The organism is Pseudomonas khavaziana, from assembly GCF_019145205.1.
Classification (GTDB): Bacteria; Pseudomonadota; Gammaproteobacteria; order Pseudomonadales; family Pseudomonadaceae; genus Aquipseudomonas; species Aquipseudomonas khavaziana.
Genome location: NZ_JAHSTT010000002.1, coordinates 284,594 through 508,002, shown reverse-complemented (window position 1 = coordinate 508,002; position 223,409 = coordinate 284,594). Strand labels below are relative to the sequence as shown.

The following is a 223,409-nucleotide window of genomic DNA, read 5'->3' as shown; positions in this document are numbered from 1 at the left end:
GAAGGCCGCCGCGAGGCAGAACAAAGTGGCTTGATGCAGGTCGAACCGTCACGCCTGGCGGCAACCGACCGCGGGCAACTCTTTCTCAATGACCTGTTGCAGAAGTTTTTGAGCTGATAGCTCTTTAAGGAAATCGAATGGATCTGGTACTCGACCTGCTCGCCACCGTATCCCGCTGGAGCCGTAGCAACCTGTCGGAAATCTCCCTGGCCCTTGTGGGCTGCTTGCTGGTGCTGTTCGGCGCCGATATCAAGGGCTGGGTCGAAGCGCGCCTGGGCAGCATCGCTGGCGCCTTGCGCGTGCCCTTGATGGCCCTGCTGTGCATGATCGGCAGCGGTGCGGCATTGATCTACGCAACGCCGTGGATTGTGCGGGGATTGAGCCAGTTCAATAACTACAGCCTGGCGCCGGTGTTGGTGGTGGTGCTGGTGTTGATTGGGGTGGTGGCAGACCGCCGCTGATCCGATACACACTGCAAAAACAAATGTGGGAGGGGGCTTGCCCCCGATAGCGGTGGATCAGTCAGCTTATCTGTAGCTGACCCACTGCAATCGGGAGCAAGCCCCCTCCCACATTTGGTTGCATTTCAAGTCAGGGGGCGAGTTATGCCAACTTCTCAAACTTCAAATCCCACACCCCATGCCCCAACCGCTCACCACGGCGTTCGAACTTGGTGATCGGCCGCTCGGCCGGGCGCGGCACGCACTTGCCATCTTCCGCCAGGTTGCGGTAGCCAGGGGCGACGTTCATCACTTCCAGCATGTATTCCGCGTACGGTTCCCAGTCGGTGGCCATGTGCAGGATGCCGCCCACCTTGAGCTTGCTGCGCACCAGCTCTGCGAAAGACGCCTGGACGATACGACGCTTGTGGTGACGGGCTTTGTGCCACGGGTCCGGGAAGAACAGCATCAGGCGATCGAGACTGTTGTCGGCGATGCAGCGGTTGAGCACTTCAATCGCGTCGCAGTCGTAAACTCGCAGGTTGGTCAGGCCCTGGGTGAGCACGCCGTTAAGTAACGCGCCAACGCCTGGACGGTGCACTTCCACACCGATGAAATCCTGCTCCGGTGCGGCCGCGGCCATTTCCAGCAGGGAGTGGCCCATGCCGAAACCGATTTCCAGCGAGCGTGGGGCCGAACGGCCAAACACTTGGTCGTAATCAACCGGCGCATCGGCCAGGGGCAAAACGAACAGCGGCGTACCTTGTTCCAGGCCCTTTTGCTGGCCTTCGGTCATACGGCCGGCGCGCATCACAAAACTCTTGATGCGGCGGTGCTTGGACTCGTCGCCTGCTTCCACGGTGTTCGGCGTTTCGTTTGATTCAGTCATCAATAGCTCTTACTTGATCAGACCATCCAGCGGCGAAGAAGCGCTGGCATAGAGTTTTTTCGGCATGCGCCCGGCGAGGTAGGCCAGGCGGCCCGCGACGATCGCGTGTTTCATGGCTTCGGCCATCATGATCGGTTGCTGGGCGTGGGCGATGGCCGAGTTCATCAGCACCGCGTCGCAGCCCAGTTCCATGGCGATGGTTGCGTCGGAGGCAGTGCCCACGCCCGCATCCACCAGCACCGGGATCTTGGCTTCTTCAAGGATGATCTGCAGGTTGTACGGGTTGCAGATGCCCAGGCCGGAACCGATCAAACCAGCCAGCGGCATCACGGCGATACAGCCGATTTCTGCCAACTGACGGGCGATGATCGGGTCATCGCTGGTGTAGACCATCACGTCGAAGCCTTCCTTGACCAGGGTTTCAGCGGCCTTGAGGGTTTCGATCACGTTGGGGAACAGGGTTTTCTGATCAGCCAGCACTTCCAGCTTCACCAGGTTGTGGCCGTCGAGCAGCTCACGGGCCAGGCGACAGGTGCGCACGGCTTCGATGGCGTCATAACAGCCAGCGGTGTTCGGCAAGAAGGTGTAGCGATCCGGCGACAGCACTTCGAGCAGGTTCGGTTCGCCTTCGATCTGGCCAAGGTTGGTGCGGCGCACGGCGAAGGTGACGATCTCGGCACCCGAGGCTTCGATGGCCAGGCGGGTTTCTTCCATGTCGCGGTACTTGCCGGTGCCGACCAGCAGGCGGGACTGGTAGGTACGACCGGCCAGGACGAAAGGCTTGTCGCTACGAACGATGCTCATGGGAAATCCTCTGTTTGGATGAGGTTCTGCAGAATGCGTTGCGGCCGTGGCAGGTTAGCCGCCACCGATGGCGTGGACCACTTCGACCTGGTCGTTTTCTTTCAGCGAGGTCTCGGCGTGCTGGCTGCGCGGGACGATATCCAGATTGAGCTCCACTGCGACCCGACGCCCGGTCAAGTCCAGGCGGGTCAGCAGGGCCGCGACGGTTTCACCGTCGGGCAGTTCAAAGGGTTCACCGTTCAACTGAATGCGCATGCCACGGGCCGCCATCATTTTTAGGGGCCAGCATTCTAGCGCGATTGGGACGTGCGGGTCAGCTCCAAGCGTCAAGCGGTCAAAGCTGCAAGCGCCACGCCGCCAGGCCAAGGAAGAACCAGCCAAGCAGGAACGCCAGCCCGCCAAACGGCGTGATGATCCCCAGTTTGCTGATGCCGGTCATCGTCAACACGTACAGGCTACCCGAGAACAGCAGAATACCGACGGTAAACGAGATACCCGCCCAATTGACCAACCGCCCAGGAATATGTGCCGCCAGCAAGGCCACGCCGAACAGCGCCAGGGTATGCACCAACTGGTAGGTCACGCCGGTATGGAAGATCGCCAGGTACTCGGCGCTCAGGCGGTTTTTCAGGCCGTGGGCGGCGAACGCCCCCAGGGCGACACCGGTAAAGCCGAAAAAGGCAGCCAGCATCAGAAAGCTACGCAGCATTGGGAACTCCAGTCAGACTCATCGGGCAGGGTCTGTATAATGGCCCGCTCAACGGGTTCGGCCAAGCCATCTCTATGCTGCGTGTCCTCTTCAAACGCTTTCTCAATGTCGTGAAATGGTTTGCCATCGGCAGTGTGTTGCTGGTGCTGCTGTTCAGGGTCGTTCCGCCACCGTTCACTGCATTGATGGTGGAGCGCAAGGTCGAATCCTGGATCGACGGCGAGCCCATTGACCTGCAACGCACCTGGGTGCCGTGGGATGAGATTTCCGACGACCTGAAAGTGGCGGTGATGGCCGGTGAAGACCAGCGCTTCCCGCAGCACTGGGGCTTTGATTTTGGCGCGATCCAGGCGGCGATTCTGCACAACGAGCGCGGCGGTTCGATTCGCGGCGCCAGCACGTTGAGCCAGCAGGTGTCGAAGAACCTGTTCCTGTGGGCCGGCCGCAGTTATCTGCGCAAGGGCCTGGAGGCGTGGTTTACCGGCTTGATCGAGGTGTTGTGGCCCAAGGAGCGGATTCTTGAGGTGTACCTCAACAGCGTGGAGTGGGATGACGGTGTGTTTGGCGCAGAGGCGGCGGCGCGGCACCATTTTGGCGTCAGCGCCAAGGGCCTTTCACGGCAGCAGGCCAGTTACCTGGCGGCGGTGTTGCCCAATCCGCGGGTGTGGAGTGCCAGCCACCCGACAGCTTATGTGGCGCGGCGGGCGGCGTGGATTCGTCAGCAGATGAGTCAGTTGGGTGGCGCTGGATACCTGGTGGAACTGAATACCCCTCGCAAAGCGCCCTGGTCCAACTGACACAACTTAAAACAACTGTGGGAGGGGGCTTGCCCCCGATAGCGGAAGGTCAGCCACTTTGATGACGACTGACACTCTGCTATCGGGAGCAAGCCCCCTCCCACATTTGGACCACATAGCCAGTTAAGCGGCGATCGACAGCTTCAACTTGTTCATCGCGCTTTTCTCAAGCTGACGAATCCGCTCGGCCGACACGTTGTACTTCTGCGCCAGGTCGTGCAGCGTGGCTTTCTCTTCCGCCAGCCAGCGCTGGTAGAGGATGTCACGGCTGCGGTCGTCCAGCACTTCCAGCGCTTCGTGCAGGTTGTGGTTGGAGTTGTCGCTCCAGTCGGCGTCTTCCAGTTGACGCGCCGGGTCGTACCGGTGGTCTTCCAGGTAGTTGGCCGGCGATTGGAAAGCACTGTCGTCATCCGCTTCGGCGGCTGGGTCGAAGGCCATGTCATGGCCGGTCAGGCGGCTTTCCATCTCGCGTACTTCACGAGGCTCCACGCCCAGGCTTTCGGCCACGCGGTGGACTTCCTCGTTGTTCAGCCACGCCAGGCGTTTTTTCTGGCTGCGCAGGTTGAAGAACAGCTTGCGCTGGGCCTTGGTGGTCGCCACTTTCACGATGCGCCAGTTGCGCAGGATGAACTCGTGGATTTCCGCCTTGATCCAGTGCACGGCAAACGACACCAGGCGCACGCCCATTTCAGGGTTGAAGCGCTTTACAGCCTTCATCAGGCCGACGTTGCCTTCCTGGATCAGGTCAGCCTGGGCCAGGCCGTAGCCGCTATAGCTACGGGCGATATGTACGACAAAACGCAGGTGGGCGAGCACCATCTGCCGAGCCGCCCCCAAATCCTGCTCATAGTAGAGACTCTCGGCCAGTTCACGCTCCTGCTCAGGCGTCAGCAATGGAATGCTGTTGACCGTGTGCACATAAGCCTCCAGGTTCGCACCCGGGACCAAGGCATAAGCAGGTTGCAAAGAAGTGGTCATACGAAAAAACCTCCGACTCACATAACTCGTGCAGTTCAGCACTGCGAAAATTGACCGGGAACCGTAGGACAAGTTCCCTATACCACTGATACGGTCAATACAAACGAAACCACATTACCCTGGCATTAACTACTTCGGCGCCAGTTCACGTAAATGCCGTGCTACCGCAATCCAGGCACCGATATACCCCAACAGGACGGCGCCAAGCAAGAGACTCAGACCATCGGCAACCGGCACCCCAGCCAGGGCAAAATCACTGCCATACAAACCGGCCAGCCCAACAACCGCGTCGTTCAGCCAATCAAGGCCAAACGCCAGTACGCCCCAGGACAAAACCCCTGCACCCAAGCCATAAAGCGCGCCCATGTACAGAAAAGGACGACGTACATAGCTGTCCGTGCCGCCGACCAGTTTAATCACTTCTATCTCGGTGCGGCGGTTTTCAATATGAAGACGAATGGTATTACCTATCACCAAAAGTAATGCAGACACCAACAACACCGTCAAACCGAACACAAAGCGGTCGCCCAGCTTGAGGATCGCGGCCAGGCGCTCTACCCAGACTAGATCAAGTTGCGCCTGTTGCACCTTCGGCATCTCTGCGAGTTTTTGTCGCAGGGCCTCCAGGGCCGGCTTATCGACTTCGTTCGGCGTCACCAGCACCACGCCAGGCAATGGGTTCTGCGGCAGCTCCTTGAGCGCCTCGCCCAGGCCGGATTGCTGTTGGAACTCTTCAAGGGCCTGGTCGCGGCTGATGTACTCGGCCTCGGCAACCCCCGGGATGTTCTTGATCTCGTCGCGCAGCGCTTCGCCGTCCTTGCTGCTGGCGTCCAGGTTCAGGTACAGCGAAATCTGCGCCGCACGCTGCCAGGACCCGCCCAGGCGCTCGACATTATTAAGCAGCAGCGACAAACCCATCGGCAGGCTCAACGCCACGGCCATCACCAGACAGGTGAAAAAGCTGCCGATCGGCTGCTTGCCCAGACGGCGCAGGCTGTCGACCAGGCTGGCCCGATGGCTTTCGATCCAGGCATGCAGCAAGGTAGCGAAGTCCGGGCCGTCGTCTTCGTCGCGCTTTTTCTTCGGTGGTTGCGGGTCGGCCGGTTTCGGCGCCACGCGTTCGGACACTTTAGGGCTGCGAGTGGCACTCATACGCCGGCCTCCCCGTCACCAATCAGGCGACCGCGTTGCAGGGTCAGCATGCGATGGCGCATGCGGGCAATCAGGGCCAGGTCGTGGCTGGCGATCAGTACGCTGGTGCCCAGGCGGTTGATGTCTTCAAATACCCCCATGATCTCGGCCGCCAGGCGCGGGTCGAGGTTACCGGTGGGTTCGTCCGCCAGCAGCAAGGCCGGGCGATGGACGATGGCGCGAGCAATACCGACGCGTTGTTGCTGGCCGGTGGACAGGTCGCCAGGGAAGAGATCGGTCTTGTCCGACAACGCCACGCGCTCCAGGGCTGAATCCACGCGCTTGACGATCTCGGCCTTGGACAGCCCGAGGATCTGCAACGGCAGGGCCACGTTGTTGAACACCGTGCGGTCGAACAGCAACTGGTGGTTCTGGAATACCACGCCGATCTGGCGGCGCAGGAACGGAATCTGTGCATTGCTGATGGTCGCCAGGTCCTGGCCTGCCAGCAGCAACTTACCGGTGGTCGGGCGTTCCATGGCCAGCAACAGGCGCAACAGCGTACTTTTGCCAGCGCCGGAATGGCCGGTGACAAACAGAAATTCGCCGCGACGCACGCGAAAGCTCAGCTCATGCAAGCCCACATGCCCGTTGGCATAGCGTTTACCGACCTGCTCGAATCGAATCATGAACGCTCCCGCTCGGCAAACAGTGCCTGTACAAAGGGTTCGGCTTCAAAGGTGCGCAGGTCGTCAATGCCTTCACCGACACCGATATAACGAATCGGCAACCCGAACTGTTTAGCCAGGGCGAAAATCACACCGCCCTTGGCCGTGCCGTCGAGCTTAGTCAATGCCAGGCCGGTCAGTTGCACCGTCTGGTTGAATTGCTTGGCCTGGCTGATGGCGTTCTGGCCAGTGCCGGCGTCGAGCACCAGCAAGACTTCGTGGGGCGCATCGGCATCGAGTTTGCTGATCACACGGCGGACTTTCTTCAGCTCTTCCATCAGGTTGTCTTTGGTGTGCAGGCGCCCTGCGGTATCGGCGATCAACACGTCGATGTTACGGGCCTTGGCGGCTTGCACGGCATCGAAGATCACCGAAGCGGAATCGGCACCGGTGTGCTGGGCGATCACCGGGATCTTGTTGCGCTCGCCCCATACCTGCAACTGCTCGACGGCGGCGGCACGGAAGGTGTCACCGGCGGCTAGCATGACTTTCTTGCCCTCGCCCTGCAGCTTCTTGGCCAGCTTGCCGATGGTGGTGGTCTTGCCGGCGCCATTGACGCCGACCACCAGGATCACGAACGGCTTGTTCGGCGTGATCACCAGCGGCGCTTCCACCGGCTTGAGCATCGCCGCCAGTTCGGCCTGCAAGGATTTGTACAGGGCATCGGCGTCGGTCAACTGCTTGCGCGCGACCTTCTGGGTCAGGCTCTGGATGATCACGGCGGTGGCTTCGACACCCACGTCGGCGGTGAGCAGACGGGTCTCGATGTCCTCCAACAACTCATCATCAATGACCTTCTTGCCCAGGAACAGGCTCGCCATGCCCTCGCCGATGCTGGCGCTGGTCTTGCTCAAGCCCTGCTTGAGGCGGGCGAAGAACCCGGTCTTGCTGGTTTCGGCAGGGACGGTTGGCTCTTCGATCACAGCGGGAGCGGCAATCTGCACGGGCGCCGGCTCGACCGGTGCATCGACAATCACCGGCTGCGGCTCGATAACCACCGGGATCGGCGGAGCCACATGTTCGGCCTGCACATCTTCAACCAGTGCCACAGGCTCTTCGGCTACCGGCAGTTCCGGCCACGGTTTGTGCTCGGGTTCAGGCTCTGCCTCGACCACCGGCTGCAATACCGGCTCGGCCATCGGCAACACCAACGGCTCCGGAGTATCGGCAACCGGTTCGGCTTCTACTAAAGGCTCAGGAATGGGCTCGGGTTGAACCTGCGGCTGTTCGACGACGGTTTCCTGCGGCTTTTTGCGCAGCCATCCGAACAGGCCTTTTTTCTCGCCAGCCGCAGCTGGGCTCTTCTTGTCGTCGTTGGAACCAAACATGGAGGACGGCTATCTCAAAGTAGCGATGCGCCAGGGCGCCTCGGTAAATAAATTCGATGCAGAACAGACTGCTTTAACGCCCGCTTGTTCATGCGCAACATTTTGTAAGGCGTAAATAAAGGCCTTGGCAAATCGTTTCAATATAGGATTGAAGCGATAAAATCGGCGAAAAGTTGAAGATCGTCGGGGAAAAACACCCTCTATTCCAACATTCCTACGACTGGATCCGGGACAAGATGACGACCGCAGTGGCCGTCCCTAAATCGGATCAGTATCCTAGCACCTCCTCGCCCGCCGACGCTAAGACCAAGCGGGCAGCCCAACAGGTTAAAAAACGAATGAATGCTCTAGCCCGCCGCGCCGCAGGCCTGCTGCTCAGCACAGTTTGTCTGCCCCTTTCAGCCTTCGCTGCCGACCCACAACCCACCCATGAATTTACCCTGGATAACGGCCTGAAAGTGGTCGTGCGCGAAGACCATCGCGCACCAGTGGTGGTTTCCCAGGTCTGGTACAAGGTTGGTTCAAGCTATGAAACCCCGGGCCAGACCGGTTTGTCCCACGCCCTGGAACACATGATGTTCAAGGGCAGCGCCAAGGTTGGCCCCGGCGAGGCCTCGCTGATCCTGCGTGACCTGGGCGCCGAAGAAAACGCGTTCACCAGCGATGACTACACCGCCTATTACCAGGTGCTGGCTCGCGACCGCCTGGGCGTGGCCTTCGAACTGGAGGCCGACCGCATGGCCAGCCTGCGCCTGCCTGCCGACGAGTTCAGCCGCGAAATCGAGGTCATCAAGGAAGAACGCCGCCTGCGCACCGACGACAACCCCATGTCCAAGGCCTACGAGCGTTTCAAGGCCATGGCCTTCCCCGCCAGCGGCTACCACACGCCGACCATCGGCTGGATGGCTGACCTGGACCGCATGAAGGTCGAGGAGCTGCGCCACTGGTACCAATCCTGGTATGTACCGAACAACGCCACCCTGGTGGTGGTCGGCGACGTAACCCCGGACGAGGTGAAAAACCTGGCCCAGCGTTACTTCGGCCCGATCCCCAAGCGTGATGTGCCACCGGCGAAGATCCCAATGGAGCTGCCCGAGCCTGGCGAGCGCCTGCTGACCCTGCACGTGCAGACCCAACTGCCGAGTGTGTTCCTGGGCTTCAACGTCCCTGGCCTTGCCACTGCCGAAGACAAACGCTCGGTGCAAGCCCTGCGCCTGATCTCGGCCCTGCTGGACGGCGGCTACAGCGCACGTATCTCTGAACAACTGGAACGTGGCGAGGAGCTGGTGTCTGCCGCTTCCACCAACTACGACGCCTATACCCGTGGCGATACGCTGTTCATGCTGTCGGCCACCCCCAACCAGCAGAAGAAAAAGACCGTTGCCCAAGCCGAAGCCGGACTGTGGCGCCTGCTGGATGAGTTGAAAGCCAAGCCGCCGACTGCCGAAGAACTGGAACGGATCCGTGCCCAGGTGATTGCCGGCCTGGTGTACCAGCGCGACTCCATTACCAGCCAGGCCACGGCCATCGGCTCCCTGGAAACCGTCGGCCTGTCCTGGAAGCTGATGGACAGCGAATTGGCCGAACTGCAAAGCGTCACGCCGGAAGATATCCAGAAAGCTGCCCGCACCTATTTCACCCGCGAACGTCTGAGCGTCGCCCATGTTTTGCCTGAGGAGACCGCTCATGAGTAATCGTAAAAGCAGCCGCCTGATCCTGCCCGGGCTGATCGCCGTCACCTTGATGGCGGCCAGTGCCGTGTACTTCCTGCGCCCGAGCGAGTCGGTTGCCAGCCAGGCCCTGGACAAGGCCCAATCGGCCAGCACCCTGCAATCCCTGGCAGAACTGGACGGCAAGGCGCCGACCAACCGCAAGCTCGATGTGCAGACCTGGACCACCGCCGAAGGCGCCAAGGTGCTGTTCGTCGAAGCCCATGAACTGCCGATGTTCGACATGCGCATTCTGTTCGCCGCCGGCAGCAGCCAGGATGGCGACACGCCGGGCCTGGCGCTGATGACCAACGCCATGCTCAACGAAGGCGTGCCGGGCAAGAATGTCAGCCAGATCGCCAGTGGTTTCGAGGGCCTGGGCGCCGACTTTGGCAATGGCGCCTATCGCGACATGGCACTGGTCTCCCTGCGCAGCCTGAGCGACAGCGATAAGCGCGAAGCAGCCCTGACATTGTTTGACCAAGTGATCGGCCAGCCGACGTTCCCGGCGGACTCCCTGGCACGGATCAAGAACCAGATCCTGGCCGGTTTCGAGTACCAGAAGCAGAACCCCGGCAAGCTGGCGAGCATTGAGTTGTTCAAACGCCTGTACGGCGACCACCCTTATGCGCACCCAAGCGAAGGCACCTCCGAGAGCGTGCCGAAGATTACCTTGGCGCAGTTGCAGGCGTTTCACGCCAAAGCCTATGCCGCCGGTAATGCAGTGATTGCGGTGGTGGGCGATCTGACCCGCGCCGAAGCCGAGGCCATGACGGCCAAGGTCTCTGCCTCACTGCCCAAAGGCCCGGCCATGGCCAAGATTGCCCAGCCGACCGAGCCAAAACCCGGCCTGAGCCGCATCGAGTTCCCATCCAAGCAGACCCACCTGCTGTTCGCGCAACTGGGGATCGACCGCGCCGACCCGGACTACGCTGCTTTATCCCTGGGCAACCAGATCCTCGGCGGCGGCGGCTTCGGCACCCGCTTGATGAGTGAAGTGCGTGAGAAGCGCGGCCTGACCTACGGTGTGTACTCCGGTTTCTCACCGATGCAGGTGCGTGGCCCGTTCATGATCAACCTGCAGACCCGCGCCGAAATGAGCGGTGGCACCCTGCGCCTGGTTGAAGACGTTCTGGCTGACTACCTCAAGACCGGTCCGACGCAAAAAGAACTGGATGACGCCAAGCGCGAACTGGCTGGCAGCTTCCCGCTGTCCACCGCGAGCAACGCCGATATCGTCGGGCAGTTGGGCGCCATGGGTTTCTACAACCTGCCGCTGAACTATCTGGAAGATTTCATGAAACAATCCCAGGCCCTGACCGTAGAGCAGGTCAAGGCAGCCATGAACAAACACTTGAGCGCCGACAAGATGGTCATCGTGACCGCCGGCCCGACAATTGCGCAAAAGCCACTACCGCCCCCCACTGATAAACCTGCCGAGCAGCCGCTCGGGGTTCCGGAGCATTAATGGCCAGTTCATCTCGCCCGAAAAAACCTGTCCACAACGTACATAACGGCGTGGGCCAACTGCGCATCATTGGCGGTGAATGGGGCAGCCGCAAGCTGAGCTTCCCTGACGTCGTCGGCCTGCGCCCGACGCCGGACCGCGTGCGTGAAACCCTGTTCAACTGGCTCGCGCCGTATATCGGCGGGGCCAAGGTGCTTGATCCGTTCGCCGGCAGTGGCGCGTTGTTCCTGGAGGCGCTGTCCCGTGGCGCCGCCCAGGGTCAGGCGCTGGATGCCAGTAATGTGGCAGTGTCCAGCCTCAAGGAGCACCTGGGCACGCTGCGCTGCACTACCGGCCAGGTGCAGACGGCTGACGCGCTGCGCTATCTGGAAACCCAGGCGGCCACGGAATATGACGTGGTGTTTCTCGACCCGCCGTTCAACCAGAACCTGCTGCCGACCGTGTGCGCATTGCTGGAAGAGCGCCAGTGGTTGGCGCCGGATGCCTGGGTCTACACTGAAAGCGAGACCGCGCCTTCCACACTCGGCCTGCCGGGCAGCTGGCGCCTGCACCGGGAGCAGAAATCCGGGCGGGTGTATTACGCGCTGTGGCACCGCTCTCTGTAGGAGCGAGCTTGCTCGCGAAGGTCGAACAGGCGACACGGGCTGTCTGATAGCGCTGCGTTATCGTTAACGTTTTTCGCGAGCAAGCTCGCTCCTACAGGGCGGCAGCGAGTAATTCATGATTCCATCTACAGACCGCTTCAAACCCGCCTTCGGCCTCGGCAACCCCCACCTGCAAACATTGTGGGGGCCGCTGTGGCGCCCGACGACCCACATCGAGCGCCAGCGCGAGCGCCTGTGGCTGGAAGACGGCGACTTCCTCGACCTCGACTGGCACGGCCCCCACGATGCACAGGTACCGTTGGTGCTGGTGTTGCATGGGCTCACCGGTTCGTCCAACTCACCCTACGTGGCCGGCCTGCAAAAAGCCCTTGCCGCCCAAGGCTGGGCCAGTGTCGCACTGAACTGGCGGGGCTGCTCCGGCGAGCCGAACCTGCTTGCCCGCAGCTATCACTCCGGCGCCAGCGAAGACCTGGCGGCGGCGATTGCCCATCTGCGTGCCAAGCGGCCGCTGGCACCCTTGTATGCCGTAGGGTATTCACTGGGCGGCAATGTATTGCTCAAGCACCTGGGGGAAACCGGCATGGCTTCGCAGCTGCAAGGCGCGGCGGCGGTGTCGGTGCCATTTCGCCTGGATCAGTGCGCTGACCGCATCGGGCTGGGGTTTTCGCGGATCTATCAGAAACATTTCATGCGCGAGATGCTGGCGTATATCCGCGTCAAGCAGCGCCAGTTTTTGCAGGATGGCCGCGAGGAAGGGCTCAAAACCCTGGAGGCATTGGGCTCCCTGGAAAAGATGCGCACGTTCTGGGACTTCGATGGGCGGGTGACGGCGCCGTTGCATGGTTTTCTGAGTGCTGAGGATTATTATCGCCGCGCCTCCAGTCGCTACTACCTGGGCGATATCCGCACACCAACGCTGATCATCCAGGCGGCCGATGATCCGTTTGTATTTGCTCATAGCCTCCCCGAGGCGAGTGAGCTGTCGGAGTGCACCGAGTTTGAGCTGCTGGCCAAGGGTGGGCATGTGGGGTTTGTTGAGGGCTCTCTGAAACGCCCCGGCTACTATCTGGAACGCCGCATCCCACAATGGCTACTGGCACAACATGGATAAAAATGTGGGAGGGGGCTTGCTCCCGATTGCAGTGGGTCAGCTAAAGATAAGCTGACTGTTACACCGCTATCGGGAGCAAGCCCCCTCCCACATTTTGATTGGGTTTACAGGCCAATTGCTCAGTCGCCTGTTGCAATTTCCCGCGCCGGATCGGTAATCCACTCACTCCACGACCCCGCATACAACTTGCCCAACGGATATCCCGCCAAAGCGAGCGCAAACAGGTTATGGCACGCCGTCACCCCCGAACCGCAGTACGCCACCAACTCCTCCGGCGGGCGCCCCTGCAACTGCGCAGCAAAGCGTTGCTTGAGCTGCTCGGTCGGCAGGAAGCGCCCGTCACTGCCCAGGTTTTCCGTGAATGCCGCGCACTGCGCGCCAGGGATGTGCCCGGCAATCGGATCGATGGGCTCAACCTCTCCACGAAAGCGCGGCTGGGCGCGGGCGTCGATCAGGGTCAAGCCAGGTCGGCCCAGGCGTTTGTGCAAGTGTTCGGCATCCAGTACCAGCCGAGGATCCGGTGTTCCGGCAAAGGTACCCGTCTCGATCACCGGTGCATCCAAGCTCAGGGGGAGACCGGCGCTGTGCCAGGCCTTGAGACCACCGTCGAGAATAAACACGCCCTCCCGCTTGCCCAGCCAGGCCAAAAGCCACCAGGCACGGGCCGCATAGGCGCCCGGGCCATCGTCATACAGCACCACATCGGTGTCGGCGCTGATACCCCAGGCCCGTAGCTGCTTGGCGAACGTGTCTGCTGCTGGCAAAGGATGACGTCCGGTCACGCCCTTGGTTACCGGGCCACTGAGGTGACGCTCCAGGTCGGCATATTGCGCCCCCTCGATATGCCCTTCGGCGTAACTGCACAGTCCGTAGTCCGGGTCTTCCAGGGCAAAGCGGCAATCCAGGATCACCAGTCCGGCTGACTTCTGGCGCTCGGCCAATTGCTGGGGGCTGATCAGTTGGGCAAGCGGCATGACGGACTCCTGTGAATACAAAGGGGAAAGGTCCTACTTCACTTCTTCAAGTGCCTGGTTCAACGGCACGTAAAACTCTTTGAACAAGGCGTCCACCGCCTCTTTGGCCTGGGGCGTGACAAACCCCGCCTCCAGCACCAGCACCTGGTACACCCCGCGCTTGATCGCCTCGGCGCTCAGGTGGGTGGATTTCTCATTGGTGGTGCACAGGAATCGCACCCACGAGGTCAGGATGATCCAGGCGTTCAGGGTCAGCGCCTCGGTTTGCACCGGGTCCATATTGAGAATGCCTGCATCGACAAACCCCTGGTAGATGGCACCTCCCTGGATCAGGCAACGCTGGGAAAACCGCCGGTAGCCGGTGGCCAGTTCCGGATCGCTTTCGAGCAAATGTTCAAGGTCGCGGTGCAGGAAACGATAACGCCACATGCCCGCCAGCACGGCCTGCAGATAAAAGCGCTTGTCTTCCACCACCATCGTGCGCCCCTGGGGCGGGCGCAGGAAACTGTCCACCAACGCTTCATATTCGCGAAACAGCACGGCGATGATCGCCTGCTTGTTGGGGAAGTGGTAGTACAGGTTGCCCGGGGAAATCTCCATGTGGGCGGCAATGTGGTTGGTGCTGACGCTGCGCTCGCCCTGCTGGTTAAAAAGCTCCAGGCTGGTTTGCACAATACGCTCGCTGGTCTTTACTCGTGGTGCCATAGGGGATCAGCTTCTATACACGTGATTGCGCATCTTACGGCCTATGCCGGCCAGGATAAATCCGGATGTTACTGCAATGTCATTTGACAATTTAGAGTAATGACTCTAAAAATCCAGGCGGACCAATAACAACCGGAACCGCGCCATGTCTGCCAACGCTGCTTACCTGCAAGATTCCCAGGCGCTGGATCACCTCCAGGACCTGTTCGACGCCCAACGTCGCGCCTACGCCGCCAATCCAATGCCACCGGCGGCGCAACGCCAGCAATGGCTCAAGGCCTTGCGGGACATGCTCAGCGATGAACGCCAGGCGCTGATCACGGCGATCAGCCAGGACTTCAGTCATCGCAGCGCGGACGAAACCCTGTTCGCCGAACTGATGCCCAGCCTGCACGGCATTCACTATGCCAGCAAGCACCTCAAGGGCTGGATGAAACCCTCCCGCCGCGCTGTAGGCATTGCCTTCCAGCCCGCCTCGGCCAAGGTCATTTACCAACCCTTGGGCGTGGTTGGCGTCATCGTGCCGTGGAACTACCCGTTGTACCTGGCCATTGGTCCGCTGGTCGGAGCGTTGGCAGCCGGCAACCGAGTGATGCTCAAGCTCAGCGAATCCACACCGGCCACCGGCGAACTGCTCAAGGCGTTGCTGGCCAAGATCTTCCCCGAAGACCTGGTGGGCGTGGTGCTGGGCGAAGCAGAAGTGGGCATGGCGTTCTCCAAATTGCGCTTCGATCACTTGTTGTTCACCGGTGCCACCAGCATTGGCAAGCACGTGATGCGCGCAGCCGCCGAGCACCTCACGCCGGTCACCCTGGAGCTGGGCGGTAAGTCGCCAGCCATTGTTTCGGCCGATGTACCCCTCAAGGACGCCGCCGAGCGTATTGCCTTCGGCAAAGCCCTGAACGCCGGGCAAACCTGCGTGGCGCCGGACTATGTGTTGGTTCCGGAAGATCGCGTGGAGGGGTTTGTCGAGGCTTACTCCAAGGCCATTCGCGGGTTCTATCCGACCCTGACCGACAACCCGGACTACACCGCCATTATCAACGAGCGGCAACTGGCCCGGCTCAATGCCTACGCCAAGGACGCCACCGACAAGGGCGCCACCCTGATCCCTCTGTACGAGCAAGGCCAGGCGCGGCGGATGGCCCACAGCCTGCTATTGAATGTCAGCGACGACATGACCGTGATGCAGGACGAAATCTTCGGCCCGCTTTTGCCCATCGTGCCTTATCGCGGCCTTGACCAAGCCTTTGCCTACATCAACCAGCGTCCACGCCCACTGGCGCTTTATTACTTCGGCTACAACAAGGGCGAGCAGGAGCGCGTGCTCCACGAAACCCACTCCGGGGGCGTATGCCTGAACGACACCTTGCTGCACGTCGCCCAGGATGACATGCCCTTCGGTGGCATCGGCCCGTCGGGCATGGGCCATTACCACGGCCATGAGGGTTTCCTGACGTTCAGCAAGGCCAAGGGTGTACTGGTCAAGCAACGCCTGAACGCGGCGAAGTTGATCTACCCACCTTATGGCAAATCGATCCAGAAATTGATCCAGAAGCTGTTTATCCGCTGATAACCGCCACCTTCGGGACGATAAAAATAATGAACCCCAGCCTGACTGAATCACCCGCGCTGTCGCGGCGCGGCGTCTTGAAAATCGGCCTGTGCGCCAGCGCGTTTCTCGCCACTGCCGGTCTTGGCGCCAGCCTCAGCGGCTGCTCCAGTAGTACGCCGGCCAGTGGCTTTGCGATGCTGCGCGCCAGTGACCTGCCGTTTTTGCGTGCGGTGATCCCGGTGCTGCTGGAAGGCGCGGCCAGCGCCGAGGCGGTAGTCGCTGGCATTGACGACACCCTGAAAAAGCTCGACTACAGCCTGCAGCACTTGTCGCCAGAAATGTTCAAGCTCACCCAGCAGTTATTTGACGTGCTGAGCATGGGTATTACCCGCGGCCCGTTGACCGGTATCTGGGGCAGTTGGGAAAACACCAGCAGCGAACAGATCCGCAACTTCCTGCATCGCTGGGAGAACAGCTACCTGAACCTGCTGCGCATGGGCCAGGGCTCGCTGCTCAAGCTGGTGATCATGGCCTGGTACTTCCGGCCCGCGTCCTGGGCCCATTGCGGCTACCCCGGCCCGCCGAAGATCTGATTCGCATCCCCCACAATAAAAACCAGAGACGAACCTGATGCCCGTACCCGATCTGTTCCGCGACGGCCTGGCCCGAGGCTGGAAAACCCACAACGGCGCCTCCCTCGACAGCGACCTGACCCTGGAAGCCGATGTAGCCATTATCGGCAGCGGTGCCGGAGGCGGCACCACCGCCGAAATCCTCAGCGCCGCCGGCTACAAAGTGTTGTTGATCGAAGAAGGCCCGCTCAAGACCAGCAACGACTTCAAGCTGCTGGAGGACGAAGCCTATGCCAGCCTTTACCAGGAGGGCATCGGGCGCATGAGCAAGGACGGCGCCATCACTATCCTGCAAGGCCGGGCGGTGGGCGGCACCACCTTGATCAACTGGACCTCCAGCTTTCGCACACCCGACGCCACCCTCGCCCACTGGGCCAGCGAATACGCAGTGAAGGGTCACAGCAGCGCGGAAATGGCGCCCTGGTTCGAAAAAATGGAGCAGCGCCTGGGCATCGCGCCGTGGGCGCTGCCGCCGAATGCCAACAACGACGTGATCCGCAAAGGCTGCGAAAAACTCGGCTACAGCTGGCATGTGATCCCACGCAACGTGCGCGGCTGCTTCAACCTGGGTTATTGCGGCATGGGCTGCCCGGTCAACGCCAAGCAATCGATGCTGGTGACGACTATCCCCTCCACCCTGGAAAACGGCGGCGAGCTGCTGTACCTGGCCCGCGCCGAACAGCTCAAATACAGCGGCGACACTATCAGCAGCCTGGAGTGCGTGGCCATGGACGAACGCTGCGTGGCACCCACCGGACGCAAGATCAGCGTGAAGGCCAGGCACTACGTGTTGTCGGGCGGCGGCATCAACAGCCCGGCCCTGCTGATGCGCTCGGACGCGCCCGACCCGCATTCGCGGCTGGGCAAACGCACCTTTCTGCATCTGGTCAACTTCTCCGCCGGGTTGTTCGATGAAGTGATCAACCCGTTCTACGGTGCGCCGCAGTCGATCTATTCCGACCATTTCCAATGGCAGGACGGCACCACTGGCAAAATGTCCTACAAGCTTGAAGCGCCGCCCTTACATCCTGGATTGGCCAGCACCTTGTTCGGGGGCTATGGCACGCAGAACGCACTGGACATGAATCGACTGCCCCACACCCACGCCATGCTCGCACTGCTGCGCGACGGTTTTCACCCCGACAGCCTGGGCGGCACTGTGGAACTGCGTGGTGACGGCACGCCAGTGCTCGACTATCAAGTCTCACCCTACGCCTGGGATGGCCTGCGCCGGGCCTTCCACAGCATGGCCGAGATCCAGTTCGCCGCGGGGGCCAAATCGGTCAAGCCCTTGCATCACGACGCACGGTTCGTGAACACCTTGGCCGAAGCACGCAGCGTGATTGACGGCTTGAGTCTGGAATTGCACCGCACAACCCTGGGCAGCGCCCATGTGATGGGCGGTTGTGCCATGGGCGAAGACCCGAAAAACGCCGTGGCCGACAGCCTTGGCCGCCATCATCAGTTGCGCAACTTGTCGATCCACGATGGCTCGTTGTTCCCCACCAGCATTGGCGCCAACCCGCAATTGTCGGTGTACGGATTGACCGCGCAACTGGCGACAGCATTGGCCGAACGTCTGAAAACGGCATGAAAAAGCCTGGGATTAACGACCTCTATCTACATAAGTCGACTTGGCCGACCGGGATGGCTGCGATACCATCCGGTTCCCCAACGGACTCCGCCAGGACGACGCGATGAACCGAGTGTTGTACCCAGGTACCTTCGACCCGATTACCAAAGGCCATGGCGATCTGGTCGAACGCGCCTCTCGCCTGTTCGACCATGTGATCATCGCGGTCGCGGCCAGCCCCAAGAAAAACCCGCTGTTTCCCCTGGAACAGCGCGTGGAGCTGGCGCGCGAGGTCACCAAGCACCTGCCTAACGTGGAAGTAGTGGGCTTTTCGACGCTGCTGGCGCATTTCGCCAAGGAGCAGAACGCCAATGTGTTCCTGCGTGGCCTGCGCGCGGTATCGGACTTCGAATACGAATTCCAGCTGGCCAACATGAACCGCCAACTGGCGCCGGATGTGGAAAGCCTGTTCCTTACGCCGTCGGAACGTTATTCGTTCATTTCCTCGACGTTAGTCCGTGAAATCGCGGCGTTGGGCGGAGATATCACCAAGTTCGTCCATCCTGCGGTGGCAGATGCACTGACCCTGCGCTTCAAGAAGTAAGACCGCTCAAGCGGCGCCTGCTCGCACTGCGGGCGCCAATGCGGCACAATTGCGCGCATTAGTTTTCAGATGCCTTGGCCGTGCGCCCTGGCAGGAGTTTCCATGTCCCTGATCATCACCGACGATTGCATCAACTGCGACGTCTGCGAACCCGAGTGCCCGAACGCTGCGATCTCCCAAGGCGAAGAGATCTATGTGATCGACCCTAACCTGTGCACCCAGTGCGTTGGCCATTACGACGAACCCCAGTGCCAGCAGGTTTGCCCGGTGGATTGCATTCCGCTGGATGAGGCACATCCTGAGACTGAAGAGCAGTTGATGGAGAAGTACCGGAAGATTACCGGTAAGGCTTGAGCTTCTTTAGTGCCTGTGAGGCCCCATCGGGGGCAAGCCCCCCCCACACTTGGAACGCATTTCAATGTGGGAGGGGGCTTGCCCCCGATGGCGATATCAGCCATCACACAGCACTCAGCTCTGACACCTAGGGCAAAACACACTCGCCCGCTGCCCCAGCACCACATTGCGCAACTCGGTCCCGCAGACCTTGCACGCCTCGCCGCCACGGCCATACACGTACAGTTCCTGCTGGAAATACCCCGGCTGCCCGTCGCCGCCGATAAAGTCCCGCAGCGTAGTACCGCCCCGCTCGATAGCAGCGGCCAGCACCCGCTTGATCTCAATCGCCAGCTTCAAATAGCGCCCGCGTGAAATGCCACCGGCCGCACGCCGCGGGTCAATACCCGCCGCAAACAGCGCTTCCGTCGCATAGATATTGCCCACCCCCACCACGACCGCGTTGTCCATGATGAACGGCTTCACAGCCATCGACTTGCCGCGCGACAGCTGGAACAAACGTTCGCCGTCAAACAGCTCGGTCAAGGGCTCCGGCCCCAGGCGAATCAGCAGTTCGTGGTTGTGCGGGTCCTGGCTCCAGAGCATTGCACCGAAACGTCGAGGGTCGGTGTAGCGCAGGGCCAGGCCGGATTCGAGTTCGATGTCGACATGCTCATGCTTGAGTGCAGGCATGCCCACCTCTACCAGGCGTAGGTTGCCCGACATGCCCAAGTGACTGATCAAGGTGCCTACTTCGGCATTGATCAACAGGTACTTGGCCCGCCGTTCCACCAGCACGATGCGCTGCCCGGACAGGCGCACATCCAGATCTTCCGGGATCGGCCAGCGCAGGCGCCGTTCACGCACCACCACACGGCTGACGCGCTGGCCTTCCAGGTGCGGGGCAATCCCGCGCCGGGTCGTTTCGACTTCTGGTAACTCGGGCATGTGTACCTCTTGAATAACGGTTCAGTGCGCGCCCAGTTCGCGAATCGACAACTTCAGGCTCTCGAAGTCGTAGTCCGACAGGCCTACGTAATCCAGCACCAGATGGCCAATCGCGTTCCACTCATGGTCCACAGCCTGGTTGCCCAGCACGCGACAGGACGAACAGATATGCTCGGCCATCTTCAAAATCGCCAGCAGGTTTTTAAGCTGCGGATTGCGCGACGTCTCATCGCTGAAAATCGCCAGGGCGTTGTGGTGATTGGCGATCGCGTCGGTGACATGTTCCGGCAGGCGCCAGGACTTGGCGGTGTAGTACCCGACCACTGCATGGTTGGTGTTGAACGCGTTGTTTTCGGTATCGACCACGCGGCAATCCGAGCTGGCGTTGGCGTAAGCCTGTTCCAGCACCGCCATGTAGTTGGGGAAACGCTTGAGCATAAGCGGCACACCACAATCGTGGAACAGGCCCAAGGCATACGCTTCATCGACAGTCTGGGAGCCGGTGCGCTTGGCCAGGGTGAGGCAGGTCATGGCTACATCCTGGGCGGTGTCCCAGAAGCGGTTGAGGGTGACGATGGTGTCGTCGCTCATCTCGCCCTTGATCGACAGGGCATTGATCAGGTTGATCACCGAGCGGCTGCCCAGCAGGTTAACCGCACGCTGGATCGAGGCAATCTTGTTGCTCAAGCCGTAATACGACGAGTTGACGATCTTGAGCAACGCGCCAGACAAGCCTGGGTCCTGGGCGATCAGCCGTGCGATCACTTCCAGGTCCGGGTCGGGCATGTACTGCTCCATCTGCAAATCCACCATGATCTGCGGTTGGGGCGGCACGCTGATGCCTTGCAGGACCTGTTGGATCTGCTCGGCGGAAAGCTCTTGGGACATAAGTACACACTCTGGGCTAGGCGCGAATTCTAACCCTTATGAAGACCCGGCCGACACCCAAATGCCCGATTGAAACCGGACTAAATGTGGGAGGGGCGGTGCGACGATTCGACTTGCTCCCGATAGCGGTGAATCAGCCACTTGGATATCAGCTTATGCACTGCTATCGGGAGCAAGCCCCCTCCCACATGTCCGGCGGTGTCTCCAAGTAATGCACAACACGCTATACTCCCGCTCTTTTTTCCGGAGCGACGTCATGTCCCTGCCAAGCCTGCGTCTCAAAGCCAACGCCGATCGTCGTTTGCGCAACGGCCACCTGTGGGTCTACAGCAACGAAATCGACGTGGCCGCCACACCACTCCATGGCTTCCAGGCAGGCGACCAGGCGATCCTGGAAGCGGCCGGCGGCAAGACTCTCGGCATCGTGGCCATGAGCCCGAACAACCTGATCTGTGCCCGCCTGCTGTCGCGCGACATCAAGTTGCCGTTGGACAAGTCGCTGCTGGTGCACCGCCTGAACGTCGCCCTGTCCCTGCGTGACCGCCTGTTCGACAAGCCGTTCTATCGCCTGGTCTACGGTGATTCCGACCTGCTGCCGGGCCTGGTGGTCGACCGTTTCGGCGACATCCTGGTGGTACAGATCGCCTCGGCGACCATGGAAGCCCATAAAGAAGACGTGATCGCCGCGCTGACCCAAGTGCTCAAGCCGAGCGGCATCCTGTTCAAGAACGACTCCGCCGCGCGTGACGCCGAAGGCCTCAACCGCTACGTCGAAACCGTGTTCGGCCTGGTGCCGGAGTGGGTTGCGCTGGAAGAAAACGGCGTGAAATTCGAAGCCCCGGTGATCCAAGGCCAGAAAACCGGCTGGTTCTACGACCACCGCATGAATCGCGCCCGCCTGGCCCCGTATGCCAAGGGCAAGCGTGTGCTCGACCTGTACAGCTACATCGGCGGCTGGGGCGTGCAAGCCGCCGCCTTTGGCGCCAGTGAAGTGTTCTGCGTCGATGCGTCGGCCTTCGCCCTCGACGGCGTCGAGCGCAACGCCGCGCTGAACGGTGTTGCCGAGAAGATGACCTGCATCGAAGGCGACGTATTCGAAGCCCTCAAGGAACTGAAAGCCAGCGAAGAGCGCTTCGACGTGATCGTCGCCGACCCACCGGCCTTCATCAAGCGCAAGAAAGACATGAAGAACGGCGAAGGCGCCTACCGCCGCCTCAACGAGCAAGCCATGCGCCTGCTCAGCAAGGACGGCATCCTCGTCAGCGCCTCGTGCTCCATGCACCTGCCGGAAGATGATCTGCAGAACATCCTGCTGACCAGTGCCCGCCACCTGGACCGCAATATCCAGATGCTCGAACGTGGCGGTCAGGGCCCGGACCATCCGGTGCATCCGGCGATTGTCGAGACACGGTATATCAAGAGCATTACGTGCCGGTTGCTACCCAATAGCTAATTGAAACCGAGTCATCTGTAGGAGCGAGCTTGCTCGCGAAGAACGAATAGACGCCACGGGCTACCTGATAGCGCTGCGTTATCGTTAACGTTCTTCGCGAGCAAGCTCGCTCCTACAATGATGGCGCACATCAATACGGGAAGGTTCTTACAGCGGTATTGATTGAATTCCATTTTTCGCAGACTAGTATCGGTTTCTGGTTTTACTCCGGAAAACAAAAACAATGTCTGGGCACACCCTCTCCCGCTTTATGCTTATCACCTGCATTTCCCTGATCAGCTTTTTCCCGATCAATATCCTGCTCCCTTCATTTCCCGCGCTGTCCAACCAGTTCCACACGCCCAGCGCAGACATCGCGCTGTCCATCAGCCTGTTCACCCTAGTGTTTTCGATCTCACAACTGGTCGCCGGCCCGCTGTCGGATAAATGGGGGCGCAAGGAAGTGCTGCTTGGCTGCATCACGCTATCAATCATTGGCGCAATAGGCTGCGCGATGGCGTCGGACTACCTGACCTTCCTACTGTTTCGCACGGCACAGGCCATGGGCTGCGGGTTCTTCGTGTTGGGCCATGCGCTGGTGGAAGACCTTTTCGAGGAACAGGACCGCGCCCGCGTGCGCCTCTATTACATGACCTTGAGCGGTTCGTTTGTCGCGCTGTCGCCGCTGATCGGCTCCTGGCTGCAAACTACGTTCGACTGGCAAGGCAGCTTCTATGGTTTTGCGTTGATGGCGCTGGGCATGTTGATCCATGCGTTCTGTATCCTGCCGTCGAAGTCCTCCGGCCCACACCGCGAGCCGGTATCCATCATCGGCACACTCAAGGCTGTGGCACGCAATCGCGATTTCCTGCGCTACTGGTGGATCGCCGCCCTGGTGTTCGCCTGCTACTTCGCCTTGATCAGCGTGACACCGTTGATTTTCATGGACTCGCTGAAACTCACCGAGTACCAGTACGCGCTGGTGCTGATGGTGTACGGCCTGGCCTATCTGCTCGGCGGTGTGGTGGCCTCTTATCTGCAAAAACACATCTCGCTGTCCCGACAAATCAATATCGGCCTTGGATTGTTGCTCCTCGCCGGTGTATCGCTGGCGCTGATCGTCAGCCTTGAGGTGATCACCACCGCAACCCTGCTGATCCCTATGCTGGTCAGCGCGCTGGCCGTCACCCTGGTGCGCCCGGCCGCCATTTCTGCAGCGATGTTGCTGTTCTCAAGCAGCGCGGGCACGGCGGCGTCAGCGGGTAACAGCATCATGTTCTTCACCGCTGCAATCAGCAGCGCAGCACTTGCGCAAACCGGAACCCATTTGCTGATGACCATTGCCGTCAGCTTCATTGCTTTCAGCCTGTGGGGTTGGCTGACGAATGCCAGGATCAATCGCTGACGCCTCCCCCTGTAGGAGCGAGCTTGCTCGCGAAGAACGAATAGACGCCACGGGCTATCTGATAGCGCTGCGTTATCGTTAACGTTCTTCGCGAGCAAGCTCGCTCCTACAGGTAACGGTGCGTCATAGCCAGATGGCATCCCATAGTGGGTATTGGCCAATGTGCTCGACCAAACCCGCACGCAATGGGTTCGCGACGATGTAGCGAGCCATTGCCTTCAAGTCCTCCTCACGGCGCAGCGCCCGGTCGAAATAGCCTTTTTGCCAAAGCACTCCGAAGGACTGTCTTGCCTTATTGATTGCACGGGCACTTCGCGATTTGGTTCGCTGCATGAGCCTGGGCAAATCGCCGTTGTGCAACTCGACCAGCCAGTGGAAATGGTCAGGCATGACCACCCATGCCAGTGACGTTGCATCTGCATCTTCCTGAGCCTTTCTGAATTCGCGAACCAGCAAGCGACCTATATACCAGTCTTGAAAAATGCGTTGCCGTTGATGGGTGACAGCCGTTAGCAAGTAGATACAGCCCGATTCTGAGTAACGCCCTTTACGCAGCCGATGAGCATTTTGCTGGGTGGACATTCCTTCGTCCTCTTCTGTGATTGGAAGATGAACGGTAGGAGCCAACGGGCCAGCGAGCCGTTAAACAGTGGTTCTGGATATGTCTTGCCATTGTAGGAGCGAGCTTGCTCGCGAAGAACGAATAGACGCCACGGGCTATCTGATAGCGCTGCGTTGTCGTTGACGATTTTCGCGAGCAAGCTCGCTCCTACAGGTAGACGGCCATTCCCTCCAGCCGCCAGCGGTGTAGAATCGGCCCTATTCATCGCCAGTCATCCCCCGGCGGGTTTATGAGCTCGAGGCCCAAGCACGCGGCGATCCCGCGACGCGAGTGGCAACTTCCGGACACACGGCCATTTTTCGGGTGTTCCAGTCGTCAATTAGAAGCTCACTCCCCTTTAGTACTTGATTAGCCGCCCGGAGTGCTCCAATGCCTGATTACCGCTCGAAAACATCCACCCACGGCCGCAACATGGCCGGCGCGCGCGCACTGTGGCGTGCCACGGGGATGAAAGATGACGACTTCAAGAAGCCGATTATCGCGATTGCCAACTCCTTCACCCAGTTCGTACCCGGTCACGTCCACCTCAAGGACCTGGGCCAACTGGTCGCCCGTGAAATCGAACGCGCCGGCGGTGTAGCGAAAGAATTCAACACCATCGCCGTGGATGACGGCATCGCCATGGGCCATGACGGCATGCTGTACTCGCTGCCGAGCCGCGAGATCATCGCCGACTCCGTGGAGTACATGGTCAACGCCCACTGCGCCGACGCCATCGTGTGCATCTCCAACTGCGACAAGATCACCCCCGGTATGTTGATGGCTGCCTTGCGCCTGAACATCCCGGTGATCTTCGTTTCCGGCGGGCCAATGGAAGCCGGCAAGACCAAGCTCGCTTCCCACGGCCTCGACCTGGTAGACGCCATGGTGATCGCCGCCGATTCCAGCGCTTCTGACGAGAAGGTCGCGGAATACGAGCGCAGCGCCTGTCCAACCTGCGGTTCGTGCTCCGGCATGTTCACCGCCAACTCGATGAACTGCCTGGTCGAAGCCTTAGGTCTCGCGTTGCCGGGCAACGGTTCTACCCTCGCCACCCACAGCGATCGCGAACAGCTGTTCCTGCAGGCCGGCCGCACCATCGTCGAGCTGTGCAAGCGTTACTACACCGAGAACGATGAGTCGGTATTGCCACGCAATATCGCCAACTTCAAGGCGTTCGAAAACGCCATGACCCTGGACATCGCCATGGGCGGTTCCACCAACACCATCCTGCACCTGCTGGCCGCCGCCCAGGAAGCCGAGATCGATTTCGACCTGCGCGACATCGACCGCCTGTCCCGTCACGTGCCACAGCTGTGCAAGGTCGCGCCGAACATCCAGAAGTACCACATGGAAGACGTGCACCGCGCCGGCGGAATCTTCTCGATCCTCGGCTCCCTGGCCCGTGGCGGCCTGCTGCACACCGACCTGCCGACCGTGCACAGCAAGTCCATTGCCGAAGGCATCGCCAAGTGGGACATCACCCAGACCGACGACGAAGCCGTGCACACCTTCTTCAAGGCCGGCCCGGCGGGCATCCCGACCCAGACCGCGTTCAGTCAGTCGACCCGTTGGGACAGCCTGGACACCGACCGTGAAAACGGCTGCATCCGCAGTGTCGAGCACGCCTACTCCCAAGAAGGCGGCCTGGCCGTGCTGTACGGCAACATCGCCCTCGACGGCTGCGTAGTGAAAACCGCGGGTGTGGATGAATCCATCCACGTCTTCGAAGGCCGCGCCAAGATCTACGAAAGCCAGGACAGCTCGGTTCGCGGCATCCTCGCCGACGAGGTCAAGGAAGGCGACATCGTGATCATCCGCTACGAAGGCCCCAAAGGCGGCCCGGGTATGCAGGAGATGCTCTACCCCACCTCGTACCTGAAATCCAAGGGCCTGGGCAAAGCCTGTGCGCTGCTGACCGACGGGCGTTTCTCCGGCGGCACCTCGGGCTTGTCCATCGGCCACGCTTCGCCGGAAGCCGCTGCTGGTGGCGCCATCGGCCTGGTGCAGGATGGCGACAAGGTGCTGATCGACATTCCGAACCGCTCGATCAACCTGTTGATCAGCGACGAAGAACTGGCTGCCCGCCGGATCGAGCAGGACAAGAAGGGCTGGAAGCCGGTGGAAAAGCGTCCGCGTAAAGTTACTACCGCGTTGAAGGCCTACGCGTTGCTGGCCACCAGTGCCGACAAGGGTGCTGTTCGCAACAAAGCCATGCTCGACGGCCTGTAAGCCCCGCGCATGAAAATGCCCCGCCAGGTGCGGGGCATTTTTTTGCCTGGAGATAACCCAAAGCACAATGATGATCAACATGTGGGAGGGGGCTTGCTCCCGATAGCGGTGGGTCAGCCAATATCAATGTTTGCTGGACCGACGTCTTCGCGGGCAAGCCCCCCTTCCACAGAAGTGATGCTTCAGGTTTTAGAACTGTGGGGTGTAAGTCATGGTGAACATTACATTGCGTGGGTCGCCGTAGTAGTTGCTGCCCCAGTTCGCGTTGTAGGCCGGGATGTAATACTTCTTGTCGAACATATTGTTCAGGTTCGCCGCCACGCTGAATTCCTGATTGATTTTGTAAGCCACTCGCGAATCCCACAGTGCATTGCCCGGCACGCTGAATGTGCGGTCATAGGCTTCGGTGCTGCTTTGCGCAGTCACGCCGGCACCCACGCTGAACTTTTGCCAGTCGCCCGGCAACTGGTAATCACCCCAGACCTTAAGTTGATGCTTGGGTGTCCAAGTGCTGAATATCTTGCCCTCGTAGGTGTCGTCCTTGAGGAATTTGGTGGTGTTGTAGGTATAACTGGAAACCAGCTGCAACCCCGGCAACACCTCGCCGCTCAAGGTGGCTTCGAAGCCTTGGCTACGCACCTTGCCCGAGGCAACCGAGCAGTACCAGCCATTGCAGTTCATCGGCCCTTGCAGGTCCTGGACGCCACGGTTTTGCTGGTCATAGCGAAAGATCGCAAACGAGGTGTTGAGCCGACCGTCCGCCAGTTCGCCCTTGATACCCAACTCGTAGTTCTTGCCCTCGATGGGCTTGAGCAAAGAGCCCGAGGTGGTCAGGTTGGTTTGCGGCTCAAAGGCATCGGCGTAGCTCGCGTAGGCCGACCATTGTTCGTTCAGGGCGTAGACCAGGCCGGCATAGGGCGTGACCTTGCCGGAGGTCTGCGTGGCGCTTTCTTCCGGCGCCTGATACACACCGCGCATACCATTCTGGCCCAAGTAGGAGTACTCATACCAACTGGTGCGAGCGCCCAGAATCAGCGTCAGCGGGTCCAGCACCTTCACACGCCAGGTGCCGTAAATGCCCTTCTGGCGAATGTCATACCAACTCTTGGATGCATTGCCTGCCTGGAACAATTGGTTTTTGTCGCGCTGAGGGCGGTTGTGATCAATATTGAAGATATCAGCGCCCGCCGTCGCCGCGCGCGCCCATTGGTCATCGGTGGTGAGTTTGGAGTAGTTGGCACCCAGCACCACCTCCTGCTGTAATCCCAGGCCTTCGAACTTGCCGTTTACATACGCGTCAGCGCCACGGCTCTTGGTATTGAAGTCGGTCACCCAGTCCACATAGCGAACGTTGCCCACATCGCCGGGGTTGGGAATTGTGTCCCAGGTGGCTTGGTAGGTCGCGTCATTGTGTTCATCCATGGCGACCAGTGCCGCCTTAAATTTCCAGTCATCGTTGAAGCGATGTTCCAAGTCGGCGAACACTTGGGTCTGGTTGTTGACGGCACGGTTCCAGCTGGCACCGACAAAGGTCGAGCGCGGCAGACCGATGTCATTGCCGTTGGCATACCGCGGCAGCGACATGAAGTTGGGGCGCGAATGGCCTTTCTGGTTACTGATACCCACGCCGACGGTGGTTTCGGGGGTGAAGTCATAATCGACGGCGGCGTAGACCGTCTGGTTCCAGCCGCCGGCATAGTCGACGAAGGAATCAGTGGTGTCATAGTCCGCCACGAAACGGCCACGCAACGTGCCTTCGGCGTTGAGTGGGCCACCCGCGTCGACCTGGGTGCCGTAGTGGTCCCACGAACCGGCCTTGGCGGTGATGGTCACGGTCGGGTCCTGTTGGCCGCGCTTGCGTACCAGGTTCATGGTGCCACCGGGGCTATTGGCGCCTTGCAGCAATGCAGCCGGGCCTCGCAGGGTTTCGACGCGGTCGTAGATCGCCATGTTTTCGGTGAGGTAACTGCCCAGTGTGTAGGTGTTACGCGCAATCGGCACCCCGTCGTATTCCAGGGTGCCCACTTCAAAGCCACGGGAATAGATGAACATGCCGGGGCCTGGGGATTTGGTCGCGGTCAGGCCGGGCGTGCGCTTGACCACTTCGGAGAGCTTGGTGGTGTTCTGGTCATCCATCTGCTTGCGGGTCATGACGCTGACCGATTGTGGGATGTCCTTGAGCTTTTGTTCACCTTTGCCAAGGGTCACGGCGCCCGTGGTGTAGGAGCCGCTGCCTTCAGTGGTAGCGCCCAGGCGTTCGGCGCTGATGGTGGTGGCACCGACCTCGATGGCAGAGCCTGTGGCTACACGTTTTTCCAGGGTGACGGTGTCGGCATTGATAAATGCCGCGCTCAGCCCCGTCCCACCGAGCAATTGCCCCAATGCCTGGCGCTGATCAAGCGTGCCGCGTACACCCGGCGAAACTACACCTTGGGTCAATTCCCCCGAGACCAGTACCTGCACCCGCGTCACCGCCGAAAACGCCGCCAACGCACCATCGAGGCTTTGTCCTGCAATATCGAAACGGTAGGCCTGGGCCTGGGTAGTCTCGGTGGCCTGCACATACAGCGGCGCGGCGCCGCTGGCGATGGAAATGGCCAGTGCAAGCAAGGGCCGTGCAGCGAATCGGTGTGCCATGGATAGTGCTCCCCAGTGCAAAAAGTCTGTGATCGGCGCCGCACTACTTGAGAGTGCTTACTATTTGCGCCTCAGTGATCAAGGACGAACGCTTGACGGGAAACCCTGAAAGTTTTTTGAGAAAGTTGTTATTACGACGCCTTGCCTTCACGCAATACCAATAAATACGGGGTGTAGTACTCGGCGCGCAGATTGAGTGTGTATTCCAGCGCCTTGATCACAGCGTCATGCTTGTCGATTTCGAACACCCCGGATACCACCCGATTACGCAACGCATCGCCCAGTACCAAAGTCTGTCCCGGCCAGTACCGGTTCAGCTCGCTGACCACTTCTGACAGGGGTTGCTGGCGGAACACAAGTTGCCGCTGGCGCCAGGCAAACCCGCGGACCGGGTCGAAGCCATGCACCTCGGCCAGGTGCCGGTCCTGGTATTCCACCGCCCGTCCTGGCTCCAGATAAACCGGCTCACCACCACCCGAACTGACCTGCACCTTGCCCTGCGCCACTTGCACGCGAGTTTGAGCATCACGTCTCATCACGCTGAATTGAGTACCAACCACCTTCACCCAACCGCCACCGGACTGCACCACGAACGGCCGCACCGGGTCCTTGGTCACTTCGAAAAAACCTTCGCCACGCAGCAGGCGGATCTGACGTTCGCCCGCGCTCATGCGCACCTGCACCGCGCTGTCGGTATTGAGTTGCAGGTGAGAGCCGTCGGCCAGTTCGATACGAAGCGACTCCCCGGTGCCGGTGGCGTAGTCGGCGCGCAGGCGGTCGAGCCAGGGCGTGTTGTGCACCGTAAGCCCCACTGCCAGCAAAACGGCAGCGGCATAGGCCCAGCGGCGCGCCGGTTTGCGCCAGGCGGCTTGTTCGGCACGGCGTACCACGCGCGCCGGTTCACGCAGGCCACCGAGCAGCACCTGGACTTCCTGCCAGGCCCGATCCTGGGCATCGCCCTGCCCGAGCCAGGCGGCGAAGCTGTCCAGTTCGGCGGGCGTAACGTCGTCGGCCTGCAGGCGAAAATACCAGCCGCTGGCTTCGTCGAACATTTCATCGGCAGTGGATAGGTCGGTCATGACCGGCGTCCTTGTTCATCGCAAGCCAGCTGCGTCTTGATATAGCCACGGCATTCAATCAAGGCGCGACGCAATTGATATTCCACACTGCGCGGGCTGATCGACAAGCGCTCGCCGATCTCGCGATAGGAAAGTTCGTCGACATGATAAAGCAGGAAGATCTGCCGAGTCGCTTCGGGCAACGCCAGGATGGCAGCCTGCATTAACTGTTCCTGCTGGTAGGCCGCCAATTGCTCATCGGCACCTGGGTTGCTGCACGGCAGTTCATCGCTGGGCTCCCCGGCATCCAGGCGCTCGCGGCGGATGGCCTGGCGCTGATGATCGCGCACCAGGTTGCTGGCGATGGTGAAAAGGAAGGCAGGAAGGTTATCGATTTTGTCGCCGGAATCCAGCCGCGCCAGGCGCAGGAAAGACTCCTGGGTCAGGTCGGCGGCCACTTGGGCGCTGCCGGTGCGCCGAGTGACGAAGGCTTCGAGGGCTTTCTTCTGCTCCGCGAACAGGCGCGCGATCTGCGAATTCCAGGAGGACACAGCACTACCTTGAAAAAGAACGGACGGTTCAGGGAGTGCGCACGCTAGCAGAAGATGAGATTTGTTCGCAATTGATATCTATTTATTGCCCTGGGCTTCAGATAGCCATCGGGGGCAAGCCCCCTCCCACATTTTGATTTGTGAACACTTTCAAATGTGGGAGCCGGCTTGCCTGCGATAAGGGCGACTCGGTTTTACTGGATGTCCTCCGGCTTGACGATCACCCAGTTCTTGTCCGCCGTCACTGGCAGTCCTTCCTTGGCTTGCGCCGCGGCGTGCTTGGCGATCATGCCGTTAAGCTGGGTCATGTATTTGTCCTTGCGGTTGATCCACAGGTGGATGCCACCCTTGGCCACGTCCACATCGTGGAACAGCATGTAGCCGTCGCTGGTCGGCGTATCGCCGCCGACGATCACCGGTTTTTTCCATTCGTCGATGTAGGTGAGGATCGCCGCGTGCTTGCCGGCCATCCAGGTTGCCGGGGTCCACAGGTAAGGGGTCAGCTCCAGGCCAAGGTTGGCTTCCTGGTCATATTTGCCGGCGGCTATCTGCTTGCGGGCGGTGGTCAGCTCGCCGGTCTTGCGATCCTTGAGCAGCGTGCTGACGCCAATGACGTTCTCGGGCTTGACGTTGTAGCCGTACTTCGGATCGGCGGCGACCATGCGCACCAGCTCCTCGGAAGCAGCGGTCATCACATACACCTCGATGCCGTTTTCCATCAGCTTGTTATATAGCTCAGCCTGGCCGGTAAAGACTTTCGGCGGCTGCACTTCGGACTGCTTCACCGCATCGCCGTCGAAGTAACTGACCGGCACCGGCTTGCCGGACGCCATCAGCTCGTCGACCTGGACCTTGAGTTCCTTGAGGGTGAAGCCGGAGAACACCTGGGCGACCCACGGGTAGCAAACCATGTCGTCGACTTCACAAAGGCGATAGTAGTAGCTGAACAGGCTTTCCTTATGCTCGGCGGTATCTTTGAACGGCATCAGCTTGAGCGAAGGATCGAGGCTGTCGCGGGTGATCAGGCCCTTGTTTTCCATGTACGGCAGCAGCGACTCTTCGAGGTCGTAGCGGTAGCTGGTGTTGTCCATGTCGAACACCGCATAGTTACCCTTGTTGGCGTTGGCGGCGATCATTGCGTTCAACTGTTTGGCGGCAGGCGCCGGCCAGTGTTTCAACTCGGTGGCGGCGAACGCCTGGCTGGCGAGTCCGAGGCAGAAGGCGGCGGATATCAGTAGTTTCGGCGCGAGCTTCATAGGCGTTGTCTCCCTCAAGTGAAAGACATCGACGCTAACAAATCCGTATGACAGTTATCGCCCGGGCGCGACCGCTTGCGTCTTGATCACGCCAAGGCCATACGCATGCGCGCCAGCGCCTTATTCCAAAAACGACAGTTACCATTCCATATCGGTATTAAATCATTATATTTCATGCTGTTAGGCTTCCCGGTTCGCAATCGCAGGCTCACGCGATTGGCTGCCTTCTCAACGGAGCTTCAATGAATCTGCCCCTGATTCTCAATTTATTGGTGTTCGTGGCCCTTTTGCTGGGCCTGGCACAAACCCGTCGTACGAACTGGAGCCTGGCCAAGAAGGTGCTCTTCGCCTTGGTCCTGGGCGTGCTGTTCGGTGCGGCCTTGCACACGATCTACGGCGACGGCAACCCGGTGCTCAAAGCCTCCATCGGCTGGTTTGACCTGGTCGGCAACGGCTATGTGCAACTGCTGCAAATGATCGTGATCCCACTGGTGTTCGCCTCGATCCTCAGTGCCGTGGCGCGTCTGCATAACGCTTCGTCATTGGGCAAGATCAGCTTCCTGACCATCGGCACGCTGCTGTTCACCACCGCCATCGCGGCGCTGATCGGCATCGGCCTGACCAACCTGTTTGGCCTCACCGCCGAAGGCTTGGTGGCCGGCACCCAGGAAATGGCGCGCCTGCAAGTGATCCAGAGTGATTACGCCGGTAAGGTTGCCGACCTGAATATCCCGCAATTGCTGCTGTCGTTCGTGCCGGCCAACCCGTTCGCCGACCTGGCCCGGGCCAAGCCGACGTCGATCATCAGCGTGGTGATTTTCGCCGCCTTCCTGGGGGTCGCCGCACTGCAACTGCTCAAGGATGACGTGGAGAAAGGCCAGAAGGTCGTCAACGCCATCGACACCCTGCAAGCCTGGGTGATGCGCCTGGTGCGCCTGGTGATGAAGCTGACCCCGTACGGCGTATTGGCGCTGATGACCAAGGTGGTCGCCGGCTCCAACCTGCAAGACATCATCAAGCTCGGCAGTTTCGTGGTGGTGTCGTACCTGGCCCTGGGCCTGATGTTCGTGGTGCACGGCCTGCTGCTGTCCCTGGCCGGGATCAACCCGCTGCGCTTCTTCCGAAAGGTCTGGCCGGTGCTGACCTTTGCCTTTACCAGCCGCTCCAGCGCAGCGAGCATCCCGCTGAGCATCGAGGCACAGACCCGTCGCCTGGGCATCCCGCAATCCATCGCCGGCTTCGCCGCCTCGTTTGGCGCGACCATCGGCCAGAACGGTTGCGCCGGTCTTTACCCGGCGATGTTGGCGGTGATGGTCGCGCCGACCGTGGGCATCAACCCCCTGGACCCGCTGTGGATCGCGACCCTGGTAGCGATTGTGACCTTGAGTTCGGCGGGCGTTGCCGGCGTAGGCGGTGGTGCGACCTTTGCCGCGCTGATCGTACTGCCGGCCATGGGCTTGCCGGTGTCACTGGTGGCGCTGCTGATTTCCGTGGAGCCGCTGATCGACATGGGCCGTACGGCGTTGAACGTCAATGGTTCGATGACGGCGGGGGCGATTACCAGCCAGATCATGGGGCAGACGGATAAAAAGCTGTTGAATGCCGATGAACATGCCGAACTGGCGCAGGCATAAAGGCTTATAACCTGTAGGAGCGAGCTTGCTCGCGAAGAACCTGAGGGCGCCGCGTTCATTCAGAATGCCCGCGTCATCGTTGACGATCTTCGCGAGCAAGCTCGCTCCTACACTAGTTGCGCTCCCACACTTCAAAGTTGTACGCCGGCTTATCGCCTTCAGCTGGATTCTCCAGATTCGACACCAGCTTCCACTGGTTCGTATCAAACTCTGGAAACCACGCATCCCCTTCCGGGCTCAACGCCACCCGCGTCAGATACAAGCGATCGGCCTGCTCCAGCCCCTGCGCATACAACTGCGCGCCGCCGATCAGCATCAGCTCGTCCACGCCTTGGGCCTTGGCCCATTCCTCAGCGCGTTCTACCGCCGCTTCAAGTGACGGAAAAACTTGCGCACCTTCAAGCGCCAGATCGGTCTGACGACTGACCACCAGGTTCAAGCGCCCCGGCAACGGTCGGCCCAGGGAATCCCAGGTCTTGCGCCCCATGATGATTGGCTTGCCGAGCGTGGTGGCCTTGAAATATTTGAAATCCCCCGGCAAATGCCAGGGCATGCTGTTGTCGACGCCGATCACGCGGTTTTCACCGAGGGCTGCGATCAGGCTTAAAGGGAGAGTTTTTTTCATGGCGACGAGAATACCAGAGGCGCGAGCCAGCGGTTATGCTCCAACCTCACTGAAACAACAGGATGGCGCGTGACTGCACTGACCCCCCTGCACAACCTCTGGCTGACAGAAACCGTGCGCCTGCGTGAAGAACACGCCGGCCCCCTGGAAGATTTGGAAGCCAACCGCCTGGCCCGCACGGCCGGGGGCGACCTGCCGACGCGGATCACCCAGCGCGCCTTGCACTTGGCCGAGCGCGATGGCCTGACCGGCGCCCTCACGCGCTGGCTGCAAGGCGCGCGCCTGGCGCTGGTGTTGCTGGTGGTGGTGGCCGTGATCAGCGGCGCCGGCTTGGCGTTTGCCGCACTGGGTAACGGTTTGGCCCCAGTCAACGTGTTCTGGGCCCTGGGCAGCCTGCTCGGTTTGAACCTGATCTTGCTGATCAGCTGGGCCCTGGGCCTGCTGTTTGCTGGCGAGCACAGCGCCAGTCTCGGGCGACTGTGGTTGTGGCTCAGCGAAAAACTCGCGCGTGACGCCAAGGCCGCGCAATTGGCCCCGGCATTGTTGCTGTTGCTGCAACGGCAAAAACTCAATCGCTGGGCGGTGGGTGTGCTGGTCAACAGCCTGTGGCTGCTGGCATTGCTCAGTGCCCTGGTGATTTTGCTGACGCTATTGGCCACACGGCGCTACGGCTTTGTATGGGAAACCACCATTCTCGGTGCCGACACTTTTGTCGCCGTAACCCAAGCCCTCGGCACCCTGCCCGCGCTGCTGGGCTTCAACGTGCCGAGCGTCGACATGATCCGCGCCAGCGGCGATTCCGCGCTGAATATCGAAAGCGCCCGCCAAGCCTGGGCTGCCTGGCTGGTGGGCGTATTGCTGGTCTACGGCCTGCTGCCCCGACTGATTCTCGCCCTGCTCTGCCTGTGGCGCTGGAAGGTCGGGCGTGCCGCCTTGCGCCTGGACCTCAACCTGCCCGGCTACAGCCAGTTGCGCGACCGCCTGATGCCCAGCAGCGAACGCCTGGGGATCAACGATGTGGCGCCCGAGCAACTGCACCACGTCAGCGGTGGCGTCAGCGATATGGACAGCGACGGCGCCTTGCTGGTCGCCATCGAGCTGGACGATCAACACCCTTGGCCACCCAAGCTGCCGGCCAGCATAAAAAACGCCGGTATCCTCGACAGCCGCGAATCACGTCACAAACTGCTGGAGCAACTCAGCCGTTTCCCGCCCGCTCGCCTGGCTATCGCCTGCGACCCGCGGCGCTCACCCGACCGAGGCAGCCTGGCGCTGATCGCCGAACTGGCACGCAGCGCCGCCGCCACCCGTGTGTGGCTGCTGCAAGCACCATCGGGCCAGGCTCTGGATGCCGAACGTCTGGGTGATTGGCACACCGCGCTGCAACAGCTTGATCTAACGTTTGCCGATTGCGCGCCGCTGAACTGGCTGGAGACTGGTCATGACTAAACCGCTGAAACTCGCCGTGGTCGGCCACACCAACGTCGGCAAGACCTCACTGCTGCGCACTCTCACCCGCGATGTGGGCTTCGGCGAAGTCTCCCATCGCCCCAGCACCACGCGGCATGTCGAAGGTGCACGCTTGTCGGTGGATGGTGAAGCCTTGCTGGAACTGTACGACACGCCCGGACTGGAAGACGCCATCGCCTTGCTCGACTATCTGGAGCGCTTGGATCGCCCCGGCGAACGCCTGGACGGCCCGGCCCGCCTGGCGCGCTTCCTGGAAGGCAGCGAAGCCCGCCAGCGTTTCGAACAGGAAGCCAAGGTATTGCGCCAACTGCTGGCCTCGGACGCCGGCCTGTATGTAATCGACGCCCGCGAGCCGGTACTGGCCAAGTACCGTGACGAACTGCAGGTGCTGGCCAGTTGCGGCAAGCCATTGCTGCCGGTGCTCAACTTCGTCAGCAGCAGCGAGCATCGCGAGCCGGACTGGCGCGAAGCCCTGGCCCGCCTCGGCCTGCATGCGTTGGTGCGTTTCGACAGCGTGGCACCGCCGGAAGACGGCGAGCGCCGGCTGTATGAAAGCCTGGCCCTGCTGTTGGAAACCTCACGGCCACAGTTGCAGCGCCTGATCCTAGACCAGGAGGCCCAACGCTTGGCCCGCCAGCAAAGCGCTGCGCGGTTGATCGCCGAGCTGCTGATCGACTGCGCCGCCTGCCGTCGCAGCGTGGTCACCGAGAATGAACAGCAAGCCATCGGCGATCTGCGTAAAGCCGTGCGCCAACGCGAACAGAAGTGCGTCGAAGCCCTGCTCAAATTGTTCGGCTTCCGCCCGCAGGATGCCGCCGCCAGTGACCTGCCGCTACTCGACGGGCGCTGGGGCGATGACTTGTTCAATCCCGAAACCCTCAAGCAGCTTGGCGTGCGGGTCGGTGGTGGAATCGCCGCCGGCGCTGCGGCCGGTGCGGGTGTGGATCTATTGGTCGGCGGCCTGACACTCGGCGCTGCAGCCCTGGCCGGTGCCATCGCCGGTGGCGCGCTGCAAACGGCGCGCAGCTACGGCAGCCGCCTGCTCGGCAAAATCAAGGGCCAGCGCGAGCTGACCGTCGACGACAGCGTGCTGCGCCTGCTTGCCCTGCGCCAACGCCAACTGCTCAAGGCTCTCAACCTGCGCGGCCATGCGGCGGTGCACAGCATCAAGGTCGACACGCCCCAGGATAAAACCTGGCGCGAGGGCAAGCTGCCCGACGCCTTGGGTAAGGCCCGCGCCCATCCGCAATGGTCGAGCCTCAACGCCCACGCCAAACTGAGCCAGGCTGAGCGCCAGGAGCAGATCCTGGCCCTGGCGCAGCAACTCATTGCGAATTGACGACTAGTGCCAGTTGAACTTCAAGTAAAGTTCAGCCAGTTGCTGGACCAGATGCTTGTCCACCTCATCGATAACACCATCCCGATTGATATCGGAATGAATGTTCCACTCAAGTTCGCCATTGTTATCAAAATCATAGGCAGCGCTCCAAGAGATTTGAGTATCCGAACTGAGCAGATCTGGCCCTTTATGCAAATGCAGGCGCACGGTGTCGGGTGTGCCGTCCCTGTAAAAGTCTTCGGAAAAAATCTTCATGTAGCGTTTTGCAGCGGACCCGCGATTAACCCAATTGATCTTCAAATAAGCATTGGCAAACCTGTCCAGCAGTACCCTATCCAGGCTGTTTTCCTGACCGTTATTGGTAACGTCTCCCCGGCTGTAGTCTATTTTCCCATCTGAGGTGAAATCATAGGCCACGACCTCATTGACCAAGCGGCTCTGATCGCATTGGGTATGTTGGTAGAATTGGAGCCGCACGGTATTTGCCCGTCCACCCCCCGTCTGGTCCTGTGCAATAACCTTTAAATAACGCACTTGTTTACTCCTTGTGTGCATACCACTTGAACTCTAGAAAGAGCTTGCACAACACTCTGATCAACGCCTTATCCAGCTCATCCACCTTGCCATTTCGATTGACATCGGTGTTGGTAAACGAGTCCATCACGGCATCCCCATCACCGTCATAAGCGCTGGCTTTATAAATAAGGGTTTCCTGCTCACCCGCGCGCTCAAGAAAATTCAATTCAATCGCATTGGGCTTACCGTTGGCGCTGTAATGCTTCACGTGCATGGTTAAACAATGTGAATGGCCGGCGCAAAAATCAAACCAACCGAGCAACATAAATGCATTCACAAATGAATGGAAAATACGTTGATCAAGGAAGTTCTCCTTGCCATCTCCGTTAATATCCCCACTGAGATGCAAATCATAAAGACCATGATCATATTCCCCCTCGCGGTCCAGGTTGAAGGCAACTTCCTCATGCATTAACCGATCAGCGCCGCATTTATCCTTCTTATAAAACCTGGCAACAACTTTATCCGCGTGATCGCGCCCGCCACGCCCCTGAGCAAAAACTTTCAAATAATGCATCACTCAATACCTATGAAAACTGAATGATTACGCTATCAGCCTCTTCAAAATTCAAACTAGCCGTCAAAACAATTTTTCCTGCGGGAGCAGACTTCAAGGTACGTAGGACGAGCTCGCCAACAGCGAGAAAGGCTTGCACTTCAACGCCTCTGTATCAGCACCATAAGAGGCATCTGCCTGGCCTGTCGGTCTCAGTTGCGCATCTCGAACGCGAGGGCTCGATGCCCATCAACATGCCGCTGACAACGGGTCTGTGTACCATTTAAATGCAAGAAAATTGCTGCACAGGGAACGGATCAGTTCCTTATCAACCTCATCCACCACTCCGTTCTTGTCCACGTCGGTATTGGTAAACCATTCCAATACACCATTACCGTAACCGTCATAAGCGGCAGCCTGAAAAGCCAGCGTAGGTTTACGCACCGTGCTGCGCCGCTCCAGAAAATGGAGTTTCACACCATTGGGCGGGCGTTTTTCGTATTCATGGGCGGCGACAACCACCAAGGTGCGCTTCCAGCTTTCGCCACCGTTAAACCAGTTCAACTTAAGAAAGGTGTTGGCGAATAACGTAAGCAAGTGGCTGTCGATGGACATGCTTTTGCCTTCAACGTCGATGTCTACAACAGTTTGAAGGTCCACATTTTTATCACCGTTCATATCAACAGCGAATGCCTCATGAATCAACTCATCGAATCCGCCGGCACCGCGTTCGTAAAAATGCAGAAAGACGGTATCGGCCTTTCCATTACCGCTTCGGTCCTGGGCAGTGGCTTTTAAGTAGCGCATCGAATGCTCTCATTCGTGGTTGATGGAGGCGTGAGCGTACCGACGTGCGCCATCGCATCTATAGCCGCCCGTTCCGCGTTGGACGTATGAATTCACGCTGCGGGCCCAGGGTTCATCGCGCCCCTCCCCACAGTGAGCTGATATTTCGCTCGGCCAGCGCCGGCCCCACGCTCATGCCCACGCCGCTATGCATCAACGCGGCGCTGACACCGGGTGCCGCCCGCACAAACGAAAACGGCCCCGGTCCGCGAGCTCCGTAGACGCCTTGCCAGCGCTCGACCACCTGGATCTTGCACCCCAGGGTGTGCTCGGCCAACTCGATCATCCAGTCATCCACCTGCTCAGCGTTGAAGGGCGACGGATCGCTGTCGTAGTGGTGGGAGTCACCGATGATCAGTTCGCCATGGGGCGTGGGGCTGATCAGCAAGTGGATACCCTGCTCATGCAGGTGCGGTGTTTCGCGCAGGATCTGTGCCTGCACCGCGGCGGCCTCCGGCAAGTCGGCGAAGGCACCGTAGTGCACGCAACTCAAGCCGGTGAGCAGGGCGTGTTGCAGGTTCAGGTTGAGCGTCGGCCGGGCGCGCAGCATTTGCAGGCGGCAGGTCTGCGGGTTGAGTTGGGCCATGGATTCGGCCAACAGGGTTTGATAGTCGTGGCCTGAGCAGACGATGATCTGCTCACCGCGAAAGCTGCCGGCCGTGCTGTGCACTTGGCCAGGCTCAACGTCGCGTACCAGGGTAGAGAAGTGAAACTTGACGTTCATTTCCTGGCTTAGGTACTGGACCAGCGCCGGGATCGCCTCGCGGGAATACAGTTGCTGGTCGTCCTTGCCGTGCAGCGCAGCGCGGTGATGGCGGAACTGGCCGGCGTAGAGATCTTTCATGGCTGCGCCTTGCAGCAGTTCGACGTTGTAGCCATGCTCTTGCGCACGATCACTGCAGAAGGCTTGCAACAGATGCTCTTCGGCTTCGGTGCGGGCGAACAGGTATGAACCGTTGCGCTTGAGCTGCAGACCAGCAACTTGCGCCCACTGTGCCCAGATATCACGGCTTTCCCGAGCCAGGTCGAGCATCTGGCCCGGCGGCTGGCCGGTGACCAGGGCTTGGCCGAAGTTGCGTACCGAGGCGCCCAGGGGCGTGGCATTGCGCTCGAACACCTTGACCTTGAGGCCGCGCTTGGCGGCGGCGTAGGCGTGGGAGAGGCCGAGGATGCCGGCGCCGACAATTAACAGGTCGCTATGGTGTGTCATTAAGTGATGTCCTGTTTTCAGGACCGCCATCGGGGGCAAGTCGAATCGTCGCACCGCCCCTCCCACATTTGATCTGTGAATATATTCAAAGGTGGGAGGGGCGGTGCGACGATTCGACTTGCCCCCGATGAGGCCATCAGCCCAAACCGAAAAATTACTGACCCGCCACCTTCTCCGACTTACCGTCATAACGCTTGCGCCATTCAGCCAGGATGCTGTCGCGGTTCTTCGACGCCCAGGCAAAGTCGTTCTTGATCAGGCGCTGCTCGTAATCGGCTGGCAACTCGGTCTGCGGCTTGGCAATACCCGGTTGGGCAAGGATGGCGAAGTTGGCCTTGTACAACTCCATCGCCGCTGGGCTGGCGGAGAAGTCAGCGAGTTTTTTCGCGGCGTCGCCGTGGGCGCTGCCTTTGATCACCGCGGTGGCTTCAATCTCCCAACCCAGGCCCTCTTTCGGCAGGATGATGTCCAACGGGGCCCCCTGGCGTTTGAGCTGAACCGCCGGGTACTCGAAGGAAATCCCAATCGGGAACTCACCGGACGCCGCCAGTTTGCATGGCTTGGAGCCGGAGTGAACGTACTGGCCGATGTTCTGGTGCAGATCGTCCATGTATTGCCAGCCTTGTTTCTCGCCGAAGGTCTGCAACCAGGCGCTGACATCCAGGAAGCCGGTGCCGGAGGACGCCGGGTTAGGCATGACAATCTTGCCCTTGTACTCAGGCTTGGTCAGGTCCTGCCAGCTCACCGGCTTGGTCAGGCCCTGCTTTTGGGCTTCGATGGTGTTGAAGCAGATGGTCGCGGCCCATACGTCCATGCCGACCCACGCTGGCGGGTTGGTGGCGTCACGGTAGTGTTCGCCGATCTTGTCCAGGTCCTTGGGTGCGTAGTTGTCGAGCATGCCTTGCTGGTCGAGAATCGCCAGGCTGGAAGCGGCCAGGCCCCACACTACGTCAGCCTGGGGGCGGTCTTTCTCGGCCAGCAGTTTGGCGGTGATGATGCCGGTGGAGTCGCGCACCCACTTGATCTCGATGTCGGGGTTGGCCTGCTCGAAAGCTATTTTGTAGGTCTTCAATTGCTCGGCTTCGAGGGCTGTGTATACGGTCAGCTCGGTCTTGGCGAAGGCATTCAGGCTGAATGCCGTGAGGACTGCAGCGACCAGCGCCAGGGGCTTGAACATGGGGCACCTCCTTCAGGTTGTTTTATTGGCCGGGCGCGGTCTGGCGCCAGGCTTGGGAGCGACGCAGCGCGCCACGTGAGGCCCACGCCAGCAGCAGCGAGACGCTGCCTGAGGTGAACAGGATCAGGGTCGACATCGCCGCGGCACCGCCCACATTGCCGGCGTCGTCCATGTTCAACACGGCGACGGCGGCGAGGATGGTGTCGGGGCTGTAGAGGAAGATCGCGGCGGACACGGTGGTCATCGCCGACACAAACAGGTAGCGCAGGATATCCAGCAGCGCCGGCAGGCAAATCGGTACCGTGACACGCAGGTAGTGGCGATACAGCGGCGCCTTGAGCGACAACGCCGCGGCTTCGAACTCGGCGTCCAACTGGCGCAGGGCGGTGGTGGCGGTCATCTGCGCGGTGGTCAGGTAATGCGCAATGGTGCACACCACCAGCAACGCCATGCTGCCGTAGAACACATGCAGCGGGTTGCCGTTGAGGTTGAAAAAGAACACGTAACCCAGGCCCAGCACCAGACCTGGTACGGCCATCGGCACGAAACTGAGCATGCGCAGCGCCAGGTTCAGGCCTTTCTGGCCCTTGGTCTTTTCCATCAGGTAGGCGCCGGTGAAGATCAGCACGCTGCCGATCAACGCCGTGCACAGCGCCATGGTCAGGCTGTTGCGATAGGCCAGCCAGCCGCCGCCGGCAGTGTCTTCAAACTGGTAGTGGTTGAGCGACAGCGACAGGTTGTACGGCCAGAACTTCACCAGCGAGGAGTACACCGCCATGCCGAACACCAGCAGCAACAGCGCACAGATGAGCAGCACAATGGCCAGGTAGCAGCCATCGCGCAGCCGCGATGGCGCGGGCACAAACACCTGGGCGCGACCGCTCATGGCGTCGCCATGCCGACGGCGCAACCAGGCATCCACACCGAAGCTGAACAGCGCCGGCAGCAACAACACCATACCGATCAACGCGCCACGCCCAAACTGTTGCTGGCCGACCACCGCCTTGTAGGCTTCCAGCGCCAGCACCTGGTAATCACCACCTACCACCACTGGTACACCGAAGTCGGTGATGGTCAGGGTGAACACCAGGCAGAACGCGGCGAACACCGCCTGGCGCGTGGCCGGCCAGGTAATGCTGCGAAACGCCCGGGCCGGGCTGGCGCCCATGCTCGAAGCGGCATCGAACAAACGCGCATCTGCCAGGGACAAAGCCGACAGCAGGATCATCAACGCATGGGGAAAGGTGTAGATCACTTCACCGAGCACAATGCCCCAGAAGCCGTAGATATTCTCCGAGAGCAAGCCGCGCAGCAGGCCCTGGTTGCCGAACAGGTAGACCAGCGCGATCCCCGGCAGCATCGATGGCGCCATCAACGGCAGCAACGACAGGCCGCGCCAGACAGCTTTGCCGGGAATCAGCGTGCGTTGCAGGGCGTAGGCAAACAGATAGGCCAGCGGTACGACGATGGCCGCCACGCTAAGGGACACTTTCAGGCTATTGCCCAGCAACCAGTGGAAGTTGGCGCTGGTCAGCAGTTCCCGCGCAGCCACCAGGCCGCCGCCCTGCCCGGCTTCGCTGCTGAAGCCGCGCCAGAAAATTGCCAGCAGCGGCAGCAGGACCGCCAACCCCAGCAGGCCGAGCCAGAGCCATTTGCCGCCGACCACAAAGAGACGGTCACCCCACTCGGCGCGGGACACCTGACGCGGTACCGGCAGTGTCATGACAGCGGCCATCTCAGGCAAACACCTGCAGGCTGCGCGGCGGCAAGGCCACCCAGATATCCTGCGCGCCCAGGCGCGGCATGGCTTCGGGCGCAAGCTCGGCTAACAATGGATGGCCCGGCAACTGTTCCAGTTCAAAGCTCATGCGGCAACGGTTGCCGAGAAAAGTGATCTCGCGGACCTTGGCCGGGAACAGGTTTTCCTCATGCACCGGCGGGTTGACGCTGATGGCTTCCGGGCGGCAGAACAGGCGGCCAGATTGGGCGATACCTGCATCGTCGGCCAGGCGCATCTTCATGCCGCCAACCTGGGCGTGGCTGGCACTGTTACGGCTGAACGGCAACCAATTGCCCTGGCCCACAAACTCAGCCACAAAGGGCGTGGCCGGGCGATCGTAGATTTCCTGGGGCGTGGCGTACTGCTCGACCTTACCGTTGTTCATCACGGCAATGCGGTCGGCCATCAACATGGCTTCATCCTGATTATGGGTCACCATCAAGGTGGTGATGCCCAGGCGCCGTTGCAGTTGGCGCAGCTCAGTGCACAGATGCTCGCGCACACGGGCATCGAGGGCCGACATCGGTTCATCCAGCAGCAACAGCGACGGGGCCGGCGCCAGTGCACGGGCCAGGGCCACCCGCTGTTGTTGGCCGCCGGAGAGTTGGCCGGGGTATTTCTTTTCGCTGCCGAGCAGGCCGACCAGCTCAAGCATCTGCCCGACGCGCTTGCGTACTTCATCACGGCCGCTGCCGGTGAGGCCATAGCCGATGTTCGCTTCCACGCTGAGATTGGGGAACAACGCGTAGGACTGGAACAGGATGCCGTAATCCCGTGCCTGGGGTGGCAACAGGGAAACGTCACGCTCGCCCAGGTAAAGCTCGCCGCTGTCCTGGCGTTCCAGGCCGGCGATGCAGCGCAGCAGGGTGGTTTTGCCGCAGCCGGAGGGGCCGAGCAGGCACACCAGCTCGCCGGCGGCGACGTCCAAAGACACCCTATCCAGCGCGGTGAAGGCGCCAAAGCGTTTCTGGATCCCGCGTACCTTCATGGGCGCGCCGGGTTGGGTCAGGGCTGTGTTCATGCAAGGCACCTCATCAAACGGATGAAGGCCATGCTAGGCGGGCAATGCGTAGTTGGTATGGCAGAAAGGCAAAATGGGGTGATAGTGGTATTGGTGGATTTGTGTAGGACTCACAGAGATGAGTTGCCTGTCCTACCGCTATCGGGAGCAAGCCCCCTCCCACAGTTGACCGGGTTCCAACATGAGAATGCGGTCAAAATGTGGGAGGGGGCTTGCTCCCGATTGGCCCTCAAGCCAGCCACAGAACTTAAATTGGCGACATTTCCTGAGCCAGGCCAAGGAACGCCGCCGGCAGCCGAGCGCCCTTGCGCTCCTTGAGGCAATACAGATACTCCGGAATCTGCGGTGCATTCTCGATAGTCAGCACCCGCAATTGCGGGTCATGGGGCACTTCCTGGCGGGCAATGATGCTGATGCCGATATTGCGCAGCACCGCCTCACGGATCGACTCACGGCTGCCAATCTCCAGTAAAGGCCCATAACCCACGCCAGAGCCCTGCAACATCTCTTCGGTCAGCCGACGGGTGGTGGAGCCCGCCTCGCGCATCAGCAGCGTATGCCCAGCCAGCGCACTCAACGACACATGATCGAGCTTGGCCAGCGGGTGATTGCGATGCACCGCCAGCACCAGCGGGTCGGTGCCCAGCACGCGGCGGATCAGGCGCGGGTCTTCCAGCAACTGCGAAGACGCGGCGACATCGACGCGGTAATCATCCAACGCTTCGAGCACCTGCTGGGAGTTGCCGATTTCCACCGATACCTCCACTTGCGGCAAGCGCTCGCGAAAGGCTTTGACCAGATCGAGGATGTAATACGGTGCCGTCGCGGCAATCCGCAGTGCGCCTTGGACCTGGCCGTTGTTGCGTAGGAAAAACTCGATATTCGCTTCCTGCTGCAACAGCGTCTTGACCATCGGCAGCAGCCGCGCACCTTCGTCACTGACGGTGAGGCGACGGCCGCCGCGATAGAACAGCTCAACGCCGTACTGGCTTTCCAGGTTACGAATCTGGGTGGTCACGGTGGGCTGGCTCAGGCCGAGCTTTTTCGCCGCCTGGGTGATGCTGCCCAGGCGGGCGACCATGAAAAACGCCTTTAACTCAGCACTCAGCACACCACCCTCGCATCCTCTATTTGCGCAACAGGCGCAGGCCGTTGAACACCACCAGCAGGCTCACGCCCATGTCGGCGAAGACCGCCATCCACATGGTCGCCATGCCCATGAATGTCACCGCCAGGTAGATCGCCTTGATCACCAGTGCCAGGGCGATGTTCTGCTTGAGGATACTCGAGGTTTGCCGCGACAACCGAATGAAAGCCGGAATCTTGCGCAAATCGTCATCCATCAGCGCCACGTCAGCGGTCTCGATGGCCGTGTCAGTGCCCGCCGCGGCCATGGCAAAGCCGATTTCGGCCCGCGCCAGGGCCGGGGCATCGTTGATACCGTCGCCGACCATGCCCACCCGATGGCCTTGGCCGTAGAGGGTTTCGATGGCTTGCAGCTTGTCGGTGGGCAACAAATCGCCCTGGGCCTGATCGATGCCGACCTGGGTGGCGATCGCCTGGGCGGTGTGAGTGTTGTCACCGGTGAGCATCAGGGTCTTGATGCCCAGGTCGTGCAATTGCTCAATAGCTTCGCGGCTGCTTTCCTTGACGGTGTCGGCCACGGCAAACAGCGCCAGCGGGCCGGATTTGTCCAGCAGCAGCACCACGGACTTGCCTTGTTTTTCCAGGGCGAAGAGCTTTTCTTCCAGGGCTGGGGAGCACAGGCCGAGGTCTTCCACCAAACGGTGGTTACCCAGGTGATAGGTCTGGCCGTTGATATCGCCGCGCACACCGCGCCCGGCCAGGGCCTCGAAGTTATCCACAGCATGAATCGTCAGGTTTTTATCCAACGCAGCATTGGCAATCGCCAGGGACACCGGGTGGTCGGAACGTCCGGCCAAACTGGCGGCCAGGGCCGGAGCGCTGTTTTCGAGATTGGGGAACAGCGGCAGGTAATCGGTTTGCACCGGTTTGCCGTGGGTAATGGTGCCGGTCTTGTCGAGGGCCAGGTAGTCGAGCTTGTAGCCCCCTTCCAGATACACGCCGCCCTTGATCAGGATGCCCTTGCGCGCCGCCGCGGCCAGGCCGCTGACGATGGTCACCGGCGTGGAGATCACCAATGCGCAGGGACATGCCACCACCAGCAGCACAAGGGCGCGATAGATCCAGTCAAACCACACGCCAGCCATGAACAATGGCGGAATCACTGCCACGCCCAGGGCAAACAGGAAAACTGCCGGGGTGTAGACCTTGGAAAAACTGTCAACAAACCGCTGGGTCGGCGCCCGTGCGCCTTGAGCCTGCTCCACGGCGTGGATGATCCGCGCCAGGGTCGAGTTGTTGGCCGCCGCAGTGACTTTGTACTCCAGGGAACCGGCCTGGTTGATGGTGCCGGCGAAGACTTTATCGCCGATGGCTTTTTCAATCGGCAGGCTTTCCCCGGTAATCGGCGCCTGATCGATGGTGGATTGACCGGCAGTGACCTCACCGTCCAGGCCGATACGCTCGCCGGGCTTTACCCGAACGATCGCACCCAGCTCAATACTTTTAACCTCTTGTTCCATCCACGAGCCGTCGGCCTGTTGTACCGTGGCCTGTTCCGGTGTCATCTGCATCAGGCCGCTGATGGCATTGCGCGCCCGGTCCAGGGACTTGGCCTCGATCAACTCTGCCACGGTGAACAGGAACATCACCATCGCCGCTTCCGGCCACTGACCAATGAGGATGGCGCCGGTCACGGCGATGCTCATCAGCGCGTTGATGTTCAGGTTGAGGTTTTTCAGGGCAATCCAGCCCTTTTTGTAAGTGGTGAGGCCGCCGCTGAGGATCGACACCAGCGCCACCATTGCGATCACCCAGGTCGGGGCTACGCCGGTGAAATGCAGCACTTCGGCGCCCAAGGCACCCACGCCGGATACCGCCAATGGCCACCAATGCTTCTTGGCTGGCGGCGCAGCGGCGGGGCTGCCTTCTTCGATAGGGTCGGCCTGCATGCCGATGGACTTGATCGCATCGATGATCGGCGCGGTGCTCGGCAGGTCATGGGTGACGCCGAGGATGCGGTTGATCAGGTTGAATTCCAGCTGCTGCACACCGGCGAGCTTGCCCAGTTTGTTCTGGATCAGCGTCTGTTCGGTGGGGCAGTCCATGGCTTCGATGCGGAAGGTGCTCAGCCGCGAGCCAGCGGTGGGCGCTTCGCTCAGGGTCACCACGGCAGGCCCGGCAGCGCCGGAGCAGCAGGAGCCCGCGTGGCCGTGGTTATCCACAGGCGTGAGTTTTGCGGGGCCATGATCATGGCTGTGATCGTGACCGTGGTCATGCTTATGGTCATGAGCATGGTCGTGCTTGTGGTCGTGCTTGTGCGGGGTGTGAATGGAGTGGCTCATCAGGTCGCGTCCGTAAAGGTGCCTGTTGCCAAGTAAAGACCCTGTAGCCACTATAGGGTCAAGCACCCATTTGGAGATTGCTGCGATGAAGATCGGCGAACTGGCCAAACTCACCGATTGCCCGGTGGAAACCATCCGTTATTACGAGAAGGAAAACCTGCTGCCGCCCCCGGCACGCACCGACGGCAATTACCGCGTGTACACCCAGGCACATACCGAGCGGCTGACCTTTATCCGCAATTGCCGCAGCCTGGACATGACCCTCGAGGAAATCCGCAGCCTGCTGGGGTTGCGTGACAGCCCCCAGGACCAGTGCGAAAGCGTGAATGCGTTGATCGACGAGCATATCCACCACGTGAAAGCGCGGATCGATGGGTTGCTGGCCTTGCAGGAGCAATTGCTGGACCTGCGCCAACGCTGCGGCGGTGGGGAACAGTGCGGGATTTTGCAGCAGCTGGAGGTCAGCGGAGGGATTGCGGCCAGTGAGGCTGAGCCTTCACATGTAGGCCGAAGCCACGGCCATTAACTCAACTAGTAACCGGATGAAAATGTGTGAGGGGCATCAGTTAAGCGTCATCGCCGTCTGTAGGAGCGAGCTTGCTCGCGAAAAACGTCAACGATAACGCGTGTCTCCTGACAAAACGCAGCGCCTATAGGTTTTTCGCGAGCAAGCTCGCTCCTACAGGCATTAGGGCGAGCCCCCTCCCACAGTTCTGACCGAGGCAGGCTTTAGATAGCCACGTCGGCCTTGATGCTTGGGTCCGCGTCGTAGCCCACGATCTCGAAGTCTTCGAACGTGTAGTCGTAGATCGAAGCTGGCTTGCGCTTGATCACCAGTTCCGGCAGTTTTTTCGGCGTGCGCGCCAACTGGGTCTGGATCTGTTCCATATGGTTGCTGTAGGCGTGGGTGTCGCCGGTGGTGACGATGATCTCGTGGGGGATCAGGTCGCACTGCTGAGCCAGCATGTGGGTCAGCAACGCCAGCGCGGCGGTGTTGTACGGCAGGCCCAGGAACACGTCGGAGCTGCGGATATACAGCTGCATCGACAGATGACCGTCATGCACGAACGCCTGGTACAGCAGGTGGCACGGCGGCAGGGCTTGCTTGCCGTTGCGCGCGTTTTCCTGGGGGCTCTTGGTTTCGTCCGGCAGGTATTCGACGTTCCAGCCGTGGAACAGGATGCGGCGGCTGTTGGGGTTGGTCTTGAGCGTGTGCACCATGTAGTCGATCTGGTTGATCGTGCCGCCATCCTTGGTCGGCCAGGCGGTCCACTGCTCGCCATACACCGGGCCCAGGTCACCGTCTTCGGTGGCCCACTCGTCCCAGATTTTCACACCGTTTTCATTGAGCCACTTGATGTTGGTGTTGCCGCTCAACATCCAGATCAGTTCATTGGCGATGCTTTTGAAGTGCAGCTTCTTGGTGGTCAGCAGCGGGAAGCCGTCGGCCAGGTTATGCCGATACTGACGGGCAAACACGGCCTTGGTACCGGTGCCGGTGCGGTCGCCCTTGGTCAGGCCATTGGTCACGACGTCGTGCAGCAGTTCGAGATATTGCTTCATGTAGTTACCCGTATCGTTGAAGCCGCAGCCCGTCAAGCAAGGGCCGCGGCATTCGAATTTAAAGCGCGGCGTTCTTCAGCGGCTGCGGGCGATTGTACGCCCACCAGAGCATGCCCAGGCCCGCGAGGATCATCGGCAGGCTGAGGACCTGCCCCATGGTCAGCCAGCCCCACGCCAGGTAGCCCAGCTGTGCATCCGGCACCCGTACGAATTCGACGATAAAGCGGAAAATCCCGTAGAACAGCGCGAACATGCCCGAAACAGCCATGGTCGGGCGTGGCTTGCGCGAGAAGATGTAGAGGATAAGGAACAGGGCCACACCTTCCAACGCGAACTGGTAGAGCTGCGACGGGTGGCGCGGCAGTTGCGCCGGGTCGCTGAACGGCGGGAACACCATGGCCCATGGCACGTCGGTCGGCTTGCCCCACAACTCGGCGTTGATGAAGTTACCGATGCGCCCGGCGCCCAGTCCGATCGGCACAAAGGGTGCGACGAAGTCCATCAGTTGGAAGAACGACTTGCCATTACGGCGGCCAAACCACCAGGCGGCGATCATCACGCCGATAAACCCGCCATGGAAGGCCATGCCACCTTTCCACACTTCGAAGATCAGCGTCGGATTGGCGATGTAGGCCGACAAGTCGTAGAACAGCACATACCCCAGGCGTCCGCCGACGATCACCCCCATCGACATCCAGAACACCATGTCGGAGAGCTTCTCCTTGGTCCAGGTCGGGTCGAACCGGTTCAGGCGCCGGGAAGCCAGCAGCCAGGCACCGCCGATGCCGATCAGGTACATCAGCCCGTACCAGTGGATTTTCAGCGGACCGATGGCCAGGGCCACCGGGTCGATCTGCGGGTAAGGCAGCATTGCGACTCCTCGTTAAAACATTTAGTCATGACGCACCGGACCATGCCGAGGTGCGATTAAGCCTGCGTTACAGCGCCGATATCAAATTAAGAAGTTCACATACACACCAAACAGCCCGGCATGTTAACGGATGGAAGGTGCGCGGCCCAACTTCGTTGCGATGGAACGCTCGCGAATCTGTGGGTAGAGTTGGGAAAAACACACAAGGGATCTCCCAATGTGCCTGATTGTTTTCGCCTGGCGACCGGGCCATGCCCAACCGCTGATCGTCGCGGCCAACCGCGATGAGTTCTACGCCCGACCCAGCCTGCCGCTGGCCCAGTGGCCGGATGCGCCCCAGGTGTACGCCGGCCGCGACCAGGAAGCCGGTGGGACCTGGCTGGGCGTCAGCGCCGAGGGGCGTTTTGCTGCCCTGACCAATATCCGCGACCCGCACCAGCCACCGGCGCGCAAGTCCCGTGGTGAATTGGTTGCGCGGTTTCTCAGCGGTTCGCTGCCGATTGACGATTATTTAGCTGACGTTAACGGACGCTCGATTGAATATGCTGGTTTTAACCTGCTGGTTGGCACGCGGGATGAGCTGTGGCATTACAACGCCAATGACACCCAGCCCACATTGCTCGCGCCGGGGGTCTATGGGCTGTCCAATGCAGGGCTGGATACGCCGTGGCCGAAGCTGGTCAAGGCCAAGGCGGCGTTCAGCGCGTTATTGGTAGACCCACAGCCGGAAGCCTTACTGCGGATTTTGAGCGATCCGCAAACGGCGCCGTTTGCCGAGTTGCCGGACACCGGCGTGGGCTTGGCGACCGAAAGCCTGCTGTCGAGTGTGTTCATCTCCAGCCCCAGCTATGGGACACGGGCGAGTACGGCGCTGATTGTGAATGCCGATGGAAAGCGAAAGATGGTGGAACGAAGTTTTGGGCCGCATGGCGGACGGCTCGGCGAAGTCGAACTCAATTTTTAACCACCCCCCAAAACCAATGTGGGAGGGGGCTTGCTCCCGATAGCGGTGGGTCAGTACCAGATATCCTGGCTGACACCCTGCAATCGGGAGCGAGCCCCCTCCCACATTTTGATCGGCGCCAGACGCTAGAGGGTTTTGGCAGAAGCCGGGTTGATCATGCGGGTCAGCCCCAGGTTCTTCAGCGCCAATTGCAACGAGCTGTGGATAACTTGCGGGTTGTCGATGGTCATCAACTGGGCGAGCAGATCCTTGGCCATGCCCAGTTCAACCTGGCGCAGCATCCACTTCACTTTCGGCAAGTTGGTGGCGTTCATCGACAGGCTGTCAAAGCCCATTGCCATCAACAGCACCGCCGCCGCCGGGTCGCCAGCCATTTCGCCGCAGATGCTCACCGGCTTGCCCTCGGCATGGGCATCGCGCACCACGTGTTGCAGGGCTTGCAGCACGGCCGGGTGCAGGTAGTCGTAGAGGTCGGCCACCCGTGGGTTGTTACGGTCCACGGCCAGCAGGTACTGGGTCAGGTCGTTGGAGCCTACCGAGAGGAAGTCCACCTGCCGCGCCAGCTCCTTGGCCTGGTACACCGCCGCAGGGATTTCGATCATCACGCCAATCGGCGGCATCGGCACGTCGGCACCTTCATCGCGCACTTCGCCCCAGGCCCGGTGGATCAGGTGCAGGGCCTCTTCCAACTCATGAGTGCCGGAGATCATCGGCAGCAGGATACGCAGGTTGTTCAAACCCTCGCTGGCCTTGAGCATGGCGCGGGTCTGGACGAGGAAAATTTCGGGATGGTCGAGGGTAACGCGGATGCCACGCCAGCCAAGGAAGGGGTTGTCTTCCTTGATCGGGAAATAGGACAGTGACTTGTCGCCGCCAATATCCAGGCTGCGCATCGTCACCGGTAGCGGGTGGAAGGCCTGAAGTTGCTCGCGATAAATCGCCAGCTGCTCCTTCTCACTCGGAAAACGCTGGTTGATCATGAACGGCACTTCGGTGCGATACAGCCCTACTCCTTCGGCGCCACGTTGCTGGGCACGTGCTACATCCGCCAGCAGGCCGGTGTTGACCAGCAGCGGTACACGGTGGCCGTCGAGGGTGACGCACGGCAGCTCGCGCAACGAGTCGAGGCCCTGTGCCAGTTGCTTCTCTTCTTCCACCACTTCGGCGTATTGCTTGCGCAGCACGTCGCTGGGGTTGGTAAACACCTCACCGCGATGCCCGTCGACGATCATATCGATGCCGTCGACTTTGGAATACGGCAGGTCCACCAGGCCCATCACCGTCGGGATCCCCATGGCCCGGGCCAGGATCGCGACGTGGGAGTTACCCGAGCCCAGTACCGAGACCAGGCCCACCAGCTTGCCCTCAGGCACTTCACCGAGCTGGGTGGCCGTCAATTCTTCACTGACCAGTATGGTGTTGTCGGGGAAGACCATGTTGGTGCTGCGGTCTTCCTGCAGGTACGCCAGCAAGCGGCGGCCGAGGTCGCGCACATCCGAGGCCCGCTCGCGCAGGTAGGCGTCGTCCATCATTTCGAAGCGGTTGACGTGATCGGTGACTACCTGGCGCAACGCGCCTTGGGCCCACTGGCCGGTCTTGATCACGGTCTTGACTTCGTTACCCAGGGACGCATCATCGAGCATCATCTGGTACACGTCGAACAGCGCACGCTCTTCGGGGCGCAGCTGGGTGGCCAGCTTGTTCGACAGGTTGCGCATGTCGGCGCGCACGCCTTCGAGGGCGGTCTTGAACAGTTTGATTTCAGCGTCGATGTCGTGGACGGTCTTGTCCGGCACCACATCGAGGTCGGCCGGCGGCAGCATGACCACCGCCGTACCCACCGCAGCACCCGGGGAACCGGGGACGCCGACGAACTTGGCTTCCTGGATGCCCTTGCCCTGGCGCCCCAGGCCGCGAATCGAACCGGTGGCCTCGGCATGGGCGATAACCCCGGCGAGCTGCGCGCTCATGGTCACGAGGAAGGCTTCTTCACCTTCGTCGAACTGGCGGCGTTCTTTTTGCTGGATGACCAACACGCCGACGACGCGGCGGTGGTGGATGATCGGCGCGCCGAGGAACGAGGCGTAGCGCTCTTCGCCGGTTTCGGCAAAGTAGCGATAACGCGGATGGTCGGCCGCATGTTCGAGGTTCAGGGGTTCTTCACGCGTCCCCACCAGGCCCACCAGACCTTCATTGGGCGCCATGCTGACCTTGCCGATGGAGCGCTTGTTCAAGCCCTCCGTGGCCATCAGCACAAAACGGTTGGTCTCTGGGTCCAGCAGGTAAACCGAGCAGACCTGGCTGCCCATGGCTTCCTTGACGCGCAACACAATAATCCCCAACGCCGCCTTGAGATCCTTGGCGGAGTTAACTTCCTGGACGATCTTGCGCAGCGTATTGAGCATGGCTCGGGGTCGAACTCCGTCGTCAGTCGCGCGCTAAAAGGCGCGGGGCAAGCTCTTTGAGAGCGCGACGATAAACCTCGCGCTTGAATGTCACCACCTGGCCCAACGGGTACCAATAGCTGACCCAGCGCCAGCCATCGAACTCCGGTTTACCGGTCAAATCCATCCGCACCCGCTGCTCATTGGAGATCAGGCGCAAAAGAAACCATTTCTGCTTCTGGCCGATGCACAGCGGTTGGCTGTGGGTACGCACCAGGCGTTGCGGCAAACGATAACGCAACCAGCCACGGGTACAGGCCAGAATCTGCACATCTTCACGCTCAAGGCCGACTTCTTCGTTCAACTCACGGTACAAGGCGTCTTCAGGGGTTTCGTCGGGGTTGATTCCACCTTGAGGAAACTGCCAGGCATCTTGGTTGATTCGGCGAGCCCATAGCACCTGTCCGGCATCATTCGTAAGAATAATCCCGACATTAGGACGGAAACCATCGGGGTCGATCACGGCAACAACCTCGCAAACGCATGTCGCCGCATTGTTCCACAAAGGTTGTTCCAGCGGCAACGAGGCTTCTTACCTTATGTGCACTCTTGTGAAAAGACCGTATTCTGGACGCCTTTTTACAGACTTTTCAGCGAGTAATTGCAATGCGACTGGCCTTATTCGACTTGGACAACACGCTCCTGGGTGGTGACAGCGATCACGCCTGGGGCGATTACCTGTGTGAGCGCGGGTTTCTCGACCCAATCGCCTACAAGGCCCGCAACGATGGGTTCTACCAGGACTACCTGGCCGGCACGCTGGATAATGCTGCCTACCTCAATTTCTGCCTGGAAATCCTCGGCCGCACCGAAATGGCCCAGCTGGACGAGTGGCACAACGACTATATGCGCGACTGCATCGAGCCGATCATGCTGCCCAAGGCGGTGGAGTTGCTGGCCAAGCACCGCGCCGCGGGCGACAAGCTGGTGATCATCACCGCCACCAACCGTTTCGTCACTGCGCCAATTGCCGCACGGCTGGGCGTCGAGACCCTGATCGCCACCGAGTGCGAAATGCTGGACGGCCGCTACACCGGGCGCAGCACCGATGTGCCGTGCTTTCGCGAAGGCAAGGTGACGCGCTTGAATCGCTGGCTGGAAGAAACCGGGCATAGCCTGGAGGACAGCTACTTCTATAGCGACTCGATGAATGACTTGCCATTGCTGGAGCAGGTGACGCATCCGGTGGCGGTGGATCCGGATCCCAGTCTTCGCGCTGAGGCTGTACGGCGCGGTTGGCCGGTGATTACGCTGCGTAGCTGAGGGCCCTATCGGGGGCAAGCCCCCTCCCACATTTGCCCGCGTACATCCCTTGGAATGCGGTCTAGTGTGGGAGGGGCTTGCCCCCGATGCAGTCGACGCGACCTAAAGCCCTAAACCGGCTTGGCGCCCATGAGCCCCGCAATCGCCACAAACCCCACCAGGCTGACTACCGCCAGCACCAGGGTAAAATTCAGGCTGCCGCCCTCGCCTTTGCGCAGACGATTGAGCCGCGCCACCAGCCAGAACCACGCCAGCGCCGCCACGGTGTAGAGGATGCTGGAACCCAGGATCCAGGTTTGCCCCAATGGCCAGCCGAGCAGGTGCACCAGCCACCAGCCGGTGAACGGCATGCTGACCAGGCAAATGCCCATGAGCAACCAGACAAACGCCCATGGGCGTTGCACAGTCACCGCCGGGCCAGCGCTGCGTTTACGCCAGGCCAATACGGCCAGGCCGAGGCCACTGAGCAGCAGCAACACGGTGGCGGTGATGTGGATAACCTTGAGAGTGGTCAGCGTTTCCATGGTCTCGATTCCTTTAAAGGCCGCTCATTCAGCGTAGTCGCTCAACCGAGGAACAACTGGTAGGCCGGGTTTTCGCTTTCATCCCAGTACGGATAACCGATTTCAGCCAGGGCCGCCGGCACCAGGTGGCGCTCATCCGTTGGCACTTGCAGCCCGGCAACCACACGACCGTCGGCCGCGCCGTGGTTGCGGTAATGGAACATCGAGATGTTCCAGCGCCCGCCCAACTTGTTAAGAAAGTTGAACAATGCCCCCGGCCGCTCAGGGAATTCGAAGCGAAACACCAGCTCATCGCTGACTTTCGCCGCGTGCCCGCCAACCATATGGCGAATGTGCAACTTGGCCAGTTCGTTTTCGGTCAGGTCCAGCACCGGGAAACCCTGGCTGGTCAGGCTGGCGATCAGCGCACTGCGTGGATCGTTTTCCGGGTGGGTCTGCACGCCGACGAAGATGTGCGCCTCGCTGCCGGTGTGGTAGCGGTAGTTGAATTCGGTAATCTGGCGCTTGCCCACGGCCTCGCAGAACGCCTTGAAGCTGCCCGGCTGCTCGGGGATGGTCACGGCGATAATCGCTTCGCGGCCTTCGCCCAGCTCCGCACGCTCGGCCACATGGCGCAGGCGGTCGAAGTTGACGTTGGCGCCAGAGTCGATGGCAACAAAGGTCTGGCCGCTGACGCCACGGGTCTCGACGTACTTTTTGATCCCGGCCACGCCCAACGCGCCTGCCGGCTCAGTGATAGAGCGAGTGTCGTCGTAGATATCCTTGATCGCCGCGCAGATTTCATCGGTGCTGACGGTGATCACTTCATCGACATAGTCCTTGCAGATGTCGAAGGTGTACTGGCCGATCTGCGCCACCGCGACGCCATCGGCGAAGATCCCGACGGTGGGCAACACCACGCGCTCGCCGGCGGCCATGGCGGCTTGCAGGCAGTTGGAGTCGTCCGGCTCGACGCCGATGATCTTGATTTCCGGGCGCAGGTACTTCACGTATGCGGCGATGCCGGCAATCAGCCCGCCGCCGCCCACCGGTACGAAAATCGCGTCCAGCGGACCCGGGTGCTGGCGCAGGATTTCCATCGCCACGGTGCCCTGCCCGGCAATGGTATGCGGATCATCGTAGGGGTGAATGTAGACGTAGCCCTTTTCATCGACCAGCTTGAGCGAATAGGCCAGCGCTTCCGGGAAGGAATCGCCGTGCAACACCACTTTGCCGCCACGGGAACGCACGCCTTCGACCTTGATCTCCGGAGTGGTCTTGGGCATCACGATGGTGGCCTTGACGCCCAGCACCTTGGCCGCCAGGGCCAGGCCCTGGGCATGGTTGCCCGCCGAAGCCGTGACAACGCCGCGGGCACGTTCTTCGCTGCTCAATTGGGTCAGTTTGTTATAAGCGCCGCGAATCTTGAACGAGAACACCGGCTGCAAGTCTTCGCGCTTGAGCCAAATCTTGTTGCCCAGCCGCTCGGAGAGCTGGCGGGCAGTCTGCAAGGGGGTTTCCACGGCAATGTCATAAACGCGCGTGGTGAGGATCTTTTTGACGTAGTGTTCAAGCATCGGCAGGCATCTACTTCACGGGTTGGGCAGGACCAGTGAGTCTAACCCGGCTTTTGGCCGGTCGACCACACGAATCCCGAGGTTTTGTTGGGTTATACTCGCCGCCCTCGATAATTCCCCGCCGTTCCGGAGCCCGCATGACCCAGGATCAACTCAAACAGGCAGTGGCCCAGGCCGCCGTCGATTTAATCCTTCCTAAACTCGACGACAAGAGCATCGTCGGTGTCGGCACCGGTTCCACCGCCAACTGCTTTATTGACGCACTGGCCCAGCACAAGGGCGCGTTCGATGGCGCAGTCGCCAGCTCCGAAGCCACCGCCGCCCGCCTCAAAGGCCATGGCATTCCGGTGTACGAGCTCAACACCGTGAGCGACCTGGAGTTCTACGTCGATGGCGCCGATGAAAGCGACGAACACCTGAACCTGATCAAGGGCGGCGGCGCAGCCCTGACCCGCGAGAAAATCGTCGCGGCCGTGGCCAAGACCTTCATCTGCATCGCCGACGCCAGCAAGCTGGTGCCGGTGCTCGGCGCATTCCCGCTGCCGGTGGAAGTCATCCCCATGGCCCGCAGCCACGTGGCCCGCGAGCTGGTGAAACTGGGCGGCGACCCGGTGTACCGCGAAGGGGTGTTGACCGACAACGGCAACATCATCATCGATGTGTTCAATATGCAGATCACCAACCCCGTGGAGCTGGAGACGCAGATCAACGCTATCGTTGGCGTGGTCACCAACGGCCTGTTCGCAGCGCGCCCGGCGGATGTGTTGCTGCTGGGCACCCCGGAAGGCGTGAAAACCCTCAAGGCTTAACAACACCACAACTCCAATGTGGGAGGGGGCTTGCTCCCGATAGCAGTGTGTCAGTCAGAATATCTGGTACTGATACACCCAATCGGGAGCAAGCCCCCTCCCACATTTGCAGCACTCCTATCCAAAACCGTGCGCTCTGTCACGGCATCCCCTGCCCCGCCTGGTATCCAATCCGTTACAAATTACAGCCACGCGACCCACGCGTTTAACAATGCGCCAATTTGCAGCCGCCCACGGAATGAGGCGCGCATTGTGCAAAGGGTCTGGGCTTTGAACATTCCCATCACCTCAAGGAAGACCTTGTGATAAAGCCCCTAGCCCTCGCCATCAGCGTTGCCGGTGCCCTGCTGTCCGCGCAAGCCCAAGCCTACGATTACGGCCAGCACGCCAACACCACTCTGGAAAAACTGATCAATGACTACCCCGGTCGTTATCGCGGTACGGCCAATTTCGCCGGCGCTGCGGATTGGATGCAGAGCCAGATGGGCACGGCCTATTCCATCAGCCGCCAGGACTTCACTTGGAACAACGGCAGCCGCGCTTCGCAAAACGTGGTGGCCTACGCCGCCGGCACCAAGGCGCAGTACGTGGTGATTGGCGCACATTTCGACACCTATTTTGGCCGCCCGACCCTGCAAGGCCTGGACGACAATGGCTCCGGTGCCAGCGTATTGACCGAGGTCGCCAGGAACCTCGGCGGCCTGCAATTGGAAAATGGCCTGCAAATAGTCGGCTTCGGCGCCGAAGAAGAGGGCCTACGCGGCTCCCGCGCCTTTGTCGACTCGCTCAGCGCCAGCCAGCGCGCCAATATGCTGGCGATGATCAACCTCGACAGCTTGATCACCGGCGACATGATGTACGCCCACGCCGGTCAGAACAGCACCGCCAACCCGGCCTTGGCGTCATTGCGTGAGCATACGTTCCAGATCGCCAAGGAGTTGAACATCCCGCTGTTCACCAATCCCGGCCTGGACCCGCAATACCCCCAGGGCACTGGCTGTTGCAGCGATGGCGAGGCGTTTGAACCGCTGAACATCCCGATCCTTTATGTCGAGGCCACTAACTGGGAACTGGGCGATCTGGACGGCTACACCCAGACCGACAACCCGAAAATTCCCGGAGGCTCGACCTGGCACGACCCGAACGAAGACAACAAGGCCGTGCTCACCGATGCCTTCGGCCAGGCGCGCATCGACCAGCGCCTGCGTGACTATTCACGCCTGCTCAGCCGCCTGGTGCTGGAGTTGACCAACGCCGACCTGATGGCCTCAACGGCGTCCGGCGGTGCAGTCGCACGCAATATGCAAGACCACCTGCAGCGTCAGCATCAGGCCATGGTGCGCCTGCATGATCGCCGCTGGCTGACCCTGCAGGCCGCCAGCCGTGAGGTCGGCAGCTTCGATGGCGAAATCGGCGTGGACGGCGAATACAATCCGGACAGTGGCTTCGACAGCGCCCCCAACCCCGAAGCCCGGCGCCTGGGCCTGCATGCCCTGGGCGACTATCAACTGACCTCGAACCTGAATATCGGCGCCAGCCTGAGCTACCTCAATGGCCGCGACAAACTCGAGCATCGCGGCAAACTGGACAGTGACACCTGGCAGGCAGCCGCCTATGCACTGCTCAACGATGGCGGACCAAGCTGGCTGGCCGGCGACCTGAGCGTCGGCCACACGCGCTTCGAATCCAAGCGCAACCTGGTGATCCAGGCCAATGGCGGGCCGATCCTGCTCGATCAGCAACTGAGCGGCGAGACCAACGCTCTGGCATTGGGCGCACGGGTCCTGGGCGGCTATGACTTTGACTTCGGTGCCTTAAAGAGCGGGCCGTTCGCCGGCCTGGACTACAGCCATTACCGCATCGACAAACTCCACGAAAAACAGAACCTGCGCACCGCCCTGGAGTACGAAGAACAATCTTTCGACTCCCTGGAAGCCAGCCTCGGCTGGCGCGTGCGTGGCGCGGTCGCCCTGCCCTATGGCTTGAGTCTGCTGCCGTATGGCGACATTGCCTGGGTCAAGGAGTTGGCCGACGGTCGCCTCGACGACCTGCAACTGAGCGCTCGCGCCGATGGCCAGGCGCGCACCGCCAGGCTCGGTTCAGTGGACAAGAGCTTCGGCCGCGCGCAGATCGGCAGCCAATTGGCGATCACCCCGCAATTGGGCGTGTTTGCCGAGGTCAATAGCCGACTGGGGCATGCCGAAGGCAGCCAGACCGGCTATTCACTGGGCGTGCAATGGATGTTCTGATCAGGGTTTCTTGAACACGTAGAACAGGTTCGGCTCGCTGACCATGTACAAGGTGCCGTCGTCGTCCATGGCGATCCCTTCGGCCTGGGGCACGCGCTTGCTCAGGCCATGGCGCCCTTTAAGCAGCGACAGACTGCTTAATGGGCGACCGTCGATATCCAGCTCCAACACCAGGAATGATTCATCCGACAGCGCCAGCAGATGCCCGCTGCGCTCGTCGTATTGCAGGCTCGACAGGTCGCGCACAAACAACCCGGCATCGCGCTTGGGATTGTTGATCACGTGCACCGAGTAGGTTTTTTCCGGCTTGAAATGGGGAAATCCGTGGACCTCGTAGATCAGCATCGGGTCGCGCTCCTTGGCCACGAACAGGCGCTTGCCTACCGAGTCGTAGGCCAATCCTTCAAAACCCTTGTTGCCGCCAATGTGTACGCCGAGGGTCATTTGCTCGGCGTCGGCGGCATCGAGAAATTGCGTGTCATCGTCCACGTGCACCTTGATCAGCCGCTGCTGGCGCTCATCGCTGATGACGTAGATGTTGTCGCTGATAAATTCCACTGCCTCGGCATCGCCAAAGCCCACCAGGGGAATGCGCCGCAGGATCTTGCCGTCCAGGGACAGCTCCACCAGCTCGGCGTTTTTATTGGTGACGGTAAACAGGCTTTTGCGCACCGGGTCGTAGGTCAGGGCTGAGACGTCGTCGTCGAGCCCTTCGATCACCTGGCCTTCGACGATGACGCGATAGTCCGCCAGGCCAATCGCGCGCTCATCGGCGGGCTGGCGCCACACCTGCCAGTTGAACCAGGCACGCTCGAACAGGCGGAACTGCTGCGCCACGACCCCGGCGGCGACCAGGGCAAGCAACAGCAGGATGAAGAAAGCAGGTTTGGGACGGGCAAGTCGACGCATTGGGCAAGCTCAGAAGAAAAACTGGCGAATAGATATCAAGGTCGCCTGAATTTAAACTTAAACGCACCGGACTGTCTGGCGAATGCCGTTTATAAAGAAAAGTCTGACGTAATTCGTCAGTTATTTCTGCTTTTCAAAACGATAGAACAGGTTTGGCTCACTGACCATGTACAGGTTGCCGCTCTCGTCCATGGTTACCCCTTCGGCGCGTGGGATGGTGTCTTTCAGGCCATTGAAGCCACCGAGCAAGGTCATGAAGCTGACTTGCTCGCCCTTCTCGTCCAATTCCAGCAACAGATGAGAGTCGGCTGACAGCGCCAATAAGTGCCCTGTACGGGGATCGATCTCCAGCGCCGAGAGGTTGCGCATGTCCAGTTCGCTACTGGCCAGCTTGGCCTTGCTGCCAGCCAGGCGCTGGCTGCCATCGCTTTTCCAGGTGAACAGCGCCGGCGGGCGCTCTTCGCCCAGTATGAGTTGCTGGTTGCGCTTATCCCAGGTAATGGCTTCAAAGGCTTTGTTCTGGTCAGCGGACGGGCCGAGGTCATAACTGGGGAAGTCCGCCTTGTTCAACGCGGTGGTAGCGGCGTCGACCGTGACAATGGTCAGGCTGTGCTGACGCTCATCGACCACCGCCATCAGGCCGTTTTCCATCACTGTCAGGCCTTCCGGATTGTTCCAGCCATTGAGCGGCATCTTGCGCAACACATCGCCTTGCAGGCTCAGTTCGACGAGGAACGGGTTCTTGCCCATGACGGAGAATAGGGTTTTGGTCTGGGGGTTGTAGGACAGGTCCGAAGCCTCATCCTTCTCCATGCCGGGCAGCAACTTGGCATCGATGACCGCGTGATAATCCGGGAGCCACACACTCTCCTGGCGTTCGGCCGGGCTCTCGAAGCGCTCCAGCACCCACAACACACCGCGATCGTCCCAATGCATGGCCCAGGCAACCCCATACAGAATCGCACCGGCCAAAAACACCCAGGAATACCAGCGCATGGACAAGCGGGAGCGAAGCGAAGGTTTCGAATTGGGCAGAGGCACGGCCATTGAGCGCTTTCCGGAAAGTCAGCTGTAGGGGATAGCACAGGATTCAAAGGCCCGCGCGAGAAGTTCGGGATTATCCGGGTGGTGTGTGAAAAAAATGCAAAAGCCCCTGATTTTTGCAGATGTACACAATCAAATGTGGGAGGGGCGGTGCGACGATTCGACTTGCTCCCGATAGCAGTGTGTCAGTCAGAATATCTGCTACTGATACACCGCAATCGGGAGCAAGTCGAATCGTCGCACCGCCCCTCCCACATTTTTTACCGCATTTCTACAGTGAGTCAGCGCACAGTACTTTCGAAACGGTTCACACCCGCCAGTTCCAATACCAGTTCATCGCCCACATTCAGCGGCCCGACGCCAGCCGGGGTGCCGGTCAGGATCACGTCACCCGCCTGCAGGGAGAAGCACCCAGCCATATGCTGGATCATCGGAACGATAGGGTTGAGCATCTGCGCGCTGTTGCCGTCCTGGCGTACTTCGCCGTTGATGCTCAGGCGAATGCCGATATCGGTCATATCCTCAAAGGTGCTGCTGACCACGAAAGGTGCAATCACCGCCGCGCCATCAAAGGACTTGGCGATTTCCCACGGCAGGCCCTTGGCTTTGAGCTCAGCCTGCTTGTCGCGCAAGGTCAGGTCCAGGGCCGGGGCGAAGCCGGAGATGGCGTCCAGTACTTCTTCACGGCTCGGTTTGGTCGACAGGGGTTTGCCAATCAATACAGCAATTTCCGCTTCGTAGTGCACCGAACCGCGCTCGGTTGGAATGCTGAAACCGCCTTCCAGCGGCACCACGCAACTGCCCGGTTTGATGAACAGCAAGGGCTCGGTCGGCACCGGGTTGTCCAGTTCCTTGGCGTGTTCGGCGTAATTGCGTCCAATGCAGACCACTTTACCCACAGGGAAGTGGATATTGGTGCCGTCGACATACTTGTGCTGGTAGCTCATGGAACGACTCCTCAAGGTGCGATTAAACAGCGAAGATCTTGCCGGGGTTCATGATCCCGTTCGGGTCGAACACGGCTTTCACCGCCTTCATGTATTCGATTTCAACCGGCGAGCGGCTGTAGGTCAGGTAATCGCGCTTGGTCATGCCCACCCCGTGCTCGGCGGAGATCGAGCCGTTGTACTTCTCGACGGTTTCGAACACCCACTTGTTCACAGTGGCGCACTTGGCGAAGAACTCATCCTTGCTCAGGTTTTCCGGCTTGAGGATGTTCAAGTGCAGGTTGCCGTCGCCGATATGGCCGAACCAGACGATTTCGAAGTCCGGGTAGTGTTCACCGACTATCGCGTCAATTTCACTCAGGAACGCTGGCACTTTGGAGACAGTAACCGAGATATCATTCTTGTACGGCGTCCAGTGGGAAATGGTCTCGGAGATGTACTCGCGCAGCTTCCACAGGTTGTGCAGTTGGGTTTCGCTCTGGCTCATCACGCCGTCCAGTACCCAGCCCTGCTCGACGCAATGCTCAAAGGTTTCCAGGGCGTGGTTGGCGACTTCTTCGGTGGTGGCTTCGAATTCCAGCAGCGCGTAGAACGGGCACTCGGTTTCGAACGGCGCCGGCACATCGCCACGGCCGAGGACTTTAGCCAGGGCCTTGTCGGAAAAGAACTCGAAGGCAGTCAGGTCCAGCTTGCTCTGGAACGCATGCAGCACCGGCATGATCGAGTCGAAGTCGGTAGTGCCGAGCACCATGGCGGTGAGGTTTTTCGGTGCGCGATCCAGGCGCATGGTGGCCTCGACCACAAAGCCCAGGGTGCCTTCGGCGCCGATGAACAGCTGGCGCATGTCATAGCCGGTGGCGTTCTTGATCAGGTCTCGGTTCAGCTCCAGCACATCGCCCTTGCCGGTGACCACCTTCATGCCGGCCACCCAGTTGCGGGTCATGCCGTAGCGAATCACCTTGATCCCACCGGCATTGGTACCGATATTGCCGCCAATCTGGCTGGAACCGGACGAAGCAAAGTCCACCGGGTAGTACAGGCCGTTTTCTTCGGCGACGTTCTGCAGTTGCTTGGTGACCACCCCCGGTTGGCACACCGCAGTGCGGTCGGTGAGGTTCACATTGAGGATATGGTTCATGTAGTCGAACGACACCACCACTTCGCCATTGGCCGCCACCGCCGCTGCCGACAGGCCGGTACGCCCGCCGGACGGCACCAGCGCTACCTTGTGCGTATTGGCCCAACGCACGATGGCCTGCACCTGCTCGGTGGTCTTGGGGAACACGATGGCGCTGGGCGCGGGTGCGAAGTGCTTGGTCCAATCCTTGCCGTAAGCCTCCAGGGAGTCTGCATCGGTCAGCACTTTGCCGGGCTCAACCAGGGTCTTTAGCTCATCAATCAGGGCAGGATGGGTCATCGACAGAACTCTCGAACAATTCATGGTCATCCTGAGAACGCTTCACGTCGCAGGAATAGGTGTTTAGCGGGGTGCGTATGCTAGCATACCGCCCCCGCAGGACAGACCCAAAGGGCGTTTCTGCGGTGACGGCTTTCCTGCCGTCCGGGTCAGCTTGTGCCGTGATTCGCCAATACGTTTTTGTTTGACGAGTGGCTGTTGTCGTCAGGCAAGGCGCCGCGACGACTCATAGCTGGCTATGGGGAGGAGCGGCAACGCAGCATGACGGCAACAGACGCCGTCAAGCAGAAACAGTATTGGGGAATCACGGCACATCCAGCTGCTCGACTCCCTGCCAATTTTCTCCGGGATACAGGTTTACGCAGATGAGCAAGACTTCTCTCGATAAGAGCAAGATCAAGTTCCTTCTTCTGGAAGGCGTCCACCCATCGGCTGTCGACGTTCTGAAAGCCGCCGGGTACACCAGCATTGAGTACATCACCAGTTCTCTGCCGGAAGCCCAGCTCAAGGAAAAGATCGCCGACGCGCACTTTATCGGCATTCGCTCCCGCACTCAGCTGACCGAAGAGATCTTCGACCACGCCAAGAAACTCGTGGCTGTCGGCTGTTTCTGCATCGGCACCAACCAGGTTGACCTCAACGCAGCGCGCGAGCGCGGCATCGCGGTGTTCAACGCACCGTACTCCAACACCCGTTCCGTGGCGGAGCTGGTGTTGGCCGAGGCTATCCTGTTGCTGCGCGGTATCCCCGAGAAGAACGCTTCCTGCCACCGTGGCGGCTGGATCAAGAGCGCGGCCAACTCCTTCGAAATCCGCGGCAAGAAGCTGGGGATCGTCGGTTACGGCTCGATCGGCACGCAACTGTCGGTCCTGGCCGAAGGCTTGGGGATGCAGGTGTTCTTCTACGACACCCTCACCAAGCTGCCATTGGGCAACGCCACCCAGGTGTCGAGCCTGACCGAGCTGTTGGGCATGTCCGACATCGTCACCCTGCACGTCCCGGAAACCGCTGAGACCCAGTGGATGATCGGCGAGAAGGAAATCCGCGCGATCAAGAAAGGCGGCATCCTGATCAACGCTGCACGTGGCACCGTGGTCGAGCTGGACGCCCTGGCCGAGGCGATCAAGGACAAGCACCTGATCGGCGCCGCCATCGACGTGTTCCCGGTGGAGCCGCGCTCCAACGACGACATCTTCGAAAGCCCGCTGCGTGGCCTGGATAACGTGATCCTGACCCCGCACATCGGCGGCTCCACCGCTGAAGCCCAGGCCAACATCGGTCTGGAAGTCTCGGAAAAGCTGGTCAAGTACAGCGACAACGGTACCTCGGTATCGTCGGTCAACTTCCCTGAAGTGGCCCTGCCGGCTCACCCGGGCAAGCACCGCCTGCTGCACATCCACCAGAACATTCCGGGCGTGATGATGGAGATCAACAAGGTCTTCGCGGAAAACGGCATCAACATCTCCGGCCAGTTCCTGCAGACCAACGAGAAGGTCGGCTACGTGGTGATCGACGTCGACGCCGAGTACTCGGACCTGGCGCAAGAGAAATTGCAGCACATCAACGGCACTATCCGTAGCCGCGTGTTGTTCTAAGGCTTCAATCGCACCACGAAAAAGGGAGCCCCCGAGGGGCTCCCTTTTTTGCATCTGAACAAATCTTACTTCACGTTAACCGTGATCACTTTAGAGGCTACAGTGGGGTTGAACTGCATGTGCAGTTTGTCGCCAGCCACCAGTTGCAAGGTGTGCTTGCCTGGGGTGAGGGTCACTTCAGTCTCGGTCTGGGCCTTGCCGTAGTGGATCACAGTGTCGGTGGCCGGGATCGGCAGCTTCGCATCCGGCAGTTCTTTCTGGTCGATCAGCAGATGGTGGTGGCCGGTGCCTGGCGCCTGGTCGGTGGCTGGGGCCAGTTTCAGGCCTTCCATGCCGAATTTCACGGTGAAGGTTTTATCGACGGTGGCGCCATCTTTCGGCGAGACGATAAACACCTTGGCACCTTCCGGTGCAGCACTGCGCGGGATACCGTCGGCGGCTGTGGCCAACATCGAAGCACCCAGCAACAGGCTGGCCAGGGTGGCGCGGGATAAAAGGGCTTTCATTCGCTTCTCCAGTTTTTCGGTGAAATCTGTGGGGTTATGACAACTTCGCGACAAATTGCTGTCCAAGGCACTCGACACCATAGCAAAGCGATGCTGAACGGCGTCTCGCCCGTACGAATTCTTTAGGAGTGACCATGCGCTTTTCGCCTGGCCTGTTACTTTTGCTTCCCCTGCTGAGCCCCTTGGCTCACGCCGAATTGATCGACGACGTCAATGATCGCGGTGAACTGCGCATCGCCCTGGAAGCCAACACCGCGCCCTACAACTTCAAGGACGGCGACAAGCTCACCGGCTTTGAAGTGGAGCTGGGTGAGCAACTGGCCAAGGAAATGGACGTACGCCCGTCTTTTATCACCACCGACGACAACGACCTATTGCCAGGTGTGGAAACCGGCAAGTACGACGTGGCTATAAACCATATCGCTATGACTGCCGAACTCAAGGATCGGTTCGATTTCAGCACGGCTTATCGCGAGAAGCCGGACCTTGTGATCCCATTCCAGAAAGGTAACCCAGCGTTCAAGAGCAGCCTGGACATGGCCCTGGAACGGGTGAAGGCGGATGGCAGATTGAAGGCGATGGCGCAGAAGTGGTTTGAAAGCAGTGCACCGATAGTCAAGACACAGTAGGTCAAATGTGGGAGGGGGCTTGCCCCCTCCCACATTTTGTTCAAGGCAAGACGTCAGAATCCTTTGCCGGCTTAAAACGGCTCATTACCCCGCCGGCGAAACCAACCGGTCAAGGACAGGCGTTCGCGCGAGGCAGGCAGTACCTCGTGGGGCACTTCGCCCGACAAAAACACCACCAGGCAACCACCGGTCGGCACCACGTCGTATTCAACGCCGCCCTTGAGGTACATGCGTAACTGGCCGCCATGCTCGGGCAGCCAGGCGTCGTTCAAGTAGATCACCGCCGAGACCATGCGCCGGTCATCATCGCGAAACCGGTCCACATGCTTAAGGTAAAAAGCCCCGGGCGGGTACATCGCGAAGTGGCTTTCGAAATCTTCCAGACCCAGGAACAGGCTGCGGTTCATCGCCAGGCGCAGGCCGTCCATCACCGCCATATAGGTGTCGCAGACTGCCGCGTCACCTTCCTCCAGCCACTGGATATGGTCACCGCGAATGCCCTCGCGAATCTCCTGGGCCGGCCCGCGCCCGACCGCTGCCGGTGCCAGTTCACCTTCAGCCGCACGTTTATGGCACTCAGCAGCGAGTTCCAGGGTCAGAGCCTGGGGCAGGAAGCCATTCTGCTGCGACCAGCCTTTTTCGGCCAGGTCGTCGACAATGCGTTGCAGCAGCGGGTGATCGAGGGGTATTTGCATGGCGCGCATAGTATCCATACGCCTGTGAATCCGACAGAGCCGCTGAGCGTCTGAATACACTTTAGTCAGGTGACTGATAGGACTTCTCGACAAATCCTACGCCCGACACGGACAATAGTGGCCGACTGACAGGAGTCCATATGCGTCGTTTGTTATTTTCCGTGTTGATGCTCTGCGTTTTGCCCGCCTGGGCAGACGGCTACGACCAGTTATATAAGGTCGCCGGCTGGGCCGAACAACGTGCGCATTTCAATGACGCCCTCAGTGCCGCCCAGCAACGCTATCGCAATAGCCTGCCACCAGCGGTGTACCAGGCGCTGGTGGACAACAGCAATAAACGCTTTGGCGCCCAGGCCATGGACCAGCGTGCCGAGGCGCAATTGCGCCAGCACCTGCCAGACCCGCAACCGGCCCTGGCGTTTTTCCAATCGCCCCTGGGGCGCAAGATTGTCGCCGCCGAATTGCTGGCCACCCGACGCGACCAATTGGCGAAGAACGCCCAGGGCCTGCCGAAAATCCAGGCCGAAGCCACCCGCAACCTGATCATCGGCCACCTGGCCCAGGCGCTGCCTGCTCGTGAAGCCGGGGCGGAAGTCAGCCTGGCGATTGCCGGCGTGGCGGCCGACAGCTTGAGCCAGATGATCCCCGGCCTGCTTGGCGGAGGCCAGGCCCAAGGCATGTTGAATGGACAGCGGGAACGGCTGATGCAGCAGATTGATAAGGATCTGAATAACACATTGCTGTATGTCTACCGGGATTTGTCCGACCCGGAGCTGGAAGAATTCGCCACGTTTGCCGAGTCGCCCCAGGGTAAGGCGTATTACCAGGCCGCCCTGGCAGCCATTCGCGCAGGGCTGGCAGTCGGCCAAAGCACCTCAAGCCTGGCGCAGTAACAAAATGTGGGAGGGGGCTTGCTCCCGATAGCAGTGTGTCAGTCAACTTATGTGTAGCTGACCCAGCGCTATCGGGAGCAAGCCCCCTCCCACATTTGGACCGTATCAGTTCAGATGGTCCGTCAAATACCGGAAGTATTCTTCGCGAATCGCTGGAATCTCATTGGCCAGGTGATGCCGGCCCCGCTTGAGCATCAACACCTCGGGCTGGTCGAACTTCCCCCGCAGCACGCGCAAGTTGTGCTGCCAATCCACCGTCATATCTTCCTCACCCTGCACGATCACCGGCCGCCTGGCGCTGCGTGGCGCGGCTTCGATGCGCTTGATCCAGCGCGCCAGCGCCCCCACCCAGGCGGTGGGTAATTGGCGGGGCTGGAGCGGGTCGGCTTCAAGGAACGGCTTGAAGTCAGGATCGTTGGAGTTATCGCTGAAACGCCGGGCAATGCCTTTGACGAACGGGCGCAGCAGGTAATAGCTGACCTGGGACCAACCCCAGGCCCGCGGCCGTACCAAGGGCGATAGCAAAAAGGTCTTGCCTTGGGCGGGGCTGTCGGCACCGTGGTTGAGCAGGTGATCCACCACAATGGCGCCGCCGGTGCTTTGCCCGAACAGGTGCCAGGGTTGGGGCAATTGCAAGGCCTTGGCCTCGGCGAACAGCCCCTGCACCACCCGCTGATATACCGCAAATTCATCGATGCTGGCGCGGGGGCCGCTGGACAAACCGTGGCCCGGCAGGTCGCAGGCAATCACCACGAAGCCCTGGTCCAATGCCCAGTCCACCACGTGGCGATACAGTCCCATGTGATCGTAGAAGCCGTGGAACATGAACATCGTCGCCACCGGCTCAGGCGGCCACCACACCTGGGCCACTACTTCGAACCCGTCCACCTCGAAACGCCCCAGGCGACTCACGGCCGGCGCCTTGCGGGCGGCCAGGTCGAGCCCATAGAAACGTTGGTAGACCCGCGCTTCGGCGCTGAGCGGTTGCGCGTCCACCAACGGCCGCAAGCTTTCGCGCAGATGATCAGGGTCAAAGGTAACGGGCATAAAGGCTTCCAGACTGGCGGTGAAGATGAATATCGAGCTGCGATATTCATCTGTCAGGACAAGCATGGCAAGCTACGCGACCTGCGAGGATACCTCTGAATGCGACCGCCCTACCGTAATGCCCTGTTCGCCAGTCTGATCCTGGTTATCTGCGCCGGCGTGCTGTGGGCTGCGTATGACTGGTTCCAGGGCCGCTACCTGCGCGCCTTCAGCGAACACACGGCAGTGTTCTCCGGCGATGCGCTGCAACTGCCTGCCGCCCTCAGTGGCCCTGGCCCGATTCGCCTGGTGCACTTCTGGGACCCGGCCTGCCCGTGCAATGTTGGTAACCAGCAACACCTGGGCGAGCTGATCGAGCAGTACGGGCCCCAAGGAGTGGAGTTCTATGCCCTGCAAAAACCCGGCAGCCACGGCCAGCTACCCGACAACCTGCGCCACATGAAAGTCATCGACGCCCTGCCCGGCGCCGACCGGATACCCGCCAGCCCTGCAGTGGGCATTTGGGACCGCACAGGCAAGCTGGCCTATTTCGGCCCCTACAGCGAGGGGCTGACGTGCAATGCCAGCAACAGTTTTATCGAGCCGATCCTCAAGGCCCTTGGAACCGGACGCGAAGTGAATGCCACTCACACCCTCGCGGTAGGCTGCTATTGTTCGTGGCCTAAGGATCTGTAGCCCGTCCACTTTGGTAAGGAATGTTCATGAAGCGCGTCTTGCAGGTTTTCGCGGTGCTGATTGTGCTGGTCGCCCTGGGCGCCGGTTGGTACCTCTACAGCAAGCAGCCCACGCGCCAGGGCACGGTGACCCTGGCCCACCTGCAAGGCTCGGTCACGGTGCGCTACGACGACCGTGGCGTGCCGCATATCCGCGCCGAGAACGAGGCCGACCTGTACCGCGCCCTGGGCTATGTGCATGCCCAGGACCGATTGTTCCAGATGGAGATCATACGGCGCCTGGCCCGGGGCGAGCTGGCCGAAGTGCTGGGGCCGAAGCTGCTCGAGACCGATAAGCTGTTCCGCAGCCTGCGTATTCGCGAGCGCGCCTCAAGCTACGCCGAGCACATGGACCCGGACTCAGCCTCCTCGAAAGCCCTGCAGGCCTATCTGGACGGAATCAACCAATATCAGGCCAGCCACGCCAGCCCCATGGAGTTCGATGTGCTGGGTATCCCCAAGCGCCCATTCACCGCCGAAGACAGCATCAGCGTCGCCGGGTACATGGCCTACAGCTTTGCCGCGGCCTTTCGTACCGAGCCGGTGCTGACCTACGTGCGCGACCGGTTGGGCAGCGATTACTTGAAAGTCTTCGACCTCGACTGGCAACCCAAGGGCGCCCTCAACCTGGCGAACGGCGACTGGAACACCCTCGGCGCTATCGCCGCCCTGAGCGAACAGGCCCTGGCCGACAACGGCCTGCCGCAGTTCGAGGGCAGCAATGCCTGGGCCGTCAGTGGCAGCCACACCCGTAGCGGCAAACCCCTGCTGGCGGGTGACCCCCATATCCGTTTCTCGGTGCCGTCGGTGTGGTACGAAGCGCACCTGTCAGCGCCCGGTTTTGAGTTGTATGGCTATCACAACGCGCTGGTGCCAGTGGCGTTCCTGGGGCACAACATGGATTTCGGCTGGAGCCTGACCATGTTCCAGAACGACGACATCGACCTGGTCGCCGAGAAGGTCAATCCGGACAACCCCAACCAGGTCTGGTATCACGGCCAATGGGTCGACATGACCAGCAGCGAGCAGCAGATCCAGATCAAGGGCCAGGCGCCGGTGAACCTCATCCTGCGCCGCTCGCCCCACGGCCCGATCATCAATGACGTGCTCGGCGAGAACGCCGGCAGCACGCCGATTGCCATGTGGTGGGCGTTCCTCGACAGCGAAAACCCGATCCTCGAAGGTTTCTACCAGCTCAACCGCGCCGATACCTTGGCCAAGGCGCGGGCCGCTGCGGCCAAGGTATCGGCACCGGGCCTCAACATCATATGGGCCAATGCCAAGGGTGATATCGGCTGGTGGGCGGCGGCACAGTTGCCGATGCGCCCGGCCGGGGTCAACCCGGCGTTCATCCTCGATGGCAGTACCGCCCAGGCCGACAAGCTGGGCTTCTACCCCTTCAGTGCCAACCCCCAGGAAGAAAACCCGTCGCGTGGCTATGTGGTGTCGGCCAACGCGCAGCCGGCCTCCCCTACAGGCATGGAAATTCCCGGCTATTACAACCTGGCCGACCGTGGCCAGCAGTTGAACGCGCAGTTGAGCGACAAGAGCGTGAAGTGGGATGTGACCAACAGCCAGGCCCTTCAACTGGGTACCACCACCGCCTATGGCCCGCGCCTGCTGGCGCCGCTGTTGCCGGTGCTGCGCGAAGTGGTCAAGGACCCGGCAGAGTTGAAGCTGGTGGAACAACTATCCAACTGGAAAGGCGACTACCCGCTGGACTCCACCAGCGCCACGCTGTTCAACCAGTTGCAGTTCAACCTCGCCGAAGCGACCTTCCACCCGAAACTGGGCGATGCACTGTTCAAGACCCTGATCAGCACCCGCGTGATCGACGCCGCGCTGCCACGCCTGGCCGCCTCGGCGGACTCACCCTGGTGGAATGGCAAGCGGGCCGACACCGTCAAGCTCGCCTGGGACAATAGCCTCGCGCACCTCAAGGTTACGTTCGGCGATGACCCGGCGCAGTGGCAGTGGGGCAAGGCGCACACCCTGACCCACGGCCACCCGCTGGGCATGCAAAAGCCATTGGATAAGCTCTTCAACGTCGGCCCGTTCCCGGCACCGGGCAGCCACGAAGTGCCGAACAACCAGACCGCCCCGATCGGCCCGGCACCGTGGCCTGTGACCTACGGCCCGTCGACACGGCGCCTGATCGACTTCGCCGACCCGACCCACGCCCTCACCATCAATCCGGTGGGGCAAAGCGGTGTGCCCTTTGATACGCACTATGGCGACCAGGCGCAGAGCTATATCGAGGGCAGGTATGAGCAGGCGCACTTCAGTGACGAGGAAGTGACGGCCAATACCCGCGGCACCTTGAAACTGCTGCCAGCCCGATGATCGTTCCCACGCTCTGCGTGGGACGATCATCGGGTGTGCGCCCGCATACGCCCTGGCGCTTGGCCGTAGGTGTCCTTGAATTTCTTGCTGAACGCCGCCTGGGACTGATAACCCACCTGGGCGGCGATATCGATCAGGCTAAGGCGTGACTGATGCAGCAGGTTGAACGCCATCTCCATGCGCAATTGGGTGAGCAACACCCAGGGCGATACACCTGCCACTTTGACGAACGCACGCATAAAGGTCGCACGGGACATGCTGGCCGCCGACGCCAGGCCATCGATGGTCCATTCATGCCCAGGTTCGGCCAGCATGGCTTGCCAGGCCTTGCTCAAGCGCTTGTCGGCGAGCAAGGCGAAGGCACCCTCCCCTGGCGCCTGATCGCTCAGCCAACTGCGCAGGATCAAGGTGAACAGGGCTGACGACAGCGCATTGATAAACGAACGGGCGCCCACTTGCTGCCCGTCCGCTTCACTGCGCAGCAACGCAATCAGCGCCGCCAACTGTCCATCGCCTTGCCACTGGCGACTGGACACCACCAGGTATTCCGGCAATGCATCGAATAGTAGCGACTGGCGGTTGTAGTGAAAGCTGCCACACAGCATATCCACATCCGGCTGTTCGCCGCCCAAACGGTGCACGGTCAACGCACCCCCTTCGATAACACGAGGCTGCATCGGGCGGATCCGCGCGCCCTGGCTGCGCAGCAGGTGGGTACCGCCCCCAGGCATCAGCAGGATATCGCCCTCCTCCAACGTTACATATTGCCCGCCAGACAACTCGGCGCGGCAGGTGCCGCTGAGCACGATGTGATAAGGCGCCACGCCGAGGCTTTCCGGCGCATGGTCCAACGCCCAGTCCCCTTGGAACTGGCAACGCAAATCCAGGCTGCCGCGCAGGTTGGCCAGCGCGATAAGGGTGTCGATGGCATTCATTTGCGAGCATCGGTCAAAAAGATGAGCGGATTGAACAATAGCCGCAGCCTTCAACGCTACAGACTGGCTTCACACCCAACCTGTTCAGGAGTTACTGCAATGTTCAATAACTGGTCCGACTTGCTGCCTGCCGTGAAGAAAGCTTTTGGTTCACTGGGCAAGAGCAACCCGAAGATGGTCAAAGCCTACATGGCGCTGGGGGAAGCTGCCGAGGAAAACAATGTACTCGACGCCAAGACCCGTGAACTGATTTCCATCGCGGTGGCGATCACCACCCGCTGCGACGGTTGCATCGGCGTGCATGCCGATGCCGCCATCAAGGCCGGGGCAACCCGCGAAGAAGTGGCGGCCACGCTGGCCACCGCGATCTCGCTGAATGCAGGCGCGGCCTACATCTACTCGTTGCGCGCCCTGGAAGCCTACGACACGCTCAAACCGGCGCCGCAAAGTTAAGCCTGAACTGTTGCGGCGTGACGCCCAGCCGGCGGTTGAACACACTGCGCATGTGCTGGGCGTCGCGAAAGCCACATTGATAGGCCACGGTTTTAAGCGGTGCGTGGCTACTTTCAAGCATCACCCGCGCCGCATCCACGCGCGCCCTCTCGACAAATTCCGCCGGCGTAATCCGCGCTTCCCGGGCAAACACCCGGGAAAAATTGCGCGCACTCATATTGGCCGCCTTGGCCAGGTCGGCAATGGTCAAGTCTCCCGTCAGGTTGGCCAGCACGTACAGCTGCACCAGCGCCACCGCCGAGGTAGTTTCGGCATGGGGCGTGAGGAACGGACTGAACTGCGATTGCCCGCCCGAGCGCTGGGTGAACACCACCAGGCGCTTGGCCACGCTCAACGCGACTTCCGGGCCGTGGTCCTGGGCCAGCAGGTACAGTGACAAGTCGATACCCGCCGTGACCCCGGCCGAGGTGTAGAGGTTGCCGTCCTGCACGTAGAGGCGGTCGGCTTCGACCCGGGCCGAGGGGCACACACGCGCCAGGTCCGCGGCATCGCCCCAATGGGTGGTAACGGTTTTACCCTCCAGCAGGCCGGCGCGGGCCAGCATGAAGGCACCGTTGCAGATCGAGCCGAAGCGTCGTGCCTTGGCAGTGGCAGCGCGCAGCCAGTCATCAAACTGGGGGCCGAAGTTTTCGAAGGGCAGTTGCGGGCCGCCGGCGACCAGCAGCAGGTCGTAGGGCTGCCGGGCTTCGCTGTAGTGTTTGTGGGCCTGCAAGGACAGGCCGTTGGAAGCCGCCATAGGGCCGTGGCTGAAACCGATGACTTCCAGGTGATAGTGGTCTTCGGGCGCCAGGAAGCGGTTGGCCTCGCAGAACACGTCCATCGGGCCGGTCACGTCCAGTGACTGGACGCCGGGGAAAATCAGGATGGCGACGGTTTTGCTCATGAAGTCATACCTTTTCTAACTTGAAAAACACTAATCCCCTGTGGGAGGGGGCCATCCCCCTCCCACATTTGATCCTCACAGGGTTTGGATCCACCGATCACCTGCCACACCTTAGCCGACTTTGTCTTTGGCGCGATGTGCCAGCACATTGGCCGAGATTGCGCCCTTATCGCGATAGCTGCGTCACGCACGCGCGACCAGACTAGGTGCTTTCCAGAGGAGAACCACCATGAGCACCACCATCGCCGGCATCCACATCCCTGACAGCGCCTTGGCCAGGGCCACCACCGAATACATTCGCGACGTCGAATCAGACCTGCTCTACCACCATTCGCGCCGCGTCTTCCTGTTCGGCGCGTTGAGCGGTGAGCGCAAGCAATTGGCCTACAACCCGGAGTTGCTCTACGTCGGCGCGATGTTCCATGACCTGGGCCTGGTGGAAGGCCACCGCAGTGACGACGAGCGTTTCGAAGTGGACGGCGCCAACGCCGCCGCTGCGTTCCTCAAACCTTATGGGTTGAGCGATGACGATATCGAACAAGTGTGGTTGTCCATCGCCCTGCACACCACGCCGGGCGTGCCGAAACACCTGCGCCCCACCGTAGCGCTGGTGACCGCCGGTGTGGAGATGGACGTGCTGGGCATGGACTACGCCGCGTTCAGCAGCGCGCAGCGCGAAGCGGTGGTGCATGCGCATCCACGGGGTGAAGGGTTCAAGGAGTGCATCATCTGCGCGTTCGCCGACGGCTTGCGCCACCGCCCGCAGACTACGTTTGGCAACGTGAAGACCGATGTGCTGGTGGATCAGGAGCCGGGGTTCAAGCCGATGAATTTTGTCGAGGTGATTCGTAAGTCGCCGTGGGCGATGTAATTAACCTGAAATGCAATAAAATGTGGGAGGGGCGGTGCGACGATTCGACTTGCTCCCGATAGCGGTGGGTCAGTCAACAGATGCAGTGACTGACACTCAGCAATCGGGAGCAAGTCGAATCGTCGCACCGCCCCTCCCACATTTGGACCTCACCCAGCTTTAGACCGGTGCTGGAGCGCGGCGCTTGTCCGGTTGCTGCCAACCGTCGGCCGCGGCTTCTTCGATGGCTTGCTGGATGGCTTTCTTGCGATGCTCTTCGGCCCGGCGGCTGAAGAACCACACCAGGAAGGTCACCAGCGATACCGCCAACAGAATCAGGCTCGCCACGGCGTTGATCTCAGGCTTGACCCCTAGGCGCACCGCCGAGAACACTTCCATCGGCAACGTGGTCGAGCCCGGGCCCGACACGAAGCTGGCCAGTACCAGGTCATCCAGGGACAGCGCAAAGGACATCATGCCGCCCGCCGCCAGCGACGGCGCGATCATCGGGATGGTGATCAGGAAGAACACCTTCCACGGCCGTGCGCCCAGGTCCATAGCCGCCTCTTCGATCGACAGGTCCAGCTCACGCAGGCGCGCCGACACGACCACCGCCACATACGCCGCACAGAACGTCGTGTGCGCGATCCAGATGGTGACGATGCCACGCTCCTGGGGCCAGCCGATCATCTGCGCCATGGCCACGAACAGCAGCAACAGCGACAGGCCGGTGATCACTTCCGGCATCACCAGCGGTGCCGTCACCAGGCCGCCGAACAGCGTGCGGCCCTTGAACTGGCTGATGCGCGTCAGCACAAAGGCCGCCAAGGTGCCCAGCGCCACTGCGGCCACCGCCGTGTAGCAGGCGATTTCCAGGGAGCGTGCCACCGAGCCCATCAACTGGGTGTTGTCCAGCAGGCCCACGTACCACTTGATCGACCAACCGCCCCACACCGTCACCAGCTTGGATTCGTTGAACGAATAGATCACCAGGATCAACATCGGCAGGTAGATAAACAACAAGCCTGCGACCAGCATGAAGCTGGAGAAACGAAAGCGCTTCATATCTTGCCCTCCAGCTCTTTGGCCTGGCTGCGGTTAAACAGGATGATCGGCACGATCAGGATCGCCAGCATCACCACGGCCAAGGCAGAAGCCACCGGCCAGTCACGGTTGTTGAAGAACTCTTGCCACAGCACTTTACCGATCATCAGGGTTTCCGGGCCGCCGAGCAGTTCAGGAATCACGAACTCGCCCACCACCGGGATAAACACCAGCATGCAGCCGGCGATGATGCCGTTCTTGGACAGCGGCACAGTGATTTTCCAGAAGCTGTTGAAGGTGCTCGAACCGAGGTCAGAGGCGGCTTCCAGCAGGCTTTGGTCGTGTTTGACCAGGTTGGCGTAAAGCGGCAGGATCATGAACGGCAGGTATGAGTAAACCACGCCGATATACACCGCGATGTTGGTGTTGAGGATCTGCAACGGTTCGCTGATCAGCCCCATGGATATCAGGAAGCCATTGAGCAAGCCGTTGTTGCTGAGGATGCCCATCCACGCATACACGCGAATCAGGATCGCGGTCCAGGTCGGCATCATGATCAGCAGCACCAGCACGGTCTGCATCTCTTTGCGTGCGGTAGCGATGGCGTAGGCCATCGGGTAGCCGATCAGCAGGCACAGCAGCGTGCTGAAAAACGCCATCTTCAGCGAGCCCAGGTACGCGGCGATGTAGAGCTCGTCGCCCGCCAAGAGGCTGTAGTTGGCCAGGTTCAGCACCACTTGCAGCTTTTGCTCAACGTAGGTGTAGATCTCGGTGTAGGGCGGGATCGCCACGTCGGCTTCGGCAAAGCTGATTTTCAGTACGATGAAAAACGGCAGTGCGAAAAACAGAAACAGCCAGAGGAAGGGAATCCCGATGACCACCTGCTTGCCATTGGGCACGATGCGATCCAAGCGCCGCTTGAATTTCTTCATGTTCATGAGCGAAGTACCACGCCGCTGTCGTCTTCCCACCATACGTACACCTGGTCACCCCAGGTCGGACGCTGGCCACGGCGTTCGGCGTTGGCGACGAAGGACTGCACCAGCTTGCCGCTCGGCAGTTCCACGTAGAACACCGAGTGCCCGCCCAGGTAGGCGATGTCGTGCACCTTGCCGCTGGACCAGTTGTGCTCGCAGGTCGGCATTTCGGTGGTGACCAGCAGTTTTTCCGGGCGGATGGCGTAGGTCACCGACTTGTCTTCCACCGCGGTGGCGATGCCGTAGCCCACGTAGATATCGCGGTCCAGATCAGCGCACTTGAGCACCGCGTGGCCTTCGGCATCATCCACCACCTGGGTGTCGAAGATGTTGACGTTGCCGATGAACTCGCACACCAGGCGGCTGGTGGGGGTTTCGTAGATGTCGATGGGGCTGCCGATCTGGGCGATCCAGCCCAGGTGCATGATCGCGATACGCTCGGCCATGGTCATGGCCTCTTCCTGGTCGTGGGTCACCATCACGCAGGTTACGCCGACGCGCTCGATGATTTCCACCAGCTCCAGTTGCATCTGCGAACGCAGCTTCTTGTCCAATGCGCCCATGGGCTCATCGAGCAGCAGCAGTTTCGGGCGCTTGGCCAGGGAACGGGCCAATGCCACACGCTGGCGTTGGCCGCCGGACAACTGGTGCGGCTTGCGCTTGGCATACTGGCTCATCTGCACCAGCTTGAGCATCTCGGCCACGCGGGCGTCGACTTCAGCCTTGGGGATCTTGTCCTGCTGCAGGCCGAACGCGATGTTCTGCGCCACGGTCATGTGCGGGAACAAGGCGTAGGACTGGAACATCATGTTGATCGGCCGCTCGTAGGGCGGCATGTCGGTGATGTCCACACCGTCGAGGTAGATGCGGCCTTCGGTCGGACGCTCGAAACCTGCGAGCATCCGCAGCAAGGTGGACTTGCCCGAACCCGAACCGCCGAGCAAGGCGAAGATCTCGCCTTTCTTGATTTCCAGGGACACATCGTCCACGGCAATCGTCTCGTCGAACTTCTTCGTGACCCGGTCGATTTTGACCAGCACCTTTTTCGGTGTTTGGTCGCCCTCGAGGGCTTTCTTATAGGCGCCGGAGGCAACTGCCATTTACGAAACTCCCAAAAAAAACGGTGCGGTTCGCCTTAGGCGGGCGAACCCAGGATAGTTTGAGCCTTACTTGCCCGTCTTGACCTTGGTCCAGCTACGGGTCATTAAACGCTGCACTTTCGGGGGTAGCTCGAAGTTGACGAAAGTCCGCTCGAGAACCGCCTGCGGTGGGTAGACCGCTGCGTCAGTGCGTATCGATTGCTCCATCAGCTTGTCCGCCCCTGGGTTAGGGTTGGCATAACCGACCTGATCACTGACCTGAGCGATCACCTCAGGCTGCAGCAAATAGTTGATGAAGGCGTGGGCCTCCTTGACGTTGCTGGCATCCTTGGGGATCGCCAGCACGTCAAACCACAGGTTGCCGCCTTCTTTCGGGATCGCGTAGGCGATATTCACGCCTTTGCCTGCCTCAGCCGCACGGGCTTTGGCCTGGAACACATCGCCGGAGAAGCCGGCCGCCACGCAGATATTGCCGTTGGCCAAGTCCGAGATGTATTTGGAGGAGTGGAAGTAGGTCACGTAGGGCCGCACTTTCAGCAGTTTTTCCTCGGCTTTCTTGTAGTCGGCCGGGTTGGTGCTGTTAGGGTCCAGGCCCATGTAGTTGAGCACCGCAGGCAGCATTTCGTCTGCCGAATCCATGAAAGACACGCCGCAAGTCGCGAGTTTCTTCATGTTTTCCGGCTCGAACAACACGGCCCAGGAGTCGATATGGTCAACGCCCAGCACTTCCTTCACCTTGTCGACGTTGTAACCAATGCCATTGGTGCCCCACAGGTATGGCACCGCGTACTGGTTGCCAGGGTCATTCTTTTCCAGGCGCTTGAGCAGGACCGGGTCGAGGTTGGCGTAGTTCGTCAGCAGTGACTTGTCGAGCTTCTGGAACGCCCCGGCCTTGATCTGCTTGCCGAGAAAATGGTTGGACGGCACCACCACATCGTAGCCGGTACGCCCGGCGAGCAACTTGCCTTCCAGGGTTTCGTTGGAGTCAAACACGTCATACACGGGCTTGATGCCGCTGGCCTTTTCGAAGTTGGCCAGGGTGTCGGGGCCGATGTAGTCCGACCAGTTATAAATATGCACCGTCGGTGCGGCCTGCACGCTGGCAGCCAGCGTGATACCTGCACCCACCAGCATGGCTTTGCGAAATAAAGAAATTGGCAAGTGGAGGTCCTCTTAAATAGTTGGGCCTTAGAGTTGTTGCCCGGCAACAAAACCGGCGCGCAACTTACCCTCGATAAACCGATCCGGCAAAACTTTCTGTCATTTATTTTCTGTACGGTTGCCGCTGTTTGTAGGAGCGAGCTTGCTCGCGAAGAACTCACAGGCAACGCGGGCTATCAGAGGTCCCGCGTTATCGTTGACGATTTTCGCGAGCGAGCTCGCTCCTACAGGTTCCTAGCCTTATTTACCCGACTTGATCTTGGTCCAGCTGCGTGTCATTTCACGCTGGGTTGCAGCCGGCAGGTCGGCAATCGCGTAGAGCTTGGCCTGCACGTCCGCCGACGGGTAGATGCCCGGGTCGCTGGTGATGTCTTTGTCCACCAATGCGGTGGCCTTCTCGTTACCGTTCGGGAAGCGCACGCTGTTGGTGATCGACGCCATGACTTCGGGCTTGAGCAGGTAGTTCATGAAGGTGTAAGCCGCTTCGACGTTTTCGGCATCCTTGGGGATGGCAACCATGTCGAAGAAGCTGCCAGCGCCTTCTTTCGGAATGTCGTACGCCACTTTCACTTTGCCACCGGCTTCAGCCGCACGGGACTTGGCCTGCTGAATGTCACCCGAGTAACCCACGGCCACGCAGATGTTGCCGTTGGCAAGGTCGGAAATGTACTTGGACGAGTGGAAATAGCCGATCGAAGGACGGATCTTCAAGAACAGGTCTTCGGCCTGCTTGAGATCGGCTTTCTTCTGGCTGTCGGTCGGCAGGCCCAGGTAATGCAGCGCAATCGGCAGCATTTCGGTTGGCGAGTCGAGGAAGCTTACGCCGCAGCTTTTCAGCTTGGCGATGTTTTCCGGCTTCATCAGCACATCCCATGAATCGATCTTGTCCACGCCCAGCGCAGCCTTGACCTTCTCCGGGTTGTAGCCGATGCCGATCGAGCCCCACATATACGGGAACGCGTGCTTGTTATCCGGGTCGCTGACCGACACGGCCTTGAGCAGGGATTTGTTCAGGTTGCTGTAGTTAGGCAGCTTGGACGTATCCAGTTCCTGATACACACCGGCCTTGATCTGCTTGGCCAGGAAGTTGTTGGACGGCACGACAATGTCGTAGCCGGACTTGCCTGCCAGCAACTTGGCCTCCAGGGTCTCGTTGCTGTCGAACACGTCGTACACCACCTTGATGCCCGACTCTTTTTCAAAGTTGGCGATGGTGTCCGGTGCAATATAGTCGGACCAGTTATAGACGTGCAGCACTTTACTGTCTGCCTGGGCCGCGCCCGCCATTGCGCCCATCAGCGACAAGGCGAGGAGGGTCTTGCCAGCGTTTTTCAAACCTAATGCCTTCATTGGGTGATGCTCCGATTTTTTCTTTTTGGGCCACAAGCTTTATATGTTTTACGGCCCAGCCAAAGGGCAACAAAACAGGGCGACAGTCTGGCAAGTTCCGAGGCCGGCTTTCAACCAAAGCCTCACATATAACTGCCCGGTGCGCAGCGCCCGAACGCCGCTGCGCACTGAGCCTAGCACTTAGCCCTGCAATGCCGCCAAGGTCAGGTCCAGGCACTGGCGAGCCTTGCTGACCAGCTCGTCAATTTCAGCCTTGCTGATCACCAATGGCGGCGAAATGATCATGGTGTCGCCCACGGCACGCATGATCAGGCCATTCTCGAAGCAGAAGGTTCGGCAGATCATGCCGACGCCCTTGCCTTCATAACGCTTGCGCGTAGCCTTGTCCTGAACCAGCTCAATCGCACCGAGCATGCCCACGCCGCGCACTTCGCCCACCAGTGGGTGATCTGCCAGTTCCCGCAGACGTTTCTGCAAATACGGTGCCGTTTCATCCTGAACACGGTTAACGATTTTTTCGTCGCGCATGATGCGGATGTTTTCCAGGGCCACCGCCGCCGCTACCGGGTGACCGGAATAGGTGAAACCGTGGTTGAAATCGCCGCCTTCATTCAGCACCTCGACCACTTCGTCGCGCACGATCAAGCCACCCATGGGGATGTAGCCCGAGGTCAGGCCCTTGGCGATGGTCATCATGTGCGGCTTGAGATCGTAGAAATCGCTACCAAACCACTCACCGGTACGGCCAAAACCGCAGATCACTTCGTCGGCAACAAACAGGATGTCGTACTTGGCGAGGATTTCCTTGATGCGCGGCCAGTAGGTGGCTGGCGGCACGATCACGCCGCCGGCGCCCTGGATTGGCTCGGCAATAAAGGCACCGACGTTGTCCACGCCCAGTTCCAGGATCTTCTCTTCCAACTGGTTGGCCGCCCACACACCGAACTCATCGGGGCTCATGTCGCCGCCTTCGCCAAACCAATATGGCTGGGCGATATGGGTGATGCCCGGGATCGGCAAGTCGCCCTGTTCATGCATATAGGTCATGCCGCCCAGGCTGGCGCCGGCCACGGTGGAGCCGTGGTAGCCATTCTTGCGGGCAATGATGGTCTTCTTGTTCGGCTGGCCCTTGATCGCCCAGTAGTGGCGGACCATGCGCAACATGGTGTCGTTGCCTTCGGAGCCGGAGCCGGTGAAGAACACGTGGTTCATGCCAGCCGGTGCGATGTCGGAAATCGCCTTGGCCAGCTCCAGCACCGGCGGGTGCGCGGTCTGGAAGAACAGGTTGTAGTAAGGCAGCTCTTTCATCTGCTTGGCGGCGGCATCGGCCAGTTCATCGCGACCGTAACCGATCGCCACGCACCACAGGCCGGCCATGCCGTCGAGGATCTTGTTGCCTTCGCTGTCCCACAGGTAAACGCCGTGGGCTTTGGTGATGATCCGTGGGCCTTTCTCTTTCAATTGCTTGAAGTCGCTGAACGGCGCCAGGTGGTGATCATTGCTCAAGGCTTGCCATTCACGGGTTTGCGGGTTGTTGCTGGACATACCAATCTCCTAGACTTTTCAGGTGAAGGCGCGTCTTTCCTACGACGCGCCCGGCGCATCAGACGGCGAAGAGCAGGAATTCCCGCTCCCACGAACTGATCACGCGCTTGAAGTTTTCATGCTCGGCCCGCTTGACCGCGACGTAGCCTGTGATGAATTTCTGCCCCAAGTATTTCTCGATGGTCTTGCTGTTTTCCATACGCTCCAGGGCGTCTTCGATGGTCAACGGCAAGCGCAGATTGCGCCGCTCATAACCACGGCCCACTACAGGCGCGCTCGGGTTGTGGCCTTCGACCATGCCGATGTAGCCGCACAGCAGGCTGGCGGCAATCGCCAGGTAGGGGTTGGCATCGGCGCCCGGCAGGCGGTTCTCCACGCGGCGGTTCTGCGGGCCGGCATCCGGTACGCGCAGGCCGACGGTGCGGTTTTCTTCGCCCCACTCCACGTTTACCGGCGCCGAGGTATCGGGCAGGAAGCGGCGGAATGAGTTCACGTTGGGAGCAAACAACGGCAGCAACTCGGGGATGAATTTCTGCAGGCCGCCAATGTGGTTGAGGAACAGCTGGCTCATGGTCCCGTCTTCATTGGAGAACACGTTCTTGCCGGTGGCGATGTCGATGATGCTCTGGTGCAGGTGCATCGCGCTGCCGGGCTCGCCGGTCATCGGCTTGGCCATGAAGGTGGCGGCCACATCGTGCTTGAGCGCGGCTTCACGCATGGTGCGCTTGAACACCAGGATCTGGTCGGCCAGGGACAAGGCATCGCCATGACGGAAGTTGATTTCCATCTGCGCCGTGCCGTCCTCGTGGATCAGGGTGTCAAGGTCCAGTTCCTGCAGTTCGCACCAGTCGTAGACGTCTTCGAACAATGGGTCGAATTCGTTGGCGGCTTCTATAGAGAAGGACTGGCGACCGGTTTCCGGGCGGCCGGAACGGCCAATCGGCGGCTGCAGCGGGAAGTCCGGGTCTTCGCAGCGCTTGGTCAGGTAGAACTCCATCTCCGGCGCCACGATGGGCTGCCAGCCGCGGTCGGAGTAGAGCTTGAGGACTTTCTTGAGTACGTTGCGAGGCGACAGCTCGATCGGGTTGCCTTGCTTGTCGTAGGTGTCGTGGATCACCTGGGCGGTCGGCTCGATGGCCCATGGCACCAGGAATACCGCGTTCTGGTCGGGGCGGCAGATCATGTCGATATCGGCCGGGTCGAGCAATTCGTAATAGATGTCATCTTCGACATAGTCGCCGGTCACGGTCTGCAACAGAACGCTCTCGGGCAGGCGCATGCCTTTTTCGGCGATGAACTTGTTGGTCGGCGAGATCTTGCCCCGGGTGATGCCGGTGAGGTCGCCAATCATGCATTCGACTTCTGTGATCTTGTGGTCTTTCAACCAATCGGTGAGCTGGTCGAGGTTGTTACTCATAAATGCCTCTGGGCTGGGTTTCCTGGCATCCATTAAAAGGCCAGGCGTTGGTTGACGCAGCATCCGCGTCGTTTTTACATTCAGGGTAGGAGCTTACCTGCCATTTGCTGCAGCGTTGCATTCCTCACGCCAAACTTGTGCAGAATCATGAGCAACCCCGCAGGCGCAAGCCATTGAGAGGCAAATTCGAGGGCATTGAAGGAGCAAAGAAGAGATCGGCCCGGGCGTCAAGAATATTGACCGGGGCGCAGGCGTTTACGCAGGACACGTGAACGGGTGAAAAAGCCCGACTGGAGCAGGCCAAGACGCCAAGTGGCGGCAGGAGAAACATGAAGCACCCCGGTATTATTGCTGTTATGGGTTTGAATCGAGCTTAGCCTTGTTCATTTTTTTACACAACACCCCCGTAAAAAATACAACACGGCCCGCTCAAGCTTGCGAGTCCCAAGCACATCAAACCCGGAAAACCGCCCCAAAACCCCGCAAAAAAGCCCTCACGGCGCTTTTTTAGGGCAAAAAAGCCCTCGCTTGACTTCGGCATGCCGTTCGGGTTGACTGAAACCAGAAAAGATCAATGATTGATATTTTTAACAACAAAGGTGTTGCATCATGTCGGTACCCCCGCGTGCCGTTCAGCTTAACGAAGCGAACGCGTTCCTTAAGGATCATCCTGAGGTTCTGTACGTAGACCTTCTAATTGCGGATATGAATGGTGTGGTGCGCGGTAAGCGCATCGAACGCACCAGCCTCCACAAGGTTTACGAGAAGGGCATTAACCTGCCTGCCTCTTTATTTGCCCTGGATATCAACGGCTCGACGGTGGAAAGCACCGGCCTGGGCCTGGACATCGGTGATGCTGACCGAATCTGTTATCCAATCCCCGACACCCTGTGCAATGAACCCTGGCAAAAGCGCCCTACCGCGCAGCTGCTGATGACCATGCACGAACTTGAAGGTGAACCTTTCTTCGCCGATCCGCGCGAAGTGCTCCGCCAAGTTGTAAGCAAGTTTGACGACCTCGGCCTGACCATCTGCGCCGCCTTCGAGCTTGAGTTCTACCTGATCGACCAGGAGAACGTGAACGGCCGCCCACAACCGCCCCGCTCGCCTATTTCCGGCAAACGCCCGCACTCGACACAGGTCTACCTGATCGACGACCTCGACGAATACGTCGACTGCCTCCAGGACATCCTGGAAGGTGCCAAGGAGCAAGGCATTCCGGCCGACGCCATCGTCAAGGAAAGCGCCCCGGCGCAGTTCGAAGTGAACCTGCACCACGTCGCCGATCCGATCAAGGCTTGCGACTACGCGGTACTGCTCAAGCGCCTGATCAAGAACATCGCCTACGACCATGAGATGGACACCACCTTCATGGCCAAGCCTTACCCAGGCCAGGCAGGCAACGGCTTGCACGTGCATATCTCCATTCTGGACAAGGACGGCAAGAACATCTTTGCCAGCGAGGATCCCGAGCAGAACGCCGCATTGCGTCACGCAATCGGCGGTGTGCTGGAGACCCTGCCCGCCCAGATGGCGTTCCTGTGCCCCAACGTCAACTCCTACCGTCGTTTCGGCGCACAGTTCTACGTGCCCAATTCGCCGTGCTGGGGCCTGGACAACCGCACCGTAGCGATTCGCGTACCCACCGGCTCTTCCGATGCCGTGCGTATCGAACACCGCGTGGCCGGTGCCGATGCCAACCCTTACCTGCTGATGGCTTCGGTGCTGGCGGGCGTGCACCACGGCCTGACCAACAAGATCGAGCCAGGCGCACCGGTGGAAGGCAACAGCTACGAGCAGAACGAGCAAAGCCTGCCGAACAACTTGCGCGATGCCCTGCGTGAGTTGGACGACAGCGAGGTGATGGCCAAGTACATCGATCCTAAATACATCGATATCTTTGTAGCCTGTAAGGAAAGTGAGCTGGAGGAGTTTGAACACTCCATCTCCGACCTCGAGTACAACTGGTACCTGCATACCGTGTAAGCGGTTGCGGCATTGAAGAAGCGCCACAGGCTTAGGGTCTGTGGCGCTTTTTTATGGGCTTATTCCGGGAGGCCGAATTGGCCTCATCGGGAGCAAGTCGAATCGTCGCACCGCCCCTCCCACATTTAGATCTGTGAATACATTCAAAGTGTGGGAGGGGCTTGCTCCCGATGGCGGCCTGGCAGACAACACACCTCCCTGCTCATACAATGCCCGCTGCCTTGTAGGAGACTTCCATGCCCACCCGCCCCGCCCCACCTCGCAAACCCCGCGCCCGCAGCCAGGCCCGGATCGACGCGATCCTCGATGCCGCCCGCACCTTGCTGGCCACCGAAGGTGTGGCGAGTTTGTCGATCTACAGCGTGGCCGAACGGGCGCAGATTCCGCCTTCGTCGGTGTATCACTTCTTCGCCAGCGTGCCGGCGTTGCTGGAGGCACTGACCGCGGACGTTCACGCCGCTTTCCGTGCTGCCATCCAGGCGCCCATCGAGCATGCGTCACTCAAGCACTGGCGCGACCTGTCCTGCATCGTCGAACAACGCATGCTTACCATCTACGATCAGGACGCCGCTGCACGCCAGTTGATCCTGGCCCAGCACGGGCTGACCGAAGTCACCCAGGCCGATCGTCAGCATGACCTGGAGCTGGGGGACTTGATGCTGGAGGTGTTCAACCGCCACTTCGAAGTGCCAAGCTTGCCCAAGGACGTGGATGTATTTGCCCTGGCGCTGGAGCTGAGCGACCGCGTGTATGCGCGCTCGGTGCATCAGCATGGGCTGATCACGCCGCGTATGGCAGAGGAAGGGATGCGCGTGTTTGATGCTTATGTGGGGCTTTATTTGCCGGCGTATCTGCCCAAGCGGTGAGCCTTGTGTTGGCTGGGCCGGCCCCATCGGGAGCAAGTCGAATCGTCGCACCGCCCCTCCCACACTTTGAATGTATTCACAGATCTAAATGTGGGAGGGGCTTGCTCCCGATAAGGGCCTCAAGAGCAACACACATCACAACTTGGCAATCGACACCTCAGTGGATTTCACGAAGGCAATCACTTCACTGCCAATCACCAGCTCCAGCTCTTTCACCGAACGCGTAGTGATCACCGAAGTAACAATGCCGGACGCAGTCTGCACATCGATCTCCGACAGCACGTCGCCGACCACGATTTCCTTGATGGTGCCTTTGAACTGGTTACGCACGTTAATGGCTTTGATAGTCATGGTGTTGTTCCTTCTAAGGGCAAGTGAGTTATTGCGCCCAACGCAATTGCGTCGGCAGCGGTGAAACGGGTTCGGGTTCCGGCGGTGAACCAGGCAGCGACAGCACGCGGTTGAGCACTTCGGCTTCCAGTGCGGCCAGGCGATGTGAACCTCGGGCCCGTGGGCGTGACAGGTCGACATTCAGGTCGAGGCCGATTTCGCCGTTTTCAATCAGAATCACCCGGTCGGCAATTGCCACGGCCTCGCTGACATCATGGGTCACCAGCAACACGGTAAAGCCATGCTTCTGCCAGAGGTTTTCGATCAATTGCTGCATCTCGATGCGGGTCAGGGCATCCAACGCCCCCAGCGGCTCGTCGAGCAGCAACAGGCGCGGTTGGTGGATCAGCGCACGGGCCAATGCCACACGCTGCTTCTGGCCACCAGACAAGGCCGCCGGCCATTCATTAGCGCGCTCGGCCAGGCCCACCGCTTCCAAGGCTTGCAGCGCTCGAGGGCGCCAGTTGCCTGTGAGGCCAAGGCCGACGTTGTCGATGATCTTTTTCCACGGCAGCAAACGCGCTTCCTGGAACATCAACCGCGTGTCTTCAATGGCCTCGTGCAGCGGTGCGGAGCCGGCCAGCAGCTCGCCGCCACTGGCTTTGTCCAGGCCCGCCAACAGGCGCAGCAAGGTACTTTTGCCGCAGCCACTGCGACCGACCACGGCCACGAACTGCCCCGCCGGAATATGCAGATCAATTTCTTTGAGCACTTGCCGCGCACCAAAGGCCTTGCGCAACTTGCGCACCGCCAGCGGGATGCCTTTCAACAGGCGTGGAGGTTGTTGAGCGGTCATGCCGCACCTCCTTTATTTACTTGATAAGCCGGGTGCCAGCGCAGCCACACACGTTCCAGGCCACGGGCGGCCAGGTCGGCGAGTTTGCCGAGGATGGCGTACATGACGATGGCCAGCACCACCACGTCGGTTTGCAGGAATTCACGGGCGTTCATCGCCAGGTAGCCGATACCGGAGCTGGCCGAAATGGTTTCCGCCACGATCAGCGTCAGCCACATAAAGCCCAGGGCAAAACGCACGCCCACCAGGATCGACGGCAGCGCGCCCGGCAGGATCACTTGCCAGAACAGGCTGAACCCGGACAAGCCGTAGCTGCGCGACATTTCCACCAGCGCCGGGTCGACGTTGCGGATGCCGTGGTAGGTGTTCAGGTAGATCGGGAACAACGTGCCCAGAGCCACCAGGAAAATCTTCGCGGTTTCGTCAATACCGAACCACAGGATCACCAGCGGAATCAGCGCCAGGTGCGGTACGTTACGGATCATCTGCACAGAGCTGTCCAGCAAGCGCTCGCCCCACTTTGACAACCCGGTGATAAAGCCCAGGGCCAAACCGATGCTGCCGCCGATCACAAAGCCCAGGCCGGCACGCCAGCCACTGATAGCCAGGTGGGTCCAGATTTCGCCGCTGACCACCAGGTTGACTCCGGCTTCGATCACCGCACTCGGCGCTGGCAGGATGCGCGTCGACAGCCAACCCGCCGAAACTGACAACTGCCACACCGCCAACAACAAGATCGGCAGCACCCAGGGCGCCACGCGATGGCTGAATTTTTCAAAGTCCATGGCGGCGCCTCAACTCTGTGACGCAGCTTTGGGAAGGATATCGTTGGCGACCATCTCGCCGAACGGGCTGACGTAGCCAGCACTTTTCGGGAGCTCGGGACGCTCGATATCCAGGTGCGGGAACAACAGCTCGGCGACCCGATAAGACTCCTCCAGGTGCGGATAACCGGAGAAGATAAAGGTATCGATGCCCAGGTCCGCGTATTCCTTGACCCGCGCTGCAACCGTCGGACCATCGCCGACCAGCGCGGTCCCGGCACCGCCCCGCACCAGGCCGACGCCTGCCCACAGGTTGGGGCTGACTTCCAGGTTGTCACGGCTGCCGCCATGCAAGGCCGCCATGCGTTGCTGGCCGACCGAGTCAAAACGCGCCAGGGACGCCTGGGCGCGGGCGATGGTGTCGTCATCCAGATGGGAGATGAGTTTGTCGGCGGCTTTCCAGGCCTCTTCGTTGGTTTCGCGCACAATCACATGCAGGCGAATGCCGAAGCGCAGAGTACGTCCGAGTTTTTCGGCTTTGGCGCGAACCTGGGCGATTTTTTCCGCAACCGCAGCCGGGGGTTCGCCCCAGGTCAGCACCATTTCCACCTGTTCGGCTGCCAGGTCCTGGGCGGCTTCGGAGGAGCCACCGAAGTACAGCGGCGGGCGCGGCTGCTGGATCGGCGGGTAAAGCAGCTTGGCGCCTTTGACGCTGATGTGCTCGCCGTCGTAGTCCACAGTTTCGCCCTCCAGCACTCGGCGCCAGATGCGGGTGAATTCCACCGAGGCCTGGTAGCGCTCTTCGTGGCTGAGGAACAAGCCGTCGCCGGCCAGCTCTTCGGGGTCACCGCCGGTGACCAGGTTGAACAACGCGCGACCACCGGACAAGCGGTCCAGGGTTGCGGCCTGGCGTGCGGCCACCGTCGGGGAAATGATCCCGGGGCGCAGGGCGACCAGGAATTTCAAGCGCTGGGTCACTGGAATCAGCGAGGCCGCCACCAGCCACGAGTCTTCGCAGGAACGACCGGTGGGGATCAACACCCCACCGAAACCCAGGCGGTCAGCGGCCTGGGCCACTTGTTGCAGGTAACCGTGGTCGACGGCACGAGCGCCTTCGGCGGTGCCAAGGTAATGGCCGTCGCCATGGGTAGGCAGGAACCAGAAAATATTGAGGCTCATGGAGTTGTCTCCTGAAGAAATCGGATTACGGCGCTTTGGCAACCGTGGCGGATGGCGTCCAGATCACGTCCTTGATGCTCAAGGGCTTGGGGATCAATTTGAGTTGGTAGAAGGTGTCGGCGATTTTTTGCTGGGCGGCGACTACTTCGGGCGTCAGGAGCAGCGCGCCGTAGCCCTGGCGTTTCACCGAGGTCAGGGTGATTTCGGCTGGCAGGCCCAGCAGTGGTGCGACTTGTTCGGTGACCTGCTCAGGGTTGGCCTTGGACCACTCGCCCACTGCGCGCACTTCTTCCACCAATGCCTTGATCACTTCAGGGTGTTGCTCGGCATAGGGCTTGGTGGCCAGGTAGAACTGATGGTTGTCGGCGATGCCGGTGCCGTCACGCAGGGTGCGGGCCTGCAGTTGATTCTCGGCGGCAGCCTGGTACGGGTCCCAAATCACCCAGGCGTCTACGCTGCCGCGCTCGAATGCGGCGCGGGCATCAGCGGGCGGCAGGAATACTGTCTTCACGTCGGTGTAGTTGAGGCCGGCATCTGCCAGGGCACGCACCAGCAGGTAGTGCACGTTGGAGCCTTTGTTGAGCACGACCTTTTTGCCCTTCAACTCGGCCACCGATTTGATCGGCGAGTCCTTGGGCACCAGGATCGCTTCGCTGGTGGGCGCTGGTGGTTCGTAGGCAACATAGAGCAGATCAGCGCCGGCAGCCTGGGCAAAGACCGGTGGGGTTTCACCGGTGACGCCGAAGTCGATGGCGCCGACGTTCAGGCCCTCGAGCAACTGCGGTCCGCCGGGGAACTCGGTCCACTGCACCTGCACGCCTTGGGCGGCGAGGCGTTTTTCCAGGGAACCCTTGGCCTTGAGCAGCACCAGGGTGCCGTACTTCTGATAACCGATCCGCAGGGTCTCGGCGGCTTGGGCTTGAACAATGGCGCCGAAGGACACAGCCGCAGCAAACAGTGCGACCAGACCACGACGCAAGATGACAGTGCGCATGGCGCTCTCTCCACAGTTGCGATTAAGGTTTTGGCTGCACCTGCTTGGCCGTTGGCGGCTGAGTAAGGTGAGTGTTTCTCGATATTGGGTAAGGCTCAGATGCTCCAGCGAGCGCTCAACAAACGTTCATTCAATACATCGGGGTCCAGTGGTTTCGGGCGCCGGGCCATGGCGCTGTAGAGCTGTTCCAGGGCCTCGTGCAAACGCTGCTCGAGCACTGGCACCAGTTGCGCCTGGACGCTGCCTTCGCCATAGGCGATCTGGCTGTCCTCGGCAAAAATACCGTGGAGCAATTCCTGGGCTTTGAGGGCCGACAACACCGGCTTCAACGCGTAGTCCACCGCCAGCATGTGGGCGATGCTGCCCCCGGTGGCTATCGGCAACACCACCTTATGAGCCAGGGCGCGTTCAGGCAGCAGGTCCAACACGGTTTTCAACGCGCCGGAAAACGACGCCTTGTACACCGGCGTGGCAATCACCAGGCCGTCGGCATTGGCCACCTGTTGCAGCAGATCGATGACCTTGGGGCTGTCGAAGCGCGCATGCAGCAAGTCCTCGGCCGGGAAGTCCCGTATCTGGTAACTCACCACCTCCACGCCCTGGCGTTGCAGCCATTGACGGGTTTTATCCAGCAGCACCCCGGAGCGGGAACGCTGGCTGGGACTGCCTCCAAGTGTTACGACCAGCATGTAGGGAATTCCTTAAGCAAGTGTCAGCGGTTCGCGATGTGATGGTGCCAAGATGGAACAGACCTTAGCAGCAGATTTATATATCTATAAATCTTATTTATTCATTTGTTTATTCCATAAATACATAAGCCGTTGATCAATCGCCAGACGAAAAAAAGGCCGTTAAAACGGCCTGAAAACCCCTGCTATGTAAGTACCAGTTGTAGGAGCGAGCTTGCTCGCGAAAAACTCATAGGCGCCGCGCTCATCTAGAACTACGCGTTACCGTTAACGTTTTTCGCGAGCAAGCTCGCTCCTACAGAGGGCTTGTGCGTAACGCCTTAACGGTTGGGTTGTGGGGTGAGGCGCAGGTACGGCTTCACGGCGCGGTAGCCCTTTGGAAAGCGTTTCTTGATCTCTTCCTCATCCTTGAGCGACGGCACTATCACCACCTCATCCCCATCCTGCCAGTTGGCCGGGGTGGCGACCTTGTGGTTGTCGGTCAGTTGCAGTGAGTCGATCACCCGCAGGATTTCATGGAAGTTACGCCCGGTGCTGGCCGGGTAGGTGATGGTCAGGCGGATCTTCTTGTTCGGGTCGATCACGAACAAGGAGCGCACGGTGAGCGTGTCACTGGCGTTCGGATGGATCAGGTCGTAGAGGTCCGAGACCTTGCGATCCGCATCGGCCAGGATCGGGAAGTTGACGATGGTGTTCTGGGTTTCGTTGATGTCTTCGATCCACTTGTGGTGCGAGTCCACCGGGTCTACCGACAGGGCGATAGCCTTGACGCCACGTTTGGCAAATTCGTCCTTGAGCTTGGCAGTGAAGCCCAGCTCGGTAGTGCACACCGGAGTGAAGTCCGCCGGATGGGAAAACAGCACACCCCAGCTGTCTCCCAGCCATTCGTGGAAACGAATCTTGCCGGCGCTGGAATCCTGTTCGAAGTCGGGGGCGATGTCGCCCAGTCGTAGGCTCATGGTGTAGCTCCTGATGAGTGCTTATGGAGCCCACTGTGCATGGATCTGGGATTATTTAAAAAGAATAAATATTGATTTATCTAGACGATAAAGGAATATTAAAAATGTGTTCACTGGACTTGGGTACAAACGGGGACCAACATTGTTTTCAAGGTTCGAGAAGGCCTTGAGACGCTGTAAAAAGAGGGTTCAGGAAGGGCTTGCGGGGGTTGAGCCCGACTTGAAAAAAAGCAAAACACCTTGCCCGGCATTGCGCCGGGCAAGGTTTTACAGGCTTACAACAGCGGGATCGAGTAGCTGACGATCAGGCGGTTTTCGTCCTGGTTACGTGTGCTGGCGATATCGCTGCGCCACATAGCGTTTTTCCACGCCACGCCAACGTTCTTCAGCGGACCTTCCGGTACGACGTAGGCAACAGTGATGTCACGTTCCCACTCGGACTGGCCGGTGAACTCGGTACGGTTGCTGGAGACGGTGTCGATATGATCACCTTTCAGGTAAACCACACCAGCGGTCAGACCAGGTACACCAACCTTGGCGAAGTCGTAGGAGTAGCGAGCTTGCCAGGTACGCTCGCCGGCACGGGCGAACTTCTGGATCTGCATGTCGGTGGTGATGTAGGCCGACGAGCCGTCACCCTGATTCAGCCAAGGGAAGTCGCTGCTGCCGTTGCTGACCTGGTAACCGCCACCGAAGGTGTGACCGGCAACCGAGTACAGGAACAGACCGCTGTACAGGTTGTTATCCACCTTGCCACGACCGTTGTTGACGCCACCGTAGTTACCTGTGGAGAAGTAGGCGGACTGGTTGCCATTGTTACCGTCGTCGGAGCTGTTGAAGTAACGCAGGTCGGACTTCAGCACGCCAGGGCCGATAGCCCAGTTATGGGTCAGACCCAGGAAGTGTTGCTTGTAGAAATCTTCCAGGTTGCCGTAGTAGTACTGGGCGGTCAGGTCCTTGGTGATCTTGTAGTCACCACCGGCGTAGTAGAACTTGTTGCTCGAACGCCAGTTCGCACCACGGCTGTTGGCGCCGGAGATGGACAGGCTTTCATTGTTGCTGGAGTTACGGCCCTTGGCTTTTTCGATCTGGCCGGCGACCAGGGTCAGGTCCTTGATGTCGCTGGAGGTGATCTGGCCACCCTGGAAGGTCTGCGGCAGCATACGACCATCGTTGGTGACGATGACCGGCAGCTTAGGCTGCAAGGTACCCAGCTTCAGTTCGGTCTGGGAGATCTTGGCTTTGGCAGTCAGGCCCAGGCTGGAGTAGTTATCAACGGCTTCGCCATTGGACTTGCTCGGAAAGATGGTGCCGCCGTAGGAGCTGGCAGTCGCGCCGTTAGTGCCGCCGCCGGAATCCAGGCGAACACCCAGCAGGCCGATAGCGTCAAGACCGAAGCCGACGGTGCCTTGGGTGTAACCGGAGATGAAACGCAGATCGAAGCCTTGGCCCCACTCTTCGTTCTTGTTCGCACCAGCGCCTTCGCGGTTATCGGTGTTGATGTAGAAGTTACGCAGGCCCAGTGTGGCCTTGCTGTCTTCGATGAAACCGGCGGCGCCTGCTTGCTGGGCGATTGCGCCCAATGCTACAGCCACAGCCAAGGTGGACTTCTTCATGTACCGCTCCTCTCGTTTCTAATTTTTGTATTTCTTTGGTCCCGGGTCTGACGCCCTGGATCCACAGATGCGCGATTAGCGCCAGATAGTGACTACCAAGTCAATCGTAACCTTGTGTGTCTACTACCTTGGTCTAATCGCAGTTGATTTGGTCCCTGCAGGGTAATGAGTTTTTCATACACCCAAAAAGAATTATTTCATTCTTTTTCATACGATTCGGAAATAAGCGGATGCGTGAAGCGGGTGCGTCGATTGACACGAACCGCTCCATAAGCTAATTCCTAAAGGGTATTTACCAGTGCTTTTTTAGATCGATTAGTGTGACCGTACGGTTGCATACGTCACTCACGATCAAAAAGGCGACGCCATCATGGCCAAACGCACATCCTCCCGTCAATTTGTTACAGTTTTTGTATCGCTAATACTTTCTTTTAGTGTCAGTGCCGCCGATTTAACCGTCGGCTATCAAACCGGCATCGACCCCAGCAAAGTCCCCCAGGCCGACGGCCTCTACGAAAAAACCATTGGTGAGAAAATCGCCTGGCGCCGGTTCAACAGTGGCCCAGAGGTGGTCACGGCCATTGCCTCGGGTGATGTACAAATCGGCAACCTCGGCTCCAGCCCCCTCGCCGCAGCCGCTTCGCGCAATCTACCCATCGTCGCGTTTATCGTATCGGCACAGATCAACGCTTCTGAAGCCCTGGTAGTGCGTAATGGCAGTGGCATCGACAAACCCGAAGACCTGATCGGCAAAACCATCGCCACACCCTTCGTCTCAACCTCCCATTACAGCCTGCTCGGCGCCCTGAAGCATTGGGGGCTGGACACTAAGCAAGTCAAAGTGGTGAACCTGCAACCGGCCGAAATCGCCGCCGCCTGGAAGCGCGGCGATATCGACGGCGCATTCGTGTGGTCACCGGCCCTGGGAGAAATCCGCAAGACCGGCAAAACCCTGACCGATGCGGCGCAGGTGGGCCAATGGGGCGCACCGACGTTTGAGGTGTGGGTAGCACGCAAGGATTTCGCCGAAAAACATCCTGAGGTAGTGGCCAGGTTTGCCAAGGTCACCCTCGATTCATTCGCTGACTATGCCGCGCATAAAGACAGTTGGACGGTGGATTCGGAACCGGTGCAGAAGATCGCCAAATTGACAGGCTCCAATGCCGACGATATTCCAGAGTTGCTGGCGGGCACGACGTTTCCCGATGCGCAGGCACAACAGACCGACGCGCTGCTCAAGGGCAGCACGGCGAAGGCGATTGGGGAGACTGCGAAGTTCTTGAAGGAGCAAGGCAAGGTGGAGACGGTGTTGCCGGATTATTCGGCGTATGTGACCGACAAGTTCGTTACAGAATAAACGCGGTCCAATGTGGGAGGAAGCTTGCTCCCGATTGCGGTCTGTCAGTGATCTATCTGTTAACTGACCCACCGCTATCGGGAGCAAGTCGAATCGTCGCACCGCCCCTCCTACATTTACAAGGCCTTCTCGAAGATCTTGGAATTGCGCTGATAGTTGTAAAGAGACGCCCGCGCCGACGGCAGGCGGTCCACGCTGCTCGGCACAAACCCGCGCTCTCGGAACCAGTGGGCCGTACGAGTAGTGAGCACGAACAACGTCTTCAACCCCTGGGCCCGGGCCCGGGTCTCAATGCGTTCCAGCAATTCATCGCCGCGCCCACCGTGGCGATATTCAGGGTTGACTGCCAGGCAAGCCAACTCCCCCGCATCCGAATCCGCAATCTGGTAGAGCGCTGCGCAGGCGATGATCATGCCTTCGCGCTCGACCACGCTGAACTGTTCGATCTCACGCTCCAGCACTTCCCGCGAGCGGCGTACCAGGATGCCCTGCTCTTCCAATGGGCTGATCAGATCGAGCAAGCCGCCGACGTCTTCAATCGCCGCTTCGCGCACCAGCTCGAATTGTTCCTGGGCCACCAGCGTACCGCCACCGTCCCGGGTGAACAGCTCGGTGAGCAAGGCGCCGTCTTCGGCATAGCTGACGATATGGCTGCGCCCCACTCCACCCCGGCAGGCTTGCGCGGCGGCGTCGAGCAGCTCGGCTTGATAGTTGCTGCCCAGGCGTTGCAGGTGCGCTGGCACTTGCTGTGGGCGCAGCTCACGCACCAGACGACCGTTTTCATCGATCAGGCCCAGGTCGGCACCAAACAACAGCAGCTTGTCGGCGCCTAAATCGATGGCAGCGCGGGTGGCGACGTCTTCGCAGGCCAGGTTGAAGATCTCTCCGGTGGGGGAATAACCCAACGGCGACAGCAGCACGATGGAGCGCTCGTCCAGCAGGCGATTAATGCCCTTGCGGTCGACCCGGCGCACTTCGCCGGTGTGGTGGTAGTCGACGCCTTCAAGCACACCAATCGGCCGCGCGGTCACCAGGTTGCCGCTGGCCACCCGCAGGCGCGAGCCCTGCATCGGCGACGAGGCCATATCCATGGACAGGCGCGCTTCAATGGCGATACGCAAATGGCCTACTGCGTCGATCACGCACTCCAGCGTCGACGCATCGGTGATGCGCAGGCCTTCGTGGTAAGCCGGGGTCAGGCCGCGGGCCTGCAGGCGGGTTTCGATTTGTGGGCGCGAACCGTGCACCAACACCAGCCGCACACCCAGGCTGTGGAGCAGCACCAGGTCGTGGACGATATTGCCGAAATTGGGGTGGTCCACACCATCGCCGGGCAGCATGACCACAAAGGTGCAGTCGCGGTGGGCGTTGATGTAGGGCGAAGCGTGGCGAAGCCAATTGACGTATTCGGGCATGGAACCTGGGCCTGTAATAAAAAGCAGCCGAAAAAGGATGAGTCGCAAAAACGCACAGCGGGCTGATGGTTATCGTCGGAACAGGCTTGGCGACACGCTCGCTCTCCTTATGTACGAATGGGCAAAGGTTAATTTATGCAGGTTTCAGGCAGTAATGTTCGATCAGTTCCCGCAATAGACGCACTGTAGGCGTCAAGCGTGACATTTCGAGGTACTCGCCCGGCTGGTGGGCACAGGCGATGTCGCCGGGGCCAAGCACCAGGGTTTCACAACCAAGGCGCTGAAGATAAGGCGCTTCGGTGCCGAACGCTACTGCTTCGGCACGATGACCGGTCAAACGTTCCGCCACCCGCACCAACTCGGCGTCTTCGGGCTGCTCGAAAGGCGGCACTTCGGGAAACAACGGCGCGTAATCGATCTTGACCTTGTGGCGCTCGGCCAGGGGTTCGAGCTTCTGCCGGATCGCCGCACGCAGCACCTCGGGGTCCATGCCCGGCAAAGGGCGCAGGTCGAATTCCAGGGAACACTGGCCGCAAATGCGGTTGGGGTTGTCGCCGCCGTGGATGCAGCCGAAGTTCAGGGTCGGTTGCGGCACGCTGAATTGCGCATTGCGATACTCGCGCTGCCAGGCCAGGCGCAGGCCGCGCAATTCGCCAACGGCATCGTGCATGGCTTCGAGGGCGCTGTGGCCCAGGCTTGGGTCCGACGAGTGGCCGCTGCGGCCGAGAATGTCGATGCGCTCCATCATCACGCCCTTGTGCAGGCGGATCGGCTTGAGGCCCGTCGGCTCGCCAATCACCGCCGCCCGTCCCAGCGGCCGCCCCGCCTCGGCCAGGGCGCGTGCACCGGACATGGAGCTTTCCTCGTCACAGGTGGCGAGGATCAGCAGCGGCTGCTTGAATGGCTGGTCCAGCAACGGCAACACCGCTTCAATGGCCAGGGCAAAAAATCCCTTCATGTCGCAACTGCCCAGTCCTACCCAACGGCCATCGACTTCCGTCAGCTTGAGCGGATCGGTCTTCCACAGCGCCGCATCATAAGGAACCGTATCGCTATGGCCCGCCAGCACTAAGCCACCGGGGCCGCTGCCGAAACTGGCGAGCAGGTTGAATTTACCAGGGCTGACTTGCTGGATATCGATAGCAAAGCCCAAGTCGCCCAGCCACGCGGCGAGCAGATCGATCACCGGGCGGTTGGTCTGGTCGAGCGACGCTTGGGTGCAGCTCACCGACGGCGCGGCGATCAAAGCGGCGAACTGCTCTTTCATGGACGGTAACGGCATGCGCGGTCTCCCAACTTCCCGGATGAAGCTCACTATAGAGGCATCTGCACCACACAATAAACCGTTGCGGCACGTTGCCGGGCTCAGTCCTGTACACTGCACGACCTTGGCAGCCACACTTTTCTCCGGCTGCGCTCCCGATCCTGGATTTTCCGGCCATGCAGAAAGAAACCGAAATCAAGCTCCGTGTCAGCCGCGAAACACTCGCCGCGCTGCGTGAGCACCCGCTACTGAAAAAACGCAACAAAAGTGGCTGGGAACGCCGTGAGTTGATGAACCAGTACTTCGACACTCCCGAGCGCGACCTGGCCCAGGCCAAGGTTGCCCTGCGCCTGCGCAAGGACGGTGACGACATCATCCAGACCCTCAAGACCCGTGGCCAAAGCGTCGCCGGCTTGTCGGAACGCAACGAGTACAACTGGGACCTGCCCAAAGCCAAGCTCGACGTGAAGAAACTCGACGGCGAATGCTGGCCCGAGCAACTGGCCGAACTGGACAAAAAGACCCTCAAGCCGATCTTCACCACCGACTTCGTCCGCGAACGTGCCGAAATCGCCTGGGGCCGCGGCAAAGCCAAGGTGGTGATCGAAGCCGCCCTGGACCTGGGCCATGTGGTGGTCGGCAAGCAGAAGGAAGAAATCTGCGAGCTGGAACTGGAACTGCGCGAAGGCGAACCCGCTGCCCTGCTGGAACTGGCCGCCGAACTGGCCGTAACCCTGGCGCTGATGCCCTGTGACATCAGCAAGGCCGAGCGCGGCTATCGCCTGTACGACGCCAGCAGCTACTCCCTGAGCCTGCCGGCGCCGCAGATCCACGCCGAAATGCCGCTGGACGATGCTTTCGCCGCAATCATGTGGCACCTGCTGGGCAGCAGCCAGCGCCTGGCCGAGCAATACCGTTTCAACGGCCACTGGCGCCTGCTGCAGGACTGGGTCGAAAACCTCGGCGAATTGCGTGCCCTGATCGGCAGCCTCGGCCAGGCCGCCCCGCGTCAATCCACCAGCGAGCTGCGCAGCGCCCTGGATGCACTGCTGGAAGACTGGCGCCCGCTGGTGCAGGCCGGTGATGACGATGAAGACATTCGCAAAGCCGCGCCGGAGCAGTTCGTCGAAGAATTGACCGACGTGCGCTGGGGCCTGTTCTCACTGAACACCTCGCGCTGGCTGCTGGCCCGCACCTGGACCGCCGAGCGTAACGTACGCGGTAACCGCCAGGGCGCTGCGCAAATCACCAACTGGCTGCCACGCCTGTTGGCCGACGACGCCGTCGCCCTGCAACTGCCACGCTACCAGCAACAGCCGGAAGACCTGGCCGAGCAACTGCCGCGCATCGAACGCATCCAGGCCTGGCTGCACCATGCACGCCACGTGGTGGACATTCCTGAACTGGACCGCTTGTACGGCGAACTGAACAAGCTGGCGCACCTGGCCAACGGGCCGATTACCGATGAATCCCTGGATGCGCGTATGCACCAGGCGATTGCGGTGTATCAGAATCGTGCCTGGAAGACCCTTTTGCGCCTGTAAGTCCCTCTACCTGTAGGAGCGAGCTTGCTCGCGAAAAACCCGAGAGCGATGTGGGGAGCCAGGCTTCCCGCGTTATCGTTAACGATCTTCGCGAGCAAGCTCGCTCCTACAAGCGCAATACTGGCAGGCTGGTCGTGGACTTGATCTCCGACAACGCCACAATCGAATTGACCTCCTGGATCCCCGGCACCATCGACAACTTGTCAAAGAAAAACCGTTCGTACGCCTCGATGTCCGACGCGACGATACGCAGCAGAAAATCCACCGCGCCCATCAGCACATAGCACTCCAGCACCTCCGGAAACCCACGGATCGCCTCGGTGAACTCAGTGAAGTTGGAGCGGCCGTGGGCATTGAGTTTGACCTCGGCAAAAATTTGCGTGTTAAGCCCGATTTTCTTGCGATCCAGCAAGGTGACCTGGCCGCGGATCACCCCCTCTTCCTTGAGCCGCTGAATGCGCCGCCAACAGGGAGACTGCGACAGGCCGACCTGCTCGGCGATCTGTGCGCTGGAGAGCGAGGCATCCTCTTGCAGCAGGGCCAGAATGCGGCGGTCATAGACGTCCAACTCACTGTGCATAGAAATACCTGCAAATAAGCTTATTTTGAATTGTTCTATTTGATTAATCACAAAAGAAGCTCATCTTAGATAAGAATTCTCCCGACGCGAATGTAAAAATTTCTCCAGTCGAATCTGGAGAGTCAGCATGCATGCCGTCGAAACCAACCACCCTGCCACCCGCGTCGATGCCTGGGCTGTCAACAGCGCACATTGCCAGGCGCACTATCGCATCGTCGCCGAAGCGGAACCGGACGTGCTGTGCCGGGTGCTGAATTATTTTGCGCTGCAGTTCCTGACCCCAGCCCAGGTCAGTGTGAGCCGGGCAGCCGACCTGCTGAACATCGATATCGTGATGGACGGCCTGAGTTGGCACCGCGCTCAAGTGATCGGTGAAAAGATTCGAAACCTGATCAGCGTATGCGCCTTGGAGCTGTGGCCGGTTGATTCCGAGCGGCCTCAAGCGCTGGCGGCAAGTGCCGGGTAACAGCCTGCAAAACACCCAGGGAGGCGGAATTCCAGAGGCTGGCTAGCCTTGGATTTACATCCCAAGCCTCCCAGGAAAAACCTGCATGTCCGTTGCCTCCCGCGATTACCCCTTGGAACTGCATCAATTGTTGCCGGCATTGATCGAGCAAGGGCTGATCACGGCGCAGGCGGCGCAAAACGTTTCGGCAACGCCCTGCAGCCTGCATCCTCTGGAATGCATCGCGGCCGAAGGCCCTTGCCTGGAGAGCCTGACCCAATGGCTGGCTGGGCATGTGGGCCAGCCTTACCTGCGCATCGACCCGTTGCAGATCGACGTAGCGGCGGTGGTGCCCCTGATGTCCCATGCCTTCGCCCAACGCCACGGCATTCTTGCAGTGGCCGTGGATGCGCAGAGCGTCACGATCGCCAGCGCCCAGCCCCATGTCAGCGCCTGGGAAGCCGGGCTCGCCCAGGTGCTCAAGCGTTCGATCAAGCGCGTAGTTGCCAACCCCCGGGATATCCAGCGCTGCATCAACGAGTTTTACCGCCTGGCCAAGTCAGTCAGTGGCGCCGATCAAAAGATGGCGACGCCCGGCAACGGCGAACTGCTCAGCCTCGGCGCCAGCGACAAGGAGCCGGAGGCCAATGACGCCCATATCGTCAACATCGTCGACTGGCTGTTGCAGTACGCCTTTGCCCAACGGGCCAGCGATATCCACATCGAGCCCTGCCGCGAGCAGGGCCGGGTACGCTTTCGCATTGATGGGCTGTTGCACGACGTCTATCAATTTCCGCCCCAGGTCACCAAGGCGGTGGTCAGCCGCTTGAAAAGCCTCGGGCGAATGAATGTGGCCGAGAAACGCAAGCCCCAGGATGGCCGCGTCAAGACCAGGAACCCGGCGGGCGTCGAGGTGGAGCTGCGCCTGTCGACCCTGCCGACGGCGTTTGGCGAAAAGCTGGTGATGCGGATTTTTGACCCCCAGGTATTGCTCAAGGATTTCGACCAGTTGGGCTTGTCGAGCGCTGACCAGCAGCGCTGGCACGCCATGACCCGGCAAGCCAATGGCATCATTCTGGTCACAGGCCCGACCGGCTCGGGCAAGACCAGCACCCTCTACACCACCCTCAAGCAACTGGCGACCCGGGAGATCAACCTGTGCACGGTGGAGGACCCGATCGAAATGGTCGAGCCGGCCTTCAACCAGATGCAGGTGCAGCACAACATCGACCTGAATTTCGCCAGCGGCATCCGCGCCCTGCTGCGCCAGGACCCGGACATCATCATGATTGGCGAAATCCGCGACCAGGAAACCGCAGAGATGGCGATCCAGGCCGCGTTGACCGGGCACTTGGTGCTCTCGACCCTGCACACCAACGATGCACCCAGCGCCATCAGTCGCCTACAAGAGCTGGGGATTGCTCATTATTTGATCAAGGCTACGCTGATAGGCGTTATGGCGCAGCGCCTGGTTCGCGTGTTGTGCACCCACTGCAAGCGCCCGGCAAAACTGGAAGACGTTGGCGGCTACGAGGCCGTCGGCTGTGTGGAGTGCCGTGATAGTGGTTATCGGGGCCGAGCCGGGCTCTACGAAGTCATGCCCATGGGCCCGGCGCTCAAGGGTTTGGTCACACCCGGCGCGGACATACAGGCACTGCGCCGTGGAGCATTGGCACAAGGCATGAGCAGCCTGCGCATGGCCGGCATCGATAAAGTGAAGGCCGGCCTGACCACGATGACAGAGGTATTACGGGTCACGCCTGGGGATTCAGAAACAAATCCTTTTTGTCGGGCCGTAAAACCGTCTTTATCCGTGACCAGACCGTTACAATCGGCCTAATGTCGTTCACTGACACCTTCAGATAGGGAATCGTTATGCAGATCGGAACCGTACTGCTTCTTTTCGTGGGATTGGCCATCGCCATCCTGTTCATGGGTTTCAAAGTGGTGCCCCAAGGCTACCAGTGGACCGTCGAACGTTTCGGTCGCTACACCAACACCCTCAAGCCCGGCCTGAACATCATCATCCCGGTCATGGACCGCATCGGTCGCAAGATCAACGTGATGGAAAGCGTGCTGGATATCCCGCCCCAGGAAGTCATCACGGCCGACAATGCCACCGTGCAGATCGATGCCGTGTGCTTCTTCCAGGTGGTCAACACCGCCCAGGCCGCCTACGAGGTCAACAACCTCGAACATGCCATCCGCAACCTGCTGCAAACCAATATCCGTACCGTACTCGGCTCCATGGAGCTGGATGCCATGCTGAGCCAGCGCGACGGTATCAACGAAAAACTGCTGCGCACCGTGGATGAAGCCACCGCGCCGTGGGGCATCAAGATCACCCGTATCGAGATCAAGGACATCAGCCCGCCCGCCGACCTGATGGCGGCCATGTCCGGCCAGATGAAAGCCGAGCGGATCAAGCGTGCACAGATCCTCGAAGCCGAGGGCCTTCGGGCGTCGGCGATCCTGACGGCCGAAGGCAAGAAGCAGGCGCAGATCCTCGAAGCCGAAGGCAGCCGCCAGGCGGCGTTCCTGGAATCCGAAGCCCGTGAACGCCAGGCCGAAGCCGAAGCCCGGGCGACACAAGTGGTGTCGGAGGCGATCGCGTCGGGTAACGTGCAGGCGGTGAACTACTTCGTTGCGCAAAAGTACATCGATGCCCTGGGCAAGCTGGCATCGGCCAACAACAGCAAAGTCATCCTTATGCCACTGGAAGCCAGCCAGGTGATTGGCGCAGTGGGTGGTATCGGCGAGATCGTCAAGGCGACTTTCGGCAACCAGAAAGTCTGAGGCGATCACTATGTGGGAGTTCCTGCTGCATTTGTCGTTCTGGGATTGGTTGGCGCTTGGCACCGTGCTGTTGATTCTTGAGGTGTTCGGTGCCGGAGGTTACCTGCTGTGGATGGGTATCGCCGCCGCCGCTGTGGGCGTGATCAAGTTCCTGGTGCCGCCGCTCGGGCTGGAATGGCAACTGCTGCTGTTTGCCGTGTTGTCGATATTGACCGCGGTGTACTGGTGGAAACGCCAGCGCAGCAGTGCCAAGGCCAGCGATCAACCGGGGCTGAATGAGCGTGGTACCGAGTTGATTGGGCGCACCTTCGTGGTGCACCAGGCAATTGTGGATGGCCGTGGCAAGGTCAAGGTCGGCGATGGGGTATGGATGGTCACTGGCGCCGACACGCCTGCAGGCGCTCAAGTACGCGTGGTCGGCCTGGAAGGGGTGATTTTAAAGGTTGAAACTGTTTAGTCAGTGATGGAACTCGATTGGCTTAACTACAATCAAAACGTACAGATAACCCACCGGAGTCACCCATCATGCGTCTCAAATATGCTGTCGCCACCCTCGCTGTGCTTTCCCTTCCTGTCGGCTCAGCCATGGCCGATAGCTTCTGGCGTAATGTCATCTCGTCGGGCGCCACCACCGGCTCGACGTACCTGACCTTCAAGGACCACAAGCTGGTCGTTGCCGCCCAGGATGATGCAGGCAGCTTCGTTGCCAGCGACGGCGGCATTCGCGGCCCGTACCTGGAAGCGGCCATGCAGAAAGTCCGCGCCGACAACCCTGGCCTCAAGGCCACGGACATGGAGCTGGCCAACGCCATTCTCGCGAAGAACGCCGTAGCCGAGTAACCATGCCCGATAAAAAATGCCGCTTTTACAAGCGGCATTTTTTTGCCTGCACGCTGACGAATCGTTCACGAGCGACAGGCTATATTCAGTCGCGCCATGCAACCATGTGCTACTGAGCCCCCTATTACTCATCGCCTACCGAACGGATGCCCTCTTCGACATGAGCCAACTGCCCTTCCTGCCGTTTTCCAAACCTACCATTGATGAAGCCACCATTTCGGCGGTGGGCGATGTCCTGCGTTCCGGCTGGATCACCAGCGGGCCGAAGGTGCAGGCGTTCGAAGCGCAGTTGTCGGAGTACTTTGGCGGGCGCCCGGTGCGCACCTTCAACTCGGGCACCTGCACCATGGAAATCGCCTTGCGCATCGCCGGCATCGGGCCTGGGGATGAGGTCATCACCACGCCAATTTCCTGGGTTGCCACGGCCAACGTCATCCTCGAGGTGGGTGCCACGCCCGTATTTGCCGATATTGACCCGGTAACCCGCAACATTGACCTGGCCCAGGTCGAAGCGGCTATCACCCCGCGTACCAAGGCGATCATCCCGGTCTACCTGGCCGGTTTGCCCCTGGATATGCCGATGCTTTACGCAATGGCGAACAAGTACAACCTGCGTATCGTCGAAGATGCAGCCCAGGCCCTGGGCTCCAGTTGGGATGGAGAGCGAATTGGCGCCACCGGCGACTTCGTATCGTTCAGCTTCCAGGCGAACAAGAACATCACCTCGTCCGAGGGTGGCTGCCTGGTGTTGAACAACGCCGAGGAAGCCCGCCTGGCAGAGAAATATCGTCTGCAGGGCGTGACCCGCAGCGGTTTCGACGGCCTGGATGTAGATGTATTGGGCGGCAAGTTCAATATGACCGACATTGCCGCAGCCATCGGCCTGGGGCAGTTTGCGCATATCGAGAAGATCACCGCCCACCGCCAGAACCTGGCGCGCCATTACTTCAAGTGCTTTGGCAGTGATTTTGAAGAGAGATACGGCGCGCAACTACCGCCGCCGGACTTCGAAAACAGCAACTGGCACCTGTTCCAACTGGTGCTGCCGGAGCGTCACGATGGCCTGCCGGCACGTGCGACGTTCATGGAGCAGATGCAGGCCCAGGGCGTCGGCATTGGCTATCACTACCCACCCATCCACCTGCTGAGCCTGTATCGGGCGCAGGGTTTCAAGGAAGGCATGTTCCCGGTGGCAGAGCGTGTCGGGCGTTTGATCGTATCGTTGCCAATGTTTACGGCGATGACGGAGGCGGATGTAGAGCGGGCTGTGGCGGCGGTTAAAGCAGTGTTGAAAGCCGGCTGAGCACTTATTAAATGTGGGAGGGGGCTTGCTCCCGACTGCGGTGTGTCAGCTACAAGTGAGCTGACTGGCACACTGCTATCGGGGGCAAGCCCCCTCCCCCATGGGTCTTGTTTTTACTCGCTGATAGCGGCTGCGTAACCGGCAGCGTCAAGCAGCTTGTCCAGCTCGGCCGGGTTGCTTGGCTTGAGCTTGAAGATCCACGCATCGTAGGGGGCAGAGTTCAACAGCTCCGGACTACCACCCAACTCTTCGTTGACCGCAATCACTTCGCCAGCAACCGGCGAGTAGATATCCGACGCGGCCTTCACCGACTCAACCACACCCGCCTGGCCTTGGGCTTCAAAAGTAGCGCCGACCTCAGCCAGCTCAACAAACACCACATCACCCAAGGCTTCCTGTGCATGGTCAGAGATCCCGACGGTCACGGTGCCGTCGGCTTCCAGACGGGCCCATTCGTGACTTTCGGCAAAACGCAGGTCGGCAGGGATATTGCTCATAGTCTGTGTCCTCAAGAAGAAATGTCAGCGGCCTTCGGCCTGCCGGAAATAGTTAGATCAAGGTTTTGCCATGGCGCACGAAGGTCGGCTTGACCACTCGCACCGGGTACCACTTACCGCGGATTTCCACTTCGGCCCGGTCGGCAGTCGCCGTCGGCACACGCGCCAGGGCAATGGATTTGCTTAGCGTAGGCGAGAAACTACCACTGGTGATCTCTCCTTCGCCAACATTGGCGATACGAACCACCTGATGAGCCCGTAAAACCCCGCGCTCCTCCAGTACCAGCCCCACCAGCTTGAACTGAACACCGGCGGCTTTTTCCGCTTCCAGGGCGGCGCGGCCGATGAAGTTACGCCCGACGGGCTCCCAGGCAATGCTCCAGGCCATGTTGGCCGCCAGGGGCGAAACAGCCTGGTGGATATCCTGGCCGTACAGGTTCATGCCGGCTTCCAGGCGCAAGGTATCGCGCGCGCCAAGACCGATAGGAGAAATGCCGGCGCCCACCAGATCGTTGAAAAAACCCGGGGCCTGGTCGGCAGGCAGGACAATTTCCAGGCCATCCTCACCGGTGTAGCCAGTGCGAGCGATAAACCAGTCACCATCTGCCTGGCCTTCGAACGGCTTGAGCTGATGGATCAGGGTGCCACGGGACTGGGTTACCAGTTCAGCGATTTTCTGCCGGGCGTGGGGGCCCTGTATGGCGAGCATGGCCAACTCGGAGCGCTCATGCAGTTGCACTTGGTAACTGCCCAATTGCCCTTGCATCCAGGCCATGTCCTGATCGCGGGTGGCGGCGTTGACCACCAATCGGTACCCGCTTTCGGTGCGGTAGACGATCATGTCGTCCACCACCCCGCCCTGCTCGTTGAGCATGGCGCTGTACAACGCACGGCCACAGCCGTGCAATCGATCGACGTCATTGGCCAGCAGGTGCTGGAGCCATTCCTTGGCCTGGAGGCCGCTGACATCGATTACGGTCATATGAGATACATCGAAAACCCCGCAGTCGCGTCGCACCTGATGGTGCTCTTCAACTTGCGAGCCGTAATGCAAAGGCATATCCCAACCGCCAAAATCGACCATTTTCGCGCCGAGGGCGAGATGCAGGTCATACAGAGGCGTACGCTGTCCCATGGGTTTCTCCTTCCGGGCTTGGCGAAGGTGCGCAGAGCTGCCACCTGCGCCGAACACCTTGAATTACAAGGCCCACAGGCACATACAGCAGGTCGACCCGAAAGACGGAGCGCACCGAATGCCGCGCATTGTAGCCTCAAGCTGTAGGACTGGCACCTAACCGATTTGTCGGGCAGAGCGACGGATCAGCCCGATGACCGGCAACAACCCGACCAGCACCAGGGTCAGGGCCGGTAAGGAAGCGCGCGCCCATTCGCCTTCACTGGTCATCTCAAAGATGCGCACCGCCAGCGTGTCCCAGCCGAACGGGCGCATCAGCAGGGTTGCAGGCATTTCCTTGAGCACGTCGACGAATACCAGCAGCGCCGCGCTCAAGGTGCCCGGCAGCAATAACGGCAGATACACTTTGCAAAACAGTCGTGGGCCGCTCACCCCAAGGCTGCGTGCAGCTTCGGGCAGCGACGGGCGAATGCGCGCCAAGCTGTTTTCCAGCGGCCCGTACGCTACCGCCAGAAACCGCACCAGGTACGCCAACACCAGTGCAGACAGGCTGCCCAGCAGCAAGGGCTTGCCCGAACCGCCCAGCCAGCCGGAGAACGGCACCACCAGCTCACGGTCAAGGTAGCTGAACGCCAGCATGATCGACACCGCCAGCACCGAACCCGGCAAGGCATAGCCGACATTGGCCAGGCTGATGCCGGAGCGAATCGCCCGGGTCGGCGCCAGGCGGTTGGCAAAGGCCAGTACCAGCGCCACGCTGACGGTGATCAGCGCCGCAATACCGCCCAGGTAGAGGGTATGGACGATCAGGCCGGTATAACGCTCATCCAGGTCGAAGCGCCCGCGCTGCCAGAACCAGGCCACCAGTTGCAGCATCGGGATCACAAATGCGCAGGCGAAGACCAGGCCACACCAAGCACTGGCCGCAGCCGCCTTGAGCCCGCGCAGGTGGTACAACGCCTCGCCTCGTGGTCGCTCATTACTCGGTCGGCTCGCCCCACGCGCGCGCCGTTCGCCATACAGCACCAGCATCACCACCAGCAGCAACAGGCTGGCCAGTTGCGCGGCACTGGAAAGGCTGAAAAAACCATACCAGGTCTTGTAGATGGCGGTGGTGAAGGTGTCGAAGTTGAATACCGAGACGGCGCCGAAATCCGCCAGGGTCTCCATCAAGGCCAAGGCCACGCCAGCACCAATCGCCGGGCGCGCCATCGGCAAGGCCACGCGCCAGAACGCTTGCCAGGGCGACTGCCCCAGCACCCGCGCCGCTTCCATCAAACCCTTGCCCTGGGCCAGGAACGCCGTGCGCGCCAGCAGGTAGACGTAAGGGTAGAACACCAGCACCAACACGATGATCACGCCGCTGGTGGAGCGCACGCGTGGCAAACGCAGCCCGGCACCGAACCATTCGCGCAGCAGGGTTTGCACGGGCCCTGCGAAATCCAGCAGGCCTACGAACACGAAGGCCAGCACATAAGCCGGGATCGCAAAGGGCAGCATCAGCGCCCAGTCGAGCCAGCGCCGCCCGGGGAATTCGCAGAGACTGGTCAGCCAGGCCAGGCTGACGCCCAACAGTGTCACGCCAAGACCGACGCCGAGCACCAGAGTCAAAGTGTTGCCCAGTAATCGAGGCATCTGGGTATCCCAGAGATGGGACCAGATCTGGTGGTCGATGCTTTGCCAGGACAGTAACAGCACGCTCAGCGGCAGCAGCACCAGGGCGGCGACGGTGAAGACCGGCAGGTACCAGCGGCGTTGGGCGGGGTGGGCCAAGGAGAGCTCTCTATGAACAGACTATTCGAAGACAAACACAAAACAACGTGGGAGGGGGCTTGCTCCCGATAGCGGAGTGCCAGTCAATGATGATTAGACTGATACCCCGCTATCGGGAGCAAGCCCCCTCCCACATTTAGATCTGTGGCAATTTACACATTCAGTTCCAGCCGGCGCGATCCATCAGGCGAATGGCCTCGGCCTGACGCTTGCCCGCCACTTCCACCGGCAAGGTATCGGCCACGAACTTGCCCCAGCTCGCCACTTCCGCCGATGGCGGCACCGCCGGGTTGGCGGGGAACTCCTGGTTCACGTCGGCAAAGATTTTCTGCGCCTCAGGTGTAGTCATCCACTCCACCAGTGCCTTGGCCGCTTCCGGGTGCGGCGCGTGCTTGGTCAGACCGATGCCCGACAGGTTCACATGCACGCCACGATCGCCCTGGTTCGGCCAGAACAGTTTCACCGCCAGGTCCGGCTTCTGCTTGTGCAGGCGGCCGTAGTAATAGGTGTTGACGATACCTACGTCGCACTGCCCGGCGTTGATGGCTTCCAGCACGGCAATGTCATCGGAGAACACGTCGGTGGACAGGTTGTTGACCCAGCCCTTGACGATCTCTTCGGTCTTGGTCGCGCCATGGGTTTCGATCAACGTGGCGGTCAGCGACTGGTTGTAGACTTTTTTCGCGGTACGCAGGCACAGGCGCCCTTCCCACTGCTTGTCGGCCAGGGCTTCGTAGGTGGTCAGTTCGCCCGGTTTTACCCGGTCGGTGGAATAGGCAATCGTCCGCGCGCGCAGGCTCAAACCGGTCCAGGCGTGGGCCGATGAGCGATATTGCAGTGGAATATTCTTGTCGATGACGGCGGAGGTGAAGGGTTGCAGGATGCCCATCTGTTCAGCCTGCCACAGGTTGCCGGCGTCGACGGTGAGCAGCAGGTCGGCGGTGGCGTTCTCGCCTTCGGCCTTGATGCGCTGCATCAGCGGCGCTTCCTTGTCGGTGATGAACTTGACCTGCACGCCGGTCTTCTGGGTGTAGGCATCGAAAACCGGCTTGATCAGTTCGTCGATACGCGAGGAGTAGACCACCACTTCGTCGGCCGCCTGCACGGTGGTGCTGCCGATCAGGGTGAGTGCCAAGGCAGTCAGGAGGCGCTTGGGTGCCAACATGGGTGCGGTCTCTCTCATTTGCAAATTGAGAGCAAATGATAAGGACTCACATTTGGTAACGCTCGGCGGAGGCGTTACCAGATGTTGCACAGCCCGAATATGCGCGAGAGTTGAGGGCCTCATCGGCGGCAAGCCCCCTCCCACAGCGGACTGTATTTCAATTCAGGGTTTAGCGAGCTCTGGTAGATCGCCAGTCAAACCTAGCGCCTGGCGCACAAACACCGCCTTGGCTTCTGGCATCTGGTCGACGATTTTCAAGCCGGCGTTACGCAACCAGCGCAGCGGCAGTTGATCAGCCTGGAACAGCCGCTCAAAGCCTTCCATCGCCGCCATCAACGCCAGGTTGTGCGGCATGCGCCGCCGCTCGTAACGGCTCAGCACCTTCACGTCCGCCAGGCGCTCGCCGCGCTCGGTAGCCGCCAGCAACACTTCGGCCAGCACCGCCGCGTCGAGGAAGCCCAGGTTGACGCCCTGTCCTGCCAACGGGTGGATCACATGGGCCGCGTCGCCGATCAACGCCAGGCCCTCGGCCACATAGCGTTTGGCATGGCGCTGGCGCAACGGCACGCAGACGCGCGGGTCGGCGCTGACCACAGTGCCAAGGCGCCCCTCAAAGGCACGCTCCAGCTCCCGGCAGAAGCGCTCATCATCCAAGGCCATCAAGCGCTCGGATTCAGCCGGCGTGGTCGACCAGACAATCGAGCACCAATCTTCCTGCCCATCCCTTACCAGCGGCAGAAACGCCAGCGGCCCGGTATCGGTAAAGCGTTGCCAGGCCGTGCGCTGGTGCGGCTGGCTGCTGCGCACACTGGTGACGATTGCGTTATGCAGGTAATCCCACTCACGGGTCGGGGTGCCGGTCAGGCGGCGTACGGCGGAGTTGGCGCCATCGGCGGCCACCACCAGCGGCGCACGCAACTTGCGGCCGTCGGCCAGGGTCAGCAGCCAGTCATCGCCGGAGCGGCGCATCTGCTCAAGACGCGCATTGGCCAGCAGGCCGAGGTCGCAGTCGTGCAGGCGTTCCAGCAAGGCATCCTGCACCACACGGTTTTCGACGATATGCCCAAGCACATCGGCATGCACGCTGGCCGCCGAGAAGTGGATCTGCCCGGTGCCGCTGCCGTCCCACACCTGCATCTCGCCGTAGGGGCTGGCGCGACGTGCGACGATGCCGTCCCACACGCCCAGACGCTCAAGGATGCGCTGGCTGGCAGCGGATAACGCGCTCACCCGCGGTTCAAACGCCACATCCGGCTCGAACGGTTTGACACTCAACGGGCTGCCGTCGAGCAGCAGCACCTGCAGGCCACTGCCCTGCAACGCCAGCGCCAAGGCGCTCCCGACCATTCCGGCCCCGACAATCAGCACATCTGCGTGCATGTCCATGCTTTAAGCCTTGTCTCGTGTGCGGCACAGGCCGCCGATAAAGTAGTGGGCCGGTTCAAACATCGGCGCGCGTGCCCAAGCCCATGGCCTGGCGGGCGAACCAGCGTTTGGCCGGCGGCAACAGGTCCAGGCCCAGCAGGCCCAGGTTGCGACCCAGCGCCATCAACGGCTGGCCGCTGCCAAACAGGCGCGTGACCTGGTCGGAGAAACCCACGGTGAGTTGCTGGTCCAGGCGCTGGCGCTCGCGATAGCCTTGCAGGGTCGCCAGGTCGCCCGGCACTGCCGGGCCGGCCAGCAAGGCCTCGGCCAAGGCATTGGCATCGCGCAGGGACAGGTTGAAGCCCTGCCCGGCAATCGGGTGCAGGCTGTGCGCCGCATTGCCAAGCACCGCCAGGTGCGAGCGCACTTGCTCTTCGGCTTCTACCAGGGTCAGCGGATACAGGTGACGGGCACCCACCTGCTTGAGGGTGCCCAGGCGGTACCCGAACACACCCTGCAATTCGCTCAGGAAGCTGCGCTCGTCAAGGCTGGCCAGGCGCTGGGCGTCCATGCCGATGCGGGTCCAGACCAACGCGCAACGGTTGTCCGGCAGCGGCAGCAAGGCCATCGGCCCTTCATCGGTAAAGCGCTCGAACGCTTCGCCATTGTGGGCTTCGCTCGGGGTGATGTTGGCGATCAGCGCGCTCTGGTTGTAGGGCCGGGTCTTCACGCCAATGCCCAGTTGCTCACGCAAGCCGGAACGGCCGCCATCGGCCAGTACCGCCAGGTCGCACTCCAGCACGGTTTCATCGTTGAGGGTCAGGCGATAGCCATCGGGCAGCGGCTCCATGCGTGTGACTTCAGCCGGGCAGCGCCAGCTCACCACGTCCTTGTCCAGGCCTTGCCACAGGCATTGACCGAGCCAGGCATTTTCCACCACATAGCCCAGGGCCGGCACGCCCTCTTCGATGGCGGACAAACGTGCCGTGGAGAAGCGCCCACGGTCCGACACATGGATTTGCTTGATCGGCTCGGCGCGCCGAGAGATGGCCTGCCAAAGGCCCAGGCGCTGGTAAATCTGGCGAGCGCCAAACGACAGCGCCGAAGAGCGCGCATCGTAGCTCGGCTGGTAGCTGTCACCCGGCGCAAAGGGCTCGATCAACACAATCTTCCAGCCCCGTGCCTTGGCCCCGGCCTGCAACGCCAGGGCGAGGCTCGCGCCCACCAGGCCGCCGCCGATGATTGCCAGGTTGACCCGGCTCATCGGGCAGCCGCCATCAGCGCTTCGATCTCGGCAACGGTCTTGGGCACGCCGCCGGTCAGGATTTCACAGCCTTGCTTGGTCACTATCACGTCGTCCTCGATGCGTACGCCAATGCCACGCCATTTCTTTGCCACGTTCTGGTTATCCGGGGAAATATAGATGCCCGGCTCGACGGTCAAGGCCATGCCAACTTCCAGCACCCGCCATTCACCGCCGACCTTGTACTCGCCCACATCATGCACATCCATGCCCAGCCAGTGGCCGGCGCGGTGCATGTAGAAAGCGCGATAGGCCTCGCTGGCGATAAGCTCGTCGACGTCACCTTGCAGCAGCCCCAACTCTACCAGCCCGGCGGTGATGACCTGCACGGTCGCCTCGTGGGCCTGGTTCCAATGTTTGTTCGGTGCGATCTGCTTGAAGGCGGCTTCCTGGGAGGCCAGCACAATCTCGTAGATCGCCTTCTGCTCAGGCGAAAACTTGCCGTTGACCGGCCAGGTGCGGGTGATGTCGCTGGCGTAGCAGTCGATCTCGCAACCGGCGTCGATCAGCACCAGGTCGCCGTCCTTGAGCAGCGCGTCATTCTGCTGGTAATGCAGGATGCAGCTGTTACGTCCGGCGGCGACGATGGAGCCATAGGCCGGCATTTTCGCGCCGCCCTTGCGGAACTCGTAGTCAAGCTCAGCTTCCAGGCTGAACTCATGCAGCCCGGCACGGCTGGCCTGCATTGCCTTAACGTGGGCGGCGCAGGAAATCCGTGCTGCTTCGCGCATCACCTTCACTTCTGCCGCCGATTTATACAGGCGCATATCGTGGAGCAGATGATCCAGGGCAACGAATTCGTTCGGTGGCTGGGCGCCCAGGTGCGCTTTGGAACGGATCACGTTGATCCACTCCATCACATGCCGGTCGAACTCGGCATTGCTGCCCATGGCCGAGTACACACGATCGCGACCTTCGATCAGGCCGGGCAGGATGTCGTCGATATCGGTAATAGGGAATGCGTCGTCAGCGCCAAAGTTGCGGATCGCGCCTTCAGTGCCGGCGCGCAGGCCGTCCCACAGCTCGCGCTCGGCGTTGCGCTCACGGCAGAACAACACGTATTCGCCGTGTTGGCGACCGGGCATCAGCACGATCACCGCTTCGGGTTCGGGGAAACCGCTCAGGTACTGGAAGTCGCTGTCCTGGCGGTACACATGCTCGACATCACGGTTGCGGATGGCCACGGCGGCGGCCGGCAGGATCGCGATGCTGTTGGGTTCCATCTGCGCCATGAGCGCCTTGCGGCGACGGGTGTATTCCGCTTTGGGGATATGAATCATGGGCAGATGGGCTTCCTTTCTTAATGCAACGACGGCTTGACCGCGACCGGTTCAGCGGACTTTCGGGTCTCGGTGAACAGCAGCAACGGCGCGACGCGCAGGTATTCCATGACTTCCATATAGTCGCCTTCGCCGTCTTCGGACTCTTCCAGGGCATCTTGCACCTGGGAGATAGCTGCCAGGTCCTGCAGCACTTCCTTGGCATCGGTGCTCAGCTCCAGGCCGCCGGCGTTAACGCCGAAACCGTGGAGGAAACCCTGGCACCACTGGCCCAGTGCGGCAGCGCGCTCGGTGAGTGGGGCGTCGTCGGTCGGCAGCAACAGGACCACGGTGACGTCGTCACCGGTCAGCTCGCCCTTGACCATCTCTTGCAAGCCAATCAACGCGTTGCGCACGTTTTCGTTGGGTTCGGTTTCCAGCAGCTCGGCTACATCAGCCAGCCAGTTGTCGGCATCAAAGCCCACGCCGGTGCAACTGCGGCCCAACAGCACGCCGTGCAGTTCGGCAGGCGAGCATGGGTGACCGCTGGTGCTCAGCAGTTTGGAAAAAGCGTCGTACGGGGAATTCTGAATGGGCATGGTGAGCTAGGCGCCAGACGGCGCAATGTCTAGAATGGAGCGCAGTATCCTAGCACCGGCAGACGCACCAAGACTATCGAGGGCGTCAGATCGTTTATCCTGCAGTTGCCATTCATCAGACAAATCCAGTGGAACCCAATGGAAGACACCGACCTGCAAGCGCTGATGGCCAGACTCGAACTGCTAATTGATCGGGTCGAGCAACTAAAGAGTCAAAACGGACTCCTATTAGCTCAGGAAAAGACCTGGCGCGAGGAACGCGCTCACCTCATTGAAAAAAACGAAATCGCCCGGCGTAAGGTCGAATCGATGATTTCGCGCCTGAAGGCCCTGGAGCAAGACTCATGAGTTCAAGCAATAGCGTAACCGTGCAGATCCTCGACAAAGAATATTCGATCATCTGCCCCCAGGAAGAACGCAGCAACCTGGTGAGTGCTGCCCGCTACCTGGACGGCAAGATGCGTGAAATCCGCAGCAGCGGCAAAGTCATCGGCGCCGACCGCATCGCCGTGATGGCCGCACTGAATATCACCCACGACCTGCTGCATAAGCAGGAGCGCCCTGACGTACAGGCCAGCGGCTCGACCCGCGAGCAGGTACGCGACCTGCTGGAGCGCGTGGATCTGGTGCTTTCTACTGACTCAGACGCACCCAAGGGCTGATTGCCGAGTCTGTTTAAGGTATACTCGCGTCACTCCCTGGCGTGTTTGCCAGTCGGCGATGTCCCTGAGCCGATTCGCACTACCCTGGAAGTTGCACGTTGGGCTGGTGTGCATGTCCGCTAGACGGAAAGCCTTAAAGCCTACTGCTTCTTCCACCTTGAACTTTCGGGTTCAAGGGCTAAGTCGACAGCGGCTCTGTCGGGGAGCCTGAATTTCCAAACTCAATGCCAGTCCCAGGACTGGCATTGTTTTATGAGCCGAAAACCATGACCGAACCTGCGCCGCTTTCCCGTCCGCAACTTCGACGCATGTTGCGCAAGGCCCGCCGCGCCCTCACACCGAGCGAGCAGCGCCAGGCCGCCCTTGGGGTGTATCGGCAACTGGCACAGCACCCGCTGTTTCGCCGGGCCAAACATATTTCCTTATATCTACCGACGGACGGTGAAATCGATCCGCGCCTGCTGCTGCGTGCGGCCCAGCGCCGGGGCAGGGCCACCTATCTGCCGGTACTGAGCGCCTGGCCGCGCACCAAGATGGTGTTCCAGCGCGTGCGGCCTGGGGAAAAGTTGTTGCCCAACCGCTTTGGCATTCTTGAGCCACGGGTCAATGCCCATCGCCAACGCCAGGTCTGGGCGCTGGATTTGGTGCTGTTGCCGCTGGTGGGCTTCGATGATATGGGCGGGCGCCTGGGCATGGGCGGCGGGTTCTACGACCGCAGCCTGGCCTACCTGGCTCGCCGCCAAAGCTGGCGCAAGCCGACGCTGCTGGGGCTGGCCCACGAATGCCAGAAAGTCGGGCGACTGGCGCAGGCAAGCTGGGATGTGCCGTTGGCAGGAACGGTGACCGATAAGCAGTGGTATGTCGCAGAAACGCCGCTGGAAACAGCGGCGCCTTAATTAATGCTTCGAGTTAACGCTTGAACGGTTGTGGCTGCTGCTGAGCCAGTTCAACCGGTGCATCGGTCTTGTTCGACCACAGGCTCTGGGCATAACCGGTGGTCACGACGCCCAGACCAAACAAAATAACCAAAATCCATAGTAAATCCGGTTTACGTTGCATCGATTGCCCCCCTTCAGGCACCTCGTACACGATGACAACAACGTTCCAAAGTAGTCCGTTGCAGCTGCGTCAAGCCTAAAAGCGCGCATTCTGCGGCAACGTGAACCAACACGCAAACCTTGACGCCAACCGACTGTCGGTTTGTCATGCAATTGCCCGACAACTTGCCCAATGCCTTTTTCAGGAGCCCAAAAATGGCCTACTGGCTGATGAAATCCGAGCCCGACGAACTCTCCATCAACGGCCTGGAAACCCTCGGCCAGGCGCGCTGGGATGGAGTGCGTAACTATCAGGCGCGCAACTTTCTGCGGGCGATGGCCGTGGGCGATGAATTTTTCTTCTATCACTCCAGTTGCCCGCAGCCCGGTATTGCAGGTATCGGCAAAATCATCGAGGCCGCCTACCCGGACCCCACTGCCCTGGAACCGGACAGCCCTTATTTCGACGCCAAGGCCAGCGCAGAGAAAAACCCGTGGAGCGCGATCACCGTGGCCCACGTCAAGACCTTCCCCAAGGTGCTGAGCCTGGGCGATTTGAAGCAGCAAACCGCCCTTGCCGAAATGCCGCTGGTACAGAAAGGCAGCCGGCTTTCGGTCATGGCGGTTACGTCTGAACAGTGGGCGGCCGTCCTTCATCTGCTTTAACTGACCGATATCAAGACCCTCACGGGGTAAACCCGTCACACTGGGACGCTAACGCCGCAGGATGCAGCCATGTCTACGAACCACCGTACCTCCCGTCTTTTCGCCATCGCCCTGATCGTCCTGCTGCTGGGGGCCGGGGCCTTTGGTTACTGGCGCTCGACCCAGGACCGCCTGCCCGAAGGCTTGAGTATGGGTAACGGACGGCTGGAGTCCACCGAAGTGCAGATCGCCGCCAAGATCCCGGGGCGCCTGGCCGAAGTGCGCGTGGATGAAGGCGACAAGGTGCTCAAGGGCCAGCTACTGGCGCGTATGGACACCCGCACCCTGGAAGCCCAGCGCTCCCAGGCCGAAGCCGAGGTGTTGCGCGCCAAGGAAAACTTCGCCGCCGCCGAAGCCAACGTGCAGTTGCGCCAAAGCGAGCAGCTGCTGGCCAGCCAGGAACTCAAGCGTACCCAGGAGCTGTACCGGCGCGGCTTCGCCAGCAGCCAGTTGATCGACCAGCAGCAGGCGCGCCAGAACACCGGGAATGCGGCGGTGATCGCCGCCCAGGCCCAGGTCAACGCGGTGAAGGCCGCCATCGGCGCAGCCCAGGCTCAGGTCGCCCAGCTCACCAGCGAAATCGACGACAGCAGCCTGCGTGCGCCCATCGACGGCATCATCCAGTTGCGCCTGGCAGAGCCAGGTGAAGTGCTCGGTGCGGGTGGGCGCGTGTTGCTGCTGATCGACCCCAGTGACCAGTACATGAACCTCTACCTGCCCGCCTCCGTGACCGGTCGCCTGACCGTCGGCAGTGAAGCGCGCATTCTGCTCGACGCCCTGCCCCAGCAGGCGCTGCCGGCCAAAATCAGTTTTGTCGCGGCCAAATCCCAGTTCACCCCCAAGGAAGTGGAAACCCGCGATGAGCGGCAGAAACTGGTGTTCCGTGTCAAATTGCACCTGACTCAACCCAGTGCCGTCCCACAAGCCAAGCCGGGCATGCCTGGCGCGGGCTATGTGCGCACAGCCGATATTGACTGGCCGGCCAACCTGCAATGAGCGGCCTGGCGCTGCACGCCACGGGGATCAATCATCGCTACGGCAAGCAACAGGCACTGCTCGACATTGCCTTCAGCCTGCCAGCCGGCACCCGCTGCGGGTTGATCGGCCCGGACGGCGCCGGCAAGTCGAGCCTGCTGGGGTTGATCGCAGGGGTGAAAAAACTGCAGGACGGCCAGTTACAGGTGCTCGGCGGTTCCATTCAAGACCGTCGCCACCGTAACAGCCTGTACCCGCGCATCGCCTTTATGCCCCAGGGTCTGGGCGGTAACCTGTACCCCGAGTTGTCCATCAGCGAAAACATCCGTTTCTTCGCCACCTTGTTTGGCCTGTCGAAAGCCGATTGCGACCAGCGCATGCACAACCTGTTGCTCGCCACCGACCTCGCACGCTTTGCCGAGCGCCCGGCGGGCAAGCTCTCTGGGGGTATGAAACAGAAGCTCGGCCTGTGCTGCGCGCTGATCCATGATCCGGACCTGTTGATCCTCGACGAGCCCACCACTGGCGTCGACCCGCTGTCACGCCGGCGTTTCTGGGAGCTGGTCGACAGCGTACGCAGTGAGCGCCCGCAACTGACGCTGCTGGTGGCCACCGCTTACATGGAAGAGGCCGAACAGTTCGAGCATTGCCTGATGCTCGACCGTGGCAAGTTGATCGCCGACGGGCTGAGCCGCGAACTGGCGGCGATCACGCCCAGCGGCAAGCTGGATGAAGCCTTTACTCACTTCCAGGGCGACAGCGCCCAGGACAACCAACCACTGGTGATTCCACCACGCACGGGCGGCAACACCGATATCGCCATCCAGGCCCACGACCTGACCCTGCGCTTTGGCGATTTCACCGCGGTAAACAAGGTCAGCTTTGCCATTGGCCGCGGCGAGATCTTCGGCTTCCTTGGCTCCAACGGCTGCGGCAAGACCACCACCATGAAAGTCCTGACCGGCCTGATGCCGGCCACCGAGGGCAGTGCAATCCTGCTGGGCAAACCGGTGGACGCCAAGGACCTGGCCACCCGCAAGCGCGTAGGCTTCATGTCGCAGAGCTTCTCGCTGTATGGCGAGCTGAGCGTGCGTCAGAACCTGGTGCTGCATGCGCAACTGTTCGACCTGCCCAAGGCCGACAGTGGCCCGCGTATTGATGAACTGATCCAACGCTTCGACCTCGGCGGAGTCGCCGAGCAGCCCTCCGGCGAGTTGCCCCTTGGCCTGCGCCAGCGTTTGTCCTTGGCGGTTGCGGTGCTGCATCGCCCGGAAGTGTTGATCCTCGATGAGCCCACCTCGGGCGTCGACCCGGCAGCGCGGGATGATTTCTGGCGGTTGTTGATCGAGTTGTCGCGGGAACAAGGTGTGACCATCTTCCTGTCCACTCACTTTATGAACGAAGCCCAGCGCTGCGACCGCATCTCCTTGATGCATGCCGGCAAGGTGTTGGCCTGCGACACACCCGAGGCGCTGCAACGGCAGTTCCACGGTGACACCCTGGAAGCGGCTTTCGTCACCTGCCTGGAACAGGCCCAGAGTGAGGCCGAACCCGCCGCCCCCGGTGCAACCGTCAACGATACCCACGCGCCCCCCGTGAGCAAGCGCGGTTTCAGCCTGGCGCGCTGGTTGGCTGTGGCCAGCCGCGAAGGCAAGGAGTTGCTGCGCGACAGGGTACGTATGGCTTTCGCCTTGCTCGGGGCGATGTTCATGATGGTGATCTTCGGCTACGGCATTTCCCTGGATGTGGAAAACCTCGCCTTCGCCGTCTACGACCAGGACCAGACTCCGCAAAGCCGCGCCTACCTGGAAGCATTTCGCAGTTCACGCTATTTCGCCGAGCAAGCCCCCATCCGCGACGCCAACGAATTGCACCGGCGCCTGCAACGCTCGGAAATCAAACTGGCCTTGGAAATTCCACCGGGTTTTGGCCGCGACCTGTACGCCGGGCGCCAACCGATCGTGGCTGCATGGATCGATGGCGGCATGCCGTTTCGCGCCGAAACCAGCCGTAACTACGTCGAAGCGGTACACCAAGGCAATCTCCAGCAGTTGGCCGAATTGAGCAGCCTGCCGCGCAGCACACAAGCCGCGGTCAAGCTGGAAACACGCTTTCGCTATAACCAGGACGTGGTCAGCGTGAACGCTATCGGCCCGGGCGTAATGGCGCTGATCCTGGCATTTATTCCGGCGATGCTCACCGCCTTGGGCATCGTGCGCGAAAAAGAGCTGGGCTCGATCACCAATTTCTACGCCACGCCGCTGACGCGTCTGGAGTTCCTGCTGGGCAAACAGGCGCCCTACCTGGCCGTCAGCCTGGTCAACCTGGCGCTGCTGGTGGCGATGAACCGCTGGTTGTTCGGTGTACCGTTTAAAGGCAGCGGCTTGACCCTGGCCTTCGGTGGCCTGTTGTACGTGCTGGCGACCACGAGCATGGGCCTGTTGATCTCGGCATTCACCCGCACCCAGATCGCGGCGATCCTCGGCACCATGATCATCACCAGCCTGCCGACCATCCAGTTTTCCGGGCTGATCGTGCCACGCTCCTCCCTGGAAGGCGCAGCGGCACTGATGGGCATGCTGTTCCCCGCCGGGCACTTTCTGGATATTGCGGTGGGCACCTTCACCAAGGCTCTGGACCTGCGCCAGTTATGGCCGCAGTGCCTGGCGTTGTTCGGGTTTTTCGTCGGTTTCACCGGGCTGAGCCTGGTGATGCTCAAGAAGCAGGAGGCCTGATGCACAAGCTCGCCCATATCCTGCGCCTTGGGCTCAAGGAACTCACCAGCCTGCGCCACGACAGCGTGTTACTGCTGTTTCTGTTCTACGCCTTCACCGTGGCGATCTACATGCCCGCCGCCGGCTCGGTGATTGGCGTGCACAACGCCAGCGTGGCCTTTGTCGATGAAGACCACAGCGCGCTCTCACGGCAAATGGCTGAGGCCCTGCAGCCACCAGAATTCCAGGCGCCGGCGCCACTGGCCTACGACCAACTGGACAAGGTCATGGACAGCGGCCAATACACCTTCGTCGTCAATGTGCCGGCGAATTTCCAGGCCGACCTTTTAGCGGGGCGCCAGCCGGGCGTGCAGGTGAACGTCGATGCCACGGCAATGAGCCAGGCGTTCATGGGCGCCGGTTACATCGGCCGGATTTTCCAACGCGAACTGCTGACCTACAGCGGCCAGGCCGACGCTGCCGGCAAAGCCCCGGCCCGGCTGACCACACGGGCGCTGTTCAATACCAACCTGGAAGGTGGCTGGTTCCTGGCGGTGATCCAGATCGTCAACAACATCACCATCCTCGCCATCGTGCTGACCGGCACCGCCCTGCTGCGCGAACGCGAACACGGCACCCTCGATCACCTGCTGGTGCTGCCCCTGACCGCGCTGGAGATCATGCTGGCAAAAATCTGGAGCAATATGCTGGTGGTGGTGTTGTGTACGTGGCTATCCCTGGAGCTGGTGGTCATAGGCTTGCTCAGCGTGCCGTTGGCCGGCTCCATGAGCCTATTCCTGTTGGTGACGGCGCTGTATCTGTTTGCGAGCACCGCGCTGGGGATCTTCCTCGCTACCCTCGCCCGTTCGACGCCGCAGTTCGGCCTGCTGGCGATCCCGGTGATCATCCCGATGCTGTTGCTCTCTGGCGGCAGTACGCCGCTGGACAGCATGCCCGAGTGGTTGCAGTGGGTGATGCAGGGCTCGCCGTCGACGCACTTTGTGAGCTTGAGTGCGGCGATTCTATTCAGGGATGCGGGGCTGAGCGTGGTGTGGCCGGATTTGCTTGCGCTGGCGGCGATTGGCTTGGTGTTTTTTGCGGTGGCGTTGGCGCGGTTTCGCAAAAGCCTGGCTTCCTGAGGCGCCTGGCAGGACCTCTTCGCGAGCAGGCCCGCTCCCACATTTGATCGCATTTCTCAGGTCGAACTCGATCAAATGTGGGAGCGGGCTTGCTCGCGAATGGCGCGAAGCGCCGGCCTTACTGGATGATCAGGTTGTTGAAGAGCAGGTCTTCAACCACGGGCTTGCCGGTCTCATCGTTCATCACTTGCTGGGTTTGTTTCAGGGCTTCCTGGCGCAGCTTTTCCTTGCCTTCGACCGTACTCATGGCCTCGCTGGTCTGCTGGGTGAACAGCGCCACCAGTTGGTTGCGAATCAGTGGATCGTTGGCTTTGACCGCCGCGGCGGCTTCGGTGCCGGTTACGCGCAGGGCGATGTCCGCCTTGTACACCTTGAGCTTCGCCGTGCCATCCAGGCCGTAATTGCCTACAAACGGCGGCGTCAGGCTGATATAGCTGACCTTCGGCGCCTCGCCTTCTTTGGCTTCCTCGGCTTGGGCTGCCATCGGCAACGTCAGGGCCAGCATCAACAGGATCCACGCTTTCACAGTTCATTCCTCGAATTCGGTTGCCGGGTAGCATAACGCTAGCAAGGCTGAGCACAAGCTTATGGCGGCTTATCAGGCCCGGGCATGCTCGTTGACCCGCGGGCGTACCCTCCTACACTTATCGGCCACGACGCCAAAAGGAATAGTCCGATGAAAGCTGTGCTGTGCAAAGCCTTCGGCCCCGCCGAAACCCTGGTGCTGGAAGAGATCGCGAGCCCTGCGATCAAGAAGAACGAGATCCTGCTGGACGTGCACGCGGCCGGGGTGAATTTCCCGGACACCCTGATCATCGAGGGCAAGTACCAGTTCAAGCCGCCCTTTCCATTCTCACCCGGTGGCGAGGCGGCGGGTGTGGTCAGTGCAGTGGGGGAGAACGTCAGCCACCTGAAAGTCGGTGACCGCGTGATGGCGCTGACCGGTTGGGGCAGCTTTGCCGAGCAGGTCGCAGTGCCCGGCTATAACGTGCTGCCGATCCCGCCAAGCATGGACTTCAACACCGCTGCCGCCTTCAGCATGACCTACGGCACCTCGATGCACGCGCTCAAACAGCGCGCCAACCTGCAATCCGGCGAAACCCTGCTGGTGCTTGGCGCTTCCGGGGGCGTGGGCCTGGCCGCGGTGGAAATCGGCAAGGCCATGGGCGCCCGGGTAATCGCTGCTGCCAGCAGCGCCGACAAACTCGCGGTGGCCAAGGCGGCCGGCGCCGATGAGCTGATCAACTACAGCGAAGCCAGCCTCAAGGACGAGGTCAAGCGCCTGACCGATGGCAATGGCGCCGATGTGATCTACGACCCGGTGGGTGGCGACCTGTTTGACCAGGCCGTCCGCGCCATCGCCTGGAACGGCCGGCTGCTGGTGGTGGGGTTTGCCAGCGGACGCATTCCTGAACTGCCGGTGAACCTGGCATTACTCAAGGGCGCAGCGGTGGTCGGGGTGTTCTGGGGCTCGTTTGCCCAGCGCCAGCCGCAGGATAACGCGGCGAACTTTCAGCAGTTGTTTGGGTGGTATGCCGAGGGCAGGTTGAAGCCGCTGGTGTCGCAGGTGTATCCGCTGGAGCAGGCGGCCCAGGCGATTAATGACCTGGGGCAGCGCAAGGCGGTGGGAAAGGTTGTCGTACAAACCCGCTGACAGATTTGAAATGCGTTCCATGTGGGAGGGGGCTTGCTCCCGATAGCAGGCGGTCAGTGAGTACATTAGTGACTGAGCCACCGCTATCGGGAGCAAGCCCCCTCCCACAGTTTGATCCTCAGTGTTAAAGAGAACTGATCACGACCCACACTTATCCATTAGCGACATGTTCGTAAAAGAACATGCAATTGCTCCCGTTTCCTGTGTTTGCAGATAAGAGGCGATGCTATTTTCGGTAACGAAACTGTAACATTCGCATCCGCAGTCAAAACAAGAAATTTGGAGCTCTTGAATGTTTGCTTTCTTTCGTCCTGCCGCACACCAGGCGCCCCTGCCTGAAGAAAAAATAGACAGTACCTATCGACGACTGCGCTGGCAGATCTTCGCCGGTATTTTCTTCGGCTACGCCGGCTATTATCTGCTGCGCAAAAACTTCTCCCTGGCCATGCCCTACTTGATCGACGAGGGTTACACCCGTGGTGAACTGGGTCTGGCGATGTCGGCGATCGCGATTGCCTACGGCTTGTCCAAGTTCCTCATGGGCCTGGTCTCCGACCGCTCCAACCCACGCTACTTCCTGCCCTTCGGCCTGCTGGTTTCAGCGGGTGTGATGTTCATTTTCGGTTTCGCACCTTGGGCAACGTCCAGCGTGACGATGATGTTCATCCTGCTGTTCATCAACGGTTGGGCCCAAGGCATGGGCTGGCCGCCGAGCGGACGAACCATGGTGCACTGGTGGTCGCAGAAAGAACGCGGCGGCGTAGTGTCGGTATGGAACGTGGCGCACAACGTCGGCGGCGGCCTGATCGGCCCGCTGTTCCTGCTGGGCATGGCGTGGTTCAACGACTGGCATGCGGCGTTTTACGTGCCGGCTACGGTGGCCTTGGCGGTGGCGGCGTTTGCCTTCATCACCATGCGCGACACCCCGCAATCGGTGGGCCTGCCACCGATTGAGCAGTACAAGAACGACTATCCGGAAGGCTACGACGCCAGCCACGAAGACGAATTCAGCGCCAAGGAAATTTTCGTCAAGTACGTGCTGCGCAACAAAATGCTTTGGTACATCGCCTTCGCCAACGTGTTCGTCTACCTGTTGCGCTACGGCGTACTGGACTGGGCGCCGACCTACTTGAAAGAAGCCAAACACTTCACGGTCGATAAATCGTCCTGGGCGTATTTCTTCTACGAGTGGGCAGGTATCCCGGGCACGCTGTTGTGCGGCTGGATGTCGGACAAGATCTTCCGTGGCAACCGTGGCCTGACAGGCATCGTGTTCATGGCCCTGGTGACCGTGGCGACTCTGGTTTACTGGCTCAACCCGCCGGGCAACCCGATGATCGACATGATCGCGCTGTTCTCCATCGGCTTCCTGATCTACGGCCCGGTCATGCTGATCGGCTTGCAGGCGCTGGAACTGGCACCGAAGAAAGCCGCCGGCACCGCAGCGGGCTTCACCGGTTTGTTCGGTTACCTGGGTGGTTCGGTGGCAGCCAGTGCGGCCATGGGCTACACGGTTGACCATTTCGGCTGGGACGGTGGGTTCGTGTTGCTGGTCGGTGCCTGCGTACTGGCGATCGCGTTCCTGATCCCCACGCTGTGGCACACCAACAGCGTCAGCTCGGCGCGTTAAGCACCCGGGCAATCCTTGGTACAACGCTTGAGCCGCGCCTCCAGATTCTTATCTGGCATGGCGTGGCTACGCAGGGCGTTCACGGTCTGCTCGACATAATCGCGAGTGGTGCCGTAACGCCCGCAAGCGCTTTGCAGCACGTGATTGAGCACAATATCGGGCAAGTTGCCGGCATAGCTGGGCAAGTGCCGCTCCAACACAAACCCCAACGCCTGCACGGCACTGCCATCTTCCAATCGGCAGCTCAGCCAGTGTGGCCGATAAGAAGGGTAAGGCATTTCGCGCTGCCACAAGGCGTACAGCGAGGCCTCCAACTGGTCCTCCGGCAAGCGGTAGGCAAACCCGCTGCAGGACCCGCCGCGATCCAGCCCGAACACCAACCCCGGCAACTCCGGCGTACCCCGATGTTCGTGGGACCATAGGTACAAGCCGCGGTGATAACCGTGAACCCGTGCGCGTACCCGTTCGGTCGACGAACACTCAGGACGCCAGATCAGCGAACCATAGGCAAACAGCCACACCGGCCCACCCTTGTGCCGGGCCATGGTGGCCTGCATTGAGCTCATTAATTGTTCGTGAGTGAGTTGCGGCCCAAGATCGAGCCGCGGAGGGTAAGCCAACTGCAAAAGATCGGTTTCAATGGCGGTCATGGCGAAAAGCGGTGCGCCTCCTGTGTGTTACCAGTTGTAAGCGACTTTACCGTAATAAAACGTGCCGCTGTAACCGTACGGCGAAAAAGTGCTATAGGCCAGATTGCCGCTGCGCCGATACGGCGCCCAACTCATCGGGCCGGTGCTACGTAGCGTTTCACCGGTGATCACGTCTAGAGGCGACAGCGAAGCCCTGGCCATGCGCCCGTTGCTATATAGCTTAAAGGCATTCATCAGTCAGAATAAATACTTTAAAAGAATATACAAAAGCATAAGCGCACCCGCCCATTCGTCAGGATCTATACCGGTAATTTCGGTAGTTTCAGCCCCGGTTCAGCCTGGGCACGCGCGAAGCAGTCAAAATAGCGCACAGATCACGACCCACTTAGCCGCTCATCACATCGACTATCGAGGTCGCTCCATGAAGACATTCCGCTTGCCTGGCCTGCTGTTCCTGGCCCAGGCCACCACCGCACTGGCTATCGAAACCCCACCTGCCAATGATGACAAAGGCTTCTGGTATGCCCAGACCAGTGTCTACACCCGGCACTTCGCACCCGACCCGGAGCACAATAACAAGCAGGATTTGATCGGCCTGGAACGCAACGAGGCTTCGGGCCTGGTGTATGGCGGGGTGACCTTTCGCAACTCGTTCCGCCAGCGCTCGTACTACGCCTACGCGGGCAAGCGCTATGACATGGCCGACTACCCGGTGTATGCGAAATTGACCGGCGGGCTGCTCCAGGGCTATCGCGGTGAATATCGCGACAAGATCCCATTGAACCGATTCGGCGTGGCGCCGGTGATCATACCTTCCGTGGGCACCCACTATGGGCCGGTGGCAGCAGAACTGGTGCTGCTGGGGTTCAATGCAGCGATGGTGACCACGGGGGTGCGATTTTAAGGGCGGGACGCAAAGCGTCCAGGAAGCATTCCCACGCAGAGCGCGGGAACGAGCAGGGTCAAGGCCGTGGTGCGTAGGCGAAGACGTCGGCGCGCATGCGGTGCGCATCCATGCCGGCGTTGACCAGTGCGTCCAGGGTGCCGTAGATCATCGCCGGTGAACCGCTGGCGTAGACATGCACGCTGTTGAGGTCGGCAATGTCCTCGCATACCGCTTCATGCAGCAAACCACAGCGCCCTTCCCAACCACACAGGTCGCTGACCACCTTGTGCAGGAACAGGTTGGGCAATTGCTGCCATTGCTCCCAATGCTCGATCTGGTAGAAATCTTCCGGGCGGCGTACGCCCCAGTACAGGTGCACCGGGTGCTTGAAGCCGGAAGCGCGGCAATGCTCGATCAGGCTGTGCATCTGCGCCATGCCGGTACCGGCGGCCATCAGCACCAGCGGCCCGTCCGGCAACTCCGCCAGGTGGGTGTCACCGAACGGCAGTTCCACACGGGCCATCTGGTTGCGCTGCAATTGTTCAATGAGGTTGCGTGCGCTGTCCTCGCGGGCCAGTACATGCAGCTCCAGCTCACGCCCGGCATGGGGCGCCGAGGCCAGGGAAAACGCCGATTTCTCGCCACTCTCGCGCTCGATCATCAGGTATTGCCCAGCGTGGTAACGCACTGCCTTGCCAGCCGGGGCACGCAGCCGTACGCGCCACACATCACCGCCGACGTCTACGCACTCAATCAATTGGCACGACAATTTGCGCAACGGCAACTCTCCCGGCGCCAGTACCCCATCCCACAACACAACGCAGTCCTCCAAGGGTTCGGCAATACAGGTGAAGAACTCACCGTGATCACGCACCTCGCCGGCTTGGCGTACCCGCCCTTCCACCAGCAACGCCGCACACACATGGCACACACCATTGCGGCAGGCTTGGGGGCATTCATAGCCCAGGCGACGTGCACCGTCGAGGATTCGCTCGCCAGGGTCCAGATCCAGTACAGCGCCGGAAGGTTGCAGGGTTACACGCATCAATCTATTCCCAATTCTTTCCAGATCGCATCGACACGCGCCGTGACTGCTTCATCCTTGACGATCACCCGACCCCACTCGCGAGTGGTCTCACCCGGCCACTTGTGGGTGGCATCCAGGCCCATCTTCGAGCCCAGCCCCGAGACCGGCGAGGCGAAGTCGAGATAGTCGATCGGCGTGTTATCGATCATCACCGTGTCGCGCTTGGGGTCCATGCGCGTGGTGATGGCCCAGATCACGTCGTTCCAGTCCCGGGCATTGATGTCGTCGTCAGTGACGATAACGAACTTGGTGTACATGAACTGTCGCAAAAACGACCACACACCCAGCATGACCCGCTTGGCATGTCCCGGGTACGACTTCTTCATGGTCACGATCGCCATGCGGTACGAGCACCCTTCCGGCGGCAGGTAGAAGTCGGTGATTTCGGGGAATTGCTTTTGCAGGATCGGCACGAACACTTCGTTGAGCGCCACGCCGAGGATGGCCGGCTCATCCGGCGGACGGCCCGTGTAGGTACTGTGGTAGATCGGCTTGATCCGATGGGTGATGCGCTCGACGGTAAACACCGGGAAGCTATCGACTTCGTTGTAGTAGCCGGTGTGATCGCCGTAAGGGCCTTCATCGGCCATCTCGCCCGGGTGAATCACGCCCTCAAGGATGATTTCGGCGGTGGCCGGCACTTGCAGGTCGTTACCGCGGCACTTGACCAATTCGGTGCGGTTACCGCGCAGCAAACCGGCGAAGGCGTATTCGGACAGGCTGTCGGGCACAGGCGTCACGGCGCCGAGGATGGTGGCAGGATCGGCACCCAAGGCGACTGAAACCGGAAAAGGCTGGCCGGGATGCTTCTCGCACCACTCACGGAAGTCGAGAGCGCCGCCACGGTGGCTCAGCCAGCGCATGATCACTTTGTTACGGCCGATGACTTGCTGACGGTAGATGCCGAGGTTCTGGCGGTCCTTGTTCGGGCCCTTGGTGACGGTCAGGCCCCACGTGATCAGCGGCCCAACGTCACCGGGCCAGCAGGTCTGCACCGGGAGCATGGCCAGGTCGACATCATCGCCCTCGATGACCACTTCCTGGCATACCGCGTCCTTGACCACCTTGGGGGCCATGGCAATGATCTTGCGAAAGATCGGCAGCTTCGACCAGGCGTCCTTCAAGCCCTTGGGCGGCTCGGGCTCCTTGAGAAAGGCCAGCAACTTGCCGATCTCGCGCAGTTCGCTGACCGACTCGGCGCCCATGCCAAAGGCCACACGCTCGGGGGTGCCGAACAGGTTGCCCAGTACCGGAATGTCAAAGCCAGTCGGTTTTTCGAACAACAGCGCCGGGCCCTTGCTGCGCAAGGTGCGGTCGCAAATCTCAGTCATTTCCAGCACCGGAGAAATCGGCATCTGGATACGTTTCAACTCTCCGCGCTGCTCAAGTTGCTGCACGAAATCCCGAAGATCCTTGAATTTCATTAAACATGCCACCCGTAAAATAGGCGTACATCCTACCTGCTCTGAGGACGGCTGGCAGCTTAATTGGCCGTCAGCCCTCGTGATTGCAAGGAACTGAACAATGGCTCCAGGAAGGCTTCGATGTGCCGGGCACCAACGTCTGACAGATGGTTATCGTCGGTATACAACGCTCGACCATTGAGTTCGACCCGGCACAGACCATCGGAACCGCACAGCAGGGGCGCAGGGTCCAGCACCTTGACACCGCTGTCGCCCGCCGCCAGTTCGTCAAACAACTGCGTGATAAAGGCCTGGCGCTTCACATGCTCGGCGACGACGAGCCCTTCACGGTCCACTGGCCGGTTCATCATCGCCAGGCGGCTCAGACGATAAGGCACGATGATCTCCTGCAGCGGCACTTCCTTGACCAGCCATACCTGATGCCCGGCAGCACGCAAACTCTGGATGCGTTCGCGCAGGCCCTGGGCAAAACGTTGCTCGGCGACGGCGCGTACATATTGACCCGTACCGGGGTCCTTGAGCGCATGCTCCTTGTCACCCGACATTTGCCCATAGACGTACAAGCTCCAACGGGCCGCCAATACCACGTCGCTGAACGTCTGCTCGGCCATGGCCTTCTCGACGCGCTGATTGAAGTGCGCGCACCGGGCAATATTCTCCAGGCCATCCAGCGGGATACAGCCGGCAAAACTGGCTTCTACCAAGCTGATATCGTGGCGATCAGCACCCACTTTGAGTGCGGGTATCAGCGCAGTGGCGTGACTGTCGCCCCATACCAGCGCTGAAACAGATTGGCTTTTCGGACCGAAATGGCAGAACAGCCGATCATCGGGGGTGTCTTTGTCAGCCATGCACGCCAGCAGGTCCGGGCTCCACTTCTTGGCCTGGGCAAAACGCAATGCCTGTTCGGACAAACGCGAAGGCACGCCGTCAGCTTCGCGTATCGCCAAGCCGGTAAAGCCAAGCCCCAGAATGCCTACCAAGGCTGACGCCAGAATCGCCTTGCGTCCTGCCAGCAAGCGTTTTTCTCGGAATGGTGTTTCCACGAAGCGCCAGGACAGATAACCCAGCACCAGCGAAAATAGCATCAGCCCAGCCAGTTCCAAGGCGCTCAAGCCATCCACTGCGGCATAGTTGGCATACACGAATACAGGCCAGTGCCAGAGGTACCAGGAATAGGAAATCAGCCCGATACCTACCATTACCCGCGTACTTAACAACCGCCCTACCCAGGTGTGCTGCTGGCCGTTGGCCCAGATCAAGCCGACGACTCCCAGCACAGGCAATAGAGCGGTTGCGCCGGGAAACGGCGTTTTCGCGTCATAACCCAGTACAGCGATCAGAATCAGCGCCATGGAAGCCAGGCTGACTCCTTGTGCCAAAGCGGGCGAAGCGCGCCACTCATGCTTGGGCAACACCGCCAGCATCGCGCCGGCCAACAATTCCCAGGCCCGCAGATGCAGCAGGAAGAAGGCCTTTTGCGGCTCATGCTCAACCGCCCAGACGCTCATGCCGAAAGACCCGAGCAGCACCGCGAACAGCGCCAGGCGCCAGTGTTTCAGGCGGCTGGATAGCAACGCCAGCAACAGCGGGAAGAAAATATAGAATTGCTCTTCTACCGCCAGCGACCAGGTATGCAGCAAGGGCTTGATGTCTGAAGACACATCGAAATAGCCATGCTGACGCGAGAACAGCAAGTTGGAGGTAAAGGTCACCTGATAGTGTGCTGACCGCCCCAGCTCCTCATAGTCCTTGGGAGCCAACAGAAACCAACCCACTGCCAGTGTCGCGGCGATCATCACAAACAGCGCGGGCAAGATACGCCGGGCGCGGCGAGCCCAGAAGTCGATGAAACTGAAGCCGCCAGCTTGGCGCTCACGCCAGATAATTGACGTAATTAGAAAGCCGGAAATGACGAAGAACACATCAACGCCAACAAAACCGCCAGTAATGCCAGGAACGCCAAAATGAAATAACACGACTGCGAGGACAGCGATGGCACGCAGGCCGTCGATGTCTCTGCGGTAAGCAAGAGTGGTCATAAGAATGTGATCAGTCTGTGACGAAAGGAGTTAGCGTAGTCACGCGTCAATTTTTGTTACTTAACGGACACTTATGCCACAAATGCCGCAGAATCTCGACGCATAAAAAAAGGCGCCCTTGAGGGGCGCCATTTTTTTGGACCTGAAACGCCGTATTACTTGCGCTTCATCGACAAGAAGAACTCGTCGTTGGTCTTGGTGGTTTTCAGCTTATCGATCAGGAACTCGATGGCAGCCACTTCATCCATCGGGTGCAGCAGCTTGCGCAGGATCCACATACGCTGCAGTTCGTCGTCTGCGGTCAGCAACTCTTCGCGGCGGGTGCCGGAACGGTTGATGTTGATCGCAGGGAACACACGCTTTTCAGCGATGCGACGGTCCAGGGGCAGCTCCATGTTGCCGGTACCCTTGAACTCTTCGTAGATCACTTCATCCATCTTCGAACCGGTCTCGACCAGTGCGGTGGCAATGATGGTCAGCGAGCCGCCTTCCTCGATGTTTCGCGCAGCACCGAAGAAACGCTTGGGCTTCTCCAGGGCGTGGGCATCGACACCACCGGTCAGCACCTTGCCGGAACTCGGGATCACGGTGTTGTAGGCACGCGCCAGACGAGTGATGGAGTCAAGCAGGATCACTACGTCTTTCTTGTGTTCGACCAGGCGCTTGGCCTTCTCGATCACCATCTCGGCAACCTGCACGTGGCGGGTTGGGGGCTCATCGAACGTCGAGGCAACCACTTCGCCGCGCACGGTGCGCTGCATTTCGGTCACTTCTTCCGGACGCTCATCGATCAACAGCACGATCAGGTGAACTTCCGGGTTATTACGTGCGATGTTCGCTGCGATGTTCTGCAGCATGATGGTCTTGCCGGCTTTCGGCGGTGCGACGATCAGGCCACGCTGGCCCTTGCCGATCGGGGCGCACAGGTCGATCACACGACCGGTCAGGTCTTCGGTGGAACCGTTACCGGCTTCCATCTTCATGCGCACGGTCGGGAACAGCGGGGTCAGGTTCTCGAAGAGAATCTTGTTTTTCGCGTTCTCGGGGCGATCGAAGTTGATCGTGTCGACCTTGAGCAGGGCGAAATAACGCTCGCCTTCCTTCGGAGGACGGATCTTGCCAACGATGGTGTCACCGGTGCGCAAGTTGAAGCGACGGATCTGGCTCGGCGAGACGTAGATGTCGTCTGGGCCGGCGAGATAGGAGGCGTCTGCGGAGCGGAGGAAGCCGAAGCCGTCCTGGAGAATCTCCAGCACGCCATCACCGGAGATTTCCTCGCCGCTTTTCGCGTGCTTCTTGAGCAGGGAGAAAATCACGTCCTGCTTGCGCGAACGGGCCATATTTTCTATGCCCATTTCTTCGGCCAGCTGGAGCAGGTCGGTAATCGGCTTTTGCTTGAGTTCAGTCAGATTCATATAGGAATGACGTAATCATTTTATGGAGGGGGGAAATTAAGCTTTTGGCTTAATGAGGCCGCGCCGCAGAGAAGGCGACAGGATCGCGTACTAATCGAAAAGGAATGCGTCGGCGACGGCTTGCAGGGGGCAGTGGAGAAACCAGTGCGGGGCCGAATGTACCACCTGAATTTCTGAGCGTCTAGCCCTGTTTCACGAAAAAGCCCCGCGATTTGCGGGGCTTTTTCGACGACGCTTAGATGTTCGCGTCGAGGAAAGCTTGCAGCTGGGACTTCGACAGCGCGCCCACTTTAGTGGCTTCGACGTTGCCGTTCTTGAACAGCATCAGCGTAGGAATGCCGCGCACGCCATGCTTGGCCGGGGTTTCCTGGTTGTCGTCGATGTTCAGCTTGGCGATGGTCAATTTGCCTTCGTAGGTGGTTGCAATGTCGTCCAGGACCGGAGCGATCATTTTGCAAGGGCCACACCATTCAGCCCAGTAGTCAACCAGCACCGGGCCTTGAGCCTTGAGTACTTCGGCCTCAAAGGTCGCGTCGGTGACGTGCTTGATAAGATCGTTGCTCATGGATGTCTCCGGAATGTAAGCAAAAAAAACGTTGCTCATCATAGCTGCCCTTCCCCCGTTCAGGAAGCCGCGTCTGATTGAGTCTTGCTATGGCGCTGCATGAGTATGGGTATAACCATTCACGACGTGACGGGCGTCACGAATGCTATGCCGGTGCGCAACGCCGCCTTGCTCACGTGTTCCTGCATGGCTTTCTGGGCCGCCGTACTGGAACGCCGGGCCAGGGCGCGCAGGATTTTGCGATGTTCCTGCCAGGTCTCCATGGCGCGTTCCGGCCGGATGAACGGTAGTTTCTGGCTCTCCAGGAACACCTCCGCGCTGGCACTGAGGATGCTCACCATCGCCTGGTTGCCACTGGCCAGCAGGATGCGCTGGTGAAACTCGAAATCCAGCGCGGCGGCCGCGTTGAAGTCACCAGTCTTGATCACCTTGCGCATCGCTTCGACATTGTCCTCCAGCCCGTCCAGCTCGTCGATGGTCAGTGTCACCGCAGCCAACCCCGCCGCAAAGCCTTCCAATGCATACCGCAACTGGAAAATCTCCAAGGGCGTGGCCTGTGCGGCAAAGGGCCAGGCGAACACCGGCGCCTCTTGCCTATCTTGCACGAACACACCTTTACCCGGCTGGACGCTGACCACGCCCAAGGCACTCAGGGACGACAATGCCTCGCGCAACGACGCCCGGCTCACCCCTAATTGCACCGCCAGGTCACGCTGGGAAGGCAACGCGTCGCCCGGCCCGAAGCCCTGCTCTTTGATCAGCTTGCGGATGGCTTGCAGGGCCGCCTCCGGTACGGCTTGGGCGATGGAATTCATAAAAAGCCAGGTTTCCAGGTCACTGTGCAGCTAGTTGTAAAGCTATTTACAACCGGCCGCAAGCCACGCCCCAAAGGGGCTCGCACGGTTTTATCGACGCCCGAAAAGGGTGCGAAACCGGCTACAACTGTTCAGACCAGTAAGACCGCTGCCGCCGAGCAAATCCAAGTGTTGCAGGCCATTACGAGAGGAGTGGCATGGGCTGTGCACTGAGCAAATCCAGAAAATTCCTTCGCCTTTCTCGGAGAGTCGTCATGACCAAGCGCTACAGCGCCCTGCTCCCTGCCCTGTTTGCCAGCCTGATGCTGAGCCAGGCTCCCGCCCAGGCTGATGCTCTGGATGACATCGTCGCCCGGGGCACCCTCAAGGTCGCCGTTCCCCAGGACTTCCCGCCCTTTGGTTCGGTCGGCCCCGACATGCAGCCACGCGGCCTGGACATCGACACCGCCAAGCTGCTGGCCGACCAACTCAAGGTCAAGCTGGAACTGACCCCGGTCAACAGCACTAACCGCATTCCGTTCCTCACCACCGGCAAGGTCGACCTGGTGATTTCCAGCCTGGGCAAGAACCCTGAGCGCGAAAAGGTCATCGACTTCTCCAAGGCCTACGCCCCGTTCTATCTGGCCGTGTTCGGGTCGCCTGAGGCCGCCATTGGCAGCACCGATGACCTCAAGGGCAAGACCATCAGTGTGACCCGGGGCGCCATCGAAGATATCGAGCTGACCGCAGTGGCCCCCAAGGAAGCCACGATCAAGCGCTTCGAAGACAACAATTCGACCATCGCCGCCTACCTGGCCGGCCAGGTCGACCTGATCGCCAGCGGCAACGTGGTCATGGTCGCCATCAGCGAACGCAATCCCAAACGCGTACCTGCGCTTAAGGTAAAACTCAAGGATTCACCGGTGTACGTAGGCGTGAACAAGAACGAGCCGGCGTTGCTGGAAAAGGTCAACCAGATCCTGGTCACGGCCAAGGCTGATGGCAGCCTGGAAAAGAACGCACTGCAGTGGCTGAAAGAACCGCTGCCTGCTGATCTCTGAAGCGGAGCTGACAGATGGCCTATCAATTCGACTTTGTGCCGGTGCTGGCCAATACCGACCTGCTGCTGCGCGGCGCACTGTTCACCCTGGAGCTGACGGCCATCGGCGCGATCCTCGGGATTGCCCTGGGCACCCTTGGCGCCGTGGTGCGGGCGTGGAAGATCCAGCCGTTTGCGTGGATCTTTGGTGTGTATGTTGAATTGATCCGCAACACACCCTTCCTGGTGCAGTTGTTCTTCATCTTTTTCGGTCTGCCGTCCCTGGGGCTGAAAATCACCGAGTGGCAAGCCGCGGTGCTGGCAATGGTGATCAACCTCGGCGCCTACTCCACCGAGATCATCCGCGCCGGGATCCAGGCCATCCCGCGTGGGCAACTGGAAGCAGCTGCAGCGTTGGCGATGACGCGCTTCGAAGCGTTCCGCCATGTGGTGTTGCTGCCGGCGCTGGGCAAGGTGTGGCCGGCCCTGAGCAGCCAGATCATCATCGTGATGCTGGGTTCGGCGGTGTGTTCGCAGATCGCGACTGAAGAATTGAGCTTTGCCGCCAACTTTATCCAATCGCGTAATTTCCGTGCATTTGAAACCTATGCCCTGACCACCCTTGTTTACCTGTGCATGGCGCTGATGATCCGCCAGTTGCTCAACTGGATCGGCCGGCGGTTTGTAATGAGGAACAGCCGATGAGTGAGTTCACCTTGTGGGACATCGTGCGCAACCTGCTCACCGGCCTGCAATGGACGCTGCTCTTGTCATTGGTGGCGTTCGTGGGCGGCGGCCTGATCGGCCTGCTGGTGATGACGATGCGCATCAGCCGTAAAGCGTTCCTGCGCAATAGTGCCCGCACCTATATCGAACTGTTCCAGGGCACGCCATTGTTGATGCAGTTGTTCCTGGTATTCTTCGGTGTTGCTCTGCTTGGCGTGGATATATCGCCCTGGCTGGCGGCGGCAATCGCCTTGACCCTGTTTACCAGTGCTTACCTGGCCGAAATCTGGCGCGGCTGCGTAGACTCCATCGCCCACGGCCAATGGGAGGCCTCGGCCAGCCTGGCCCTGAACCCACTTGAGCAACTGCGCTATGTGATCCTGCCGCAAGCGCTGCGCATTGCCGTCGCGCCCACGGTGGGCTTTTCAGTGCAGGTGGTCAAAGGCACCGCCGTGACCTCGATCATCGGCTTCACCGAACTGACCAAGACCGGCGGCATGCTCGCCAATGCCACCTTCGAACCCTTCATGGTCTACGGCCTGGTGGCCCTCGGTTATTTCCTGCTCTGCTACCCCTTGTCCCTCAGTGCGCGCTACCTGGAAAGGAGACTGCATGCCTCTGCTTAGAATTTCGGCCCTGCATAAATATTACGGCGATCACCATGTGCTCAAGGGCATTGACCTGACGGTGGATGAAGGCCAGGTGGTTGCGATCATTGGCCGCAGCGGGTCGGGCAAGTCCACTTTGCTGCGCACTCTCAACGGCCTGGAGTCGATCAATGACGGTGTGATCGAAGTCGACGGCGAATACCTGGACGCCGCCCGCGCCGATCTGCGCAGCCTGCGGCAGAAAGTCGGCATGGTATTCCAGCAGTTCAACCTGTTCCCGCACCTGAGCGTCGGCGAAAACGTGATGCTGGCGCCGCAGGTGGTACAGAAAGTGCCCAAGGCCAAGGCGGCACAGCTGGCAAGGCAGATGCTCGAGCGGGTCGGTTTGGGCGAGAAGTTCGATGCCTTTCCCGATCGTTTGTCCGGCGGCCAGCAGCAACGGGTGGCCATTGCCCGCGCATTGGCGATGTCACCCAAGGTGCTGTTGTGCGATGAGATTACGTCGGCCCTGGACCCGGAGCTGGTCAATGAAGTGCTCAGTGTGGTGCGCCAGCTCGCCCGGGACGGCATGACCCTGATCATGGTGACCCACGAAATGCGCTTTGCCCGGGAAGTCGGTGACAAACTGGTGTTCATGCATCAGGGCAAGGTGCATGAAACCGGCGATCCGAAAGTGTTGTTCGCCCACCCAGCGACACCTGAACTCGCCAGCTTCATCGGTCTAGTGGAGTCACCGACCTGATATCTCAGGCGCAGGGAACTCTTTCGAAGGTCCCCCGCCCTTCCAGCGAGGTCTCGTTGCCTACGGCCATTCCGCTCGCCGGCATATAGGCTTCGATATTGACCAAGGCAGTAAAGCGGCGTCCCGATACTGGAGCGCCGCCTGCTTGTGCGCAAAGCACTACGCCCGGATACAAACGTCCATTTGCCGACTCATCAAACTGGTGCACTGCACGCATTTGAACATTCTGCCCGTCCACTTGAGCCTGTTGAAGCTGCAGTGTGAAGTGCCCCTCGCGTCCGAACCGAAACGCCCCTGCCTCCGCTGGCACACCCGTAATGCGCATCGCCATGGCCGTCACATCGGCACAGGCCACGGATAGCCTGAAAGTGCGATTACCCAAGGAAAATCTGGGGCGTCCGGACTGCTCGCCCCATAATTCAGCGCGACGGATAACCCCGTAGTCGACGGTGGGCTGGCTCAATGATACTCGACACTCGCTGGCATAAGCGGCATTGAGCGCAAACGCGCCAAACAGCAAATAAAGGGAAAGCCCGCCAGCCAGATAGCCTGGTGCAAAAGGACCGTTCGGCTTACCGGGCACGGCAAATCGCCGAGGCAGTTTCGTAAAGTTGATCTTCATCGGTTTCTGGCTCAGGGTTCAGTTCTAACGAACAGGTGGTGCCATCCCCACGGGAAACACTCAAGACCTGCGGTTCGTCCAGGTTATTCAGGAACACCATGCCTTCACCCACGACGGTGGTCAGGAAGGCATTATTCTCGTCGAAAACAGCAGCCCCTTGGGGCAAGGGCTGCCCTTGCTCGTCACGCACATCCAGAAGCAGGCGACGCACCTTTATCACGTCAAAATCAACCTTATTGAAAGAGCCCCGCCCGACTGCAAGGGTCTTGGTACCGTTTTTCAAATCAATCCGGCGGGGCAGTGACTTGGTTTGCACTTGTACACTGCTGTTCTGATAGGCCGGCAGGCTGGCGATCACCGCCTGCCCGCGGTAATCCGTCCAAACCGGCCCCTGCGGGGTCGAAACTTTCGCGGCCCCGACGCCCTCCACCGAGACGATGCCGAAGGTGTCTTGGACGGCATAGGGCGAGAACGTCAGACCCTCCTCATGAGCCACCACGCCGCCCTGCAATTGGCTGGAATAACCTGTGCCCAACGAGTCGCGCCGCATCCCCAACGAGAATTGGGTATAACGCGGCGTTACATTCACCCGACCGTGGACAGACTGTTCACGGCTGGTTTGCTCACGTGCAACACCTACTTCGTAGTTCACGGCATCGTTGACGCGTTCACTGAACGTCGCACCAAGCTCGATCCTGTCATCACGGCGGCTGGCATAGGACCTGACGCTGCGGCTTTCGCCGAAAGGAACGGTTACCTCCAGCCGAACGGAAAGATCGTTGCCGGGCTCTCGCCGACGCTGCTCACGGGCGTTTCGTCGAGCAGTACGCCCCCTGGCCCCCCCCACCCGAGAATCGGCAATCAACGCCACACGCGTACCGCCGAAATCACGGTTCCATGCAGCAAACAGATGTTCGGCAGATTGCCCGTCAAACTGCGATCCGTGAGAGTAATTAAGGGAGAATCCGCCCAATTGCGGGTTCACCCAGCTCACCCCAACGGTATATTGGTTTTTGAACCGGGAGTTGAGGTCGTCATGCCCAATCGACCGCCCGGCCTCCAGCAGCTCGCGATAGCCACGCGTGCGAGTGGTAGCACTGGCATTCAGCTCGATAGTGGCGGTCAGGGGGCTTCCCAGGGAAATCCCACGCTGCCCCCCGCTGACGTTACCTGCATCGTCGCGAGACAGGGTCTGGCTGACTGCGATAGACAGACGCTGGAAAAAAACCGTGCTCAGCGTTCCACCCGCAGCGTGATAGGCATCCGTGCTCATCAGGCCGAACCCCAACGACGAATCACGCCCCAGCCCCCAAGTCCCGCTGCCCATCGCAACCACCGGGGACTCGCCATTATCCAGCCCGGCTCCCCGTACTTTGCCAAGGGAAAAGTAATAGCCTGGATCGACCTGGAATGCGCCGCGAAAAGACGCGGCTGGAACAGTGAACCTATGACTGCCACCGCGCGTACCGATAACACTCACTTCAAGATCGCTGGTGCCATTGAGCAGGGGCAAGCCGGCAAACCTGAAAGGCCCCGCAGGCACCAGCGTCGTGTGAATCAATACGCCTGACTGGCGCACTTCGACCCGCGATGAGTCTTGTGCCAAGCCTTCGACCACCACCAGGCTGCCAGCCCCTGCAACGCGTGATCGACCATCAGGAGAAAACTGGAAACCGGAAAGCTGCAGGCCGCCGAATATCGGGTTATTAGTGGAAATCTGGCCGGCCTGAAAGGTACTTTTCAGCGCTTCAAAATCGCGCTGGGCAAAGGCGTTCACATGCTCGCTGCGACTCTTGCCATTGTCAGTCACATAAAACTGTCGGCTGCGGACGATCCAGTTTCCCAGATTGAATCCCGCCTCGGTGTAGGCGGATACAGAGCGGGCAGAGTCGTTGCGCGAGCGCTCACCGAACCCCTGCACGTCGTAATTGAACACGGCCGCCGTGCCACCCTGGGAATAATTCCCGCTGTCCCACTCTTGCTCACGCATCGATTGAGTGGGCACCACCAGCGTGACCTCATCACTGCTGGGGCGCAGCTTGACGATGGTGGCCGGATACTCACCCAGAAAATCATGACATGCCTGACTGGGCGTAATGCCCTGGCGAACAATGGCAGTGGGAATCCGTAAACCAGCTTTTTCCAGCAATTGCGGGGTGAAGCACAGCTGCCCTTCGTAATCAAAGCGCGCCTCCACAAGGCCCAGCGGGTTGCCGTTGACCCGCAGCCCCACCACATGAACGCCCTCACGAAAGCGCGCGGCATGACTAAAATAATCAGCAACCTTTGGGTCGATTCCATGCGCTGACAACACCGCAAGGTCGAAGCCTTCTCCGAGCGTCTGGGAGTAGGCAGGTGCGCTGCAGAGTGTTGCCAGACCGATGACGACCCTTGATCCGCAACGTCGGGAGATCGAAACCCACCAGGGCATCAAGGGCGGATGCCAGCCGCCCATACTGGTAACCTTCTTCATAGGCGGGTCAGGCCCCGTCGACAACGACCGGCGCCGTGTAGACTGGCGCCGAATAACCATAGACCGTTGCTGGCTGCATCTCGACGGCGTTGACCCCTGCCAGCACCGCATCAACCACGGTAGAGAGGGTTTCACCCGGCAAAATGTAAGTGCGTGGCAGCACACCCGACTGTTTTGATGGAAGTAGTTGGACTTCCAGCCCCATGCGTATCACATAGGCACTGTTGTTATGCACCGTAAGGCGATTGCCCCGTAGCTTCCATTCAAGCAATGTCCAGGGCTCGTGATGCTTGGGCAAACCACGCGGATGCACGATCAACGGCAGGTCCTGGCGTATGGTTATACCGATGCTTGAACGACCGTCGGCGCGCGATTGCGGGATCCCTTCAAAGGTGATGCGCTTCAAGCGCTGGGTCTTGAGCGGCGCCTTTGAAGTACTGATCAGGCGTACCAGTTGCACTTCACCCGGCTCGACCCGTGCAATAGGTGGCGTCACAATCAACAGCGGCTCTGGGTCCTCTGGAACGTTTTTAATGACCGAATGAAGTAAGGCAACACCGGTATCAGAGTTTCTGACGTTTATCGTCGCCTCACCGTCTGCCTCATAAAGAATGACAACCGATGTTTCCGGTTCCATACCAGCAGCCATCACTTCGCTTCGTAGTAAATAAGAAAGACTCACCCAGCCGAGCACGGCAACAATCGCACTTAAAACACCACGCATCGAGTTGCACCTACGAATAAATAAGCATAAATAACCGCATAAAGCAGGCAAGCCCGAATAGCCCGCACGCCATCACCCGAGAAGCGCTGCGATACGGGCGTTATGATCGTTTTAAATTCGAGTGACGATTAAAGTGGCAAGCCCGTTCAATGGGATATCATTGCTAAGGTTCAACTCACTGCCCCGATTGAGGACGGCCTTGACTGCAAGGGTTCCGGTAATCGAGTTTACGAACGCGGGTGTCGCAGCGGTGCTGCGGCTCCAGGAGTGCTGATAAGGATATTTGTCGACCAGGCCGCTGCTGCTATATAGCCAGGCGCCAGATGCGCTTGCTCTCTTAATCGGATACAGGTTGGCGCCTTGGCTGGCCAATCTTGAGAGCCTGACCGAATAACCGCCCGTACGCTTGCCACCCACTAGGCCCAAGCCAAAATTCTGGCTTTCAGCAAATCCGAAACCAAGAATGCCGGCCACCGTGCTGCTTGATTGCAAATCAGTGACAGACAGCGCCATCTGGGCGGCCGTTGAGCCGCAGTTTACCGTGAGAGGCAGCGTTTTCTCATCCAATGGGTAATAAGCATTAGGCGGTATGTCCGACGCACGGATCTGGCCATAGTTAATTTCACCACCGGTTGCACCAAGATGTACCGTGCACGCTGCCGGTTTAATGGTGCCGACTACCTTCAGATTGGCCGAGCTCCCCGTATTGGCCTTTACGCCAAGGGTTGCTGCCAAGCAAACAAGCCCCACTGTCAAACCCACTATTTTTTTCATACTTGACTCGCCGATATAAGTTATTGGGCGCTCTTTACTTTTGCCATGGCAATTCCATTGCACAACGCCTCATCATCCTGAACATATCTGAGCATAAATAAATAACACCAGGGCAGAATTGCCGAGTGACAGTCTGTACGCTTAAGACTTTACTAAAATATAAGACAACACCTGAGTTATTGTCGGAACAGTAAATATAAGCTGCCCCTTTGTGTCCTTATCATCCGTAGCCCTAAAGAGAATAGCCAATAGACCATAGGTCTACAGGGCGTAGGTTTTATCTTCATATGTGTTAAAAGTAATCGAAGCTAAATCCCCTACAGCTTCCTTCACGTCCTAAGCGGAAAACGGGGAAGACGCCTCGTGACGCCCATACAAATTCCTATAGACAGCTTCAGAGAAATTCCGGAAGCACAACGCGTTGGCGCCAGCCGTTGATCGTGGCACGATGGCGAGGTTATCGACCGAGATCCCTAAACCATGCCGCAATCCCAAGCCAAGAACCTGTCCTTGATCGCCGCCATCGACCTGGGCTCCAACAGCTTTCACATGGTCGTGGCCAAGGCCCAGAACGGCGAGATCCGCATCCTCGAGCGGCTCGGCGAGAAAGTGCAACTGGCCGCCGGGATCGACGACGAGCGCAAGCTCAATGAAGAATCCATGCAACGCGGGCTCGATTGCCTCAAGCGCTTTGCGCAACTGATCAACGGCATGCCTACTGGCGCCGTGCGCATCGTCGGCACCAACGCCCTGCGCGAAGCTCGCAACCGCAACGAGTTCATCCATCGTGCCGAAGACATCCTCGGGCATCCGGTGGAAGTTATCTCGGGCCGTGAAGAAGCCCGCCTGATCTACCTCGGCGTGTCCCATACCCTGGCCGATACTCCCGGCAAACGCCTGGTGGCGGACATCGGCGGCGGCAGCACCGAGTTCATCATCGGCCAGCGTTTTGAACCGCTGCTGCGTGAAAGCCTGCAGATGGGATGCGTGAGTTTTACCCAACGGTATTTCAAGGACGGCAAGATCACGCCGGCGCGCTATGCCCAGGCCTACACGGCGGCACGGCTGGAGATCATGAGTATCGAACACGCCCTGCACCGCCTGACCTGGGATGAAGCCATCGGCTCGTCCGGCACCATCCGTGCCATCGGCCTGGCCTTGAAAGCCGGCGGCCATGGTACTGGCGAGGTAAACGCCGACGGTTTGGCGTGGCTCAAGCGCAAGCTGTTCAAGCTTGGGGATGCGGAGAAAATCGACTTCGACGGCATCAAGCCCGACCGTCGCGCCATTTTCCCCGCGGGCCTGGCGATTCTCGAGGCCATCTTCGACGCCCTTGAACTGCAACGCATGGACCACTGCGATGGCGCCCTGCGCGAAGGCGTGCTCTATGACCTGCTGGGCCGTCATCACCACGAAGACGTGCGTGAGCGCACCCTCAGCTCGCTGATGGAGCGTTACCACGTCGACCTGGAACAAGCCGCCCGCGTGGAGCGCAAAGCCTTGCACGCCTTCGACCAGGTGGCCGAGGACTGGGACCTGGAAGATGGAGTCTGGCGCGAGCTATTGGGCTGGGCCGCCAAGGTGCATGAAGTGGGCCTGGACATCGCCCACTACCATTACCACAAGCACGGCGCCTACCTGATCGAACACTCGGACCTGGCCGGTTTCTCCCGGGAAGACCAACAGATGCTCGCGCTGCTGGTGCGCGGCCATCGCCGTAACATTCCCAAGGACAAGTTTGCCGAATTCGGTAAAGACGGCATCAAGCTGATCCGCCTGTGCGCGCTGTTGCGCTTTGCGATCCTGTTCCATCACATCCGCGGTACCCAGGAAATGCCCCAGGTGAAGCTGCAAGCTGATGGCGACAGCCTTGACGTAGTGTTCCCCAAGGGCTGGCTGGATGAACACCAGTTGACCCAGGCGGACTTCGCCCAGGAAGCGGAATGGCTGACGCGGGTGGGGTTCAGTCTGAACCTGCGCTAAAAAGCACACTGCAAAACAAATGTGGGAGGGGGCTTGCTCCCGATAGCGGTGGTTCAGTCAAATTATTCGTGACTGACCTACCGCTATCGGGAGCAAGCCCCCTCCCACATTTTTTGGATTTTTCTGGGGTTTAGTTCACCGCAAGAATCGGGCTACCCAGCTTCTCCAGCAACGTCGCCTGCGCGCTGCGCGGGTTCTGGTTGCCGGTCGGCGTGTTACGCACGTAGCGACCGTCCGATTGCAGGCTCCAGCTGTGGGTGTTGTCGGTGAGGTAGCTTTCCAGCTCCTTCTTGACCCGCATGATCAGCTTCTTGCCTTCCACCGGGAAGCAGGTCTCCACCCGCTTGTCGAGGTTGCGCTCCATCCAGTCGGCACTGGAGAGGAACATCTGCTCTTCACCGCCGTTGAGGAAGTAGAACACTCGGGTGTGCTCCAGGAAGCGACCGATGATCGAACGCACGTGGATATTATGCGACACGCCGACAATACCCGGACGCAGGCAGCACATACCCCGCACCACCAGGTCGATGCGCACGCCGGACTGGCTGGCCTTGTACAGCGCGCGGATGATCTTCGGATCGGTCAGCGAGTTGAACTTGGCAATAATGTGCGCCGGCTTGCCGTCGAGGGCGAACTGGGTCTCGCGGGCAATCATGTCGAGCATGCCCTTCTTTAGGGTGAACGGTGCATGCAGCAGCTTCTTCATGCGCAAGGTCTTGCCCATGCCGATCAACTGGCTGAACAACTTGCCGACGTCTTCGCACAGCGCGTCGTCGGATGTCAGCAGGCTGTAGTCGGTATAGAGCTTGGCGTTGCCGGCATGGTAGTTGCCCGTACCCAAGTGGGCGTAGCGCACGATCTCACCGGCTTCGCGCCGCAGGATCAGCATCATCTTGGCGTGGGTCTTGAAGCCGACCACGCCGTAGATCACCACCGCCCCGGCCGCTTGCAGGCGGCTGGCCAGTTGCAGGTTGGACTCTTCGTCAAAGCGCGCACGCAGCTCGATCACTGCGGTGACTTCCTTGCCGTTACGCGCAGCATCCACCAGCGCATCGACGATTTCCGAGTTGGCGCCGCTGCGGTACAGGGTCTGGCGCACGGCCAGGACGTGGGGGTCCTTGGCGGCCTGGCGCAGCAGGTCGACCACCGGGGTGAAGGATTCGAATGGGTGCAGCAGCAGGATGTCCTGCTTGCTTATCACGCTGAAGATGTTTTCGCTGTTTTGCAGCAGTTTCGGGATCTGCGGGGTGAACGGCTTGTATTGCAGCTCCGGGTGGCTGTCCAGGCCGGTGATGCTGAACAGGCGCGTCAGGTTCACCGGGCCGTTGACCTGGTACAGCTCGGACTCGGCCAGGTTGAACTGCTTGAGCAGGTAGTCCGACAGATGTTTCGGGCAGGTATCGGCGACTTCCAGGCGTACAGCGTCGCCATAGCGCCGCGAGAACAGCTCGCCGCGCAGGGCACGGGCCAAGTCTTCGACGTCTTCGGAGTCCAGCGCCAGGTCGGCGTTACGGGTCAGGCGGAACTGGTAGCAGCCCTTGACCTTCATACCCTGGAACAGGTCATCGGCATGGGCATGGATCATCGACGACAGGAATACATAGTTGTCGCCAGCGCCGCCTACCTCCTCGGGTACCTTGATGATCCGTGGCAACAGGCGCGGTGCCGGGATGATTGCCAGGCCAGAGTCGCGACCGAAGGCGTCGATACCTTCCAGCTCGACGATAAAGTTGAGGCTCTTGTTCACCAGCAAGGGGAACGGGTGCGTCGGATCGAGGCCGATGGGGGTGATGATCGGGGAAATCTCGTCACGGAAGTAACGGCGCACCCAGGTCTTGATCTTGGTGGTCCAGTGGCGACGACGAATGAAGCGGACCTGATGCTTTTCCAGCTCCGGCAGCAGGATGTCGTTGAGGATTGCGTATTGGCGATCCACATGACCGTGCACCAGCTCGCTGATACGAGCCAGGGCCTGGTGCGGTTGCAGGCCGTCGGCACCGGCTTGTTCGCGGGCGAAGGTAATCTGCTTCTTGAGCCCGGCGACACGGATCTCGAAGAACTCGTCCAGGTTGCTGGAGAAGATCAGCAGGAATTTCAGCCGCTCCAGCAACGGGTAGGACTCATCCAGCGCCTGCTCCAGCACGCGGATGTTAAATTGCAGCTGTGACAGTTCGCGGTGGATGTACAGGCTGCTGTCATCCAGGTTGGTGACCACGGCCACCGGCGCCGGCGCAGGCGCTTCAACGACCACGGCAGGCGGGGCCGGCTCCAGCTCCGGCGGGGTCTCGGCGACTTGTTCAACCACAGGGTGAGCGTCTTTTACAGCCACTTCTGAGAGTCCTTCGGTATTCATCGAGTGTTCCTGTGAGGGCTATTGTTGCTCTCTAAGCAATTGGGCGGCGCGGGCGGCGAAGTAGGTCAGGATGCCATCGGCGCCGGCACGTTTAAAGGCAGTCAGGGATTCGAGGATCACCCCTTCACTCAACCAACCATTCTGGATTGCTGCCATGTGCATGGCGTATTCACCGCTGACCTGGTAGACAAAGGTCGGCACCTTGAATTCCTCTTTGACCCGATAAAGGATGTCCAGATAAGGCATCCCGGGCTTGACCATCACCATGTCGGCACCTTCGGCCAGGTCCGCCGCGACTTCGTGCAGGGCTTCGTGGCTGTTGGCCGGGTCCATCTGGTACGAGGCCTTGTTGGCCTTGCCCAGGTTCAGGGCCGAGCCCACCGCGTCGCGGAACGGCCCGTAATAGGCGCTGGCGTACTTGGCCGAGTAAGCCATGATCCGCACATTGACATGGCCGGCCAGTTCAAGCGCTTCACGGATCGCCTGGATGCGACCGTCCATCATGTCCGACGGCGCAACCACCTGGGCGCCCGCTGCGGCATGGGACAACGCCTGCCTGACCAGTGCATCGACGGTAATGTCGTTCTGAACGTAACCGTCTTCGTCAAGAATGCCATCTTGGCCGTGGGTGGTGAACGGGTCCAGGGCCACGTCGGTGATCACGCCCAGCTCCGGGAAGCGCTCACGCAGGGCGCGGGTGGCACGCTGAGCGATCCCTTGCGGGTTCCAGGCTTCGGCGGCGCCCAGGGACTTGAGTTCCGACGGCGTCACCGGGAACAGTGCCAGTGCCGGGATCCCCAGTTCGACCCAATTGGCCGCCTCGATCAGCAACTGATCAATGGTCAAACGCTCCACACCCGGCATCGATGTTACCGCTTCCCGACGATTTTCACCGTCGAGCACAAATACCGGCAGGATCAGATCATTCGTCGTCAGTACATTTTCACGTACCAGCCGACGAGAAAAGTCATCACGGCGATTGCGACGCAGGCGGGTAGCGGGGAACAGGCGATTGGCAGGGGTAAAGCTCACGACAGACTCCTGAGCCCGCGTTTACGGGCGAGCGTTGCAGTTATAAGCGGCCATTATGACGAAGGAATGACAGTTGTGCTTATCGACGCGACCTGTAGTCACATTCGTCATTTATGTAGGAATTGTTCACTTCGTGACACATCTCGATACTTTCATGAATCTCCGTGAAGGCGTAGGCTGCGCGTTCATTTCGCCAGCACCCCAGACCATGCTTCAACAATTTCTGCATGACTTCGGTTACTTTGCCCTCTTCCTCGGCACGTTCTTCGAAGGCGAGACCATCCTCGTGCTCGCAGGCTTCCTGGCGTTCCGTGGCTACATGGATATCAACCTGGTGGTGGTCGTTGCCTTCTTTGGCAGCTACGCCGGCGACCAGCTTTGGTACTACATGGGGCGAAAGCATGGCCGCAAGCTGCTGGCACGCAAGCCGCGCTGGCAATTGATGGGCGACAAAGCGCTGGAACATATTCGCAAGCACCCGGATATTTGGGTACTAAGCTTCCGCTTCGTCTATGGCTTGCGCACGGTGATGCCCGTGGCAATCGGCCTGTCCGGCTACCCGCCGCTGCGCTATTTGATCCTTAATGGTATCGGTGCGGCGATCTGGGCCGCTGCGCTGGGGGCTGCGGCTTACCACTTCGGCGCAGTGCTGGAAGGCATGCTCGGCAGCGTCAAGAAATACGAACTGTGGGTGTTGGGCGCGCTGCTGGTGCTGGGCCTTGTCCTGTGGCTGCGCCGCCGCGTCAAGAATGCCCGTATCGCCCGCGAGGCATGTGCCGAGGCCAAGGCCCGGCTCGCTGCCGAGCCAACCCCGGTGCAAACACCTAAGACACCAATCGAGTGAGCCGGCTTCTGCAACAGTAGAGGCCGATCACGCTGAGCAGGCTGTAGCTCGCCAGCGCCAGCCAGGCCAGGTTGCTGGCGGGCCACAGCCCGACCAACGGTGCCAGCCATACCAACGGCGCGTTCAGCGCCAGCCGCGCCAGCTCGGCCTTCAACGCCCACGGGCGATTCTCCAGCGCCACCCCCAAAGTAAACAGGCCCAGCGCCATGGCCCCCCAGCCCAGGACCAGCGCCACCGAGGGCAACGCCTCGCCGAAATTCATCAGATAGCTGCCAAATCCCACATACACCGCAAACTGCAAGGCGATGTATACCTGCTGTCGCGCATCCAACTGCACCTCGAATTTGCGGAACTGGCTCAGGTCCGGCTTGGGCATCGGGTACTTGGCTTTGACGTCCGCCGGGCGCCAACCGGTGCGCATAAACCAGATACGTAACTTGTCCCACCAGCTTTCAGTACGCCGGGCGTCACTCCATAACTGCGCGTAGAACTGCAGGTTGGCCCACAACGGATTCCAACTGGCCAAGGGCGTGGTCACACCGAAAATGACCGGCTCGTTGTCGTCTTCCTCCTGGAACGTACCGAACAGTCGGTCCCAAATAATGAACACCCCGCCGTAGTTGCGATCCATGTAGAGAGCGTTCTGTGCATGGTGGGCCCGATGATTGGACGGTGTAACGAAGAACCACTCGAACCAGCCGAGCTTGGGAACGTGACGGGTGTGGACCCAGAACTGATACAGCAGATTGAGCGACGCCACGCTGATAAACACCACCAGCGGCACACCGACCACGGCCAGGGGCAGGTAAAAGATCCAGCTCAGCAGGAAGCCGGTGCTGGTCTGGCGCAAGGCGGTGGTGAGGTTGTAGTCCTCGCTCTGGTGATGCACCGAATGCGCGGCCCAGAGGATATTGCGCTCATGACCCATGCGATGCAGCCAGTAGTAGCACATGTCATAGAGCACGAAGGCGAACACCCAGGTCCAGGCACTCTGGGCCGACAACTCGAACAGCGCCAGGTGCTTGAGGGCGAATGCGTAGGTCAGCAGGCCCACGCCCTTGGTCAGCAAACCGGTGGTTGTGGACAACACGCCAGTGCTGAGGCTGTTGATAGCATCGGCCACCCGATAGTTACGCGCGCCGCGCCAACGGTCGGCCAGCAGTTCAACCACGATCAGGGCGATGAAAAACGGTACCGCGTAAGGCACGAAGTCCATGGGCTAGTCCGGTGTATTTTTGTTACATCAAGATTAGGTGCACCGCCATCAGATCCCATTGGCAACAGCTTACAAATTAGTAGACATTTAACGCCATGAATCAGGAGAAATGCCCATGAGCAAAAAGATTGCAGTGATCCTTTCCGGCTGTGGCGTGTACGACGGCGCAGAAATCCATGAAAGCGTGATCACCCTGCTGCGCCTGGACCAGCGCGGCGCTCAAGTCGAATGTTTTGCGCCGAATATTGCGCAACTCCATGTGATCAATCACCTCACAGGTGAGGAAATGCCCGAAACACGCAATGTACTGGTGGAATCCGCTCGTATCGCCCGGGGCGCGGTGAAGGATATTCGCGAAGCCAATGCTGCCGACTTCGATGCGCTGATCGTGCCCGGCGGATTTGGCGCCGCGAAGAACCTGTCGAACTTTGCCGTAGAAGGCGCAGGCTGCAGCGTCAACCCGCAGGTGCTGGAACTGGCTGAAGCATTTGCCGAAGCCGGCAAGCCTGTGGGATTGATCTGCATATCACCGGCCCTGGCCGCGAAAATCTACGGACCGGGCGTGATCTGCACCATCGGCAACGATGCCGACACAGCGGCAGCCTTGGACAAGATGGGCGCCACCCACCACGAATGCACGGTGGAGGACATCGTCGAGGACAAGGCGCGCAGGTTGGTGAGCACGCCGGCGTATATGCTCGGCAAGAACATCAGCGAGGTCGCATCAGGCATCAACAAGCTGGTGGATCGGGTGTTGGAACTGACCCACGAAAATGACTAACGCGCTCTTTCTGTAGGAGCGAGCTTGCTCGCGAAAAACATCAACGATAGCGCGGGCAGCTGGATGCACCCAGCGCTCTCAGGTTCTTGGTGAGCAATCACGCACCTACAGAGGCTTCATCAAACGGGTCAGGATTCGGTCCAGCGCATTGGCAAACGCCTGCTTGTCCTTTTCTCCATGGGGCGGTGGCCCGCCGCCCATCTGGCCCTGCTCACGCAGGTCGGTGAACAGGTTACGCACCGCCAGGCGTTCGCTCATGTTCGCCGGGCTGAACTCCTTGCCCCGTGGGTCAAGGGCCGTGACGCCCTTCTTTACCAGCCGGTCGGCCAAGGGCACATCGCTGCAGACCACCAGCTCACCGGGCACAGCATGCTCAACCAGGTAGTCATCAGCCGCATCCGGGCCGCTGGGTACCACAATCAGTTTCACACAGGAAAAGCTCGGTTTGATCTGGCTCTGCCCAGCCACCAGCACCACCTCGAACTGGCGCTTGAGGGCAAACTTCACCACTTGGTCCTTGGCCGCCCGTGGGCAGGCGTCGGCATCGATCCACACCCGCATCGAAACTCCTTACCAACTAATGACCCAACACATACCTGATGTGTTGGGCGTGACCCCTCCCAAATACTTAACCGCGCTGGGTTGACGGCATACGACGCTTTTCAGCCAGCCTACTGCGACCATACAGCACCACAATCGCCAGGATAGCCACGGCTTGCGCACTCAACGAGTATGCATCGGCGTGAATGCCCAGCCAGTCGAACTCAAAGAACGCCACCGGCCGCGTGCCGAAAATGCCGGCTTCCTGCAACGCCTTGACACCGTGCCCGGCGAATACCACCGACAGCGCACACAGCAACGCGGCGTTGATGCCGAAGAACAATGCCAGCGGCAGCTTCGCCGAACCGCGCAGGATCACCCAGGCCAGGCCCACCAGCAGCACCAGCGCCGTGGCCCCGCCCGCCAATACCGCGTTATGCCCGGCTGGGCCGGCTTGCAGCCACAGGGTTTCGTAAAACAGGATCACCTCGAACAGCTCGCGATACACTGAGAAGAACGCCAGCACCGCAAAACCGAAACGCCCACCGCCGCCCACCAGGCTGCTCTTGATGTAGTCCTGCCAGGCCGCCGCGTGGCGTCGGTCGTGCATCCATACGCCGAGCCACAACACCATCACGCTGGCAAACAACGCCGTGCAGCCTTCGAGCAGTTCGCGCTGGGCACCGCTGACGTCAATCACATACGCCGCCAAGGCCCAGGTGGCCAAGCCGGCCAACAGCGCCAGGCCCCAGCCGACATTGACGCTACGCACCGCCGATTGCTGGCCGGTATTGCGCAGGAAGGCCAGGATCGCCGCCAGCACCAGGATCGCTTCCAGACCTTCTCGCAGCAGGATCAACAAGCCGGAAATGTAGCTCAACGACCAGCTCAAGCCATCGCCGCCCAGCAGGCCGGCGGACTCGGTCAGCTTGCCCTTGGCCACGTCCAGGCGTTGCTGCACCTGCTCGATAGGCAAGCCGTCCTGCAACGATTGCCGATAGGCCATCAGGGCCTTCTCGGTGTCTTTGCGCACATTGGCATCGACGTTATCCAGGGAGCTTTCCACCAGCTCGAAACCTTCCAGGTAAGCGGCGACCGACAGGTCGTAGGCCTGCTCGTGGTCACCGTTGCGGAAGGCGGCAAGGCTCTTGTCCAGGGTGATGGCGGTGTAGTCGAGCAACTGCGCGGGGCCACGCTGGACCTGCGGCGGCTGCGCACGCTGGGCGCGGAAAGCCGCGGCGGCGGCCGGCCCATTGGCGGCGAGCACTTCATTGGGGGTTTGGCGCGCCAGGTCGGCCAAGTTGAACGCCTGCGCGCTTCTGGCGGCAGCCGGGTCGGCGGTGAAACCGGCGATGTAGGTGGCCAGGTCCCAACGCTGGCGGTCGTCCAGCTGGTCAGCGAACGACGGCATATCGGTGCCTTCGACACCCAGGCCGAGGGTGTTGTAGATCGCATACAGACTCAAGCGATCCAGACGCGTGGCATCTCGCAGGTTCGCGGGCGGCGGCGTGAGACCTACGCCCGCCGGGCCATCACCGGCACCGGCCGTGCCGTGGCAGACCGAACAGTGCTGAGCGTACAGCGGCGCACCGCGTATAGGGTCCGGCGTAATCGCCGGGGCCTGGCTGACTTCATAGGCCACCGCCAGCTTGGCACCCAACTGACGGGCCTGACGAGCCACACTCGCACCGTCCTGGCGGGCATTGACCGCTGCCAGCAGTTCATCAACGCCGGTTACCAGCTCGGCGCGCTCGGGCTTATCCGGCAGATCGGCCACCAGGCCCTGCAATACCCCAAGAAACTCCACCTGCTCGCGATATTCCGAGTCGTCCACCACCTTGCCCGCTTCTACCGTCGGCGGGTAGTCGGCGCCGATGTAATCCAGCAAATGCAGGGCCTGTGGCGCGCCCTCGGCGGTTGCGGCCAAGAGATTGAAGCTGCACGACATCATCGCCGGCAACAGCAGCCAGGCGAGAAAGCGGAAAGGGGCAGTCATGAATGGATCTCAAGTGGAAATACGAAGTAACACTATTGTTGAGCTTAAAGGGCTTGGACTCAAGGTGTTATTTAATATCGCCACAAAACCAATGTGGGAGAGGGCTTGCTCCCGATGACGGAGTTTCAATCAACAGATTCATCGACTGATTCACCGCTATCGGGGCATGTGTATCTACACAACTGCTTGCTCTTGCGCTATTGCTCTGGCTTTTGATCTTGATCTCAGGCGCCCCGTCAAACACGCTGGCCGAACGCAGGCTTGAATCCGTGGGTAACCCGGCAGGACGCCGGGTTAGCCGCCCCGCGCCATGGATGGCGCGTGGCGGCGGCCCACGGATTCAAGCCTGCGTTCGGGCACACCGAGCCTAAGCGAGGTGCCGAGTGTTGGGGCGAAGGCCTTTTGGTTACTTTTGTGCCTTTACAAAAGTGACACGCCGTAAGGGCGTAACCTTAAGTGGCCGTTACCGCAGCAACGGATATGTACTCGGTCTGATCCAACATCCTGGTCGGCTGTCAGGCCGCCATCGGGGGCAAGCCCCCTCCCACATTGTGATCCGGCTTGTTCAGTTACGCCGTGGCGCGGTGCAAGCTTGCGAGGAAACCGGCGGCACCGACAAACAAACCGGCGAAGGTGCGGTTCACACGCTTCTGTTGCTTGGGCGTGCGCAACAGACGCAGGACTTTAGAGGCCAACCCCGTATACCCCGCCATCACGATCATATCGACGCTGATCATGGTCGCACCGAGGATCAGGTATTGAATCAACAACGGCGCCTGCGGGTTCACGAACTGCGGCAGCACCGCCAGCATGAACACCAGGGCCTTTGGGTTACTGGCGTTGACCAGGAAACCCCGGAACATCATCGCCATCGGCTTGCCGATGGGGCGCACGGCGGCGTCATCGGTCATGTCCATGGGCAAGGCGCGCCATTGCTTGATGGCCAGGTACACCAAGTAGGCCACACCAAACCATTTGATCGCATAGAACGCGGTAGACGACGCCGCCAGAATGGCGCCCAAGCCGCCCGCCACCACGGCAATCTGCATCGCCAGGCCCAGTTGCAGGCCAATGGCGTTCCAGTAGCCACGCACGAAACCGTATTGCAGGCCGCTGGACATCGAGGCGATGGCACCCGCGCCGGGGGAAAGGGAGATGATCCAACTGGCGAGGAAGAAGGCCAGCCATGTGTCGAGAGCCATTGCGCACCTCAGAAGGGAATTAGCGGTAGTGCCTTAAGCTAACTCCACCGAGCGAAGACTGGCTATAGATTTTTGTAGGAGCGAGCTTGCTCGCGAAAAACGCACAAGCGATACGGGCCGACTGGATGCACTGCGTTACCGTTGACGATTTTCGCGAGCAAGCTCGCTCCTACAAGATATGCGTACCTGTTCCCGGCCAGCGCCGCACCGAACGCTGGAAGAACATACTGTTGGGCACCTGCACCATCGCGCTGCTGGTGCCGGCCTCCTCGACCTCGATCAACGTGGTGTAGAGCAGGTTGATCGCCACGACCCGCCCCTTCACGCCGGGTTTGTCGACGGTGTCCACCAGCTCGACGATGTCACCGAGACGGAACGGCCCGACGGTAAAGATCAGGATCGCGCACAACAGGTTGGACAGCACCGACCACATGGCGAAGAACGCCACTGCCGCTACCGCGACAAACCCCGACAGCGCCGTCCATAAGACAGTGGCGGACACACCCAGGCGGCCCAGCACAAAGATCAGTGCACTGCCCATGATCAGCCAGCGCAAGCCGCCACGCAGTGGCATCAGCAATTGCGGCGGCAGCGGGTAGCGCTCACCCAGGCGGGTCAGGCCCTTGGCGACAAAGCGCTGGGCCAGGTAGCCGGCCAGCAGGATCAGCAGGATTTGCACGCCGATCCATACGGGCTCGACCCATTGCGCCGGCAACGGCAGTTGCAACGCTTCCATCAGGACAGCGCCTCCAGCTGCGCTTGCAGGGTTTCGAGCAACTCGAGGGCCTCCATCCAGGTTTCCTCCAACTGCCCTTCGCGCACCTTGAGCTTGGCCTGTTCGGCCAGCAGGTCGCGCAGTTCATCCTTGCGCGCCGCCTCGTAGACGGCGCTGTCGCCCAGGCTGGCTTCGATCCTGGCCAGGCGCTCGTGCACCTTGCCCAGCTCGGCTTCCAGCTTGTCGGCTTCACGCTTGTGCGGGGCCAACTGCTGGCGCAATGCGGCAGCGGCCTGGCGCTGGGCTTTCTTGTCGGTCTTGTCCGGGTTGACGGGGGTATTGCTGGCCGGCGCATTACGCAGGCGGTAATCGGTCAGCCAGCGCGCATAATCGTCCAGGTCGCCGTCGAACTCTTCGACCTTGCCGTCGGCCACCAGCAGGAAATTATCGGTGGTGCTCTTGAGCAGGTGGCGATCGTGAGACACCACCAATACCGCACCGCTGAATTCCTGCAGGGCCATGGTCAGCGCCAGGCGCATTTCCAGGTCCAGGTGGTTGGTCGGTTCGTCGAGCAGCAGCAGGTTCGGGCGGTCCCAGGCGATCAGGGCCAGAGCCAGCCGGGCTTTTTCGCCACCGGAGAAATTCAGCACGGGCTCATCGATGCGCGCGCCACGGAAGTCAAAACCACCGAGGAAATCACGCAAGGTCTGCTCGCGTTCGGTCGGCGCCAGGCGTTGCAGGTGCAACAGCGGGCTGGCCTTGGAATCGAGCGAGTCAAGTTGGTGCTGGGCGAAGTAACCCACCACTGTGTTCTCGCCACGGGTCAGGCGACCAGACAGAGGCTCAAGCTCGCCCGAGAGGTTCTTGATCAGCGTCGACTTGCCCGCGCCGTTGGGGCCCAGCAAACCGATACGAGCGCCTGGCGTGAGCTGCAGCTTGACCTTCTCCAGGATGGTTTTGTCGCCATAACCCAGGCGGGCATCGGAGAGGTCCAGCAACGGGCTGGAGATCTTCACCGATTCGCGGAATACAAAGTCGAACGGCGAATCGACGTGGGCCGCCGACAGCTCTTCCATGCGCTCCAGGGCCTTGATCCGGCTCTGGGCCTGGCGGGCCTTGGTGGCCTGGGCCTTGAACCGGGCGATGTAGCTTTCCATGTGCGCACGCTGCGCCTGTTGCTTCTCATAGGCCTGTTGCTGCTGGGCCAGGCGCTCGGCGCGGGCGCGTTCGAACGCGGTATAGCCGCCACGGTAAAGGGTGATCTTCTTCTGTTCGACGTGGGCGATGTTATCGACCACGGCGTCGAGGAAGTCCCGGTCGTGGGAAATCAGCAGCAACGTACCCTGATAGTTCTTGAGGAAGTCTTCCAGCCACAGGATCGCATCGAGGTCCAAGTGGTTGGTCGGTTCGTCAAGCAGCAGCAGGTCCGAAGGGCACATCAGCGCTTGGGCCAGATTGAGGCGCATGCGCCAGCCACCGGAGAAGTCGGCGACCGGGCGGTCCATCTGTTCGTTGGTAAAACCCAGGCCGGCGAGCATCTTGCGGGCACGGGCGTCGGCGGTATAGCCGTCGGCGCTGTCCAGCTCGGCGTGCAGGCGGGCCTGGGCGGCACCGTCCTGGGTTTTTTCGGCTTCGGCGAGATCATGTTGCACCTGGCGCAGGCGCAGGTCGCCATCGAGCACGTAGTCGATCGCGATGCGGTCCAGGGTGTCGATCTCCTGGCGCATATGGGCGATGCGCCAGTCGGCCGGCAGCAGACAGTCTCCGGAGTCCGGGGTCAGCTCACCCAGCAACAAGGCGAACAACGTGGATTTGCCGGCGCCGTTGGCACCGATCAGGCCGGCTTTGTGACCGGCGTGCAGGGTCAGCTCGGCGTCTTCAAGAAGACGTTGCGGGCCACGCTGTAATGTTAGGCTTTGAAGTCGGATCATAATGGCGGCGGAGTCTACCAGCTTCGTTGGCCGCTGGCTTGGGTGTGAATATGTGCGCTGACCTGTGGAGCTTTGCCCTCTCGACCTACGCCCGCCCGGGTGTGGAGGCCGAGTGCCTGCGCTTGCAGGAGCAAGGGGCGGATGTGTGCCTGTTGCTGTGTGGTGCATGGCTGGAACAACGAGGTGTGGCGTATACGTCCGAACGCGCGCAGGCATTGCAGCAGCTAGCTCGCCCCTGGCGGACACAGGTGGTCGAACCGTTGCGACAAGTGCGTGTGCAATGGCGAACCATGGCGCAGCAGGATACGCAACTGGCATCGCTACGGGAGCGGGTCAAGACTCTAGAGATGGAAGCCGAGCAAGCATTGCTGATGCGCTTGGAAACGCTGGCGCAGGCATGGCCTATCAATGAGGGGGTGGGTCAGTACGGATGGCTTGAAGGCTTGGCGACCGAGGCCGCCAACCTTGACCACGACGCGCTGCAGCGGCTGCGCGTCGTGGTCACCAACACTTAGGAAGCGCTGGTTGGGGTGGTGCTTGACGCTACCGGTGCAGGGGTGCTGCTGGTCGATGCGGCTGGAGCGGTTGAAGAGGTCGCAGTGGCAGCAGGTGCTACTGGAGTGGCTGGCTTGGCAGGTGCTGGTTTTGCAGCCGCGGGTTTGGCGGCTGGTTTCGCGGCAGCAGGTTTCGCAGCTGGCTTGGCGGCTGGTTTCGCGGCAGTAGGTTTAGCAACTGGCTTGGCGACTGGTTTCGCAGCAGCGGTTTTAGCCGCTGGCTTGGCGGCTGGTTTCGCAGCAGCAGTTTTGGCAGCTGGTTTGGCGGCTGGTTTCGCAGCAGCGGTTTTAGCCGCTGGCTTGGCGGCTGGTTTCGCAGCAGCGGTTTTAGCCGCTGGCTTGGCGGCTGGTTTCGCAGCAGCGGTTTTAGCCGCTGGCTTGGCGACTGGTTTTGCAGCAGCAGTTTTGGCAGCTGGCTTAACAGCAGGTTTCGCAGCAGCAGTTTTGGCAGCTGGCTTGGCGGCCGGTTTCGCAGCAGCGGTTTTAGCCGCTGGCTTGGCGGCTGGTTTCGCAGCAGCCGTTTTGGCAGTTGGCTTGGCGGCCGGTTTCGCAGCAGCAGTTTTGGCAGCTGGCTTGGCGGCTGGTTTCGCAGCAGCCGTTTTGGCAGTTGGCTTGGCGGCCGGTTTCGCAGCAGCAGTTTTGGCAGCTGGCTTAACAGCAGGTTTCGCAGCAGCAGTTTTGGCAGCTGGCTTGGCGGCTGGTTTCGCAGCAGCGGTTTTAGCCGCTGGCTTGACAGCAGGTTTCGCAGCAGCAGTTTTCGCAACCGGCTTGGCTGCAACTTTTGCAGGGGTACGAGCACCCAGTGCTTTCCCTACGGCTTCCTTCACACGGCCAATGCCCTGGGCCAGCTTCAGGCTTTCCTGAGCGTCTTTCTTGAGTTGGGAAATGTAGCTGCGGGTCTCCGCTTGACGATCCTTGAGGGCATCCAGCAGGTCCTCAAGTTCTTTAACGGCGTCCTTGGCTTTGGCTTGCGCCTTGGACTTGCCGGCTGTAGCGGCGTCTTGCAGTTTGGTGCGGGACTTGTGCAGTTTTTCTTGGGCTTTACCGCGTTGTTTTTCCAGTTTGGCGAGCAGTTTTTCTGCATCGGCCAACGCCTGGGAACATGCGCTTTCCAGATGTTCGAGCAGGCTGCCCGAAAGTTGTTGGAGCAAGTGCAACGGGGTATTTACAGGCTTCTGTTTGGCCGACATGGTTTACCTCCTGGCTGACGTGGGTGCGGCTCATACTAGCCCTCTGCTCTTACCGCCGCTAGGGCATGTTGACAGTATCGTTTGCCTTGCGTTGCACCGTACGAAAATTCTTATCGATATAACGAAAAACCGCGCCACTTTTTACTCACTCACACTGGCATAATCCCTCGCACTTTCGCCGGGAGACTGTCCATGTCGCGTTACCTTTTTCTAGTGCTTGGCTTAATGATCTGCGTAGCCGATGCGAGCGAGCAACCGTCGTCAAAAACCACCGCCTCGGATCCGCACGACCTTGCCTATAGTCTCGGCGCAAGCCTCGGCGAACGGTTGCGCCAGGAAGTCCCTGACCTACAGATCCAGGCACTGGTGGACGGCCTCAGGCAAGCCTACCAGGGCAAGCCGCTTGCGCTGGACCAAGCTCGTATGGAACAGATACTCGCCCAGCACGAAGCACAGAACGCTGCCGACGCCCAACCCCCTCAAAGCGAAAAAGCACTCGTCGCCGAACAACAATTCCTGACGCAGGAAAAAGCCGTCACTGGCGTGCGCGAATTGGCAGACGGCATCCTGCTCACCGAGCTGTCACCTGGCACAGGCAATAAGCCACTGGCCAGCGATGAGGTGCAGGTGAAATACGTGGGGCGACTACCCGACGGGACCGTCTTCGACAAAAGTACGCAGCCGCAATGGTTTCGCCTGGACAGCGTGATCAGCGGTTGGAGCAGCGCATTGCAACAGATGCCGGTGGGTGCAAAATGGCGCCTGGTGATTCCTTCAGCCTTGGCCTATGGCGCAGATGGGGCGGGTGAGTTGATCCCGCCCTTTACGCCGCTGGTGTTCGAGATAGAACTGCTCGGCACTCGCCACTGACCCATAAAAAACGGTGCGACATGCGCACCGTTTTTCATATCGTCGCAAAGGTTCAGGCCTGGGTGGCAACCTCTTCCTTATGCGCGTTGTGCAGCACTTCGATCAGGCAGTCTTCCAACTCGAAACGCTCATGTAGCAGCGCACCCAACTCTTTGAATTTTTCCGCAACACATTTCCCTGCATCACACAGGTCAGTAAATGCCAGCAGCTTCTCCGTGATCACATCGATGCGCGGGTAAATAGTCTCTGCCAGATCGAGACCACGCTGGTCGTCGAAGGCTTCCGCCTCCTTGGTCAGCTGCTCGTAGACACCGAAATGGCCTGCCGACACGTAGTCCACCAGCACTCCACAGAAATCCTGCAATGGCTCGCGATTCTCACCCAATGCTTCGGGCTTGGCACCGAGAGCATCAAAGGCCCGAACCAGTTCGTGACGTGCCTTCAACCAGCTGTCGATCAGCTTGTGCACCCCACCCCAGCGTTCCTGAGCATTCTGACAACTTTCCAGCATGATGATCTCTCTTCCCTATAGGGGCGCTGCTGCTATGTACCTGCGCAACACTTCGAGGATAAAGCAGCAGCCGGACAAGGCCGCGTCTGACAAACGGTTTGGATAACGCGTGCGGGCCAGATTATGCCCGCATGACTGTGGCTTCAAGGTACGCAGGAGAGAAAGTTCATACAAGTGTTTAATCCACTCCTACAACCTGCGTTCGGTTTTCATGCCCTTGCACGGCGCAAGTGCCTACAAAACAACAACCTTGAAAATTGCATGGCCCCCAGAATCAGCATGGCCACGAAGAACAGCAGGCTCCACTCGGGAAGACTCAGTTCAAATAGCGTCCAGGTGATTTCGACGCAATCGACAGTGCCGTTGAATACTGAGCGTGCTGCCTGCCAGAACGACAGGTTCTCAATCATCGATTGCAGGCTGGGCCAGCAATCCCGGACCTGGCCTGAGGGCATATTCTGCAACAGCACTTGGCGCCCTGCGGTAATGGCGCCGAGCAGCGCACACCCCATGCTTGCCAGTCCATACAGGCAAAGGCCCATGCGTCCAGGGTTATGAAGAGCAGCGATCAAGTTGATCAGCGTAAAAATGGCAAGCAACAGGCGTTGTACCTGACATAGAAAACAAGGCTGTAGCAGCGCGCCATATTCCAGATAAAAGGACGCGCCCAACGTCAGCGCACCTGCCATGAACGCCAGGAAAAACAAAGAGCGTAAAGGGGCCAAAGACATTGTTTATCCGCACTGCAAGAGATAGGTCGCTACGGTAGAGTAAAGGCCCAACCCCTTTCAATACGCCCTAGAGCAGACTATTCCGCGAAAATGTAAGGACATCCCGCCAGAGTCCGGAGGAAATCCAATTACAACAAGTAGGAATTAGTAACAACACCAGTTAGGCCAAGCGTTTACGGGGGATTGGCGGATCGGGTGTCAGATAGGTCGGAGCCAATCTGTTCACCCTTTCCTACTTCAAACTCGCGCAGGGACTGGTAGCGGCGAGGACAGCAGACGATTGTCCAGCAACCCCAGGCCCTCTTGAAACAGCTGGTTGCTTCGTTCGGTGTCGCCCAACTGGGCCAGCAGGCGGGCCAGTTCGGCGCAGGCTTCAGGATTGCGCTGCACTTGCAGACTGCTTTCCAGGTAGTCCCGTGCCTTGCCCCACAGGCTGTTTTGCAGGCACAGGCGGCCCAGCGTCAACAGCAAACTGGCGTCGCCAGGATGATCCTTGAGCCAGCCTTCAGCAAACTTCAATTGACGCGCTGGGTCACTGCCGCGCAGTAGGCCATACAGACGGATCAAGTGGCTGTCATAGCCGCGCTTGAGCGCACCACGCAGCACCTCCTCGGCCTTGGCATCCGCACCGAGCCGACGCAGTTGGTCGGCATACGCCAGCACCAACTGTGGCTGTTGGCGCTGGGCCGAAGTCAATTGCTCCCAGGCGCGCTCCAGGGACTGCAAGCCCGCTTCACCTTGCTCTTCCCGCTGGGCAGCCAGACTCAGGTTCTCGCCCCAGGCGCGACGCTCCAGCTCGGCAAGCTCGCCCGCAGGCAATACCTTGTCCTTGCGCAGTTCAGGCAACAGGCGAATCACCGATGACCAATCGCCACGCTGCTGATGCAGGCGCTGCAACTGCCGTAGCACCTGCGCGTTATGCGGGTGACGCTCGTGCATCGCCTGCAGGGTGGTCAGGGCGCCGTCAGTATCGCCTCGGTCCATCTGCAGTTGCGCATGGCTCAATGCAACCGCCAGTTCGGCCTGGGGCTGGCGCTCCAAGGCGCGCTCCAGCAAACCGTCGGACTCCTCATAACGGCCCTGCTCATTGGCCGCGCGGGCTGCGCCGATGTAATACAACAACGGTTGGCGCTCTGCTTCCGCGGCGCGGTGCAAATGGCGTTCGGCACTGGCCCAGCGGCCCTCCGCGAGGTCCATCTGGCCTTGTTCGATGGCAATTTGCACACGGCGGCTGCGGTTGCGCCGCGACCAGGGATTGACCACGCCGCTGGATGTGGTGACCAGGCTCAACAACACACGCACAAGGTAGATCGCCAGGCCGATGGCAAATACCGCCACCAGCGTAGCCCACAGGCTCGATTCGTAATGCAGCAAATGGGGATAGGTAATCAGCACGTAGCCGGTGTGTTTCGAAACACCCACGCCCAGTGCCAGGGCGACCGCAATTGCCAGCACCAGGATCACATAGAAACGCTTCATCAGCTCTACTCCTGGGTCGCCGGTTTGTCAGCCGAAGCCTTGGCCTCATCGGCAGACTGATGTCGACGCTCGAGGTACGCCTGCACCGCAGCCAGGCTCGCTGCCAGGTCGGGCGTCACCACCGACACGGCCTTGGGCTCAAGCTCAGCGATACGCGCCAGCATCGCCTTGCTCTGCGGGTTGTCCTGGTTGAAGTTGTCTTGCAATACGCTGCGCGCTTGCCCCAACGAGCGGCTGTACACCGCCGACTCGCCATTCAGCGCGGCCCACTGTGCTTGCTCCAGCGCCAGGCTCAGGGCCAGTCGCACTTGGTTCAGGCCTTGGCCCGCCAGCAATGGGCGGATGTTGTCATCCGGGTTGAAGTCGATGCGGAAATAGCGGGAGATCTGTTCCCACCACTTGCTCAACCAATTTTCCGTATCGTTGGTGGGACGCCCTTGGGAGGAAGGCTCGGTGAGTTGATACTCCGGCGCAATCGCCGCCAACTGCACGACCTGGTCACGCAGGGCCGCCAGTTGCAGGTAAAGGCCGGTACGATCCGGCTGCTCGGTACTACGCAACGCGGCCAGGCTCTTGGCCAGTTGCTCGCGCGCGGCGAAAGCGCCTGGGTCGCTCTGCTCGCGAAGAATCTCGTCCGCCCCCTGGACCAGCGACTGGGCGCTGTTGATGTCCTGCAAGGCAGATAAACGCAAGCTGGCCAGACGAATCAGGTGTTCGGCTTCGGCCAGGCGCCAGTCCTTGCGGCTGGCACCCAACACGGTTTCCAGGCGCTGGTTCAGGCGCTGCTGATCACCCTGCAATTGGGCGACCAGGCGGCGGCGCTCCTCAAGCTCGTCCGCACCCGGTAACTGCGCCAGGCGAGCGGCCATCTGCTGCTGGCTTTGCTTGAGGCTCTGGGATTGCTCATCCAGGGTCTGCACCTGGCCCAGCTGATGCTGGTTGCTGGTTTGCAGGGCGCGCACCTGCCAAATCCCCCAGCCGCCGGCGGCTACGCCCGCAGCGCCCAGCAGCAAGGCGACGATGGCCAGGCCATTGCTGCGGCGTGGTGCGCTGACCGGTGTCTCGACCGGCGCGTCGAGCGCGGGCTGAGCTTCATCTTTAGGCAAGGCTGTTTCGCTCACGTATCCGTCCTTTGCGTATCAGAGAGTGGGAACGGGATAGCTCCCCAACGCCACTAACAAAGCCGCGGCACTCGCGCCACGACAGTCCACAACTTTTTCTGCGCCAGCGGCCCGCGCCATCTCATAGACGCGCGGACTGGGCACGAACAATGGCAGCTGTGCCACCTCTGGCCAATCGGGGCCGGCCATGGCCTGCAAGTGTAAAAAACCCTGCCCACTGCTGACCACCAGGCCGTTCAAGCGTTCCAACTGAATGCGCTGCATCAGCGCGCCCTTCTCATAGGCTGGAAGAAAACGCCGATACAATTGCAGATAGTCGACACTAGCACCTTGCTCGCGCAAACGCTCTGCCAGCAACTCCCGCCCGCCTTCGCCGCGCAGAATCAGCACCCTTGCATCTGGCCGGGCAGTAGCCTCGCGCAATGCAGGCAATCGAAGCAAGGCCTCGCTGTCATCGCCAGTGGCTGGATAGTGAACATCGAGGCCATGACCGGCCAGTATCTGCGCCGTCGCCGCCCCAACGCTGAACCAGGGCATTGGCGCCAGAGTACTTCCCAATCGTTGCAAGGCTAGGCGCGCAGCCGGCTTGCTCACCACGATGACCGCGCAATAGCGCTGCAGCGCGCCGAACAACGCTTGTTGCTCGGGTGTGACCGGCAACGCTTCGGTTTCCAGCAAGGGTAGGCTGCTGCTGTAGATACCAGCCTCGGACAACAAGGCCCCCAGGGCCATCGACTCCTCGGCAGGCCGCGTCAGCAGTACGCGCCAGTCGGTCACTGCGGGCCGGCCTCGCCATAGACTTTCTGCAGGATGGCGCCAGCGCCTTTGTCCAGCAACTCCTCGGCGACCTGGATGCCCAGGGCCGTGGCATCACGTTGCGGGCCGCGCACTTCGGCGGTCAGCAGCGTACCGCCGTCCGGGTCGCCGACCAGGCCACGCAGCCACAGGTTTTCACCTTCGAGCACGGCGTAGCAGGCGATTGGCACTTGGCAGCCACCATTGAGATGCTTGTTCAGGGCGCGCTCGGCGGTGACACGCACTTCGGTATCCGCATGATCAAGGGGCTTGAGCAGTGCGTGGATTTCGCTGTCGGCGGTGCGGCATTCGATGCCGACCGCACCCTGCCCGCCCGCGGGCAGGCTGTCTTCGATGCTGATGGCCGACGTGATGCGCTCTTCGAAGCCCAGGCGAATCAAGCCGGCAGCGGCAAGGATGATTGCGTCATATTCGCCGGCGTCGAGCTTGGCCAGGCGAGTGTTGACGTTGCCGCGCAGGAAACGGATCTGCAAATCGGGGCGCCGGCTCAGCAACTGAGCCTGGCGACGCAGGCTGGAGGTGCCGACGATGCTGCCCAGCGGCAATTCATCCAGGGATGCGTAGGTGTTGGAAACAAAGGCATCGCGCGGGTCTTCGCGTTCGCAGATGCAAAAAAGGCCCAGGCCTTCAGGGAAGTCCATGGGCACATCTTTCATCGAATGCACGGCGATGTCGGCTTCGTTCTCCAGCAGCGCTGTTTCCAGCTCCTTGACGAACAAGCCCTTGCCGCCGATTTTCGACAGTGGCGAGTCGAGCAGCTTGTCGCCGCGACTGACCATGGGTACAAGGGATACCTTGAGGCCCGGATGGGCCTGCTCAAGGCGTGCTTTGACGTATTCGGCCTGCCACAAGGCCAGGGCGCTTTTACGGGTGGCGATGCGGATTTCGCGAGAGGACATGGATCAATCCGAACTGAATAGTTACAGCGGATAATAACAGCTCAGGCAAATACGCTTTGATTTGAATCAGCAAGTGCGGGGCCTCCCTGGCCACATCGCACCACGACAAGGAACGCAGACCGCGCCGCAGACCTTGGGTTAAAGCTGCTGCATCATCTTGCGCACGCCGGCGACGTGGCGTCGGCTGACAATCAGTGCATCGCCGTTGAGCCCCTTCAGGAATAGCTGAAAGTGCCCCAGGGGCGTACGTTGCAGGCGATCGATGCGCTCACGGGCTACCAGCGCGTTGCGATGGATGCGCACGAAGCGGTCGCCAAATTCGTCTTCCAGGGCCTTGAGCGGCTCATCGAGCAGCACTTCACCAGACTCATGACGCAAGGTCACGTACTTGTGATCGGCAATAAAATAGACGACCTGGCTAAGTGGGATCAGCTCGATACCCTTGCGAGTGCGCGCACTGATGTGGCTGCGTGGCCCATTACCACTCTGGGCAGCCGGCTGGGTCAAGGCGGCAAGCTGGGCGCGGTTGGGTCTCTCGGCTTTTTTCAACGCCTTGAGCAAGGCTTCGGCAGTGACTGGCTTGATGAGAAAACTGACATTGCTCTCTTCAAGCGTCTGCGCAGAAAACTCATCATGGGCCATGCACAAAACCACGGCCGGCGGCGACTCGCGCTCGCTCAGGCGGGCGGCCACTTGCAAGCCGTCGAGGCCCGGCATGCGGATATCGAGCAGCACCAGATCTGGCTTGAGGCTCTCGATCAGCGTCAACGCCTCCTCCCCAGTGGTGGCACTCGGGTCAAGGTTTGTATAACCCTCGAGTTCACTGACCAGACGGCTCAGTCGCTCGCGGGCTTGGGGTTCGTCATCAACGATCAGGACATTCATATTGCGCTGGATTCCTGCGTGAGTCTCGCACAAGGATAGCGTAGACAGGTGCGGTGACTTACGTCACAGCGATCCACGCTAAGACTAGCGCGAGCGGCAAAAAGTGCCCTGAGAGCGGCACCCAAATTTACCCGGACCTGTTCAATTGCGCCCAGGACCTGCTGCCGTCGGGCATCGTCGTAGGGTTCACTGATACACAATCCGAATACCCCCCTGTTTAATGGATAGTCTGGTTATGACCGCATCAGTCGACTTTGGTGCATTCACACACTATCAGTGCAACTGTAGACGCTCACCGAGACGATATTGCTCAATCGTCAAATATCGTTTCAATAAGTACCTGTCCAGTCTCGTCCCGGATGCGGTCGGCGGCAAGGCACTTAGCCATCGGTGGAGCAAATAAAATTGCCAGACACCCGCAACACCGCCACCAAGGGCAACCCTGTTATTATCGCCGGCACACCTCCATGCCTCTTTCAAACAGATCACGAGCGAATCCATGAGCACCGACAAGACCAACCAGTCCTGGGGCGGCCGCTTCAGTGAACCCGTCGACGCCTTCGTCGCCCGCTTCACCGCCTCCGTCACCTTTGACCAGCGCCTGTACCGCCACGACATCATGGGCTCCATCGCCCACGCCACGATGCTGGCCAAGGTCGGCGTGCTGACCGACGCCGAGCGTGACAGCATCATCGACGGCCTGACCACCATCCGCGGTGAGATCGAGGCCGGTACGTTCGATTGGCGCGTCGACCTGGAAGATGTGCACATGAACATCGAGGCGCGCTTGACCGACCGCATCGGCGTGACCGGCAAAAAACTGCACACCGGCCGCAGCCGTAACGATCAGGTAGCCACCGATATCCGCTTGTGGCTGCGCGATGAAATCGACCTGATCCTGGCCGAAATCACCCGCCTGCAAAAAGGTTTGCTGGAGCAGGCCGAGCGTGAATCGGACACCATCATGCCCGGCTTCACCCACTTGCAGACCGCACAGCCGGTGACCTTCGGCCACCACCTGCTGGCCTGGTTCGAAATGCTCAGCCGCGACTACGAGCGCCTGGTCGATTGCCGCAAGCGCGCCAACCGCATGCCATTGGGCAGCGCCGCGCTGGCGGGTACCACCTACCCGATCGACCGCGAGTACACCGCACAACTGCTGGGCTTTGACGCCGTGGGCGGCAACTCCCTGGATGGCGTGTCGGACCGTGACTTCGCTATCGAATTCTGCGCCGCCGCCAGCATTGCGATGATGCACCTGTCGCGTTTCTCGGAAGAACTGGTGCTATGGACCAGCGCGCAGTTCCAGTTCATCGACCTGCCGGACCGCTTCTGCACCGGCAGCTCGATCATGCCGCAAAAGAAGAACCCCGACGTGCCCGAGCTGGTACGGGGCAAAAGCGGCCGGGTATTCGGCGCACTGATGGGCCTGTTGACCCTGATGAAAGGCCAACCCCTGGCCTACAACAAGGACAACCAGGAAGACAAGGAACCGCTGTTCGACGCCGCCGACACCCTGCGCGACTCGCTGCGTGCCTTTGCCGACATGATCCCGGCGATCAAGCCCAGGCACGCGATGATGCGTGAAGCGGCCCTGCGCGGGTTTTCCACCGCGACCGACCTGGCTGATTACCTGGTACGCCGTGGCCTGCCGTTCCGTGATTGCCACGAAATCGTCGGCCACGCGGTTAAATATGGCGTAGACACCGGCAAGGACCTGGCGGAGATGAGCCTGGAAGAACTGCGCCAGTTCAGCGACCAGATCGAGCAGGATGTGTTTGCCGTGCTGACCCTCGAAGGCTCGGTGAATGCCCGCAACCATGTGGGCGGTACTGCACCGGCACAGGTCAAGGCTGCCGTAGTACGCGGCAAAGAATTGCTCGCCAGCCGCTAAAACTGTGGGAGGGGGCTTGCTCCCGATGGAGGTGGGTCAGCTAAGGTTTTCTTACCTGATACACCGCCATCGGGAGCAAGCCCCCTCCCACATTGATTATTTTTTGGCCGCAATCATCGCCATGAATGCCGGCATCGCCGCCTGCCTGTCCGCCTCCACCTTCTGCGCATTGGGCATTTCATTCAGGCGCCCCAGCAATGCCTTCGCTTGCGGCAACTGCGCCAGCAAGTCCAGCCCAAACAGCTTCTCGCCCACACCACAGGCCAGATTCAAGCTGTACATAAAATACAGATCGGCAATGGTAAAACTTTCACCCGCCACATAAGGCGCGAACTTGCCATGCCGCCCCAAAGAAGTGATGCCCAGCAACAACTCGACCTTGGATTTTTCCTTGATCGCCTCCGGCACCGGCATGCCGAAAAACGCCTCGGCGAAACAGGCACGGGCAGGCAATTCGATGTACAGCTCGATCTCCCTGCATAACGCCAGCACCTGGGCACGCTGGAACGGCTCGGCCGGGAGCAGCGCAGGGCCTTCCTGGGTCTGCTCGATGTATTCGAGGATCACGCTGGTTTCGTTGATAAATCCCTGCGTCACGCCCAGCACCGGCACCTTGCCGCGCGGGCTTATCGCCAGCGCTTCGGGGGTTTGCCCGGCATAAAAAAGCACCTCTTCGAAAGGCAGTCCTTTCTCCAGCAGCGCCAGTTTCACCATGTTGTAGTAGTTGCTGACCGAAAATCCGTAAAGCTTGAGCATCGCAAAGCCTCCAGGCCGGGTGTGGGGTTGGCTGCAAGAGTTATAGATGCCCGAAGCCGGGCTGACCAGCAGCATCACCTGCCTGAATGGCGGTAGACTGGCACCCTTTCCTTGAGGAGCCTGCCATGAGCGAGCCGACCGATATTGATAACGACGAAGAAGAGTTCACCGAAAGCACGCTGACCCAGGCCATCGAAAACCAGATCGAAAGCGACAACCCGCCTGCCGCCAAGGCGACCTTCAATAAACTGACCCTGGTTGGTTACGAGCGCGAAGATATTTTGAATCTCATGGCCCATGTGCTGGCCGTTGAGATAGACAAGATGCTCGAAGAAGACCGTGCTTTCGATACCGAATGGTATGAAACGGCGCTGCGAGCACTTCCTGAACTACCGCCTGAAAACAACTGAAACCAGCCTTGGCGTGGCCAGGAAGCCCGCTTCCTCGCCACAAATCTGCGCCATATCAATACCTACGACTTTCTCACTGGACAGCCCGTCAAAGTGCGTTCACCTTATGGCTTGCTAGCCTCTAATAAATTTAGAAAGTCTGGAGTCCTTATGTCGTATACCCCCGAGTTGGTTGCCGAACTGGAAATCCTTGCACTCTTCAACCTGGGCAGCTCCCAGGAAGGTCTGAAAGTCCACCAGACTGCCGCTCCTGCCGCCATTGCCGCTGCCAAGCGCCTCTTCGAGAAAAAACTGATCGACCAGCCGGATGGCGGTTATCTGACCAGCCTGGGTCGCGACGCCGCCGAACAAGCGCAAACCCTGCTGACTATCCTGACCACCAGCTCGACCAAAGAAGCCGCCTGATAACGGATACCGCCCGTGGAGTCCGCCCTTGCGGATTCCAAGGGTGTTGTTGCGCAACGGCGAAAATTCTGACACCAAAATCATTTCCCCTCTAAACCTCCTACGCTTCTGGCTGTAAACTCCTACACGGCCGCCCATGTCGGGCCTTGCGAGCCACCGAGTTCGACATGACCCGCACCCATGAAATCCGCCCCGACCTGGATGAAGGCATCGACCGCAAGGTGCTGACTCAGTTGCGCGCGCGCTTCATGGCCCTTAATGAAGGACGCATGGCCCGTGCCGTTGAGGGGCTGACACCGCGCCAGCAAAGCGTACTGACCCTGCTGCCGCTGTTTTTCCACGTCAATCACCCGTTGTTGCCGGGCTACGTCTCCAGCACCACCCCGGCCGGGCTGTCGAATTTCGAACCCGACGTCCTGGCCTTGGCCGAAGCCCAGCGCCTGACCCGTTCGTTCTCTTATAAACCTCGCCACGGCAACCCGCCCCGGCCGATCCATGGCCTGTTCCTGATGGGCAGCCTCGGCACATTGGCCCAGGCCGATCAAAGCGATATGGATGTGTGGGTGTGCCATGCGCCCGACCTGAATGACAATGAACTGGCCGAGCTGCGCAAGAAGTGCCAATTGCTCGAGGCCTGGGCGCTGGGCATGGGCGCCGAAGCGCATTTTTTCCTGATTGAACCGACGCGCTTCATACTCGGCGAACGCGACACACAATTGAGTTCCGACGACTGCGGCACCACCCAGCACTACCTGCTGCTGGACGAGTTCTACCGCACGGCCATATGGCTGGCTGGACGCACGCCGATCTGGTGGTTGGTGCCGGTGTATGAAGAAAGCCGCTACGCCGAATTTACCCACACCCTGATCTCCAAGCGCTTCATCCGCGCCGACGAGACGCTCGACCTCGGCCACCTGGCCCACATTCCGCCGGGCGAGTTCATGGGTGCCGGGTTGTGGCAATTGTTCAAGGGCATCGAATCCCCCTACAAGTCGGTGCTCAAGCTGCTGCTGACCGAGGTCTACGCCAGCGAACACCCGAACGTGCAGTGCCTGAGCCTGCGTTTTAAACGGGCGGTGTTCGCCAACCAGATTGATCTGGATGAGCTGGACCCTTACATCATGGTCTACCGCCGCATCGAGGAGTATCTCAAGGCCCGCAACGAGCCAGAGCGCCTGGAGCTGGTGCGGCGCAGCCTGTACCTGAAGGTCAATCGCAAGCTCAGCGGTGGCCAGCGCACTACCGGCTGGCAACGGTTGCTGCTCGAGCGTCTGGCGCTTGAGTGGGGTTGGGACCAACGCCAACTGGCCCTGCTGGACAGCCGCAGCCAGTGGAAAGTGCGCCAGGTCGCTTCCGAGCGCCGTGCCCTGGTCAATGAGCTGAACTACAGTTACCGCTTCCTCACCCAGTTCGCCCGTACCGAACAGACCATCAGCCCGATCAACAAGCGTGACCTCAATGTGTTGGGCCGGCGCCTGTATGCAGCGTTTGAGCGCAAAGCCGGCAAGGTTGAGTTCATCAACCCCGGTATTGCGCCCGACCTGGCCGAAGATACCCTGACACTCGTGCAGTCGCCCAACCGCAAGGAAGCTGGCCAGTACCACTGGGGCTTGTATAACGGCAACCTCACGGCCTTGGAATGGGAGCACTTCGCGCCGATCAAACGCAGCCGCGACCTGCTGGAAATGCTTACCTGGTGCCACCGCAATGGGGTAATCGACAGCAGTACGCGCCTGGCGCTGCACCCTGGCACCAGTGACATGACCGAGTTCGAGCTGTTCAACCTGCTGGGCAGCCTGCAGCAGACCATCGCCCTGCCCCTGGCCAGCGTCGATGAAGTCCGCCTGTTGCGTCCGGCAGTGCCGGAAGAGGTGTTGTTGCTGATCAACGTCGGCGTCGACCCGCTCAAACATCATCGCGAGCTGAATATCCTGATGACCACCGAGCGCACCGACTCCCTGAGCTATGCCGGTGTACGCGACAACCTGGTGCTGACCCTGGACCAGGTCACGCTCAATAGCTGGAACGAGGTGATGGTCAGCCGCTACGACGGCCCCCACGCGCTGCTCGACTGTCTGCGCGACTACCTCAACCAGCTGCCACAGGATCATCTGCCACGGCTGCGGGTGCGCTGCTTCTGCCACAACCGTGCGCAGTTCATTGCCCAAAGGGTGGAGGAAGTATTCGACACTGCGCAGAACCTGCTGCTCAGCCAAGGCAATCATCGCTACCTGCTTCAGGTGCAGCAGCACTATCACGTCATGGAACTGACACCGGGCCAGGCCACTCATGTGCCGCTGCCCACCCAGGATGCGCTGATTGCCTACCTCAGTGAGGAACTGGCCAGCTACAGCCCGTGGCACCTTGACGCCATGGCCCTGGAAGACCACGACCTGGCGCTGCTGCTACCCATGGGCCAGGCCGATTGTGTGCAGGTGTTCTATCGGGTCAACGAAGGCTTCGCCGAGCTGTACGTGCTCGACGAATTCAATGCCCTGTGGCAGCAACGCCTGCCATTCCACGATGAACAGAGTCTGCTGGCGCCACTGCAGCGCTTTCTGCAATCGATCCTCTATCGCCGGGAGGCGTTATCGTCCCTGGACGCGCAGCCACCCGTGGGTGAGATTCACACCCTGTACTATCAGCTATTGCCCTCAGGCAACTCCCGCGCGCGCCGAGTCGAGTCCAGGCCAGCCCCGCAAAATCCTGCCGACAAGCCGTTTTATGACGTGCAGGCGATTATCGGCAAAGGCACGCCAGGCCAGGTGGGGATCACGTTGTACTGCAATCAGCGGGAATTTTCCGAGCTGGAATTTGGCGACCAACTGTTTGCCGTGGTAGCCCGGGAGATCGTCGCGCAACGCCAGGAAACCGAACGATACCGCTGCTATATCACCGATCTGGATTTGTCGGGCCTGCTGGGGGACGTGCAGAGCCCGAGCAATCTGTACCTGCGCTACAAGGCAGAACTGGAACAGTCACTCAATGCGGCGCTGGATCAGGTCTAGAGGGTGAAGGCGCCGCCATCTTTGGGCTGGCCTTCGACGCTGAGCAGTTCAAGCTTGAGGGTCTTGCCGCCCGGCGCAGGCCAGTCGATATGCTGGCCCACTTGCAAGCCCAGTAAGGCACTGCCCACCGGCGCAAGGATCGAGATCTTGCCTTGGTCGGCATTCGCGTCCTTGGGGTAGACCAGGGTCAGGTGATAGTCCTTGCCACTGCCTTGTTCACGGCAGTGCACGCTGGAGTTCATGATCACGACAGTTGGGGGCACTTCATCGTGGCCAACCACATCGGCGCGGTCGAGTTCGGTTTGCAACGCTTCGACGCCGGGAGTTTCGTCGCCCAAGCGGTCGATCAGCTGCTCAAGACGCTGCACGTCGAGACGGGTAAGAATGATGGAAGGTGCGGTCATGATTCAGGCAGACTCCTTTTTTCTGCACAAAAAAAGCAAAACCCCGCCAGGAAAAGGCGGGGTTCTCACGGACCTCGATGAGTTGAGGTGTATCCGGACACTACCACAGCGACACAAATAAACAAGGCGGCGTCAGAGGCGTGCCTTGCGTTGCTCGGCTTCAGCGCAGATCACCCGGCGCCGCGCATCGTCGGCGGAGCGCCATTCGCGGATATCTTCCACATGGCGGAAGCAGCCGAGGCAGACCTTCTGTTCGTCCAGGCGACACAAACTGATACAAGGTGATGGCACCGCCGGGCTGACATTACTGAACAGCGGCTTGGGCGGGCGTACAGGTGCAGGCTGGGTCACGGTCAGATCTCGTCCTGCCCCAACTCATCAAAGTCCAGCTCGACGCCGCTATACTCGTGGACCAGGCGGGTGAGCATCTCGCCCAACAATTCTTCGCTCTTGTCGCACTGCCATTTGCCGCTTTCTTCGTCGTAGTCGAAGTGAACGCCACCGGAACGCGCCGCCAGCCACAGCTGACGCAGCGGTTCCTGGCGACTGAAGATCAGTTGCTGGCCGCTCTCGAACTTGACGGTCAACACCCCGGCCGAGCTTTCCAGATCCACATCCAGGCCGCTGTCGTCGAAAATATCTTCCAGCTTCTCCTGTGTGGTATCCACCAGGTCGTGAAAACGGGCTTCGGTCAAACTCATTGTGGCAACCTCAAAAGTGTCTGGTTTTGCTCAAGCGCCGCACGATACGGACGCGCTTCACTGATTGCAAAGGATACCGATTTCATTACAGGCGGCAGTACGAAATATGCTCTAACAGCGTAACGCGCTTCGCAGTCATCTCGGCAAACCCCCGCCGGACGGGTATTGCGGCGCATAGGCAAGCTGGCGGGTGGTCGGTATACTCGGGCGCAATTAATGCATATTCAAGGATTTCGCCATGAAGCGCCTGATCTCTTCCCTTGCTGCGCTCGTCGCGGTCGCCTGTCTCGTCAGTGCCTGTGGTCAAAAAGGCCCGCTGTACCTTCCCGATGACAGCAAAGACCCGAATGAACAGGCGCAATCGTCGCAAAAGCCGTCAAAAGCGCATAAGCACGACACCTACTAAGGGACACTTATGGACGCTTTTAACTACCGGGACGGCGAGCTGTTCGCGGAAGGCGTGGCGTTGTCCGCGATTGCCCAACAGTTTGGCACCCCGACCTATGTGTACTCCCGTGCGCATATCGAAGCCCAATACCGCTCGTTCACCGACGCGCTCGACGGCGTACCGCACCTGGTGTGCTACGCGGTCAAGGCCAACTCCAACCTGGGCGTACTGAATGTCCTGGCGCGCCTGGGCGCCGGTTTCGACATCGTCTCCCGTGGCGAGCTGGAACGTGTACTGGCCGCCGGCGGCCAGGCTGACAAGATCGTGTTCTCCGGGGTCGGCAAGAGCCGCGATGACATGCGCCGCGCCCTGGAAGTCGGCGTACATTGCTTCAACGTCGAGTCCACCGACGAACTGGAGCGCCTGCAGCTTGTTGCCGCCGAAATGGGCGTACGCGCGCCGATCTCCCTGCGCGTCAACCCGGATGTCGACGCCGGCACCCACCCGTACATTTCCACCGGTCTCAAAGAGAACAAGTTCGGCATCGCCATCGCCGACGCCGAAGACGTGTACATCCGCGCCGCCCAACTGCCGAACCTGGAAGTGCTGGGCGTCGACTGCCATATCGGTTCGCAACTGACCACCCTGCCACCCTTCCTGGATGCGCTCGACCGCCTGCTGGCGCTGATCGACCGCCTGGGCGAGTGCGGCATCTACCTGCACCACATCGACCTTGGCGGTGGCGTGGGCGTGCGTTATCGCGATGAAGAACCACCGGCAATTGCCGACTATATCCAGGCCGTGCGCAAACGCATTGAAGGCCGCGACCTGACCCTGATGTTCGAGCCGGGCCGTTATATCGTCGCCAACGCTGGTGTACTGCTGACCCAGGTCGAGTACCTCAAGCACACCGAACACAAGGATTTCGCTATCGTCGATGCGGCGATGAACGACCTGATCCGCCCGGCGCTGTACCAGGCCTGGATGAATGTCACCGCCGTGACGCCTCGCGCAAGCGTTGCCCGCGCCTATGACATCGTCGGCCCGATCTGCGAGACCGGCGACTTCCTGGCCAAGGATCGTCAGTTGGCCCTGGAAGAAGGTGACCTGCTGGCCGTGCATTCGGCCGGTGCCTACGGGTTTGTCATGAGTTCCAACTACAACACCCGCGGGCGTACCGCCGAGGTGCTGGTGGACGGTGATCAAGCATTTGAAGTGCGTCGCCGCGAGACGGTAGCCCAGTTGTATGCTGGCGAAAGCCTGCTGCCGGAGTAAGCCATGCTGCTGCGTTTTACCAAGATGCACGGGCTGGGCAATGACTTCATGGTCCTCGACCTGGTCAGCCAGCACGCACACATCCTGCCCAAGCACGCCAAACAGTGGGGCGATCGCCACACCGGTATCGGCTTCGACCAGTTGCTGCTGGTTGAAGCGCCGAGCAACCCGGAGGTGGATTTCCGCTACCGGATATTCAACTCCGACGGTTCCGAAGTGGAACAGTGCGGCAACGGTGCGCGCTGCTTTGCGCGCTTTGTGCTCGACAAGCGCCTGACCGCCAAACGCCAGATTCGCGTCGAGACCAAGGGCGGCGTGATCGAACTGGATATCCGCAGTGACGGCCAGATCAGCGTCAACATGGGCGCGCCACGCCTGGTGCCGGCGGATATTCCGTTCCAGGCCACCGAGCAGGCCCTCAGCTACCCGCTGGATGTGGATGGCAAGACCGTGGATATCGCTGCCGTGTCCATGGGCAACCCCCATGCAGTGCTGCGGGTCACCGACATCAACAATGCCCCGGTGCACGCACTGGGGCCGAAGATCGAACATCACCCGCGCTTTCCGGCACGGGTCAATGTGGGCTTCCTGCAGGTGATCGACCGTACCCGTGCGCAATTGCGCGTATGGGAACGTGGCGCCGGCGAAACCCAGGCTTGCGGCACCGGTGCTTGCGCCGCTGCCGTGGCCGCGATCAGCCAGGGTTGGATGGATTCGCCGCTGCTGATCGACCTGCCCGGCGGACGCTTGTCCATCGAATGGGCAGGCCCTGGCCACCCGGTGATGATGACCGGGCCGGCCTCGCGTGTATACGAAGGACAGGTCCGTCTATGAGTGAGCCAAGCCAATGACCGATAAGCCTCAAGTACCCGCACACGCTACCCCGAGTGAAAGCCTGGAGGCCGCTGCTGTCGCGGCGTACCTTGAGGCTAATCCGGACTTCTTCGTAGAGCACGAAGAGTTGCTGCCGGCCCTGCGTATTCCCCACCAGCGCGGTGATACCGTGTCGCTGGTGGAGCGGCAGATGAAGATCCTGCGCGAGCGCAATATCGAAATGCGCCATCGGCTCTCCCATCTGATGGACGTGGCCCGCGACAACGACCGTTTGTTCGACAAGACCCGCCGCCTGATCCTGACCCTGATGGACGCCGCCAGCCTGGAAGAAACGGTGATCGCCGTGGAAGACAGCCTGCGCGAGGATTTCCAGGTGCCTTTTGTCAGCCTGATCCTGTTCAGCGATAACCCAATGCCGGTGGGTCGCTGGGTCACAGGTGGCGAGGCGCAGACGGCCATCGGTGGCCTTCTTTCCGAAGGCAAGACCGTCAGCGGCACCTTGCGCGAACATGAACTGGATTTCCTGTTCGGCGCCGAACAGCGCAAGCAGATCGGCTCTACTGCAGTCATTGCCCTCAGCCATCAGGGTTTGCACGGCGTATTGGCCATTGCCAGCCGCGACCCCGCACACTACAAGAGCTCGGTGGGCACTTTGTTCCTGACCTACATCGCCGAAGTGCTGGGCCGCGTCCTGCCACGCCACACCACCACCCTGCGCGCGGTGCGCTGACCATGGAGCGGCAACTGGACGCCTACTGCGCTCATCTGCGCAACGAGCGCCAGGTGTCGCCCCACACCCTCGAAGCCTATCGGCGGGACTTGAACAAGGTCCTGGCCTACTGCGAAAAGCAGCACATCGGCAGCTGGAAGGCCCTGGATATCCAAGCCCTGCGCAGCCTGATCGCACGGTTGCACCAGCAAGGCCAGTCCTCGCGCAGCCTGTCTCGGCTGCTGTCGGCGGTGCGAGGGCTTTATCACTACCTCAATCGCGAAGGCCTGTGCGACCACGACCCGGCCAATGGCCTGTCCCCGCCCAAAGGCGAGCGACGCCTGCCCAAGACGCTGGATACCGACCGCGCCCTGCAGTTGCTCGATGGCGCCGTGGAAGATGACTTCCTGGCCCATCGCGACCAGGCGATCCTTGAGCTGTTCTATTCCTCGGGCTTGCGCCTGTCGGAGCTGACCGGCCTTAACCTCGATCAACTGGACCTCGCAGATGGCCTGGTGCAAGTCCTCGGCAAAGGCAGCAAGACCCGCGTGTTGCCGGTAGGCAGGAAGGCCCGGGAAGCTCTCGAGCTATGGCTGCCGCTGCGCCTGTTGACCAACCCTGCGGACGATGCGGTGTTTGTCAGCCAGCAAGGCCGGCGCCTGGGGCCACGGGCGATTCAACTGCGGGTCAAGGCCGCCGGTGCGCGGGAGCTCGGGCAGAACCTGCACCCGCATATGCTGCGCCACTCTTTTGCCAGCCATCTGCTGGAGTCCTCCCAGGACCTGCGCGCCGTGCAGGAACTGCTCGGTCACGCCGATATCAAGACCACGCAGATCTACACCCACCTCGACTTCCAGCACCTGGCAACGGTGTACGACAGCGCCCATCCACGGGCCAAACGCATCAAGGGCGGCGACTCATGAGTATCAAGCTGATCACCTTCGACCTGGACGACACCCTCTGGGACAACGTACCCGTCATCATCAGCGCCGAAGCGTCGATGCGCGAATGGCTGGCGGTCAACGCCTCCAAGGTCGGGGACCTGCCCCTGGAGCATTTCGCCAGCCTGCGCCAGCAAGTATTGCAGCGCAATCCTGAACTCAAACACCGCATCAGCCTGTTGCGACATCGTGTTTTGGTGCATGCGTTCGAAGAGGCAGGTTATCCACAACCAGAAGCTGCACAGATGGCGGATGTCTGCTTTGAAGCGTTTATCCATGCACGCCACCAGCTCACCGTTTTCCCGGAAGCCGAGCCGATGCTCAAGGCGCTGCGCCAGCACTTTTTGCTGGGGGTGATCACCAACGGTAATGCCGATGTGCAGCGCGTGGGCCTGGCGGACTACTTTCACTTTGCCTTGCGCGCTGAAGATATCGGCATTGCCAAGCCGGATGCACGCTTGTTTGAAGAGGCGTTGCAGCGGGGCGGCGTGGATGCCAGTGCGGCAGTGCATGTGGGCGATCACCCTGGAGATGACATCGCCGGCGCACAGCAGGCGGGGCTGCGGGCGGTGTGGTTTAACCCGACGGGCAAAGTGTGGGAAGCCTCCAAGCGTCCGGATGCAGAGATTCGTAGCCTGACGGAGTTGCCGCAGTTGCTGCAGAGCTGGCAGTAACACCACATTTAGAACACCACAAGGCTCGGATAAATCATAAGGCGTGAAAAAGCCCGCAGCGACGGCGGGCTTTTTCGGCAAGCAGGAGGCAGACTCAGATGGGTCGGCTGCCGTACTTGTTGTCCGGCTTCTTCGGTGGATCAGCCACCACGTTGGGCTCGACTTCGACCACTTTGCCGCCTTTAGCGAGGAATTCTTCCATCGCACGGGCCAGGGCATCACGCTCTTTGTTCTTGGCTTCAACGCTTGGCAGCTCGTCTACCGAAACCGCAGCCTTGGCTTTGCCTTTGGCTTTGGGAGCCGCGTCATCGCCACCGCTTTCATCGACGTCCTCAGCAACGTCTTCGGCCGCTACTTCAAGACCTTCTTCGGTGTCGTCTTCATCACCTACTTCGAGGTCGTCTTGTTCCAGATCATCGTCGCTCATGTTCTACCTCATGACTTGCGAAAAGCAGATTAGTTATAGCCCAGCTTCACCCTCTGTCGAGGTCGCCGGAAAAAAATCAACATCCACCGGATAACCAGTGGCTTATGCCTCTTCACCCTGCAAGGTGGCGAGGACTTTACGAGCACCGCCATGATCACGGTGCTCGCCCAGATAAACACCTTGCCAGGTCCCTATCGCCAAGCGGCCGGCCTTGACCGGCAAACTCAGCTGGCAGCCCAGCAGACTGGCCTTGAAGTGCGCCGGCAGGTCATCCGGACCTTCGTCGTTGTGTTCAAACCCGGCGCGGCCTTGCGGCACCAGCAGGTTGAAAAACCGCTCGAAGTCACGGCGAACCGCCGGGTCGGCATTCTCGTTAATGGTCAACGAGGCCGAGGTGTGCTGCAGCCACAGATGCAACAGGCCCACACGACACGCCTTTAATTCAGGCAAGCCGGCAAGCAACTCGTCCGTTACCAGATGAAAGCCCCGGGGCTTGGCCCGCAGGGTAATCAGGGTCTGTTGCCACATACAGTTCTCCGCCCATCGGCGCGCATTCTAGCGCGCTCTGGGAAAAAACAAAGTGCCGAATACGCCTTCATAGCTGTAAGACATTTGCACCCTTGAAAGTGCCGCGTGGATCCCATCACAAAGTCGACAAAAAACCCACGCACCTTTAGCCACAGACAAACGCCAGGCAAAAAAATGCCCGGCAAGCCGGGCATCTTTTTTTCATGTGCTTACAAGTTGTAGCCGCGCTCGTTGTGCTGCGCCAGATCGAGGCCTACCGCCTCTTCCTCTTCGGTGACACGCAGGCCCATGACCATGTCCAGTACCTTGAGGATGACGAAGGTCACGATCGCCGTGTAGATCACAGTGAAGCCGACGCCTTTGCACTGGATCCAGACTTGGGCAGCAATGTCCGTCACGGTGCCGAAGCCGCCCAGGGCCGGGGCTGCAAACACACCGGTGAGGATCGCACCGACGATACCGCCGATACCGTGTACGCCAAAGGCGTCCAGGGAGTCGTCATAGCCAAGCTTGCGCTTGAGGCTGGTAGCGCAGAAGAAGCACACCACGCCGGCGACCAGGCCGATCACCAAGGCGCCCATCGGTCCCACGGTGCCAGCGGCTGGCGTGACAGCGACCAGGCCGGCCACCACGCCCGAGGCGATCCCCAGTGCGCTTGGTTTACCGTGGGTGATCCACTCGGCAAACATCCAGCCCAGTGCCGCAGCGGCGGTGGCGATCTGGGTAACCAGCATCGCCATGCCCGCAGTGCCGTTGGCCGCCGCGGCGGAGCCGGCGTTGAAACCGAACCAGCCGATCCACAGCATGGCCGCGCCCATCAGGGTATAACCCAGGTTGTGCGGCGCCATGGGGGTGGTCGGGAAGCCTTTGCGCTTGCCGAGCACGATGCACGCCACCAGGCCAGCCACACCAGCGTTGATATGCACGACGGTGCCGCCGGCGAAGTCCAGCACACCCCAGTCCCACATCAGGCCACCGTTGCCGCTCCAGACCATGTGCGCGATCGGCGCATAGACCAGGGTGAACCAGATCGCCATGAAGATCAGCATCGCGGAGAACTTCATACGCTCGGCGAAAGCACCGACGATCAGCGCTGGGGTGATGATGGCGAAGGTCATCTGGAAGGTGATGAACACCGCTTCCGGAAACAGCGCCGCAGGCCCGGTAATGCTGGCCGGGGTGACACCCGCCAGGAACGCCTTGCCCATGCCGCCGAAGAAGGAATTGAAATTGACAACGCCCTGTTCCATACCGGTGGTATCGAACGCGATGCTGTAGCCGTAGACGACCCACAGGATGCTGATCAGGCCAGTGATGGCAAAGCACTGCATCATCACCGACAGGATATTCTTGGAGCGGACCATGCCGCCGTAAAACAGCGCCAGGCCAGGGATAGTCATGAACAGCACCAGTGCGGTGGCGGTCAGCATCCAGGCAGTGTCGCCGGAGTTGAGGACTGGAGCAGCCACTTCATCTGCCGCCATGGCCAGGCCTGGCATTACGATGGACAGCAGGGCTCCGAGCCCTGCGAATTTACGCAGAGTCATATTGTTTTCTCCTGGGGCGTTGGGGTTTGGCGGCTTAGATTGCGTCGGTATCGGTTTCGCCGGTACGGATGCGAATAGCCTGTTCCAGATTGACCACGAAGATCTTGCCGTCACCGATCTTGCCGGTGTTGGCCGCCTTGGTTATCGCCTCGATAACCCGGTCAAGATCCTTGTCGTCAATGGCGACATCGATCTTCACCTTCGGCAGGAAATCGACCACGTATTCCGCGCCGCGATACAGCTCGGTATGACCCTTCTGCCGACCGAAGCCCTTGACCTCAGTAACGGTAATGCCCTGCACGCCGATCTCGGACAGTGACTCGCGTACATCGTCCAACTTGAACGGCTTGATGATGGCAGTGACTAGCTTCATGAAAACTCTCTCCCGAATTGGTGGACTTGCCCCAGGAAAACAAACCCGTCTCAAGTCTAAGCGCAGCGCCTGGCTTTGTAACGCATCGTCGCCTCGGCATATGCCGTCACGACGCCAGCGAACCACTGGTGACGAAACCTTTACCCCCTGATCCCTCGGCGCACTGCATTCGTCACAGCGACTGCGTCAGTGCATGGGTCATGATCGTCTAAGCAGAAACCTTGCCAGCTCCGTAAAAGCCACTGAAAACAGTCCTTTGCCCACTTGTGCCCACCCTCGAGGCGTTTGCGCGGCGGCAATGCGCATCAAAACAGTGCGCGGCTGCCCACCCCACTGCGCGAAAAGCGTGCGCAGCGGGGACGTGAAAAGACTATAGACGCTGCGTGATACACTGCCGGCCAACTGTTTTCCGGACTACTTCCCATGCTCGCGCCCAAAGACTTCCTCGACGCCCTGAGCGGCCACGCCTCTCGCCTGTTCAGCGGCGACACCCCGCTGCCTCGCAATGAAATCGAAAGCCAGTTCAAGGCCCTGCTGCAAAGTGGCTTCAGCAAGCTCGACCTGGTCAGCCGTGAAGAATTCGATAGCCAAATGGTGGTGCTCGCCCGCACGCGTGCGCGATTGGAGAGCCTGGAGGCGAAAGTGGCAGAACTGGAAGCGCGGCTGACGCCAACGTCGGCTGAATAAACGCAGTCCATGTGGGAGGGGGCCCCCGATAGCAGTGTGTCAGTCACCATTAATATTGGCTGATGCATCGCCATCGGGAGCAAGCCCCCTCCCACATTTGTTATGCATTGCACCACGGATACGTTCTGTAAAACCTTCCCCGCCTCGCTCTTCCCCCCTCGTCTACCCTTGAAGAACCCGCAGGAAGCGGCCCTCCCTTTCAAGGAACGAGCATGTCCCTCGCCATCGTCCACAGTCGCGCCCAGCTCGGCGTCGAAGCCCCTGCCGTCACCGTCGAAGTGCATATGGCCAATGGTCTGCCATCACTGACACTGGTGGGTTTGCCGGAGACGGCGGTGAAAGAGAGCAAAGACCGCGTGCGCAGTGCCATCCTGAATTCGGCGCTGCAATACCCAGCACGTCGCATCACCCTCAACCTCGCGCCCGCCGACCTGCCCAAGGACGGCGGGCGTTTTGATCTTGCGATTGCGCTGGGGATCCTCGCGGCCAGCGTGCAGGTGCCGGCGTTGATGCTCGATGAGGTGGAGTGCCTGGGAGAGCTGGCGCTATCCGGTGAGGTGCGGGCGGTAAAGGGTGTGTTGCCGGCGGCACTGGCAGCGCGCAAGGCTGGGCGCACCGTGATAGTGCCCCGAGCCAATGCCGAGGAAGCGTGCCTGGCGTCCGGGTTGAAAGTGATCGCCGTGGATCATTTGCTGCAGGTGGTGGCGCACCTGAATGGACACGTGCCGATTGAACCCTACACATCTGACGGCCTGCTGTATTTGAACCAACCCTACCCGGACCTGATCGAAGTACAGGGCCAATTGGCGGCCAAGCGTGCGCTGCTGATCGCCGCGGCCGGCGCGCATAACCTGTTGTTCAGTGGCCCCCCGGGCACCGGTAAAACCCTGCTCGCCAGCCGGCTTCCGGGTTTGCTGCCGCCGCTGAGCGAGCAGGAAGCCCTGGAAGTAGCAGCGATCCAATCCGTGGTCAGCCTCCAGCCCCTGAGCCATTGGCCTAACCGCCCGTTCCGGCAACCACACCATTCGGCATCCGGGCCGGCACTGGTGGGGGGCGGCTCGAAGCCGCAACCGGGGGAAATCACCCTGGCCCACCACGGGGTGCTGTTCCTGGATGAACTGCCGGAGTTTGATCGTAAGGTGCTGGAAGTGCTGCGCGAGCCATTGGAGTCGGGGCATATCGTGATCTCCCGAGCCCGTGACCGGGTGAGGTTCCCGGCGCGCTTTCAACTGGTCGCGGCGATGAACCCCTGCCCTTGCGGCTACATGGGCGAGCCCAGTGGGCGTTGCCGGTGCACGCCGGAGCAGATCCAGCGCTATCGCAACAAGCTCTCCGGGCCGTTGCTGGACCGGATTGACTTGCACCTGACCGTAGCCCGGGAGACCACTGTGCTGACCCCCTCCCAGCAGGCCGGCGACACCACCGCTCAGGCATCCGCCCAGGTGGCCGAGGCCCGGGAGCGCCAGCAACAGCGCCAGGGCTGTGCCAATGCGTTCCTGGATCTGCCTGGACTACGCGAACACTGCCGCTTGGAGAAAGCCGATGAACACTGGCTGGAGAACGCCTGTGAACGGCTGACGTTATCCCTGCGCGCAGCACACAGGTTACTCAAGGTAGCGCGTACGCTCGCGGACCTTGAGCAAGTAGACGGCATCGTTCGCCATCATTTGGCGGAGGCATTGCAGTACCGACCGGCCGCGATTGGCTAGCAGCGGTCAGGAGAACCCCAGCAGCAGCCTCGCCACTTCCAGCACCTCATCCAATGCCGCTTCTGCCGACTCGGTGGAAGGCTTGAGCATCAGGTCATCGGCATAGCCCATCGCCAGGGCAAAAATCTGCCGTGCAGCGCGTTGGGGCGACTCGCAGTGAAACGCGCCGGAGGCAACGCCGCGCTCGATCACCTCGGCAAGCATGCCTTGCCATTGAGCGTTGATCGCCAGGTAAGCCTGGGCCATTTGCCCGTCGTGCATGGCCTCGTCCCAGGCGTCGAGCCAGAGCGCCCAACCGGCATCGGCAGTGCTGGGCAGGCAGTCGTGCAAGAACCCCACGAGCGCCTCCTGCGGTGGCACATCAGCCAAGGGCTCGCGCACTTCGTCCAATTGCTCATTGGCAAAACGCACAAAGGCTTCGCGGCGCAGTTCATTCCAGTCGCTGAAGTAGTGATAAACGTGACTGCGCGACAGCCCGGCATGTTCGGCCAGGTCACGGGTGGATACATCGGCAAAACCCTTGCTGCGAAACAGCTCCAGGGCGGCGGCGATGATCTGGTCTTTACGGTCGATACGCGACATTGAGCAATTCCTTCGAGCGTGGACAGATAAGCGGCGCTTGCTTTTTGAGCGATCGCTCAAGGATACTTGAGCAGTCGCTCAATAATAGCGTCTATCACTCCTTTGGTGCACCCCATGACATCCGTCACCCCACACATTCTGATCGAAGAAAGCAAGAAAATCGGCCAACAGTCCGCCAGTCAGACGCTCAAAGCTATTGCCAAAGCCTATCCCGGCAAGCTGTCATGCACCTTGTCGCTGGTGGCGCTGGAGAACGCACTGTTGTTGGCTTACCCGCTGTTTGCCGGGTTCGCGGTGGATTCGATTATCCGCGGCGATACCACCAGTGCGTTGCTCTATGCCGCCGTGGTCATGGCGTTCTGGGCCGTAGGGGCGGCACGACGGGCACTGGACACGCGCACGTTCACGCGCATTTATGCCGACCTCGCGGTGCCGGTCATTCTCAACCAGCGCCTACAGAACCACAGCACCTCGAAATCGGCGGCACGGGTGGTGCTAGCACGGGAGTTTGTCGACTTCTTTGAAAAACACGTGCCGATCATTGCCACAGCGTTAGTGTCGATTGTGGGCGCGGCGGTGATGTTGATCGTGATTGAACCATGGGTAGGCATGGCATGCCTGGCCGCGCTGCTGCTGTGCATCACCTTGTTGCCACGCTTTGCCGAACGTAATCAGGCGCTGCACGAGCGCCTGAACAACCGCTTGGAAAAAGAGATCGGCCTGGTCGAAAAGGTCGGCGCGCCAACCCTGCGACGCCATTACCAGGTGCTGTCACGCCTGCGTATCTGGCTGTCAGACCGCGAGGCCGCGGCGTTCCTGTTTATCGGCGCGATCGCAGCCTTACTGTTCGTGGTTGCGATCAGCCAGTTGGCCATGACCCCAGCGGTCAAGGCTGGCCACATCTACGCGGTCATGACCTATCTGTGGACCTTCGTCACCAGCCTGGACGAAGCGCCAGGCATGGTCGACCAACTGGCGCGGCTCAAAGACATCGGCAAGCGCGTGGATCCAGGGCTTGGGGAGCCCTGAACCTCAACGAAACCGGTCGACCTCCTGACGCAAGCCAGCCGCCAAGGTCTCCAGCTCCTTGGCGGTAACCGCCAGGTTCGACACCACTTCGCGCTGTTCGCTGTTGGCCAGTGCAATGCTCTGCAAGTTGCTGCTGAGCAATGTGGCAGTACTGCTTTGCTCTTGGGTCGCGGTGGTGATCGCAGCGAACTGCTGGCCGGCCGAGCGGCTTTGCTCGTCGATACGCGCCAGGGCCGAGGCCACGGCGGCGTTACGCGACAGGCCTTCCTGCATCAGCACATTGCCGTGTTCCATGGTGCTGATGGCATTGCCGGTTTCCTGCTGGATGCTCTGGATCATCGTGGAAATTTCATCGGTGGCCTGACGGGTGCGCGACGCCAGGTTGCGCACCTCGTCGGCGACCACGGCGAAACCCCGACCCTGTTCACCGGCGCGGGCGGCTTCGATGGCGGCGTTGAGCGCCAGCAGATTGGTCTGTTCAGCGATGGACGTGATTACGCCAACGATCCCGCCGATTTCCTGGGAGCGCTGGCCCAGGGTGTTGATCACCGCAGCGGTGCTGTTCAGGGCGGTGGCGATATGCTCCAGGGAGGATGACGCCTCCTGCATCGAGTCGCGGCCAATGCGGGTCTGCTGGGCATTTTCTTGCGCCAGGCGCTCGGTGTTGCCCATGTTGTCGGCGATGTTCAACGAAGTGGCGCTGAATTCTTCCACCGCGCCGGCCATGCTGGTGATTTCGCCGGACTGCTGCTCCATGCCTTCATAGGCACCACCGGACAAACCTGACAGCGCCTGGGCGCGGCTGTTGACCTGTTCGGCAGCGTTGCGGATATGGGAAACCATGGTCGACAGCGCGTCGCCCATCTGGTTGAAGCTACGCGCCAACTGGCCGATCTCGTCATGGCTGGACACGTTGAGGCGTGCGCTCAAGTCACCCGCGCCCAGGGCTTCTGCCTGGCGCACCAGGTCGCTCAGTGGCGCCAGCTTGCTGCGCAACAGCCACACCGTGGCACCCACTGCCAGCAACATCGCCAGCACACTGCCGATTACCAGGCGGATACCGACTTCCCAAGTCACGGCGCGAATCTCAGCCTTGGGCATGCTCGCTACCACCGCCCATGGGCCGCCGTCGAACGGCACCGAAACGCTGTAGAAGTCCTCGTGCTTGTCGCTCCAGAAGCGGCCAGCTCCCGGTTTCTTTGCCAGGTCGAGCATCACCGCAATGGCCTCATCCGGCGCCTGCACGCCAGCTGGCGCCACCAACCAGTGTTTCTGCTCATCAAGCAGCGCAAGGGAGCCTGTCTGGCCAATACGGAAGCGTTTGAGATTTTCAAACTGGGCATTCTGGGCGTCGGTGTAATCAAAACCGATGAACAGCACGGCGATGACCTTGCCGCTGCTGTCACGCACCGGGCTGTATTGGGTCATGTAGGAACGGTCGAACAACACCGCACGACCGATATAGGTCTGCCCCTCGGCAACGCGCTGGTAAGCCGCGCCCTGACGGTCCAGCACAGTGCCGATAGCGCGGTTGCCATCCTGCTTGGTCAGCGAGGTGCTGACGCGGATAAAGTCGTCGCCGCTGCGCACGAACACCGTGGCCACGCCGCCGGACATCTGCTTGAACTCATCCACCTCTTCGAAATTGTTGTTCAGCACCTCGTTACCCAGGTAAAGACTCGGGGTCTGCACACCAGCCACCGCCACCGGTTGGTCAGCACGCACACTCAAGCCGGCGACGAAGCGCTTTTCAAACAGCCCGCTCAAACGCTGGGTACTTTCGCGCAAGGTGCTGTGGAAGGTATTGAGCTGGTCGGCGAGCAAGCGCGCTTCGCTGGCCAAGTGCTCCTCACGGGTGTCGAGGTTGGCGGAGTCGAGGGAACGCAGGGCGAATACGGTACTGCCGCTGATAACGACAGCCAGAATCACGGCAAGTGCGAGACCTAACTGGGAGGCAATCCGGGCACGAGGTTGAGACATGGGAGCTCCTGGCCGAGGCCAGGATCATCCTGATCTCTTAGCGCTGCTCGGCAAATTATTCTAGTGGGAAACGTTGGTGCACGATGGTTCCAACACCCCTTCTTCGGCGGCATTTGCCAATACTTGAGAGAATTACAGGGGTATCGCGCAAACGATTGCACGACCACTTAAGTCCACTCAATCTAGGCGCTCGACCCGAGGCAATTCCATCGCCTTGACTTCGCTTTGAAGAAACTCCGCCAAGCGCCGCAAACGCTCGCCGCCTGGACGGGTTTTCGGCCACACCAGGTAGTAGTTTTCCCTACTGGCGACCGCCGTGGGCCAGGGCAGGCTCAGCCGACCTTGCGCCACATCCTCAGCCACCATCAGCAGATCGCCCATGGAAACGCCATAGCCTCGCGCCGCAGCGATCATGCCCAGTTCTAGGGTATCGAATACCTGCCCGCCCTTGAGGGATACCTGGGACGACAACCCCATGCGTTCCAGCCAGTTGCGCCAGTCGCGACGGTCGGGGGTGGGGTGCAGCAATTCCGCACTCGCCAGGCGCGCGGCGTCCCAAGGACCATCGTCCAGCAGGTTCGGCGCGCCGACGGGGATCAGCAACTCCGGGAACAAGTAACAGGCGTCCCAGTCCGCCGGAAAATGCCCGTAGCTCAGCAACACCGCACAGTCGAAGGGCTCCTGGTTGAAGTCCACCTCGTCTACGCTCATCCACGCGCTGGTCAGTTGCACCTCATTGCCCGGCTGCAATGCACGGAAGCGACTCAACCGCGCCAGCAGCCAGCGCATGGTCAATGTGGACGGCGCTTTCATGCGCAGGATGTCATCTTCGGCGTTCAGGGTATGACAGGCGCGCTCCAGCGCGGCGAACCCTTCGCGCACTCCGGGCAACAACAGGCGTGCGGCTTCGGTGAGCTGAAGGTTGCGGCCACTGCGCTGGAACAGGCGGCAAGCGAAGTGCTCTTCAAGGGTGCGGATATGGCGGCTGATCGCACTCTGGGTAATGGACAACTCCTGCGCCGCACGGGTGAAGGAGTTGTGTCGCGAAGCGGCTTCGAATGCACGCAGGGCATACAGCGGAGGAAGACGACGAGACATTGGGAAAGCTCCGACGGCGCAATATCGGCACCCTACCAGAATCAATCCAGCATGACTTTTAATCATGCGAACGATCGCATTTATCCTTTTGTGCAGTGGCCGCAAAGCGCAGAGAATCAATCCTCTCTCCAACCCCCTGACTATTAGAGCGTGATGATCATGCAACATCCGGCACGTTCCGAGCTCTGGGCCATTCTGCGGCTGTCGGGGCCGTTGATTGCTTCACAGTTGGCGCACATGCTGATGGTGTTGACCGACACCCTGATGATGGCGCGCCTGAGCCCCGAGGCCCTGGCCGGTGGTGGCCTGGGCGCGGCGAGCTATTCGTTCGTGGCGATCTTCTGCATCGGCGTGATTGCCGCCGTGGGCACCCTGGTCGCCATTCGCCATGGCGCAGGCGATATCGACGGCGCCACGCGCCTGACCCAGGCCGGGCTGTGGCTGGCATGGTTGATGGCTCTGGCGGCGGCATTGCTGCTGTGGAACTTGAAACCGGTGCTGCTGATGTTCGGCCAGACCGAGACCAACGTGCACGCGGCCGGGCAATTCCTGACGATCCTGCCCTTCGCCCTGCCCGGCTACCTGAGCTTCATGGCACTGCGCGGCTTCACCAGCGCCATCGGCAAAGCCACGCCGGTAATGGTGATCAGCCTGTGCGGTACGGTGGTCAATTACCTGCTCAACCACGCGCTGATCGAAGGCATGTTCGGCCTGCCGAAGCTGGGCCTGATGGGGATTGGCCTGGTGACCGCCATCGTTGCCAATGGCATGGCCCTGGCCCTGATGTGGTACATCCGCAGCAACCGCGCCTACGCGGCTTACCCGCTGAGCACCGGCCTGCTACGCCTCAATACCCAATACCTGCGCGAGCTGTGGCGCCTGGGCCTGCCGATTGGCGGCACCTATGCAGTGGAGGTCGGGCTGTTCGCCTTTGCCGCGCTGTGCATGGGCACGATGGGCAGTACGCAGTTGGCGGCGCATCAGATCGCCCTGCAGATTGTCTCGGTGGCGTTCATGGTGCCGGCGGGGATGTCCTATGCAGTGACCATGCGCATCGGCCAGCATTATGGCGCCGGCCAGTTGTTGCAGGCACGCATGGCCGGGCGGGTCGGCATCGGCTTTGGTGCCATGGTGATGTTGGGGTTTGCCGTGGTGCTGTGGCTGTATTCCGACCCGCTGATCGGGTTGTTCCTCGATCATGACGACCCCGCGTTCCATGACGTCATCGTCCTGGCCGTCAGCCTGCTGGCCGTCGCCGCCTGGTTTGAATTGTTCGACGGGGTGCAGACCATCGCCATGGGCTGCATCCGTGGCTTGAAGGACGCCAAAACCACCTTCCTGGTGGGGCTGGGCTGTTACTGGCTGATCGGTGCACCTTCGGCCTGGCTGATGGCGTTCACGCTAGGCTGGGGGCCAACCGGCGTGTGGTGGGGCCTGGCACTGGGCCTGGCGTGTGCGGCGGTGAGCCTGACGTGGGCATTTGAGGCGAAGATGAAGCGGATGATTCGGCAGGAGCCTGAAATGCAGCCTGCCTTTCAGGCCGCTCAAACAGAATAAAGCCCTGCTCGGTCAGAACTGTGGGAGGGGGCTTGCTCCCGATTGCTGAGTGTCAGTCACTGCATTTGCTGACTGACGCACCGCTATCGGGAGCAAGCCCCCTCCCACATTTTTAATGGCGTTCGCAACTTAGCCCGGCAAAGCCTGTTGGCTTTGCCCAAACATCAGGTATTCGACCAATTCCGGCAATGGCAACGGCTTGCTGATCAGGTAACCCTGGGCCTGGTCGCACCCGAACAAGCGCAGCAATGCCAACTGCTCCGGCGTCTCTACACCTTCGGCCACCACTTCCAGGTTGAGGTTGTGGGCCAGGTTGATCATCGCGTGCACCAACTTGCGGTTTTCCTCGCGTTCTTCCATGCCACCGACAAAGCTCTTGTCGATCTTCAACAAGGCGATCGGCAGGCTGTTGAGGTGCACGAACGACGAAAAGCCGGTGCCGAAGTCATCCAGGGAGAACCGCACACCGAGTCGGCCAAGGGCGTCCATGGTCTGCTTGACCAAGTCGCTGCGGCGCATCACGGCAGTTTCGGTCAGCTCGAACTCCAGCCATTGCGCTTCTACACCGCGCTCGGCGATCAGGCGGCTGAGGGTTGACAGTAATTGGCTGTCCTGGAACTGGCGGAACGACAGGTTGACCGCCATGTGCAGCGGTGGCAGGCCGCGCTCGCGCAGGTCTTGCATGTCGCGCAGGGCCCGGGATATCACCCAGTAGCCCAATGGCACGATCAGGCCGCTCTGCTCGGCCAGCGGCACGAACTCGCTGGGCGGCAACAAGCCGCGCTCACCGTGGCGCCAACGCACCAAGGCCTCGAGACCGACGATATGGCCGTCGTCCAGGTCCAGGCGCGGCTGGTAGTGCAGTTCCAACTCGTCGCGGCGCAGGGCCCGGCGCAGTTCACTTTCCAGGTCGGCCAGGCTGCGTGCATTGCGGTTGATGCGTTCGTTGAAGATATGAAAGGTGCAGCCCTGGGTACTTTTGGCCTGCTGCATGGCGATATGGGCGTGCCACATCAGCGGGTCGGCGCCGGCTCGGGCGCGGGCATGGGCCACCCCCAGGCTGCAGCCGATCAGCAGGCTTTCACCATCCACCCAATAGGGCTCGGCCATCACTTCGGTAATCCGCTCAGCCATCCACTCGGCACGCTGCGGCGCCCGGCGGGTATCGATCAGCAAGGCAAACTCATCGCTGCCCAGGCGTGCCAGTTGGTCGCCGGCTTCGAGCTGGCTCTTGAGCCGCGAAACCACTTGCAGGATCAAGCGGTCACCAGCCTGATGGCCGAGGGCGTCGTTGGCATGACGGAAGTTGTCCAGGTCCAGGTGGCCGAGGGCCAGGCCGCGGCCTTCGTTTTCCACCAGCCGCGCCGCCAGCAGGGTCTGGAAACCCTGGCGATTGGCGATACCGGTGAGCGGGTCCTGCTCGGCCAGACGCTGCAAGGTGTTCTCCAGCACGCCGCGCTCGCGCACATGGCGCAAGCAGCGGCGCAGTGTGTCGGCGTCCAACGCATCCTGGATCAACCAGTCGCTGACACCCAGCGGCGCAACCAATGGTTCCTGCTCCAGCAGCAATACACACGGCAAGCTGCAACGGCCGGGGCCGGGTTGCAGGCTCGGTGTGGTCAATAGCACAGCACCCTGGTCGTCATCGAACAGACGACTCACCGAGTCCCAGTTGGGCGCACTGATCAGCACAGCCCCCTCGCCCATCGGCGCCAGGCACTCGCGCAACAACGCTGCCCACGCAGGCGTATCGGCCAGCAGCAGCAAACGCAAGGGTTCGACAGGCGTAGACACGCTAACTCCCTAGACTCGGCAAAATTTCGTTGGCGGTGGCATTATGACGTGCGGCCTGGCAATGATAAATGCATGACAAATGCATGGCAGATGATAGGTGTTATCAAACACGCAGACTGTGAAAAATAGTCTGAGTATTCCCCACATCCTGCGGCAAAGTAGCAAAACCGGCAAATTTAGATCGAGTGGTACGTCACACCGTCGTTCTATGGCAGCAGAATCTTTCCAGCCTGTTAAAATGCCCGCCCTTTTGAACAACGACTCCTTAAATTCCGTATGTCCCGACTCAATCCCCGGCAGCAAGAAGCCGTGAACTACGTCGGCGGCCCTCTATTGGTGCTCGCCGGCGCCGGCTCCGGCAAGACCAGCGTGATCACCCGCAAGATCGCGCACCTGATCCAGAACTGCGGTATCCGTGCCCAGTACATCGTCGCCATGACCTTTACCAACAAGGCGGCGCGGGAAATGAAAGAGCGGGTCGGCACCTTGCTCAAAGGCGGCGAAGGCCGTGGCCTCACGGTGTGTACCTTCCACAACCTGGGCCTGAACATCATCCGCAAGGAGCATGTGCGGCTGGGCTACAAGCCGGGCTTCTCGATCTTCGACGAGACCGACGTCAAGGCCCTGATGACCGACATCATGCAGAAGGAATACGCGGGCGACGACGGCGTCGACGAGATCAAGAACATGATCGGCGCCTGGAAAAACGACCTGATCCTGCCCGCCGAGGCCCTGGAAGCCGCACGCAACCCCAAGGAACAGACCGCCGCCATCGTCTACACCCACTACCAGCGCACGCTCAAGGCGTTCAACGCGGTGGACTTCGACGACCTGATCCTGCTGCCGGTCAAGCTGTTCCAGGAACACCAGGACATCCTGGAGAAGTGGCAGAACAAGGTGCGCTACCTGCTGGTGGACGAATACCAGGACACCAACGCCAGCCAGTACCTGCTGGTGAAATTGCTGATCGGCACGCGCAACCAGTTCACCGTGGTGGGCGACGACGACCAGTCGATCTACGCCTGGCGCGGCGCCCGCCCGGAAAACCTGATGCTGCTCAAGGTCGACTACCCGTCCTTGAAAGTGGTGATGCTGGAGCAGAACTACCGCTCCACCAGTCGCATCCTGCGCTGCGCCAACGTGCTGATCTCCAACAACCCCCACGAGTTTGAAAAACAACTGTGGAGCGAGATGGGTCATGGCGATGAGATCCGCGTGATCCGCTGCCGCAACGAGGATGCCGAAGCCGAGCGTGTGGCCGTGGAAATCCTCAGCCTGCACCTGCGCACCGACCGGCCCTACAGCGATTTTGCGATCCTGTACCGCGGCAACTACCAGGCCAAGCTGATCGAGCTGAAACTGCAACACCACCAGGTGCCGTATCGCCTCTCGGGCGGCAACAGCTTTTTCGGGCGCCAGGAAGTGAAAGACCTGATGGCCTACTTCCGGCTGATCGTGAACCCGGACGACGACAACGCCTTCTTGCGCGTGATTAACGTGCCGCGTCGGGAAATCGGCTCCACCACCCTGGAAAAGCTCGGTAACTACGCCACTGAACGCAAGATTTCCATGTATGCCGCCACCGACGAAATCGGCCTGGGCGAGCATCTGGATACGCGCTTCACAGACCGCCTGTCGCGCTTCAAGCGCTTCATGGACAAGGTCCGCGAGCAATGCGCCGGCGAAGACCCGATCAGTGCCCTGCGCAGCATGGTCATGGACATCGACTATGAGAACTGGCTGCGCACCAACAGCTCCAGCGACAAAGCCGCGGATTACCGCATGGGCAACGTCTGGTTCCTGATCGAGGCGCTGAAAAACACCCTGGAAAAAGACGAAGACGGCGAAATGACCGTCGAGGACGCCATCGGCAAGCTGGTACTGCGCGACATGCTCGAGCGCCAGCAGGAAGAGGAAGACGGCGCCGAAGGTGTGCAGATGATGACCTTGCATGCCTCCAAGGGCCTGGAATTCCCTTACGTGTTCATCATGGGCATGGAAGAGGAAATCCTCCCGCACCGCTCCAGCATCGAAGCCGACACCATCGAGGAAGAACGGCGCCTGGCCTACGTGGGCATTACCCGCGCGCGTCAGACCCTGGCCTTCACCTTCGCCGCCAAGCGTAAGCAATACGGCGAAATCATCGATTGTGCCCCCAGCCGGTTCCTCGACGAGTTGCCGCCGGATGACCTGGCCTGGGAAGGCAACGACGACACACCCACCGAGGTGAAGGCCGTACGCGGCAACACCGCCTTGGCGGATATACGCGCGATGTTAAAGCGCTAGAATCGACTACTTTTTAATCTACTTTCGGCGCCTGTTGCGCCATCAGAGGAAGTTTCCGTGGAAGCACTGCACAAGAAAATTCGCGAAGAAGGCATCGTGCTTTCCGATCAGGTACTCAAGGTCGATGCCTTTCTGAACCACCAGATCGACCCGGCGCTGATGAAACTGATCGGCGACGAATTCGCCGCGCTGTTCAAGGACTCGGGCATCACCAAGATCGTCACCATCGAGGCCTCGGGCATCGCCCCGGCGATCATGACCGGGTTGAACCTGGGCGTGCCGGTGATCTTTGCCCGTAAGCAGCAGTCGTTGACCCTGACGGAAAACCTGCTGTCGGCGACGGTGTATTCCTTCACCAAGAAAACCGAGAGCACCGTGGCGATCTCCCCGCGCCACTTGACCAGCAGTGACCGCGTGCTGGTGATCGATGACTTCTTGGCCAATGGCAAGGCGTCCCAGGCGCTGATCTCGATCATCAAGCAAGCGGGCGCGACCGTGGCCGGCCTGGGCATTGTGATCGAGAAGTCGTTCCAGGGTGGGCGTGCGGAGTTGGATGCGCAGGGTTATCGGGTTGAATCGCTGGCGCGGGTGAAGTCGTTGACCGGTGGCGTCGTCACCTTCATCGAGTAATTGGCTACACAGCAAATACCAGGTGAACACAGATCAAAATGTGGGAGGGGGCTTGCTCCCGATAGCAGTGGGTCAGCCAACTTATTTGGTGACTGATACACCGCCATCGGGAGCAAGCCCCCTCCCACATTGGGTTCAGGGTGTTTGTTAGTGCGCGGTGGCCTGTAGGCCCGCGAGCAGCAGGCGCTGGTACAAGTCCTCCTTCAATCCCTCCGGCTGATCCAGCCGCATCCGCTTCAAATGCTCGGGAAACGCCTCCGGCTCCGGCGCGTCGAGTGCCGCCTTGCCCAGCTCCAGAATCTCCGTCAGCTTGAATTTGCTCTTGAGCCAGTTCAACGCCCGCAACAAATCCCGCTCTTCATCTGTGAAATCACTGCCCAGCGGGTATTCAGGAAAGAGTCGTCGATGCCTGGTTTGAATTGCCTGCAGCCGTTGCGGCGTGTTGTCGCCAAAGCGCGGATCCAGCTGGAAATTCTTGGGCAACTTGCCGGCCTTTTGCGCCTGTTCGATCAACTCTCCCTGGAACCGTGAGTCGGTGATATTCAGCAGCGCTTCGATCACCTTGGCATCCGTCTGACCTCGCAAATCGGCAATGCCGTACTCGGTAATGACAATATCCCGCAGATGCCGGGGAATGGTGCAGTGGCCGTACTCCCAGACGATATTGGAACTGACCTCCCCTGCCGCCTCGCGCCAACTGCGCAGGATCAGGATCGAACGCGCACCTTCCAGCGCATGCCCCTGGGCCACAAAGTTGTATTGCCCACCAACACCGCTGAGCACGCGACCGTCTTCCAATTGGTCAGCCACACCTGCACCGAGCAGTGTCACCATGATTGCGCTGTTGATAAACCGCGCATCCAGACGCTGCAAACGCTTGAGTTCTTCCTGGCCGTATAGCTCGTTTATATAGCTGATGCCAGTCATGTTGAATTCGAGGCGCTTGGCATGGGTCATTTCCTGCAAGCGCTGGTAAAAACTGCGTGGCCCGAGGAAGAAACCGCCATGGATCGACACGCCATCGGGCTGGGCCGCATCCTCCAGCAAGCCGGCATTAGCCTGCGCCTGGGTCGTCACATCCGGGTAGACCTTGCGCCGGATAATCCCGGCGTCCGCCAGCACCAGCAGGCCGTTGACGAACATCTCGCTGCAACCGTAAAGGCCCCGGGCAAAAGGCTCGACACCACCTTCACGACTGATCAACGGCGCCCACTGATACACATCCAGGTCCGTCAGCAACAACCGGTAGGCTTCGTTATCAGCCTGGCGCGCCAGCAAGGCGGCGGTCAGCGCATCGCCCATGGAACCGATGCCGATCTGCAAGGTGCCGCCGTCACGCACCAGGGTGCTGGCATGCAAGCCGATAAAATGATCCTGAAAACCCACCGGCATGTTCGGGGTAGAAAACAGCGTGGTGCTGTCTTTTTCATCAAGCAGGTAGTCGAAGGCGTCCATACCCAGTTCGGCATCCCCAGGCATGTAGGGCAGATCGCTGTGGACTTGGCCGACAACGAGGATGATTTCCCCGGCTTCGCGGCGCTTGGCGATCATCGGCAGCAGGTCGAGGGTGATATCCGGGTTGCAGCTCAGGCTCAGGCGGTCGGGATGCTCGGCGCTGCTGGCAACCAGTTGCGCCACCAGGTTCAGGCCGGCAGCATTGATGTCGCGGGCGGCATGGCTGTAGTTGCTGCTGACGTAATCCTGCTGCGCCGACGTGCTGTGGAGCAGGCTGCCGGGCTGCATGAAAAACTGCTGCACCTGGATGTTCTTCGGCAGGCTGTCTTTATGCAGGTCGGCGAGAAAATCCAACTCGGGATAGTCGCCAAACACCCGTTCGATGAAAGGTTCGAGGAAGCGCTTCTGCAAGCCATCGCCCAAGGTTGGCCGACCCAGGCTCAACGCGGTGTAGATCGTCAGCGCCCGCTCCGGCAACTTGGCGATGCGCCGGTATAGCGCATTGGCAAACAGGTTGGGCTTGCCCAGGCCTAGGGGCATGCCCATGTGGATATGCGCCGGCAACCGCGCCAATACGTCGTCAACTGCTTGCTCGATTGAACACAACTGCACCATCCGACTGCTCCCGAACATTCCATGAATTGGAGTTGGACCGAGCTTGCCGCGTCTTTGCTGCAATGAACAGCCTCGAAACACAAAATCGCACGCACAAAAAAGCCGCTCGTAAGCGGCGTTTTTGGCGAAGATGGCTGATTACAGACCAGACATCTTCTTGATGGCGCCTTTGAGGTCTTCATCCGAGCAATCAGAGCAGGTGCCTTTTGGCGGCATGGCGTTGATACCGGTGATGGCCTTGGCCAGGATGCCGTCGAGGCCGCCCTGATGATCGGCGCGCTCTTTCCAGGCAGCGGTATCACCGATTTTCGGTGCTCCCAGCAAGCCAGTGCTGTGGCAAGCGTTACAATGCTTGGCGATAATCTCGTCTGGGGTTTTCGCACCGCCACCACCCGCCGCCACGGCGACTTCCATGCCCTTGCACTCCTGGCCCTGGACGCATACCTGGCCCACAGGCTCCAGGCGTTTGGCAATGTCATCGTTGTTCGCAGCTTGAGCGCTGACAGCCCATAGGGCCAGTACGGTTGCTGGTGCAGCCAGCATTTTCATAATTAGGTTCACGCGTTCACCCTCAATGGTGGCTATTCACGCCTGCGGCCACGGTTTCGCAGGCGGCGAAAGTATAACGGTTAGCCCGCCTGGCCGAAACAACCCTATTAAATAAAGGGAGATTCAACCTCACGGAATACTGCACGGGCGTCTCTACAACGTTGGCAGGACGCCTCTTCTGTTAAAAGTTCGCGGGCGTGGCTGCGCTGATTAGTCGCGCCGGCACGTCGAACGGGTTGCGAAAACGATGAGGCTTGGTGCTTTCAAAGTAGTAGCTATCGCCAGCTTCGAGCACAAAAGTTTCAAGACCGACCACCAATTCCAGGCGACCCTCCAGCAGGATCCCGGTTTCCTCGCCTTCGTGGGTGAGCATTTCTTCGCCCGTGTCGGCGCCCGGCGGGTAGATTTCGTTGAGAAATGCGATAGCCCGGCTCGGGTGTGCTCGCCCCACCAGCTTCATGGTGACGGCACCGTCAGAGATGTCGATCAGCTCATTGGCTTTATAGACGATCTGGGTCGGTATTTCCTGGAGGATCTCCTCGGAAAAGAACTCGACCATGGACATGGGGATACCGCCCAGCACCTTGCGCAAGGAGCTGATCGAGGGGCTGACGCTGTTTTTCTCGATCATCGAAATGGTGCTGTTGGTGACGCCCGCACGCTTGGCGAGCTCACGCTGGGAAAGACCTTTGAGTTTACGGATGGATTGCAGTCGTTCGCCGACGTCCAATGCAGGAGCCTCCTAGGATTCAGGCTTTGTTGTAATTGAGCGTTATCATGGCGACAGCGTTCAGTATTTACAACACTTGGGCCTAAATCCCGGACAGCTTGGTTCGTAGCCGGTGGCTAAGCCCCGGAATAGAGCCGTGGCACTCGGCGCAGATTGCAGAAGATCTGGTAAGGAATGGTCTCAGCGGCCACAGCGACGTCACTGGCGAGGATAGTCTTGCCCCACAGTTCCACAGTGGAACCAAGGCCCGCCTGGGGTACGTCGGTGAGGTCGACACAGAGCATGTCCATGGACACACGCCCCAGCAGTTGGCTGCGCTGGCCCGCCACCAGCACTGGCGTGCCGGTTGGCGCATGGCGCGGGTAGCCGTCGGCATAGCCCATGGCAACTACACCAACACGCATCGGCTTGGGCGTGACGAACTTGGCGCCATAGCCCACGGGCTCACCGGCTGGTAGCTCGCGTACGCAGATAACTTTGGACTCCAGGGTCATCACTGGCTGCAAACGGGCAGCGAGCGCCTGGTCTTCACCAAATGGCGTTGCACCGTAGAGCATGATGCCCGGGCGCACCCAGTCGCTGGTCATCGTCGGCCAGCCCAGCACCGACGGCGAATTGCGCAGGCTGACTTCGGCCGCCAGGCCTTTTCGCGCCGCTTCGAATACGGCCACCTGTTCATCACTGCGCACGCAATCGAGTTCATCGGCGCGGGCGAAGTGGCTCATCAATACGATCTTGGCGACCTTGCCGCTGGCCAGCAGGCGCTGATAGGCCTCGTGGTAATCCTTGGGATGCAGGCCGACACGGTGCATGCCCGAGTCCAGCTTGAGCCACACCGTCAACGGCTTGCTCAGGCGGGCCTGTTCGATGGCGTCCAACTGCCACAGCGAATGCACCACGCACCACAGGTCATGCTCGATGATCAGCGGCAGCTCGTCGGCCTCGAAAAACCCTTCCAGCAGCAGCACCGGCGCACGAATGCCGGCAGCACGCAATTCCAGGGCTTCCTCGATGCACGCCACGGCAAACCCGTCGGCCTCGGCTTCCAGCGCCTGCGCCACACGCACGGCACCATGGCCGTAGGCGTCGGCCTTGATCACGGCGAGGGCCTTGGCCCCCGTGACTTCACGGGCCAGTTGATAGTTATGGCGCAGGGCCTGGAGGTCGATCAGGGCACGGGCTGGACGCATGGCGGCGGGCTTCTAGGCAGCAAGGTGAAGAAAAAACCGGTGCCGACCAACAGCGTCGGCGCCGGGAGAGGGATCGTTATTAAGGCAGCGCAGCCACGACGGACAGCTCGACCAGGATTTGCGGCTCGCAGAGTTTGGCTTCAACCGTGGCCCGGGCCGGGGCAACGCCCTTGGGCAGCCACTTGTCCCATACCGCGTTCATGCCGGCGAAGTCAGCGTCGATGTCTTTCAAATAGATCGTCACCGACAGCAACTTGCTCTTGTCAGTGCCGGCCAGGTCCAGCAGACGCTCGATATTGGCCAGGGTTTCACGGGTCTGCTGTTCAATCCCGGCGCTCATGTCGTCGCCGACTTGCCCCGCCAGATACACGGTACCGCTGTGGACAACGATCTGGCTCATGCGCTCATTGATGAGCTGGCGCTGGATTGACATGTTTTGCGGACTCCTGGTGGTTGCCATAACGGGAAATATCGAGGCCTGCGGCGCTGATCTGCGGGGTTTTCCTGGCTATCAGGTCGGCCAGCAAGCGACCGGAGCCACAAGCCATGGTCCAACCGAGCGTGCCGTGGCCGGTATTCAGGAACAGGTTCTTGAATGGGGTCGCACCGACAATCGGCGTGCCGTCGGGCGTGGTCGGGCGCAGGCCGGTCCAGAAACTGGCTTGGGCCAAATCGCCGCCCTGAGGATAAAGGTCGTTGACGATCATCTCCAGGGTTTCACGTCTTTGCTGCTTCAGCGACAGGTCAAAACCGGCTATTTCAGCCATGCCACCAACACGAATGCGGTTGTCGAAACGGGTGATCGCGACTTTGTAGGTCTCGTCGAGAATAGTCGAGGTCGGTGCCATGGCCGGGTTGGTGATCGGCACGGTCAGCGAGTAGCCCTTGAGCGGGTATACCGGTGCCTTGATCCCCAATGGCTTGAGCAGCTTCGGCGAATAACTGCCAAGGGCCAGGACGTAGCGGTCGGCGGTTTCCAGCTTGCCGTCTATCCACACACCGTTGATGCGATCGCCCGCGTAGTCGAGACGCTGGATGTCCTGCTCAAAGCGGAACTCCACACCCAACTGCTTGCACATATCAGCCAGGCGCGTGGTGAACATCTGGCAGTCGCCAGTCTGGTCATTCGGCAAACGCAGGGCACCGGCGAGGATATCCGTGACGCTGGCCAGGGCCGGTTCAACCCGGGCAATGCCGGCGCGATCAAGCAGTTCGAAGGGCACGCCGGACTCCTGCAGCACGGCGATGTCCTTGGCGGCACCGTCGAGCTGGGCCTGGGTGCGGAACAGCTGGGTCGTACCGAGGCTACGGCCTTCGTAGGCAATGCCGGTCTCGGCGCGCAACTCGTCAAGGCAGTCACGACTGTACTCGGACAGGCGCACCATGCGCTCCTTGTTCACCGCATAGCGGCTGGCCGTGCAGTTGCGCAGCATCTGCGCCATCCACAGGTATTGATCGATGTCGGCGGTGGCCTTGATCGCCAGCGGCGCGTGGCGTTGCAACAACCACTTGATGGCCTTGAGCGGCACGCCCGGCGCAGCCCATGGGGATGCGTAGCCAGGAGAGACCTGGCCGGCGTTGGCGAAACTGGTTTCCATGGCAGCGGCAGGCTGACGATCGACCACGACAACGTCGAAGCCGGCCCGCGCCAAATAGTAGGCACTGGTTACCCCAATGACGCCGCTACCCAAGACCAGAACGCGCATTTTTATATCCTCATCACGGGCTTAGCCGCTGACGTGTGTTATTCGAGCAATGATGGGCGCAGTATAAAAAGCAATCACCAGTGCATTTCACTATATAAATACCTATATTTGGCGACAATTCTCGGCAAAAACCCTTTTCACAGAGGCGTATCCCCTATGCGTACCAACACCCAGACCAAGCGGGAGCTGGACAAGATCGACCGCAATATCCTGCGCATCCTGCAAACCGATGGGCGTATTTCGTTCACGGAGTTGGGGGAAAAGGTCGGGCTGTCCACCACGCCCTGTACCGAACGGGTACGGCGCCTGGAGCGCGAGGGGATCATCATGGGCTACAACGCGCGGCTCAACCCCCAGCATTTGAAGGGAAGCTTGCTGGTATTTGTCGAGATCAGCCTCGATTACAAGTCCGGCGATACCTTCGAAGAGTTTCGCCGCGCCGTGCTGAAACTGCCCCATGTACTGGAGTGCCACTTGGTTTCAGGGGACTTTGACTATCTGGTAAAGGCGCGGATTTCCGAAATGGCTTCGTACCGCAAATTGCTCGGCGATATCTTGCTCAAGCTGCCCCATGTGCGCGAATCCAAGAGCTATATCGTGATGGAAGAGGTGAAAGAGAGCCTTAACCTGCCGATTCCGGATTGAATGACACAATGTGGGGGCTTGCTCCCACATTGACCGTGCATCCGCTAGACCAGTACCTGCCGGGTGCTCGCCATGTACTCATGGATCTGCTTTTCCACCCTTGGATGAATCAGCTCCACCGGCCCCCGTCCATTGGGGCACGGCAAGGTCTTGGTGGTACCAAACAACCGGCAGATCAGCGGCCGCTCGTCGTACACCGTGCAACCGTTGGGCCCCAGGTGCACGCAGTTCAGCTCATCCATGGCCGCCTCCTGCTCGGCGGCGGTCTTGCGCGGCAGGCGCGACATTTCCTCAGGCGACGTGGTCACCGGCCCACAGCAGTCGTGACAACCTGGGACGCACTCGAACGAAGGAATCTGTCGACGCAGCGCGCTGATTTTCTGCCTGTTGCAACTCATCGAAACACACACCGAACCGCGAATAGGCGTGGATTCTGACGCAAAACGCCCTGCGCAGACAGCTTCGTCCGACCGCTGTATCCTGCGTCAAATTTTCCAGACAGGGATGCTCCCCATGACCGCCAGCGCCCGGCACACCGATTCCTACTACGCCGCCAGCAGCGTGCCGCAACCGGATTACCCGACGTTGACCGGCGATGTGCGTGCCGATGTGTGCGTGATCGGCGGTGGTTTCTCCGGGCTCAATACCGCCCTGGAACTGGCCCAGCGCGGCTTCAGTGTGGTGTTGCTGGAGGCTCGCAAGATGGGTTGGGGTGCCAGCGGGCGCAATGGCGGCCAGTTGATTCGCGGTGTCGGCCACGGGCTGGACCAATTCGCCAACGTGATTGGCAGCGACGGCGTGCGCCAGATGAAACTGATGGGCCTGGAAGCCGTGGAGATCGTGCGCGAGCGTGTGGAGCGCTACCAGATTCCATGCGACCTGACCTGGGGTTATTGCGATTTGGCCAACAAACCGCGTGACCTGCAGGGCCTGGCCGAAGACGCCGAAGAGCTGAGCAGCTTGGGCTATCGCCATGAGGTGCGCCTGCTGCAAGCCAGCGAGATGGGCAGCGTGATCGGCTCCGACCGCTATGTCGGCGGCATGATAGACATGGGCTCCGGCCACCTGCACCCACTGAACCTTGCGCTGGGTGAAGCCGGCGTCGCACAGCAGTTGGGCGCAAAACTGTATGAACAATCAGAAGTGACCCGCATCGACTACGGCCCCGAGGTCAAGGTGCACACGGCCCAAGGCAGTGTGTGCGCCAAGACCCTGGTGCTCGCCTGCAACGCCTACCTGAACGGGCTAAACCCGCAACTAAGCGGCAAGGTGCTGCCCGCCGGCAGCTATATCATCGCCACCGAACCCTTGAGCCAGGCGCAAGCCGCTAACCTGCTGCCGCAGAATATGGCCGTGTGCGACCAACGCGTGACGGTGGACTACTTCCGCCTGTCCGCTGACCGCCGCCTGTTGTTCGGTGGCGCCTGCCACTATTCCGGTCGTGACCCGAAGGACATCGGCGCTTATATGCGGCCGAAGATGTTGCAGGTGTTCCCACAAATGGCCGAGGTGAAGATTGATTACCAATGGGGCGGCATGATCGGCATCGGTGCCAATCGGCTGCCCCAGATTGGTCGCCTGGCCGATCACCCCAACGTGTATTACGCCCAGGCCTACGCCGGTCACGGCCTCAACGCCACCCACTTGGCGGGCAAGCTGTTGGCCGAGGCCATCAGCGGCGAGCAGCAAGGGCGCTTCGACCTGTTCGCCCAAGTGCCACACATCACCTTCCCCGGGGGCAAACACCTGCGCTCGCCCCTGCTGGCCCTGGGGATGCTCTGGCACCGCCTCAAGGAACTGGTCTGATCAATCGCGCCAGAAGGATTTCAAACCTTCATGGCGCGCTTGTTCTGCGCTAAGCCCGACGTCGCGCAATTGCGCAGTGGTCAGGTCCAGCAGGGCTTTGCGTGTATGACGACGACGCCAGAACAACCCCCACCGATTATCGGTCGGCGCAGTTATCGTCCGCTCCTGCTCCGCTTCCAGTTCCTGACTGCGTAACGCCAGTCGCACATCGCTCATACCGTCCATTTTACTGCCCCTCATTGGCGTATTGCCTTGAGTGACCAGAATGCGCGAGTGGAAAAAACCATTACAGATTCAACCTGTTTTTATTAAATCCATACAGATACTGCCCGTGCTTGGCTGAATCCTGTATTTTCGCCCTATCTGTACTGGTCCTTCGGGAGCGACCACCATGACCCTCTACGTCAACCTGGCCGAATTACTCGGCACCCGCATTGAGCAGGGCTTCTATCGCCCTGGGGACCGATTGCCTTCGGTACGGGCATTGAGTGTTGAACACGGGGTCAGCCTGAGCACCGTGCAGCAAGCCTACCGGTTGCTCGAAGACAACGGCCTGGCAACGCCTAGACCCAAGTCTGGTTATTTTGTGCCCGTCGGTCGAGAGCTGCCTGCGCTGCCCGAGGTTGGTCGCCCGGCTCAGCGACCAGTGGACATCTCCCAGTGGGACCAGGTGCTTGAGCTGATTCGTGCAGTGCCGCGCAAGGACGTCATACAGATGGGGCGGGGCATGCCAGATGTATTGTCGCCCACCCTAAAGCCACTGTTACGCAGCCTGGCCCGGGTGAGTCGGCGCCAGGACATGCCGGGATTGTATTACGACAATATCCTCGGCTGTATGGAACTGCGCGAGCAAATCGCCCGTCTTTCACTGGATTCCGGCTGCCAATTGAGCGCCGAAGACATCGTGATCACGACCGGTTGTCACGAAGCGCTGTCCGCCAGCATCCATGCGATTTGTGAGCCTGGGGATATCGTCGCGGTGGACTCACCCAGCTTCCACGGCGCCATGCAGACCCTCAAGGGCCTGGGCATGAAAGCCTTGGAGATACCCACCGACCCGCTCACCGGCATCAGCCTCGAGGCCCTTGAGCTGGCGTTGGAGCAGTGGCCAATCAAAGTCATCCAGCTCACCCCGAACTGTAACAACCCGTTGGGCTACATCATGCCGGAGGCGCGTAAACGCGCATTGCTGACCCTGGCCCAACGCTTCGACGTGGCCATCATCGAAGACGATGTGTATGGCGAACTGGCCTACAGCTACCCGCGCCCGCGCACGATCAAATCCTTCGACGAAGATGGCCGCGTGCTGCTGTGCAGCTCATTCTCGAAAACCCTGGCGCCGGGCCTGCGCATTGGCTGGGTGGCCCCCGGTCGGTATCTGGAACGAGTGCTGCACATGAAATACATCAGCACCGGCTCCACCGCAACCCAGCCGCAGATCGCGATCGCCGAATTTCTAAAAGGCGGCTACTTCGAGCCACATTTGCGCAAGATGCGCACGCAATACCAGCGTAATCGCGACTTGATGCTCGACTGGGTCAGCCGCTACTTCCCCGCCGGCACCCGCGCCAGTCGCCCTCAGGGCAGCTTCATGCTGTGGATCGAACTGCCGGAGGGCTTCGACACCTTGAAGCTCAACCGTGTGCTGGTGGAACAAGGGGTGCAAGTCGCTGTAGGCAGTATCTTTTCTGCCTCCGGCAAGTATCGTAATTGCCTGCGCATGAACTACGCTGCCAAGCCAACGCCACAGATTGAAGAGGCCGTGCGCAAGGTCGGCGCCGCCGCAAGCAAACTGCTGGCAGAAACGGCGGACTGACCTTTCCCGCTCAATTGCCGTCATATGCCGACAAACGCCCTGATCTGGAAGCAGCTCCCTTGATGATTCGACGGCTTTTACCGTTTTTCCTGTTGGGAGCCCTGGCCCTGGGTGGCTGCACGACGGTCAGCGTACCGCGCATTCCCAGCGATGCCCTGCCGGCGACGCAATCGTCATTCGGCCGCTCGATCCAGGCCCAGGCAGCGCCGTACCAGGGGCGTTCGGGCTTCCGCCTGCTGCCCAACAGCAGCGAAGCCTTCATGGCTCGCGCCGAGTTGATCCGCAACGCCCAGACCAGCCTCGACCTGCAGTACTACATCGTGCACGACGGCATCAGCACGCGCATGCTCGTGGATGAACTGCTCAAGGCGGCTGACCGCGGGGTGCGCGTGCGCATCCTGCTGGATGACACCACCAGCGGCGGCCTCGATCAGGTTATCGCCACCCTCGCCGCCCACCCCCAGATCCAGATTCGCCTGTTCAACCCACTGCACCTGGGCCGCAGCACCGGCATCACGCGGACCCTGGCGCGTGCGTTCGACCTGTCGCTGCAACATCGGCGCATGCATAACAAACTGTGGCTGGCAGACAACAGCGTGGCGATCGTTGGCGGGCGCAACCTGGGTGATGAGTACTTCGACGCCGAGCCCAACCTGAATTTCACCGATATCGACATGCTCAGCGTCGGGCCGGTGGCCGAGCAGTTAGGCCACAGTTTCGACCAATACTGGAACAGCGCTCTGAGCAAGCCGATCGACGAGTTCGTCTCCAACAAGCCCTCCAGGCTCGACCTCGCTACTGCCCGCATGCGCCTGGAAGCATCACTGGCCGAATCGCGACAGCAGAACCATGCCTTGTATAACCGCTTGCGTACCTACCAGACCCAGCCACGCATGGACATCTGGCGTCGCGAGCTGATCTGGGCCTGGAACCAGGCGTTGTGGGACGCACCGAGCAAAGTACTGGCCAAGGCTGACCCTGACCCGCGCCTGTTGCTCACCACCCAACTGGCACCGGAGCTGGAAGGGGTCAGCCAGGAGTTGATCATGATTTCGGCGTATTTCGTTCCGGGGCCTTCCGGACTGGTGTACCTGACGGGGCGCGCCGATGCGGGCGTCTCGGTAAGGCTGCTGACCAACTCCCTTGAAGCCACCGACGTACCGGCCGTACACGGCGGCTACGCGCCTTATCGCAAGGCGTTGCTGGAGCACGGGGTGAAACTCTACGAGCTACGCCGGCAACCGGGCGATCCAAGCGCAGGTAGCGGACCACACTTGTTTCGTCGAGGCAGCTTCCAGGGCTCGGACTCCAGCCTGCACAGTAAGGCGATGATCTTCGATCGAAAGAAGTCGTTTATCGGCTCTTTCAATTTCGACCCGCGCTCGGTTCTGTGGAACACCGAAGTCGGCGTGATGGTAGACAGCCCCGAGCTGGCAGAACACGTGCGCAACCTGGCACTGCAAGGTATGGCGCCGGCGTTGAGCTACGAGGCGAAACTGCAGGATGGCCAGCTAGTGTGGGTGACCGAGGACAACGGCCAACTGCACACCCTGACCCGTGAGCCGGGCAGTTGGTGGCGCAGGTTCAATGCCTGGTTCGCCACTTCAATTGGCCTGGAACGCATGCTCTAAGACCAATGAAGCCCACTCCCACAAGTTCAGACCGGTTGCGCTGCTCCAAACGCCCCCTGGCGCAGCAGCAACACCACCAGCCCCAACGCCCCAACTGCCATCAGCAACGGCAACGCATGCCCGCTGATCCACTGGCTGCCCGCTCCGGCCACCAGCGGCCCAACCAGGCAGCCAATGCCCCACAGCTGCGCCACATGAGCATTGGCGCGCACCAGCGCATCGTCGCGGTAACGTTCGCCAATCAAAATCAGCGACAAAGTAAACAATCCGCCGGCACTGGCACCGAACAGCACCCACACCGGCCAGATCAGCAGTGTGTGCATCAACAGCGGCACCGCCAGGCTCGACGCCAGCAACAGCAGGGCACAGCCCAGGAACAGCGTGCGCCGTGAAAGGTAGTCGGCCAGTGCGCCGATGGGCAATTGCAACAGCGCATCACCCACCACCACAGTGCTGACCATCGCCAAGGCGATTTCGGCAGTGAAGCCCTGTTGCAGGCAGTACACCGGCAACAGGGTCAGAATCATCGCTTCAAACGCAGCGAATAATGCCACCGCCCAGGCAATCGCCGGCAGGCTCAGGCAGAACCGCCACAGCTCGCTGAACGTGACACTGAACGCATCCGCCGTCGGTGCCCCGGATCGCCCCAGTAACAGCAGGGGCGCCACCACCAACAGACCCACGCCCACCCAGAAACCGTAGTCATGGTCGGTCCCCATCAGGCCCAGCAACAATGGCCCCGACAGTTGGCTCAAGGCATAGGTACAGCCATACAGCGCCACCAGGCGGCCACGCCACTGCTCCACCACCAACTGGTTGATCCAGCTTTCGCCCAGGATGAATACAATGGTCAGGATTACCCCGATCATCAATCGCAGCACCAGCCACACCGGGTAGCTGGGCAGGATCGCCAGCAGGCCGATGGACACCGCCCCGGCCCACAGGCACAGGCGCATCAGGTTGGCGGTGCCAAGCCAGGACGCCATTCGGCTGGAAACCTTGGCCCCCAGCAATACGCCGAACGCCGGCATCGCCGCCATCACACCGATGGCGAAACTGCCGTAGCCCCAGCCTTCAAGGCGCAGGGATACCAACGGCATGCTGACGCCCAACGCCAGGCCAACGCTGAGTACCGAGGCCAGGACGGCGAAGTAAGTCGCCCAACGCATTGCCACGCTCCTGTGGAGATTTAAAGGTTCACACAAAACAGTGTGGGAGGGGGCTTGCTCCCGATAGCTTGGTATCAGCCACCGCATGTGGTGGCTGGCCTACCGCTATCGGGAGCAAGCCCCCTCCCACATTTGCCTGCGGTGTGCCTGCAGGTTTAGAGCTTGATCCAGGTCGCCTTAAGCTCCGTGTACTTGTCGAAGGCATGCAGCGACTTGTCGCGGCCATTACCCGACTGCTTGAACCCGCCAAACGGCGCGGTCATGTCGCCGCCGTCGTACTGGTTGACCCACACGCTACCGGCACGCAGGGCCTTGGCCGTCAGGTGCGCCTTGGAGATATCCGCCGTCCACACCGCCGCGGCCAGACCGTATTGGGTGTCGTTGGCGATGGTGATGGCTTCTTCGGCGCTGTCAAACGTAATCACCGACAGCACTGGGCCAAAGATCTCTTCCTGGGCAATCTTCATGGCATTGGTCACGCCGTCGAAAATCGTAGGCTCAACGTAAGTCCCGCCGGACTCCTCCAGAGTGCGCTTGCCGCCTGCGACCAGCTTGGCGCCGTCGGCGTGGCCGGCCTCGATGTACGAGAGCACGGTGTTCATCTGCTGCGTATCCACCAGTGCACCGACATTGGTGGCCGGATCCAGCGGGTTGCCCGGCGTCCAGCCCTTGAGCGCCTCGATCACCAGGGGCAGGAAGGTGTCCTTGATCGAACGCTCCACCAGCAGGCGCGAGCCGGCGGTGCAGACTTCGCCCTGGTTGAAGGCAATGGCGCCAGCGGCAGATTCAGCGGCCGCTTGCAGGTCCGGCGCATCGGCAAACACGATGTTCGGGCTCTTGCCGCCGGCTTCCAGCCACACACGCTTCATGTTCGACTCGCCGGAGCGGATCAACAATTGCTTGGCGATCTTGGTAGAACCGGTGAACACCAGGGTATCGACGTCCATATGCACGGCCAGCGCATTGCCCACGGTGTGGCCATAGCCAGGCAATACGTTGAATACGCCTTTTGGAATACCGGCTTCAACGGCCAGGGCAGCAATACGGATGGCCGTCAGCGGGGACTTTTCGGATGGTTTGAGGATCACCGAGTTACCGGTGGACAACGCCGGGCCGAGTTTCCAGCAGGCCATCATCAACGGGAAGTTCCACGGCACGATGGCACCCACCACGCCGACTGGCTCGCGGGTCACCAGCCCCAGTTGGTCGTGCGGGGTGGCTGCGACTTCGTCGTAGATCTTGTCGATGGCCTCGCCGCTCCAGCTCAGGGCATTCGCCGCACCGGGAACGTCGATGTTCAGGGAATCGCTGATGGGCTTGCCCATGTCCAGGGTTTCAAGCAACGCCAACTCTTCGGCATTGGCCTTGAGCAGCGCGGCGAAACGGATCATCACTGACTTGCGCTTGGCCGGCGCCAGGCGCGACCAGACACCGGAGTTGAAGGTGGCACGGGCATTTTCCACGGCACGCTGGGCATCGCTGGCGTCACAGCTGGCAACGCTGGCAAGCAAGCGGCCATCCACCGGGCTGATGCACTCGAAGGTGTCGCCGGAAACGGCGGCGGTGTATTCGCCATTGATATAGGCACGGCCTTCGATCTTCAGATCCTTGGCGCGTTGTTCCCAGTCGGCACGGGTCAGGGTGGTCATGCGAGTGTCCTCCTCTTATTGAATACAAGGGGCCTGGGGTTCATCCCGGCGCCTTCACGAATTCTTGCCCGGCCAGCCTGCTGTTCGGCTCAAGACAGCTGCCACCCTAAACCAGCGCCTGGGGATGTTTCAATATATTTGACATAACGGCGGCAAACGCCCTTGCGATGTTCATTTTAATAAACATAGACTTTGGGTCCTCCAACCCCAGGCCAGACGGGACACGCACATGAGCATCCAGGATATCGTCGATTTCAGCCAAGCCAACACGGCCCCCGACCGCTACCGCCCCGCCGCCGAAAAAGTTCTCAAGGGCGACCCGGAGCAGACACTCTATAACCATTACAACAGTCCGTGCGGGCAGATGAATGCCGGGGTGTGGGAAGGCGAAGCCGGGCAATGGAAGGTCAACTACACCGAACATGAATACTGCGAGATTGTGCAGGGGGTTTCGGTACTGCGCGACGCCGAGGGCAACGCCAAGACCTTGCGTGCTGGCGACCGCTTTGTGATTCCCGCTGGCTTCAGCGGTACCTGGGAAGTACTGGAGCCGTGCCGCAAGATCTATGTGGTATTCGAACAAAAAGCCTGATCAGCACATCACAGGCAAAAAAAAGCCCGCATCGTGAGATACGGGCTTTTTTTCACAAGGAAGAAAATCAATTACTTGATTTTGCCTTCTTTGTAGATCACGTGCTTGCGAACGCGCGGGTCGAACATTTTCTTTTCGAGCTTGTCCGGGGTAGTACGCTTGTTCTTGTCGGTAGTGTAGAAGTGACCAGTACCGGCGCTAGAGATCATTCGAATCAATTCACGCATGATAGAGCTCCTTAGATCTTGCCAGCGGCGCGGATTTCGGCCAGCACGACAGTGATGCCGCGCTTGTCGATGATACGCATGCCTTTGGCAGATACACGCAGGCGAACAAAACGTTTCTCTTCTTCAACCCAGAAGCGGTGATGCTGCAGGTTCGGCAGGAAACGACGACGGGTTTTGTTATTTGCGTGGGAAATGTTATTCCCAGTCACCGGACCCTTACCGGTAACTTGACAGACTCTCGACATGCCTCAGCCCTCTAAAACCACATGCCCAACCCGGCATGGGTTGGCCGCTTAATCTCTCAGTCATTTGGCGCCAGGCGCCGCGTTTCTTTAGGGTCTTACCGGCTACACCTACAAGCGAAGGAACCGGGCCCCTAGAAAAGAGCGCTGCTTTATACCAGAAAGACCCCAGTGCAACAACAGCCCGTGTGTTTTTACCACCGTAAATCTTAGCGGCAGACGCCTGAACCACTGCCAGGAGGGGCCGCTGTGACAGCCGACCGCTCGTCGCACAGAATGATTTACAGCGCCCACAGGCACGGGGAAGTACACGGCGAAACGCGCTGAGGCGCCATCAAAACAGCATTTGGGCCAAAAGCACAGGCAAAAATGGGCTAGTCATTTATCAATCAGACCTCTACGGTAGGCTTTTTCCAGACTGCACTCGCAGATGGGCCTTCGATCTGCACAGGAAACCGAATATGCGCCTCGCTGCCCTACCGCTATTGCTTGCCCCTCTCTTTATCGCGCCGACGGCTATCGCGGCCACCAACCTGAGCGTCTGCACCGAGGCCAGCCCCGAGGGGTTCGATGTGGTGCAGTACAACTCGCTGACTACCACCAATGCCTCGGCAGACGTACTGATGAACCGCCTGGTGGACTTTGACGCAGCTAGCGGCAAACTGGTGCCGAGCCTGGCGGACAGTTGGGAAGTCTCATCCGACGGCCTGACTTACACCTTCAAGCTGCACCCCGGCGTGAAATTCCACCGCACCAACTATTTCAACCCCAGCCGTACGTTGACCGCCGAAGACGTACGCTTCAGCTTCGAGCGCATGCTTGATCCCGCCAACCCGTGGCACAAGATCGCCCAGAGCGGCTTCCCCCACGCCCAATCCCTGCAATTGCCAGCACTGGTCAAGAAGATTGACGCCCTTGACCCATTGACCGTGCGTTTCACCCTCGACCACGCCGACTCCACCTTCCTTGCATCGCTGAGCATGGGTTTTGCCTCGATCTACCCGGCTGAATATGCCGACAAGCTGCTCAAGGCCGGCACTCCCGAGAAGCTCAACAGCCAGCCAATCGGCACCGGCCCGTTCGTTTTCGTGCGTTTTCAGAAAGATGCCGTGGTGCGCTATAAGGCCAACCCGGACTACTTCGCCGGCAAGCCGGCGGTGGATAACTTGATCTACGCCATTACTCCGGATGCCAACGTACGTCTGCAAAAGCTGCACCGCGATGAATGCCAGATCGCACTTTCGCCCAAGCCACTGGATGTGGGCGAGGCCGAAAAAGACCCAGCCTTGAAGGTGGAAAAAACCGCCGCCTTCATGACCGCATTCGTCGCCATCAACAGCCAGCACCCACCGTTGGACAAGCCCGAGGTGCGCCAGGCGATCAACTTGGCCTTTGACAAAAACAGCTACCTCAAGGCCGTATTCGAAGGCACCGCCGAAGCGGCAAATGGTGTCTACCCGCCGAACACCTGGAGCTATGCCCAGGATTTGCCGGGCTATTCACAAAATCTCGCCAAAGCCAAGGCGCTGCTCGACCGTGCCGGGCTCAAGGACGGCTTCAAGACCACGATATGGACTCGTCCTACTGGCAGCCTGCTGAACCCCAACCCGAACCTTGGCGCACAGCTGTTGCAGGCCGACCTGGCCAAGGTCGGCATCCAGGCCGAAATCCGTGTGATTGAATGGGGCGAGTTGATTCGCCGCGCCAAGGCCGGCGAGCATGACCTGCTGTTCATGGGCTGGGCTGGCGACAACGGCGACCCGGATAACTTCCTGACCCCGCAGTTCTCCTGCGCCGCAGTGAAGTCTGGCACCAACTTCGCCCGCTATTGCGACCCCGCGCTGGATAAGTTGATCCGCGCCGGCAAGACCACCAGCGAGCAAGGCGTGCGCACCAAGCTGTATCAACAGGCCCAGACGCAAATCCAGCAGCAGGCCCTGTGGCTGCCGCTGGCACATCCGACGGCGTTTGCCCTGGCCCGCAAGAATGTCGAGGGCTATCAGGTGAGCCCGTTCGGGCGTCAGGATTATTCGAAAGTCAGCGTCAAGCCGTAAAGCGCAACACCCTGCCCTGTAGGCGCGAGCTTGCTTGCGAGGATCGTTAACGATAATGCGAAAACCCTGATGCCCCGCGATATCATCAGGTTTCGCGAGCAAGCTCGCTCCTACAGATACAGGTGTCGTTATATCCACCCGAATTCAGCCATCGACAGCGGGTCACCGTCTCCAACGATGATGTGATCAAGCACGCGCACATCCACCGCCTCCAAAGCCTTTTGCAGCAACTTGGTCAATTTTCGATCAGCTGCACTGGGCTCTACATTCCCGGACGGATGGTTGTGACACAGGATCAACGCCGCCGCGTTGTACGCCAGCGCGCGCTTGACCACTTGCCGCGGATAAACAATCGCGGTGTCGATGGTGCCCTGAAACATTGCCTCAAACCCCAACACCCGGTGTCTTGAATCAAGGAACAGGCAACCAAAAATCTCATGGGGTTCGTGGCGCAGTAGTGCCTTGAGGTATTCGCGCACGGCCAGTGGGCTCTCCAGCACCGAATCAGCGCGCAAGCGCTCGGCCAGGTGGCGCCGGGACATTTCCAGCACCGCCTGCAGCTGGGCAAACTTCGCCGGCCCCAGCCCCAGGTGCTGGCTGAACAGCGTCTGGCTGGCCTCCAGCAGTGGGCGCAAGCCACCGAATTGCACCAATAGATGGCGCGCCAGGTCCACCGCACTTCGGCCGCTAACCCCTGTGCGCAGAAAGATCGCCAACAGTTCAGCATCGGACAGGCTCGCCGCGCCCCCTTCCAAGAGTTTCTCCCGCGGACGCTCCGCCACGGGCCAATCCCGAATACTCATCCCACCTCCATGTATACCTGCTCCGCTGTTGCCCAGCGGGCGCTGTGTTATCGTAGGCGCTCTTTTTTGCGTGCGATTTCACCTGGGGAGGGGTCATCGCAGGCGTCACTGAACTGGCATCACTGAACTGGAAAGGCAAACCAATGCAGCGTCTGTATCGGAAACGCATCGTTCTCGGCGTCGGCGGCGGCATTGCCGCCTACAAGAGCGCAGAACTGGTTCGCAGGCTCCTGGACCAGGGCGCCGAAGTACGCGTGGTCATGACCCGTGGCGGCAGTGAGTTCATCACCCCACTGACCATGCAGGCCCTGTCCGGCCACCCGGTTCACCTGGACTTGCTCGACCCGGCGGCCGAAGCCGCCATGGGCCATATCGAGCTGGCCAAATGGGCCGACCTGGTATTGATCGCCCCGGCCACCGCCGACCTGATCGCCCGCCTGGCCCAGGGCATCGCCGATGACCTGCTGACCACACTGGTATTGGCCACCGACGCCACCGTCGCCATCGCCCCGGCCATGAACCAGGCCATGTGGCGCGACCCGGCTACCCAGGCCAATACCCAACTCCTGCAAAGCCGCGGCCTCAAGGTGTTCGGCCCCGCTTCCGGCAGCCAAGCCTGCGGCGATGTCGGCATGGGCCGCATGCTCGAAGCCACCGACCTGGCACAGTGCGCCGCCGAGTGCTTCCAGCACCTGGCCCTGACCGGCAAGCACGTGTTGATCACCGCCGGCCCGACCCAGGAAAACATCGACCCGGTGCGCTACATCACCAACCATAGCTCAGGAAAAATGGGCTTCGCGTTGGCAGAAGCAGCGGTCGAGGCAGGCGCGCGGGTCACCCTGATCACCGGCCCGGTACATTTACCGACCCCTGACCGCGTCACGCGAATCGACGTAGTCAGCGCCCGGGACATGCTGGCAGCCTGTGAAGCGGCCATTCCCTGCGACCTGTTCATCGCCTCGGCAGCGGTTGCGGATTACCGCCCGGAAGTCGTAGCCCCGCAAAAGCTCAAGAAAGACCCCACAAGCGGTGACGGCCTGCTCCTGCAAATGGTGCGCAACCCCGACATCCTGGCCACCATCGCCACTCGACCGGACCGCCCGTTCAGTGTCGGTTTCGCTGCCGAGACCGAGCACCTGCTGGACTACGCCGCACGCAAACTGAAAGACAAAAACCTCGACCTGATCGTTGCCAATGATGTCGCCAACCCGAGCATCGGTTTCAACAGCGAGGAAAATGCGTGCAGCGTGATCGACCGCGAGTTGCACGCCACCCTTTTCGCCCAGACCAGCAAGGGCAAGATTGCCCGCCAACTGATCTCTTTTATCGCCCAACGGCTGAACCAGGTTTAATTTCCATGCACGCTTTGCAAGCCAAGATCCTCGACCCCCGCATCGGCAACGAATTCCCCCTGCCGGCCTACGCCACTCCAGGTTCCGCCGGCCTGGACCTGCGTGCCATGCTCAAGCAAGACACGGTTCTTGAACCGGGCCAGACCATCCTGATCCCCACCGGCCTGTCGATCTATGTCGGCGATCCTGGCCTGGCGGCACTGATCCTGCCGCGCTCCGGCCTGGGCCACAAACACGGGATCGTGCTGGGCAACCTGGTCGGCCTGATCGACTCAGACTACCAGGGCGAACTGATGGTCTCGTGCTGGAACCGTGGCCAGACCGCCTTCAACATCGCCGTTGGCGAACGCATCGCCCAGTTGGTATTGGTGCCCGTGGTACAGGCGCATTTCGAACTGGTGGAAGAGTTCGACGAAACCCAGCGCGGCGCAGGCGGTTTCGGGCATTCCGGCAGTCACTGACTAAGCTGAATCAGGCCGGACACCCTCGTCCGGCCCGATGCCACCGCCCGGCGCTTCAGGAGGAAGAATGCACGAAACTCATAACTGGATTTTACCTATATAAATCAATGAGCTACGCGACAATTTTGGCAAGCCAAAAGCCCCGATGGCACTTTTACACCACGAACTCTCTGCCGAAAACGCCGTCATACCCTTCAGTTTGAGCCTGCCGGCCAGCCACATTCAGGCCAGCCTTGCCCCTTCCAGATGGAGTTTCCCCCGCGATGAGTACTGCAGCCCGCGTAGCCCCTACCTTCCCCGACAGCATCTTTCGCGCCTATGACATTCGCGGCGTGGTACCCAAGACCTTGACCGCCGAAACCGCCTACTGGATTGGCCGCGCCATCGGCTCCCAGAGCCTGGCCCAGGGCGAACCCAACGTGTCAGTGGGGCGTGATGGCCGCTTGTCCGGCCCCGAGCTGGTCGAGCAACTGATCCAGGGCCTGGCTGACAGCGGCTGCCACGTCAGTGACGTCGGCCTGGTGCCAACACCGGCGCTGTATTACGCCGCCAATGTCCTGGCCGGCAAATCCGGGGTGATGCTCACCGGCAGTCACAACCCGTCGGACTACAACGGTTTCAAGATCGTCATCGCGGGCGATACCCTGGCCAACGAACAGATCCAGGCCCTGCACACCCGCCTGAAAACCAACGACTTGACCAGTGGCACCGGCAGCATTACCAAGGTCGACATCCTCCAGCGCTACTCCGATGAAATCACCCGTGACGTCAAGCTCGCACGCCGCATGAAAGTTGTAGTGGACTGCGGTAACGGCGCGGCCGGCGTGATCGCCCCACAGTTGCTCGAAGCCCTGAATTGCGAAGTGATCCCGCTGTTCTGCGATGTCGACGGCAACTTCCCCAACCATCACCCGGACCCGGGCAAGCCAGAAAACCTGGTGGACCTGATCGCCAAGGTCAAGGAAGTGGGCGCCGACGTGGGCCTGGCCTTCGATGGCGACGGCGACCGCGTGGGCGTGGTGACCGAAACCGGCGAGATTGTGTTCCCGGACCGCCTGCTGATGCTGTTCGCCCGCGACGTGGTGGCGCGCAATGCCAACGCCGAGATCATCTTCGACGTGAAATGCACCCGCCGTCTGACACCATTGATCAAGGAATACGGCGGTCGCCCGCTAATGTGGAAGACCGGTCACTCGTTGATCAAAAAGAAAATGAAGGAAACCGGCGCGCTGTTGGCCGGTGAGATGAGCGGTCACGTATTCTTCAAGGAGCGCTGGTTCGGGTTTGACGACGGTATTTACAGCGCCGCTCGTCTGCTGGAGATCCTCAGCAAGGAAAAATCTACGGCAGAAGAGCTGTTTCAGACCTTCCCGAATGATATTTCTACGCCAGAGATCAATATCCATGTGACCGAGGAGAGCAAATTCAGCATCATTGACGCACTGCATGATGCGCAATGGGGTGAAGGCGCCAACCTGACCACCATTGATGGTGTGCGAGTCGATTACGCCAAAGGCTGGGGCCTGGTACGCGCGTCCAACACCACACCGGTGCTGGTCCTGCGTTTCGAGGCGGATACCGAGGCTGAGCTGCAGCGCATCAAGGACGTGTTCCACGCCCAGTTGAAACGTGTTGCCCCTGATCTCCAATTACCGTTCTGATTTTTTGCCCGGAGCCCTGAATGACCCTCGAACGCGAAGCCGCTGCCAACACCGCCAAGGTCCTGTCCGAAGCGTTGCCTTACATTCGACGCTACGTCGGCAAGACGCTGGTGATCAAGTACGGCGGCAATGCCATGGAAAGCGACGAGCTGAAAACCGGCTTTGCCCGCGACATCGTGCTGATGAAAGCTGTAGGGATCAACCCAGTGGTGGTGCACGGTGGCGGCCCGCAGATCGGTGAACTGCTCAGGCGACTGTCGATCGAGAGCCACTTCATCGATGGCATGCGCGTCACTGACGCGCAAACCATGGACGTGGTGGAAATGGTCCTCGGCGGCCAGGTCAACAAAGACATCGTCAACCTGATCAACCGCCACGGCGGCAGCGCCATCGGCCTGACCGGCAAGGATGCGGAGCTGATCCGCGCGAAAAAACTGACTGTTACCCGCAAGACTCCGGAGATGACCCAGCCGGAAATCATCGATATCGGCCAGGTCGGCGAAGTTATCGGCATCAACACCGATCTGCTGAACCTGCTGGTCAAGAGCGACTTCATCCCGGTGATCGCACCTATCGGTGTGGGCGCCAATGGCGAGTCCTACAACATCAATGCTGACCTGGTGGCGGGCAAGGTGGCTGAAGCACTGCAGGCTGAAAAGCTGATGCTGCTGACCAACATTGCCGGCCTGATGGACAAGGAAGGCAAGGTACTGACCGGCCTGTCCACCCAGCAAGTGGACGAGTTGATCGCCGACGGCACCATCTACGGCGGCATGCTGCCGAAGATCGGTTGCGCACTGGGCGCGGTACAGGGCGGTGTGGGTAGCGCGCTGATCCTGGATGGCCGTGTACCGAATGCGGTGCTGTTGGAGATTTTCACGGATACCGGCATGGGTACACTGATCAGCAACCGCAAGCGTCCTTAACCGCTGCAAATAAAAGGCCCCGCTCAATCCGATTGAGCGGGGCCTTTTTGAATAGAGCGAGAGGACAATGGAGATCCTCCCACACAAACCCATTTCAACAAAAAGTCAGTGTCAGACGCCAAACTGCTCGCGATACGCCCGCACTGCCGGCAAATGCTGCTTGAGCTGCGGATCATCCTCCAGGAACTGCAACACCTGATTCAACGACACGATGCTCACCACCGGAATACCGAAATCCCGCTCCACTTCCTGGATCGCCGACAACTCACCGCTGCCGCGCTCCTGGCGGTTCAAGGCGATCAGCACACCGGCAGCCTTGGCGCCGTCCTGGGACGCGATGATCTGCATCACTTCACGGATCGCGGTGCCGGCTGTGATCACGTCATCGATGATCAGCACATCGCCGGTCAGCGGAGCGCCGACCAGGCTACCGCCTTCACCATGGGCCTTGGCTTCCTTGCGGTTGAAACACCATGGCAGATCCTGCCCATGATGCTCCGCCAGGGCCACCGCTGTAGCCGCAGCCAGGGGAATCCCCTTGTAGGCCGGGCCAAAGAGCACGTCGAAGGAAATACCGCTTTCAACGATGGCTGCCGCGTAGAAGCGACCCAGCTGAGCCAGGGCCGAACCCGAGTTGAACAGGCCCGCATTGAAGAAGTACGGGCTGGTGCGCCCGGACTTGAGAGTGAACTCACCGAAGCGTAGAACGCCGCGATCGATGGCAAAACGAATGAAATCGCGTTGATACGCCTGCATGAAAAAAGCCTCAGATACCACGGATTTAGCTAATTAGGTGGACGGCGTGTATCATACACGCACGCGATTTTTGGGGCCATTTATGCGGATCATCAGTGTGAACGTTAATGGTATTCAGGCTGCAGTCGAGCGTGGTTTGCTCAGTTGGCTGCAAGCACAGAATGCCGACGTCATCTGCCTGCAGGACACCCGCGCCTCCGCCTTTGAACTGGACGACCCAGCCTTCCAACTGGATGGCTACTTCCTTTATGCCTGCGATGCCGAAGTGCCCACCCAAGGTGGCGTGGCTTTGTACTCGCGGTTGCAACCCAAGGCGGTCATCAGCGGCCTCGGCTTCGAGACAGCCGACCGCTACGGGCGTTACCTGCAAGCCGATTTCGACAAGGTCAGCATCGCGACCTTGCTGCTTCCCTCGGGGCAGAACGGCGATGAAGACTTGAACCAGAAGTTCAAGCTAATGGACGACTTCGCCCGTTATCTGGATAAACAGCGACGCAAACGTCGCGAGTACATTTATTGTGGCTCGCTGTACGTGGCGCAACAGAAGCTGGATATCAAGAACTGGCGCGACAGCCAGCAGTCGCCGGGCTTCCTGGCGCCGGAGCGGGCCTGGATGGACGAGATCGTCGGCAACATGGGCTATGTCGATGCCCTGCGTGAAGTCAGCCGTGAAGGCGACCAGTACAGCTGGTGGCCGGACAACGAACAGGCCGAGATGCTCAACCTGGGTTGGCGCTTCGACTACCAGTTGCTGACCCCAGGTCTGCGCCGGTTCGTGCGCAGTGCACGCCTGCCGCGTCAGCCGCGCTTCTCGCAGCACGCGCCATTGATCGTGGACTACGACTGGACATTGACCATCTGAGGTCGTTCTCCAGGCACAAAAAAACCGACATCGCTGTCGGTTTTTTTGTGGCCGGTCGGTTACTTGACCAGGCGCCAGGTCCACGGATAGCGGTAAGCAACGCCTTTGTTGGCCTGGATCCCGGCGATGATCGTCAGTATCAGCGCCCCGATCACCAACACGGTCATCAGCAAAAAGCCGATGACGACGAAGCCCAGCACCAGGCACACCAACCAGGCGATCGCCACGGTAATCTGGAAATTCAGCGCTTCCTTGCCCTGATCATCGATAAGCGGGTCCACGTCCTTCTTGAACTGCCACAGGATCAACGGCCCCAACAAGCTGCCGAAGGGAAATACCAATCCCGCAAACGCCGCGAAGTGACACAGCATTGCCAACTGGCGTACTTCCTTGGACGGTGCCGGAACCGGCAACTGGCTGTCACTCATGGCGTTTCTCCTTGGCACCGGCTCAGTCGGCCAGCGCGGCGTTCTGCAGTTGGAAAATTTCGGTCATGCCTTTCTGGGCCAAGGCCAGCATCGCGTTCAGCTCAGCCGGTTGGAATGGCGCGCCTTCAGCGGTGCCCTGCACCTCGATGAAACCACCGGTGCTGGTCATGACCACGTTCAGGTCAGTCTCGGCGGCCGAATCCTCCAGGTAGTCCAGGTCCAGCACAGGCTCACCCTGGTACATGCCGACCGATACCGCGGCTATCATCTGCTTGAGCGGGTCACCGGCCTTGAGGCCGCCGCGCTTCTTGATCACTTTCAGCGCGTCGACCAGGGCCACCATGGCACCGGTGATGGAGGCAGTACGGGTACCGCCATCCGCCTGGATCACGTCGCAGTCGACGTACAGGGTCACGTCGCCCAGCTTGGACATGTCCAGGGCGGCGCGCAGGGAACGGCCGATCAGGCGCTGGATCTCCAGGGTGCGCCCGCCTTGCTTGCCACGGCTGGCTTCACGCTGGTTACGCTCGCCAGTGGCGCGCGGCAGCATGCCGTATTCAGCGGTCAACCAACCCTGGCCCTGGCCCTTTAGGAAGCGCGGCACGCCGTTTTCGACGCTGACGGTGCAGATCACCTTGGTATCGCCAAACTCGACCAGTACGGATCCCTCGGCGTGTTTGGTGTAGTTGCGGGTGATGCGGATCGAGCGGAGCTGATCGGCAGCGCGACCACTTGGACGTTTCATAGGGGATACCTGTACTAAGGACGAAAAACTGCCGAGCATTATAGAGCCGCCAGCCGATTCGGGGCACTTCTAAAAATTCGGTTACGAATGCGCATGTTTGGGCGCCTCTTGCGCACTGCGCTACAATCCTGCGCCTCTCGACTGTAGAAGCGAGCTTGCTCGCGAAAAACATTAACGATAACGGGGGCTTCCTGGTTCAGCGCGGCGCCCTTGGGTTCTTCGCGAGCAAGCTCGCTCCTACAGGTCGACCTGCCAATCTCTACTTATCCAACACGAGGTACCTCCATGGTGCACAGCATGACCGCCTTCGCCCGTGTCGAAAAAGCCGGGGCCCAAGGCACCCTCAGCTGGGAATTGCGCTCGGTCAACAGCCGTTACCTGGAGCCGCACCTGCGTCTGCCGGAGTCGTTCCGCGACCTCGAAGGCGCTGTCCGTGAAGCGCTGCGCCAGGGCATTTCCCGTGGCAAGCTGGAATGCACCCTGCGCTTTACCGAAGAAACCACCGGCAAACCGTTGCAGGTCGACCGCGACCGCGCCGCGCAACTGGTGGCCGCCGCCGAAACCATTGCCGGCCTGATCAAGCAACCGGCCGCACTGAACCCTCTGGAAGTGTTGGCCTGGCCCGGTGTGCTGGTGGCCGACGCAGCTGACCCGCAAGCCTTGAATGCCGAAGCCCTCGCCCTGTTCAACCATGGCCTGAAGGAACTCAAGGCCGGCCGCGAGCGCGAAGGCGCCGAACTGGCTCGCCTGATCAACGAGCGCCTGACCTCGATCGAAGCAGACGTGATCACCCTGCGCGAACTGGTGCCGCAGATGCTCGCCACCCAGCGCCAGAAGATCCTCGATCGCTTCACCGACATGAAGGCCGACCTCGACCCGACGCGCCTGGAACAGGAAATGGTCCTGCTCGCACAGAAGAGCGATGTGGCCGAAGAGCTCGATCGCCTGAGCACCCACATCCTTGAAGTGCGCCGCGTCCTCAAATCTGGCGGTGCCGCCGGTCGGCGCCTGGACTTCCTGATGCAGGAACTCAACCGCGAAGCCAATACACTGGGCTCCAAGGCGTTCGATCCGCGCAGTACCACGGCCGCGGTCAACCTCAAAGTGTTGATCGAGCAGATGCGCGAACAAGTACAGAATATTGAGTAAGGCAACCTCCATGACCCACAGCACCGGCACCCTTTACATCATTTCCGCCCCTTCGGGCGCGGGCAAGAGCAGCCTGGTCAAAGCCTTGACCGACGCTGACGAGCAGATCCGCATCTCGGTGTCCCACACCACCCGCGCCATGCGCCCGGGCGAGGTCAATGGCGTGCACTATCACTTCGTCGAGCGCACCGAGTTCGTCAAGATGATCGAACATGGCGACTTCCTCGAACGTGCCGAAGTCTTCGGCAACCTCTACGGCACCTCCCAAAGTCACTTGCAGCAAACGCTGGACGAAGGCCACGACCTGATCCTGGAAATCGATTGGCAGGGCGCCGAGCAAGTACGCCAGCTGATGCCCAAGGCTCGCTCGATCTTCATCCTGCCGCCGTCGCTCGAAGCCTTGCACCAGCGCCTGACCAACCGCGGCCAGGACAGCGACGAGATCATCGAAGGCCGCATGCGCGAGGCCGTCAGCGAAATGAGCCACTACGTCGACTACGACTACCTGATCATCAATGACGATTTCGCCCAGGCCCTGGACGATTTGAAGGCGATTTTCCGCGCCAATCAGCTCCAGCAAAAGCGTCAACAGCAGCGTTTCGGCAAATTACTTGCCGAACTGCTCGGCTGACTGGCTCTTCCCAAAAGCGCTGCAAGGGCCTTACATTGGCACTTGCAGCGGTTTTGCGAGGGTCTGCGAAAAATCAGCGCTTCCCTAAACGCTGGTGATTTTTTAAACTGCTCAGTCCGCTCGCCCAACCGGGCAGCGCGCATCTTGCATTCGCTCCGAGGAATACCATGGCCCGCGTAACCGTTGAAGACTGCCTAGAACACGTGGATAACCGCTTTGAGCTGGTCATGCTCTCTACCAAGCGTGCCCGTCAACTGGCCACTGGCGGCAAAGAGCCTCTGGTCCAGTGGGAAAACGACAAGCCTACCGTTGTAGCCCTGCGTGAAATTGCTGAAGGCCTGATGAGCTACGAGTTCATCGCCAACGCCGAAATCGTTGAAGACGAGCCGCTGTTTGCAGCGTTCGAAGGCGAGTCCAACGAGGACGTCTAAGCCTATGCCTGGTCGACGTAGCACGGCGCGGGGTCACAGCCATCGGCAGGAGTTCACACTTTGCCGAGCATAGACGCCCTCGCCGATCGCTTATCGACCTACCTCGGCCCAGACCAGGTCAACCTGGTCCGCCGAGCGTATTTCTACGCCGAACAAGCCCACGACGGCCAACGCCGCCGCAGTGGCGAGGCGTATGTCACCCATCCACTTGCAGTGGCAAATATTCTTGCCGACATGCACATGGACCATCAGAGCCTGATGGCCGCGATGCTGCATGACGTGATCGAAGACACCGGCATTGCCAAGGAAGCGCTCAGCGCGCAATTTGGCGAAACCGTGGCCGAACTGGTCGACGGGGTCAGCAAACTGACCCAGATGAACTTCGAGACCAAGGCCGAAGCCCAGGCGGAAAACTTCCAGAAGATGGCCATGGCCATGGCCCGGGATA

216 protein-coding genes, 1 other RNA gene and 2 pseudogenes (2 of these 219 running past the window's edge) are annotated in these 223,409 nt (G+C 60.4%); 92 read left to right on the top strand and 127 right to left on the bottom strand.

All coding sequences use genetic code 11. The annotated features are described in order from the left end of the window. Positions 1-117, top strand: partial view of a radical SAM family heme chaperone HemW gene (gene hemW / locus KVH01_RS06845; RefSeq protein ID WP_225924066.1) — the 3' end only. Its footprint begins 1,086 nt before the window's first position; only the last 117 of its 1,203 coding nucleotides appear in the window; the start codon falls outside the window, past its left edge; its stop codon occupies positions 115-117. A gap of 20 nt (positions 118-137) precedes the next feature. After that, positions 138-461, top strand: coding sequence for a DUF3392 domain-containing protein (locus KVH01_RS06840; RefSeq protein WP_003176691.1), 324 nt, complete (start codon positions 138-140; stop codon positions 459-461). Between the two features lie 142 nt (positions 462-603). On the opposite strand, the gene trmB is transcribed toward KVH01_RS06840, so the two are convergent. From trmB to KVH01_RS06820, 4 genes are all read right to left on the bottom strand, one after another. Then, positions 604-1,329, bottom strand: coding sequence for a tRNA (guanosine(46)-N7)-methyltransferase TrmB (gene trmB, locus KVH01_RS06835; protein WP_032878921.1), 726 nt, complete (start codon positions 1,327-1,329; stop codon positions 604-606). 9 nt (positions 1,330-1,338) lie between these two features. After that, positions 1,339-2,133 carry a thiazole synthase gene (locus KVH01_RS06830; protein WP_032884143.1) on the bottom strand — a complete coding sequence of 265 codons (795 nt, stop codon included), beginning with the start codon at positions 2,131-2,133 and terminating at the stop codon, positions 1,339-1,341. A gap of 54 nt (positions 2,134-2,187) precedes the next feature. Further along, on the bottom strand, positions 2,188-2,388 hold the full coding sequence (gene thiS / locus KVH01_RS06825) for a sulfur carrier protein ThiS (RefSeq protein WP_032878918.1): 201 nt from the start codon (positions 2,386-2,388) through the stop codon (positions 2,188-2,190). A gap of 79 nt (positions 2,389-2,467) precedes the next feature. Continuing rightward, positions 2,468-2,842, bottom strand: a complete 375-nt coding sequence (locus KVH01_RS06820; RefSeq protein ID WP_217880854.1) for a DUF423 domain-containing protein — start codon at positions 2,840-2,842, stop codon at positions 2,468-2,470. Between the two features lie 74 nt (positions 2,843-2,916). Between KVH01_RS06820 and mtgA the strand changes: the two genes are divergently transcribed. Next, positions 2,917-3,639, top strand: coding sequence for a monofunctional biosynthetic peptidoglycan transglycosylase (gene mtgA / locus KVH01_RS06815; protein WP_217880853.1), 723 nt, complete (start codon positions 2,917-2,919; stop codon positions 3,637-3,639). Between the two features lie 123 nt (positions 3,640-3,762). Here the strand turns inward: mtgA and rpoH are convergent, their stop codons facing one another. The 4 genes from rpoH to ftsY all read right to left on the bottom strand — a co-directional run bounded on the left by rpoH (position 3,763) and on the right by ftsY (position 7,804). Continuing rightward, positions 3,763-4,617: an RNA polymerase sigma factor RpoH gene (gene rpoH, locus KVH01_RS06810; RefSeq protein WP_003176698.1), complete on the bottom strand. Its 855-nt coding sequence runs from the start codon at positions 4,615-4,617 to the stop codon at positions 3,763-3,765. A 129-nt stretch (positions 4,618-4,746) separates the two neighbouring features. After that, complete coding sequence (gene ftsX / locus KVH01_RS06805; RefSeq protein ID WP_217880852.1) at positions 4,747-5,769, bottom strand: permease-like cell division protein FtsX; 1,023 nt, start codon at positions 5,767-5,769, stop codon at positions 4,747-4,749. Beyond that, a complete protein-coding gene (gene ftsE, locus KVH01_RS06800) occupies positions 5,766-6,437 on the bottom strand; it encodes a cell division ATP-binding protein FtsE (RefSeq protein ID WP_003195112.1) in 672 nt (223 codons plus the stop codon). The genes ftsX and ftsE overlap by 4 nt, the downstream gene beginning before the upstream one ends. Continuing rightward, a complete protein-coding gene (gene ftsY, locus KVH01_RS06795; protein WP_217880851.1) occupies positions 6,434-7,804 on the bottom strand; it encodes a signal recognition particle-docking protein FtsY in 1,371 nt (456 codons plus the stop codon). Before ftsY ends, ftsE begins: the two co-directional genes overlap by 4 nt. 338 nt (positions 7,805-8,142) lie before the next feature. Between ftsY and KVH01_RS06790 the strand changes: the two genes are divergently transcribed. The 4 genes from KVH01_RS06790 (at position 8,143) to KVH01_RS06775 (ending at position 12,697) form a co-directional block, all read left to right on the top strand. Next, the gene (locus tag KVH01_RS06790; protein WP_043047035.1) at positions 8,143-9,498 is read left to right on the top strand and encodes a M16 family metallopeptidase; all 1,356 of its coding nucleotides are present in this window, start codon (positions 8,143-8,145) and stop codon (positions 9,496-9,498) included. Further along, complete coding sequence (locus tag KVH01_RS06785; RefSeq protein WP_217880850.1) at positions 9,491-10,981, top strand: M16 family metallopeptidase; 1,491 nt, start codon at positions 9,491-9,493, stop codon at positions 10,979-10,981. Before KVH01_RS06790 ends, KVH01_RS06785 begins: the two co-directional genes overlap by 8 nt. Continuing rightward, positions 10,981-11,586, top strand: coding sequence for a 16S rRNA (guanine(966)-N(2))-methyltransferase RsmD (gene rsmD / locus KVH01_RS06780; RefSeq protein ID WP_043047033.1), 606 nt, complete (start codon positions 10,981-10,983; stop codon positions 11,584-11,586). The genes KVH01_RS06785 and rsmD overlap by 1 nt, the downstream gene beginning before the upstream one ends. A 115-nt stretch (positions 11,587-11,701) precedes the next feature. Next, entirely contained in the window at positions 11,702-12,697 is a 996-nt protein-coding gene (locus KVH01_RS06775; protein ID WP_217880849.1) for a hydrolase, read from the top strand. Between the two features lie 119 nt (positions 12,698-12,816). On the opposite strand, the gene KVH01_RS06770 is transcribed toward KVH01_RS06775, so the two are convergent. Further along, positions 12,817-13,671 carry a sulfurtransferase gene (locus tag KVH01_RS06770; protein WP_043047031.1) on the bottom strand — a complete coding sequence of 285 codons (855 nt, stop codon included), beginning with the start codon at positions 13,669-13,671 and terminating at the stop codon, positions 12,817-12,819. Between the two features lie 33 nt (positions 13,672-13,704). Then, the gene (locus KVH01_RS06765; RefSeq protein WP_005792294.1) at positions 13,705-14,376 is read right to left on the bottom strand and encodes a TetR/AcrR family transcriptional regulator; all 672 of its coding nucleotides are present in this window, start codon (positions 14,374-14,376) and stop codon (positions 13,705-13,707) included. Positions 14,377-14,521: 145 nt separating this feature from the next. Here KVH01_RS06765 and KVH01_RS06760 point away from each other — a divergent pair, with 145 nt between their 5' ends. The 5 genes from KVH01_RS06760 (at position 14,522) to KVH01_RS06740 (ending at position 19,094) form a co-directional block, all read left to right on the top strand. Then, entirely contained in the window at positions 14,522-15,949 is a 1,428-nt protein-coding gene (locus KVH01_RS06760; protein ID WP_217880848.1) for a coniferyl aldehyde dehydrogenase, read from the top strand. 29 nt (positions 15,950-15,978) lie between these two features. Beyond that, positions 15,979-16,524: a twin-arginine translocation pathway signal protein gene (locus KVH01_RS06755; protein ID WP_217880847.1), complete on the top strand. Its 546-nt coding sequence runs from the start codon at positions 15,979-15,981 to the stop codon at positions 16,522-16,524. Positions 16,525-16,561: 37 nt separating this feature from the next. Beyond that, complete coding sequence (locus KVH01_RS06750) at positions 16,562-18,157, top strand: GMC family oxidoreductase (RefSeq protein WP_217880846.1); 1,596 nt, start codon at positions 16,562-16,564, stop codon at positions 18,155-18,157. 103 nt (positions 18,158-18,260) lie between these two features. Beyond that, complete coding sequence (gene coaD, locus KVH01_RS06745) at positions 18,261-18,740, top strand: pantetheine-phosphate adenylyltransferase (RefSeq protein WP_003176711.1); 480 nt, start codon at positions 18,261-18,263, stop codon at positions 18,738-18,740. A 102-nt stretch (positions 18,741-18,842) separates the two neighbouring features. Then, positions 18,843-19,094: a YfhL family 4Fe-4S dicluster ferredoxin gene (locus tag KVH01_RS06740; RefSeq protein ID WP_003195146.1), complete on the top strand. Its 252-nt coding sequence runs from the start codon at positions 18,843-18,845 to the stop codon at positions 19,092-19,094. Positions 19,095-19,208: 114 nt separating this feature from the next. On the opposite strand, the gene mutM is transcribed toward KVH01_RS06740, so the two are convergent. Further along, positions 19,209-20,021 carry a bifunctional DNA-formamidopyrimidine glycosylase/DNA-(apurinic or apyrimidinic site) lyase gene (gene mutM / locus KVH01_RS06735; protein ID WP_057014188.1) on the bottom strand — a complete coding sequence of 271 codons (813 nt, stop codon included), beginning with the start codon at positions 20,019-20,021 and terminating at the stop codon, positions 19,209-19,211. A gap of 21 nt (positions 20,022-20,042) precedes the next feature. Beyond that, the gene (locus KVH01_RS06730) at positions 20,043-20,855 is read right to left on the bottom strand and encodes an HDOD domain-containing protein (protein WP_200893555.1); all 813 of its coding nucleotides are present in this window, start codon (positions 20,853-20,855) and stop codon (positions 20,043-20,045) included. Positions 20,856-21,165: 310 nt separating this feature from the next. On the opposite strand from KVH01_RS06730, the gene KVH01_RS06725 reads away from it, so the two are divergent. Continuing rightward, positions 21,166-22,362 carry a class I SAM-dependent rRNA methyltransferase gene (locus KVH01_RS06725; protein WP_015886370.1) on the top strand — a complete coding sequence of 399 codons (1,197 nt, stop codon included), beginning with the start codon at positions 21,166-21,168 and terminating at the stop codon, positions 22,360-22,362. Between the two features lie 223 nt (positions 22,363-22,585). Then, on the top strand, positions 22,586-23,746 hold the full coding sequence (locus KVH01_RS06720; protein WP_217880845.1) for an MFS transporter: 1,161 nt from the start codon (positions 22,586-22,588) through the stop codon (positions 23,744-23,746). A 123-nt stretch (positions 23,747-23,869) separates the two neighbouring features. Here the strand turns inward: KVH01_RS06720 and KVH01_RS06715 are convergent, their stop codons facing one another. Continuing rightward, entirely contained in the window at positions 23,870-24,328 is a 459-nt protein-coding gene (locus KVH01_RS06715; RefSeq protein ID WP_043047024.1) for an REP-associated tyrosine transposase, read from the bottom strand. Positions 24,329-24,737: 409 nt separating this feature from the next. On the opposite strand from KVH01_RS06715, the gene ilvD reads away from it, so the two are divergent. Then, a complete protein-coding gene (gene ilvD / locus KVH01_RS06710; protein ID WP_043047023.1) occupies positions 24,738-26,579 on the top strand; it encodes a dihydroxy-acid dehydratase in 1,842 nt (613 codons plus the stop codon). Between the two features lie 189 nt (positions 26,580-26,768). Here the strand turns inward: ilvD and KVH01_RS06705 are convergent, their stop codons facing one another. From KVH01_RS06705 to KVH01_RS06690, 4 genes are all read right to left on the bottom strand, one after another. Then, positions 26,769-29,216 (bottom strand): TonB-dependent siderophore receptor, encoded by a 2,448-nt coding sequence (locus KVH01_RS06705; protein WP_217880844.1) that lies wholly within the window; start codon positions 29,214-29,216, stop codon positions 26,769-26,771. Between the two features lie 131 nt (positions 29,217-29,347). Then, entirely contained in the window at positions 29,348-30,295 is a 948-nt protein-coding gene (locus KVH01_RS06700) for a FecR family protein (RefSeq protein ID WP_217880843.1), read from the bottom strand. Continuing rightward, on the bottom strand, positions 30,292-30,825 hold the full coding sequence (locus KVH01_RS06695; protein WP_043047020.1) for an RNA polymerase sigma factor: 534 nt from the start codon (positions 30,823-30,825) through the stop codon (positions 30,292-30,294). The genes KVH01_RS06700 and KVH01_RS06695 overlap by 4 nt, the downstream gene beginning before the upstream one ends. A gap of 194 nt (positions 30,826-31,019) precedes the next feature. Then, a complete protein-coding gene (locus KVH01_RS06690; protein WP_225924065.1) occupies positions 31,020-32,081 on the bottom strand; it encodes an HAD family hydrolase in 1,062 nt (353 codons plus the stop codon). Between the two features lie 242 nt (positions 32,082-32,323). Between KVH01_RS06690 and KVH01_RS06685 the strand changes: the two genes are divergently transcribed. Beyond that, a complete protein-coding gene (locus KVH01_RS06685) occupies positions 32,324-33,715 on the top strand; it encodes an L-cystine transporter (RefSeq protein WP_217880842.1) in 1,392 nt (463 codons plus the stop codon). 12 nt (positions 33,716-33,727) lie between these two features. Here KVH01_RS06685 and KVH01_RS29740 read toward each other — a convergent pair. Both KVH01_RS29740 and KVH01_RS06680 read right to left on the bottom strand, forming a co-directional pair. Beyond that, positions 33,728-33,850: pseudogene (locus KVH01_RS29740) on the bottom strand (outer membrane lipoprotein carrier protein LolA); the annotation flags it as partial. After that, a complete protein-coding gene (locus KVH01_RS06680) occupies positions 33,828-34,340 on the bottom strand; it encodes a dihydrofolate reductase (RefSeq protein ID WP_217880841.1) in 513 nt (170 codons plus the stop codon). The pseudogene KVH01_RS29740 and the gene KVH01_RS06680, both read right to left, overlap by 23 nt. A gap of 69 nt (positions 34,341-34,409) precedes the next feature. Between KVH01_RS06680 and KVH01_RS06675 the strand changes: the two genes are divergently transcribed. Both KVH01_RS06675 and KVH01_RS06670 read left to right on the top strand, forming a co-directional pair. Continuing rightward, on the top strand, positions 34,410-35,789 hold the full coding sequence (locus KVH01_RS06675) for a DUF2868 domain-containing protein (protein ID WP_217880840.1): 1,380 nt from the start codon (positions 34,410-34,412) through the stop codon (positions 35,787-35,789). Beyond that, positions 35,782-37,149: a DUF3482 domain-containing protein gene (locus tag KVH01_RS06670; protein ID WP_217880839.1), complete on the top strand. Its 1,368-nt coding sequence runs from the start codon at positions 35,782-35,784 to the stop codon at positions 37,147-37,149. The genes KVH01_RS06675 and KVH01_RS06670 overlap by 8 nt, the downstream gene beginning before the upstream one ends. A 3-nt stretch (positions 37,150-37,152) precedes the next feature. Here KVH01_RS06670 and KVH01_RS06665 read toward each other — a convergent pair whose 3' ends face one another. The 9 genes from KVH01_RS06665 to KVH01_RS06625 form a co-directional block, all read right to left on the bottom strand. Continuing rightward, positions 37,153-37,683 carry a hypothetical protein gene (locus tag KVH01_RS06665; RefSeq protein ID WP_217880838.1) on the bottom strand — a complete coding sequence of 177 codons (531 nt, stop codon included), beginning with the start codon at positions 37,681-37,683 and terminating at the stop codon, positions 37,153-37,155. Between the two features lie 4 nt (positions 37,684-37,687). Next, positions 37,688-38,242 carry a hypothetical protein gene (locus KVH01_RS06660; protein ID WP_217880837.1) on the bottom strand — a complete coding sequence of 185 codons (555 nt, stop codon included), beginning with the start codon at positions 38,240-38,242 and terminating at the stop codon, positions 37,688-37,690. Between the two features lie 228 nt (positions 38,243-38,470). Continuing rightward, positions 38,471-39,028 carry a hypothetical protein gene (locus KVH01_RS06655; protein ID WP_217880836.1) on the bottom strand — a complete coding sequence of 186 codons (558 nt, stop codon included), beginning with the start codon at positions 39,026-39,028 and terminating at the stop codon, positions 38,471-38,473. Between the two features lie 112 nt (positions 39,029-39,140). Continuing rightward, positions 39,141-40,277 carry a TIGR03364 family FAD-dependent oxidoreductase gene (locus tag KVH01_RS06650; protein ID WP_217880835.1) on the bottom strand — a complete coding sequence of 379 codons (1,137 nt, stop codon included), beginning with the start codon at positions 40,275-40,277 and terminating at the stop codon, positions 39,141-39,143. Positions 40,278-40,431: 154 nt separating this feature from the next. After that, positions 40,432-41,454, bottom strand: coding sequence for a putative 2-aminoethylphosphonate ABC transporter substrate-binding protein (locus KVH01_RS06645; protein WP_217880834.1), 1,023 nt, complete (start codon positions 41,452-41,454; stop codon positions 40,432-40,434). Between the two features lie 22 nt (positions 41,455-41,476). Continuing rightward, a complete protein-coding gene (locus KVH01_RS06640) occupies positions 41,477-43,189 on the bottom strand; it encodes a putative 2-aminoethylphosphonate ABC transporter permease subunit (protein WP_217880833.1) in 1,713 nt (570 codons plus the stop codon). Position 43,190: 1 nt separating this feature from the next. After that, the gene (locus KVH01_RS06635) at positions 43,191-44,255 is read right to left on the bottom strand and encodes a putative 2-aminoethylphosphonate ABC transporter ATP-binding protein (RefSeq protein WP_217880832.1); all 1,065 of its coding nucleotides are present in this window, start codon (positions 44,253-44,255) and stop codon (positions 43,191-43,193) included. Between the two features lie 247 nt (positions 44,256-44,502). Further along, positions 44,503-45,366 carry a LysR family transcriptional regulator gene (locus KVH01_RS06630; RefSeq protein ID WP_217880831.1) on the bottom strand — a complete coding sequence of 288 codons (864 nt, stop codon included), beginning with the start codon at positions 45,364-45,366 and terminating at the stop codon, positions 44,503-44,505. 16 nt (positions 45,367-45,382) lie between these two features. Beyond that, the gene (locus KVH01_RS06625; RefSeq protein ID WP_217880830.1) at positions 45,383-47,683 is read right to left on the bottom strand and encodes a heavy metal translocating P-type ATPase; all 2,301 of its coding nucleotides are present in this window, start codon (positions 47,681-47,683) and stop codon (positions 45,383-45,385) included. 85 nt (positions 47,684-47,768) lie between these two features. Here KVH01_RS06625 and cadR point away from each other — a divergent pair, with 85 nt between their 5' ends. Continuing rightward, positions 47,769-48,209 carry a Cd(II)/Pb(II)-responsive transcriptional regulator gene (cadR, locus tag KVH01_RS06620; RefSeq protein ID WP_043047007.1) on the top strand — a complete coding sequence of 147 codons (441 nt, stop codon included), beginning with the start codon at positions 47,769-47,771 and terminating at the stop codon, positions 48,207-48,209. Positions 48,210-48,412: 203 nt separating this feature from the next. Here cadR and KVH01_RS06615 read toward each other — a convergent pair whose 3' ends face one another. Beyond that, positions 48,413-49,246, bottom strand: a complete 834-nt coding sequence (locus tag KVH01_RS06615; protein ID WP_217880829.1) for a thymidylate synthase — start codon at positions 49,244-49,246, stop codon at positions 48,413-48,415. A gap of 58 nt (positions 49,247-49,304) precedes the next feature. Then, positions 49,305-50,117, bottom strand: a complete 813-nt coding sequence (gene lgt, locus KVH01_RS06610) for a prolipoprotein diacylglyceryl transferase (RefSeq protein ID WP_043047005.1) — start codon at positions 50,115-50,117, stop codon at positions 49,305-49,307. Positions 50,118-50,334: 217 nt separating this feature from the next. Between lgt and KVH01_RS06605 the strand changes: the two genes are divergently transcribed. Continuing rightward, entirely contained in the window at positions 50,335-51,081 is a 747-nt protein-coding gene (locus tag KVH01_RS06605; protein WP_217880828.1) for an NRDE family protein, read from the top strand. A gap of 125 nt (positions 51,082-51,206) precedes the next feature. Here the strand turns inward: KVH01_RS06605 and ptsP are convergent, their stop codons facing one another. Beyond that, positions 51,207-53,486, bottom strand: coding sequence for a phosphoenolpyruvate--protein phosphotransferase (gene ptsP, locus KVH01_RS06600; RefSeq protein ID WP_043047003.1), 2,280 nt, complete (start codon positions 53,484-53,486; stop codon positions 51,207-51,209). Between the two features lie 22 nt (positions 53,487-53,508). After that, positions 53,509-53,988: an RNA pyrophosphohydrolase gene (locus KVH01_RS06595; RefSeq protein WP_003176750.1), complete on the bottom strand. Its 480-nt coding sequence runs from the start codon at positions 53,986-53,988 to the stop codon at positions 53,509-53,511. A 143-nt stretch (positions 53,989-54,131) separates the two neighbouring features. Here KVH01_RS06595 and KVH01_RS06590 point away from each other — a divergent pair, with 143 nt between their 5' ends. Further along, the gene (locus KVH01_RS06590) at positions 54,132-54,788 is read left to right on the top strand and encodes a histidinol-phosphatase (RefSeq protein ID WP_217880827.1); all 657 of its coding nucleotides are present in this window, start codon (positions 54,132-54,134) and stop codon (positions 54,786-54,788) included. A gap of 110 nt (positions 54,789-54,898) precedes the next feature. Here KVH01_RS06590 and KVH01_RS06585 read toward each other — a convergent pair whose 3' ends face one another. Together KVH01_RS06585 and ilvA are read right to left on the bottom strand one after the other, a co-directional pair. Then, a complete protein-coding gene (locus tag KVH01_RS06585; RefSeq protein WP_043047001.1) occupies positions 54,899-55,312 on the bottom strand; it encodes a DUF2269 family protein in 414 nt (137 codons plus the stop codon). A 41-nt stretch (positions 55,313-55,353) separates the two neighbouring features. Further along, on the bottom strand, positions 55,354-56,868 hold the full coding sequence (gene ilvA, locus KVH01_RS06580) for a threonine ammonia-lyase, biosynthetic (RefSeq protein WP_217880826.1): 1,515 nt from the start codon (positions 56,866-56,868) through the stop codon (positions 55,354-55,356). Between the two features lie 137 nt (positions 56,869-57,005). On the opposite strand from ilvA, the gene rpiA reads away from it, so the two are divergent. Both rpiA and KVH01_RS06570 read left to right on the top strand, forming a co-directional pair. Next, entirely contained in the window at positions 57,006-57,677 is a 672-nt protein-coding gene (gene rpiA / locus KVH01_RS06575; RefSeq protein WP_032878877.1) for a ribose-5-phosphate isomerase RpiA, read from the top strand. A gap of 302 nt (positions 57,678-57,979) precedes the next feature. Beyond that, positions 57,980-59,926: an autotransporter domain-containing protein gene (locus KVH01_RS06570; protein WP_217880825.1), complete on the top strand. Its 1,947-nt coding sequence runs from the start codon at positions 57,980-57,982 to the stop codon at positions 59,924-59,926. Here KVH01_RS06570 and KVH01_RS06565 read toward each other — a convergent pair whose 3' ends face one another. Beyond that, a complete protein-coding gene (locus KVH01_RS06565; RefSeq protein WP_043046998.1) occupies positions 59,927-60,835 on the bottom strand; it encodes an SdiA-regulated domain-containing protein in 909 nt (302 codons plus the stop codon). It lies immediately after the preceding gene. 120 nt (positions 60,836-60,955) lie between these two features. After that, positions 60,956-61,882, bottom strand: a complete 927-nt coding sequence (locus KVH01_RS06560) for an SdiA-regulated domain-containing protein (RefSeq protein WP_217880824.1) — start codon at positions 61,880-61,882, stop codon at positions 60,956-60,958. Between the two features lie 94 nt (positions 61,883-61,976). Between KVH01_RS06560 and KVH01_RS30535 the strand changes: the two genes are divergently transcribed. Then, positions 61,977-62,057 carry a hypothetical protein gene (locus KVH01_RS30535; RefSeq protein ID WP_404822013.1) on the top strand — a complete coding sequence of 27 codons (81 nt, stop codon included), beginning with the start codon at positions 61,977-61,979 and terminating at the stop codon, positions 62,055-62,057. Positions 62,058-62,160: 103 nt separating this feature from the next. Here the strand turns inward: KVH01_RS30535 and KVH01_RS06550 are convergent, their stop codons facing one another. Then, positions 62,161-62,826 carry a fumarylacetoacetate hydrolase family protein gene (locus KVH01_RS06550; RefSeq protein ID WP_124379845.1) on the bottom strand — a complete coding sequence of 222 codons (666 nt, stop codon included), beginning with the start codon at positions 62,824-62,826 and terminating at the stop codon, positions 62,161-62,163. A 22-nt stretch (positions 62,827-62,848) separates the two neighbouring features. Then, positions 62,849-64,243 carry an FAD-binding oxidoreductase gene (locus KVH01_RS06545; protein WP_217880823.1) on the bottom strand — a complete coding sequence of 465 codons (1,395 nt, stop codon included), beginning with the start codon at positions 64,241-64,243 and terminating at the stop codon, positions 62,849-62,851. Between the two features lie 365 nt (positions 64,244-64,608). Here KVH01_RS06545 and serA point away from each other — a divergent pair, with 365 nt between their 5' ends. Further along, positions 64,609-65,838, top strand: coding sequence for a phosphoglycerate dehydrogenase (gene serA, locus KVH01_RS06540; protein ID WP_034116292.1), 1,230 nt, complete (start codon positions 64,609-64,611; stop codon positions 65,836-65,838). A 65-nt stretch (positions 65,839-65,903) separates the two neighbouring features. Here the strand turns inward: serA and KVH01_RS06535 are convergent, their stop codons facing one another. Then, on the bottom strand, positions 65,904-66,344 hold the full coding sequence (locus tag KVH01_RS06535) for a DUF4399 domain-containing protein (RefSeq protein ID WP_043046994.1): 441 nt from the start codon (positions 66,342-66,344) through the stop codon (positions 65,904-65,906). A 134-nt stretch (positions 66,345-66,478) separates the two neighbouring features. Between KVH01_RS06535 and KVH01_RS06530 the strand changes: the two genes are divergently transcribed. Then, entirely contained in the window at positions 66,479-66,973 is a 495-nt protein-coding gene (locus tag KVH01_RS06530; RefSeq protein WP_217880822.1) for a transporter substrate-binding domain-containing protein, read from the top strand. 71 nt (positions 66,974-67,044) lie between these two features. Here KVH01_RS06530 and KVH01_RS06525 read toward each other — a convergent pair whose 3' ends face one another. Continuing rightward, entirely contained in the window at positions 67,045-67,677 is a 633-nt protein-coding gene (locus KVH01_RS06525) for a 2OG-Fe(II) oxygenase (protein WP_217880992.1), read from the bottom strand. Between the two features lie 131 nt (positions 67,678-67,808). Between KVH01_RS06525 and KVH01_RS06520 the strand changes: the two genes are divergently transcribed. Continuing rightward, a complete protein-coding gene (locus tag KVH01_RS06520) occupies positions 67,809-68,561 on the top strand; it encodes a DUF2059 domain-containing protein (RefSeq protein ID WP_217880821.1) in 753 nt (250 codons plus the stop codon). Positions 68,562-68,666: 105 nt separating this feature from the next. On the opposite strand, the gene KVH01_RS06515 is transcribed toward KVH01_RS06520, so the two are convergent. Then, on the bottom strand, positions 68,667-69,608 hold the full coding sequence (locus tag KVH01_RS06515; RefSeq protein ID WP_217880991.1) for an alpha/beta hydrolase: 942 nt from the start codon (positions 69,606-69,608) through the stop codon (positions 68,667-68,669). A gap of 99 nt (positions 69,609-69,707) precedes the next feature. Here KVH01_RS06515 and KVH01_RS06510 point away from each other — a divergent pair, with 99 nt between their 5' ends. Beyond that, positions 69,708-70,283 (top strand): DUF6436 domain-containing protein, encoded by a 576-nt coding sequence (locus KVH01_RS06510; protein ID WP_057022787.1) that lies wholly within the window; start codon positions 69,708-69,710, stop codon positions 70,281-70,283. Positions 70,284-70,309: 26 nt separating this feature from the next. Further along, positions 70,310-72,664 carry a penicillin acylase family protein gene (locus KVH01_RS06505; RefSeq protein ID WP_217880820.1) on the top strand — a complete coding sequence of 785 codons (2,355 nt, stop codon included), beginning with the start codon at positions 70,310-70,312 and terminating at the stop codon, positions 72,662-72,664. A 26-nt stretch (positions 72,665-72,690) separates the two neighbouring features. Here KVH01_RS06505 and KVH01_RS06500 read toward each other — a convergent pair whose 3' ends face one another. Beyond that, entirely contained in the window at positions 72,691-73,599 is a 909-nt protein-coding gene (locus KVH01_RS06500; RefSeq protein ID WP_217880819.1) for an AraC family transcriptional regulator, read from the bottom strand. Positions 73,600-73,698: 99 nt separating this feature from the next. On the opposite strand from KVH01_RS06500, the gene KVH01_RS06495 reads away from it, so the two are divergent. After that, positions 73,699-74,052: a carboxymuconolactone decarboxylase family protein gene (locus KVH01_RS06495; protein WP_217880818.1), complete on the top strand. Its 354-nt coding sequence runs from the start codon at positions 73,699-73,701 to the stop codon at positions 74,050-74,052. On the opposite strand, the gene KVH01_RS06490 is transcribed toward KVH01_RS06495, so the two are convergent. Beyond that, the gene (locus tag KVH01_RS06490; RefSeq protein WP_217880817.1) at positions 74,030-74,995 is read right to left on the bottom strand and encodes a GlxA family transcriptional regulator; all 966 of its coding nucleotides are present in this window, start codon (positions 74,993-74,995) and stop codon (positions 74,030-74,032) included. The two genes, KVH01_RS06495 and KVH01_RS06490, sit on opposite strands and share 23 nt — an antisense overlap. A gap of 229 nt (positions 74,996-75,224) precedes the next feature. Here KVH01_RS06490 and KVH01_RS06485 point away from each other — a divergent pair, with 229 nt between their 5' ends. Continuing rightward, positions 75,225-75,866 (top strand): HD domain-containing protein, encoded by a 642-nt coding sequence (locus tag KVH01_RS06485; protein ID WP_217880816.1) that lies wholly within the window; start codon positions 75,225-75,227, stop codon positions 75,864-75,866. A 159-nt stretch (positions 75,867-76,025) separates the two neighbouring features. Here the strand turns inward: KVH01_RS06485 and KVH01_RS06480 are convergent, their stop codons facing one another. From KVH01_RS06480 to KVH01_RS06450, 7 genes are all read right to left on the bottom strand, one after another. Then, a complete protein-coding gene (locus tag KVH01_RS06480; protein WP_003195236.1) occupies positions 76,026-76,910 on the bottom strand; it encodes an ABC transporter permease subunit in 885 nt (294 codons plus the stop codon). Continuing rightward, positions 76,907-77,827 (bottom strand): ABC transporter permease subunit, encoded by a 921-nt coding sequence (locus KVH01_RS06475; RefSeq protein ID WP_225924064.1) that lies wholly within the window; start codon positions 77,825-77,827, stop codon positions 76,907-76,909. The genes KVH01_RS06480 and KVH01_RS06475 overlap by 4 nt, the downstream gene beginning before the upstream one ends. After that, entirely contained in the window at positions 77,824-78,966 is a 1,143-nt protein-coding gene (locus tag KVH01_RS06470; RefSeq protein WP_043046984.1) for an ABC transporter ATP-binding protein, read from the bottom strand. Before KVH01_RS06470 ends, KVH01_RS06475 begins: the two co-directional genes overlap by 4 nt. Before the next feature lie 66 nt (positions 78,967-79,032). After that, positions 79,033-80,127, bottom strand: a complete 1,095-nt coding sequence (locus KVH01_RS06465) for a polyamine ABC transporter substrate-binding protein (RefSeq protein ID WP_124402258.1) — start codon at positions 80,125-80,127, stop codon at positions 79,033-79,035. 240 nt (positions 80,128-80,367) lie between these two features. Further along, positions 80,368-81,462 (bottom strand): polyamine ABC transporter substrate-binding protein, encoded by a 1,095-nt coding sequence (locus tag KVH01_RS06460; RefSeq protein ID WP_043047043.1) that lies wholly within the window; start codon positions 81,460-81,462, stop codon positions 80,368-80,370. Positions 81,463-81,657: 195 nt separating this feature from the next. Next, positions 81,658-83,022 carry an aspartate aminotransferase family protein gene (locus KVH01_RS06455; RefSeq protein ID WP_056846994.1) on the bottom strand — a complete coding sequence of 455 codons (1,365 nt, stop codon included), beginning with the start codon at positions 83,020-83,022 and terminating at the stop codon, positions 81,658-81,660. Positions 83,023-83,080: 58 nt separating this feature from the next. Next, positions 83,081-84,439 (bottom strand): glutamine synthetase family protein, encoded by a 1,359-nt coding sequence (locus KVH01_RS06450; protein ID WP_003195249.1) that lies wholly within the window; start codon positions 84,437-84,439, stop codon positions 83,081-83,083. A gap of 609 nt (positions 84,440-85,048) precedes the next feature. Here KVH01_RS06450 and KVH01_RS06445 point away from each other — a divergent pair. Both KVH01_RS06445 and KVH01_RS06440 read left to right on the top strand, forming a co-directional pair. After that, complete coding sequence (locus KVH01_RS06445) at positions 85,049-86,425, top strand: glutamine synthetase family protein (protein ID WP_003213894.1); 1,377 nt, start codon at positions 85,049-85,051, stop codon at positions 86,423-86,425. A gap of 236 nt (positions 86,426-86,661) precedes the next feature. Next, positions 86,662-87,291 carry a TetR/AcrR family transcriptional regulator gene (locus tag KVH01_RS06440; protein WP_217880815.1) on the top strand — a complete coding sequence of 210 codons (630 nt, stop codon included), beginning with the start codon at positions 86,662-86,664 and terminating at the stop codon, positions 87,289-87,291. Positions 87,292-87,426: 135 nt separating this feature from the next. On the opposite strand, the gene KVH01_RS06435 is transcribed toward KVH01_RS06440, so the two are convergent. From KVH01_RS06435 to KVH01_RS06400, 8 genes are all read right to left on the bottom strand, one after another. Then, positions 87,427-87,642 (bottom strand): TOBE domain-containing protein, encoded by a 216-nt coding sequence (locus KVH01_RS06435; RefSeq protein WP_003176783.1) that lies wholly within the window; start codon positions 87,640-87,642, stop codon positions 87,427-87,429. 28 nt (positions 87,643-87,670) lie between these two features. Continuing rightward, entirely contained in the window at positions 87,671-88,477 is an 807-nt protein-coding gene (gene ssuB / locus KVH01_RS06430; RefSeq protein WP_217880814.1) for an aliphatic sulfonates ABC transporter ATP-binding protein, read from the bottom strand. After that, the gene (gene ssuC, locus KVH01_RS06425; protein ID WP_043046979.1) at positions 88,474-89,262 is read right to left on the bottom strand and encodes an aliphatic sulfonate ABC transporter permease SsuC; all 789 of its coding nucleotides are present in this window, start codon (positions 89,260-89,262) and stop codon (positions 88,474-88,476) included. Before ssuC ends, ssuB begins: the two co-directional genes overlap by 4 nt. A 9-nt stretch (positions 89,263-89,271) precedes the next feature. Continuing rightward, positions 89,272-90,420, bottom strand: a complete 1,149-nt coding sequence (gene ssuD, locus KVH01_RS06420) for an FMNH2-dependent alkanesulfonate monooxygenase (RefSeq protein ID WP_043046978.1) — start codon at positions 90,418-90,420, stop codon at positions 89,272-89,274. 25 nt (positions 90,421-90,445) lie between these two features. Then, on the bottom strand, positions 90,446-91,414 hold the full coding sequence (locus KVH01_RS06415) for a sulfonate ABC transporter substrate-binding protein (RefSeq protein WP_217880813.1): 969 nt from the start codon (positions 91,412-91,414) through the stop codon (positions 90,446-90,448). A 95-nt stretch (positions 91,415-91,509) separates the two neighbouring features. After that, positions 91,510-92,103, bottom strand: coding sequence for an NADPH-dependent FMN reductase (ssuE, locus tag KVH01_RS06410; protein ID WP_043046976.1), 594 nt, complete (start codon positions 92,101-92,103; stop codon positions 91,510-91,512). A 320-nt stretch (positions 92,104-92,423) separates the two neighbouring features. Beyond that, entirely contained in the window at positions 92,424-93,062 is a 639-nt protein-coding gene (locus KVH01_RS06405) for a peroxiredoxin (RefSeq protein WP_003213910.1), read from the bottom strand. 275 nt (positions 93,063-93,337) lie between these two features. Continuing rightward, positions 93,338-94,678 (bottom strand): OprD family porin, encoded by a 1,341-nt coding sequence (locus KVH01_RS06400; protein ID WP_217880812.1) that lies wholly within the window; start codon positions 94,676-94,678, stop codon positions 93,338-93,340. Between the two features lie 370 nt (positions 94,679-95,048). Between KVH01_RS06400 and tauA the strand changes: the two genes are divergently transcribed. After that, the gene (gene tauA, locus KVH01_RS06395; protein ID WP_217880811.1) at positions 95,049-96,035 is read left to right on the top strand and encodes a taurine ABC transporter substrate-binding protein; all 987 of its coding nucleotides are present in this window, start codon (positions 95,049-95,051) and stop codon (positions 96,033-96,035) included. Between the two features lie 116 nt (positions 96,036-96,151). Here tauA and argA read toward each other — a convergent pair whose 3' ends face one another. Both argA and argE read right to left on the bottom strand, forming a co-directional pair. Then, positions 96,152-97,450 carry an amino-acid N-acetyltransferase gene (argA, locus tag KVH01_RS06390; protein WP_043046973.1) on the bottom strand — a complete coding sequence of 433 codons (1,299 nt, stop codon included), beginning with the start codon at positions 97,448-97,450 and terminating at the stop codon, positions 96,152-96,154. Positions 97,451-97,583: 133 nt separating this feature from the next. Further along, entirely contained in the window at positions 97,584-98,732 is a 1,149-nt protein-coding gene (gene argE, locus KVH01_RS06385; protein WP_043046972.1) for an acetylornithine deacetylase, read from the bottom strand. Between the two features lie 158 nt (positions 98,733-98,890). Here argE and KVH01_RS06380 point away from each other — a divergent pair, with 158 nt between their 5' ends. Continuing rightward, positions 98,891-100,258 (top strand): CYTH domain-containing protein, encoded by a 1,368-nt coding sequence (locus KVH01_RS06380; protein WP_217880810.1) that lies wholly within the window; start codon positions 98,891-98,893, stop codon positions 100,256-100,258. A gap of 106 nt (positions 100,259-100,364) precedes the next feature. Here KVH01_RS06380 and KVH01_RS06375 read toward each other — a convergent pair whose 3' ends face one another. Next, positions 100,365-100,838 carry an Lrp/AsnC family transcriptional regulator gene (locus tag KVH01_RS06375; RefSeq protein ID WP_217880809.1) on the bottom strand — a complete coding sequence of 158 codons (474 nt, stop codon included), beginning with the start codon at positions 100,836-100,838 and terminating at the stop codon, positions 100,365-100,367. A 127-nt stretch (positions 100,839-100,965) separates the two neighbouring features. Between KVH01_RS06375 and KVH01_RS06370 the strand changes: the two genes are divergently transcribed. The 6 genes from KVH01_RS06370 to KVH01_RS06345 all read left to right on the top strand — a co-directional run bounded on the left by KVH01_RS06370 (position 100,966) and on the right by KVH01_RS06345 (position 106,222). Then, positions 100,966-101,304: a hypothetical protein gene (locus tag KVH01_RS06370; protein WP_217880808.1), complete on the top strand. Its 339-nt coding sequence runs from the start codon at positions 100,966-100,968 to the stop codon at positions 101,302-101,304. An 85-nt stretch (positions 101,305-101,389) separates the two neighbouring features. After that, positions 101,390-103,123: a GspE/PulE family protein gene (locus tag KVH01_RS06365; RefSeq protein ID WP_217880807.1), complete on the top strand. Its 1,734-nt coding sequence runs from the start codon at positions 101,390-101,392 to the stop codon at positions 103,121-103,123. Between the two features lie 35 nt (positions 103,124-103,158). Beyond that, positions 103,159-104,079, top strand: coding sequence for an SPFH domain-containing protein (locus KVH01_RS06360; protein WP_057011345.1), 921 nt, complete (start codon positions 103,159-103,161; stop codon positions 104,077-104,079). A 10-nt stretch (positions 104,080-104,089) separates the two neighbouring features. Beyond that, complete coding sequence (locus tag KVH01_RS06355; protein ID WP_043046967.1) at positions 104,090-104,536, top strand: NfeD family protein; 447 nt, start codon at positions 104,090-104,092, stop codon at positions 104,534-104,536. Positions 104,537-104,604: 68 nt separating this feature from the next. Beyond that, positions 104,605-104,919, top strand: a complete 315-nt coding sequence (locus KVH01_RS06350) for a DUF2388 domain-containing protein (RefSeq protein ID WP_034116324.1) — start codon at positions 104,605-104,607, stop codon at positions 104,917-104,919. A gap of 160 nt (positions 104,920-105,079) precedes the next feature. Beyond that, complete coding sequence (locus tag KVH01_RS06345; RefSeq protein WP_217880806.1) at positions 105,080-106,222, top strand: DegT/DnrJ/EryC1/StrS family aminotransferase; 1,143 nt, start codon at positions 105,080-105,082, stop codon at positions 106,220-106,222. A gap of 113 nt (positions 106,223-106,335) precedes the next feature. Here KVH01_RS06345 and gcvH read toward each other — a convergent pair whose 3' ends face one another. From gcvH to KVH01_RS06305, 8 genes are all read right to left on the bottom strand, one after another. Continuing rightward, the gene (gene gcvH / locus KVH01_RS06340) at positions 106,336-106,719 is read right to left on the bottom strand and encodes a glycine cleavage system protein GcvH (RefSeq protein ID WP_217880805.1); all 384 of its coding nucleotides are present in this window, start codon (positions 106,717-106,719) and stop codon (positions 106,336-106,338) included. Between the two features lie 52 nt (positions 106,720-106,771). Next, positions 106,772-107,854, bottom strand: coding sequence for a glycine cleavage system aminomethyltransferase GcvT (gene gcvT, locus KVH01_RS06335; RefSeq protein ID WP_043046963.1), 1,083 nt, complete (start codon positions 107,852-107,854; stop codon positions 106,772-106,774). Between the two features lie 156 nt (positions 107,855-108,010). Further along, positions 108,011-109,627, bottom strand: a complete 1,617-nt coding sequence (locus KVH01_RS06330; RefSeq protein WP_217880804.1) for an ABC transporter permease — start codon at positions 109,625-109,627, stop codon at positions 108,011-108,013. Positions 109,628-109,787: 160 nt separating this feature from the next. Further along, the gene (locus KVH01_RS06325; protein ID WP_217880803.1) at positions 109,788-110,792 is read right to left on the bottom strand and encodes an extracellular solute-binding protein; all 1,005 of its coding nucleotides are present in this window, start codon (positions 110,790-110,792) and stop codon (positions 109,788-109,790) included. Between the two features lie 162 nt (positions 110,793-110,954). Beyond that, positions 110,955-112,172, bottom strand: a complete 1,218-nt coding sequence (locus tag KVH01_RS06320) for a 2-octaprenyl-3-methyl-6-methoxy-1,4-benzoquinol hydroxylase (RefSeq protein ID WP_217880989.1) — start codon at positions 112,170-112,172, stop codon at positions 110,955-110,957. A gap of 61 nt (positions 112,173-112,233) precedes the next feature. Further along, positions 112,234-113,421, bottom strand: a complete 1,188-nt coding sequence (gene ubiH, locus KVH01_RS06315; RefSeq protein WP_217880802.1) for a 2-octaprenyl-6-methoxyphenyl hydroxylase — start codon at positions 113,419-113,421, stop codon at positions 112,234-112,236. Continuing rightward, complete coding sequence (gene pepP, locus KVH01_RS06310) at positions 113,418-114,740, bottom strand: Xaa-Pro aminopeptidase (RefSeq protein ID WP_043046958.1); 1,323 nt, start codon at positions 114,738-114,740, stop codon at positions 113,418-113,420. The genes ubiH and pepP overlap by 4 nt, the downstream gene beginning before the upstream one ends. Positions 114,741-114,760: 20 nt before the next feature. Beyond that, positions 114,761-115,318 carry a YecA/YgfB family protein gene (locus KVH01_RS06305; RefSeq protein WP_057011355.1) on the bottom strand — a complete coding sequence of 186 codons (558 nt, stop codon included), beginning with the start codon at positions 115,316-115,318 and terminating at the stop codon, positions 114,761-114,763. 138 nt (positions 115,319-115,456) lie between these two features. On the opposite strand from KVH01_RS06305, the gene KVH01_RS06300 reads away from it, so the two are divergent. The 4 genes from KVH01_RS06300 (at position 115,457) to KVH01_RS06285 (ending at position 116,876) form a co-directional block, all read left to right on the top strand. Next, entirely contained in the window at positions 115,457-115,666 is a 210-nt protein-coding gene (locus KVH01_RS06300; protein ID WP_003177365.1) for a TIGR02449 family protein, read from the top strand. Then, positions 115,663-115,980: a cell division protein ZapA gene (locus KVH01_RS06295; RefSeq protein WP_005792389.1), complete on the top strand. Its 318-nt coding sequence runs from the start codon at positions 115,663-115,665 to the stop codon at positions 115,978-115,980. The genes KVH01_RS06300 and KVH01_RS06295 overlap by 4 nt, the downstream gene beginning before the upstream one ends. Before the next feature lie 30 nt (positions 115,981-116,010). Then, positions 116,011-116,189: non-coding RNA, 6S RNA (gene ssrS, locus KVH01_RS06290), on the top strand. A 57-nt stretch (positions 116,190-116,246) separates the two neighbouring features. Next, complete coding sequence (locus KVH01_RS06285; RefSeq protein WP_217880801.1) at positions 116,247-116,876, top strand: 5-formyltetrahydrofolate cyclo-ligase; 630 nt, start codon at positions 116,247-116,249, stop codon at positions 116,874-116,876. Between the two features lie 13 nt (positions 116,877-116,889). Here the strand turns inward: KVH01_RS06285 and KVH01_RS06280 are convergent, their stop codons facing one another. Further along, a complete protein-coding gene (locus KVH01_RS06280) occupies positions 116,890-117,039 on the bottom strand; it encodes a hypothetical protein (protein ID WP_010207387.1) in 150 nt (49 codons plus the stop codon). 194 nt (positions 117,040-117,233) lie between these two features. Between KVH01_RS06280 and KVH01_RS06275 the strand changes: the two genes are divergently transcribed. The 4 genes from KVH01_RS06275 (at position 117,234) to KVH01_RS06260 (ending at position 122,550) form a co-directional block, all read left to right on the top strand. Further along, complete coding sequence (locus tag KVH01_RS06275; RefSeq protein WP_217880800.1) at positions 117,234-117,683, top strand: EVE domain-containing protein; 450 nt, start codon at positions 117,234-117,236, stop codon at positions 117,681-117,683. A gap of 69 nt (positions 117,684-117,752) precedes the next feature. Then, complete coding sequence (locus tag KVH01_RS06270) at positions 117,753-118,718, top strand: HlyD family secretion protein (RefSeq protein ID WP_217880799.1); 966 nt, start codon at positions 117,753-117,755, stop codon at positions 118,716-118,718. Then, complete coding sequence (gene rbbA / locus KVH01_RS06265; RefSeq protein WP_217880798.1) at positions 118,715-121,432, top strand: ribosome-associated ATPase/putative transporter RbbA; 2,718 nt, start codon at positions 118,715-118,717, stop codon at positions 121,430-121,432. The genes KVH01_RS06270 and rbbA overlap by 4 nt, the downstream gene beginning before the upstream one ends. Then, positions 121,432-122,550 (top strand): ABC transporter permease, encoded by a 1,119-nt coding sequence (locus KVH01_RS06260; protein ID WP_217880797.1) that lies wholly within the window; start codon positions 121,432-121,434, stop codon positions 122,548-122,550. The genes rbbA and KVH01_RS06260 overlap by 1 nt, the downstream gene beginning before the upstream one ends. A gap of 118 nt (positions 122,551-122,668) precedes the next feature. Here KVH01_RS06260 and KVH01_RS06255 read toward each other — a convergent pair whose 3' ends face one another. Then, positions 122,669-123,076, bottom strand: coding sequence for a flagellar basal body-associated protein FliL (locus KVH01_RS06255; RefSeq protein WP_043046951.1), 408 nt, complete (start codon positions 123,074-123,076; stop codon positions 122,669-122,671). A 150-nt stretch (positions 123,077-123,226) separates the two neighbouring features. On the opposite strand from KVH01_RS06255, the gene KVH01_RS06250 reads away from it, so the two are divergent. Then, positions 123,227-124,204 carry an NADPH:quinone oxidoreductase family protein gene (locus KVH01_RS06250; RefSeq protein WP_217880796.1) on the top strand — a complete coding sequence of 326 codons (978 nt, stop codon included), beginning with the start codon at positions 123,227-123,229 and terminating at the stop codon, positions 124,202-124,204. A gap of 292 nt (positions 124,205-124,496) precedes the next feature. Then, positions 124,497-125,834: a glycerol-3-phosphate transporter gene (gene glpT / locus KVH01_RS06245; protein WP_043046949.1), complete on the top strand. Its 1,338-nt coding sequence runs from the start codon at positions 124,497-124,499 to the stop codon at positions 125,832-125,834. Here the strand turns inward: glpT and KVH01_RS06240 are convergent. Both KVH01_RS06240 and KVH01_RS06235 read right to left on the bottom strand, forming a co-directional pair. Beyond that, positions 125,831-126,484, bottom strand: coding sequence for a gamma-glutamylcyclotransferase (locus tag KVH01_RS06240; RefSeq protein ID WP_217880795.1), 654 nt, complete (start codon positions 126,482-126,484; stop codon positions 125,831-125,833). The two genes, glpT and KVH01_RS06240, sit on opposite strands and share 4 nt — an antisense overlap. A gap of 27 nt (positions 126,485-126,511) precedes the next feature. Next, complete coding sequence (locus KVH01_RS06235; RefSeq protein WP_217880998.1) at positions 126,512-126,685, bottom strand: hypothetical protein; 174 nt, start codon at positions 126,683-126,685, stop codon at positions 126,512-126,514. 220 nt (positions 126,686-126,905) lie between these two features. Here KVH01_RS06235 and KVH01_RS06230 point away from each other — a divergent pair, with 220 nt between their 5' ends. Then, on the top strand, positions 126,906-127,388 hold the full coding sequence (locus tag KVH01_RS06230; protein WP_043046947.1) for a sn-glycerol-3-phosphate transporter: 483 nt from the start codon (positions 126,906-126,908) through the stop codon (positions 127,386-127,388). Positions 127,389-127,446: 58 nt separating this feature from the next. On the opposite strand, the gene KVH01_RS06225 is transcribed toward KVH01_RS06230, so the two are convergent. The 6 genes from KVH01_RS06225 to KVH01_RS06200 form a co-directional block, all read right to left on the bottom strand. Continuing rightward, the gene (locus KVH01_RS06225; RefSeq protein ID WP_217880794.1) at positions 127,447-128,415 is read right to left on the bottom strand and encodes a CDP-6-deoxy-delta-3,4-glucoseen reductase; all 969 of its coding nucleotides are present in this window, start codon (positions 128,413-128,415) and stop codon (positions 127,447-127,449) included. Then, positions 128,415-129,881, bottom strand: coding sequence for a 4-hydroxy-3-polyprenylbenzoate decarboxylase (ubiD, locus tag KVH01_RS06220; protein WP_057022754.1), 1,467 nt, complete (start codon positions 129,879-129,881; stop codon positions 128,415-128,417). The genes KVH01_RS06225 and ubiD overlap by 1 nt, the downstream gene beginning before the upstream one ends. A gap of 59 nt (positions 129,882-129,940) precedes the next feature. Further along, the gene (locus tag KVH01_RS06215) at positions 129,941-131,923 is read right to left on the bottom strand and encodes an acyltransferase family protein (RefSeq protein ID WP_217880793.1); all 1,983 of its coding nucleotides are present in this window, start codon (positions 131,921-131,923) and stop codon (positions 129,941-129,943) included. A gap of 155 nt (positions 131,924-132,078) precedes the next feature. Beyond that, a complete protein-coding gene (rho, locus tag KVH01_RS06210; protein WP_003176825.1) occupies positions 132,079-133,338 on the bottom strand; it encodes a transcription termination factor Rho in 1,260 nt (419 codons plus the stop codon). Between the two features lie 235 nt (positions 133,339-133,573). Next, positions 133,574-133,903 (bottom strand): thioredoxin TrxA, encoded by a 330-nt coding sequence (gene trxA / locus KVH01_RS06205; protein ID WP_003213989.1) that lies wholly within the window; start codon positions 133,901-133,903, stop codon positions 133,574-133,576. A gap of 119 nt (positions 133,904-134,022) precedes the next feature. Beyond that, entirely contained in the window at positions 134,023-134,718 is a 696-nt protein-coding gene (locus KVH01_RS06200) for a FadR/GntR family transcriptional regulator (protein WP_043046941.1), read from the bottom strand. Positions 134,719-134,972: 254 nt separating this feature from the next. Between KVH01_RS06200 and KVH01_RS06195 the strand changes: the two genes are divergently transcribed. The 4 genes from KVH01_RS06195 to KVH01_RS06180 are packed head-to-tail and all read left to right on the top strand — an operon-like array spanning position 134,973 to position 137,812. Next, positions 134,973-135,758 carry a transporter substrate-binding domain-containing protein gene (locus KVH01_RS06195; RefSeq protein ID WP_217880792.1) on the top strand — a complete coding sequence of 262 codons (786 nt, stop codon included), beginning with the start codon at positions 134,973-134,975 and terminating at the stop codon, positions 135,756-135,758. A gap of 14 nt (positions 135,759-135,772) precedes the next feature. Continuing rightward, entirely contained in the window at positions 135,773-136,441 is a 669-nt protein-coding gene (locus KVH01_RS06190) for an amino acid ABC transporter permease (protein WP_217880791.1), read from the top strand. Then, on the top strand, positions 136,438-137,088 hold the full coding sequence (locus tag KVH01_RS06185) for an amino acid ABC transporter permease (RefSeq protein WP_217880790.1): 651 nt from the start codon (positions 136,438-136,440) through the stop codon (positions 137,086-137,088). The genes KVH01_RS06190 and KVH01_RS06185 overlap by 4 nt, the downstream gene beginning before the upstream one ends. Then, a complete protein-coding gene (locus KVH01_RS06180; RefSeq protein WP_217880789.1) occupies positions 137,075-137,812 on the top strand; it encodes an amino acid ABC transporter ATP-binding protein in 738 nt (245 codons plus the stop codon). Before KVH01_RS06185 ends, KVH01_RS06180 begins: the two co-directional genes overlap by 14 nt. Positions 137,813-137,816: 4 nt before the next feature. Here the strand turns inward: KVH01_RS06180 and KVH01_RS06175 are convergent, their stop codons facing one another. The 4 genes from KVH01_RS06175 to KVH01_RS06160 form a co-directional block, all read right to left on the bottom strand. After that, on the bottom strand, positions 137,817-138,434 hold the full coding sequence (locus KVH01_RS06175; RefSeq protein ID WP_217880788.1) for a DUF1120 domain-containing protein: 618 nt from the start codon (positions 138,432-138,434) through the stop codon (positions 137,817-137,819). Beyond that, positions 138,385-140,865: a fimbria/pilus outer membrane usher protein gene (locus KVH01_RS06170; protein ID WP_217880988.1), complete on the bottom strand. Its 2,481-nt coding sequence runs from the start codon at positions 140,863-140,865 to the stop codon at positions 138,385-138,387. Before KVH01_RS06170 ends, KVH01_RS06175 begins: the two co-directional genes overlap by 50 nt. A gap of 49 nt (positions 140,866-140,914) precedes the next feature. Further along, positions 140,915-141,631, bottom strand: a complete 717-nt coding sequence (locus KVH01_RS06165) for a fimbria/pilus chaperone family protein (RefSeq protein ID WP_217880787.1) — start codon at positions 141,629-141,631, stop codon at positions 140,915-140,917. A 111-nt stretch (positions 141,632-141,742) separates the two neighbouring features. Next, positions 141,743-142,405: a DUF1120 domain-containing protein gene (locus tag KVH01_RS06160; protein WP_217880786.1), complete on the bottom strand. Its 663-nt coding sequence runs from the start codon at positions 142,403-142,405 to the stop codon at positions 141,743-141,745. A 480-nt stretch (positions 142,406-142,885) separates the two neighbouring features. On the opposite strand from KVH01_RS06160, the gene ppx reads away from it, so the two are divergent. Next, a complete protein-coding gene (gene ppx / locus KVH01_RS06155; RefSeq protein ID WP_217880785.1) occupies positions 142,886-144,388 on the top strand; it encodes an exopolyphosphatase in 1,503 nt (500 codons plus the stop codon). 130 nt (positions 144,389-144,518) lie between these two features. Here ppx and ppk1 read toward each other — a convergent pair whose 3' ends face one another. Together ppk1 and hemB are read right to left on the bottom strand one after the other, a co-directional pair. Further along, positions 144,519-146,741 (bottom strand): polyphosphate kinase 1, encoded by a 2,223-nt coding sequence (ppk1, locus tag KVH01_RS06150; protein ID WP_043046932.1) that lies wholly within the window; start codon positions 146,739-146,741, stop codon positions 144,519-144,521. An 18-nt stretch (positions 146,742-146,759) separates the two neighbouring features. Beyond that, on the bottom strand, positions 146,760-147,773 hold the full coding sequence (gene hemB / locus KVH01_RS06145) for a porphobilinogen synthase (protein ID WP_217880784.1): 1,014 nt from the start codon (positions 147,771-147,773) through the stop codon (positions 146,760-146,762). Positions 147,774-147,981: 208 nt separating this feature from the next. On the opposite strand from hemB, the gene KVH01_RS06140 reads away from it, so the two are divergent. After that, complete coding sequence (locus KVH01_RS06140; protein ID WP_043047041.1) at positions 147,982-148,617, top strand: DedA family protein; 636 nt, start codon at positions 147,982-147,984, stop codon at positions 148,615-148,617. Here KVH01_RS06140 and KVH01_RS06135 read toward each other — a convergent pair. Continuing rightward, on the bottom strand, positions 148,598-149,833 hold the full coding sequence (locus KVH01_RS06135) for a sterol desaturase family protein (RefSeq protein WP_043046930.1): 1,236 nt from the start codon (positions 149,831-149,833) through the stop codon (positions 148,598-148,600). The genes KVH01_RS06140 and KVH01_RS06135 overlap by 20 nt on opposite strands. Before the next feature lie 115 nt (positions 149,834-149,948). On the opposite strand from KVH01_RS06135, the gene elbB reads away from it, so the two are divergent. Further along, positions 149,949-150,614 carry an isoprenoid biosynthesis glyoxalase ElbB gene (elbB, locus tag KVH01_RS06130; protein WP_217880783.1) on the top strand — a complete coding sequence of 222 codons (666 nt, stop codon included), beginning with the start codon at positions 149,949-149,951 and terminating at the stop codon, positions 150,612-150,614. Positions 150,615-150,719: 105 nt separating this feature from the next. Here the strand turns inward: elbB and KVH01_RS06125 are convergent, their stop codons facing one another. From KVH01_RS06125 to KVH01_RS06105, 5 genes are all read right to left on the bottom strand, one after another. After that, entirely contained in the window at positions 150,720-151,175 is a 456-nt protein-coding gene (locus KVH01_RS06125; RefSeq protein WP_217880782.1) for a YaiI/YqxD family protein, read from the bottom strand. A gap of 67 nt (positions 151,176-151,242) precedes the next feature. Continuing rightward, a complete protein-coding gene (locus KVH01_RS06120; protein ID WP_217880781.1) occupies positions 151,243-153,150 on the bottom strand; it encodes an FTR1 family protein in 1,908 nt (635 codons plus the stop codon). A 569-nt stretch (positions 153,151-153,719) separates the two neighbouring features. Next, positions 153,720-154,352 (bottom strand): LysE family transporter, encoded by a 633-nt coding sequence (locus KVH01_RS06115; RefSeq protein WP_005792425.1) that lies wholly within the window; start codon positions 154,350-154,352, stop codon positions 153,720-153,722. A 169-nt stretch (positions 154,353-154,521) separates the two neighbouring features. Continuing rightward, complete coding sequence (locus KVH01_RS06110) at positions 154,522-155,088, bottom strand: mechanosensitive ion channel family protein (RefSeq protein ID WP_043046926.1); 567 nt, start codon at positions 155,086-155,088, stop codon at positions 154,522-154,524. Beyond that, positions 155,088-156,998, bottom strand: a complete 1,911-nt coding sequence (locus KVH01_RS06105; protein ID WP_217880780.1) for an ATP-binding cassette domain-containing protein — start codon at positions 156,996-156,998, stop codon at positions 155,088-155,090. The genes KVH01_RS06110 and KVH01_RS06105 overlap by 1 nt, the downstream gene beginning before the upstream one ends. Before the next feature lie 50 nt (positions 156,999-157,048). On the opposite strand from KVH01_RS06105, the gene KVH01_RS06100 reads away from it, so the two are divergent. Continuing rightward, positions 157,049-157,513: a TIGR02444 family protein gene (locus KVH01_RS06100; protein ID WP_217880987.1), complete on the top strand. Its 465-nt coding sequence runs from the start codon at positions 157,049-157,051 to the stop codon at positions 157,511-157,513. Here KVH01_RS06100 and KVH01_RS06095 read toward each other — a convergent pair. Beyond that, complete coding sequence (locus tag KVH01_RS06095; RefSeq protein WP_217880779.1) at positions 157,510-158,742, bottom strand: AlgP family protein; 1,233 nt, start codon at positions 158,740-158,742, stop codon at positions 157,510-157,512. The genes KVH01_RS06100 and KVH01_RS06095 overlap by 4 nt on opposite strands. Before the next feature lie 192 nt (positions 158,743-158,934). On the opposite strand from KVH01_RS06095, the gene KVH01_RS06090 reads away from it, so the two are divergent. After that, on the top strand, positions 158,935-159,612 hold the full coding sequence (locus KVH01_RS06090; RefSeq protein WP_217880778.1) for an FKBP-type peptidyl-prolyl cis-trans isomerase: 678 nt from the start codon (positions 158,935-158,937) through the stop codon (positions 159,610-159,612). Between the two features lie 52 nt (positions 159,613-159,664). Here KVH01_RS06090 and rsd read toward each other — a convergent pair whose 3' ends face one another. From rsd to KVH01_RS06055, 7 genes are all read right to left on the bottom strand, one after another. After that, a complete protein-coding gene (gene rsd / locus KVH01_RS06085) occupies positions 159,665-160,123 on the bottom strand; it encodes a sigma D regulator (RefSeq protein WP_217880777.1) in 459 nt (152 codons plus the stop codon). 209 nt (positions 160,124-160,332) lie between these two features. After that, positions 160,333-160,854 carry a disulfide bond formation protein B gene (locus KVH01_RS06080; protein WP_217880776.1) on the bottom strand — a complete coding sequence of 174 codons (522 nt, stop codon included), beginning with the start codon at positions 160,852-160,854 and terminating at the stop codon, positions 160,333-160,335. Positions 160,855-161,091: 237 nt separating this feature from the next. Beyond that, complete coding sequence (locus tag KVH01_RS06075) at positions 161,092-162,333, bottom strand: heme biosynthesis protein HemY (protein ID WP_217880775.1); 1,242 nt, start codon at positions 162,331-162,333, stop codon at positions 161,092-161,094. A gap of 5 nt (positions 162,334-162,338) precedes the next feature. Next, entirely contained in the window at positions 162,339-163,454 is a 1,116-nt protein-coding gene (locus KVH01_RS06070) for a uroporphyrinogen-III C-methyltransferase (protein ID WP_217880774.1), read from the bottom strand. A gap of 18 nt (positions 163,455-163,472) precedes the next feature. Beyond that, positions 163,473-164,231: a uroporphyrinogen-III synthase gene (locus KVH01_RS06065; protein WP_217880773.1), complete on the bottom strand. Its 759-nt coding sequence runs from the start codon at positions 164,229-164,231 to the stop codon at positions 163,473-163,475. Then, positions 164,228-165,169, bottom strand: a complete 942-nt coding sequence (gene hemC / locus KVH01_RS06060) for a hydroxymethylbilane synthase (protein WP_057022731.1) — start codon at positions 165,167-165,169, stop codon at positions 164,228-164,230. The genes KVH01_RS06065 and hemC overlap by 4 nt, the downstream gene beginning before the upstream one ends. Positions 165,170-165,307: 138 nt before the next feature. Continuing rightward, the gene (locus tag KVH01_RS06055; RefSeq protein ID WP_043046915.1) at positions 165,308-166,054 is read right to left on the bottom strand and encodes a LytR/AlgR family response regulator transcription factor; all 747 of its coding nucleotides are present in this window, start codon (positions 166,052-166,054) and stop codon (positions 165,308-165,310) included. A 499-nt stretch (positions 166,055-166,553) separates the two neighbouring features. Between KVH01_RS06055 and argH the strand changes: the two genes are divergently transcribed. Then, complete coding sequence (gene argH, locus KVH01_RS06050) at positions 166,554-167,948, top strand: argininosuccinate lyase (protein WP_217880772.1); 1,395 nt, start codon at positions 166,554-166,556, stop codon at positions 167,946-167,948. A 96-nt stretch (positions 167,949-168,044) separates the two neighbouring features. On the opposite strand, the gene KVH01_RS06045 is transcribed toward argH, so the two are convergent. Further along, positions 168,045-168,704, bottom strand: a complete 660-nt coding sequence (locus KVH01_RS06045) for a glutathione S-transferase family protein (protein WP_217880771.1) — start codon at positions 168,702-168,704, stop codon at positions 168,045-168,047. Positions 168,705-168,829: 125 nt separating this feature from the next. On the opposite strand from KVH01_RS06045, the gene KVH01_RS06040 reads away from it, so the two are divergent. The 3 genes from KVH01_RS06040 (at position 168,830) to KVH01_RS06030 (ending at position 172,527) form a co-directional block, all read left to right on the top strand. Further along, positions 168,830-169,114: a hypothetical protein gene (locus tag KVH01_RS06040; protein WP_043046913.1), complete on the top strand. Its 285-nt coding sequence runs from the start codon at positions 168,830-168,832 to the stop codon at positions 169,112-169,114. Between the two features lie 150 nt (positions 169,115-169,264). Continuing rightward, a complete protein-coding gene (locus KVH01_RS06035) occupies positions 169,265-169,519 on the top strand; it encodes a TIGR02647 family protein (protein ID WP_043046912.1) in 255 nt (84 codons plus the stop codon). Between the two features lie 167 nt (positions 169,520-169,686). Then, on the top strand, positions 169,687-172,527 hold the full coding sequence (locus KVH01_RS06030; RefSeq protein WP_217880770.1) for a class I adenylate cyclase: 2,841 nt from the start codon (positions 169,687-169,689) through the stop codon (positions 172,525-172,527). Here the strand turns inward: KVH01_RS06030 and rnk are convergent. The 3 genes from rnk to cyaY all read right to left on the bottom strand — a co-directional run bounded on the left by rnk (position 172,524) and on the right by cyaY (position 173,632). Continuing rightward, entirely contained in the window at positions 172,524-172,931 is a 408-nt protein-coding gene (gene rnk / locus KVH01_RS06025) for a nucleoside diphosphate kinase regulator (protein ID WP_217880769.1), read from the bottom strand. The genes KVH01_RS06030 and rnk overlap by 4 nt on opposite strands. Before the next feature lie 132 nt (positions 172,932-173,063). Then, a complete protein-coding gene (locus KVH01_RS06020) occupies positions 173,064-173,282 on the bottom strand; it encodes a DUF1289 domain-containing protein (RefSeq protein WP_217880768.1) in 219 nt (72 codons plus the stop codon). Positions 173,283-173,284: 2 nt separating this feature from the next. Then, a complete protein-coding gene (gene cyaY, locus KVH01_RS06015; protein WP_043046908.1) occupies positions 173,285-173,632 on the bottom strand; it encodes an iron donor protein CyaY in 348 nt (115 codons plus the stop codon). A gap of 238 nt (positions 173,633-173,870) precedes the next feature. Here cyaY and lptM point away from each other — a divergent pair, with 238 nt between their 5' ends. From lptM to KVH01_RS05985, 6 genes are read left to right on the top strand one after another with little or no spacing between them, the layout of a single operon-like run. Next, positions 173,871-174,038: an LPS translocon maturation chaperone LptM gene (gene lptM, locus KVH01_RS06010; RefSeq protein ID WP_003195417.1), complete on the top strand. Its 168-nt coding sequence runs from the start codon at positions 173,871-173,873 to the stop codon at positions 174,036-174,038. 9 nt (positions 174,039-174,047) lie between these two features. Continuing rightward, positions 174,048-175,295, top strand: coding sequence for a diaminopimelate decarboxylase (gene lysA, locus KVH01_RS06005; protein WP_043046907.1), 1,248 nt, complete (start codon positions 174,048-174,050; stop codon positions 175,293-175,295). 3 nt (positions 175,296-175,298) lie between these two features. Continuing rightward, entirely contained in the window at positions 175,299-176,129 is an 831-nt protein-coding gene (dapF, locus tag KVH01_RS06000) for a diaminopimelate epimerase (protein ID WP_217880767.1), read from the top strand. 13 nt (positions 176,130-176,142) lie between these two features. Then, a complete protein-coding gene (locus tag KVH01_RS05995; RefSeq protein ID WP_043046905.1) occupies positions 176,143-176,859 on the top strand; it encodes a DUF484 family protein in 717 nt (238 codons plus the stop codon). Positions 176,860-176,861: 2 nt separating this feature from the next. Then, positions 176,862-177,761: a tyrosine recombinase XerC gene (gene xerC / locus KVH01_RS05990; protein ID WP_043046904.1), complete on the top strand. Its 900-nt coding sequence runs from the start codon at positions 176,862-176,864 to the stop codon at positions 177,759-177,761. Then, positions 177,758-178,453 carry an HAD family hydrolase gene (locus KVH01_RS05985; RefSeq protein ID WP_217880766.1) on the top strand — a complete coding sequence of 232 codons (696 nt, stop codon included), beginning with the start codon at positions 177,758-177,760 and terminating at the stop codon, positions 178,451-178,453. The genes xerC and KVH01_RS05985 overlap by 4 nt, the downstream gene beginning before the upstream one ends. Positions 178,454-178,547: 94 nt before the next feature. Here the strand turns inward: KVH01_RS05985 and sutA are convergent, their stop codons facing one another. The 4 genes from sutA to glnK all read right to left on the bottom strand — a co-directional run bounded on the left by sutA (position 178,548) and on the right by glnK (position 181,328). Continuing rightward, entirely contained in the window at positions 178,548-178,880 is a 333-nt protein-coding gene (sutA, locus tag KVH01_RS05980; RefSeq protein WP_124402309.1) for a transcriptional regulator SutA, read from the bottom strand. 102 nt (positions 178,881-178,982) lie between these two features. Then, entirely contained in the window at positions 178,983-179,408 is a 426-nt protein-coding gene (locus KVH01_RS05975) for a secondary thiamine-phosphate synthase enzyme YjbQ (protein WP_124402310.1), read from the bottom strand. Between the two features lie 209 nt (positions 179,409-179,617). Continuing rightward, complete coding sequence (locus tag KVH01_RS05970) at positions 179,618-180,955, bottom strand: ammonium transporter (RefSeq protein ID WP_217880765.1); 1,338 nt, start codon at positions 180,953-180,955, stop codon at positions 179,618-179,620. Positions 180,956-180,989: 34 nt separating this feature from the next. Beyond that, positions 180,990-181,328 carry a P-II family nitrogen regulator gene (gene glnK, locus KVH01_RS05965; protein WP_002555808.1) on the bottom strand — a complete coding sequence of 113 codons (339 nt, stop codon included), beginning with the start codon at positions 181,326-181,328 and terminating at the stop codon, positions 180,990-180,992. A gap of 423 nt (positions 181,329-181,751) precedes the next feature. On the opposite strand from glnK, the gene KVH01_RS05960 reads away from it, so the two are divergent. Next, positions 181,752-182,015, top strand: a complete 264-nt coding sequence (locus KVH01_RS05960; RefSeq protein ID WP_043046899.1) for an accessory factor UbiK family protein — start codon at positions 181,752-181,754, stop codon at positions 182,013-182,015. A 212-nt stretch (positions 182,016-182,227) separates the two neighbouring features. After that, the gene (locus tag KVH01_RS05955; RefSeq protein WP_217880764.1) at positions 182,228-183,724 is read left to right on the top strand and encodes a YifB family Mg chelatase-like AAA ATPase; all 1,497 of its coding nucleotides are present in this window, start codon (positions 182,228-182,230) and stop codon (positions 183,722-183,724) included. 6 nt (positions 183,725-183,730) lie between these two features. Here the strand turns inward: KVH01_RS05955 and KVH01_RS05950 are convergent, their stop codons facing one another. Then, complete coding sequence (locus KVH01_RS05950; protein ID WP_217880763.1) at positions 183,731-184,306, bottom strand: TetR/AcrR family transcriptional regulator; 576 nt, start codon at positions 184,304-184,306, stop codon at positions 183,731-183,733. 114 nt (positions 184,307-184,420) lie between these two features. On the opposite strand from KVH01_RS05950, the gene KVH01_RS05945 reads away from it, so the two are divergent. Then, on the top strand, positions 184,421-185,335 hold the full coding sequence (locus tag KVH01_RS05945; RefSeq protein ID WP_217880762.1) for an ABC transporter six-transmembrane domain-containing protein: 915 nt from the start codon (positions 184,421-184,423) through the stop codon (positions 185,333-185,335). A 3-nt stretch (positions 185,336-185,338) separates the two neighbouring features. Here the strand turns inward: KVH01_RS05945 and KVH01_RS05940 are convergent, their stop codons facing one another. Further along, entirely contained in the window at positions 185,339-187,315 is a 1,977-nt protein-coding gene (locus tag KVH01_RS05940) for a methyl-accepting chemotaxis protein (RefSeq protein ID WP_217880761.1), read from the bottom strand. A 177-nt stretch (positions 187,316-187,492) separates the two neighbouring features. Next, a complete protein-coding gene (locus KVH01_RS05935) occupies positions 187,493-188,413 on the bottom strand; it encodes a LysR substrate-binding domain-containing protein (protein WP_217880760.1) in 921 nt (306 codons plus the stop codon). Positions 188,414-188,566: 153 nt separating this feature from the next. On the opposite strand from KVH01_RS05935, the gene KVH01_RS05930 reads away from it, so the two are divergent. Further along, on the top strand, positions 188,567-189,970 hold the full coding sequence (locus KVH01_RS05930; protein ID WP_217880759.1) for a NorM family multidrug efflux MATE transporter: 1,404 nt from the start codon (positions 188,567-188,569) through the stop codon (positions 189,968-189,970). A 129-nt stretch (positions 189,971-190,099) separates the two neighbouring features. On the opposite strand, the gene KVH01_RS05925 is transcribed toward KVH01_RS05930, so the two are convergent. Beyond that, positions 190,100-191,764: a putative bifunctional diguanylate cyclase/phosphodiesterase gene (locus KVH01_RS05925; RefSeq protein ID WP_043046892.1), complete on the bottom strand. Its 1,665-nt coding sequence runs from the start codon at positions 191,762-191,764 to the stop codon at positions 190,100-190,102. Between the two features lie 276 nt (positions 191,765-192,040). Here KVH01_RS05925 and rep point away from each other — a divergent pair, with 276 nt between their 5' ends. Together rep and KVH01_RS05915 are read left to right on the top strand one after the other, a co-directional pair. After that, positions 192,041-194,050 (top strand): DNA helicase Rep, encoded by a 2,010-nt coding sequence (gene rep / locus KVH01_RS05920; RefSeq protein WP_043046891.1) that lies wholly within the window; start codon positions 192,041-192,043, stop codon positions 194,048-194,050. A gap of 57 nt (positions 194,051-194,107) precedes the next feature. Beyond that, positions 194,108-194,680 carry a xanthine phosphoribosyltransferase gene (locus tag KVH01_RS05915; RefSeq protein ID WP_057022713.1) on the top strand — a complete coding sequence of 191 codons (573 nt, stop codon included), beginning with the start codon at positions 194,108-194,110 and terminating at the stop codon, positions 194,678-194,680. A gap of 147 nt (positions 194,681-194,827) precedes the next feature. Here KVH01_RS05915 and KVH01_RS05910 read toward each other — a convergent pair whose 3' ends face one another. From KVH01_RS05910 to dadA, 6 genes are all read right to left on the bottom strand, one after another. Next, on the bottom strand, positions 194,828-196,750 hold the full coding sequence (locus KVH01_RS05910; RefSeq protein WP_217880758.1) for an acetyl-CoA hydrolase/transferase C-terminal domain-containing protein: 1,923 nt from the start codon (positions 196,748-196,750) through the stop codon (positions 194,828-194,830). A 138-nt stretch (positions 196,751-196,888) separates the two neighbouring features. Further along, on the bottom strand, positions 196,889-197,299 hold the full coding sequence (locus KVH01_RS05905) for a c-type cytochrome (protein WP_217880986.1): 411 nt from the start codon (positions 197,297-197,299) through the stop codon (positions 196,889-196,891). A gap of 181 nt (positions 197,300-197,480) precedes the next feature. Further along, positions 197,481-198,029 carry a cupin domain-containing protein gene (locus tag KVH01_RS05900; protein WP_005792468.1) on the bottom strand — a complete coding sequence of 183 codons (549 nt, stop codon included), beginning with the start codon at positions 198,027-198,029 and terminating at the stop codon, positions 197,481-197,483. 116 nt (positions 198,030-198,145) lie between these two features. After that, positions 198,146-199,219: an alanine racemase gene (gene alr, locus KVH01_RS05895; protein WP_057022710.1), complete on the bottom strand. Its 1,074-nt coding sequence runs from the start codon at positions 199,217-199,219 to the stop codon at positions 198,146-198,148. 79 nt (positions 199,220-199,298) lie between these two features. Beyond that, positions 199,299-199,652, bottom strand: a complete 354-nt coding sequence (locus tag KVH01_RS05890; RefSeq protein WP_057011419.1) for a RidA family protein — start codon at positions 199,650-199,652, stop codon at positions 199,299-199,301. Beyond that, positions 199,624-200,925: a D-amino acid dehydrogenase gene (gene dadA / locus KVH01_RS05885; RefSeq protein WP_217880757.1), complete on the bottom strand. Its 1,302-nt coding sequence runs from the start codon at positions 200,923-200,925 to the stop codon at positions 199,624-199,626. Before dadA ends, KVH01_RS05890 begins: the two co-directional genes overlap by 29 nt. 156 nt (positions 200,926-201,081) lie before the next feature. Here dadA and KVH01_RS05880 point away from each other — a divergent pair, with 156 nt between their 5' ends. Next, entirely contained in the window at positions 201,082-201,570 is a 489-nt protein-coding gene (locus KVH01_RS05880; RefSeq protein WP_003176896.1) for an Lrp/AsnC ligand binding domain-containing protein, read from the top strand. Between the two features lie 44 nt (positions 201,571-201,614). Here the strand turns inward: KVH01_RS05880 and KVH01_RS05875 are convergent, their stop codons facing one another. Beyond that, entirely contained in the window at positions 201,615-201,968 is a 354-nt protein-coding gene (locus KVH01_RS05875; RefSeq protein ID WP_043046884.1) for a YkgJ family cysteine cluster protein, read from the bottom strand. 115 nt (positions 201,969-202,083) lie between these two features. Between KVH01_RS05875 and KVH01_RS05870 the strand changes: the two genes are divergently transcribed. Continuing rightward, entirely contained in the window at positions 202,084-203,376 is a 1,293-nt protein-coding gene (locus KVH01_RS05870; protein ID WP_217880756.1) for an NAD(P)/FAD-dependent oxidoreductase, read from the top strand. Here KVH01_RS05870 and KVH01_RS05865 read toward each other — a convergent pair whose 3' ends face one another. Beyond that, entirely contained in the window at positions 203,377-203,601 is a 225-nt protein-coding gene (locus KVH01_RS05865; RefSeq protein ID WP_217880755.1) for a DUF1127 domain-containing protein, read from the bottom strand. A 166-nt stretch (positions 203,602-203,767) separates the two neighbouring features. Between KVH01_RS05865 and KVH01_RS05860 the strand changes: the two genes are divergently transcribed. Together KVH01_RS05860 and KVH01_RS05855 are read left to right on the top strand one after the other, a co-directional pair. Beyond that, a complete protein-coding gene (locus KVH01_RS05860; protein WP_217880754.1) occupies positions 203,768-205,192 on the top strand; it encodes an aminotransferase-like domain-containing protein in 1,425 nt (474 codons plus the stop codon). 62 nt (positions 205,193-205,254) lie between these two features. Beyond that, positions 205,255-206,823: a phospholipase D family protein gene (locus tag KVH01_RS05855; RefSeq protein ID WP_217880753.1), complete on the top strand. Its 1,569-nt coding sequence runs from the start codon at positions 205,255-205,257 to the stop codon at positions 206,821-206,823. 26 nt (positions 206,824-206,849) lie between these two features. On the opposite strand, the gene KVH01_RS05850 is transcribed toward KVH01_RS05855, so the two are convergent. Then, positions 206,850-207,992 carry an MFS transporter gene (locus KVH01_RS05850; RefSeq protein ID WP_217880752.1) on the bottom strand — a complete coding sequence of 381 codons (1,143 nt, stop codon included), beginning with the start codon at positions 207,990-207,992 and terminating at the stop codon, positions 206,850-206,852. Between the two features lie 155 nt (positions 207,993-208,147). Continuing rightward, the gene (locus KVH01_RS05845) at positions 208,148-209,641 is read right to left on the bottom strand and encodes an aldehyde dehydrogenase (protein ID WP_217880751.1); all 1,494 of its coding nucleotides are present in this window, start codon (positions 209,639-209,641) and stop codon (positions 208,148-208,150) included. A 229-nt stretch (positions 209,642-209,870) separates the two neighbouring features. Here KVH01_RS05845 and KVH01_RS05840 point away from each other — a divergent pair, with 229 nt between their 5' ends. Continuing rightward, positions 209,871-210,233, top strand: coding sequence for a cupin domain-containing protein (locus KVH01_RS05840; protein ID WP_217880750.1), 363 nt, complete (start codon positions 209,871-209,873; stop codon positions 210,231-210,233). Positions 210,234-210,304: 71 nt separating this feature from the next. On the opposite strand, the gene rpmG is transcribed toward KVH01_RS05840, so the two are convergent. Together rpmG and rpmB are read right to left on the bottom strand one after the other, a co-directional pair. Continuing rightward, complete coding sequence (gene rpmG / locus KVH01_RS05835; protein WP_003176906.1) at positions 210,305-210,460, bottom strand: 50S ribosomal protein L33; 156 nt, start codon at positions 210,458-210,460, stop codon at positions 210,305-210,307. Positions 210,461-210,471: 11 nt separating this feature from the next. After that, a complete protein-coding gene (rpmB, locus tag KVH01_RS05830) occupies positions 210,472-210,705 on the bottom strand; it encodes a 50S ribosomal protein L28 (protein WP_003176907.1) in 234 nt (77 codons plus the stop codon). Between the two features lie 458 nt (positions 210,706-211,163). Here rpmB and KVH01_RS05825 point away from each other — a divergent pair, with 458 nt between their 5' ends. Further along, positions 211,164-212,756, top strand: a complete 1,593-nt coding sequence (locus KVH01_RS05825; RefSeq protein ID WP_217880749.1) for an ABC transporter substrate-binding protein — start codon at positions 211,164-211,166, stop codon at positions 212,754-212,756. Positions 212,757-212,884: 128 nt separating this feature from the next. Here KVH01_RS05825 and radC read toward each other — a convergent pair whose 3' ends face one another. Beyond that, positions 212,885-213,559: a RadC family protein gene (gene radC / locus KVH01_RS05820; protein WP_217880748.1), complete on the bottom strand. Its 675-nt coding sequence runs from the start codon at positions 213,557-213,559 to the stop codon at positions 212,885-212,887. Positions 213,560-213,702: 143 nt separating this feature from the next. Between radC and coaBC the strand changes: the two genes are divergently transcribed. The 4 genes and pseudogenes from coaBC (at position 213,703) to argB (ending at position 217,959) form a co-directional block, all read left to right on the top strand. Further along, positions 213,703-214,911, top strand: coding sequence for a bifunctional phosphopantothenoylcysteine decarboxylase/phosphopantothenate--cysteine ligase CoaBC (coaBC, locus tag KVH01_RS05815; protein ID WP_043048060.1), 1,209 nt, complete (start codon positions 213,703-213,705; stop codon positions 214,909-214,911). 5 nt (positions 214,912-214,916) lie between these two features. After that, entirely contained in the window at positions 214,917-215,372 is a 456-nt protein-coding gene (gene dut, locus KVH01_RS05810) for a dUTP diphosphatase (RefSeq protein WP_003213270.1), read from the top strand. Positions 215,373-215,626: 254 nt separating this feature from the next. Beyond that, positions 215,627-217,033, top strand: a pseudogene (locus KVH01_RS05805) (phosphomannomutase/phosphoglucomutase); the annotation flags it as partial. A gap of 20 nt (positions 217,034-217,053) precedes the next feature. Further along, positions 217,054-217,959, top strand: coding sequence for an acetylglutamate kinase (gene argB / locus KVH01_RS05800; protein WP_057023331.1), 906 nt, complete (start codon positions 217,054-217,056; stop codon positions 217,957-217,959). 111 nt (positions 217,960-218,070) lie between these two features. On the opposite strand, the gene pyrE is transcribed toward argB, so the two are convergent. Next, positions 218,071-218,715, bottom strand: a complete 645-nt coding sequence (gene pyrE, locus KVH01_RS05795; RefSeq protein WP_217880747.1) for an orotate phosphoribosyltransferase — start codon at positions 218,713-218,715, stop codon at positions 218,071-218,073. Positions 218,716-218,797: 82 nt separating this feature from the next. On the opposite strand from pyrE, the gene KVH01_RS05790 reads away from it, so the two are divergent. Further along, positions 218,798-219,577, top strand: a complete 780-nt coding sequence (locus tag KVH01_RS05790; protein ID WP_003195493.1) for an exodeoxyribonuclease III — start codon at positions 218,798-218,800, stop codon at positions 219,575-219,577. Between the two features lie 59 nt (positions 219,578-219,636). Here the strand turns inward: KVH01_RS05790 and KVH01_RS05785 are convergent, their stop codons facing one another. Both KVH01_RS05785 and rph read right to left on the bottom strand, forming a co-directional pair. Further along, the gene (locus tag KVH01_RS05785) at positions 219,637-220,005 is read right to left on the bottom strand and encodes a DUF4870 domain-containing protein (protein ID WP_043048064.1); all 369 of its coding nucleotides are present in this window, start codon (positions 220,003-220,005) and stop codon (positions 219,637-219,639) included. A gap of 22 nt (positions 220,006-220,027) precedes the next feature. Then, on the bottom strand, positions 220,028-220,750 hold the full coding sequence (gene rph, locus KVH01_RS05780) for a ribonuclease PH (protein ID WP_043048066.1): 723 nt from the start codon (positions 220,748-220,750) through the stop codon (positions 220,028-220,030). A gap of 285 nt (positions 220,751-221,035) precedes the next feature. Here rph and KVH01_RS05775 point away from each other — a divergent pair, with 285 nt between their 5' ends. The 4 genes from KVH01_RS05775 to spoT form a co-directional block, all read left to right on the top strand. Continuing rightward, positions 221,036-221,899 carry a YicC/YloC family endoribonuclease gene (locus KVH01_RS05775; RefSeq protein ID WP_217880746.1) on the top strand — a complete coding sequence of 288 codons (864 nt, stop codon included), beginning with the start codon at positions 221,036-221,038 and terminating at the stop codon, positions 221,897-221,899. Positions 221,900-221,909: 10 nt separating this feature from the next. After that, positions 221,910-222,530 carry a guanylate kinase gene (gene gmk, locus KVH01_RS05770; protein ID WP_217880745.1) on the top strand — a complete coding sequence of 207 codons (621 nt, stop codon included), beginning with the start codon at positions 221,910-221,912 and terminating at the stop codon, positions 222,528-222,530. Positions 222,531-222,697: 167 nt separating this feature from the next. Beyond that, positions 222,698-222,961: a DNA-directed RNA polymerase subunit omega gene (gene rpoZ / locus KVH01_RS05765; protein ID WP_003195508.1), complete on the top strand. Its 264-nt coding sequence runs from the start codon at positions 222,698-222,700 to the stop codon at positions 222,959-222,961. 60 nt (positions 222,962-223,021) lie between these two features. Continuing rightward, positions 223,022-223,409: the 5' portion of a bifunctional GTP diphosphokinase/guanosine-3',5'-bis pyrophosphate 3'-pyrophosphohydrolase gene (spoT, locus tag KVH01_RS05760; RefSeq protein ID WP_015886535.1), read on the top strand. It continues 1,718 nt past the right edge of the window; the window shows 388 of its 2,106 coding nt (coding positions 1-388); its start codon is at positions 223,022-223,024; the stop codon falls past the right edge of the window.

Excerpts from the sequence above, each read along its gene's own strand:
- KVH01_RS06840 (WP_003176691.1), top strand. The coding sequence starts at position 138 with ATGGATCTGGTACTCGACCTGCTCGCCACCGTATCCCGCTGGAGCCGT.
- trmB (WP_032878921.1), bottom strand. The coding sequence starts at position 1,329 with ATGACTGAATCAAACGAAACGCCGAACACCGTGGAAGCAGGCGACGAG.
- KVH01_RS06830 (WP_032884143.1), bottom strand. The coding sequence starts at position 2,133 with ATGAGCATCGTTCGTAGCGACAAGCCTTTCGTCCTGGCCGGTCGTACC.
- thiS (WP_032878918.1), bottom strand. The coding sequence starts at position 2,388 with ATGCGCATTCAGTTGAACGGTGAACCCTTTGAACTGCCCGACGGTGAA.
- KVH01_RS06820 (WP_217880854.1), bottom strand. The coding sequence starts at position 2,842 with ATGCTGCGTAGCTTTCTGATGCTGGCTGCCTTTTTCGGCTTTACCGGT.
- mtgA (WP_217880853.1), top strand. The coding sequence starts at position 2,917 with ATGCTGCGTGTCCTCTTCAAACGCTTTCTCAATGTCGTGAAATGGTTT.
- rpoH (WP_003176698.1), bottom strand. The coding sequence starts at position 4,617 with ATGACCACTTCTTTGCAACCTGCTTATGCCTTGGTCCCGGGTGCGAAC.
- ftsX (WP_217880852.1), bottom strand. The coding sequence starts at position 5,769 with ATGAGTGCCACTCGCAGCCCTAAAGTGTCCGAACGCGTGGCGCCGAAA.
- ftsE (WP_003195112.1), bottom strand. The coding sequence starts at position 6,437 with ATGATTCGATTCGAGCAGGTCGGTAAACGCTATGCCAACGGGCATGTG.
- ftsY (WP_217880851.1), bottom strand. The coding sequence starts at position 7,804 with ATGTTTGGTTCCAACGACGACAAGAAGAGCCCAGCTGCGGCTGGCGAG.
- KVH01_RS06790 (WP_043047035.1), top strand. The coding sequence starts at position 8,143 with ATGAATGCTCTAGCCCGCCGCGCCGCAGGCCTGCTGCTCAGCACAGTT.
- KVH01_RS06785 (WP_217880850.1), top strand. The coding sequence starts at position 9,491 with ATGAGTAATCGTAAAAGCAGCCGCCTGATCCTGCCCGGGCTGATCGCC.
- rsmD (WP_043047033.1), top strand. The coding sequence starts at position 10,981 with ATGGCCAGTTCATCTCGCCCGAAAAAACCTGTCCACAACGTACATAAC.
- KVH01_RS06775 (WP_217880849.1), top strand. The coding sequence starts at position 11,702 with ATGATTCCATCTACAGACCGCTTCAAACCCGCCTTCGGCCTCGGCAAC.
- KVH01_RS06770 (WP_043047031.1), bottom strand. The coding sequence starts at position 13,671 with ATGCCGCTTGCCCAACTGATCAGCCCCCAGCAATTGGCCGAGCGCCAG.
- KVH01_RS06765 (WP_005792294.1), bottom strand. The coding sequence starts at position 14,376 with ATGGCACCACGAGTAAAGACCAGCGAGCGTATTGTGCAAACCAGCCTG.
- KVH01_RS06760 (WP_217880848.1), top strand. The coding sequence starts at position 14,522 with ATGTCTGCCAACGCTGCTTACCTGCAAGATTCCCAGGCGCTGGATCAC.
- KVH01_RS06755 (WP_217880847.1), top strand. The coding sequence starts at position 15,979 with ATGAACCCCAGCCTGACTGAATCACCCGCGCTGTCGCGGCGCGGCGTC.
- KVH01_RS06750 (WP_217880846.1), top strand. The coding sequence starts at position 16,562 with ATGCCCGTACCCGATCTGTTCCGCGACGGCCTGGCCCGAGGCTGGAAA.
- coaD (WP_003176711.1), top strand. The coding sequence starts at position 18,261 with ATGAACCGAGTGTTGTACCCAGGTACCTTCGACCCGATTACCAAAGGC.
- KVH01_RS06740 (WP_003195146.1), top strand. The coding sequence starts at position 18,843 with ATGTCCCTGATCATCACCGACGATTGCATCAACTGCGACGTCTGCGAA.
- mutM (WP_057014188.1), bottom strand. The coding sequence starts at position 20,021 with ATGCCCGAGTTACCAGAAGTCGAAACGACCCGGCGCGGGATTGCCCCG.
- KVH01_RS06725 (WP_015886370.1), top strand. The coding sequence starts at position 21,166 with ATGTCCCTGCCAAGCCTGCGTCTCAAAGCCAACGCCGATCGTCGTTTG.
- KVH01_RS06720 (WP_217880845.1), top strand. The coding sequence starts at position 22,586 with ATGTCTGGGCACACCCTCTCCCGCTTTATGCTTATCACCTGCATTTCC.
- KVH01_RS06715 (WP_043047024.1), bottom strand. The coding sequence starts at position 24,328 with ATGTCCACCCAGCAAAATGCTCATCGGCTGCGTAAAGGGCGTTACTCA.
- ilvD (WP_043047023.1), top strand. The coding sequence starts at position 24,738 with ATGCCTGATTACCGCTCGAAAACATCCACCCACGGCCGCAACATGGCC.
- KVH01_RS06705 (WP_217880844.1), bottom strand. The coding sequence starts at position 29,216 with ATGGCACACCGATTCGCTGCACGGCCCTTGCTTGCACTGGCCATTTCC.
- KVH01_RS06700 (WP_217880843.1), bottom strand. The coding sequence starts at position 30,295 with ATGACCGACCTATCCACTGCCGATGAAATGTTCGACGAAGCCAGCGGC.
- KVH01_RS06690 (WP_225924065.1), bottom strand. The coding sequence starts at position 32,081 with ATGAAGCTCGCGCCGAAACTACTGATATCCGCCGCCTTCTGCCTCGGA.
- KVH01_RS06685 (WP_217880842.1), top strand. The coding sequence starts at position 32,324 with ATGAATCTGCCCCTGATTCTCAATTTATTGGTGTTCGTGGCCCTTTTG.
- KVH01_RS06680 (WP_217880841.1), bottom strand. The coding sequence starts at position 34,340 with ATGAAAAAAACTCTCCCTTTAAGCCTGATCGCAGCCCTCGGTGAAAAC.
- KVH01_RS06670 (WP_217880839.1), top strand. The coding sequence starts at position 35,782 with ATGACTAAACCGCTGAAACTCGCCGTGGTCGGCCACACCAACGTCGGC.
- KVH01_RS06660 (WP_217880837.1), bottom strand. The coding sequence starts at position 38,242 with ATGCATTATTTGAAAGTTTTTGCTCAGGGGCGTGGCGGGCGCGATCAC.
- KVH01_RS06655 (WP_217880836.1), bottom strand. The coding sequence starts at position 39,028 with ATGCGCTACTTAAAAGCCACTGCCCAGGACCGAAGCGGTAATGGAAAG.
- KVH01_RS06650 (WP_217880835.1), bottom strand. The coding sequence starts at position 40,277 with ATGACACACCATAGCGACCTGTTAATTGTCGGCGCCGGCATCCTCGGC.
- KVH01_RS06645 (WP_217880834.1), bottom strand. The coding sequence starts at position 41,454 with ATGTTCAAGCCCCTGGCGCTGGTCGCTGCAGTCCTCACGGCATTCAGC.
- KVH01_RS06640 (WP_217880833.1), bottom strand. The coding sequence starts at position 43,189 with ATGGCCGCTGTCATGACACTGCCGGTACCGCGTCAGGTGTCCCGCGCC.
- KVH01_RS06635 (WP_217880832.1), bottom strand. The coding sequence starts at position 44,255 with ATGAACACAGCCCTGACCCAACCCGGCGCGCCCATGAAGGTACGCGGG.
- KVH01_RS06625 (WP_217880830.1), bottom strand. The coding sequence starts at position 47,683 with ATGAGCCACTCCATTCACACCCCGCACAAGCACGACCACAAGCACGAC.
- cadR (WP_043047007.1), top strand. The coding sequence starts at position 47,769 with ATGAAGATCGGCGAACTGGCCAAACTCACCGATTGCCCGGTGGAAACC.
- KVH01_RS06615 (WP_217880829.1), bottom strand. The coding sequence starts at position 49,246 with ATGAAGCAATATCTCGAACTGCTGCACGACGTCGTGACCAATGGCCTG.
- lgt (WP_043047005.1), bottom strand. The coding sequence starts at position 50,117 with ATGCTGCCTTACCCGCAGATCGACCCGGTGGCCCTGGCCATCGGTCCG.
- KVH01_RS06605 (WP_217880828.1), top strand. The coding sequence starts at position 50,335 with ATGTGCCTGATTGTTTTCGCCTGGCGACCGGGCCATGCCCAACCGCTG.
- ptsP (WP_043047003.1), bottom strand. The coding sequence starts at position 53,486 with ATGCTCAATACGCTGCGCAAGATCGTCCAGGAAGTTAACTCCGCCAAG.
- KVH01_RS06590 (WP_217880827.1), top strand. The coding sequence starts at position 54,132 with ATGCGACTGGCCTTATTCGACTTGGACAACACGCTCCTGGGTGGTGAC.
- KVH01_RS06585 (WP_043047001.1), bottom strand. The coding sequence starts at position 55,312 with ATGGAAACGCTGACCACTCTCAAGGTTATCCACATCACCGCCACCGTG.
- ilvA (WP_217880826.1), bottom strand. The coding sequence starts at position 56,868 with ATGCTTGAACACTACGTCAAAAAGATCCTCACCACGCGCGTTTATGAC.
- rpiA (WP_032878877.1), top strand. The coding sequence starts at position 57,006 with ATGACCCAGGATCAACTCAAACAGGCAGTGGCCCAGGCCGCCGTCGAT.
- KVH01_RS06565 (WP_043046998.1), bottom strand. The coding sequence starts at position 60,835 with ATGCGTCGACTTGCCCGTCCCAAACCTGCTTTCTTCATCCTGCTGTTG.
- KVH01_RS06560 (WP_217880824.1), bottom strand. The coding sequence starts at position 61,882 with ATGGCCGTGCCTCTGCCCAATTCGAAACCTTCGCTTCGCTCCCGCTTG.
- KVH01_RS30535 (WP_404822013.1), top strand. The coding sequence starts at position 61,977 with ATGCAAAAGCCCCTGATTTTTGCAGATGTACACAATCAAATGTGGGAG.
- KVH01_RS06550 (WP_124379845.1), bottom strand. The coding sequence starts at position 62,826 with ATGAGCTACCAGCACAAGTATGTCGACGGCACCAATATCCACTTCCCT.
- KVH01_RS06545 (WP_217880823.1), bottom strand. The coding sequence starts at position 64,243 with ATGACCCATCCTGCCCTGATTGATGAGCTAAAGACCCTGGTTGAGCCC.
- serA (WP_034116292.1), top strand. The coding sequence starts at position 64,609 with ATGAGCAAGACTTCTCTCGATAAGAGCAAGATCAAGTTCCTTCTTCTG.
- KVH01_RS06535 (WP_043046994.1), bottom strand. The coding sequence starts at position 66,344 with ATGAAAGCCCTTTTATCCCGCGCCACCCTGGCCAGCCTGTTGCTGGGT.
- KVH01_RS06530 (WP_217880822.1), top strand. The coding sequence starts at position 66,479 with ATGCGCTTTTCGCCTGGCCTGTTACTTTTGCTTCCCCTGCTGAGCCCC.
- KVH01_RS06525 (WP_217880992.1), bottom strand. The coding sequence starts at position 67,677 with ATGCGCGCCATGCAAATACCCCTCGATCACCCGCTGCTGCAACGCATT.
- KVH01_RS06520 (WP_217880821.1), top strand. The coding sequence starts at position 67,809 with ATGCGTCGTTTGTTATTTTCCGTGTTGATGCTCTGCGTTTTGCCCGCC.
- KVH01_RS06515 (WP_217880991.1), bottom strand. The coding sequence starts at position 69,608 with ATGCCCGTTACCTTTGACCCTGATCATCTGCGCGAAAGCTTGCGGCCG.
- KVH01_RS06510 (WP_057022787.1), top strand. The coding sequence starts at position 69,708 with ATGCGACCGCCCTACCGTAATGCCCTGTTCGCCAGTCTGATCCTGGTT.
- KVH01_RS06505 (WP_217880820.1), top strand. The coding sequence starts at position 70,310 with ATGAAGCGCGTCTTGCAGGTTTTCGCGGTGCTGATTGTGCTGGTCGCC.
- KVH01_RS06500 (WP_217880819.1), bottom strand. The coding sequence starts at position 73,599 with ATGAATGCCATCGACACCCTTATCGCGCTGGCCAACCTGCGCGGCAGC.
- KVH01_RS06495 (WP_217880818.1), top strand. The coding sequence starts at position 73,699 with ATGTTCAATAACTGGTCCGACTTGCTGCCTGCCGTGAAGAAAGCTTTT.
- KVH01_RS06490 (WP_217880817.1), bottom strand. The coding sequence starts at position 74,995 with ATGAGCAAAACCGTCGCCATCCTGATTTTCCCCGGCGTCCAGTCACTG.
- KVH01_RS06485 (WP_217880816.1), top strand. The coding sequence starts at position 75,225 with ATGAGCACCACCATCGCCGGCATCCACATCCCTGACAGCGCCTTGGCC.
- KVH01_RS06480 (WP_003195236.1), bottom strand. The coding sequence starts at position 76,910 with ATGAAGCGCTTTCGTTTCTCCAGCTTCATGCTGGTCGCAGGCTTGTTG.
- KVH01_RS06475 (WP_225924064.1), bottom strand. The coding sequence starts at position 77,827 with ATGAACATGAAGAAATTCAAGCGGCGCTTGGATCGCATCGTGCCCAAT.
- KVH01_RS06470 (WP_043046984.1), bottom strand. The coding sequence starts at position 78,966 with ATGGCAGTTGCCTCCGGCGCCTATAAGAAAGCCCTCGAGGGCGACCAA.
- KVH01_RS06455 (WP_056846994.1), bottom strand. The coding sequence starts at position 83,022 with ATGTCCAGCAACAACCCGCAAACCCGTGAATGGCAAGCCTTGAGCAAT.
- KVH01_RS06450 (WP_003195249.1), bottom strand. The coding sequence starts at position 84,439 with ATGAGTAACAACCTCGACCAGCTCACCGATTGGTTGAAAGACCACAAG.
- KVH01_RS06445 (WP_003213894.1), top strand. The coding sequence starts at position 85,049 with ATGTCGGTACCCCCGCGTGCCGTTCAGCTTAACGAAGCGAACGCGTTC.
- KVH01_RS06440 (WP_217880815.1), top strand. The coding sequence starts at position 86,662 with ATGCCCACCCGCCCCGCCCCACCTCGCAAACCCCGCGCCCGCAGCCAG.
- KVH01_RS06435 (WP_003176783.1), bottom strand. The coding sequence starts at position 87,642 with ATGACTATCAAAGCCATTAACGTGCGTAACCAGTTCAAAGGCACCATC.
- ssuB (WP_217880814.1), bottom strand. The coding sequence starts at position 88,477 with ATGACCGCTCAACAACCTCCACGCCTGTTGAAAGGCATCCCGCTGGCG.
- ssuC (WP_043046979.1), bottom strand. The coding sequence starts at position 89,262 with ATGGACTTTGAAAAATTCAGCCATCGCGTGGCGCCCTGGGTGCTGCCG.
- ssuD (WP_043046978.1), bottom strand. The coding sequence starts at position 90,420 with ATGAGCCTCAATATTTTCTGGTTCCTGCCTACCCATGGCGACGGCCAT.
- KVH01_RS06415 (WP_217880813.1), bottom strand. The coding sequence starts at position 91,414 with ATGCGCACTGTCATCTTGCGTCGTGGTCTGGTCGCACTGTTTGCTGCG.
- ssuE (WP_043046976.1), bottom strand. The coding sequence starts at position 92,103 with ATGCTGGTCGTAACACTTGGAGGCAGTCCCAGCCAGCGTTCCCGCTCC.
- KVH01_RS06405 (WP_003213910.1), bottom strand. The coding sequence starts at position 93,062 with ATGAGCCTACGACTGGGCGACATCGCCCCCGACTTCGAACAGGATTCC.
- KVH01_RS06400 (WP_217880812.1), bottom strand. The coding sequence starts at position 94,678 with ATGAAGAAGTCCACCTTGGCTGTGGCTGTAGCATTGGGCGCAATCGCC.
- tauA (WP_217880811.1), top strand. The coding sequence starts at position 95,049 with ATGGCCAAACGCACATCCTCCCGTCAATTTGTTACAGTTTTTGTATCG.
- argA (WP_043046973.1), bottom strand. The coding sequence starts at position 97,450 with ATGCCCGAATACGTCAATTGGCTTCGCCACGCTTCGCCCTACATCAAC.
- argE (WP_043046972.1), bottom strand. The coding sequence starts at position 98,732 with ATGCCGTTACCGTCCATGAAAGAGCAGTTCGCCGCTTTGATCGCCGCG.
- KVH01_RS06380 (WP_217880810.1), top strand. The coding sequence starts at position 98,891 with ATGCAGAAAGAAACCGAAATCAAGCTCCGTGTCAGCCGCGAAACACTC.
- KVH01_RS06375 (WP_217880809.1), bottom strand. The coding sequence starts at position 100,838 with ATGCACAGTGAGTTGGACGTCTATGACCGCCGCATTCTGGCCCTGCTG.
- KVH01_RS06370 (WP_217880808.1), top strand. The coding sequence starts at position 100,966 with ATGCATGCCGTCGAAACCAACCACCCTGCCACCCGCGTCGATGCCTGG.
- KVH01_RS06365 (WP_217880807.1), top strand. The coding sequence starts at position 101,390 with ATGTCCGTTGCCTCCCGCGATTACCCCTTGGAACTGCATCAATTGTTG.
- KVH01_RS06360 (WP_057011345.1), top strand. The coding sequence starts at position 103,159 with ATGCAGATCGGAACCGTACTGCTTCTTTTCGTGGGATTGGCCATCGCC.
- KVH01_RS06355 (WP_043046967.1), top strand. The coding sequence starts at position 104,090 with ATGTGGGAGTTCCTGCTGCATTTGTCGTTCTGGGATTGGTTGGCGCTT.
- KVH01_RS06350 (WP_034116324.1), top strand. The coding sequence starts at position 104,605 with ATGCGTCTCAAATATGCTGTCGCCACCCTCGCTGTGCTTTCCCTTCCT.
- KVH01_RS06345 (WP_217880806.1), top strand. The coding sequence starts at position 105,080 with ATGAGCCAACTGCCCTTCCTGCCGTTTTCCAAACCTACCATTGATGAA.
- gcvH (WP_217880805.1), bottom strand. The coding sequence starts at position 106,719 with ATGAGCAATATCCCTGCCGACCTGCGTTTTGCCGAAAGTCACGAATGG.
- gcvT (WP_043046963.1), bottom strand. The coding sequence starts at position 107,854 with ATGGGACAGCGTACGCCTCTGTATGACCTGCATCTCGCCCTCGGCGCG.
- KVH01_RS06325 (WP_217880803.1), bottom strand. The coding sequence starts at position 110,792 with ATGTTGGCACCCAAGCGCCTCCTGACTGCCTTGGCACTCACCCTGATC.
- KVH01_RS06320 (WP_217880989.1), bottom strand. The coding sequence starts at position 112,172 with ATGCACGCAGATGTGCTGATTGTCGGGGCCGGAATGGTCGGGAGCGCC.
- ubiH (WP_217880802.1), bottom strand. The coding sequence starts at position 113,421 with ATGAGCCGGGTCAACCTGGCAATCATCGGCGGCGGCCTGGTGGGCGCG.
- pepP (WP_043046958.1), bottom strand. The coding sequence starts at position 114,740 with ATGATTCATATCCCCAAAGCGGAATACACCCGTCGCCGCAAGGCGCTC.
- KVH01_RS06305 (WP_057011355.1), bottom strand. The coding sequence starts at position 115,318 with ATGCCCATTCAGAATTCCCCGTACGACGCTTTTTCCAAACTGCTGAGC.
- KVH01_RS06300 (WP_003177365.1), top strand. The coding sequence starts at position 115,457 with ATGGAAGACACCGACCTGCAAGCGCTGATGGCCAGACTCGAACTGCTA.
- KVH01_RS06295 (WP_005792389.1), top strand. The coding sequence starts at position 115,663 with ATGAGTTCAAGCAATAGCGTAACCGTGCAGATCCTCGACAAAGAATAT.
- KVH01_RS06285 (WP_217880801.1), top strand. The coding sequence starts at position 116,247 with ATGACCGAACCTGCGCCGCTTTCCCGTCCGCAACTTCGACGCATGTTG.
- KVH01_RS06280 (WP_010207387.1), bottom strand. The coding sequence starts at position 117,039 with ATGCAACGTAAACCGGATTTACTATGGATTTTGGTTATTTTGTTTGGT.
- KVH01_RS06275 (WP_217880800.1), top strand. The coding sequence starts at position 117,234 with ATGGCCTACTGGCTGATGAAATCCGAGCCCGACGAACTCTCCATCAAC.
- KVH01_RS06270 (WP_217880799.1), top strand. The coding sequence starts at position 117,753 with ATGTCTACGAACCACCGTACCTCCCGTCTTTTCGCCATCGCCCTGATC.
- rbbA (WP_217880798.1), top strand. The coding sequence starts at position 118,715 with ATGAGCGGCCTGGCGCTGCACGCCACGGGGATCAATCATCGCTACGGC.
- KVH01_RS06260 (WP_217880797.1), top strand. The coding sequence starts at position 121,432 with ATGCACAAGCTCGCCCATATCCTGCGCCTTGGGCTCAAGGAACTCACC.
- KVH01_RS06250 (WP_217880796.1), top strand. The coding sequence starts at position 123,227 with ATGAAAGCTGTGCTGTGCAAAGCCTTCGGCCCCGCCGAAACCCTGGTG.
- glpT (WP_043046949.1), top strand. The coding sequence starts at position 124,497 with ATGTTTGCTTTCTTTCGTCCTGCCGCACACCAGGCGCCCCTGCCTGAA.
- KVH01_RS06240 (WP_217880795.1), bottom strand. The coding sequence starts at position 126,484 with ATGACCGCCATTGAAACCGATCTTTTGCAGTTGGCTTACCCTCCGCGG.
- KVH01_RS06235 (WP_217880998.1), bottom strand. The coding sequence starts at position 126,685 with ATGGCCAGGGCTTCGCTGTCGCCTCTAGACGTGATCACCGGTGAAACG.
- KVH01_RS06230 (WP_043046947.1), top strand. The coding sequence starts at position 126,906 with ATGAAGACATTCCGCTTGCCTGGCCTGCTGTTCCTGGCCCAGGCCACC.
- KVH01_RS06225 (WP_217880794.1), bottom strand. The coding sequence starts at position 128,415 with ATGCGTGTAACCCTGCAACCTTCCGGCGCTGTACTGGATCTGGACCCT.
- ubiD (WP_057022754.1), bottom strand. The coding sequence starts at position 129,881 with ATGAAATTCAAGGATCTTCGGGATTTCGTGCAGCAACTTGAGCAGCGC.
- KVH01_RS06215 (WP_217880793.1), bottom strand. The coding sequence starts at position 131,923 with ATGACCACTCTTGCTTACCGCAGAGACATCGACGGCCTGCGTGCCATC.
- rho (WP_003176825.1), bottom strand. The coding sequence starts at position 133,338 with ATGAATCTGACTGAACTCAAGCAAAAGCCGATTACCGACCTGCTCCAG.
- trxA (WP_003213989.1), bottom strand. The coding sequence starts at position 133,903 with ATGAGCAACGATCTTATCAAGCACGTCACCGACGCGACCTTTGAGGCC.
- KVH01_RS06200 (WP_043046941.1), bottom strand. The coding sequence starts at position 134,718 with ATGAATTCCATCGCCCAAGCCGTACCGGAGGCGGCCCTGCAAGCCATC.
- KVH01_RS06195 (WP_217880792.1), top strand. The coding sequence starts at position 134,973 with ATGACCAAGCGCTACAGCGCCCTGCTCCCTGCCCTGTTTGCCAGCCTG.
- KVH01_RS06190 (WP_217880791.1), top strand. The coding sequence starts at position 135,773 with ATGGCCTATCAATTCGACTTTGTGCCGGTGCTGGCCAATACCGACCTG.
- KVH01_RS06185 (WP_217880790.1), top strand. The coding sequence starts at position 136,438 with ATGAGTGAGTTCACCTTGTGGGACATCGTGCGCAACCTGCTCACCGGC.
- KVH01_RS06180 (WP_217880789.1), top strand. The coding sequence starts at position 137,075 with ATGCCTCTGCTTAGAATTTCGGCCCTGCATAAATATTACGGCGATCAC.
- KVH01_RS06175 (WP_217880788.1), bottom strand. The coding sequence starts at position 138,434 with ATGAAGATCAACTTTACGAAACTGCCTCGGCGATTTGCCGTGCCCGGT.
- KVH01_RS06170 (WP_217880988.1), bottom strand. The coding sequence starts at position 140,865 with ATGCCCTGGTGGGTTTCGATCTCCCGACGTTGCGGATCAAGGGTCGTC.
- KVH01_RS06165 (WP_217880787.1), bottom strand. The coding sequence starts at position 141,631 with ATGCGTGGTGTTTTAAGTGCGATTGTTGCCGTGCTCGGCTGGGTGAGT.
- KVH01_RS06160 (WP_217880786.1), bottom strand. The coding sequence starts at position 142,405 with ATGAAAAAAATAGTGGGTTTGACAGTGGGGCTTGTTTGCTTGGCAGCA.
- ppx (WP_217880785.1), top strand. The coding sequence starts at position 142,886 with ATGCCGCAATCCCAAGCCAAGAACCTGTCCTTGATCGCCGCCATCGAC.
- ppk1 (WP_043046932.1), bottom strand. The coding sequence starts at position 146,741 with ATGAATACCGAAGGACTCTCAGAAGTGGCTGTAAAAGACGCTCACCCT.
- KVH01_RS06140 (WP_043047041.1), top strand. The coding sequence starts at position 147,982 with ATGCTTCAACAATTTCTGCATGACTTCGGTTACTTTGCCCTCTTCCTC.
- KVH01_RS06135 (WP_043046930.1), bottom strand. The coding sequence starts at position 149,833 with ATGGACTTCGTGCCTTACGCGGTACCGTTTTTCATCGCCCTGATCGTG.
- elbB (WP_217880783.1), top strand. The coding sequence starts at position 149,949 with ATGAGCAAAAAGATTGCAGTGATCCTTTCCGGCTGTGGCGTGTACGAC.
- KVH01_RS06125 (WP_217880782.1), bottom strand. The coding sequence starts at position 151,175 with ATGCGGGTGTGGATCGATGCCGACGCCTGCCCACGGGCGGCCAAGGAC.
- KVH01_RS06120 (WP_217880781.1), bottom strand. The coding sequence starts at position 153,150 with ATGACTGCCCCTTTCCGCTTTCTCGCCTGGCTGCTGTTGCCGGCGATG.
- KVH01_RS06115 (WP_005792425.1), bottom strand. The coding sequence starts at position 154,352 with ATGGCTCTCGACACATGGCTGGCCTTCTTCCTCGCCAGTTGGATCATC.
- KVH01_RS06110 (WP_043046926.1), bottom strand. The coding sequence starts at position 155,088 with ATGGAAGCGTTGCAACTGCCGTTGCCGGCGCAATGGGTCGAGCCCGTA.
- KVH01_RS06105 (WP_217880780.1), bottom strand. The coding sequence starts at position 156,998 with ATGATCCGACTTCAAAGCCTAACATTACAGCGTGGCCCGCAACGTCTT.
- KVH01_RS06100 (WP_217880987.1), top strand. The coding sequence starts at position 157,049 with ATGTGCGCTGACCTGTGGAGCTTTGCCCTCTCGACCTACGCCCGCCCG.
- KVH01_RS06095 (WP_217880779.1), bottom strand. The coding sequence starts at position 158,742 with ATGTCGGCCAAACAGAAGCCTGTAAATACCCCGTTGCACTTGCTCCAA.
- KVH01_RS06090 (WP_217880778.1), top strand. The coding sequence starts at position 158,935 with ATGTCGCGTTACCTTTTTCTAGTGCTTGGCTTAATGATCTGCGTAGCC.
- rsd (WP_217880777.1), bottom strand. The coding sequence starts at position 160,123 with ATGCTGGAAAGTTGTCAGAATGCTCAGGAACGCTGGGGTGGGGTGCAC.
- KVH01_RS06080 (WP_217880776.1), bottom strand. The coding sequence starts at position 160,854 with ATGTCTTTGGCCCCTTTACGCTCTTTGTTTTTCCTGGCGTTCATGGCA.
- KVH01_RS06075 (WP_217880775.1), bottom strand. The coding sequence starts at position 162,333 with ATGAAGCGTTTCTATGTGATCCTGGTGCTGGCAATTGCGGTCGCCCTG.
- hemC (WP_057022731.1), bottom strand. The coding sequence starts at position 165,169 with ATGTCCTCTCGCGAAATCCGCATCGCCACCCGTAAAAGCGCCCTGGCC.
- KVH01_RS06055 (WP_043046915.1), bottom strand. The coding sequence starts at position 166,054 with ATGAATGTCCTGATCGTTGATGACGAACCCCAAGCCCGCGAGCGACTG.
- argH (WP_217880772.1), top strand. The coding sequence starts at position 166,554 with ATGAGCACCGACAAGACCAACCAGTCCTGGGGCGGCCGCTTCAGTGAA.
- KVH01_RS06045 (WP_217880771.1), bottom strand. The coding sequence starts at position 168,704 with ATGCTCAAGCTTTACGGATTTTCGGTCAGCAACTACTACAACATGGTG.
- KVH01_RS06040 (WP_043046913.1), top strand. The coding sequence starts at position 168,830 with ATGAGCGAGCCGACCGATATTGATAACGACGAAGAAGAGTTCACCGAA.
- KVH01_RS06035 (WP_043046912.1), top strand. The coding sequence starts at position 169,265 with ATGTCGTATACCCCCGAGTTGGTTGCCGAACTGGAAATCCTTGCACTC.
- KVH01_RS06030 (WP_217880770.1), top strand. The coding sequence starts at position 169,687 with ATGACCCGCACCCATGAAATCCGCCCCGACCTGGATGAAGGCATCGAC.
- rnk (WP_217880769.1), bottom strand. The coding sequence starts at position 172,931 with ATGACCGCACCTTCCATCATTCTTACCCGTCTCGACGTGCAGCGTCTT.
- cyaY (WP_043046908.1), bottom strand. The coding sequence starts at position 173,632 with ATGAGTTTGACCGAAGCCCGTTTTCACGACCTGGTGGATACCACACAG.
- lptM (WP_003195417.1), top strand. The coding sequence starts at position 173,871 with ATGAAGCGCCTGATCTCTTCCCTTGCTGCGCTCGTCGCGGTCGCCTGT.
- lysA (WP_043046907.1), top strand. The coding sequence starts at position 174,048 with ATGGACGCTTTTAACTACCGGGACGGCGAGCTGTTCGCGGAAGGCGTG.
- dapF (WP_217880767.1), top strand. The coding sequence starts at position 175,299 with ATGCTGCTGCGTTTTACCAAGATGCACGGGCTGGGCAATGACTTCATG.
- KVH01_RS05995 (WP_043046905.1), top strand. The coding sequence starts at position 176,143 with ATGACCGATAAGCCTCAAGTACCCGCACACGCTACCCCGAGTGAAAGC.
- xerC (WP_043046904.1), top strand. The coding sequence starts at position 176,862 with ATGGAGCGGCAACTGGACGCCTACTGCGCTCATCTGCGCAACGAGCGC.
- KVH01_RS05985 (WP_217880766.1), top strand. The coding sequence starts at position 177,758 with ATGAGTATCAAGCTGATCACCTTCGACCTGGACGACACCCTCTGGGAC.
- sutA (WP_124402309.1), bottom strand. The coding sequence starts at position 178,880 with ATGAGCGACGATGATCTGGAACAAGACGACCTCGAAGTAGGTGATGAA.
- KVH01_RS05975 (WP_124402310.1), bottom strand. The coding sequence starts at position 179,408 with ATGTGGCAACAGACCCTGATTACCCTGCGGGCCAAGCCCCGGGGCTTT.
- KVH01_RS05970 (WP_217880765.1), bottom strand. The coding sequence starts at position 180,955 with ATGACTCTGCGTAAATTCGCAGGGCTCGGAGCCCTGCTGTCCATCGTA.
- glnK (WP_002555808.1), bottom strand. The coding sequence starts at position 181,328 with ATGAAGCTAGTCACTGCCATCATCAAGCCGTTCAAGTTGGACGATGTA.
- KVH01_RS05960 (WP_043046899.1), top strand. The coding sequence starts at position 181,752 with ATGCTCGCGCCCAAAGACTTCCTCGACGCCCTGAGCGGCCACGCCTCT.
- KVH01_RS05955 (WP_217880764.1), top strand. The coding sequence starts at position 182,228 with ATGTCCCTCGCCATCGTCCACAGTCGCGCCCAGCTCGGCGTCGAAGCC.
- KVH01_RS05950 (WP_217880763.1), bottom strand. The coding sequence starts at position 184,306 with ATGTCGCGTATCGACCGTAAAGACCAGATCATCGCCGCCGCCCTGGAG.
- KVH01_RS05945 (WP_217880762.1), top strand. The coding sequence starts at position 184,421 with ATGACATCCGTCACCCCACACATTCTGATCGAAGAAAGCAAGAAAATC.
- KVH01_RS05940 (WP_217880761.1), bottom strand. The coding sequence starts at position 187,315 with ATGTCTCAACCTCGTGCCCGGATTGCCTCCCAGTTAGGTCTCGCACTT.
- KVH01_RS05935 (WP_217880760.1), bottom strand. The coding sequence starts at position 188,413 with ATGTCTCGTCGTCTTCCTCCGCTGTATGCCCTGCGTGCATTCGAAGCC.
- KVH01_RS05930 (WP_217880759.1), top strand. The coding sequence starts at position 188,567 with ATGATCATGCAACATCCGGCACGTTCCGAGCTCTGGGCCATTCTGCGG.
- rep (WP_043046891.1), top strand. The coding sequence starts at position 192,041 with ATGTCCCGACTCAATCCCCGGCAGCAAGAAGCCGTGAACTACGTCGGC.
- KVH01_RS05910 (WP_217880758.1), bottom strand. The coding sequence starts at position 196,750 with ATGGTGCAGTTGTGTTCAATCGAGCAAGCAGTTGACGACGTATTGGCG.
- KVH01_RS05905 (WP_217880986.1), bottom strand. The coding sequence starts at position 197,299 with ATGAAAATGCTGGCTGCACCAGCAACCGTACTGGCCCTATGGGCTGTC.
- alr (WP_057022710.1), bottom strand. The coding sequence starts at position 199,219 with ATGCGTCCAGCCCGTGCCCTGATCGACCTCCAGGCCCTGCGCCATAAC.
- KVH01_RS05890 (WP_057011419.1), bottom strand. The coding sequence starts at position 199,652 with ATGTCAATCCAGCGCCAGCTCATCAATGAGCGCATGAGCCAGATCGTT.
- dadA (WP_217880757.1), bottom strand. The coding sequence starts at position 200,925 with ATGCGCGTTCTGGTCTTGGGTAGCGGCGTCATTGGGGTAACCAGTGCC.
- KVH01_RS05880 (WP_003176896.1), top strand. The coding sequence starts at position 201,082 with ATGCGTACCAACACCCAGACCAAGCGGGAGCTGGACAAGATCGACCGC.
- KVH01_RS05875 (WP_043046884.1), bottom strand. The coding sequence starts at position 201,968 with ATGAGTTGCAACAGGCAGAAAATCAGCGCGCTGCGTCGACAGATTCCT.
- KVH01_RS05870 (WP_217880756.1), top strand. The coding sequence starts at position 202,084 with ATGACCGCCAGCGCCCGGCACACCGATTCCTACTACGCCGCCAGCAGC.
- KVH01_RS05865 (WP_217880755.1), bottom strand. The coding sequence starts at position 203,601 with ATGGACGGTATGAGCGATGTGCGACTGGCGTTACGCAGTCAGGAACTG.
- KVH01_RS05860 (WP_217880754.1), top strand. The coding sequence starts at position 203,768 with ATGACCCTCTACGTCAACCTGGCCGAATTACTCGGCACCCGCATTGAG.
- KVH01_RS05855 (WP_217880753.1), top strand. The coding sequence starts at position 205,255 with ATGATTCGACGGCTTTTACCGTTTTTCCTGTTGGGAGCCCTGGCCCTG.
- KVH01_RS05850 (WP_217880752.1), bottom strand. The coding sequence starts at position 207,992 with ATGCGTTGGGCGACTTACTTCGCCGTCCTGGCCTCGGTACTCAGCGTT.
- KVH01_RS05845 (WP_217880751.1), bottom strand. The coding sequence starts at position 209,641 with ATGACCACCCTGACCCGTGCCGACTGGGAACAACGCGCCAAGGATCTG.
- KVH01_RS05840 (WP_217880750.1), top strand. The coding sequence starts at position 209,871 with ATGAGCATCCAGGATATCGTCGATTTCAGCCAAGCCAACACGGCCCCC.
- rpmG (WP_003176906.1), bottom strand. The coding sequence starts at position 210,460 with ATGCGTGAATTGATTCGAATGATCTCTAGCGCCGGTACTGGTCACTTC.
- rpmB (WP_003176907.1), bottom strand. The coding sequence starts at position 210,705 with ATGTCGAGAGTCTGTCAAGTTACCGGTAAGGGTCCGGTGACTGGGAAT.
- KVH01_RS05825 (WP_217880749.1), top strand. The coding sequence starts at position 211,164 with ATGCGCCTCGCTGCCCTACCGCTATTGCTTGCCCCTCTCTTTATCGCG.
- radC (WP_217880748.1), bottom strand. The coding sequence starts at position 213,559 with ATGAGTATTCGGGATTGGCCCGTGGCGGAGCGTCCGCGGGAGAAACTC.
- coaBC (WP_043048060.1), top strand. The coding sequence starts at position 213,703 with ATGCAGCGTCTGTATCGGAAACGCATCGTTCTCGGCGTCGGCGGCGGC.
- dut (WP_003213270.1), top strand. The coding sequence starts at position 214,917 with ATGCACGCTTTGCAAGCCAAGATCCTCGACCCCCGCATCGGCAACGAA.
- argB (WP_057023331.1), top strand. The coding sequence starts at position 217,054 with ATGACCCTCGAACGCGAAGCCGCTGCCAACACCGCCAAGGTCCTGTCC.
- pyrE (WP_217880747.1), bottom strand. The coding sequence starts at position 218,715 with ATGCAGGCGTATCAACGCGATTTCATTCGTTTTGCCATCGATCGCGGC.
- KVH01_RS05790 (WP_003195493.1), top strand. The coding sequence starts at position 218,798 with ATGCGGATCATCAGTGTGAACGTTAATGGTATTCAGGCTGCAGTCGAG.
- KVH01_RS05785 (WP_043048064.1), bottom strand. The coding sequence starts at position 220,005 with ATGAGTGACAGCCAGTTGCCGGTTCCGGCACCGTCCAAGGAAGTACGC.
- rph (WP_043048066.1), bottom strand. The coding sequence starts at position 220,750 with ATGAAACGTCCAAGTGGTCGCGCTGCCGATCAGCTCCGCTCGATCCGC.
- KVH01_RS05775 (WP_217880746.1), top strand. The coding sequence starts at position 221,036 with ATGGTGCACAGCATGACCGCCTTCGCCCGTGTCGAAAAAGCCGGGGCC.
- gmk (WP_217880745.1), top strand. The coding sequence starts at position 221,910 with ATGACCCACAGCACCGGCACCCTTTACATCATTTCCGCCCCTTCGGGC.
- rpoZ (WP_003195508.1), top strand. The coding sequence starts at position 222,698 with ATGGCCCGCGTAACCGTTGAAGACTGCCTAGAACACGTGGATAACCGC.